Origin of the sequence: Corynebacterium aurimucosum, assembly GCF_046895345.1 — a bacterium.
Classification (GTDB): Bacteria; Actinomycetota; Actinomycetes; order Mycobacteriales; family Mycobacteriaceae; genus Corynebacterium; species Corynebacterium aurimucosum_G.
This window is the reverse complement of the sequence record NZ_CP160096.1, coordinates 2282460-2513145: the sequence shown is the minus strand read 5'-3', so window position 1 is coordinate 2513145 and position 230686 is coordinate 2282460. Positions and strand designations below refer to the sequence as shown.

Below are 230686 nucleotides of genomic sequence, written 5' to 3'. Positions count from 1 at the left end.
CCTTCACACGGCCGGCATATCCGCGGTAGTCACTGGCGTGCTCGCGAATGACGTACTGGATAGGGAAACGGAAGTCCAAGTCATCGGCGCGGCCGGTGGCCACGGGGACGGTCTCTAGTGTTTCGAGGACCGTCGGCCCCTCATACCAGTCCATGGTGGCGGAGCGTTCCACCACGTTATCGCCCTTCAGCGCGGAAATCGGGATGGCCACCGAATCGGTGATACCCAAGCGCGCGGCGAGTTCGGAGAACTCCGTCTCAATCGCACGGAAGGTGGCCTCGTCATAGTCCACCAGGTCAATCTTGTTCACGCCCAGGATAACGTGGCGCACGCCCAAGAGCGCAGCAACGTTGAGGTGGCGGCGGGTTTGTTCGACGACGCCATTGCGGGCGTCGACAAGCAGCACCACCACCTGGGACGTGGACATACCCGTGACCGTGTTGCGCGTGTACTGCACATGACCTGGGGTATCGGCGAGGATGAAGGTGCGCTTATCGGTGGCGAAGTAGCGGTAGGCCACGTCGATGGTGATGCCCTGCTCGCGCTCGGCACGCAGGCCGTCGACAAGCAGTGAGAGGTCCATGCCGTCGAAGCCGCGGTCGGCAGAAGAGCGCTCCATGGACTCCACCTGGTCCGCGAGCACGGACTTGGTGTCATAGAGCAGGCGGCCCACGAAGGTGGACTTGCCGTCATCGACGGAACCGGCGGTACACAGGCGCAGGGTATCGCGCTGTTTAAGGGCGCCGACGTTCGGCGCAAGGGTGGTGGTCGTCATCAGAAGTAGCCTTCCTTCTTGCGGTCCTCCATGGCGGACTCGGACAATTTGTCATCGGCGCGGGTGGCACCGCGCTCGGACAGGGTGGAAATGGAGATTTCCGCGAGCACCTCATCAGGCGAGGCGGCGGTGGATTCCACGGCGCCGGTGCAGGACATATCGCCCACGGTGCGGTAGCGCACGGTACGGGTCTCCAGCGGCTCGTCCTCGCGGGGGCCGCCCCATTCACCTGGTGTCAGCCACATGCCGTTGCGGTTAAATACCTCGCGCTGGTGGGAGTAATAGATGGAGGGAAGCTGCAAGTTGCGCGCGCCGATGTATTCCCAAATATCGGACTCAGTCCAGTTAGAAATGGGAAAGACGCGAACGTTTTCGCCGGCCATCTTGCCACCGTTGTACAGGTCCCAGAGCTCCGGGCGCTGGCGGCGCGGATCCCAACCGCCGAAGGAATCGCGGATGGAAAAGATGCGCTCTTTGGCGCGGGCGCGTTCCTCGTCGCGGCGCGCGCCACCCAGCACGGCGTCGTATCCGCGCTCAGCGATGGTCTCCACCAGCGGCACGGACTGCAGCGGGTTGCGGGTTCCGTCGGGGCGCTCCTGGAGGTCGCCGCGATCGATCCAGTCTTGGACCAGCGCGACGTGCAGGCGCACGCCGGTTTCCTCGACGAGCTGATCGCGGAAGTCGATGACCTCTGGGAAGTTGTGGCCGGTATCCACGTGGATGAGCTCGAAGGGCACGGTCGCGGGGGCAAAGGCACGGCGGGCCAGCTCGAAGACGACGACGGAGTCCTTGCCGCCGGAAAAGAGCAGGCCTACCTTGTCGAATTGCCCGGCGACTTCGCGCAGGATGTGGAGGGATTCGTTCTCTAAATCTTTAAGGTGTGGTGAAAGAGTCATTATTCGTGTAACCCGCATTCTGTCTTGCCGTCAGCGAAAATACGTCCGGAGCGTGCATCCTCGCCCTCGCCTACCGGGAAGGTCAACGGCGCGCAGCCGATGGAGCGATAGCCCTGCAGGGTGAGAGGGTGGATGATGAGGTCGTGTTCCTTGATGTAGGCGTCGGTGTCGTCGAGGTCCCAGGTAATAATCGGGGAAATCTTCAGCCGTCCCGTGCGGTCCAGGCTCAGCGCCGGGGCGGTAGCGCGGTGCTCGGAATCGGCACGGCGCAGGCCGGTGACCCACCCGACGTAAGGGTCCATGGCCATGTTGAGCGGCTCCACCTTGCGCATGCGGTTATAGGCCGCAACGTCGCGCGCATACAGGCGCGGGCCATAAATCTTGTCCTGCTCCTCGGGGCTGAGCAGCGGGCGCACCGTCACCAGGGGCAGATCCGCATAGCGCTTGGCGACGTCCCCCGCCACCTCCAGCGTCTCCGGAAAGTGCCAGCCGGTATCGATAAAGAGCAGGTCGGCATCTAAGTGGGCGCGGTGCACGAGCTCGGCCAGCACGGTGTTTTCCATGGACATCGTGACGGCGAGCCGGCCCGGCGCGTGCTCGGCTGCCCATTCGGTGATGGTTTCGGCGGAGGCATCGTGGAGCTTATCGGCCCACTTGTCGACGAGTTCCTGGTTGCGCTGAGCCACGGCAGGCTCGAGCGGCGCGGTGTCGCGGGTCCCTTCGGGGCTAATGCTGGGGTCGCGGTAGTCGCCGCGGTCCAGCAGGTTAATTGCTTCGGTCATGTCTCCTCACATTAAAGGGAGGCGGGCCTGTGCGCAGCCCACTAAGGGGTGCGAGGGCTGTGAGCTTGGGTACTAGGAAGAATAAAAATTAGCCAGAATGAACCGAGCGGACTAGATTTGCAGACTAGACAGTCTATTTTCACCGAACTGAAGGGGTTCTCATGCAGCGTGTAGCAATTATCGGGGACAGCCCCGCCGCGCTCTCCACCGTCGAGCGGCTCATCGGGGCCGGGCTGTGCGTGGACCTTTACTGCGAACGCCCTGCGCCCTTCGGTTTGCTGCGCCGCTTCGCCGGGCTCTCCGGCGCGGAATCCGTTGCTGAGCCGTGCCCGAAGGGGACAACCCCGCGCCTGCGGCTCATCGGCAACGTGCGCGTGGGTTTCGGCCCCGAGGCAGATATAAGCCACGCGGACCTCAACCAACTCGCCGCCTCCGGCGACCGCCACCTGGTTTTGTTGGAGCTCATGGCCCGCGGCGTAGCTATCACGACATGGGAGGGGCTGTGCCACCCCACCGCCGACGTGGAAGATTGGGCCACCGTCACGGAACAGGCCCAACGCGCACCGGTGTGCTTTTAACCGTCCTCGCGCTTGGGCTTGTTGAGATCCTCAAGGGTAGCTAAGCCCAAGGAGCGCAGGAGCCCTTCGACCGAGTTGATCTCGGCCTCCACCGCATACAACCTGTCAGCTTGCAGCGCTGACAGTTGTCCGGCTTTCTCCAGATACTTCAAGCGTGGGTAGCGCCCTGCCAAAAGCGTTCCCCAGTAGACGCGCAGATCTAAGATCTCCTGGTTTCCTGGCACCGATTCGCCATTGTGAAACGCCATGATATCGCGCAGTTGTTGTTCAACCATGGACAAATCCATGTCTGCGCCGGGAGCGCCCTCATCGGAGGAATAGGTTTCCTCGCCATGGCGCAACGGGCGGCGCTCTTTGTCGTAGAAGCGATGCAACGTCATGGCATCTGCTGCCAAAACGGGATCGTTAACCGGAAGAGTGGGTGCATCCTCGTGCCCCAACAACTGCCCCCGCGACATCCTGATAAACGTACGCTGGTGTTCCATTCCTGGCGCGGTGCATTCCAAACCCACGCCATAGGATTCCAAATCTTCCTGTTGGAACATGTATCCCAGGTAGCGAGCATGTGGATTGATAGAAAAGTCTGCGCTGGACGCTCCTGGCAAGTGGAAGTCCACCTGGCGGATGTAGCTGCGCACTCGCGCAACCTGTTCTGGGCTTAAGTAGAGATCCTCATAGAGTGCTCGTGACATGGCGTACTCCTAAAGCATTTGCAGGCGGTCGTAGCTGTCGGTGTCTTCGAAAAAGCCACCGCGCCCGTTGCCCACAATGTCGAAACGATTAACAACTTCGATGCGGTCAAGCCACTTCGCAGAGCGGAAACCGGTGGAGGTCTCCAGCCGCAAGCGCATGGGCGCGCCGTTCTTCACGGGAATCTCGCCGCCGTCATAGCCAATTGCAATGAGCGTTTCCGGCTGGCGAGCCTCCACCATGGGCATGGACTCGTAGTAGTAGGAGCCACTGTAGTTATCGTCGTCGCGAGTCATGTTCTGGAAACTGTGCACGACGACGTCGGAAGCCCCGTCCAATGGCTTGACCAAATCCAAGAGCTGCGCCAACGGAACGCCTTCCCACTTTCCCACAGAGGTAAATCCTTGAACGCAATGGTGCACCGTATTTTGGGAATACCCAGCTGAAAGTCGGCGTAGGTCCTCCAAGGTCAGACGCATGGGCTTTTCGACGAACCCACCAATCTCCAGCACGTAGTCCTTTTCAAATCCATTACAAAGGAGCGCCATGTATTCCTCGGTACCGGGTGGCATTCCCGAGGCCCGGTGATGCGGTGCCTTGGTGACCTCTGAATCGGCGTACACCCCGCGTTGGCGTGAAGGAACCTTCGCGCGCAGGAAACGGGTGAAGGGGCGCACCACGACGTTATGCAACGCGGCAACTGCCATCGGGCGCTTAAGGGAGGTCTTCGTGGCCCAAATGTGGACAAAGACAATAAGCATTATGCCCATGGTGAAAATGATGCCGCCGGCTACCGGCTTATCGGCATGCCCAAAGACCATCTTGGATACCTCGTGACCGTATCCATGCATGATCACCATACCCACGTGAATAACGATGAAGACAAGGTAGGCTACAAGCCCCCAAAAGTGCAGGGTGCGGATGACCTGACGGCCGCCCATCGCCTTGGAAATCCGAGGGAAGTGATTATTGATAGCAGGCGACTGGAACATGCCGGTGAGGATCATCCACATTGGCAAGATGAGGACAACAAAGCCATAAGAAAGCTGTTGGATTGCATTGAACGGGTACCCGTCCATCGCGCCGGGGATTTGGAAGCCCAGGTAGTGAACTAGATCATCCCATGCTTGGGCAAAGACCCCCCAGCTTTCGGGCCAGTAGCGGCGCCACTGGCCGGTAGCCAGCAAGAGCCCCCAGTAGATAACCAGTAGGAGCATCCACCCCATCACTGAAATGAAGTGCCAATAGCGGCCTTGACCCAAAGCACCATAGCCCGGAAGGGAAACGATTGGACTGTAGTTTTCGTATTCGCCGGAGACTGGGAAGTACTTGCGCTTGCGCTTTTGTTTGATAGAAAACTGCGCCCATTGTTTGCCTAGGGGCGTGTGGATCGAACGATGCAGCTTAGGAAACGTGCCTAGGATTTCGATACCGCTACGGATGAACAGCGTGACAAAGAGGATATTGACAAAGTGTTCGATACGTAGCCAAACGGGAAATTCAGTCAACATGATTAGTCCTCAAAACCTTGATCATCGGGGTAAGCAACGAGCACGCCATAGTCCAGCGCCCAGTACACAACGAGGTAGGCGAGACCGCACAGTGCTGTGGTATTCCATGCGGCGGCGAGGTACACATCGGCCCCGTTCCATACCCATGGCGGGGTGCCGGCGAGACCGCCGAAAAACAGAAGCAGCGCACCCACAGCGGGAATGAGTCCGAAATCCCACACACGCCACGGCGTCACGGCACCAAGAACAACAACGACGGCGCACAATGCAACGAGGAGATAGAGGACAGTTTCTTGCTCGGGGAAAATCGAAAACTCGGCCCGCGCCACATACCAGGCCAATCCCCCTTGCAGGGCCATGATGGCCACTATCATGGCGCGGGTTAGCTTTGGCAGGTTGATGCGGATATAGCGGAAGAACGGTGCACGCTCTTTGCCCGGCTTGACGTGCAAAGAGATGTCATGAAGGTTTGGGTCAACCGATGAAGGTATGGCAGACATGAGCTATTTCTCCTATCGCGCCCGCTGCGGTCCGCAGGCGTGCTGCGCCCGTGACCATTGCTGGGCACTCGTGTCCAGATGACTCGCTACCGTCACCTGCTGGCAACGCCTGCCCTACCGGAGATTGGCAACGCTGGAGGCAGGCTGGAGCTCTTCTCAGCTCCCTGAAACTCAGTAAACCCCACACCATGAGCTACGGCGAATATGGACACCTGTTCAAGTTGCACCCACGCCTACTAGCTGCGGTTTAGACAAGCGTTCATAAACCGTCCGTTTGTCCCATTTATCGCACGCGATGAGGCGGTGTTTAACTTGGCAATGTCGAGCTCAACGCTATTTTCTACCCTCATCCTCGCGCTCAATTCGCTACGCGCTTCAAGGGTAGCCACGCTCCGGAGAAGCATCGATGTACCACCCACACTATTCTTGAAAGGACATGCTTCTTAAATGTCTGCCATGGTCATTTTCGGGCTCATCGCCTCTGTAGCACTGCTTTTCGCCTTCGCAATGCTCAACCTTGGGAAATGGACGGTTGATGACTACCCGTACCAAATCCTCAACTTCATTGGCGCCGGATTCCTCGCCGCCTCAGCCGCCACGCCCTTCAACGCCGGCGTCTTCTTCACTGAACTCATCTGGTCCCTCTTCGGCCTGTATGGAATTATCCGCATCTACCTAGACCGTAAGAAGACCACTGCCCAAAGCTAGGGCTCACCCGGCCCGCTTCCATTTTGACAGAAAGAATCACCTCCATGAGTTTCGCTTTCGAAATCGGCATCATCGCCGGCATCCTGTTCGTCGTGGCCTACGGCCTGCTCAACTTCCGCGTCCTAACAGCTGATTCCCCGCTGTACCAATCCCTTAATTTCCTCGGCGCGACCGGATTCGTCTACACCGCCATTTCTCCCTTTAACCCTGGCCTGTTCATTGTTGAGACAGTATGGGCCATCGTCGCACTTCTTGGTCTCTGGAAGATTTTCATGAAGAAGGACCCCAGCCAGGCTCGATAAAACCCTCGCTGCATGCGAGCACTAGACTGAAGGCCCATCACACACAGGGAGCACGATGTCTAGAGAAGATGCACAGCCACAGCGCAGAGAACTCATCCTGGCTGCGGCCCTTAACACTATCGTTCGCGAAGGCGTTGCCGGGCTATCTTTACGGGCGGTCGCCGCCGAGGCACACGTGGCGCTCGGCTCCATTGCCTACTATTTCACCGATAAAGACGGCCTCATCAACGCCGCGTTTCAGGACTTCACGCACCGCTCGGTGACTGATTTTCGGGAGTTCTACGAAGGCGTTTCCACCCTCGAAGAAGCCCGGGCCGCCACTGTTGACATGCTCTCGGCTACCGCCCGTTCACGCACCGATATCATCCTGGGCAGCGAACTCTACTCGCTGTCGCTGCGCCGCCCGCGCCACCGCATGATCCTTCTGGAGTGGACACGGGCGTGCCAAAAAGTCCTGTCCACATATTTTGATGAACCCACCACGCTGGGGCTTGATGCCCTCTACGAAGGAGCAGTCCTCCACCACGCTATGCGCGTGGGAGAAACTTCGACGCAGCGGATCGCTCTTGCAGTTGAGCGCCTAACCACACCGGAGTCATTCATCTTGCACACCCCACACGCGTTCTAGCGCGCGGTCCCGCGCTGTAGCGCTCGCACGGGGTAACGGATAGACTTTTGCGGTCAATGCCCTTCAGCGGCCCAGCGCAGCAACCGCGCGGCCGCCAACACGCACGAAACGCTGGCACATGGAACTCGTTCGCATCCTTCTATCCCGCTCCAAGCCGTACACCGGCTACGTCATCGCGGTGCTGCTCCTCCAAGCGCTCTCCACCGCGGCTACGCTCTACCTGCCTTCGCTCAACGCGAAGATCATCGACAGAGGCGTGGCTCAAGTAGACATCGACTACATCTGGCGCACCGGCGGCATCATGCTCATCGTGGCCTTCGTCCAAGTTAGCGCCGCCATCGCCGCCATCTGGTTCGGCTCCCGCACCGCCATGGGCCTCGGTCGCGACCTGCGCTCCGACATCTTCCGCCGCGTTACCCGCTACTCCGCCGAGGACATGAGCAATTTCGGCACCGCCACCCTCATCACCCGCGGCACCAACGACGTCCAACAAATCCAGATGGTCTACATGATGATCCTCAACTTCATGGTCACCGCGCCGATCATGTCCATCGGCGGCGTCATCATGGCCATCCGCGAAGACGCCGGCATGTCCTGGCTCGTCGCGGTGTCCGTCATCGTGTTGCTCGCCGCCATCTCCCTCATCATCGTCCGACTCATGCCGCTCTTTCGCGCCTGGCAAGGCAAGCTCGATGTCATGAACGGCACCCTGCGCGAGCAAATCGCCGGCATCCGCGTCGTCCGCGCCTTCACCCGCGAGGAGCACGAATCCGAGCGCTTCCGCACCGCCAACCGTGACCTGACCAATCTCTCCCTCAAGGTCGGCCAGCTGTTCATCCTCATGTTCCCCATCATCACCGTCATTCTCAACGTGGCCACCGGCGCGGTTCTCTGGTTCGGCGGCCACCGCGTGGACGAAGGCCTCGTGGAGGTCGGCTCACTGACCGCCTTCCTGCAGTACCTTCTGCAGATCCTCGCCGCGGTCATGATGGGCACCTTCATGGCGATGATCCTCCCGCGCGCGGTCATCTGTGCACGCCGCATCACCGACGTCCTCGAGCACGAGCCCTCCATCACCGAGCCGACCCACCCCCGCACCCCGGAGCGCTCCGCGGGCGTGGTCGAGTTCGACGACGTCACCTTCCAGTACGCCGGCGCCGAAGCGCCCGTGCTTCACGACGTCTCCTTCACCGCCACCCCCGGCACCACCACCGCGCTCATCGGCGCGACCGGTTCCGGCAAGACCACCGCGCTCTCCCTCATCCCGCGCCTCTACCTCCCGACGAAGGGACGCGTGCTTCTCGACGGCACCGATATCGCCGACATGGCGCGGAAGGACGTCGTCAAGCGTGTCGGCCTCGTGCCGCAGAAGCCCTACCTGTTTAGCGGCACCGTGGCCTCCAACCTGCGCCTGGGCGCGCCGGAGGCCACCGATGAGGAGCTGTGGAACGCGCTGCGCGTGGCCCAGGCGGACTTTGTTGAAGACCTCGACATGCACATCTCCCAGGGCGGCACCAACGTCTCCGGTGGGCAGCGCCAACGCCTGTCCATCGCGCGCATGCTGGTCGCCCGCCCGTTGGTGTATCTCTTTGATGATTCCTTCTCCGCGCTCGACGTGCTCACGGATGCCGCGGTGCGCTCCGGAATGCGCGAGTACACCGCGGAGGCGACGACCATCATCGTGGCGCAGCGCGTGAGCTCGATTGTGGATGCCGACCAGATTCTGGTCATGGACGCCGGGCGCGTCGTAGCCCGCGGCACGCACGGGGAGTTGCTCGAGTCCTCCGAGACGTACCGCGAGATTGTGGAATCCCAGAAGACCTCGGAGGTGGCATAAATGGCTGAGCAGGATAACGCTACCTTGAATGATGACACCACTGCCGAGATCGAGGAGAAGACCGGCGAGAACGCCCCGCGCAAAGCCAAGAACTTCTGGCCCTCCGCCAAGCGCCTCTTTGGTCTCCTCGCGCCGTTCAAGGCACAGCTCTGGGCGATTGCGGCGATGAACCTCGTATGTGTGTTCCTCGCCGTGGCCGCGCCGAAGGTCATGGGCATGGCCACCGACGTTATTTTTTCCGGCGTCATCTCCCGCCAGCTGCCCGCTGGTGTAACCAAGGAGCAGGCCATCGCGGCGCTGCGCGCGGGTGGGCAGGAAAAATTCGCCGACATGGCCTCAGCAATGGACTTGCACCCCGGCTTCGGCATTGATTTTTCCAAGCTGGGCACGATTATTGGCATCGTGATTGCGATGTACGTGGTGTCCTCGCTCTTCCAGTGGTGGCAGGGCTTTTTGCTCAACTCTCTGGTGATGAAGGTAGTCTTCGACCTACGCGAGAACATCGAGGCCAAGCTCAACCGTTTGCCGCTCAATTACTTCGATACGCAATCCCGCGGCGACCTTCTCTCGCGCACCACCAACGATGCCGATAACATCCAGTCCGCCCTCCAACAAGCCATCTCGCAGCTGTTCTACGACCTGCTGATGGTCGTGGGCATCACGGTCATGATGTTCACCGTGTCCTGGCAGCTGGCCCTCGTCGCGCTGCTGGCGCTGCCGCTGACTGCGGTGGTGATTGCGGTCATTGGCTCGCGCGCGCAGAAGCAATTCAAGGCGCAGTGGAAGGCCACCGGTGACCTCAACGGGCAGGTCGAGGAAGCCTTTTCCGGCCACGATCTGGCGACTGTCTTCGGGCGCATCGATTCCATGACGGAGGATTTTGATAAACACAACGATGAGCTGTTCCGCTCCGCGTCGCTGGCGCAGTTCCTGGCCGGAATGATGATGCCGATCATGCAGTTCATCTCTTATCTGTCCTACGTGGTCATCGCGGTGCTGGGCGCGCTCAAGGTGGCCTCCGGCTCGCTGACGTTGGGTGGCGCGCAGGCCTTCATCCAGTATTCCCGCGAGTTCAACCAGCCGCTGGGCCAGCTGGGCGGCATGATGCAGCAGGTGCAATCGGGCGTAGCGTCGGCCGAGCGCGTCTTCGAATTCCTCGACGCCGAAGAAGAACCCGCCGAGGAGCCCACCTCCCGCTTGGGTGGACGCGCCAAAGGTCTCGTGGAATTCGGTGACGTCAATTTCTCCTATGACCCCGACTCCCCGCTCATCCAGGACCTTTCCCTGCGCGTCGAGCCCGGCCAGACCGCGGCCATCGTCGGCCCCACGGGTGCTGGAAAGACCACGCTGGTCAACCTCATCATGCGCTTCTACGACATCGATTCGGGCACCATCCGCCTCGATGGCATCGACACCGCGGAGATTTCCCGCCACGAGCTGCGCTCCCAGGTAGGCATGGTGCTCCAAGACGCCATGGTTTTCGAAGGCACGATCATGGACAACATCCGCTACGGCCGCCTCGACGCCACCGACGAGGAAGTTATCGCCGCCGCGAAGGCCACCTACGTGGACCGCTTCGTCCATTCCCTCCCCGATGGCTATGACACCAAGATTGACCAGGATGGCGGCGCGATTTCCGCCGGCGAGCGCCAGCTCATCACCATCGCGCGCGCTTTCCTGGCGCAGCCGGCGCTGCTCATCCTCGATGAAGCCACCTCTTCCGTGGATACCCGCACCGAGGTGCTCGTTCAGCAAGCCATGAATGCGCTGCGCGCGGACCGCACCTCCTTCATCATCGCGCACCGCCTCTCCACGATTCGCGACGCCGACCTCATCATCGTCATGGAAGAAGGCCGCATCGTCGAGCAAGGCACCCACGCAGAGCTTCTCGACGCCCACGGCGCCTACTGGCGCCTCCACCAGTCCCAGTTCCGCGAAGACTAACGCGCCGCAGTTGCGCATAACGCAGAGCTAGGACGCCACGCCCCCGGCGCATCGCCGTTACTCGACGGTAATGGACACTGTCGGGGCCGAGAACGTATCACCCGTGAGGTTCGCCAGCTCAAGGGTGACGTCGCTTAAGGAAAGGTGCTCCATGAGGGCGTCGGGAAGCTCGGCGTCTGGGACAGGATTCGGCTGGGGTATGCCGAGCTGAGCGAGGACGGCATTGATATCGTCGCTGGTGAGATCGGCCGCGACGGGCACGGTGCGCGCGCCTTCGACGGTGGGGGTGGCGGTCAGCGAGGTCGCCACGATGCGCACTGAACCCTCCACTTCGGTCAGGGCGTCGTCGGTGGTGAGCAGGCCATCGCCGGCGTTGCCTGGCAGCGTGATAGCCAAATCGCGCACAACGAGGCGATCCCCAGTCAGTTCCAGTACACGCACCTCCCCGTCGCCAGTGGGCATTGTGCCCAGTGTGGCTTTCACGTTCCCCGTCAGCGTGACCTCATCAGCCGTCACGGTGGAAAAGTAGGGCTGCGCCGGGGCGACCTGCGCGCTCACGCCCGTCGCGCTCACTGCGAGGGCCGCCACGGTAGCGATGACTACTTTCCGTGAGCGCGAAGGGCGGAGCCGGTGCTTAACCATCGCTAGGCTCCCAGGCCAAGGTCAGCGCGCCACCAACGATGCCGAGCACTGAGCCGATGAGGAAGCCACCCAGGTTGGAGGTGGGAAGCGCGATTACGGCCACAATGATGCCCAGCACGCCCAGGTACGTCGCAGTGGTGGGACGGAAGCACGCGCCGAGACCAAACATGACGAGCAGCGCCCCGATGAGCAGCGTGGACACACCCGATACCGTGGAAATCATCACGAGTAGATCCGAAATCTGCACCGTGAAGTAGGCCGGCATAGCGATGACGATGCCCGAAAGAATGAGCAGCAGCCCCGGAATAAACGGCCGCCCGGCGCGCCACGCCGTGAACCGCGCCCACACCCCGCCTGTGGCTGCCGCGGGAGCTACAGCCTGGTCGACATCGAGAGAATCCGGCGCTTCTGCTCCATGCCGCGCTGCGTCGGAATCCCTAGCATGATCAGCAGACATTGCCGCGGCCCCGCTCCACAGAGACGCCCACGTTCTTCGCTGACAAGGTCTTCGCGCCGATGGAGGTGGCACGGACGTCGTCGGCAGTCAGCGAAACCTGCTTGGCATAGAGGCCCCACGTCCCCGGGTCGGCGGACTGAGACAGCTGGCTGGCGTCGATGCCCACGTTCGCGTCCTGCATGACCAGCGAGCCCTCGATATTCGACGCACCAACGAGGAGACCAGTGGCCTCCACACTGTTATCGCCCTTCGCCTTGAGCGCGAGCGTGGACTCCCCTACCGCAGGCAGGTCAGTGGTGACATAAAGACACAAATCCGAGGCCACGGCGTGTTCCATCTTCAGCCGCGCGGTGGGAACATCCTCCTCGCCCTTCTTGTCGCTATCCACAAACAAGGAAAAGCCATCGCCTTCCAAGTGACGAATGTTGACGTTGAAGAACGTACCCGAGAGCGCCAGATTCGCCGTCAGACCGCCCTGCGCAACCGCAACTCCGGCCACTCCGAATGCTGCGAAGCCCGCAACGAGGCCCACCGCGGCCTTCGGAACATTGATTCTGCCCACAACGCCTCCTGAATTTTTAGCCCTCAAGATGATAGCTGAATCCTGACTCACTGATTTAGGCGGCGAGGATTTAAGGTAGGAGGCACGCACAGCAGCAATCAAAGGAGCGCTCATGTTCGGCTGGATTGCCATCGCCGCATCGGTCCCGGTGTGGCTGTACTTTTTCTACCGCCTCACGGCGCTGTTTCGGTTCATCCGCTCCGGCGGGCCCACGCAGCTGAACCGCACCGACCGCCCCATGGCGCGCCTCGGCCGCGTGCTCATCGAAGTCTTCGGCCACACTCACTTCAAAGGCCGGCCGCTGGTCAACGCCGCGCACTGGCTCGTGATGGTGGGCTTCCTCTTCGGCTCCATCGTGTGGTTCGAGGCCTATATCCAAACCTTCGCGCCCGATAAAGGCTGGCCGTGGCTCAGCGACTGGCCGGTGTACCACTTCATCGAAGAGGTCCTCGCGATCGGCACCGTGCTCGGTATTTGCTTCCTCATTGGCGTGCGCCTAAAACTCGGCCATACCGACCGCGGCAGCCGCTTCTACAACTCGCAGGTCTTCCCTGCACATCTAGTGGAGGCCATCGTGCTTCTCGAGGGCCTCGGCATGCTCGCCGTCAAGGCCGCTGCGATCGACACATATGGCGGTGGGTCCCCGTGGGCTGATTTCTTGACCATGCGTGTGGCGGGGGTGATGGGGGCGTCGCCAAGCATGGTGCAATTCTTTGCCCTGGTGAAGCTGCTGACGGGCCTGGTGTTCATCGCGTGCATCGCCCACTATTTCCAGTGGGGCGTGATGTGGCACCGCTTCCTGGCGTTCTTCAACATCTTCTTCCAACGCAACGCCGACGGTGAGAAGGCGCTGGGCGCTCTCCCCACGCCGGACTTGGAGGACCTCGAGCCGGGGAGCTGGAAGATGCTTCTCGACGCCTCCTCCTGCACCGAGTGCGGCCGCTGCCAGGACCTGTGCCCCGCGTGGAACACCGAGAAGCCGCTGAGCCCGAAGAAGCTCATGATGGACCTGCGCCAGGGCGCGCTGGATAATTACAACCCACACGAAGGGCTCAACGTGCTGGCGATGGCGGGCACGATTGATGATGATGTCCTGTGGTCCTGCACCAACTGCGGTGCGTGCGTGGACCAGTGCCCGGTGGACATCGAGCACATCGACCACGTGGCGGACCTGCGCCGGTTTAAGGTGCTAGCGGAATCCGACTTCCCGTCGGAGCTGACCGGGCTGTTTAAGAACATGGAGACGAAGGGCAACCCGTGGGGGCGCAACGCCTCGGAGCGGCGCACGTGGATCGATGAGGCGCGCGCCGATGGCATCGAGGTGCCGATCATCGGCGAGGATGCGGAGGATTTTTCGGACCTGGAGTACCTGTTCTGGGTCGGTTGCGCGGGTACTTATGACGACAAGGGCCGCGCCACGACGCGCGCCGTGGTGGACATGCTGCACACCGCCGGCGTGAAGTTCGGCGTGTTGGCCACGGGCGAGACCTGTACCGGTGACCCGGCGCGCCGTGCCGGAAATGAGTTCCTGTTCCAGGTGATGGCAGAGCAGAACGTCGCCACGCTTAACGACGCCTTTGCCGGCGTCCCCAAAGGCCAGCGCAAAATCATCACGACGTGCCCGCACTGCTTCAATACGATTCGCAACGAATACCCCGACTTCGACGGCCACTTCGACGTGCTGCACCACACGCAGCTGCTCAACCGTTTGGTGCGGGAGAAGCTGCTGGTCCCAGTGCCGCGCTCCCCGGAGGACCGCAAACCGGTGACCTACCACGACCCGTGCTTCCTGGGCCGCCACAACAAGGTCTTCGACCCGCCGCGTGAGCTCGTCGAGGCGACCGGTGCATCGCTGGCGGAGATGGACCACAATCGCGACGAGGCTTTCTGTTGCGGTGCCGGTGGCGCGCGCATGTTCATGGAAGAAAACCAGGGCAAGCGAGTTAATGAATTCCGCTCGGAGCAGGCCGTGGCGACCGGTGCGGAGCAGATTGCGACGGGCTGCCCGTTCTGCAATGTCATGCTCACCGGTGGCGTGAAGTCCATCGCGCCGCAGACTCAGGTCAGCGATGTGGCGCTCATGTTGCGCGACGCCATTGCCCCCTCCGGCGACCTCCCCGCTCCGCGCGAAAAGGCCTTCCTCGATACTCCCCGCCGCGAGCCCGTCCCAGAAAAGCCCGCTCCGGCACAGCCTTCCAGCCCGGCTACACAGACAGAAACGTCAGCGCCGAGTATGCCAAACGCGGTCGCAACGCCAACGCCTCCTGCCGCGCCGAGTGCACCGCAAGCACCCGCCGCACCGAGCGCACCCGCAGCGCCATCTGCCCCCAGCACGCCGAGCGCACCGCAAGCACCCGCCGCGCCGAGCGCACCGCAGGCGCCATCTACCCCGGCTGCGCCAACGGCTCCCAGTGCACCGCAGGCGCCAGCTGCACCACATGCCGCAGGAGCTCCAACTGCTCCTACGGCACCGAGTGCTCCCAAAACACCTACAGCACCGTCCGCACCAAACGCGCCCGGGGCTCCATCTGCAAACACTCCGGCGCCGAACGCCGCCGCTGCACCGCAGGCACCAGCGAACGCCCCCGCAGCACCAACCGCTCCCCAGGCACCCGGTGCACCATCGACGCCAAACGCCGCAGCTGTACCGACTGCCCCGGCGGCGCCCAAGGCTGCAACAACACCAAACGTTCCCGGCGCTTCGGCGGTGCCAGCAGCGCCGAGCACGCCAACGACACCTCAGGCTCCAGCCACCCCTTCAGCGCCGCCTACGCCCAGCGCTCCTGCGGCCCCGAGTGCACCGAACGCAGCCGCTGTACCAACCGCGCCGGGGACTCCCCCCAAGGCTGCAACAGCACCAAGCGCGCCGACGGCGCCATCAGCAGCAGGCGTTCCCGCTGTGCCAAGCACGCCGCAAGCACCCACGGATACTCCTTCGGTACCGAAGGCACCGCCTGCACCGAGTGCACCAAACGCGGGCTCCGTGCCGAAGGCTCCGGCTGCGCCGCAGGTTCCGGAGGAAGGGGCGTCGGAAAGCGAGGACTAGTGCGACGTCGGCCACATCAACGCCGCGCAAGGTAGGCGTGCCTGATACCCCACAGGTACGCTCTACTCCATGCAATCTGACGTGACCTACGTCCTCGCTTCGGGCGAAACCAACTACACCAACTCGCTGGTGTCCTTCGCATGGATCATGGCGGTAGCGCTGCTGGCACCGTTGGTATCCCATGCCCTAGGCAAGAAGATGCCGGCCGTGGCACTGCTTATTTTCTTCGGCATGCTCATCGGCCCTTCGATGTTGGGCTTGGCGCACGAAGACCCCGGCATTGGCATGCTCAAGGAGCTTGGCGTGGGTGCACTGTTCCTCCTTGCGGGTTTCGAAATCGACCTCGCCGCCCTGAAATCGAAGGAAGCCGCCACAGGGCTATCCACGTGGCTCATCTGCGTAGTGGCGTGTGGCGTCGGCGCCTACTTCCTCATGGATGACATCCCCAGCGCCATCGTCATGGCCATCGCTTTGACGTCGACTGCTCTGGGCACCATCACTCCGATGCTCAAGCAGGACAAACTCCTGGGCACTCGAGTGGGTGATTCCGTGGTTATCCACGGCGCGATCGGTGAGGTCGCGCCAATTACTGCAATGGCACTCCTGTTGGGCTCGCGCTCCACGTGGACAACGATGCTGATTCTTCTCGCCTTCATCGCAATCGCGGTCACCGTGGCCGTCATGCCCTTCGCCATTACCACCCTCATGCCGTGGTTCAAGGATGCCTTCATCTCCGGGGCGGGCTCCACCAACCAAACCATCATGCGTCTCATCATCCTGATGCTGGCCATCCTCATGGCGGTGACGGCGGTATTCGAACTCGACATCGTCTTGGGCGCCTTTGCAACGGGCATCATCCTCAACCGCATCATTCCCGATGAGTTCCATAAGGGCTTGGAAAACCGCCTCGACGTGGTTTTTTATTCCATGCTCATTCCCGTCTTCTTCGTGGTCTCCGGCATGGCGATTGACTGGAACGTCATCATGGACGAGCCCATCAAGGTCCTCGGCATCCCGCTGCTCATCCTGGTAACCCGTGGCCTGCCGGTGTTCCTACGCGAAAACCTTCACCAGACCGGCTCCAACGTCGAAACCACCCGCGAGCGCATCCAGGTTGCCCTCTACGCGGCGACCGGCCTGCCCATCATCGTGGCGGTGATGACGCTGGCGGTGGATTCCGGCATCGTCGATAGTGAAACAGCCTCCATTTTCATCGCCGGCGGCGCGCTCACGGTTGCCATTTTCCCGTTCCTCTCCGGCCTCGTGCGCGAAAAAGAACCCGCAAAGGAAGAGGATTAAGGCTGTTAAAATAGCCAATGTGAATAGTCCTTTCAGCATGCGGCTTTCCGACGCCGAACGGACCGACGCCGTCAACGACCTCGCCCAAGCACTGGGTGAAGGCCGCCTCACCATGGATGAGTTCGAGGAGCGCACCGACGCGGTGATACAGGCAACCACGCGCCGCGAACTGGCAGATGTCTTCATGGATATCCCCACCAAGGCCACCAGCGAGCTCAAGATCTACTCCCAAGGTGAGGTGGCCCGCGCCTACCAATCAACTCGGAAACCCCGCTTAGCCACCGCGCTGGTTGGCTCGCTAGGGCTCTTTTTCGGCTCGATCGCATCCTTTGCCGCCCTATCCGGCGTCACCGCCGCACTCACTGGCACCGGCCTGCTTTTCCTCATCCCTGCGTTGTGGATCATGCTCTACGTGGCCAAGGTGGGGCCGGAGTCCTGGCACCGTCCGTCGCCGCGACAGATCGAGCGCCAGCGCATGCGCGAGCTGAAGGCCGCCGGCGCTGAAGAACGCGCGCAGATGCGGGCGTTGGAGCAGGCGCAGTGGGCGGAGAGGCGTCGCCAAGCAAGTGAAATTACTGGGGATGCGATGAATCTGGCCAAACGCAAGCTGGAACAGTGGAACCAGAAGTAACATATCCGGCATGACTCAGAACCGGATTTTTGATCAATCCACCAAACTACAGGGCGTTGCCTACGATATTCGCGGCGAGGTTTCCACGGAGGCCGAGCGCATGGAGCTCGACGGGCACAGCATTCTGAAGCTCAACACCGGCAACCCGGCGGTGTTTGGTTTCGATGCACCGGATGTCATCATGCGCGACATGATTGCGGCGCTGCCGACCTCCCAGGGCTACTCCACGTCGAAGGGCATTATCCCGGCGCGGCGCGCGATTGTGACCCGCTATGAGCTGGAGGATTTCCCCAGCTTCGACGTCAATGACGTGTACCTGGGCAACGGCGTCTCCGAGCTGATTTCGATGGTGACGCAAGCGCTGCTTGACGACGGCGACGAGGTTCTCATCCCCGCCCCTGACTACCCCCTGTGGACGGCGGCGACGTCGCTGGCGGGTGGCACACCTGTGCACTATTTGTGCGATGAGGAGGATGAGTGGAATCCCTCCATTGAGGATATTCGCGCGAAAGTAACAGAGAAGACCAAGGCAATTGTGGTCATTAATCCGAATAACCCGACAGGTGCCGTATATTCGCGTGAAACGTTGCAGAAGATCGTGGATGTGGCGCGTGAATATAACCTGCTGATTTTGGCGGATGAAATTTATGACCGCATTCTGTACGACGGCGCGCGGCACATCTCGATTGCCTCGCTGGCCCCGGACTTGCTGACGATTACGTTTAATGGCTTGTCGAAAGCCTACCGCGTGGCCGGCTACCGCGCGGGCTGGATGGTGCTGACCGGCCCGAAGTCCCATGCGCGCGGCTTCATCGAGGGTTTGGATCTGCTGGCAGGCACGCGCCTGTGCCCGAATGTGCCGGCGCAGCACGCGATCCAGGTGGCGCTGGGTGGGCGGCAGTCCATTTATGAGCTCACCGGCGAGGGCGGCCGCTTGCTGAAGCAGCGCAATATTGCTTACGAGAAGCTCAACGAGATTCCTGGTGTGTCCGTGGTGAAGCCGATGGGCGCGCTGTATTGCTTCCCGCGCTTGGATCCAAACGTGTATGAGATTCACGATGACTCCAAGCTCATGCTGGATATTCTGCGTGCCGAGAAAATCCTCATGGTGCAGGGCACCGGCTTTAACTGGCCCACGCCGGATCACTTCCGTGTGGTCACGCTGCCGTGGGCGTCCCAGCTGGAGAACGCGATTGAGCGGCTCGGCAACTTCCTGGTGAGCTACCGCCAGTAGCCCTGCTTCCCACGATCGGGCAGGCGTAAAGAGGCGCCCTCGCTGCCAAAAGCATTCAGGCGCCTCTTGGCTCAAACGCTAGCAGTCGGGTGGGGCGGGACTTCCCGGCTCAGAACGTGTGGATGTCGGTGATTCGGCCGGCTTTGCGGTCTGGGCGCGACGGCTTGTGCTAGGCCCCGCAACGGTGCTTACTGTGTCTTGACGGTTTTCGTGAATACGCCGGGCGCGTGATGCGCGGTGCGGATGTACCGGTTCCCGCGGATCGCGAGGGCCAGCCGGCACCCATTTAATCTTGCCGTTTTCCCGCACGATGCGACCACGGCCCGGCAGTCCGTTAATAGCGTTGTGGTATTTGCACAGCGGGGTGAGGTTTTCGGGGTTCGTCTCGCCGCCGTTTCTCCATTCCTTGATGTGGTGTATCTGGCAATAATCAGCCCCACACAAGCAACGGCCCCAGGCACAGGTTGGTTGTTCCCCACTTGCCATGATGCGCTGCTTCTCCGAGGCAACCCGCTGGGTGCGGTGAAGTTCCACGGGGCCTTTGACACGGTCGACGAGCATGACGAGTCCTTCTTCGGCGAACTCCCGCTCGATAAGTTCTTTGCCCGTAATCTTGGCGCCGTTGGATAGCTGGATCACGATATCCCCGAGGTCAGGCGCTGCACTGGAGGCAGATGCTGTGGTGTCGTTGCCGGGCGTCACATCGCTGCTGCCAGCACGTGCATCGTGGCCGGCATCAGCAGTAGGTGTATCTGGCTGGCTGGAAGCAGGAGTGGACGGTGATGCGTCGGCGGGCTGGCTGGAAGCAGGAGTTGCGGCTGCAGAGGACGCTGTTGTGCAGGAAAGAGGTGCCGAGGAAGGCGCGTTCGATTCTGCGGAGTCGGGGCGCGGGGTGGACGGGTCGCCCAAGCGGCCCAAGATTGTGGCGTACTCGGGAAGCTCCATGACGGCGAGGGTTTGGGGAACGGGGCGGGCGAGGCGACCTTCGCGAAACGCAGCCGTAAACGAGCCGACGGGATCGTCTTCGTCGATGTTGGGACGCAAGTCCTCGATGAGCGCCGCCGGGGCCGTGAGCGTGAGCTTGGACAGCTCCTTTCCACGGCGAATTGTCACGCCAGGCTTTGGCGCGGGCGGCGGGTTGAGCTCAGCAATGCGCTTGCGCGCATAGCGGGCAACGGTCTTTTCATCACCAGCGATACCGCACAATTCAATGCGCAGATCCCAGGCTTCGCGCTGCTGCTTCAACCGGCCCGCGAAGCGCTCAATGAGCAGCAGCGTGGGCAGGTCGTGTCCATTAGCGCGCGCCGCCGAAACGGCGCGCGCTTGTTTGCGGGTGAAGGAGGTGGGGGCAAAGTAGACGTCGAAAAGCGCCAGCAAGGAGCGTGCCACAGACTCCGGACCCCACGCCCGCAGCTGCTCGAAGCTGAGCCCCGCAACGCCGGCGACGAGCTCGATGCCCGCCGCCTGGCTGCGAAGATGCGCTTCTACAAGGTTCATGCCAGCAACGCTAAACGCCCCACCCGCCTCACACAACGGCACCGCCGCCAGCCTGTGGATAACTTGTTGATCGCGTCATCATTAGTTTTCTTTTTAATGAAACTCATTCACAATGATGGGCATGACTAACCTAAATCCGTGGCGTACGGGGCTCATCAGCTTTCTTGCGCTCACCGCCCTGATAACGCTTGCGGGTTTGTTTCTACTGCGCCCCACCACCCCAACATCCGAGCACACCAGCGCCGATTTCTTCGCTACCTATGCGCTCAATCAGCCACAGGTCACCGGAACCGTCGACCGCGTCGATCACCATCTTTGCAGCGACCCCCACGCCGGCCAGGCCTTCGACGAAGCCCCGCTGATTCCCGCCGCGAGCGAGGACACCGGCTGCACCCGTGCACTGATAGAACTGACCTCCGGCGAGGACACGGGGCGCAAAACCCAACTCATCTTCCACGGCCTGGCCAGCGACCCGACCTTAAACCAGGGCGATGAGATAATTCTTACCGTCTCCAGCGACGGCACCTATGCCTTCGCTGATTTTCAGCGCAGTGGAAGCCTTGCGTTGTGGGCTATTATCGCGGCCCTTGTCATCGTTGGCTTCGCTGCCTGGCACGGGCTGCGCGCGCTGGTGGGCCTTGTAATCAGCTTGGCAATCGTGTTTTTCTACCTCATCCCCTCCCTCATCGAGGGCCATTCGGCGCTACCGCTGGCGCTCGTTACCTGCGCGACCATCCTCTTCCTAGCCGTTCCTCTCGTGCACGGCGTGAACTGGAAATCAGCCTCCGCCCTGGGAGGTGCATTGGTGGCGCTAGCGATTTCGGGGGCGTTGGGGTGGGCGTCGATAAGCAGCACAGCGTTAACAGGCTCGAGCTCGGAGGATAACCTCAAGCTGCTGCTCTACATGCCAGGCGTTTCCGTCGTGGGAGTGTTGCTGTGCGGGTTCATCATTGGTGCGCTCGGCAGCCTCAACGATATCGCGGTGGCGCAGGCCTCCACCGTGCGCGAGCTCAACGCCGCCGACCCCACAGCCGGGCCCGGCGCGCTTTTCATGTCAGCCATGAAGGTGGGCCGCGACCATATTGCTTCCATGGTGTACACCATCGTGCTGACCTATACCGGCGCGGCGCTGCCGCTGCTCATGCTCATCACTGCGGCGCAGCGCCCAGCACTGCAGATTCTCTCCAGTGACCTCGTCGCCACGGAGGTTCTGCGCTCCCTGCTGGGCGCGATGGCCTTGACACTAGCGGTGCCACTGACCACCGCGATTGCGGCGTTTACTGTGCCGGAAGGACGCGGCCGAGTGCTTCCACAGTCCAGCCGGCCGCGCGCCAAGCATCGACGTTGAGAACGTTGCGACCGTCGATGATGTGACGGCGGGCCACCAGCGCACCGGCCACAGCCGGGTCGAGGTCACGGAATTCCTGCCACTCGGTGGCGAGGATGACCAGCTCGGTGTCCTTGAGTGCCTCGCTTGCCGACGCCACGTAATTCAACGTCGGGAACACCTTCTTAGCGTTCTCCATACCCTGCGGGTCATAAACCGTCACGGCGGCTCCCGCTAGGGAAAGCGAACCGGCCACGGAGAGTGCTGGCGAGTCGCGGACATCATCGGAGTTCGGCTTGAACGCGCAGCCCAGCACGGTGACGCGGTGGCCGAGGAGGGAACCGTCGAAGGCTTGCTTGGCCAGGTCGACGACGCGGTCACGGCGGCGCATGTTGATGGCGTCGACCTCGCGCAGGAAGGTCAGGGCCTGATCAGCGCCGAGCTCGCCGGCGCGCGCCATGAAGGCGCGGATATCCTTTGGCAGGCAGCCACCGCCGAAGCCCAAGCCCGCGCCGAGGAATTTGCGGCCGATGCGCTCGTCGTAGCCGATGGCGTCGGCAAGCTTGACCACGTCCGCCCCAGCAATCTCGCAGATTTCTGACACGGCATTGATGAAGGAAATCTTGGTGGCCAAGAAAGCGTTGGCGGAGACCTTGACCAGCTCGGCGGTCTGCAGGTCCGTCACGATGAACGGGGTGTTCTGCGTCAGCGGCTGGGCATAGACCTCGCGGGCGACCTCTTCGGCGTTACTTACACCGTCGGCGAGCCCTGCCTCGCCGACGCCGAGGACGATGCGGTCCGGGGTGATGGTGTCCTTGACGGCGTAGCCCTCGCGCAGGAACTCCGGGTTCCAGGCAATCTCCACGCTGGCGCCCTCCGGGGCGAGTTCATCAGCCATCTCCTGCAGCTGTGCCGCAGTGCCCACCGGGACGGTGGACTTGCCGAAGATGATGTGCTCGCCTTTCAAGCGCGGTACCAGTTCGGTGATGACGGACTTCACGTAGGTGAGATCCGCAGCGTAGGAGCCGTGGGCCTGCGGGGTGCCGACGCCGAGGAAGTGCACGTTGGCGAACTCCGCGGCGTCATCATAGCTGGTGGAAAAGTCTAGGCGGCCGGCCTCGATGTTGCGCTCGAGTACCTCCGGCAGGCCAGGCTCATAGAACGGCACGCGGCCGTCCTTGAGAGCTTCAATCTTGTGTTCATCAACATCTACGCCGAGCACCTCGTGGCCGAGCTCCGCCATGCAAGCGGCGTGCGTCGCGCCTAGGTAGCCGGTACCAATCACAGTCATACGCATAACCGGGAATTTTAGGCGCGGTTGACCTGAAGCGCGCGGCGAGAACGAAAAGTTTAACGGAAGTTCAGATAGGACTTCGACGGCGTCGGTCCGCGCTGCCCCTGGTACTTCGAGCCCAGCGCGCCGGAGCCATACGGAGCCTCCGCCGGCGAAGACATCTTAAAGATAGCCAACTGGCCCACCTTCATCCCGGGCCACAGGGTAATGGGCAGGTTAGCGGTGTTAGACAGCTCCAGCGTGATGTGGCCACTGAAACCTGGGTCAATAAACCCTGCCGTGGAGTGCGTCAGCAGGCCCAAGCGTCCCAACGAGGACTTGCCCTCGAGGCGGCCGGCCAGGTGCGCCGGCAGGGTGAACTTCTCCAACGTCGCGCCGAGGACGAATTCACCCGGGTGCAGGACGAAGGCATCGCCGTCTGCCACCTCGACCTCGCTGGTGAGGTCCGGCATCTCTTCCTTGGGGTCAATGTGCGTATAACGCGAGTTATTAAACACGCGGAAGAATTTGTCCAAGCGCACGTCGATAGAAGAAGGCTGGACCATCTCGGCGTCATAAGGCTCAACGCTCAAACGCTCTGAACCATCGGCGGAAATGGCGGCACGAATGTCACGATCAGATAGAAGCACGGCTCATAGTCTACCTCCCCACTGGGCCTTTTATGGCCTCGGCCGACGGCGGTGCTAAGCTTTAGTGCGTTGCACCACGTGCAGCGTGCCGACGTAGTTTAATGGTAGAACTGCAGCTTCCCAAGCTGCTGGCGCGGGTTCGATTCCCGTCGTCGGCTCAAATCCCAATCTCACAGCCCGCTACCTGCGGGTTTCCCCACGACCAGGCAGTTCCCCATATAGGGGCACACCAGGTCACAGGCGCAGACATGCGCACTCGGGGGTGCAACTGTGGGCACGCGGTGGGCACGCGAGAATCACACCCCTCTCCCTTAGGAAAATCCCCCACCAACCAGTACGGCTACCGGGACTGTAGCTACGCCCGCCCGAATAGGCATTAAGGCTCACCCAACACCCAATCCGACCACGCAGTGCGCGGACCTTAGCGCTCTACATTGAGAGCCCCATAGCTGCCTTCACACCGTCGAACACGAGCTTGCGGATGGGGACCTCTTGATACAGATTGGCGTTGGCCAAGACGATAATGAGACCGCCCTAACCTTACTCGCCCAGGGCGTAGAGTTCTTTAGCTGCGTTTTCTGACCCCCGGGCGTTTTGAGTGCAGCGCCGATCTATTACGGGGGTTCTCCGCACGGTTGCTCAGCCATCCTCGGCTCGCACTCCCCACCTTGAAATTCTCCATGAAAGCCCCTACACCGGCGCGAAGCATAGCTTCGAGATGGGCGCTGTGCGCTATTAGTGCAACGTCGGATGCTTTAATCCGAAAGATTTCTGCGAGCTCTTTGGTTGTGCCGTAGACATTCACCCACACCCCTTACAGCCCTGTTTGGGGCGATACCTTCCTTTTGACATCTTTAACCATGTTTATCTATATCTGTCCACATTTGTCCACATTATTCCATCCGAAACGCTATGCTCCCAGTATGAGTACAGCGCCCCGAAAAGCACCCGACAAAGTAACCATCGAGATCGCCTCGCTCCTCAGGGAGCACGCCGCCCGAAGGCAAATGACCCAACGACACATCGCTGCCTCCACCGAACTATCCACAAGCCAAACCAGCCGCTACCTACGCGGCGAATCCAGTCCCAACATCCACGAATACGTTGTACTTTGCGAAGCCGTAGGCGCACACCCCGACACCCTGCTAGCACAAGCACTCCACAACATCCGCTGGCGCGAACAATACGCAGACGGCGACGAGCACGCCGTCCCAATCGAAGGCAAAATCCGCTACAATCTCGACCCTAGAAACTTCCCACCCGCTGACCCGAAACGATAAAAGTCGGGCCACCACTTAGAACAAAGCTAAATGGCGGCCCTCCTACCTACTGGCCAAACAGCTCGGAGACTGAAAGACCGGCTATTAGCTTAGCATCTCGTGGGTTAAAGAATGGAACCAGGCGCTTCCACAGGCACTCCACACCGACAGAAATCGCAGTTTCATGAGCAAAGCCCCAGTCTGCAAGTGGGAAGTTGAAGCCATCAGTGACACACACTCACACCAGGCGGGCGAGAACAGCCCTTGACCAGCTATAAAGACTGAAGCTACTTCGGCGTCTACGAAGGATGCTTGTGCAGTGGTTGACAGCAGGCAGCGGGAGCGATCGTCAAGGAAAACAAGAACCTCCATGCGGGTGGAGTCAGCTAGGTAGAGGTGGGTGATGGATGCTTGCCAGCTTCCCTTGGGCATGGCTGCTTCAAAGCGTATGAAGGAGCTTTTGGGCTTCTTTTTCGGTTCTGGGGTAATGAGCCCTTCCTTGCTTAGGATGCGGCAGATCATTGAGGTGGAAGGGACCCTTTTCCTTCTTGTTGTAGATGGTAGGCAATGGTTTCTGGGCCTGCGTCGATTCCGTGGCGGGGGAGTTATTTACGGATGATGATGTCTTTGCGCAGGGGTCTGGCACGGCTTGGGGTGCACGGGGCGCAGGATTTTAGTGCGATGGCTTCGGCGCCGCCGGTGTCGTAGGCGTTGAGGATTTGGTAGACGCGTTGACGAGAGGTGCCGAATTGCTTGGCTACTTTTGATGGGCTGCCGCTTTTGGTCACGGACTGCTCGGACAATGGCGAGGTTGCGGTTGGGACTGTTCATGGTGTCAAACTTGTCCCGACTCACCTGTCAAGCATCATTCGACACGGTAAGGGTGGGCTTAGTGTCAATTTTGCCGCGACTCATCTGTCAAACATCAGGACTGCCCTTGTAGGAACAAGGTGTCAAATATGTCGTGAACTCGGACACCGTCGTCGGCTCCACATTTCCCCAGCTCAGGTTGGGGTTTACTTCACTCCACGACACGTGTCCACCGGTGCATCTAAGCTACAAAGCATACGGAAAGGAGTCCCAGTGTCCGCGCCTATATTCACCCCACGCACAACCGCTGAGCTGCAAAAAGAACGCGAACAGCTCCTTCAGGACCTTAGCCCTCGAACCATCGATGAGCTCCGTGCATTGCGCGCAATTGATGAAATCTCCATTGCTGACGAGGAAATTCTCACGCGCTTTGAAGCGCTCGCATACGTCATCGGAGATTGATCCTTCGCCATGGATGTAACAAAAATCCCAGTTTCCCTATGGACGGTCACCGCTTCCGTGCGTGTTTAAAGGATGTAGTTGAACTTGTGATTGGGGGAATTCGGCGTCGAGGTTCTCCGAGAGCTCGGCCATACCGTCCCAGATATAGCTCCAAATAGTGGACCATCGGCGCCCGCCGAATGGTGACTAGCTCGCCTCGTCGGCGGCGCGAAGCAGCGCCGCATAAACGCCACCGCGGGCCAGTAGTTCGGCGTGGGTGCCGCGCTCGACCACTTCGCCGGCGTCGAGAACAACGATTTGGTCGGCGTCGCGAATTGTGGAGAGTCGATGCGCAATGACTAGGCGGGTAGCCTGCGCGCCGAACACCGCTTCCTGGATGGCGCGTTCGGTTTCGTTGTCGAGGGCCGAGGTGGCCTCATCGAGGATGAGGACCTGTGGTCGGCGCAGCAGCGTTCGTGCAAGCGAGAGGCGCTGCTGCTCACCGCCGGAGAAGCGGTAACCACGCGAGCCCACGAGAGTATCCAGCCCGTCGGGAAGCGCGGCGATGACCTCGTCCACGCGCGCGGCGTTAAGCGCCGCCCACATCTCTTCCTCGCTGGCGTCCTGCTGTGCAAAGAGGAGGTTCTCCCGCACCGTGCCGTGAATCAGGTAGGTCTCTTGGGAAACCACGCCGATGACTGCCGAGCGTTGCTCGGCAGGAATGTCGCGCAGGTCGACTCCGCCTAAGAGCACTGAGCCTTCCGTTGGGTCGGCCAAGCGCACCAGAAGGGAGGCCACCGTGGATTTGCCGGAACCGGTATGCCCCACAAGTGCGGTGGTGGTGTGGGCGGGGATGGTGAGGGAGACGTCGGCAAGCGCGTCGGTGTCGGTGCCGGGGTAGCGGTAGGAAACGTGCTGGAGGGTGAGGGAGGCGTCGGCAAGCTGGGCGGGCTCGGTGGCCTCCTTAAGTTCGGGCTCCAGATCCAGGTACTCAAAGATGCGACTAAACAGCGCCATCGCCGCCACCCACTGCGCGCCCACGTTGAGCAGGCCAGTAATCGGGCGGAAAATCTGGGTCTGCAGAGTAGAAAAGGCGATGAGCGTGCCAATCGTAATCCCCGGGCGCAGACCAGCCACCAGGTAAATTAGCGCCGGCATCACGCCGAAAATGATTTGGGTCAGCGCCATACGCCAGCGCCCGGCCAGCTGGGACTCGAGCTCTAAACGGATGAGGGAGCGGGAGGTCTTCTCAAACCCATCATAGACGCGCGACTGCGCGCCCAACGTGGCCGCCAGACGCATGCCGGACACGGACAGGTTCTCCGAAATGGTCTGCTGCAACGTCGCCTGCGCGCGGCTGTTTTTCTCCATGAGGCTGCGGCGCAGCACGGCGGCGCGGCGGGTGAGCCACACGGCGGGCGGCAGCACCACCAGGGACAACAGCGAGAGGGTGGGCGAAAGCGCCACCATCGCCACCAACGTGGCCACCGTCATGGTGAGGTTGCTAGCCACAGAGGTCGCGGTGGTGGTCACCATGCCGCGCATCGCCGCGATGTCATTGGTCAGGCGGGATTGGATCTCGCCGCCCCGGTTATTGGTAAAGAACTGCAGCGATTGGCGCTGCAGGTTGGCAAAGACCTGCGTGCGCAGCTCATGCATGATGGTATGCCCCACCCGCGCGGATAGAAAGGACTGGATGACGCCGATGGCCTGGGAGACCACAGTGATGGTCAACATGCCGCCGACCAACCACAACAGCAGCGTGGTGTCGTGCTCAGGAATCGCCTCGTCCACGGTGCGGCGCATGAGGAAAGGCTGCACCACGGTCAGCCCCGAGGTGGCAATAATCAGCGCAACCACCAGCAGCAGCGTGCCGCGGTGCGGGGTGAACAGGCCGGCGACGCGACCAAATTTCACTGGGTGCTGGGCCAGCTGATCGACGTCCGCCGGGTCCTTCACCGCGGTATGCATCGGCCGCGTCATGATTTAACCGCAGGTAACGATGGGCTGCGGGCCATAGACCGTGGTGGTGGTCTCCCGGGAAATCTCTTTGCCGGAAAGATCCTTAATAATGCGCGTATCGGAGGTGGTAAAGCCCGGCGCGCCAGACGACGGCGAGCAATCCTCGCTCACAGACTTTCGCTGCGGCTCGGTCTTGGCCCAGCGCCCGTTGTTGATGGACTCAACCTCGACAGTCTTCACACCCTTGAAGCGCACGGTGATGTCGCTGCCAAAGTCGGTCTCAATGCGCACCGGGTGGTTCGAGGTGTTCTTGAACTGCAAGTCAATCGCGCCTTCATAGACGGTGGCCTCGCGGCCGGCCGGGTAGCGCGAGATGTAATAGGAGTGCGGGGTGTGCGCGGTATCCTCCATGCCCGCGAAGTAGGCCGCGTTGTACAAGGTGGTGGCGAACTGGGAAATGCCGCCGCCCACGGCCGTGCCGGCGTGTCCGTCGATGATGATGCCGGATTCCACGTAGCCCTGCGCCGTACCGCGCGGGCCGGTGTAGCCGTTGAGGGAGAAGGTCTCACCCGGGTTAACCACGGCACCATTGACCTGCTGGGCCACTAGGCGAATATTGGTGCCGGAGGCCCCGGAGAAACCACCGGTGGAAAACTCCGACACGGTCTCATCGAAGGTGGCCTTCTCTGCCATCTCCGTGGTGAATTCCGCGGGGTCCGGCTTATAGTCGGCGTCCCATTCGCGGTCGTCCTCGCTGCTCACGCGATCCTCGAAGCCCTCGAGGGTCTTCTCCCAGTCGATGATGGAGCCATCCACCGAGGGCGTGATCTGCTTGTCGTTGCCGCTGAAGGAAATCTTGGCGTTGGTGCCGGGGACCTCGGAGCCTTGCATGCGCTCTTGGAAGAGCTCGCGCGCGCGGTCTTTGTCCACCTTGAGGCGCAGCTCGCCGTCTTCGGCAGCGATGGAGACAAACTGGGAAATCTCCGGCTTGCGCAGGGTGCCGGCGGTGTTGTTCTCGCCCTTGAGCGTGAGCGGGTTATCCAGTGCTCGGGCGGCATCCCCGGTGCGCATGGCCTCAATCGCCTCATCATTAATCTGTGGCTCCACCACCATCGGCTCGACGTCTACGCCCTCGGGGTCGAGCCAGTGCTTAACGACGCCCTCGTGCAACTCTCCCTCTTCCACCGCTTGGCCGAGCTTGGGCTTGGTTTCTTTGAGGGAGCCGTCGATAAGCTCTAGGTTTCCGTCCTCCGGCTCAATCTTCAGATCGTTGCCAACGCGCTCGAGCTCCCCTGAGAGCTGGTCCTCATCGACGTCCACGGCGACAGGGATTTCCTGGGTGGGCTTAATGAAGCTGTACAGGCGCGAGAAGGGGTTCAGGGAAGCGTCAGGAATGCCGTCGACGGCTTTCTGATAGTTCAGGCTGAGGCCGGAGTCTTGGGGGATAAGCTGCGAGCTTTTCTCCCCGGCGCGGATTTCCACAGGCTGGGCCGCGACGTCCCCGAGTTCCTGCTCCAGCTTCGACACCGCGGCGGTGCGCTCCATGCGGGAGATATCCACGCCGCCGACCGACGTCGCGCGCGGAACCTTGTGCTGGTTGGCCATCACATCCCACGCATAGGCGATGCCGGCGATGAGTATCAGGCCGACGAGCACGCCAAGGGTGACGTGAAGCCCTTTGCGCCGCTGCTGCCTGTGTCCGATTGCCTTTTTCACGTGTATGAGATTAACGTCTGCCAGCTAGTTTTTACTAGTCGCCCTCCTGCTGGGCCACGACTTCCGCGGCCGCATCAATGACCGCGTTGATGTCCTCGTCGGTGGACCACAGCGGCATATCGGCCCCGGCGGCGAGGGCTGCGGCCACGGCCTCCGGCACGCTGAAGTTCTCCGAGATGGAGGCCATTCCACCCAGGTCATCGGTGTAAATCGTGCCCTCGAAACCCAGCTCCTCGCGGGCCAGCTGGTAGGCGTGCGGGTTGAGAGAGGCGGGTTCCTCCCCCAACCCAGGAACCACGAGGTGGCCCATCATGAGGGCTGCTTCCGGGGCTTGCGGGAGAGCTGTGTGAAAGGGCACGAACTCATGGCCATATAGCTCTTCCAGCGGCGGGGTGACGGCCTCACCCAGGTGTGTGTCCCCGGAGGCACGCCCGTGACCGGGGAAGTGTTTGAACACGGCCTTGACACCAGCCGCCTGCAACCCGCGGGCAAAGGCCGCGCCATACTCACCTGCGGCCTCCGGATCGGTGGAGAAGGCGCGATCACCGACGACCTCGAGGTCTCCCCCATCCACGTCGAGCACCGGGGCGAAGTCCACCGTCACGCCGTGGGCGCGTAGGCTCTGCCCAATCTCCGTGGCTAGGGCCTCGACCTCCTCCGGGCTGTGGCCCTCCGCCATGGCTTGCGGGGAGGGGTAGTCGCCCAAGATTTCGGAGAAACGCTGCACGCGCCCGCCCTCGAAATCGATGGAAACTTCAAAGTCACGGCCCATCTCCTCGCGCAAAGCGTTTACTCCTCGCGGGCCATCGCTGAGCAGCTCAGGGTCGGCCCAGCTCGGGATAAAGAGTCCGCCCACGCCAGCTTCCAGCTTCGCGCGGGCATCCTCGTAGTTCAGCGCCGGCGGCATGAGCTTGGCGGCGGCGCGGGCCCGGATGTCCTCGGGCGCGGCATCCTGTGGTGCCGCGTCGCCCGACGCGACGCCGCTGGGCGCGGCGCTGGTTTCGCTCGGCGGGGCGTCGGAAAGCACAGGCTCCTCGCTACACGCGCTCAGCGCACAGGCAGCACTCAACAGGAGGGCGGGCATTGCTTTTCTCATGCCCACCAGTGTGCCTGAAGCACCCGCGCGGGCAACACCTGGTTGTTAGGATGGCCACATGAATAACGGAGAGACCATGCTCATTGCCTATGACGGCTCCGACCGCGCCGACCGCGCCCTCGAGTACGCCGCGCGGCTTCTGCGCCCCACCGACGTCGAAATCCTCACCGCGTGGGAGCCGTCCGCACGCCAGGCCGCCCGCGCCGTCAGCCGCACCGGGCTGCACCAGTCCACGGTCTCGCCGGAGAGCGTGGAAGATGATCCGGCCTACGAGGAGGCCCTCGCCATCTGCCGCCAGGGCATCGCCAAGGCGGAGACCTTGGGGCTGCGGGGCCATGCCCACCTGGTGGAATCCGTGACGACGATTCAGAGCGCGATTGTCGACGCCGCCCAAGAACTCGACATCGACGTCATCGTCACTGGCACCCGCGCGCTCACCGGCTTCCGCTCGCTGTGGACCAATTCCACGGCGGAGTACATCGTGCGCAACGCCGGTCTCCCAGTCTTCATCGTGCCGCCGGAGAACGACGATGAGGACGACGCGGCAGAAAGCGACTCCTAAAGGCAGCTTTTAGCTGCTAGAATCTGGCGCCATGGCATTCGACAGCGATTCCCTCAACAAGCGCACTCTGGGCCCGGCCCTGGGCAGCGCGGTCGTCGGCGTGGCGCTGGGAGTCGTGACCATCCTGGGCATCGCGCAATTCTCGCAGGCCGATGCCGTGCCGAACGATAACTCCGTCAAGGCCTCTGATGCCGTGATGGGCGGGCCGGAGTACGGCTCCCGCGAGTAGCGTGCGCGCACGCATCGGGGGGCTTGTCTTTTTAGCCCTCGTGGTTCTGGTGCAGCCGTGGGGGTTGACTGCTGCTGATACCAAGCACGATCTGGTGGCCAACCCGGCGCGTTTCCTGGCCGGCGCATTGCATGCTTATACCGACACCTTCACGCTTGGCCAGCTGCAGAACCAGGCCTATGGCTACTTGTTCCCGCAGGGTTTGTTTTTCCTGCTGGCGGACCCACTTCCGGATTGGATAGCGCAGCGTGCCTGGTGGTTCCTGGTCTTAGGGGTGGGCTTTCTGGGCTTCTTCCGTGTAGTCCGGTCAGTGCTTCCCACCGCGCCGGGCTATGCCGCGCTGATGGGCAGTCTGCTCTATGCGCTCTCCCCGCGCACGCTGACTACGCTGGGCGCGATTTCCTCGGAGACCTGGCCGGTCATGCTCGCCCCCTGGGCGTTGCTGCCTTTCTTGCGAAAGGGCGAACTGGACTGGCGGGACGCCGCGCCCTCAGTAGTGGCGGTGGCCTGCATGGGCGCGGTCAACGCCACGGCCACGCTGGCTGCCTGCCTGCCGGCGGGCTTGATTCTGCTGTGGCGGCGCGCGGGCAAGGCCGGCCTGGCCTGGTTGGCCGGATGCGCTGCGGTGTCCGCGTGGTGGATTACCCCATTGCTCATCCTGGGCCGCTATGCCCCGCCCTTTACGGAATTCATCGAATCTGCTGGCGTGACCACGCGCTGGCTCAACCTGGCGGAAATCCTGCGCGGTACCACCAGCTGGGCTCCCTTCGTGGATACCGAACGCGTCGCCGGCAATGAGCTGGCCACCGAGCCGGTCTTCGTGCTGTTTAGCATCGGCGTTGCTGCCTTAGGGCTAGTGGGCTTGTCCCGCCTGCCACGCGTGTGGAGTTTCATGCTGCTCGTAGGCGTAGCCGTGCTCGGCACGCATGCCGCGTGGTACCTCGATGCGCTCGATGGCCCGCTGGCCGCGCTGCGCAACGTGCATAAATTCGACCCGCTGGTGCGCATCCCGCTGGTACTCGGCGTGGCCGCGATTGCCGCCCGGGTGAGGTTGCCGCGGACGTTGGCCCCGGGGCGTCGTGAAGCAGCGGGCCTTCTGGTGTGCCTCGTGGTGGTGGGCGCGACCGCCCCCGCCTGGACGGGCCGGCTGCTGCCGAAGGGGGCCTACGAGGAGGTCCCGGCCTATTGGCACGAGGCCGCCGATTTCATGAACAGTCTGGATACGCGCGTACTCATCTACCCGCCGGCCTCCTTTGCACGGCAGGACTGGGGCTGGACGCGCGATGAGCCAGCACAGCCACTTCTCGACGTCCCCTGGGCCGTCCGCGACGCCATTCCCCTCATCCCGCCTGAAGCCATCCGTGGCATGGACGGTGCAATGGCGCAGATTTCGCGCGACCCTGCCACGGCACCCCTGGTTTTGCAGCGCCTCGGTATCGGGGCCGTCGCGGTGCGCCACGACCTGATTTCTGGTTCTTCGGCCCATATCCCAGGCGAGGTCCACACCTTCGGGGAGGTCGATGTCGTCGTCTTCGACCGCGACCTCTCCATGAACGTGACACCTGCGGATCCGCCGCGTGTGGCGGGCGGTGGGGAATCGCTCGCGCTCCTTTCCGGCCCTCACGAGCTCGTCTCCTCCAACGCCGATATCGTCACCGATACGCCCACCTTGCGTGACCGCAACTACGGCACGCTGACCGGCCCGGTTTCCGCACCGCTGGCCTCTGGCGACCCATCGACGGTGCGCAACCGTCTGCGCGATTACCCCTCCGCCGGCCCGCTGACCCAGGTGGTGGAGCACGATGGCCGAGTCACCGCATCGTCCTCTGCCTCAGATGCCTCCGCCTTCGGCGGGGCCAACCCGGCGCGCTCTCTCACGGCGGCCGTCGACGACGAAAATTCCACCGCCTGGTGGCCAGCGCCTGGTGATTCTGGCTGGTTGGAGCTGCATTCTACGTCTCCGTGGTCCTCGCCGACGCTGCGGCTGATGACCACGGGCACGACTGAGGTGACCATCCACAACGGCGACTCCAAGGTCACCGTCACCATGGAGGCCTACCGCGCCCGCGATATCCGCGTGCCCGGCGCGCAGGCCTCCACCATCCGCATCGAGCCGCAGCGCCGCACCGGAATTGCGGAGGCGTCCATCGTGGACCAGCCCACCCCGCGGCGCCTCGTCACCGTGCCTGATACCTCGCCGGAGGCCGAGCAGTTCCTCTTCCAGCAGGACAACGAACACATCCTCATCCGCTGTTTCACCGCCCCGCGCGACATGACGGTGCGGGTCTCGGGTGAGAAGACAGTGCTTATCGACGGCTCCCCCCACGCCCCCAACACCACCCTCAATCTCTCCGCGGGACAGCACCTCCTGCGCACCACCGGCGATTGGGCAGCTCTGACCGATGCCGCGTCCTCCCTGCCCGATCCCCTCCCCGCCTCCTCACACGCATCTTCTGCGGACTCAGCCACTTCTTCTAACCAGGAAGCCGCCGCAGCCGGGCCCTCCACCGCCTCTGGCTATACCCCACTCGCCTCCGACGAGCCTATCGAGTCTGCCGACCACGATCGCCTTCTCATCACCGGCCGCGCCTTCAACGAGGGCTTGCGCGGCGAGCTGCGCTCCCCGAACACAGCCGCGGTCTCGACGCCAGGTTCGGCACAAAACTCAGCGTCGGCCTCGACGCCGGCCTCCAACTCGGAACCGCTGGCCCTCGAACCGCGTTCCATCGATGCGGACACGCAGGCCTTCCTCATTCCCGCCGGCGCTAGCGGGACCTTCCACATGTCCTTCGCGGCTGACCGCGCTTATCGCGTGGGCTTGGGCCTAGGCGGCGCGCTCGCCGCGCTGACCACCGCGCTCTGCCTGCTCGTCATGTCCCGCGGTCCCCGTTCCCACGCCACTGTCCCTGCCTCATCCGCGACTTACGCAGCGCACGATTCAGCCGCAACCGGCCCAGTCGCCGATGCCGCCCTCCCGGCTTCCCAAACGGCCTCCCCCGCCCATGTTGCCCACTCGTCTCTCTCGGCGCGTGTCCTTCTGGCACTACTCATCGCGGCAACGATGGCGCTCGTTGCGGGTCTTCCCGGTGTGGCCGCCGCTGCCGCGGCGTGGGCTATTACCCGCTGGACCACGCTGCGCCCCGACTACCTGGCGGGCGCGCTCACCTTGGCCGCGGGCGCGATGCTCGCCCGCGCACCTTGGCCCGCGGAGGGCTACGCCGGCGATTCGCTGCTCGTGCAGCTACTCTGCGTTGCGGCTATCACGTGCGCCTGCCTCCCACCCCGCCGCACCTCTTAGGGACGCAGGCGCGCTGTACATAGCTGTCCGCCCCTGCTGCTTCCTTCCGGGCCGCTGCTTTCGACGCGGCCCCGCTACGCATGGTGCTCCGCACAAGGAGCCTCTCAAAAGGCATCTCACAGACGGCATCTTCAGCGCTAAAAACGCCACCTAGAAGGGGCAAATGGCGTTTTTAGGAGCAAAGACGCCTTTTGACTGATGCCTTTTGTCAGATGCCTTCTGCGAAATCGGAGGCGAAGCCAAGGAGGCTAGTTAGGAAGCAGAATCAGTCGATCCAGCGGCGCTGGCAAGGGATCCGGACCCCACGGTAGCGGAATGGGAAGCGGAGCCGGCAGCGCTATCTGCCTGGCGCGGCAGAGCTCGCGGAGTCAGCGGCGCGGCGCGGCAGGGAACGCGGAACGGCGATACGACCGCGAGTAAAGGCGAAGGAGCGGATGAGGTCGCGGCCGGGGACCTCGACAAGCACGTAGGTCGCGGCAGACAGCACACAACTAACGACCACCGTAAAGGCCAGCACCACCGCGAAATCCCCGGCTGAGCCGGAGAAAGCAGACACGCCCAAGAGCGGGAAGGCAATGGCCAGCACCGCCACATGCCACATGAACACCCCATAAGACCAGCGGCCCAGCGCCCGCATCCACTCAGAGGCCAGCCAGCTTTCGCGAGGCGCCAGCGCTACCGGCACCACGATGCAGGCCCCGCACACAGCACCCACCGCGATGCGGCGCGCAAACTCGCCAGGCTCAGGATGCACCAAACCCTGCGGGCCGAACCACTCGCGGCTAGCCAGCCACACGCAGCCCGCGGCCACGGCCCAGCAAACGGGCCGCACGATGCGCCCGGCGCGCAGGCGCACCCGCGCGGCCTCGGCCTCTGCGGCCAGCATTCCCACCGCGAACCACGAGAAATACGCCGGCGGCCAAATCTGCGTGTTGATATCGCCGGATTCATACCCGGCCACAAAGGGCAGGAAGCCCCAGAACAAACTCAGCACCCCCGCTCCAGCAATCAGCGCAACCCGCGGGCGCGCCGAGAACTTATCCAACAACCACGCCAACAGCGGCAACACCGCATAAAAGGCGAACTCCACGCACAGCGACCACAATTGCGTTAGCCCGGGAACCAGCCCATCAGCGATATACAACTGCGTGCCGGTCAGGTTGGTGATGATTTGCGGGAAGGTTAAGGGCGAGGCGTCGGGAAGCAAAGCGAGCACCGCCACCACACACACCACATACAGCGGTGCCAGGCGCGCCACGCGGGAAAGAAGATACTGCCCCGCCGTGTGCGCATGCCGTCGACGCCACAGCAAGAATCCACTGAGCACGAAGAAGACTGCCACCCCATAATCCAAGCGCTCAGCCCAAGCCCAGCCGGTGGCCGTCTGGAAGGACACGTGCGTGACCACGACCGCCAATGCTGCCAGTGCACGCACGCCTTCGAGCTCAGGGAGAAAGCGCATGGCCCACTACGATACTATTTCTGCAGTGAATCCCTCGACCGATCGGAGCTGACGTGTTCCTTCGCTCCCGCCTAGCGCAGGTGACGATTGCCGCCGCGGTATTCCTCATACTCGGGTCCATCCTTCCGCCGCTGTATAACAACCAGTCCCGCCCGCTGCCCAGGGACCTCGACATCACGGTCCGCGCGGAACAGGACGGGGTTGAGTTCACCCGCCACACCACTACCGCCCCCGCGGAGAAGGATTCGGTGGCCCGCGCACAATCCACCACCACGCTCACCTTGGAAGGCGACACCGTCGCGCACATCACCGAGGAATCCCTACTCAACCGCGAGTCCACCTACCCGCTGGCGGGGCCGAACACGACACAGCACATCGAGCTTTCTGCCTTCGACGTGCAGATGGAGGACCGGGTTGAGCGCGATGGCATAAGCTACTTCTTCCCCGCCGGCGCAGAGCAGCGCTCCTACCCTTTCTTCGATCCACTCACCCAGGATGCGGAGCCCATCGATTTTCTGCGCGATGAGAAGCTCGACGGCATCCCGACCTACGTCTTCCACCAGGATGTCGCCCCGGTTCCTCTCGCGGAGGTCTTCTCCTTCGACAACCAGCGCTCCGGCCCAGCGGGCGATTTCTACTCGTCTGAATCTCTTGAACGCTATAACCTCAAGCCGAAATCACACGTCATCCTCGAGCCTTTCTACGCGGTCAGCCGCACGGTGTGGGTTGAGCCTACGACGGGAACCATCGTCAACGAGGAGGAACACCCGCGCATCTTCTGGGCTACCGACGCGCGCCAGGCCCAGGCCATGGTCGACGCCGATGACACACAGGAGCGTGCGCTTCTCGACGTCCCCCTCTCCTGGTCCGAGTCCACCCGCACCGAACGCCTCGACTCGGTTCGCGGGGTCATCGACACGGTCAAGATCTTGAGCCTCGTGGGCTGGTTGGGCAAGGCCATCGGCGTGGCGTTGTTGGCAGTGGCGGCCGCGATGTTTATGCGCCGTCATTCGGCGCAGAGCGCATAGGCACCCGTGACTTCGTCCCGGGCTTCCCTTGCGGTGCGCGCCGCCCTCGGCGCGTGGGGTTTAGTACTCGTGCTTGCCGTGTGCTGGCCCTTCGTGCTGCCCGGCGAGTTCCTGTGGCGCGACATGGTGCTGCTTGACCGCCCGGCCCTCAGCGCCGCCGCCTTCGGCGCCGGTGATCTTCCCGCGCGCAATGCTCCGCAGGACGGCGTGCTGGCGATGGTCGGCGGGGCGTGGCTGGCCAGGGTTTTTATCCTCGGTTCGGCGAGTGCCTCGGCGTGGGTGGCGGGTCTATGGGCGTGCCAGCGCCCACAATTCAGCCCGTGGGCCGCAGCTGCGGCGATGGCGTGCGCGGTGGCCAATCCTTTCGTCATCGAGCGCCTCTTGCAGGGCCAGTGGTCCCTGGCGGTCGCGGCCTGGCTGGCGCCCGTGATCGCGTGGGGTGGCTTAAACTGCCACCCGCGCGTGGCGTGGCTGGCGCTGTGGGCCGCGTCCTTGACGCCCACCGGCGGGCTCTTCGGGGGCCTCATCGCGGTTGTCTGTGAGCGCGAAGGGCGAAAAAGGTGGCTCTTCGCATGCGGCTCACTGCTGCTGTGGCTGCCGTGGTTGGTTCCAAGCCTCGCGGCCGGACTTCCGGTCGCCCACGGCGCCCCCGCCGCCCAGGCCGCGGCCTTCGCCCCGCGCGCAGAGGCCTATGTGGGAGTGGTCGGCTCGCTGCTTGGTTTCGGCGGCATCTGGAACGCCGCAGCGGTGCCAGCCTCCCGCGAGCATGGCTTCGCCTTGGCGGGGCTTGCTGTTGCCGCCCTCGCCGTCCTGGGCGCTGCCCTCCTGCCCCGGCGCGAGCTGCGCCCGCTAGCGGCCCTGGCGGTTCTCGGCATGGGCCTGGCGATCCTCGGCGCGCTGGCGCCCGGGCTTACTGCGTTCGCCATCGAGCACATCCCCGGCGCGGGCCTGTTGCGCGATTCCTCCAAGCTCAGCCTGCTCGCCCTGCCGCTGGCCGTGGCGGGCATCGCGTCCCTGCGCCAGCTTCCGGCCGCGCTCGCCCTGTGTGCCTGCCTGCTCCAAGCCCCCGATGCCCCGCGGGAGCTCGCCGTGTTGAAGCCACGTGAGACGGGCATCGACCGCCAGCTCGTCGACGACCTCGACGGCCGCCTGACCTTCTTCACCGACCGCCCCGCCATGGTCGAAGTCGACGGCGGCATCGCCCTCGACCCCTACTCCAAGGCCGCGAACAAGCTCGACTCCGGCGAGCTCACCGTCGACGGCGTGACAGTGGATGAACCGTCGCCGCGCTACCTAGCGGCCGCCGAAGCCTGGACCAACCGCGACCTCAACCGGCTGGAAGAGCTCGGCGTGGGTGCAGTAGTCGAAGCGGGAAGCATCGTCACCACCACGAACGCCCAACCGACACCCGCCCCGTGGGTTCTTAGCGCCGCCTGGTGCGCACTTCCGCTTCTAGCAACTCTTCGAAGCGCGCGCCGGTTTTCTCCCACGAAAAAGTAGCCGCTAACTGGCGCGCCGCGTTGCCCAAACGGTGGCGGAGGGAGGGATCGTCGACAAGCGCGCGCACCGCCGGCGCGAACTCTTCCTCGCGCTGCACCAGCACACCGGTCTCACCGTCGATAACGCTGTCTTGCAGGCCAAACGCATAACCTACCGTGGGAACCCCATGTTGGGCCGCCTCCATGACTGCCAAACCCCAGCCTTCTTTACGGGAGGGCATAAGGTGCACATCGGCACGCGCGAGGAGCGCATGTTTATAGTCCTCGGTGACCTGACCACGGAAGCGCACGCGCTCCTCTACCCCGTGGGCCCGGGCGTACTCGCGCAGCTGGGATTCCCACCAGCCGGAACCGATGACGTCGAGAATCGCGCCCGGAATCCGCGCCACGGTGTCCATGGCGTGCTCAATCTGCTTGTGCGGCACCAGGCGCGACAAGGTCACCAGGTGGATATCGGCCTCGGGCTCCAGCGTGGGTACGTGCTCCGGCAGGGGGTCTACGCCGTTTTCAATGATGTGCGCGCCGTGGATCCCCAGCTTCTCCAGGTCGCGCTTCGAGGCCTCCGAGACCGTCACCCATGTGTTGTGGCGGTAGAGCGCGGGGACGACGCGAGATTCCAGGAACCAGCCCAGCCGCGCCAGCACGGGCCCGGCCACCGGCCACTGCTCGCGGTGGCAGTGGTGCGTCAGAATCACCACGGGCGCGCGGGTAGCCAGGCGCGCGAAGAAGGGGATGCCGTTGTGCGTATCCACCACAACGTCAGCGCCGCGCAAAGCGCGGCGCCCCAATAAAATCGACAACAGCGCGCGCGGGTACACGCTGAACTTGGCCCCGGCACGCGAATAGAGCACGCCGTTGCGGCGCTCGCGCTTGGCGGCGTTCATGTGGCGCGCGGTGCGGAAGACCACCTCGTGGCCTTGGGCGGCCAGGTATTCGCCCACACGCTCAAGGTAGCGCTCGGAACCGCCACCCTGCGGGTGGGTGGAATCGCGCCAGCATAAAAGAAGGATTTTCATGACGATGCTTTAGCCTAGTGGGTTATGAAACGCACCCGCGCCTTAGCCACCCTGCGCCGCTCCTGGCGGCTGCTGCGCTCCTTCCGCTTTGAGCAGACAGCGCCCGCGATCTTTTATAGCGGTCTGGCTGAGGACACCGCCGCGCTTGTCGACGCCCTCTCCCGCGACCATTCTTTGTCCCTCACCGGCGCGCGCGTGCTCGACGTCGGGGGCGGGCCCGGCTATTTCGCTTCCGCCTTTGCCCAGCGCGGGGCCAGCTATGTGGGGCTAGAGCCGGACGTGGGTGAAATGGCCGCCGCCGGCATCTCAGTGGCCCAAGCAGTGCGCGGCGATGGCACGTGCCTGCCTTTTGCGGATAACACTTTCGACATCACGTATTCCTCCAACGTGGCCGAGCACATCCCAGACCCGTGGGTGATGGGTGAGGAAATGCTGCGCGTGACCAAGCCCGGCGGGCTGGTGATCTTGAGCTACACGGTGTGGCTGGGGCCTTTCGGCGGGCACGAGACCGGCCTGTGGGAGCACTACGTGGGCGGCGAGTTCGCCCGGGACCGCTATACCCGCCGCCACGGCCACCCGCCGAAGAACGTCTTCGGCTCCTCGCTCTTCGCGCTCTCCGCACGCGAAGGCCTGGACTGGGCGCGCGGCGTGACGTCGCAAGGCTCGCAGCTCCTCGCGGCCTTTCCGCGCTACCACCCTGCCTGGGCCTGGTGGGTGACCAAGGTGCCGGTGCTGCGGGAGTTTGTGACCTCCAACCTGGTCATCGTCCTGCGCGCCTGATGGCTGAGTCAGACTTAGTCGAGGCGCCTGCGCAGAGAAGCCAGCCAGAGCGCCACGCCCACGGCCGCGAAGTACACCAGCGCCCCATCACGGCCCCAAGGCGGGAATAGCGCCACGTCCTGGCCGGTAGCGAAGACGCCGTTGAGGAAGGGCAGCCAGCCGGTGAGGCGCGCGCCGCCGGGGATGAGCCACAGCGCGTTTTCTACCAAGAGCGCCCAGACCGTCAGCGCCGCGATGCTCAACGCCGGGGAGCGCAGCAGCCGGCCCAGCGCCACACCGTAGCCCACCGCCAGCCACGCGTACACCGGGCCGAGAGCCACCATGCGCAGGCCCGCGAAGAAGTTCACCTGCCCATAGAGCACCGGAAAGAACGTGGGCAGGAGCAGCAGGCACAGGCTGACGCTGAGCAGTGTCGCGGCCGCCGCGAGCGCGCCCAGGAAGCACCAGCGGGCCAGCTGATCCAGCCCTGACCACGGCGCCGCCGCACGCAAGACCCGCGATCCGGCGGTGGCCTGCGCCCACGCCCCCAATGCCGCAAACACGATGCTACCCAGGTAGATGGGCCAATACGCCGCATTAGTAGTGTCCACGGACTGCGCCTGAAGGATGCCTCCCGCGGACTGGACGTGCTCCGCCACCGCTGCCACCCCGAAGGTCACCGCCAGCGTTGCCACGCCTTCATGCCCGTGCCCCTAGCTCCGGGATCAGCGCCGCCACGGCGGATTCGAGGTCGGGGGCGCCGGTGGAGGCGATGACGTCCTCAAGGGAGCCGTGGGCAAGAGCCGTGCCCTGGCTGAGGATGATTACCGAGGCGTCGGCAACCTCGGTCGTGGCCTCCACCTCGCGCAGGTGATGCGAGGCCACGATCACGCAGCGCCCCTCCTCCGCCCACGCGGCAAGCAACTCACGCAGCCACCACACGCCCTGGATATCTAGGCCGTTGAGCGGCTCATCCAGCACAATGTTGCGCGGGTTTCCCGCCAAGACGCTGGCGATCCCCAGGCGCTGGCGCATGCCCAACGAGTAACCTCCGATGGGGCGCCGCGAGGCCTCCTCGAGCCCGACGGCCCGCACCAGCGCCTCCGCCTTTTCCACCGGCGCGCCTGCGAGGGCGCACATCCACTGCAGGTGGCGCAGGCCGGTGTGCTGCGGTGAGAAATCTTCTGCGCTCAAGTAGCTGCCCACGTGGCGCAACGGATAGTCGGTACCGCGCAGCTCCCGCCCGTCCACCAGGACCCTGCCGCCGCGCGGGCGCAAGCTTCCGGAAAGGCAGCCGAGGAGCGTCGACTTTCCGGTGCCGTTAAGCCCCACGACGTAATTGATGCGGCCATCAGCGAAGGTGCAAGAAAGGTCGCGCACAGGCGCGGCTGTGCGGCGCGAGCCATACCAGTGGCTCAGGTTGTCAACGTCAATCACGCCGCCGCCTTAAAACGCGCCCGCGATGGGCAGGCCCACCGCATCGATGCCGTTGCGCAGCGAGTTCGTGGCCAGCTTCCAGCGCCCGTCGAGGTAGCGGAACTCCACCCGCAACGAGATCGTGGGACGCCCGGCCGAGCTCGCGTTGAGCGTGGCACTCGCGGTGTTCCCCTCCACCGTCAGTGGGCCGCTAATCCGCTTCCAGCCCAGCGGCGGACGGAATATCCCCAGGTTGTAAATGGTTCTCGGCACCACCGTCCCCGGCAGCCCAGCCTCGAGGTTGTGTGCCTTGTCCGCATCGGATCCCGGCGTGGCCACGAGCGCGTGCAGGACGCCGTTAAGGTCATCGAGCGTCGGCTCCGGGTTAGTAGCCGCAAAGCTCGCGCTGAAATCCCCACTGGGGTACCAGCCGGTGTTGGGGTCCTCCACCGTCTCATCCACCGCCTGCTCTGGCGCTGGGTCTGCCGCTTGATTCTCCTGCGGTGCCGGTTCCAACGCCACAGCGGGGGCGTCCTGCGCAACGCTTGGCGACGCCGCGGACGCCGCCGTTGTTGGTGCCGTTGTTGCCGCAGCCGCCGGCGCTGCGGAGTCGCTGCTCACGGGCACGCTCGGTTCGGCTGGCTGCGTCATCGCGGCACCCTGGGCTGCCGCCTGTTCCCACTTGCCTTGGCTGAGCTGCACGCCGAAACCCAAGACCAGCGCAGCGGCGACGCAACTGCTCACCACAGATACGCCAACCGTGGGCCAGCTGATCCCACGTGGGCGGGCCTCCATCACGCCGTCCGGCACGCCGCCGGCAACGTCACCGCTCTCACCGAAACTCATTGAGCAGCCGCGGCCGGCTTGGTCAGCACCACGCCGATGGCCTGCAGGTTGTCGCTGTACTTGTTGAACACCGAACGCATCGCGAAAACGCGGCGGCGGGCGTCGGGCATGCGCAAGACGTTAAAGGCGATACGCGCCACGCCCAGCACACCCTCGTCCTGCAAGTTGCGCTTGGCGCGCAGCAGCGCCATATCTGCATAGTGGCGCTCAGTCACCTCGAAGCCAGCCTCCCGTGCCACGCCGTCCCATTCCTTTGTGGTCAGCGGACGGGCGTTGACGCGGATGGACGTGGCCAGCGCGCGGCGGATCTCGAGCTTCTGGGCGTCGTCAAGCGTGTCCGGCTCCAGGCACAGCTCATGGATGACATACCTGCCGCCCGGGCGCAGGATACGGAACGCCTCCGCCATGATCGCGGCCTTCCCCTTCTCGCCGTGCATGGTGAGCATGGCTTCGCCAAAGACGACATCCGTGCTGTTATCCGGCAAACCCGTGGCCTTGGCGTCATTGACCACCACGGTAGCCGAGGAAGCGCCGGCGAGGCTGGCCTTCGTGCGCGCCACGGCATCAGGATCCTCGTCCACGCCGGTGTAGCTGCGCGGGCCTTCCGCCACGATCTGGCGGGCAGTGAGCCCGAGTCCAGGGGCCAGCTCCACCACGTCCTTGTCTTTCAGCTCGGCGGCGTCGATTAGCGTGGTGGTCATCTCCAGCCCGCCGGGGCGCAACACCTTCTTTCCCAGGCGGGCGAGGAGCCAGTGTCCACCAACCTCGGAGTCGGGACGATCGTGCATGGGCAAAGAAGAAGTTGTCATACACCCAGAATATGCGAGACTTTCTCCATTTAAAAGGTTACCCTAACCTTATTGTGGCCAACCTAACATGCCAGAACGCGGCGACGCCCCGCCACCGCTGGGTGGAGGGGGCGTCGGAAAGCAGCGGCGCGGAAAGCGGCGTTAGGAGGCAGCCTCAACGCGCTCCTTGAGCGCCTTGAACTGGTCCCACACCTCAGACGGCACGCGGGAGCCCAGGAAGGTCAGGTACTCCTTGTTGTCTTCCATGTCGCCGGCCCAGTCGGCCGGGTTCACGGCAAGGGCCTCGCGGACGTCCTCGATGTCGAAGTCTAGGCCGGTGAGGTCGATATCCTCCGGGCGGGCGGTGTGGCCCACGACGGTCTCGACGGCGTCGACGTTGCCCTCGATGCGGTCCACAATCCACTTGAGAACACGGGAATTCTCGCCGAAGCCCGGCCACAGGAAGCGACGGTCCTCGCCACGGCGGAACCAGTTGACCAGGAAGATCTCCGGCATGCGGTCGCCTCCCTTTTCACCCATGTCGATCCAGTGCTGCAGGTAGTCACCGGCGTTGTAGCCCATGAACGGCAGCATGGCCATCGGGTCGTGGCGCAGGGTGCCGACCTTACCCTCAGCGGCAGCGGTCTGGCCAGAGGAGAGCAAGGCGCCGATCATGGTGCCGTGGTTCCAGTCAAAGGCCTGGGTCACCAGCGGGACGGTATCCGCGCGGCGGCCGCCGAAGAGGATGGCATCAATCTTGACGCCCTTCCAGTCATCAAACTCCGGAGCGGCAGACGGGCACTGGGTAATCGGCACGCAGTAGCGGGAGTTCGGGTGCGCAGCCTTGGTGGTGGAAGCCGGGGTCCAATCGTTGCCGTGCCAATCGATGAGGTGCTCCGGGGCCTCGCCCATTTCCTCCCACCAGACATCGCCGTCGTCGGTCAGCGCGACGTTGGTGAACAGGGTGTTGCCCGGCTCCATCGTCTTCATGGCAATCGGGTTGGAGTCGTAGTTGGTGCCCGGCGCCACACCGAAGAAGCCGTTCTCCGGGTTGACGGCGTACAGGCCGTCCTCGCGCAACTTCATCCAGGCAATGTCATCGCCCACAACCTCAGCCTTCCAGCCCGGGATGGTCGGGGTGATCATGGCCAGGTTGGTCTTGCCGCAAGCAGACGGGAAGGCGGCCGCGATGTGGTACTTCTTGCCCTCCGGGTTGGTGAGCTTGAGGATGAGCATGTGCTCTGCCATCCAGCCCTCTTCCTTCGCCATCACGGAAGCGATACGCAGCGCGTAGCACTTCTTGGCCAGAATGGCGTTGCCGCCGTAACCGGAGCCGTAGGACCAAATCTCCTTGGTTGCCGGGAACTGCGTGATGTACTTCTTCTCGTTGCACGGCCACGCGACATCCTCCTGGCCCGGCTCCAGCGGAGCACCGACGGAGTGCAGAGCGTGGACAAAGTCGCCGTTGTCCCCGATCTTGTCCAGGGCCTGCTGGCCCATGCGGGTCATGATGCGCATGGAGAGCACAACATAAGCCGAGTCAGTCAGCTGAACGCCGAGCTTGGGGTCCGGATCGCTGATGGGGCCCATGCAGAACGGCACGACGTACATGGTGCGGCCCTTCATGGAGCCACGGAAGGCCTCGGTCATCTCTTCCTTCATGGCTGCCGGCGGGGCCCAGTTATTGGTCGGGCCTGCGTCCTCCTCAGTCTCGGTGCAGATGAAGGTGCGGGACTCCACGCGGGCGACATCCGACGGGTTCGAGCGAGCCAGGTAAGAGTTCGGGCGCTTCTCCTCGTTGAGCTTAATCAGGGTGCCCTTTTCCACTAGCTCGGCGGCGAGGCGGTCAGCCTCCTCCTGGGAGCCATCTACGAAGACGACCTCTTCCGGCTGGAAGAGCTCGACGCTCTCACTGATCCACGAAATAAGCTTCTCGTTCTTCGTGGGCAGTTCACCTACAAGGCCCTTAATAGTTGCGGTCATCTCACATTCTCCTGTGGTCGGTGTGGCCAGGGTGTTTTATATCGCCGAAGGTTTCCCCTATCGACGTTTCACCAACCAGAGTACGGATACTGGTGATAACAGAACGTGTAATGCCCGCCACCCCGGTTATATCCACCCAGCTCATGCCGACTATGTCGAGGACAGCGAAGTGTGAAATATGACACCCACCGCCCTCAATCGCCCCCATACGGGGGCTCTGTTTCTAAGCATCACTCATCCAGTACGCCCGTCCTATTACCCCCGCGGAGCCCTGATCTGTTTCCACCTAGGCGCCCTCCACCCTCCACGGCGCGGCACGTTGCCCCTCACCCCTGCTTAAGGGAACAATGTCAACTGATGAATAGTGCAGACTCCTCCCAGAATCCCGCCGCGCAGATGCCTCACGGCCGCGGCCTCCAGACGGATTTCAACGCCGAGTTCAACAATGATTTGGACTACCCACGCCTCGGCAACGTGACCTTCCGTCGCGGCACCCTCACTGACAACCAGAACGCCCTCTTCGAGGAGCACTGGCCACAGTTGGGACGCCTGCTTGCCGACGAACCCCTCGACATCCCCGCCTGGTTCGGCCGCGAGGGGGCCAAGACCATCGTGGAGATCGGCTCCGGCACCGGAACCTCCACTGCTGCGATGGCCCCGTTGGAAAAGGACACCAACATTGTTGCCGTCGAGCTCTACAAGCCAGGCCTGGCCAAGCTGCTGGGATCCATCGTGCGCAACGATATCGAAAACATCCGCATGGTCCGCGGCGATGGCATCGAGGTTCTCATGCGTATGTTTGCGCCGGAGTCCTTGGATGGCATCCGCATCTTCTTCCCGGATCCGTGGCCCAAGGCCCGCCACCACAAGCGCCGCATCATCCAATCCGGCACGCTCAACCTCTTCGCCTCCCGCCTGAAACCCGGCGGCGTGCTTCATGTGGCCACCGACCACGCCGGCTACGCCGAGTGGATCAACGAACTCGTCGAGGTCGAGCCTTCCCTCGACTACAAGGGCTGGCCCTGGCCGGAGTGCCCCATCCTCACCGACCGCCAGGTCATCACCAAGTTTGAGGGCAAGGGACTAGACAAGGAACACGTCATCACCGAGTACCTGTGGGAGAAGAAATAATGGCCGGCACCTACCTTCTGGTGTGGGATGCGCCCAACATGGATATGGGGCTCGGCGCCATCCTCGGCGGGCGCCCCACCGCCGCCTACCGCCCGCGTTTTGATGCCATCGGCCGCTGGCTGGTGGAGCTGGCCTTTGACAACGACGCCACCCCCGAAGCCGCCGTCTTCACCAACGTCACCCCCGGCGGCGCCGACGTCATCCGCCCCTGGGTCGAGGCCATCCGCAACGTCGGCTTCGCCGTCTTTGCCAAGCCGAAGCTCCACGAGGACGATGATGTCGACCCCGACATGGTCGAATACATCAAGGCCAACCGCGAGAACCTCTCCGGTGTCATCGTGGCCTCTGCCGACGGTCAGAACTTCCAGCACCTGCTGGAACAGCTCACGGCTTCCGGTGTGCCCACCTGTGTCCTCGGCTTCCACGAGCACGCCTCCTGGGCGCTGACCCACCCCGACATCGAATTCGTCGACCTCGAAGACATCGACGGCGTCTTCCGCGAACCGCTGCCCCGCGTTAACCTGGACAACCTGCCTCCAGGCGGCGCCTGGCTGCAGCCTTTCCGCCCGCTGTCCGCGCTGCTTCCGGACCGCGCGCCCGAGCACAGTTAGGAGCCGCATGTTTTATTCCTGGGGCCGTTTTTCCTATGCCCACCGCAAGGTCATCCCGCTTATCATCGTCGGGCTCATCCTCGGCCTCTTCTTCGGCTTCGGCACGCGCCTGGAGGAGCGCATGAGTCAGGAGGGCTGGGAGGACCCGGGGGCGGCGTCGACAAGCGCGGCACAGATCGAGCTGGAGACCTTCGGACGCGACAATTCCGGCGACGTCATCCTGCTTTTCGATGCCCCTGACGCCCACGCCGCCGAGGCCAAGGCCTTTCTGGATGACCTCAAGGCGCAGTACCCGGAACAGATCGACTCCGTCACCAGCTACTTCGATAAGCGCAACCCGAACCTCATCACGCAGGATCACTCCACGGCCTTCGCCGCCATCGGGCTGAAAGGCGACGGCGAGCAAACGCTCAAGGACTTCCGCGCCATCGAAGATTCCCTGCACTCCAGCGACCTGCCCGTGCAGGTAGCGGGCGCCACGGCCGTGGCCGACGCACTGGATGAAGGCATGTCCAAAGACATCTCCCGCGCGGAGAAAGCCGCCCTGCCGCTCGTCGGCCTGCTGCTGTTGATTGTCTTCGGCTCCGTCGTGGCAGCCTTCATGCCGCTCGTCGTGGGCGGGTTGTCCATTCTGGGTTCTCTGGGCATCCTCTCGATCCTGGCTGGCTTCCAGCAGGTCAACGTGTTCGCGCAGGCCGTGGTGACGCTGCTGGGCTTGGGCCTGGCCATTGACTATGGCCTGTTCATGGTTTCGCGCTTCCGCGAGGAGCTGGACAAGGGCCGCGATACAAAAGAGGCGGTGGCGATTACTACCGCTACTGCCGGCCAGACCGTCGTCTTTTCTGCCGCAATGGTGGCCGTGTCCCTCTCCGGGCTCTTCCTCTTCCCGCAGGCCTTCCTCAAGTCGGTGGCCTATGGCTCCATCTCCGCGGTCGGCCTGGCCGCTCTGCTGTCGGTGACGGTGCTGCCCTCGCTATTTGGCATGCTGGGCCCCAACATCGACAAGTGGACCGTGCGCAAGACCTCGCGCCGCGGGCGCCACATCGAGGACACGTGGTGGTACCGGATGCCGCGCTGGGCCATGGGCCGCGCGGGCCTGATGACCACCGCCATCTGCGCCCTGCTCATCGCGCTGACCTTGCCGGTGCTGGGCGTGAAATTCGGCGGCATCAACGAGACCTACCTGCCGCCCAACCAGGACGCGCGCGTGGCGCAGGATCAGTTCAACGAGCAATTCCCCTCCTTCCGCACCGAGCCAGTCAAGCTCGTGGTGAAGAACGCGACCAACGAGCAGCTTGTCGACGTCGTCATGCAAGCCCGCTCCATCCAGGGCCTTACCGAGCCGATGGGTCCGAAGACCGCGACCGTCGACGGCACCACCGTCCTCGGTGCCGGCATCCAAGACCGCGAGGACTACGCACGCATCGTCCACGAGCTCGAAAACATCGAGGCACCGGAAGGCGTGGAGCTTTATGTCGGCGGCACCCCGGCCATGGAGGTCGAGTCCCTCGACGCGCTCTTCGATACCCTGCCCTGGATGGCCCTCTACGTGGTGCTGGCCACCTTCATCCTCATGGCGCTGGTCTTCGGCTCGTTCATCCTGCCGCTCAAGGCCATCATCATGACGCTGCTTTCCCTGGGCGCCACGCTGGGCATTTTGACGCTCATGTTCGTCGATGGCCTCGGCTCCGGACTGCTCAACTTCACCGCCGGCCCTCTGATGAGCCCGATTCTGGTGCTTATCATCGCCATCGTCTTTGGCCTGTCCACGGACTATGAGGTCTTCCTGGTCTCGCGCATGGTGGAGGCCCGCCGCCGGGGCGCTTCCACGGACGAGGCCATCGCAGCAGGCACCGCACACACCGGCGGCATCATTACGGCCGCGGCGCTCATCATGATTGTGGTCGCAGGCGCCTTCGGCTTCTCCGACATCGTGATGATGAAGTACATCGCCTTCGGAATGATTTTTGCACTGCTTATCGACGCCACCATCGTCCGCATGCTCCTCGTCCCCGCCGTTATGCACTTGCTGCGCGAGGACAACTGGTGGGCACCGCGCTTCCTCACCCGCCTGACCCATCGCCTCGGCGGCGAGAACTCCCCAGCCGCCGAGTCGGTGCCTGCCGCCCCAGTACTGAACAACGAAGAAGCCGCACCGACTGAACAAGCTGCGCCGTCCCCCGCCGTTACTACCAAGCGGGACGAGCCGCGTTCTTCGACTGGGTCCACCGAGCAGGCCGACGCTCCCCATTCCCCCGTGACTCCGGCAGAACAGGTCGAGGAGGCGTCGCCAAGCACGGCGAACGAAGCCGCCGTACGCGGGGACCGCAGTGCCGACACCGACGCGGAGCTCATCCCATTCTCCGAGCTGGTCAAGCGCCTCAATTCCACGGATGGTCGATGAAAAAGAACTGGCTAACCTGGATAATCTCCCTGCTGATTCTGGCTGCGCTGGCGTGGTTCTTCCGCGACCAGCTGGACTTCATCTCCGAGGGACTGCGCCGCTTGCGCCACGCCGAACCTTTCCCCGTGGCGCTGGTGGTGTTCTTCGCGCTGCTCTCCATCGCGGGTATGGCGGAAGTGATGAAGCGGCTCATCGGCGCGGGCGGCGTCACGGTGCCGCTGCGCGAAACCTACGCCATCACGCTGGCCTCTAATGCCTGGTCCACGACCTTGCCAGCGGGCCCTGCCTTTTCGGCCTTGCTCACCTTTCAGGTGCAGCGCCGCTGGGGCGCGTCGGTGGCGCTGTGCAGCTACTTCCTGTTTCTATCCTCGATCATTAGCTCGATGTTCCTCGCGCTCATTGGCCTGGGCGGGGTGTTTTTCCTCAACGCAGATATGGCTCTGGGATCGCTGATCACCACGGTTGTCCTCATGCTCGCAGCACTCGGCGGTATCTTCTGGCTGACCTCGCACCCGGTGACCCTCGAGCGCTGGCTTCGCAAGCTACGGCCCGGCCCGAAACGGGACCGCGCGATTCAGGAGGTCCGCAACCTCGGCGAGGTCCACCTTTCGCGTGGCCCCTTTGCTGTGGTTGCCGGGGCGTCGCTAGTTCACCGCCTGGGGGATATGGCCGCGCTATGGGCTTCCGTGTGGGCGGTAACCGGGGAGATTCCGTGGCTGCGCGCCGGTGCTGACGACACCACCCTGGCCGGCGTTGCACTGGCTTTCCTCGCCGCGAAGCTGGCTGGCTCCGCGCAGGTCACCCCGGGTGGTGTGGGCACGGTGGAGGCCGCGCTCATCACCCCGCTGGTGGCGACAGGTCTGACCGTGGTGCACGCCACCTCCGCGGCCATCATCTACCGGCTTATTTCCTTTGCGCTCATCACTATCATTGGATGGGTCATCTACTTCGCCCACTACGCCCGCGATGGCTTTTCTTACGCGGCGCTGAACCGGAAGGAATCCTAAATGCGCGTTGCCCCGCTTATCGACGTCCTCGCTCTCGCTCTCTTCGCCATCCTCGCCCGCCTGGCGCATGGTGGCCTGAGCTTTAGCTCCTGGGTTGATGCCTTCTGGCCGTGGACCGTGGGCGCGCTCGTGGGCTGGGTCATCATCATGGCAACGAAGCTGAGCGGCCTGTGGAAGGAGGGCGCCGTCGTGTGGCTGAGCGCCGTCATCGGCGGCATGGCTTTGTGGATGCTGGTCAACGGCCGCCTGCCGCACTGGTCCTTCCTCATCGTGGCCACCGTGATGTCCGCGCTGTTCTTCTTTGGCTGGCGAGCCATCGCGGCTTTTGCATCCCGCTCCCGCGCCTAAGGTTTGTGCTTGAACTGCCAATTCGCCCTACACGACGCCGGGGACCTGCTTTCATTTTGAGCATCCGCTGAAGCCCAACGCGTCACGACTACTCTCCGGTCGAAGTGGCGCATTCACGCCGTGCGGTTGGACGTTTGAACTGGGAGTTTGGCGTTCCGGTTGCGGGGTGATTTAGGCCGTTTTAGGGTGTGAGGCATGAAGTTGGGGGACTTACTCGGGGCACTTGCTCGCGGCATGCACGTCGTGTCCTTGTGCGCCGGCCACACGCGCGAGGAGATGCTCGCGCTGGGGGCGACGACACGCATGGCGCGGCAGCTCGAAGGACTTCACCGCGTTTATTTTGGCCAGACTTCTTTCACTGCCAAGCAGCGCCGTGCGCGGGAGACGGACCATGCGCTGGATACGCTGCTGCAGATTGAGCGTCATGTGGCACGCGTCAAAAACTCACGCCAAGCTTGGGATCTGCGAGTGGAATTGTGCTCGACCCCCGAGGGCGAGATTGCGCGCGTGGCGAAGCTACGACTCTCGGAACTTAAACCCGAGCCTAGCCCCGGCGTCCGCGTGCGGCGTGGTGCAACCGGTATGCATAAGCTCATCATCACGGACCGTCCGCGCGCGATTGCCAATCTGGTGGGCACGCTTAAGGCCACCTCCGACGACCTGCTGAAGGCCGTCCACGAAGTCTTTTCCGGCGGCGGCGCACCGAAGCCAGCCTTGCATGCGCACGTGATTGTGCGACTAGAGCAGCTGGACAAGATTGTGCGCGGTGAGGGCGACGATATTATTCTGCAGGCAACTGACGGCGGAACCATGACCGGCGCTGAATTTCTCCGCACGCAGTTTGCCGAGCGAGGCTTTGTCTCGCTCTTCCACCCGGTCGAGGGGCCGGTGAATCTGTATCACGGGAGCCGTTTTGCCAACGATAAACAGCGGCTCCTGCTCAGCGCAGAACATCCGACGTGCGCCTGGCTCGGCTGCACACGACCAGCCGCGGAGTGCCAGATGCACCATATAAGGCGCTGGCAGGATGGCGGACCGACCAACCTCGACAACCTCGTGCCGCTATGTAAATATCACAACGCCATCAATGATGATGACCCCGCCCGACCCACATATCGCGGGCGCATCGACCGAGTTGAGGGCCGCATGGCATGGCTGCCTCCCGACGGCGCTCCACCAATCCCCATCCCCAGCCCGGTCTGGGATTAAAAAAGCCCCTCCACAAGGAGGGGCTAGAAGCGTTGACTTACTTCGAGCTCAGGGCGCCAACGTTCACGCCTGCCTGGTTGAGCAGCATGATGACGAGATTGATGATGTCGCCACCGAGGTCAAGAACGCTAGAGAGCATTAGGTTTCTCCTTTGATTGAATTCCTAGACTTTATGCCTATCGTACGAAACCGCCCCAAACGTTACGTTCCGTGCCAGGGGCTCGCGGCGGAGGCTTAGGTCGCCCAGTGAGCATGCATCCCGGGAGTAGCTAACACGAGGCAGTTAACCCCAGGACGCTAGAGCGGGGAGATGGTGTGCTTCTTGGGCAGGTCCTTCTCCTGCTTATCGGCAAGCTGGCGCAGCGCGCGGCGCAGGGCTAGACGCGACTCGGAGGGCTTAATCATGCCATCGAGGTAACCGCGCTCCGCGGCGACATAAGGCGCGGTCATGGTCTCGTCGTAGAAGTCCATGAACATCTTCTTCGTCATGGCGCGCTGCTCCGGGGTCTCGGCAGCCTCGAGCTGCTTGCCCGCAATCATGACCACGGCGGCGGCAGATCCCATCACGGCGATCTGGGCCGTCGGCCACGCCAAGTTGATATCACCGGTCAGGTTCTTCGAGCCCATCACGGCGTACGCACCGCCATAAGCCTTGCGCACAATCAGCGAGACCTTCGGCACGGTGGCCTCCACCACGGCAAATGCAAACTTCGCGCCACGGTGAATCAGACCAGCCTTCTCCTGGTCCACGCCCGGCAGGTAACCCGGCGTATCGACCACGAAGACCAGCGGAATGTTATAGGCATCGCAGATGCGGATAAAGCGCGCGCCCTTATCGGCGGCATCCGCGTCGATACAGCCCGCCGAATGCATCGGGTTATTCGCCACAAAGCCCACGGCCTTGCCGTCGATGCGCCCAAAGGCGGTGATGACGTTGGGGGCGTAGTTCTCCTGGATTTCGATGAGCTCGTCATCGTCGCCAAGCTGCGTGAGCAGGTCCATCATGTCGTAGCCGGCGTTCGTGTCATCCGGCATGAAGGAATCCAGCTCAATGTCTTCAGCCACCTCGTCATCAGTAGGCGCATCGAAGACCGGGGACTCGTCGAAGCAGGTCAGAGGCAAATGATCCAGCAAGTCGCGAACCAGGTCAAAGGCCTCATCCTCCGAGGGCACCACGACAGACACGTTGCCGTTGAGCTCCTGCTGGCGCGCGGAACCCAAGTCGTGGGAAGAAATCTCCTCGCCCGTGACCTCCTTGATCACGTTCGGGCCCGTCACGTACATCTCGGCCTCACCATCGACGGCGATGATGAAGTCCGTGGTCACCGGCGCATACACCGCGCCACCGGCGGACTTGCCCATCATGATGGAAATCTGCGGGCTGCGGCCGGACAGCGGCAGCTGGCGGCGGGCAATCTCGGAGTACATGGCCAGAGACGTCACCGCATCCTGGATGCGCGCGCCGCCGGAATCCTGAATACCGATGACCGGGCAGCCGATCTTGATGGCCAGGTCCATGATGTCAGTGACCTTCTTACCAAAGGTCACGCCCACGGAACCGCCGTACACCGTCTTGTCGTGGGCATAGATGCAGACAGGGCGGCCGTTGATGCGGCCGTGGCCGGTGACCACGCCGTCGGAGTAAATCGCGTCCGGGTCGCCGGGGGTCTTGCCCAGGGCGCCGGTTTCGACGAAGGAGCCTTCGTCGAGAAGCGCGGCGATGCGTTGGCGCGGAGTCGAACGCCCAGCTTCGTCGCGGCGCGCCCGGGAGCGCTCGCTGCCGGGGTCTTGGGCACGCTCGAGGCGCTCGCGTAGGTCCGCTAGCTTGTCAGCGGTACTAGTCACTTCCGAATCTTCTCCTCGATCCATTCCTCCATGTGCTTGCCCACGATACCGATTGCGGGCTCGTCGGGAACCGCCAGGTGGTCACCCGGCAGCTGCACAATCTCCAGATCCTTCACGATAACGCCCCAGCCGCCGTCCGGGTTAATCTCCGCATAGGCCGGCTCGAGCTCGATGGCGCCGTCATGCATGCGCTCGGAGCGGAACAGGATGACGGGCACGCTTACCGACGCCCACCTTCCCATATCCAGCGAGCCCAAAATCTGGTTATCCACGAAGGACGCGCGCTGGTGCTCCAGCACGCCGGCAGACAGGCCATGCTCGGAGGCGTCGGTGGAGCTGAGGAATTCGGCGAGCATGGCCATGAGTGCATCCTCGCCCACGGTCTCCAACATTTCGTAGGGCGGCTCGAAGTCGAGGCCGTAGGTCTTCTTAGCGAAGGCGGCGTAGCGGCCCCAGCGGGCCTTGGTCTCCTCCAGCGTCTTCGGTGCCGGGTTAGCCGGCTGGGTGGTATCCAGCAGAGCGATGAAGGCAACCTCAGCAGTATCCTCGCCGCGAGCTTGACGTTCCTGCAGCTGGTAGGCCACCTCATAGGCCAGCGCGCCGCCGAAGGACCAGCCGCCGAGCACGACCTTGCGCCCGCGCGCGTAGTGCAGGATGTCCTCGATATAGGCGGCAGCGCGATCCTCCAGGCTGCCCTCGATGCGCTCCACGCCGTAGACCGCAACATCCGCCGGCAGGCGGCGAGTCAGCGGCTGGTACACCACGGTCGTGCCGCCGGCCGGGTGGAACATGAAGACGGCAGGGCCATCGGCCTCACGCAGCACGCGGATATTGCCCTCGACCTCAGTCTCCAGGCCCTCGCGGACGAGGTCCGCCAAGTTCTCCAGGGCTTCGGCTTCCTGAACCTGCTGTGCGGTGACCTCGATGCCGGCGCGCTCGGTGAGGCGCTCGGCAATCTTTGCGGTGACCTCATCGCTGACCTGCGGCAGCGCAGAGGTCACGCCAGCCGCGGCCTTGCCCGTGAAGGTGGCCCAGGTACCAAAGACCATGCGCTCGGAGGCATCGCGCGGTGCAACACCTACGCCTTCGCCGTTCTCGTCCATGCCGCCGCTTTCGCCGTTCGGCTTATCTGCGCCGCCCTTCGCGCTCACGGTGGTGTCGTTCGCGCCGGTGTGGCCGGTCTCGGTGAGCGCGAAAGGTGCGTCGGTGCTCGCGGTTCCAGCTTCAGCGGCCGCGTCAGCCGGTGCCTGTGCGGCAGCACCGGGCTGCTCGGACACGGCCTCCTCGACCATGGTGATGACGTCGGCAAGGGAGGCGTCGCGAAGCGCCTGCACCTGCAGCGGCGGGATCTGGAAGTCGTTCTCCACACGGTTCTTAATGCGCATACCCATGAGCGAATCCAGGCCCAAGTCAATGAGCGGCAGCTCGCGCGGGAGGTCAGAGACGTCGTAGCCCATGGACTCCGACACGATGAGCGCCAAACGCTCCTCCACGCTTTCCTTCTCCGGGTCCCAACGCACGGCATCGGCGCCCACATCGGGGTCAGCGAACTTCGGCGCGGTGACCGCCTGCGGCAGGCTCGGCTCCGCCGTCGGGGTGGGTTCGGCAAGGTTGAGGGTCGAGGCAAAACCTTCCGCAACGAGCTTGGTGGTCGCTCCGTCTACGTAGTGCACCGCCAGCGACAGTCCACCCAGCGTGCGGCGGACAATCGTGGTGACCTCGCCCTTCGCGGGCAGGTCGAGGTGCTCCTCGCTCGCCGCGATGTGAGCGCCCGGGGTCACGGCCTCGGCGGCAGCCTCCAGGATGGCCAGCGCGCTCGGTGCCTGGTCGGCGTTCGTGGAGAACGCCACCGCGCCCTCCGGCAGCGTCACGCGCGCACCCGGCAGGCCAGATACGCCCGACGAGGGACGAGCGTTGGTCCAAAATCGCTGGCGGCGGAAACGAGTATGGGGGGCGGCGACAAGCGCGCCGGAGCCAAAGACCTTGGTGTAGTTCACCGGAGTTCCCGCGACGTAGAGCTTGCCCAGCAGGTCCAGCAGTGACTCGGTGGGGTCTACCTTGCGCTTCAAGCTGTAGAGCAGCTGCGCATCCGCCTTGCCCGCGGCAAAGGCGGTGGACATCAGGCCCATGAGCGCAATCGGGTTCGGGGAAATCTCCACGATCTGCATGTGGCCCGCCGCGAACGCTGCCTCCGCCGCGTCCTGCAGGTAGACGGGCTTGCGGGTCATGCGGATCCAGTAGTCCTCATCGTGCAGCACCGTACCGGGGCGGTAGACCTTGCCGCGGTCGACGGAGGAGAAAAGCGTCGTGTGCAGCGGGCGGGTCTCGATGCCAGCGATTTCCGCATAGAGCTCACCTAGGAGCGGGTCGACGGCGGAGGTGTGACCCGCGCCCTTGACGTTGAGCGCGCGGGCGAACTTGCCCTCGCCCTCGAGGCGCTCCACCAACGCGAGGACCTCCTCGCGCGGGCCGCCCACGGTGGTCATGCCCGGGCCGGTGTAGACGGCGGGCTCGATGGAACCAGGCAGGGCGTCGATCTCCTCGGCGGAGAGCTCGACGACGGCCATGGCACCCTGCTGGTCCTCCGGAAGCGAGGCCTCGCCCTCGCCCATGAGGCGCGCGCGGTGGCAGGCGATGAGCATGGCGTCGGCCGCCGTGATGCCGCCCGCAGCATAGGCCGCGCCGATTTCACCCATGGACATGCCGATAACGCCGGCCGGGCGCACGCCGAAGGTGGCGAGCAGGTCCGTCAGCGCAATTTGGATGGCGGTGATGGCCACCTGCGCGGTTTCGGTGTTATAGGTCTGGGCGTCGTCGTGCACCAGCTCCAGGATGGACCAGCCGGATTCGCGCTGGACGATGACGTCGAGCTCCTCCAAGCGCTCCTTGAACAGCGGCGAGACCTCAATCATGTCCTTGGCCATCTTGCGGTGCTGGGAGCCGAAACCGGAGTACATGAAGACAGGTCCGTGCACCGAAGGGGAATCTGCCGCAGCGATGCCCACGGAAACGGTTCCCTCAGCCACCTGGCGCAGACGCTTGACGGCCTCCTCGCTGGACGACGCCACGATGACCGCACGCGAGCGCCCATGGTTGCGGCGCGCAAGGGTGCGGGCCAGGGAGAGCAGGTTCGGGTTCTCCGCTTCGATGTAGTCCGCCAGGTGGGCCGCAGCGGCAGCACGACGGGACGGCAGCAAGCCGGAAACTGGCAGGGCCACCGGGTGCCCCTCACCGATGGCGACCTGCGGGGCATCCTGGTGAGTCAGGCCGCGGTAATCGGTGAGGACGACGTGCGCATTGGTGCCGCCGAAACCGAAGCCGGAAACACCAGCAATCTTCTGGCCGGAGTATTCCGGCCACTCGCGTGGGTCCTCAACCACTTCGAGGTGCTCGGCGTCAAAGTCGATATAGCGGTTGGGGCCCACGTAGTTGATGTTTGGCGGGATAACGCCGTGGCGCATGCCCTCGATGACCTTGATGAGGCCCACCACGCCGGCGGCGGACTCGGAGTGGCCGATATTGGTCTTGGCGGAGCCCAGCAGGGTCGGGTTGGCGGCCTGGCGGCCCGGGCCCAGCACGCGGCCGAGCGCGGTGGCCTCAATGGGGTCACCGAGGATGGTGCCGGTGCCGTGGGCTTCGACGTAGTCCACGTCCTGCGGGCGAATGCCGGCGTCGGCATAGGCGCGTTCGAGGACGTCGACCTGCGCCTCCGGGTTCGGGGCGGTCAGGCCGTTGGAGTGGCCGTCGGAGTTGACCGCGGTGCCTTTGATGACGGCGTGGATGGTGTCGCCATCGCGTTCGGCGTCCTCGAGGCGCTTGAGCACGAGCACGCCCGCCGCGTCGGAGCGGACAATACCGTCGGCATCATCGGAGAAAGCGTGAATGGCGCTGGTCGGCGAAGTCACACCGAGCTCACTGAAGCCGATGGACGCATGCGGGGAAGCCAGGATGTTCACGCCGCCGGCAAGAGCCGCATCAGCCGCACCAACGCGCAGATCTTTCACCGCCTGGTTGACCGCTACGAGGGAAGCGGAGCAGGCAGTGTCCACGTTGAGCGATGGCCCGCGCAGGTCAAAAGCGTAGGACAGGCGGTTGGCCACGATCGCCGAAGACGTACCCGTCATGGCATAGGGATGCATCTCGGCCGGGTCGGCGGTAATGAGCATGCCGTAATCATTGTTGGTGGAGCCCATGTAGACACCGGTGGCGGTGCCGCGCAGCTGGTTGGCGGGTACCCCGGCATCCTCGAGAGCCTCCCACGCCACCTCCAGGAGGATGCGCTGCTGCGGGTCCATGTTGGCTGCCTCCAGCGGGGAGAGGCCAAAGAACTCGGCGTCGAAGGAGGCGATGTCCTCGATGTAGCCGCCGTCGGTGTTTTGCTGCTCCATCTTCTCGCTGGTAATTGGGTCGGAGGAGTACTCCGACCAGCGCCCGACGGGCAGTGGACCGGTGCCAGCGCGGCCCTCGACGAGCATGGTCCAGAACTCGTCGACGTTCTTGGCCCCCGGGAAACGGCCGGCGTAGCCGATGACGGCGATGTCCCCGCCCGCGAGGGAAGCAGAACGCGGCGAAGCCCCACGCGGCGCGCTTTCTGCCGGGGCGCCGGCTGCGCCGTTGACAAGGCGCTCTGCCAGCTGCGCAATGGTGGGATACTCGTAGGCCACGGTGGGCTCGAGCTTAATGCCGAGGAGGTTTTCTAACTCACCGGAAAGGACCACTGCGTCACGCGAGGACAGCCCGAAATTCTCCAACGGCTTGGTGTCCGTGATTTCCTCTGCCGATAGGCCGGTGGTCTGCGCAACCCAGGTGCGCAGCCAGCCACGAAGCTCTTCAACGGTCATAAATCTCTAGCTTTCTTACGCGGGCTAAAATTATCTAAGTATGCGGTCGATTTTGCGCAGCACAAAAGCGCGCACATCGATGCGTATATAGGGGCTATCGGACGATTATCCCACTTTGTTAACTTGGGTTTCATAACCGACATACCCACAGGCAGCGGCAACCCCCGCCCCGCAGTAGCGCGGGAACGGGGGTTGAACGGCGTGGGCTTTAGGAAGCGAGGTAGCTCTTCTTCGCCACGCGGCGGGCAATCTTGCCCGAGGAGGTGCGCTTGATCTCGTTTGCGTTAAACCACTGGATAACCGCCGGGGTCACGCCGTGGTTCGCGGAGACCGCGGAGCGGATGGCTTCGGAGGCGGCGGCGTCATCGGCCGGGTTGGCACCGTCGGCGCGCTCAATGAGCAGCACGAGTTCCTCGGTGCTGCCGCCCTCCACCGAGAAGGCCGCGATGGAGTCCGCGCGCACGTGACCCGAGGCCTCCTGCACGGTGCCTTCGATATCCTGCGGGTAGTGGTTACGGCCAGCCACCACAATGAGGTCCTTGAGGCGACCGGTGATGTAGAGCTGGTTATCCACGATTGCCGCCAGGTCACCCGTGGCCAACCAGTTGTTATCCTCCGGAGCATTCGGCACGCGGGATCCCTCTTTCAGGCGCTCCCCCAGCGAGTTGTGGAAGGTCGAGGTGGTTTCCTCCGCACGGTCCAGGTATCCGGCGGCGCGGTTGTCACCGTGGAGCCAGATTTCGCCCACGCGGCCATCCGGCAGCTCGGCCTTGGTCTCCGGGTCCACAATGGTCAGGTGCTGGGCCACCACGCTCTGGCCACAGGAGGCATAGGCCACGGAGTCCGCGGACTTCTCCACGATGACCGCCTCACCCTGAGCCAAGCGCTCGCGGTCGAAGTGGGAAATGAGCGGGCGCTCCAGGGTCTGCGGCGTGGTGACAATCAACGAGGCCTCCGCCATGCCATAGGACGGGCGCAGGGCATCGCGGCGCAGGCCAAACTCTTCCTTGCCGAAGGTCTCCCAGAAGGAATTCACTGCGGACTCCGTGACCGGCTCCGATCCGATCACGATGCCATCGACATTGCTGAAGTCCAGCTTCTCTCCCTCGGCCGGGGCGCCATAGCGCGCGGCAAGCTCGAGGGCGAAGTTCGGAACCACGGCATAGGTCCCCTGCAGCTGCTCATCGATGGGCTGGCGCTTGAGCTGGTCAATCCAGCGCTTGGGCTGCTGCACGAAGTCACGCGGCGTCATGATTTCCAGGTTGAGGCCCAAGATAGTCACGAAGGTTGCCAGGATGATGCCCATATCGTGGTGCATCGGCAGCCAGGACACCACGCGCGCCGGCAGCTTGATCTGCACCGCGGTGAAGATCTGCAGCACGTTGGTCATGATGTTGCGGTTGGTCAACAGCACACCCGCCGGGGTGCGGGTGGAGCCGGAGGTGTACTGCAGGAAGGCCGGGTGGTCCACCGGCGCGGTCTGCAACGCGGCCAGGGCCGCCTTGCCCTCCTCGGTCTCCAGCGGGTTCACCCAGCTCTGCGCCAGCGAATCCGGCAGGGAGTCGATGGAAATGATACGCGGGCGCTCAGACGCCGGGCGGTCCGCGAAATAAGCTCGGTTAGCCGCAGCTGAAATGTTGTTGGTCAGGACGATCGACGGGTTGGCATCGCCGAAGACTGCCCGCAGGTGATCAGTGTGGCCAGGCTCGTTCGGATCGTAGAGCGGAAGCGGCGTCATACCCGCGTACATCGCGCCCAAGAAACCGAAAATGTACTCGGGAGAGTTGCCCGCCAGGATGGCCACGCGATCCCCCATCTTGCCCACCTGCTGCAGGCGCGCTGCCACCGCCTTGATGCGGGTATTGACCTGGGAGCGGGTGATATCACGAGGGGTGCCCTCCGGGTTATCGGTATAGACCCACTGGCGCATGACCGGGCGATCCGGGATTCCCGCCTGCTGCTCCGACGCATAGACGTGTTCGGCGAGCCCCGCCAACGTGAGGTGAGGCGGCAGGGCAATGTTGCCCTTCTCGTCGAAGAACTGGCCGATCAAGGCTTTCAGGTCCATGTGGGAAAGCTCCTTCGTAGGGTAGAGAGGGGACGCACCCCTACTTCACGTACTTTTGACATTGAAAATATCAGAAGAGATGTGCCGAGCGTTACATGGCACGCGGTGGAGGTGGGGTACGGGGGCGTCGCCAAGCACTACTGCGCGTCGATGGTGTCCTTCGCCCACTGCGTGACCCACTGATTGGCCGTGGTGCCTTCGATGACGTCCGGATTGTAGGCATACAGGGCATGAACACCGTTGGCGTCGATGAGATCACGCGCGCGTTCGAGCCCGTTGCTGACATCCAGCGGGGCATCACAAATAGAGTCATTCGGCGCACAGATTTGGAAGGTGCGGTCCGCCAGCGCCCCGAAGCCATTGGCGCGCTCACCGCGCATGGTGGCGCCCGGGACGATGCCCTGAATCAACGTGGAAACAGGCTGCAGAGCAATCTCAGCGCCCACTCCACCGACGTGCGCGCCCGGGTTAATGCCCACGCCGTCCTGGCGTCGCCCGTCCGCGATGAGTGCAACGCCCGCCACGCTCTCTGCGGGCACGGGCCCGTTGCCGCCGCCGATTCGGTCCGCCACGTCACCCGCGATGACCGCTCCCTGCGAAAAGCCGCTCAGGATGAACTTCGTGTTCGGGCAGGTCTCGTGCATGTAGGTCAACTCACCCTCTAGGCGCGAGGTACCCTCGTTGCGGGAATCGTCATAGCTCATCTCGTGCTGCGCGTTGATGTTCTTAAACTGCGCGGTGTACGGCAGCGTCCACACCTTGACGTCCTCGGGAACGTAGGCCTCCTTCAGGGGATTCGTAATCGACAGCATGAAGGAGTTCGGGTTCGCCCCCGGGTTGATCGGATCATCGTCCGCAGCGGATTCCCACGTTCCCGGCGCGGAGATGAACTCCACGCGCGGGCACCAGTCCGGTTGCTCGGGGCTCGTGTCCCCCTCCTCCTGGGAGGGGGCTGGCTCCACCAGGTTTCCTTGCTCTCCTTCCTCGCGGGTGTTGAGGAAGTGGACCGCTCCCCCACCAATCACGGCTAGGAGAACAACGACGGCAAGGACGGTAAGTGTTTTACGCATGAAGAAATTTCTACCTTTAAAAGGCGCGGGATTGGCTGGAAAATCCCTGCCACGTTACTGAGCGCAGAGCTTGTTACCCTGCTCGGTGATGAGCTGGACGACGTCCTCGTGGCTGAGTTCCGTGCGGCCCTGCTCGATGAGCTGCCCGGCCACAGCCGGCACGGTGACGGCATCGCCCTGGCAGGAAGCTTGTGCAGCACCCACCAGTTGGTCTTCTACGCCGTCGACGTTCACGCCTTTCTCAGCTACTGCAGCCAGAAAGTCCTGGTCCGGGCCTTGCGCGGGCGCGGGCGTTGGGATTTCGGAGATCTCGTGCGCACCACGGTCTTCCGGCTCCTCGCCTGGCGTTCGCTCGGCCGATGCGGAGCCTGAGGCGGATGCAGAGCTTTCCGACGCCTTGCTTGCCGCAGTTTCACCACTCGCCGCCGAAGAGCGCTCCAGCGGCGCCACGGAGGTTTCGGTGGCATCGCCCTCGTCGACGGTGGCGGAACCGCAAGCGCTCAGCAAGGTGCCGGCCGCAAGCAGCACCGCCGCACCAGCTGCTGCGGTGGATCGGGCAGAGAAAAGACGCATGACAGTCCCTACTTCTTATCCGCCTGGACCTGGCCCATAACTTCACGGATGACGCCGTGCTGGAAGGACTGAGTCAGTCCGCCTGCCGGAATGGAGGCGTAGTCCTTGGTGGGCCAGCCAAACTCGCCCTGCTCCCAGCCGTGCTTGCCCCACTCATCAAAGATCTTGCCCTTGAGGATGTAGTGCGCGCCGGAATCCATGGACCAGTAGATGTTGCCGTGTTCGAATTCCTGGAAGAAGCCGCCGTTGACGGCCTTCTCCTCGCCCACCGGGTAGCCCAGCTCGGACTCGGCAGCCTTCAGTTCCTTGTATTTCGCGCCGATAGCGCCGTGCACGATGTGGGTGGAGCCATCCGGGCTGCGGGTCAGCACGCCGTTCTCGAAGTCCTGGACCTCGCCCTCGCCAACCTTGCGCGGCTCGGACACCGGGTACTTGAGGTCGCCACCCTCGAAGCCGTTCTTACCCCAGGCATCGAAGAGGTCCTTCGAAATAGGCCAAGCGCCGGTCTCCGGGGTCCAGTAGATGGAACCGTGCTCGAAGTGGACGTAGCGGCCGCGGCCGTCCGGGGTCTTTTCCTCGCCGGTCTTCGGGAAGCCCAGCCAAGAGGTCGGGCCACCGAGCTCGGAGTAGCGCGCACCAATGCGGCCAATCACGGCGTGGGCGCCGGTCTCCGGGGACCAGTACGCGGTGCCGGCCTGGAAGTCCTGGGCCTTGCCGCGCTCGGCGACGTCATACTCATTGTTCACGCAGTTACCAATGATGCCGGACTTGGTGGCCTCCGCGATGGCACCGATCGGCGTGCAGTCAGCGCCGCGGTCACTCTTGTCCAAACCGAGGGAATCGGCAATGTAGGGCCAAGCCTCAGTCATCTCAAACTGCCAGTATTCCCAGCTGTGGACGCCAGTCGGGCGGAACTTGACCACCGGCTCCACACCAACGCGCTTGGCAGAGTCAACGAAGGTCTGGGTGGACATGCGGGAGATGGCCTCCAGGCCCACGCCGGCCATGTTGGCCTGGCCCTTGGCCACCGAACCGATCTGGCCGTAGTCATCCTTGCCGTTACCGGCGGAGACATAGACCTTCATGTCCTTGAGGTTCTCGATGCCCAACTTCGGATCGTGGTCAATCCAATCCTGGGAGTAGAGGTCACCCCACATGTTGGTGGAGGTGAATCCGCCGGCGTCAGCCTGGGCGGCGGTGATAGCCTCCGGCATACCCATGGTGGTGGTATCAAGGTAGCCCGAGAAGGAGCCGACGTACTTAAAAGCCCACGGGTTGCGCTCAGCCAGGTTCATGGCGGCGGTACCGCCCATGGAGATACCAGTAACGGCGCGCTTGCCATTGGAACGGTAGCCCTTCTCCAGAATCGGGATAAGCTCCCGCATCAGGAAGGTCTCCCACATGTAGTGCGTGCCGTTGTCTTCCTTCTGCCAGTCGGAGTAGAAGGAGGACTCGCCGCCCACCGGCATGATGAGGTTGACGTTGCGGTCGGCGTACTGGGAGAGGATGTTGGTCTCGATAGTCCAGCCGGACTCGTCATCGCGGGCACGCAGGCCGTCCAGCGCCCAGACCTCCGGGAAGGTCTTGTCCGGGCTGGAGTACCAGTCACGCGCGAGCTGGATCTGTACGACCTGCTCCTTGTCCGGCATGGCAGCAGACTTGATGTAGACCTTGAGGTGGCGGTTGGTTAGGTACTCAACGCGGGAGACGGATACGCCCTCCGGCAAACCCTCGATCTTCGGGTACTCCGTCTCCACCGGGGTACGCTGCGGCGGGTTAGACGGGGCAAAAGAATCGGAGAGGTTGGAGCTGCCCAGGAGATCAGTAATACCCTCAGTCGAGGAGCTGGACGACTGCGCGTTTGCAATAGGCAGCAGCGCAAAGCCCACTGCCACAGCGGTGGGCAGTGCGGCGATGGTCAGGCCCTTGCGGGCTGCAGACGGGGAACGCAGGCCGGAATCCTTGGCGGACCGGCGGGGCTGGGTTGACGCAGTGTTCGGCATTGAAGAGTCCTTGGTAGGGGTAAATCGAGATGAGGGCACGCGATGCCGCGAGCGGGCTCCGCAGGTTCCCCTCCTGCGGAACTCGCCGCCGCACACGTGGTGAGCGGTCTAATGTGTTCTCAAGTTTAAGTTTAACTTGAGACTTTCGCTAGGGGGACACGCCCAGCAAACCAATGAAAAAGCCGCCGTGCACAGCGGCACGGCGGCTAGGCAGTAGGTGCTTACCAGGCGTTCATAACGTTAAGCACCTGCGGCTTGGAGCGTTCGAGTTGGTAACCGAACTGCTCCCAGTTGTGAAGACCTTGGCCCGGGTAGTCCGTCTGCAGGCGCACACCCATAGCACGGGCCTTCAGCTCCCACAGGCGGGTGGTGGCGTTGGCAAAGCCCTCCAGCGCCACGCCGGCCGCGATATGCTCCGGGCGGTAACGCTGCTGGTCCACCGGACCCGGAATACCGGAGGCGGCGGAGACATAGACATCCGTTCCGTTCGCAGCCAGATCCGGGATCAGGTTGAAGGGATCATTGCTGAAACGCTTCGGGTTGATGATGGAACCGTACATGGCGTTGATGTTGAAGCCGCCGGCGTCGAGAAGCGCCAGGCGCATGAAGGTCTGGGCCCCCGGCAAGGTCGTGGTGAGGTAACCGGAGTAGGACAGCGCCTGACGGAACTGCTCTGGGTGCTTGCCCGCGAGGGTAATCGCAGCGGTAGCACCCATGGACAGGCCAGCGATGGAGTTATTGTTGCGGGCCACGCCGAAGTTGCCCTCAAGGTAGGCCGGAAGCTCCTGCGTCAGGAAGGTCTCCCACTGGTAGTTGACCGGCTTGACCAGATCGTAGGTAGCCGGACCGTTCCAGTCCGCGTAGAAGGAGCCCGCGCCGCCCACCGGCATCACCAGGGTGATGTTGTGGTCCACGTAGGTGCGCGCGGCGTTGACGTCATTGACCCACGCGTTTGTGCGATCGGTGGCGCGCAAACCGTCGAGCAGGTAAAGACCCGCATTGCCGCCGTTTTTAGCGGGCTGGATCTGCACCGGGATGTTGCGGCCCATTGCCTGGGACCACACGTCGCAGCGCTGTACCCAGTAACCGACGCGATCCCATTCGCAGACGCCGGTGGCGTCGCCACGCAGCCAGTCACGGTGAGCGGCGGATGCTTCTTGTGTACCCGCGGTCACGACCAGGCCCAGAGCCACAGCGATGGCTGCCACCACTGAAAGGACCCGAGTCCGCAGGCCGGAGCTTAGTGAACTCATGTTTCTCCTTAACGTTTTTACTGCCACTGGTACATCGCCAACACGCCAGCGATAGTTACAGATCAATAACAGGAATCTTTCGTAGCGTAACGCACCCTGGCAATTTTCGCCTACCCATGGGGGTGCTCCCCAGCTCACACCAAGCTAATGGACAGGATAATCGCTGGGCTCATCGGAGAGCATGAGGGTGCGGCCCGAGGTCAGTGAGAAGGTCAGGTTCTTGAGGAAGCGCTCCCGCGTTAGGGGTTCACTGTAGGAAGCGATGAGCTCCTGCACTTCCGGGCTTGCCAACGCAGCGCGCGCCTGGCGGGTCTTGTCCTTGTCATACCACGGCGGGAGGTACTCGATGTCCGCGCCCGTCAGCGCAGCCTGCCACTCCACGTCGAGGTGCTTGTCGTGGCCCACGCGCCCGCCTTCCTCACGGGGCATGCGCGCCGCCAGCGGGGTGGCCAAGCCGATAGTATCGAGAACACGGACATTGAGCGGCGCGTTCATGGACGTCATGCCCAAGTTCACCAGGTAGACCGTCGGCGGCTCAGTGCTACCCGGCTCCCGCGGAACGGTGAGCCAATTGAGAAGGTCCTTCTCCTCATCCTCCACATAGATTGTGGCCAGGGCATCTCCCTCCACCAGTTTCTCGCCGGCCTCTTCGTAGCCGCGCATGAACTTCATCCCCAGGTAGTCTTTAGCCGAGCGCGGCGGGTAGCCCGCCTCGCGGTTGGTGGCATAGGTCCAGAAATCGCGCTCGTCCACGATGGACAGGGGCTCTTCATACGCCTCCCAGTCCGTCGGATGCCCGCGCAGCACGACGACAACAGCCCACACCGCACAGAAACCTGCCGCAAGCGCGGACACCAGCCCCTTGAGCGGCAGCACGAAAACGGGAAGGAGCGCGGCGAAGAGCGGCAGCAGCAGCATGCGTCCGTGCATGAAATCACCGCCGACACGCAGTACGTAGAGCACGTGGATCACCGCGGCCCCGACCATCAGGTAGGTCACGGTCGTGGAGTTGCGCAGCGCTGCCGGGCGCAGCTGGGCGCGGAAGGTCCACAGCGCCGCACCCGCCAGCACGAGAACGGGCAGGTACAGGGCATAAGGCCCTATAAAATCCTGCAGGTAGTTCAGGCCGCTGTCCCACGCGCTTGACGACGCCGACTTAGCCACCGCCGTGTGCGGCGTCAACAGGCCGTAATAGCCCATACGGAAGAACTGGTAACCCGCGGGGATGGGTAGGGCCGCTCCGAGGATGCCAAGCCAGACTTTCCAGTTGCGGTGCGCTGCCAAGAGCAGGAGGCCGGCAAGGCCTCCGTAAAGCGCGAACTCCGGGCGCACGAGCCAGGACAAACCAGCCCACAGCGCGAGCCAATAAGCACTAGTATTCGTGCGGGATTGCACCCAGTGCTGCAGCAGCGCCCAGAGGCCGGCGAGGTAGAAGATGGACAGTCCCCATTCCAGCCCGGAGGTGAAGAAATCACGGGCCGGAGGTAGTGCGAGGTAGACCAGCGCGCCGGCGGGAGCCACGAGTGGTGCAGGAAACTGGCTCGATCGGTAGAAGGCCCGCGCCGTGGCCCACGCCCCCAGCACCATCGCCGCGACTGCCAGTAGGAGGCCCAAGTTGACGGCGATGGATTCCAGCGGGGCGTTCGTCAGCCAGCGCACGAGCAGGATGAGGTACTGCCACAGTGTGGAGGTATTGGCCTCCACGCGCTCGCCGACATTGAAGACGGGGCCGTTGCCTTCCTCGAGGTTGCGCACCGTGCGCAGGACGATCAGGCCGTCGTCAGAAATCCAGCGGCGGGCGAAGCCACCCCAAAACGAGAAAACTCCGATCACGATAACCGAGGCCAACGCGCTGAGCGCGGCCACGGTACGTGTATCGGATTTTCGCATGAGGAGAGAGTTTAGCACTTGCCTTGCCCTGTTCCCGATCGGCGCTGGCTAGCCCACCATTACCGGCATGATGTACACCGCCATGGCGATGCATGCCAGCCACACCAGAGCCAGAATCTGGAGAACGCGGTCCTCCAAGGCGATCTCGTCCGGGGCGCCGCCATTGCCGCGGTCCACGTCGGCGGCATAGCGCAAGATGGCAATGGTAAACGGCACCATGGAGATTTGGTACCACACGCTGGCCGGGCCATCAGACTCGTTGGAGAGCTGGAATCCCCACAGGGAGTAGGACATGACAACTGCGGTGGCCGCCAAGGTCCACACGAAGCGCAGGTAGGTGGGCGTATAGCCCTCCAGGGATTTGCGGATCTTGGCGCCCGTGCGCTGCGCTAGAAGGATCTCCGAGTAGCGCTTACCCGAGGCCATAAACAGGGAGCCGAACGCGGCAACCAGCAGGAACCACTGGGATAGCTCAATGCCCGCGGCCACACCGCCGGCCATGGTGCGCAGCATGAAGCCGGAGGACACCAAGGCGATATCGATCACCGGCATGTGCTTCCACCCGAAGCAATAGCCCAGCTGCAGGCCAATGTAAATGGCCATGACGATGGCGAGCTCCAGGCCCGCCGTGGCCAGGAAGGACAGGCCAATCGAACCGATGATGAGCACTGCCGCCATGACATAGGCCAGGCCCACCGGCAGCACGCCCGCCGCAATCGGGCGGAAGCGCTTCGTCGGGTGCGCGCGGTCAGCCTCTACATCGCGGGCATCGTTGATGAGGTAGATGGAGGATGCGCCCATGCAGAAGACGATGAAGGCGAGGAGGACGTCGAGAAGCACGCGCGAGTGGAATAGCGACTCCGCGCCCGCCGCCGCAGGAGCGGCCAAGACCAAAACGTTCTTGACCCACTGCTTGGGGCGCAAGGCCTTCACCATGCCATCGGCGAGGTTCTTCGGCGGCTTGCGCTTGCGGCCGGTATCGATGCCAGAGGTGTGCGGCTCAGAGTGGAAGACGCTCTGTCCACCGTCATCGACGCGGTTTGGTCGTTCGCTCATGCGGTCTTCCTTTCATAGCGGTGACATGCTTCCGCGGTGGCGGCTCCCAGCAAGGCGCCGAGTGCCGTATCGGATGGGTAATGTACCCCGAGCACCATACGCGAGGCCATCATGACCGGCACACCAACGAGTGGTGCCGGGGTTCCCAGAACGTGCGCGGCACCCACGAGGAACGCGCTTGTCGACGTCGCGTGGGAAGAAGGAAAAGACAGCTTAGACGGGGTTTTCACACCTACCTTGACGTAGTCGTAATCCGGGCGTTTGCGGCGGACAATGCGCTTGATCACAACGCTGGCCGCGTGCGCGGTGAAAGCGCCCACGCCAACAGCCACCCACTGGCGGCGGCGCGCCGGCTTCTGGTAGTTCACGGCGGCGCCCAGACCGGATAGAGCCAGCCAACCCAGGGCGTGCTCGCCGAAGTGGCTTAAGCCCCGCGCGGTGGGCAGAATGCCGGGGGCATCGAAGGCCACGTCCTGAATCTTCTCGAGGACGTGGGATTCGGCGATGGACAGCTTATTGGGCATCGAAGACCTTTCGCCAGGACTCGCGGGAGGTCAGCTCCGGCAGGGCCGCGCGGTACTCGGCGCGCAGGTCATCGAAGTTCTCCTCGATTTCCTTGAGCAGCTCGCGGGTGGACTTCACCAGCTCGAGGGCCAGCTCGCGGTCGCGCTTACGGAAGGCCACGCCGGTGCCGCCCGCGGTGGAAACGGTGGCGGAATCGACGCGGGAAAGCGTGAACCAGCGGGCCTCCTCCGGGGTGAGGTTAAGCTGTGGTGCCTCGTGGTGCGCTGGATCTTCCTTGGTGACCAAGTGCTTGGCGGACTTGATAAGCCACGGAATCTTCTTGATCTTGCCCAGGCGGCCGCCGATATTGCGGGTGGGCACGCCCGGCGCGCCAGTGGGCGCGGGCAGCTGATCCGCCGAATCGATAATGACGGCGTCTGGGAATTCCTTGCGGATTGCGGCGATGCGCGGCAGCGAGGACTCCAGGATGTCGAAGAGCTGATCCGGGCCGGCCAGGAAGTCCTTCATGGCCTCCAGCTGGATGGCCATGGTGGAGTACTCCATGCACATGGTGTGCTTGAGGGTGGATTTGAAGATGGACTTGGTAATCCCGCGCGCATCGCCCTCGTGGTAGAGGGCCGCCACGATGAGGCGGTTGCGCAGGTGGAAATAGGCCTGCCAGTCGATGGCATCGTCCTTATCCGCCCAGGCCATGTGCCAGATGGCCGCACCCGGCCAGGTCACCGTGGGGAAACCGTGGGCGGCGGCGCGCAGGGAGTACTCGGTGTCATCCCACTTGATGAACAGCGGCAGCGGCTGCCCAATGCTCTCCGCGACGACACGCGGGAAGAGGCACATCCACCAGCCGTTGTATTCCACGTCGACGCGGCGGTGCAGCGCGCGGGAGTCATATTTCTTCGGGTCGAGGTGGGACTGCGCGTCACCGATGGCGCGCAGCGGGTACTTGGCAAAGTCGTGGTCGTAGACGGCGTGCTCGGCCGCACCCCACATGAAGTCAGCGCGGTTCACGCGCTCACCGGTGGTGCGCAGCTGGGAGCGCTCCTGCAGGTTGAGCATCTGTCCGCCCACGATGAAGGGCTTGGCGGCGTAGCGCGCTGCTTGGACCGCACGGAGGATGGAATCCGGCTCGATGGCGATGTCATCGTCCATGTAGAGGATGTAGGGCGAGTCGGTATTCTCCAGCGCCTCGAACATGATGCGGGAGTAGCCACCCGAGCCGCCCAGGTTGCCCTGGCGGAACTCGCGGAAGCGCTCACCGAAGTGCGCCACGGCCTCGTCGTAGCCCGGCTCGTCCGCCGGGTGCTGGTTGCCCTGATCCGGCATGAGAACGTAGTCGATGATGCCATCCACCACCGGGTCCTCCGCCAGCGCCTGCAGTGCCGCGACGGCATCGGTGGGGCGGTTGAAAGTCGGAATGCCCACGGCAACACGCTTCTCCTGCGCCGGGTACTCGCTGCCGTCCGGCAGGAGCTGCGGGTTCGGGGCGTGGGGGGCGCACCAGGAGGCGTCGGAAAGCACGGTGTCCTTAACGGCGGAGGCATCGAACCACAGCAGGCCGCCGTCCTCGAAGTTCTTCAGGGGCAGCTCGAACTCGTGGTGCCCGGTGGTCACCACGTGGTTGGCCACGGCGATGCGCTGGCCGTCCTGCTTGGAGCGGTACAGGGAGATGTTGGTCTCTCCCTCCACGTCCATGACCAGCACGATGGACTTCAGCTGGGACCAGCGGCGCCAGTAGGCGGCCGGGAAAGCATTGAAGTAGGTCTCGAAGGAGGCCTCTTCGCCGGCCGGGATGGTCACGGAGGTGCGGCCGCTCCAGCTGAGGCGCTCGCGGTTCTGCTCGGACTCGATGAGGTAGAGCATGCGGACGTCGACCGGCTCGCCGCGCTTGGGCAGCAGGATGCGCTGTACGGGTTCGTACGCAGCAGTATTGTTGGCAGTCACGATATCTTCGGTTCTCCACACAGATTTTGACAGTATTCAGAAACCAAGATTAGTGGTTCAACACTGCTGCGCTGAGTTCCCACGCGGCGAAACGGCAGGAGGCGAACCGAAAAGCGAGTTAAGCCGTGAGGGCAGCATCCTCCGAGATGGGCTCGATACCCAGGCGGTTGAGCATGTAGAGCACGCGGGCGCCGAGGTCGTCAGCCAGCTCGCGGGTCTCCTCTACGGTTTCTACCGTAGCGATATCCCAAATCTTGATGTCCTTGCCGACTTCGTGCGGCGCCAAAAGGAAATCGACCTCGATGGTCACGAACTCGTGGCCGCAATTGTCAGAGGCTCAAGAGAGTGTCGAATCGGAGGGAGATTGAGAAAGTAGAGAACAATACTGACTAATTTTTCGCTAACTGACAACTATTAACTCTGTACAATAAGAAGGATACTCCTCATAGCAACACATGATCAGAGTGTCTTTCTTCCTATTTCAGTCAGCTCAAAGAGTCGACTTTAGCGAACCTCTTCCCAACTGCTCCCCAAGTGAGATAAACGCCGGCACAAACAAGAAATGCTGCAAAAAGAACGCCAGCAAGGGAAAACGAAACCTTCAGAGAAATCCCCGCCATCACATGCCCCAATGAGGAACCAAGGATGGGCCTGACCCCCGACGTGTCTACTTTCCGGGGGTCAGGCCCCAAGCCCACCCGTGGAGTTCACAACCTATATAGGAACACCCCCGACGGTGAATTGCCCGTCATCCTCATTCCCGGGACCGGGTCGTCGAACAGCTCATCGGTACCGGTGCCTCGAACCACGGGCCCCGGGCGCACAGCGCAGCCGATCGCTTTGACGTCCACCCCGAGATGCGCCACGGATACTCCCGAAACGCCGGCAAAACGAACGCGCTTGCCTGGGAACAGCAGATCTCCGGTTCCATGCTGCTGAATGAGCTGACCATCGGCGACATCACTCGACCGGGCGTTCGGTACACCTTCCTGGGCACGCGGCACGACAATGCCGTGCTCCCCCACTAAAACTCCTTCGTGCGGGAACCCGGCGTCACCAACATCACCGTCCAAGACGTGTGCCCCGCCCACCGCACCGAGCACTACGGCTTCAATTACGACCCTGTCGCCCAGGGCATCGTCGAGGACCCGCTGACCGGGACGGCGTGGCGGGACCACTGCACCGGTACCGGACCGGAGCGATAGTCCTCGACGGACGAGGATCAGGCGCCCGGGGAGCCTCCCGTCCGGCACGTCCACGACTCGGCGTAGCGGCCGCCCTTCGCCAGCAATTCATCGTGCGTGCCCCGTTCTGCGACCGTCCCGTCCTCCGAAAGCACGACGATGAGGTCGGCATCGCGGACGGTGTGCAGGCGATGGGCGACGACGATCACGGTGTGATCGCCGCGCAACGCTTCCATCGTGCCGACAATCGCCCGCTCAGTGGCCGCATCCAGCGAGGACGTCGGCTCGTCGAAAAGCACCACCGGGGAATCCTTCAGAAGCGCCCGGGCGATGGCGACGCGCTGCCGCTCGCCTCCCGACAGCAGCGTCCCCTCCTCCCCCACCGGATTATCCCACCCGGAAGGCAGCAGCTCCACGATGCGGTCCACCCCGGATCGCCGGGCGGCCTCGCGCAAGCGGTCTCCGTCGCCGGGCCCGGAACCGAATCCGGGGTCGGCGAAGACCACATTGTCCCGCACGGACGCGTCGAAGAGGAACGTCTCCTGGAACACCGGGGTCACCAGCGAGTTCACGCCGTCGGTGCCGATCCGAGGCAAGGGCACCCCGCCAATGAGGATCTCCCCCGAGTCCGGATCATGAAACCGCGACAGCAGCCGCATGACCGTCGTCTTGCCCGCCCCCGAAGGTCCCACTATGGCGACCAGCGCTCCCTGAGGCGCACGGAAGCTGACGCCGTCGAGGACCTTCTTCTCCCCGTACCCGAAGCTCACACCGCGGAACTCCACGTCATGCCCATCGGGCAGCTCCGGTGCGGCAGGCTCGGGAAGGGCGGGGATCGCCCGCAGGTCACGCAGCGCAGCCAACGTGTTGCGGCCCGCGCCGAAACCGCCGGACAACGCTCCCGCCGTGGTGATCGGTCCGGTGAACTGGACGACCACAATGAGCATCGACGCCAAATGCGCCGGTGACATCCCGCCCGTCGCGGCGACCGCCACGGCGACGACCACCGCCGCCGTGAACACCGCATGGACGACCGAGCCCAACCGTCCGATGGCCGCGCCTTGCGTCGACGTCGCCTTCGCGAACGCATCGTGTTGGGCCTGGATCGCCTCATCCACCATCGCGTCCGCCGCCGAACCGTCGCCCGCGGCGCGAATCACCTGCTGGCCGCGGGTGAACTCGATCAGCCTGCCGGAGACGGCAGCGACGGCGTCAGCATGCGCTTCGTCCGACTCCCCGCCGACTCGGCCAATGGCCCGGTAGGCGAAGAAGAGCACCGGCGCCGACGCGACGAGAACCAACCCGACGCGCCAATCCACCGCCAGAATTCCGAGAGCGATGACGGTCGGCGCAACCACAGCAGCGATGACGGGCCGCAGGATCACGTGCGGCACGGACGCCGCGAACGCCATGCCCGACGACGCCATCTCCGAAAAGCGGCCGGCCGTGGACTTGGTGACGTACCCGAGTGGCAACGTCAGCACGCGTTCGCCCAGGGAACGCAGCAGGGACGACAGCACCGCTGCGGAATTCGCCCTGCCGACCGTCCCCGCGGCGAGGGACAGCACCGCATGGGCGGCCGCGAGGCCGGCGATGACGCCGGTGAAACGCCACGCCGTCGCATCATCTCCCACGGCCAGAGCCGACAGCAGCGGCAGCAGCGCGACGAACGCCGCTCCCTGTGCCAGCGCGGCAAGCGCGGCCAACGCAATGAGCCACGCCAGCGTCATCTTCGAGCGCCGATCCGTCATCGACCACAAGTCCCGGATCATCGGTTCCCTGCCTTTTCATCGTCTGCTTCAGTGCCCCGCGGGGCGGATGGTTCGTCGTCGAGCGCGAACGCGCGCCACAGATCCCGGTAGCGGCCACCGCGCGCAAGCAACTCGTCGTGGGTGCCCGCCTCCGCGACCGCTCCCCCATCGAGAACGAGGATGCGGTCGGCGTTGCGGATCGTGCTCAATCTGTGCGCAATCACGATCACCGTCCGCGAACGAGCCAAACGCTCGATTGCGGACTGAATGAGGGCCTCGGAAGCCGGATCCGCGTAAGCGGTTGCCTCGTCGAAGATGAGCACCGGCGCGTCCGTGACAATCGACCTCGCGATGGCCACGCGCTGCGCCTCACCACCGGAAAAGGTCACGTCGACGTTGACCACCGAATCCAGGCCCTTCGGCAGCGCCGCGATGACCGTATCGAGGTTCGCGAGCTTCGCGGCCGCCATGATTTCGCCGTCGGTGGCGTCTCTCCTGGCCAGCCGGATGTTCTCCCGCAAGGGCAGCGTGAGCAACTGCGGATCCTGGAACACCACCGACACCGAACGGTGCACGTCGCGCACGGCGATGTCGCGAAGATCGTCGCCGCCCAGCAGCACCGAGCCTTCGACAGGGTCGTGGAAACGTGCCAACAGCCGGGCGACGGTGGACTTTCCGGAACCGGAGGACCCCACCAGCGCCGTGAGGGTCCCCGGTTCGAACGTCGCGGACATCCCGTCGAGGACCCGCGGCCCATCCCCGTAGGAGAAGACCAGGTTCCGAACCTCGAGCGCGCCCCCGCGCGCGGGCACCGGCTCGGCGGGCTCGGCGATCGGCGGCGTGCCCAGCACCTCCGCGATGGACTTCAGGGCGGCGATCCCTGCGATGATGGGTTCGGAGTTCATAGCCACCCGCACGATCGCCGCGGAGAGTCCAAGGCCGAGAACCAGCCCGGCGACGAGACCCTCCGGTTTGCCGCCCGCGGTGTCCCTCAGAGCGAGGCCGGCGCCGCACACCACTGCGAGGACTGTGATCGGGGACGTCACCACGTCGATGAGCCCGAGATAGATGTTCGACTGCCGGGACCAGGCGGACCACGCGCGGACGAACGACAACGCCGCGGCATCGTAGCGACCCGCGCCCTGGTTGGCGCGTCCGAAGGACTTCATCACCGGGATACCGCGCACCAACTCGATGACCGCGGCCGTCACTCCTTCGGAGGCTCGCTCGTAGTCGCGCTGAAGACCGGCTCCGCGCGAAATCATCACGCCCATCAGGGCGAAGGTGACCAGCACCGGGACGACCGCCACCGCCGCGATCCGCCAATCGACCGCGACGAGCGCGATGAGGGAAAGCAGGGGAACCAGCACCGCCACCACGGTCTCACCGACGGTGTGGCCCATGAGCTGGTGGACAGCCGCGACGTCCTTCTCAACCGACTCGATGATTCCCGACGAGCGCCGGGCGTCCAGCCAGCCCAACGGCAACTTCCGGATGTGGGCGACCAGCCGGCGCCGGAGGTGGAGCTGCAGGTCATTATCCGCCCGGTGCGAGAGCATGCCGGCTGCGCCGTCCGCAGCCATTCGCACCGTCGCGGCGACGACGATGACAACCACGGCCAACCACGTCCGATGCACCGGGGCCTCCGGGTACGTCATCGCGATGTCGATGATGCCGACCAGCGAAGCGACGGTAGCCACCGACGACAGGACGGACAACGCGACCACCGCACGCATCCGGGTCCGGATCGGGGCGAGCAGCGACCACGGGCCGACGGTCCCGTCCACGGCGCTCACTTCCTCGCCTCCCCGATCGCGCTTTTCTTCGCGAGAGTGCAGAAATACACCATGCCGGCGCGTGAGGCTCCGTCCAGCTTCAGCCCGTTGGCTTCGGCGAGGTCCTCGAGCTCGCTGCCCCGGAACACCCGGTGGCCCATCTTCTCCATGACGGCCATGTCGACCCGCTCGTTCACGTCGGGATCCTCGACGAACGTCTGCACGTAAGCGATGCCGCCGTCGGCGAGCAGCCCGGAGACCCTGCCGAGCGCGGCTCCCGCATCCTTCATTTGGTGGAGCGCGCCACACACACAGATTTCACAGGCCCCGCCGGGCTCTCCCGCGAGCGGCGTGAGGATGTCGGCAACGTGGAATTCCGTCCGGGCCCCGAGCCCGTCGGCGGCGGCGGCGCGTTCGCGGGCGATGCGGATCGCATTGGGCGACAGGTCGTAGCCGACGATGTTCGCCCTGCGATAGCGAGACTCAGCGGCGAGCGTGCGGGCGAGCCACCCGGTTCCACAACCGAGGTCGAGGACCCGGGCCGGCGCATCCGGCCCGGGATCCAGCGCACGGAGCTTCCGGTACACGGCAGCGGCGTCCATCGGTTCGCGCGCATAGCGGCTTAGGAACCTCGGCTGGACCTTGTCCTCGTAGGCCGCGAGGAGCCTGCGGTTGTTCTGGACGATCTGGGCGATCGACTTCATTTGGTTCTGTCTCCGGGTGTGTGGGCCGCGTCCACGCGGCGGTTTCGGGTTAGATGCTCGGATTCGCGGGCCGTCATGCAGACTCCCCCGGCCTCGTTTTCACGGCGATGCCCCACGCCGCGAGCACGGCGATACCAAAGAACCAGGCCGCGCAGACCACCAGACCCGCAGCCCCGGTGCCGTTGACGGCCTCGCCGGCCGCGGATACGGGGGTGTGCCCGGCGATTCCGCGCAGGAGGGGACGGAAGTGGTCGGCGGGCATGAGCACCGTGTTGACGAACATCGCAACGATGATTAACGGGATGAGGGCCACGGATCCCTGGGGGCTGGTGATGGAGAACGCGATGTACGTGCCGGTGCATGCGGCCGCCGCGGCAACCATCGCGCCGGTCACCGTGATCCTCCACCACCAGGACACCTCAGGGGGGCTGTCGGAAAGCAAGGCGGCCACCGCCGCGACGACGACCGTCATCGCCATGATCCGGATGAACTCGGCGATGATCCGTGCGGTCGGCACGGCCGCGTACGGTGCCGGCATGGTGATCAACCGCTCGTGGAGGCCATTGCTGCGTTCAACGAACACAGTGGACGATCCCGTGATGGCCAAGATGAACGCCCACGTCGTCACGACCAGGATGACCGCGTTCGGGAGTTCGAACTCTCCGGTGAGCTGCCTGACCAGGCCACCGAACATGCGGTTGACGATGAACAGGTACACGAGCGGAGCAATGAACGTCATGAACCAGAAGTCAGGGCGCCGCAGCCAAGTGTGGACGATGCGCCGCAGATGCACGAAAATGGCGTCGATCATGATTCGCTCCTCAAGGTGAACCGGCGGATGAACAGGACGATTCCGACGACCGCCGCGACACCGAGCCACAGGGCGGCCTCTTCCCCGGCGTGATCCGGGAAGGCGCCCGGGGACGCCGCCCTGATCACCTCGATCACCGGCGAAAAAGGCATGTGGCGCACGATGTCGCGCAGGGAGCCGTCCAAAGCGGTCGCCGGAATGAACGCGGTGGAGAACATGAGCAGCAGCATTTCCAGCGCCTGGATCGATGAGGCTGTCGACACCGGGGCGGGCACCATCAGGATCACCCCGTCCGTGACCAGGGACAGGACCGCGGCGGCGAGCAGTGACCACAGGACTGTCCACGCGACGTCACCGAGAGCCATGTCGAGGCCGCAGGACCACGCGACGACCAGCAGCGCCGCGATCGACGCGGACATCCGCAGCACATCGGTGGCGAGCCTGCCGGCGACATAGCCGCCTGTGGCCCCGGGCAACACGCGCACGCGGTCAACGAGCCCGGATTCGACGTCCTGTCCCACCGCCATCGCCGACGCCGCGGCGGTGAACATCGCCGCCTGGAACAGGCAGCCGCCGAGCACGAAACGCAGGTACCCGAAGCCGGATTGCCCTGCCGAGTACCCAAACACCGCGTACAGGCACAGCAGGAAGAGGGGAGGAACGACGAACATGGAGATCAGCGACGCGGTGTTGCGTCGCAACAGCAGCAGATCCCGACGGAGGAACGCCGCGACCGACGTCGCACTCATCGCGCCGCACCCCCTGCGTTCATCGATATGAATACCTCGTTGAGGGTGGGCGGCGACACGCTCAGCGAATCCGGCAACGCGTCCGAGGCCTCCATCGCCTGCGCCACCGCCTCGAGGACCTGCGGTCCGGGGTCGACGTCGAGGGACACCGACTTCCCCGCGACGCGGGCGCCGTCCAGGCACGTTCCTCCGAGGCAGCGGGCGAACGCCTCCGCCTCGGCGGTGGTGGCAAAGGACACGCGGAGCACGTGCGACCCGAAGTCGCGGCGCAATTCCTCCGGCGTTCCGCTGGCGACGATGCGGCGGTCCTTGAGCAGATGGACGTGGTCGGCTAGTGCCTCCGCCTCTTCCAGGTACTGGGTGGTCAGCACCAGGGTCATTCCGTCGTCCCGCAGTTGCCGGATGAAGCCCCACAGCTCTTCGCGGCTGACCGGGTCCAGCCCCGTCGTGGGTTCGTCGAGGAACAGCAGCCTGGGCACGACGCACAGCGACGCGGCGATGTCGAGGCGGCGCCGCATGCCACCTGAATAGGCCGACGCCAGCGTCGAGGCACTGTCTGCGAGCGAGAATTGCGCGAGCAGTTCCGTCGCGCGGGCGGCCGCGTCGGCGCGGTCGAGTCCGCGCAGACGCCCGAAGAACTCCAGGTTCTCCCGGCCGGTGAGGTTCTCGTCGATCGCCGCGAATTGGCCGGTGGTGGCAATGTCGGCGCGCACGCCCGCCGGGTCCTCTTTCACATCGCGCGAGAAGATGCTCACCTCGCCGGAGTCTGCGGTGATGAGCGTCGACAGGATTCGGATGAGGGTGGTCTTGCCTGCGCCGTTGTGGCCGAGGAACGACACGATCGACCCGGCGGGCACGGTGAAACTCACGCCGTCGAGCACATGCTTGCGCATCCGGGCGCCGCGCTTTCCCTTGCGCCCGCCGTCCGGCGGAGCACCTGCCCCGCCTTCGGGCGCGGTGCCGGCTGTGCCCGCAATCGGGTAGCTCTTCGTGAGGTCGCGGACGACGATCGCCGCACCCCGTTCAGCTTGATCCGTCATCGTTTCTCCTTTTCTTTGGTGTCGCAGTGGGCCGCTGCCGGCAGTGGCCCCGTGGTCGGGTTGTCATGCGGCGTTTCGATATGGATGCCTGCATCGCGGGCGAAGGCGAGGACCGGTTCGAGGAGCCGGGGGTGGCTGACGAGATCCCGGCACCCCGGCGCGACCGGCTTCCCCGCGACCGACGCAACGGTGGCGGCGGCAATGGCCGCGGTCATTTTGTAGGAACCCGGGCCAGTTGCCCGGACGACGGTTGTCTCGGCCGCCGACCCCGCATCGCCCGCGCCGGCGGAGGACAGTGCGATGACCAGCTCGGCGGGTTGCGGAGTGCCGTTCGCCCGCGCCTTCCGCGACGTCACGGCCGCCCCGAGACGGGCGAGCAGACCGGAGACGACGGGCATCGCGTACAGTCTCGACGTGCGGATCTTCTCCACCGACTCATCGGGGAGAACATCGAAGGCGACGTGGTAGGAAAATCCGAGGATCGAGGGGCACACCCCGCGTACGACGTCGATGTCCGGGCATTCGTAGCCGATTCCGCTTTGCGACGACACCAGGTTGCGCCGCACTTCGACGATGGCGCCGCCGAGCATCGCGCGGTATCCGCCGCGAATGGTCCGGAGCATCGACTCGACCGACACGGCCCCGGATTCCTGGTCGGCGCCAATTCGCAGATCGACCCGCACATCGCGGACCTCTTCGGCCCCCGCAGCGCAGGCCCCGAGCATCAACAGGGCCGTCGACAAGCCCGGGCACAGGCCGAACCCGGTGAGCACGGGAACCCCCTCCCGCCGAGCATCCCCGTCGAGGGCCATGATTGCGCGGCGGGCGTCGATCGAATCGTTGACGTCGGTGTACCCGGTGCCTGAGTCGATGCAAGCACGGGCGAGTGAGTCTGCATGCACCTCGAACGGGCCGATGCCGGCTTCGGCCAACCGAGTCGCAGCCGCCACCGCCTCCGCATGGACCCGGCCGTACGGGACGAGGACGTCCCGCCGATTCTCGACGAAGGTGATCCCCTTCTTCGTCTCATCGGCCTTGTCCCGAAGCACGTCGCTGATGGTCCGGATCGTGTTCACTGGTACCTCTTTCGGTTGCCGGCGCCATGCCGGTGCCGGGCGGACCGGGCCCGCATGGCGCGACCCGGAGGATGTGTCTGAAAGGTTGAAGCAACTGGGTGGGGCGCGTCTCCGTACAGGCTCGGAAACGCTCGCGGGCTCGGGGCCCGCCGGTTCCGGGTGCCCGTCAAGTCACTGCGGACACCAGGGCGGCAACGAAGGCCGCGGCGGACGCTGCGGCCGCGAAACCGTCACGCACTCGCCAGGGGTGATCGGTGCGGAAGGTACGTCGCGGATGGCGGCCGAAGTTGCGCATCACCAGGGTCAGGGACAGCTTTTCGGCGCAGCGCACGGCGCTGACGAACAGGGGAAAGGCGATGCGCGCGGGCGTCGTCGCGCGAATGAAACCGGAGCGGAAAGACTGCCCCGGTCGCATCGAGCGCAATCTAATCGCCCATGTCAGCTGGGGGATTTCGCTGCGCAGGAACGCCGCGATGCTCACCCCGGAAATCGCTATGGTGCACCATGTGTAGGGCACCCGGAGGCGTTGCACCATGGCGTCGAAAAGCTCCTCGACGCGCATACACGCGGAGACCAGGACCGTCCCCGCAAACACGGCCGTCAGTAGCAGTCCGTGATGGATGCCGTGGCGGACAGCCTCCGCCGGATCCCCACTGCCGTAGAACTCGGAGCGCCACCCGAGCAGGCCGAAGAACACCCCGATCAACAGGACGAGGAGGACCTTCCCCGCCGTCGCCCGAACGTCGCGTTCCGCGATCGCAGCGAGTGCGAGGAACGCGACCCCCGTCAGAGCGAGAACGGCGTCTCCGCCGGAGAGCAGCCCGGCGACGAGGACGAGCATCACCGCCGCGACAATCGTGATGGCGTTCAACCCCGCGCGCCTTCGAGCGGCGGATCCACTGGTCCAGGGGCTTTCGTCCAAGGACGTCCGTGCGCCGGCCGCGGGCAGTGCGCGATCCCGCCGGGACGACTCCGGGGAAGCCGGCACGTCGGCTGCGGGACCGGACCAGGCGACCTTCCCTTCGGCGACGATGCTCGCCCGATCCGCCCACGTTCGCGCAGCACGGCGGTCGTGGCACGTGAACACAACGGTTCCGCCGGCCCCTGCGTATTCCGCTAGGGCATCCAGTACGATGCGCGAGCTCGGCGAATCCAGATGCGCCAACGGCTCGTCGAGAAGCAGCAAACGGCGATTGGCCGCCACCGCCAGGAAGATGCCCAACCGTCTTTTCTGTCCGCCCGACAAGACGAACGGCGAGACGGGGTCAAGTGCCCGGGGGCACAAGGCTTCCCGCAGTTTCCGCAGCTCATCGGCGCCGAGTGGTCCGTGCGGGTCCGTGCCGGCCAGCGCGGAGTCGATTTCCGCGGCGACGGTCGCGCGGGTGAACTGGTGCTCGGGGTTCTGGAACGCCAACGACGCGAAGGCGTCGGGGACGCGCCGGGCGGACGCGCCGTCAATCCGGAGGTCCGCTCCCGCCTTCATCTGGCCCGACAGCACCGCCAGCAAGGTGGACTTACCGGCTCCGTTGGCACCGACTAGGGCATGAATCTCGCCCCGTTCCAGTGTCAGATCGGCCCCGTTCAGGATCCGCTCCCTGCCCCGGGCCACATGGGCTCCGGTCAAGGCCAGCAGTGGAACGGCGTCCGCCTCCGATTCCGGATCGGCGCCATCCCCGGCTCCCCGGGGCCTTCGCCGCCGGTCCGGACTGAGACGGTCCGGTGCCCCCGTGCCCGGCGTACTGGTGTCCGGCGCTCCGGCGGTCGCGGCCGACGTCGCAATGCCCTTCACCGCGATGCCCTCCGGCGCTCCGTGCGCGGCGACGCTCCCGTCCGCATCGAGGATTGTCACCGTGTCGACCCACCCGTCGAACGGGCGGAGGTCGTGCTCGATGAGCAGGATGACGCGCCCCGGGGCCCGCAAATCACGGATGGCGGCGAACAGCGACCGGCGACCGTCCTCGTCGACGTGGGCCGCGGGCTCGTCGAAGATCATGACCTCCGGCGCCCTGGCCACCGCACCGGCGATGGCCATCCGCTGGCGTTGCCCGCCCGACAAAGCCCACGGATCCTTCTCCGCGAGCTCTGACAGCCCGAGCTCTGATAGGGCCGCGGCTGATCGCTTGGCGACGATGCCGGCTTCCACGAGGGAAAACTCGAGGGCCATGGCCACGTCATCGACGACTCGGAGCGTGAGCACCTGCGTCGCCGGGTCTTGCCCGACGAAGGTGACCCGGTCCCCGTCCACGGGGCGTTCGGTGCCGTCGGCATCGACGATGTGCACGAATCCGGCATGGTCGATGGGGATGTGCGAGGGAATCAGTCCAGCGATGAGGTGGGCCAGGCTTGTCTTTCCGCATCCCACGGGTCCCGTGATGGCGTTGATCGTGCCGAAATCGAAGGAGAGATCCACCATGTCGGGTGCCCATCGCCCATCGGCGTGCCGCACGCCCGCGCCCCTAACCCGTAACCGGGCCGGGGCCGTCCCGCGTGTCGCACCGGCGCACGCGGGTGCTCCGCCGGTCACCGGGTGACCCCGCGGCTGCGAAGCCCCTTTGCGACGGCAAAGCCCAGGACCAAAAACACCAAGCTCGATGCCAAGGCTACGGCGAAGCTGATCAGGGTCATGGGCGTGGTCGGCGAGTCGACGCCAACTGCGCGCGGGGCCATCGTTCCCATCAGCGCGGAGAACAACATCGCCGACGCCACGAACTGGGTACGCGTCCACCGCCGGTACAGGGTGACCATGAATGGAAGCTCGATGAGCAATCCTTCCATGATCAGCGCCCCGATCGCGGCGACGCCGAACGGGGTGGTCGCCGCGGACACGACGCCCATGGCAAGGCACGCAATGAGGCTCGCGCCAGGCTTGCGGACGACGATGAGGGGAACGACGCACTGCAGGAACCACAACCCGAGCGTCGCCGCGACGAGATAAACGTGGGCGATGCCGGCGAACACCTGCAGGTAGGTCAGGGGCACGACGACGAGAGACCCCGCGACGCCGATCGCGGCGGCGACGAGCATATCGCGGGTGGATGGTCGGCCACCCGCTGCGACCGGTGCGACGCGTACCAACCGCCCGTCGTCCGTCTGCGACGACACCGCGTCGCCGTCGCCCGTCCCGTCCGGGCCCGCGTCCCCGACTCCCCCTCCGGAGAGGGGTTCTCTGGTCGATCCACGTTTTCTGTTCATCGTCGCCGCCTCGCTTCCGTTGCCGATTCCCGATCGGGAACATAACTTGAAACAGTATTAGGTTAGGCAATCCTTATCAACTTATGCCAGACTCGAATTATTGACTTTGCCCCCGCCCATTACGTTGTTAGCAGTTCCACCTCAGGGCACCGAAGATTCATAGCCTGGCCACCCGATTGGGCGGGTTATGTTTATGTCCGTTCCCTCCGTCCGAAAGGACAGTGGAACTAGTCGCTGGCTTCGGTATGGCTTATTCCTGTCCCTGTCTGAAAATGATCCGGGGGTGATGCCGCCGAAGGCAGTGACATACTCAAACTGCTAATAGGAACCTGACCCAGCCCGAGCGGTATGAGGTCTCACAGTAATGTGGATGCCAGCGCAAGTATGTCCGACAACCCCAGCGATGAAGCGTAAATAGTCCAACTTCTAATTCATCGCTAGGAGGCATACACCCATGGCCTATGACTTCGTCATTGGGGTGGACGTCGGCAAATACTTCCACCACGCCTGCGTCCTTGATCCTCATGGCAGGCAAGTCCTGTCCAAACGCATCAATCAGCATGAAGGCTCGCTACGCAAGCTCTTCGGCCAATTCCTCGCCGACAACGCCTCGGTCCTTGTTATTCCCAACAACATCGGCCGGTTGACCGTCGCAGTCACCCAAGACATGGGGGCAGATGTTCGCTATCTACCAGGGCTTGCGATGCGACAGCTCTCTCGCATCCACGTCGGCAACTCCAAGACCGATGTACGCAACGCCTACGTCATCGCCCATGCCGGTCTTAACCTTCCAGATTCCCTGCGCAGTGTCGACCGCGTTGAGGAAGTCTTTATCCAGCTGATTTAGGCCGTGACAGCGGCATCCTCCGAGATGGGCTCGATACCCAGGCGGTTGAGCATGTAGAGCACGCGGGCGCCGAGGTCATCGGCCAGTTCACGGGTCTCCTCCACGGTTTCCGCCGTGGCGATGTCCCAGATCTTGACGTCCTTGCCGGCTTCATCGCGCGGCACCTCGCGGCCGAGGTAGACAATGAAGTCAGGGATAGTCACCAGACGCAGGTCCTCGACGTAGCGGTCCGGGTGCTCCGCCATGCCGCGCTCCTGGAGCACGTGGGCCATGTGGGAGTCAGGGTCGTTTTCCGGGTGGGCTACGGCGGCGTCCACCAGCAGCGCGTTACCGGCATACTTCTTCGTCAAAGCCACGGCTGCCTGCGCCAGCGCATGGTCGGCACCTGCCGAGAAACGCACGTGGATGCGGTGGGTGCCGAAGTGCTCGCGCACCTCGCGCTCCACCATCACGGGAATGAACTCTTCTAAAGTCGCGCCAGCCTCGTGACGCTCAATAGTGGCATCGAGGAAGGAGTCAATCTCCTGGGCAGTGTACTCGTGGCCATAATCTGCGTGTAAATCCTGGCGCAACGTATCGAAACGGCGGGCGTTCGGGGAAGTCATCTCTAAACTCACTTTCTGTTCGCCTATTGTTAACCTACTGTTAACCTTAAGTGATTGTTGGCCAGACCACAAGTTTTTATTTTCTTTGGTCTAGTTCCGCACGCTGGCACAACCTCCCCATAAACGGCCAAAGGCCCGCCGGGTGTTCCGGCAGGCCTTCTTGGATTGTTCCTTCTTCTTATCGGGAATGCGCGTTGCGCGACTGCGCAGCTTGAGGTGTTCCTCGAGCCGCTCCGGGGACATCTTCCACATGCTGCGGTCTGCGCGCTTCTTCTTGCGCTGCGCCATGCCGTCACCTCCTTCCATCGAGGTGTTTCAGCATAGCGCGCCACGCTGCGCTACCGGGAGCGGCCGGGCCAGCGCCGTGGCCTAGTGACCGCGCTCCTGCGTGATGGCTTGGCCATCACGGAAATAGGGAGCCAGCTTGTTATCGAACATGCTCAGCGCGGAGGCAATAGCCATGTGCATGTCCAGATACTGGTAGGTGCCCAGGCGGCCGCCGAAGAGGACCTGGTTCTCGCGGGCCTCAGCGGCAGCGAGCTTGCGGTAAGCCTCCAGCTTGGAGCGGTCCTCCGGGGTGTTGATCGGGTAGTACGGCTCATCACCCTTCTCCGCGAAGCGCGAGTACTCCTTCATAATGACGGTTTTGTCCTTGGGGTACTTATCGGCGCGCTCCGGGTGGAAGTGGCGGAACTCGTGGATGCGGGTGTAGTCCACGTCCGCATCGTTGTAATTCATCACCGGGGTGCCCTGGAAGTCACCGGTCTCCAGCACCTCCATGTCGAAATCGAGCGTGCGCCAGCCCAACTCACCCTCAGCGAAGTCGAAGTAGCGGTCCAGCGGGCCCGTGTAGACCACCGGCGCGTTTGGCGACGCCTCTCGCAGCTCCTCGCGCACGTCGAACCAGTCGGTGTTAAGGCGGACGTCGATAAGCTCGTGCTCCGCCATCTTCTCCAGCCAGGCCGCATAACCATCGACAGGCAGGCCTTCGTAGGTGTCGTTGAAGTAGCGGTTGTTGAAGGTATAGCGCACCGGCAGGCGCGTGATGTTGCCGGCCGGCAGCTCCTTCGGATCGGTCTGCCACTGCTTGGCGGTGTAGTCGCGGATGAAGGCCTCGTAGAGCGGGCGGCCAATGAGCGCGATAGCCTTCTCCTCCAGGTTCTGCGCCTCATCCACGGCGAACTCACCAGCCTGCTCCTTGATGAGCTGGCGCGCCTCATCCGGGGAGTAGTAGCGGCCGAAGAACTGGTTAATCAGGCCCAGGCCCATCGGGAACTGGTAGGCCGTGCCGTCATGCATGGCAAAGACGCGGTGCTGGTAGTCAGTGAAGTCGGTGAACTGGTTGCAGTACTCCCACACGCGCTTATTCGAGGTGTGGAAGAGATGCGCGCCGTATTTGTGGACCTCGATGCCGGTCTCCGGCTCGGCCTCCGAATAGGCGTTGCCGCCCAAGTGCTCGCGGCGCTCCACGATGAGCACTTTTTTGCCCAGCTGGGAGGCTGCGCGCTCGGCCACGGTCAGGCCGAAGAATCCAGATCCAACAACGATGAGGTCATATGCAGTCATGGGCATCAGCTTAAAGCAGTAACGCGCATAGAACGGCGGGTGACACCCAAGCGAGAAAACTCGCGTGTCACACCCCCTTTCACTCCAACACCTGACGTAACATCTGTCCCGTTAGTTAACTTTTTGCGCTTCTCTTAACCTTGTGGCGCACACCATCCTAGGAGTAACAGTGCACCTCAAACGTCGTCTTGTTCCCGCGAAATCGACGTGGTCCACGCCGATTATCGCCACGGTCACCTCGATCGCTGTGGTTGCTGCCGCAGCCGTGGGCGGCCAAACCCTTATCCACACCCAGGAAGCAGGCAGCGGGCCCATCGAAGTGAGCTCGGCCTCCGAGTCCTTTGGTTCTGGCGAAACGGTCGTGGTGGATGACCCGGCCATCGCCGCCCAGGGCGAGGGCGAAGGCCCGCGCGCGGTCAAGCAATTCCACCGCGATGAGACCTTCTCCTCTTTTGCCGTGACTTGGAAGGGCGCGCGCGATGTCGCTGCCTTCGTCCGCGCCAAGCAGCCAGACGGGTCCTGGTCCGAGTGGTACGACATGGACTCAATGTCCTACAACAACGATGATCCGAACGCCACGAACGGCACCGAGCTCATCTTCGTGGGCGATACCAACGACGTGCAGGTCTCCATCAACAATGTGGATCTGGTAACCGGGTCGAATCTGGACGAAGAGTTCACCGAAACCCCCGTTGAGGACGCCGCGCTTGACGACGCCTCCTTCAACGTCGGCGACATCGCCCCCGTCGCTGAGGCCGAAGAACTTCCCGCCAATAGCGACGTGGAAGGCCTCGAGGCGGTCTTCATGGACGGCAACGCCCAGGAGGGTGAGGTCATCGAGCCAACCGCTGAGACCGATGGCATGCCGCGCGTGGTTTCGCGCGCCGGCTGGGGCGCGAATGAGAACATCCGCTGCAAGGGCGCCGACTACGACGACGGTGTGAAGGCCATCGCGCTGCACCACACCGCGGGTTCCAATAACTACACCCGCGCGCAAGCAGCCGCGCAGGTGCGCGCTGCTTACCAGTACCACGCCCAGAATTTAGGTTGGTGCGATATCGGATACAACGCGCTGGTGGATAAGTACGGCACTATCTACGAGGGCCGCTACGGCGGTCTCGCTAAAGCTGTGCAGGGTGCGCACATCGGCGGTTTTAACAAGAACACGTGGGGTATCTCCATGATCGGCAACTACGAGACTGCGCAGCCGACGGAAGCCCTCTTGGAATCTGTCACCGACCTTGCCGGCTGGAAGGGCGCCATTTCCGGTGCCGATCCGACCTCCCGCGTCTCCCTTCGCTCGGAGGGCTTCAATGGCTCGCGCTACCCAGCAGGCGCCTCTGCCCCGGTTTATGGCCTTTTCGGTCACAGCGACGTTCACTTCACTGCCTGCCCGGGGCGCTACACCATCGCCCAGTGGCCGAAGATCCGCCAGGCGGCGCACAAGAAGTACCTCGCCATTAAGTCGGGCGCGTCTGGTTCGACGTCGACAGACTGGGGCAGCGGAAATACCTCTACGCCAGACTCCTCTGGCTCCACGCCGAACGGAAACGCGCCGTCTGCTCCCGCACCGGTTGCCCCGGCACAGGAGGCAACGTCCTCGCTGGGCGATACTGAAATCCCGATGAGCACCATCACCGCGCTAGTCGGCCTGGCTGGCACCCTCTTCGCCATCATGTATGCCCGCTCGGACCAGCAGATTGACACGGACCAAACCGTCAATGGGCTGCCGGTGGAGCAAATTCCTGGCATCGTGACCAAGGTGCTATCCCTGAGCAAGAACGAAGGCCTGAAGCAAACGTGGACGGCAGTTCTCAATGCCTTCGGCCCAGCACTTGGCCTGGCAGTTGGCGGTCCGGATGAGTCGGCAGGCATCATCTACCAGCTCTTCCAAAACGGCATCGTGCTCAGTTCCGAAGACACCGGTACGCACGCGCTGGTGGGACGCATCGCCAAGGAATGGGCCTCCGGCAACAACTCGGCAACGCTCGGCTTGCCGACGTCCGACGAAGTCCCCACCGGCCTCGGCAAGGAAGTCCGCGTTCAGTTCCAGGGCGGATCCATTGTCTACAACCCGGAGACTGAGCAGATTCAGGTCTTCACGGACTAATCCCCAAACATCCCTAGCCGCGTTTAGCTAGGGGTGCCGCCGTTGTGTCACTCATTGCTTTCAGTCACGCTTCGACGAGGTGGGCCGTCGCCTAGCGTGAGCGTGTGGGATCGCCGATGTGGCGGGAGCCACCCGGTGGCTTCCGCTTCGGCATTGTTGAGGGTTTAAATATCCGGTGGCGCTCCGCCCAAGACGCCCCCAGTGACCTGCTGCTTCAACGCCGCTTGCGCTGCCTGATACGCCGGCTGGGAAGTAATCGGCTCCGCCCACGGTGGTACATAATCCACCCCGCCCCGCAGCCTGAAAACATAACCAGCACCCGTCGGCTTATCCGGATCATCATCATTGATGCCGTTGTGATAAGCACACAACATCGTCAAATTTGGTGGATCCGTCGCCCCACCCGCCTTCCACGGCACTAAATGATGCACCTGACAATAATCAGCCGGCTTATTACACCCCTCACGCGCACACGTCGGATGCTCCGCACTGGCCATGATCCGCTGCTCAAACCCAGCCAAACGCCGCACCCTGTGCAACCACACCGGCCCAATCGTTGGATGCACCAACGTCACATACCCAACCTCAGCAAACTTATAAGTGACAAACTCCCGGCCAGTCATCCGCCCACCATTGGTGAGTACTAGCTCAATATCATCGCCCTCACCCCGCACAATCCGTTCCAATTCATCCAAGGTCACCACCACATTGGTAGCCACCGCAGGCTTAGAACCACCATGCGCCTTATTAAAGAACACCTGACCTGCCGCATCCAACAAATCAGCCGGATTAATCGACTCCAATGTCCCGCGCATCTCACTAATGCGCAACGCTGAATCAGTAATCGTCAACGAATGCGGACCCGACGCCCGATACGTCAACCTCACCCCAGGTTCAGGCACCCGCCGCGGCCGCAACTGCTTCAACCTCTCCCTCGCCACCTTCGGGATACGGTCTGCTGGAGTCTCCGCCAAGCGGACACGCAGATTCCACGCATCCAACTCTTTTTTCACCTTAGCGGTATAGGACTCAATCAAACTCAACGTCGCCACATCATGCCTGTGAGAAGCAGCAGCCACACGAGCTTGGCGCTGTTTGCCCGTAAAACGCGTCGGCCCAAAATACACCCCATACAACCCAGCCAACTCCGCAGCATCAGCCCTTGATGCACCACGCGCGCGTAAATCATCCACACTGCCTACCGCAAGCCCCACAAGCTCCAACCCCGACCTGCGATAGGAGAAATAAGTCTCCAAATCCCCCATGCGACAAAGATTAAAACACCACCACCCACCCCGCAACCGGAGGCAGAAAACCCTCAGGTTCCGCCACAAATAGGGCAGGTAGCGCGGGGTTTCACGGCCACAGCAAAGCGGGGTACAGCAGTGCTAGAACCAGCGCTCGAGGACCTTTGCCACGCCTGCTTGGTGGTGCGCTAGCGTCACCGTATCTGCGGCCGCCGCGACATCCGGGTGAGCGTTTTCCATGGCAACACCGCACCCAGCCCACTCAAGCATCTCGATATCGTTAGGCATATCGCCAAAGGCAATGATCTCCTCGCGGGCGATACCGTGGTGCTCAGCCAGCCATTTAATTCCACGGCGCTTCGTCACGTTGGGGGCCGCCACCTCGAGGATTCCCTCGGACATCGAGTAGGTGACGTGGGCAAGCTCGGAATCGATGTGGGGAGCGATGAGGCTGTAGAGCTCCGGCGCGGAGAATGCGGTGTTGCGAATCAACAGCTTCACCGCCGGCCGGGACACCAACTCCCCCACGCTAACCAGCCCAAAGCCTTCGAAGAGCGCGTTCTCCGAATAGTGCGACTCAACGACGAAGAGTTCCTCAACCGGGTCCATAACCGAGCCTCCCGTGCGTTCCGCACCGAAGCCAACGCCGCCGTGGGGCTCGAGTACCTTGGTCGCCACCTCCACGATTTCCGCGAGGGCCTGCGGCGAGAGCTCGTGGGCGGAAAGCACGCGGTCTTCCGCCGAGTCATAAATCACCGCGCCATTTGATGTCACGCACACTGGGCGCACGGTCAGCTGCTCCAGCACGGGCATGATCCAGCGGAAGGGCCGGCCAGTTGCCAAGGCGAACGCGCTGCCCGCAGCTACCGCGCGGGCCACTGCTTCGCGGTTTCGACGGGGAACTCGGTGGTTCCGGTCCAATAAGGTGCCGTCGATATCACTAATGATGAGGCGCGGAGCGCGGTCCGAAAATACGTCACTGGCCATAGCCCCGAGTCTACGTCAGGGCGACACGCTCAATGGCGTGCCCGCAACGCGAGTAACCACCACACCGTCCGCCACAGCGCTAAAGCCCCGCCACCGCGTTGCACCCAGCCGCAATCCGTCACACCTAAAACGACGAAAGCGGCCGCCACGAGAATGCTCGTGACGGCCACCTCTTCGTGCAAAGACGCCTGGTTAGCTCTTAGGCGATAACGTCATCATCATCAACGTCTTCCCAGTTCAGGGAACGCTTGATGGCGCGCTTCCAGTCGCGGTAGAGAGCCTCGACTTCTTCCTTCTCGCGCTGTGGCTTCCAGACCTTGAAGTCTCCCTGCTGGGAGCCCAGCACGCTGAGGTCATCCCAGAAGCCGGAGTCCAAGCCGGCGGCAAAGGCCGCACCGGTGGCGGTAGTCTCCACGTTCTTCGGGCGGTGAACCTCCACGCCGAGCATGTCTGCCTGGAACTGCATGAGTAGCTCGTTCATGGTCATGCCGCCGTCGACTCGCAGCTCGGTGATCTCCACACCGGAATCAGCAACCATGGCGTCAGCGACGTCACGGGTCTGGTACGCGGTGGACTCCAGGACCGCGCGGGCCAGGTGCTTGCGGTTGGCGTAGCGGGTCAAGCCCACGATGACACCACGAGCGTCCGGGCGCCAGTACGGAGCGAAGAGTCCGGAGAAGGCAGGAACAATGTAGACGCCGCCGTTGTCCTTAACCTCACGCGCCATGTTCTCGATGGAGGCGGAGTTCGGGATGATCTGCAGGTTGTCACGCAGCCACTGCACCAAGGAACCACCCATGGAGACGGAACCCTCGAGCGCGTAGACAGGACGCTCGCCCTCGCGCTGGAAGCACACGGTGGTGAGCAGGCCGTTCTCAGAGAACTTCGGGGTGGTACCGGTGTTGAGCAGGAGGAACAGACCGGTGCCGTAAGTGTTCTTCGCGGAACCCGGGCGGAAGCAACCCTGGCCGAACATGGCGGCCTGCTGGTCACCCAAGATGGCGCGAATCGGTACACCGGACAGCGAGCCGCGCTCGCGGACAGTACGGAAGTCACCCAGGGACGGGCGGATCTCCGGGAGCATGGAGGTCGGGATCCCCATCTCCTTGCACAGTTCCTCATCCCACTCGAGCTTTTCGATGTCCATGAGGAGCGTACGGGAGGCATTGGTGACGTCGGTGGCGTGGAGGGCCTCTTGACCGTTGTCGCCGTCGGCACCGCCGGTGAGGTTCCACAGCAGCCAGGTATCGATGGTGCCGAAGAGAAGCTCGCCGGCCTCAGCGCGCTCACGGGCGCCCTCGACGTTATCGAGGATCCACTTCACCTTCGGGCCGGCCGGGTAGGAGTTGATAATGAGGCCGGTGCGACGACGCCACTTGTCCGCGCCGTCGTCGCCGGCGAGTTCCTTACAAATGTCGGTGGTTCGGGTGTCCTGCCACACGATGGCGTTGTAGACCGGCTTGCCGGTGTTCTTGTCCCACACAACGGTGGTCTCACGCTGGTTGGTGATACCCAGAGCGGCGATGTCTTCAACGTTGATGTCGCCGTTGGCCAAGGCCTCACCCACCGCGCGGCGGGTATTGCTCCAGATTTCCTCTGGGTCATGCTCCACCCAGCCCTTCTCTGGGAAAATCTGCTCGTGCTCGAGCTGGCCGACGGACACCTGCTCTCCGTCGTGGTTGAAAATGATGCAACGCGTGGAGGTCGTACCCTGGTCAATCGCTGCAACGTAGCTCTTGGTGGACATAAGTTTCTCCTTGTCGGGGGTGTTTTAAAGGGCTATGGATAGCAGGCCAACGGCGACGGCCGACAGCATCGGCGCGACGACCGGAACCCAGGCATAGCTCCAGTTTCCAGTGCCCTTGTCCTTGATAGGGAGGACAAAGGCGTACATGATGCGGGGGCCGAGGTCACGGACCGGGTTGATGGCATATCCGGTGGGAGTGCCGAGGGACAGACCGATAGACACGATGACGAAGGCAACGCCGAAGTAGCTCAGCGGGCCAAGCTCGCCACCGGTAGGACCAAAGGCGATGAACATGAGCAGCACAGTGGTTGCGATGAACTCCGTCACTGCGTTCCAGCCGTTTTTCGGGTGCGCCGGGTTCGTGAAGAAAATACCGCCGGTGTTCTTGTTGGCTCCGGTGACGTTACCGGCTTCGTCGACATTGTTGGCGTCGAAAAGCTGCTTGAACGTTGCCCACGCCAGGAAAGCACCGAGCATGGCGCCCAAGATCTGACCCAGGAGGTAATAAGGCACAAGGCTCCACTCGAGAGAGCCATTGACAGCGAGCATGATGGTCACCGCCGGGTTCAGGTGACCGCCAGAGGGGTCCGCGATGCTAGCGCCCAAGTAGACGCCGAGGCCCCAACCCATTGCGATAACGATCCAGTCTGCACCGCGCGCCGCGGAGGTGCGGAGGTTTACAGTCGCGCAGACGCCGTTACCCAACAGGAGCAGCACTGCCGTGCCAAGGAACTCCCACAGGAATGCATCAGTTCCGGTCATAACTTGTCCTTTCTCTTTTGCCTAGACCAAAGGCCCAGCGAGAGACAGCAAACGTCCTCGCTGGGCCCCGTGACGCTTAGGCTTCTTCCTTAGTGGCTCGTGCGCTGCCAGCGCGCTCGAGAATGTCATTTGCCTCACGGTCGGTGAGGGCAGCCTCGGCGGCAAGCTCCGCCTCGGTGTGCTGCTTGAAGTGGCTAACCTCGCGCTCAATGTCGCTCTGGTCCCAGCCCAGCAGTGGCGCGACGAACTCAGCAATAGGCTGAGCAGCGGCAACGCCTCGGTCGGCGAATTCGATGGCTACGCGCAGGCGACGAGACACGATGTCGTCGATGTGCAGTGCACCCTCGTGGGTGACGGCGTAGCGGGCCTCAGCCCAGATGTAGCTCTCAGCGCCCGGAATCGGCTCAAGGAGGGAGGCGTCATCGGCGGCCGGAGCCAGTACTTCGCTGATGAGCGAACCGTAGCGGCCAAGCAGGTGCTCGATGCGCTTCTCGTCGAGGTTGTAGCGGCGAGCAAGCGCCGGAACCTGGTTGGCCAAAGCGTGGTATCCGTCCGCGCCCAAGATCGGAGTGCGCTCGGTGACGGATTCTGCCACCTTGAAGCCCAGTTCCTTGGCGGCCAGGTCCACCGCGTCCTTACCGATGACGCGGTAAGTCGTGTACTTACCACCAGCAACGGAGACGAGGCCCGGGGCTACTCGGGCAACGGCGTGGTTGCGGGAGAGGTTGGTGGTGGAGTCGGACTTACCGGACAGCAGCGGGCGCAGACCGGAGTAGACACCAACGATGTCCTCGCGGGTGATCTTGTTGCGCACGCGCTGGTTGACCTGGTCCAGAATGTAGTCGATATCTGCCTTCGTCGGAGCCGGGTCCGGCAGGGACAAGCCCTTTTCCCAGTCAGTATCGGTGGTGCCGATGATCCAGTACTCGCCCCACGGAATGACGAAGAGCACGGACTTTTCGGTGACGAAGCACAGCGCGGCATCCGCATCGAGGGCATCCTTCGGAACCACGATGTGCACACCCTTGGAGGCGTGAACGGTGAACTTGCCCTCCGCGCCGGCCATGTCCTGAATCTTGTCGTTCCAGACACCCGTGGCGTTGATGAAGACCTTGCCCTTCACGGTGGTCTCGCGGCCGGTCTCGAGGTCACGGACCTTTGCGGCGGTGATGCGGCCGCGGTTGTCCTTCTCGAAACCGATAACCTCAGTGCCGGTGCGCACGCTTGCGCCATATTCAGCGGCGGTACGCAGGACGGTCATGGTGTGGCGGGCGTCGTCGACAAGCGTGTCGTAGTAGCGCACGCCACCGACGACGGCATCCTCCTTGAGACCCGGGGTGACCTTGAGCACGCCCTTGCGGGTGAGGTGCTTCTGCATCGGGACGCTCTTGGCACCACCCATGAGGTCATAGAGGGTAAAGCCGCCGAACATCATGACGCGCTCCCAACCGCGGTGGGTCAGGGGGAAGATGAACTTCAGCGGCTTTACCAGGTGCGGGGCCAGGGTCGACATGTTGAGCTCGCGCTCCTTGAGGGACTCCGCAACGAGGCGGAAGTCAAACATCGCCAGGTAGCGCAGGCCACCGTGGAACATCTTGGAGGAACGCGAGGACGTTCCTGCCGCAAAGTCTTGGGATTCCAGCACGGCCGTCTTTAAACCGCGGGTGGCCGCATCCACCGCAGCACCAGCGCCTACTGAGCCGCCGCCGATGATGACGACGTCATAATCCTCGGTGGAGTAGTCGTTCCATGTCTTTTCAAAATACTCAGGGTTGAAGCTGTTAATACTCGTCGTGGTCATTGTTGACCGAGTCTCCTCTCTCGCTGCACGGCGCCAGAAAGCCCTGCCCTCGTTGACGGTATGCGCAGCATATTGTGCTCATCCACCACGCACCCAGTGTGCCGATTCCTCGACTAATTGCTCGGATAGCGGATGAAGAAGAAGTTTTCTCCCACCGCCAATGCTATAGATCACCCGATTTTCCCTCTGGAGACGCTACTCACACGTAAGTTTCCGCGCCGTAACCTGGAGTTACTCAGCCCTTTCATAGGTTGACAAAATAAAATAGCACCCCCTTCCGGGGGTGCTAACGGACGTTAAGGACTAGTTGCAAGTCCAGGGTTTCCAACCTTATTTTTTCTCCTGCTGCAGGCGCGCCATCGCCTCCAAAACTTCTGCCATGCCGAAACGTTCCACGGAATAGGTCACCGCTTGGGCAGCCTTAATCACCTCAATGGGAGCTGTTTCCAGCGCCACCATGTGCACAGCGACGCCTTCCCCGCCCTCCGCAAACGTTTCATCACCAGGCTCATTCGCAAAGAATAGAAGGTCCGCAGGCTCGGCTCCGATCCTCTTCGCCACAGCTGCCAGCCCCTCGGCGGGCGAGGACGCCGTGACCACCACACCCCCGGGGGCATCGTTAAACTGCACCCCTTCAGCCGCGTCTGAGCAGGCAATGCGCCAACACGTTTGGGGAAGCTCACCAAAAGCAGCGGCGTCGAGGACCTCACCTTGAGGCGAGAGCACAACCAGCTCCTCCACCTGCGGGTGCAACTGCGCCAGCGCTTCCTGAAGCCGCTTCGAGATTTCCCCGTTCTCCATGCTCAGCGCACTCTGATCCGCCACAATCACCCGTGGCACAACGGAGTACTGGGCCTTCACACGGTGCGGCAAGCGGGAGACGATAATGCGCGATTGCGTCGCCGCAGAAAGCAGCCCCTGCTCCACCACGGAACCGGCGAAGATCTCCTTGCTGCTCGCAGTCATCGAAGCCTGGGCTTCCACCACATCGGACTTCAGTTGCGCCATAACCTCCGTGACCTTGTCGCGGCCTTCCCCGACGCCGCGCATGGCTTCCTCGACCACCGAGTTGAGGTTCTCCTTGATCCATTCCAGAGTCTCCGGGGCAGTACGCGGGCGGTCTTTGCCTTTCTCAGCAGCTGAGCTTTCAACCTGTGCGCCGTCGTTTTCCTGCGTGGCGTCGACGTTCTCGTCGCCAAGCTCTGCTCCCGATTCTCCGGAATCAGCCCGTTTCATCAGCGCCATCCGGTCGCGCATGAGCTCCACGGTGGCCTCGGAGATGCGGTCCTTGAGGCTGGTCAGGTCATCGCGCAACCGGCGCACGCGGTAGCGTTCGGACTCCACCTCGGAGTCCTGGGCCTCGGCTTCCTCCAGCGTTGGCGCGCCACCTCCCTTGCGGGCGGGCACCCAGAACTCCCCGGCTGGCATCGGTCCGAACTCCGCCTCATACTCCGCCCACAGTCCCTCCAGGGCCTCCTGCATCCGGCGGCGCACCTCCGCGATATCCGCGTCGAAATCGCCCGTCGTGTAATAAGGCTCCAAAGCTTTAATCAGCACCGGCGTCTTCGTGCGGCCCAAGTGCTTCTTCTTCCCCTTAGTCCAAATACGCTGGGAGCCAAAGATAACCTGCGGAATAATCGGCACGCCCGCACCATGCGCAATACGCGCCGCGCCGTTACGCATGCTGCGAATTTCAAAGCTGCGGGAAATCGTTCCCTCCGCGAAGACCCCCACGAGTTCCCCACTCTTGGCTAGTTCGATGCCTTTGACAATCGACGCCCCGCCATCGATACGGTCCACCGGGACATGCCCCATGACCTGAAAAAGCTGCCCGGCCACCGGCGCCTGGAAGATGGAGGCCTTAGCCAAATAGCGCACCAAACGGCGCTTGCGGTAAGCCAAGAAGGCCCCGAAAAGGAAATCCATGTAACCCGTGTGGTTGCACACGATGACGGCCCCGCCCTGATCCGGGATATTCTCCTCCCCGGACAAGCGCATCTTGAGCCCCTGGGCCAGAGTCACCCCGCGGCCGATGTGTGTGATCTGCCGGTAAAGGAAGTTAGTCACAGCGCTCATGGTGCTCCAAACAGCTAAGGCCCCGCCGTTGAGAGCAGCGAGGAGGGACAAGAGAGGGCGGCGCGCGAAGCCCCGCGCACCGCGTTCTTCTAGGAGTTTACGGGGTACAGCACGTCCTTGCCCACGAATGGGCGCAGGGCCTCCGGAACCACCACGGAGCCATCTGCCTGCTGGTGGTTCTCCAGAATGGCTACGAGCCAGCGGGTCGTAGCCAAGGTGCCGTTGAGCGTGGCGGCGTACTGGGTCTTGCCGTTCTCATCGCGGTAGCGCGTGGACAGGCGGCGCGCCTGGAAGGTGGTGCAGTTCGAGGTCGAGGTGAGCTCGCGGTACGCGCCCTGAGTGGGCACCCACGCCTCGTTATCGAACTTGCGCGCCGCAGAGGAGCCCAAGTCTCCGCCCGCGATATCGATGGTGCGGTAGGGCAGCTCCATCGCCGCCAGCATGTCCTTTTCCATGTTCAGGAGCTTCTGGTGCATCTCCTCGGCGTCTTCCGGCTTGCAGTAGACAAACATCTCCAGCTTGTCGAACTGGTGCACGCGCAGGATGCCGCGGGTGTCCTTGCCGTGCGAACCTGCCTCGCGGCGGAAGCAGGAAGACCAGCCTGCATACTGCAGCGGGCCCTTGGACAGGTCGATGATCTCTTCCTTGTGGTAGCCGGCCAGGGCCACCTCAGAGGTGCCAACCAGATAAAGATCATCCGCCGGCAGGTAGTAAACCTCATCCGCGTGCTGACCCAAGAAGCCAGTTCCCTGCATAACGTCCGGGCGCACGAGCACCGGCGGGATCATAAGGCTAAAGCCAGCTTCACGAGCCTTCTGCGCAGCCAACATCAGCATGCCCAGTTGCAGGAAGGCGCCGTCACCAGTGAGGTAGTAGAAACGTGCGCCGCCGACTTTGGCGCCCCGCTTGACGTCGATAAGCCCCAGCGTCTCACCCAATTCCAGGTGATCCTTCGGTTCGAAGTCGAACTGCGGCTTCTCACCGACCTCCTCGAGGACGATGAAGTCATCTTCGCCGCCCGCCGGAGCACCCTCCACCACGTTGGAGAGCTGGTACTGCAGCTCCGTCACCTTGGCCTCGGCCGCGGCCGCTTCCTCGCCGGCCGCCTTGACCTTTTCCTTCAGCTCGTTGGAGCCCTCCAGCAGCGCGGGGCGCTCCTCCGGAGAAGCCTGGCCAATCTTCTTACCAAAGGCCTTCTGCTCCGAGCGCAGCTGGTCTGCCTTCACAATGGCCGCGCGGCGCTGTTCATCGGCGGCGAGCAGCTGGTCCACCAAAGCAGGGTCCTCCCCACGGTTTACCTGGGAGGCGCGGACGACATCGGGATTTTCGCGAAGAAACTTGAGATCAATCACGCCGGATAGTCTAGCGCACGGCCATACCTTTGCGCTGGTCATAACCAGCGCATTATCATCAATAATATGGCACCTCACATTATTACCGACGGCCCCGTGCCCAAGCACGCTCAGCTGCGGGATATCCTCTCCGAGCTCTGCCGAACCACCCTCAAACCCGGTGACATCCTCCCCGGCGAACGCATTCTCGAAGAAACCTACGGCGTTTCCCGCATCACCGTGCGCCGCGCCATCGGTGATTTAGTGGCCGAAGGCCGCCTGCGGCGGGTGCGAGGCAAGGGTACCTTCGTGGCTCCGAACCCACTCGTCTCCCGGCTCCATTTGGCATCCTTTTCCGATGAGATGGGCTACCAAAAAGTACAGGCTTCCTCGAGAATCCTGCTGGGTGAGCGCAGCACCGCACCCAACGAGGTGTGTGATTTCTTCGGCACAGAGACCACGGTTGCACACACCCACCTGCGGCGCCTGCGCTTGGGCGATGGCGAGCCTTATTCCATCGACGATGGCTGGTACAACTCCGCCTTCGCGCCGACGCTGCTAGAAAATGACATCTACAACTCCGTCTACGCCATTCTGGACAGCACCTTCAAGGTCCCCATCACCGAGGCCGAGCAGACAGTCACCGCGGTGGCGGCAGAGGAAGACATCGCCGAGCTTCTCGACGTCCCCCCGAACACCCCACTTCTCCACATCACCCGCCTCGCCCGCTCGGGGGACCGACCGGTTGAATGGTGCTCCTCGGTCTACCGCACTGACCGCTACCGCCTTACGACCCACGTCTCCCGCACGCGTATGTAGCGGCGCGCCGCTCCGAACGGCGCCGGGCGGGCTAGAAGCTAGGGCCGCTAAGGGAGTAGTATGAGGAGTTCTATGAGCACTTCATCTGCATGGCGCTCCGCCTCCGCCATCCGCGTCGTCCTCGTTGCAGCCGTGGCCGCGGCCGTCTTCATGGCCTCTTACGGCCTCTTTAGCGGCGAGCCAACCGGCACCGATTCGGCCGGGAATGACTCCGCTAGCTCCAGCGCCAACGGCAGTCAGGCCGCCGATCCTTCTACCGCCGACGGCGAAGCTGCTCCCTTCACCACCGCCTCCGCTGGGGCATGCGTGACCTGGGACATCGCTCCGGATGGCACCGCCACCGGTTTTGAGCAGATCAGCTGCGATAAGCCGCACCGCTTCGAAGTCTCGGCTCGCGAGGATCTCAGCGCCTACCCCACCAGTGAGTTCGGCCCCAACGCCACGCGCCCCGACATCACACGCCAAAACGCCCTGCGCGATGAGCTGTGTGAGGCACCCACGGTGAGCTATCTCAATGGCAAGTGGGACCCTAACGGGCGCTATGACATTGCTTCCATCCTGCCCCCGGCCGCATCCTGGGATCAGGGTGACCGTACCTTGCTGTGTGGCCTGCAGACTACCGACGCCAACGGCGTACCGCAGGAATCCACCGGCAAGGTCAGCGAGGTGGACCAGGCGGTCGTCGCCAAGCCCGGCGAATGCCGCAAGGTGGATGATAAACAGGTACTCAATACCGTTCCCTGCCAGGAACCGCACCAGATGGAGACCGTATCCGTCATCAACCTGGCCGAAAAGTTCCCCAATGGCTACCCCAGCGATGAGGACATGGATAAGTTCCTCTCCGAAACCTGCACCCAAAATGCCATGGATTACCTGGGCGGCGAGGAGAACCTCTACCAGTCCACGCTGCAACCTTTCTGGGGCGCGATGAGCCGCGAGACCTGGGAGAGCGGATCCCGTTCGGTGAATTGTTCGCTGATCCACATCAAGGACGGTCACTTCTCCGAGATCACCGGCTCTGCCACAGGGGGACGCGAGGCCCTGAGCATTAACGGCGCCCCGCCGACCGAGCAGCCGAAGCGCAACCCATTGCGCGAACCGAATGCTCAGCCGGGCGGCGAGAACGCCGAGCCAGCTGGTGCAAACGACGCGCCCGCCACCCCCGAAGCTGCGGCTCCGGCCCTCTAAGCCCGGCCATTGAACAGGAAATAGCCACATGTACGAGGTCAGCGAAGAACGCTTCGAGGAACTGGTCGGCGAGGCCCTGGATAAAATTCCGGATCGCTTCGTTGATCAGATGCGCAACCTGGTCATCCTCGTCGAGGAAGAGCACCCAGAGAACCCTGAACTGTTGGGGCTTTATGAGGGCGTCATGCTCACGCAGCGCACCGCTTCACACACCGGCTACCTGCCGGATACCATTTCCATTTACCGGCAGCCTCTGCAAGCCATCAGCAACTCGGAAGAAGAGCTCGCCCACGAAGTCATGGTGACCGTCTTCCACGAGGTCGGGCATTACTTCGGTTTCGAGGAGGACCGCCTCCACGAGCTCGGCTGGGGCTAGGCGCCTAGCGTGACCACACCGAAACCTACCGTGGCCGCGAGAAACTAAACCTCGGTATCAGCCCAGCGCTTGAGCATCCACTGGCCGAAAGGCTGGCCCTGCGGCTCCATGAGGGTAAAGCGGCAGTTCGGCATGTAGCCGGTATAAGCAAAGTCTGGGTCCACGCCGCAGGCATGTCTCGTCACTACGCGAATGGCGGCGCCGTGGCTGACGACGACGATGTCTTCATCATCCTCCAGCTCCGCAGCGAGATCCTCCAACACCGGTTGGTAGCGCTCGAGCACATCCACGTAGCTCTCACCACCAGGCATCCGAGCGGACTCATCACCGTCGAGCCAGCCGCGCAGTGCCACCATGTATTCGCGGTGGGTGTCCTCGCTGCCGCTCATTTCATGTTCACCGGCGAAGACCTCGTGCAAGCCTGTACGCACTTCCACGGGAACAGTGCGCTCATCGGCGGCTTCGCCGAAGGTGCGGGCGGCCAGCATCGCGGTCTGCTGGGCGCGCAAGGCAATGGAACACACAAAGCGCACACGGCGGCCCGCGCACAGTTCAGCTAACTCGCGGCCGACATCTTCCGCTTGGCCGCGGCCGCGCTCGGTGAGCTCGGCACCTGGGGGCCGGGTATCCATAACGCGGTCAATATTGGAAAAGGTCTGGCCGTGGCGCAGGAGGATGATTCTTCCGGTCATGCTTCACCACACTATTGGCCGGTGCGCGCCTGCGCTACCCATTCATCGGCTTCTTGCAGACGCGCCAAGTTTCGTGGGGCCTCCCCGAGCGCCACCGCGGAAGGCCAGGAACCAACGAACACGACGTCCTCCGCCCGCAGCCACAGTGCCCGCAGAGCCTCCGCCACCGGCTGGTCCTCAATGTGCCCGATGAGATCGGCGTGGAAGCGATAGTTACCGAAGACGGTGTGCAGCGGGCGGGATTCGATGCGGGAGAGATCCACCCCGCGATGCGCGAATTCCTGTAGGGCCCCCACTAGGGAGCCGGGCTCGTTGGGCAGGGTGAAGATGACGGACGTCCTGTCGTTGCCGGTCCGTTCGGTCGGCTTTCCGGCCGGTCCCACGAGGACAAACCGCGTCGTGGCTCCCGCGACATCTGCCACGTTCTCCGCAAGAGAATCCAGCTCAAAGACCTCCGCTGCGCGGGCAGGAGCGGCAGCGACATCCACCTCCCCGCGCGCCACGGCCTGCGCCGCCGCGCCATTCGACGCCGCCGGAACATACTCCACGTCCGGCAAGTTCTGCTCCAACCAACCGCGCACCTGCTGGTAGGCCACAGGGTGCGTGGAGAAGGTGTGGAGAGTCTCCGAGGACGTGCCGGGGCGCACCAGAATGGAAAAGGACACTGGCAGGTCTACTTCACGGTAGATCTGGACTCGGGAGCCGTCGGCAAGCGCGTCAAAGGTGGCAGTCACCGGCCCATCCACGGAGTTTTCGATAGCCACGCAGGCATAATCCGCCGCACCAGTGCGCACCGCCGACAGCGCCTCGGCCGGGGAGCTCACCGGCAGCCCCTCGGGGGAATCAAAATCTGCGGCGAAGTGCTGCATCGCCGCTTCCGTGAAGGTTCCAGCGGGCCCGAGGAATGCGATCGTGGTGCTCATGACAGCAACTTTATCTCAGACAACTACTAAACTGAGCCGCCATGGAGAGCACCGAGTTCACTCTGGACAAGCTGCGCGAGGATCTATCTGGCCTGAGCCCTGCGGAGCACGGCTTCACGTACCTCGACCTCGAGCGCCGGCCGCAGGCGCACGGGCGCTTGAGCGGCTGGATTCTCTCGGTCAAGGACCTTAATGACGTCGCCGGCATGCCCACCACACTCGGGCATGCCGAGCGCGCCTACGTGGCGGAGGAGACCGATCCTTTCGTGCAAGAGCTTATCGACGCCGGCGCGCTCATCATCGGCAAGTCCGCAGCACCCGAGCTGGGCCTGCGTGTGGACACCGAACCTGTAGGCCTGCCGCACCCGGATAATCCGCTCTACCCGGGCCATACCCCGGGCGGCTCCTCCGGCGGGGCGGCGGTCCAGGTGGCCCGGGGCCTCATGCGCGCTGCGCATGCCTCCGACGGTGGCGGTTCCATTCGCGTGCCGGCTGCCGCCTGCGGTGTCGTCGGGTTTAAACCCGCCGGCGAGGATCTCTCGGTGCAGGGGTTTATCACGCGCAGCATCGCCGATACCGCAACACTGCACGGCCTGACCCCGCGTGCCCGGCGCGCTCGCATCGGCGTGCTGACGGATCCCCTCTTCGCTCAAGCCGAGGTGGCCCCGCACATGCTGCGCGCGGTCGCAGAGGCCACCGCCACCTTTGAAGGCGCGGGTTTCGAAACCGTGGCTATCTCCCCCTATCCCCAGGCCACCCGCACCTTTGAGGCCTTCCAGCACATCTTTAGTCGCCGGCTGGCCGGCCTTGACTTCGCGGAGGGTTACGCGGAGTGGATCCGTGCGAAAGGCCGCCGCGTTACGGACTCCGAATTTGCCGCGGCCCGCGCCCACGCCGCGCAGCTGCCGGAAATGCTGGCACAAGAGTGGGAAGTCGACGCCATCTTGAGCCCCATGCTGGCCTTCGATCCACCCCGGCGCGGGCACTTCCTGGCGCTGGAGCACCAAGCCAACTTCGATGAGCAAACGCGGTGGTCACCGTGGGGATCGTTGTTCAACGTAGCGCAGTTGCCCGCTATTTCTGTGCCCTGGCCGGTGCGCGATCACCCGCCGGTGGGCGTGCAGCTAGGCTCACTCACGCTTGACGAGTCCTCCCTTCTCGGCCTCGCCCAGGTGCTTCACCCATGACCGCGCGCTCACGCCTGCGCGCGGAAATCCTCATCGTCCTCACCATCACTTTTGGTATCTCGGGTGTGCGCGCCGTACTGCGGCTGACCGATTCCCTGCTCAACCCGGCCCCGCTCAACGAGCAATCGGTCACCATCAACGCCTCGCAGTCGGCGACTTCGCTACTGGACCTTGCCTTCCAGCTCTGCAGTGCCGCCGTACTGTGTGCCTGGGGAGCGCTTGCCCTTTATTTGATTTCTTTTCCGCCCCGCCCACAGTGGCGGGACGGCCTGCACGGCGCGGCGTTGGCGGCGGTAATCGGGGTACCGGGTCTGGCGTTGTATTACATAGCGCTGCACTTCGGCTGGACCAAGGAGGTGGTCCCGGGAGCTTTCGATACGTGGATTGAGATCCCGGTGCTGCTCATCAAGTCCTTCGCTAATGCCTGGGCGGAGGAACTGGTGGTGGTGTACTGGTTCATGATCAGGCTCAAGCAGAGTGGTTGGGCCTTACCCGCAACGCTGGCCGCCTCCTCTATCTTGCGCGGTTCTTATCACCTCTACCAGGGAGTTTCCGCCGGCTTTGGCAATATCATCATGGGCTTGCTTTATGGCTGGTATTTCCACCGCACGGGCAAGGTATGGCCTCTGGTCATCGCGCATTTTCTTATCGATGCCATCGCCTTCGTCGGTTACGCACTCCTCTTCGGTGCCTAAGCGGTGCCCGGGACAGCGTCGCGCCGAAAAGACCACCACCGCGCCCTGTGGGATAGGTGGGGCGCAAGTGGTTTCGCGGTACAGTGTTCCCCATGACCTACCAAGGACGCGATCCCGAGCGCGAAGCTCGCCGTGCTGGCGAGCCCCACGGCACTCCCCGCCGCGCGGGCTCCGCTGATTCTGCGAGGCCTTCCCGCCCCTACGACCCGGCTGGCCCGCGCGCCTCACATGCCTCCGGCCAGGACGCGGGCGAATTTGTCCTTGGTGCTGATGGGCAGCCCTTGCGTGATCGCTACGGCCGTCCGGTGCGCCGCCGTCCATCCACACAGCGCAGCACGCCGTCTCATAATTCCCCACGCACCCAGCGCCCCAGCCCGCGTAGCTCACGGCCAGAGGAAACCCGCTTCGACGTCGACGCCTACATGGCCCAGCACTCCCCCGCTCGCCCAACGCCCCACCAGAGCGCGCCCACCCGGGAACCTGCCGCCAGCGCATACCGGCGAAGCCCCGACGCACCGCCACGCAGCTACTCCCCACAGGCTCCCTCCCGCGGGCGTTCCGCGGGACGCCCACATAGCCGCCGCAAGAAGGTCAACCCGGCCAAGCAAGCTTTCGGTTGCTTGGGCTGGCTCGTCGTCATCGCCCTCGTCTTCATGGTGGCTTTTACCCTGTGGACGGATTCACGCCTCACCCGCATCGATGCCCTGCCCACCGAGCAGGTGGCGCAGACCTCTGGGACGAACTGGCTGTTGGTGGGCTCAGACTCCCGCCAGGGCCTCACCGAGGAACAACAGGCGGAGCTAGGCACCGGTGGCGATGTGGGCGTCGGCCGCACCGATACCATCATGCTGCTGCACATCCCCAGCTCCGGAAAGGCCGAGCTGGTCTCCATTCCACGCGATAGCTATGTCGACGTGCCAGGCTTCGGCATGGACAAGGTCAACGCCGCTTTCACTTACGGCGGCCCGCAGCTGCTGACCCAAACCGTGGAACAAGCCACCGGCCTCCACATCGATCACTATGCGGAGATCGGCATGGGCGGCTTGGCAAACGTCGTGGATTCCGTCGGCGGCGTAGACATCTGCGTTAAGGAGCCCATCAACGATCCACTTGCCGGCATCGACCTCCAAGCGGGCTGTCAAAAGCTCCGCGGCCCAGACGCGCTCGGCTATGTGCGCACCCGCGCCACCGCGATGGGTGACTTGGACCGTGTGGAGCGCCAACGCGAGTTCTTCGCCGCGCTGCTGGATAAGGCAACGTCCTTCTCAACCATTGGCAACCCCTTCAAGGCCATCTCCCTGGTTAACCACACTGCAGATTCCTTCATCGTCAACGAGAAGGATCACGTGTGGCACCTTGCCCGCGTGGCACTGTCGATGGCCTCAGGTGTGGAGACGAAGACTGTGCCGATCGGCGGCTTCCAGGACACGGTCGTGGGCAATGTTGTCCTCTGGGATGACGCCGAGGCCCAAGCCCTCTGGGACTCCCTGCGCTAAGACTCCGGCCGGTCATTTCGATCAAATAAGGCTCCAAAACCAAGGGTTTTGGAGCCTTATTTGATCGTTTCGTACCCACACCTCGGGGCGAAGGCACCGAAGTACTAGCGCAGCGTCACCTGACGGGACTTGATGTTCTGCAGCTGCTTGCGCTCATCGGCGTCGAGGTTAGCGTCGTTGGAAATCTCCTTCTCCAGCGCCTTGTTCACGCGAGACAGCTCTGCCTCGTAGGAGTCGTGCGCAACCTCCGGGTCGAGGTCGAAGACCGGAGCGATGAGGCCGTGGGTACGGAAGACACCGGCAAACTTGGTGTTTTCTCCCAGGTTGAGCTCACCGCGAGCGGCGATGCGCGCCAGCGCATTAAGGAAAGCATTCTCGTCATCGCACGGGCGGACCCAGCGGATATGCGCCTTGCCGCCACCGGCATTAGCCCAGAAGGCGGTGCCGACAAAGCCCTCGGCCTCCTGGCCCACCTGGTAGGACTCGATGACGGAATCATTGGCGCGCTGCAGAGCCTGCGCCATGTGCGGCGGGACCTGCGCGCCCTCCGGCATCCACCACGCGAAGTCCTGGTAGACGTTGATCTCCAGCTCGGCGTCCTCCTCCAGCAGCTCCTTGAGCTCCGGCTGGGAGCCATCAGCGGCAGTGGACTCAAGGGTGGAGCCCGGCGCGTTGTTCTTCACCCAGTTCAGGGCAAAAGCCAAGTCGCGGCCCGGGTTGTGAGTGTGGGACTGTACCTGCAGGCCCACGAAGGCCTCTCCACCGGATTCCTCATCACGGATGAGCGCCGCGGTAGCACCGGGCAGCACGGTGGTGACGTAGACATCCTTGTCAAAGCCCTTGACGGACAGCTTCGCCGTTGCGGAAGGAACAAATTCCTGCAAAGCGACGAGGCTAGCCTCAGCGGCGAGCCCGCCAAAGGGGCGGGGGTCCTTTTCCAGGGCAGCGCGCTCGGCGGCGCGGGCAGCGAGCTTAGCTTGGCGGCGGGACATGCCCTCCGGCAGCTGTTCGTTCTTCTTTTTCTTCTTGGCCATACTGAACAACTTACCTGTTCATTACAGCTCAATGGCATGCAGGGCCACTTCTGGCTGGTTCGTGGCGAGAATATCTACCCCGTTGGCCCACGCCCACTTCATGTCCTCGGGTTTATCGATGGTCCACATGTACGTGGGCAGACCATGCGCGCCGATGGCACCAGGTTGGAGCTTGCCGCGCAACAGCGACATACCTAAGCCAGTGGGCTGGGATAACAGGATATCCGGGCGGTTGACGTGGCGCTCCCAATCGCGGCGCAGGTAGATGCGGTCGACGTGCGGGGCGAGTGCTGCCATTCGACGAATGGCCCGGTGGGAAAAGGAAATCATGTGGATCCGGGGGTCGTCGAGAAGCCCTGCGTAGCGCAGCCGCAGCACCATCTGTTCTTCGAGGATGTCGCCTTGCCCCGAGGGATGCTTGGTCTCAATGTAGAGGTGGTGCTTCTTATCCCCGAGCATGTCGAGGAGTTCGTCGAGAAGCAGCATGCGCTGGCCACCACCAATCTTCAGGCGGCGCAGCTCCTCCCATGTCATCCGAGACACTCGTCCTGAGCCATTCGTGGTGCGGTCCAGTGTGGGATCGTGATGAACCACCACCTTGCCGTCGCTGCTCAGGCGGATATCGCACTCGATGCCATGAATGGGAAGTTCGAGCGCTTTTTCAAAGGCAAGAGGGGATAGCTCCGGATATTTCCCGGAGTATCCCCTGTGGGCGACAATCTTCACTAGTCGAAGATTTCTTCCTTGATGGTGTTGAGGGTGTTGAAGGAGTTCTCGAAGCGCTCCTTCTCGTGGTCATCGAGGGCCAGCTCGATAACGCGGTTGACGCCGGAGCGGTCAACGATGGCTGGGGTGCCGATGAAGACATCCTCGTGGCCGTACTCTCCCTGCAGGTAGGCAGAGACCGGGAGGGCGACGGCCTGGTTCTGGATGACCGCGCGGGTGATGCGGGCCAGGGCCATGCCGATGCCGTAGGAGGTGGAGCCCTTAGCGTCGATGATGTGGTAGGCAGCGTCGCGAGTGTCCTCGAAGATCTTCTCGATGCGCTCGTTGTAGCCCGGGTCCTTTTCAGAACGGTGGGACAGGGAGACACCTGCGATGTTGGCGGAGGAGACGACCGGCAGCTCGGAGTCACCGTGCTCACCGATGATGTAGGCGTGGACGGAGGTCGGTGCCACGTCATCCATCTCAGAGAGCATGTAGCGGTAGCGGGCCGAGTCCAGGACGGTGCCGGATCCGATGACGCGCTGGTGCGGGAAGCCGGAGGCCTTCCATACTGCGTAGGTCAGGAGGTCCACCGGGTTGGAGGCGACCAGGAAGATGCCGTCGAAGTCATTCTTCATGACGTCCGCCACGATGGAGTTCATGATCTTGACGTTCTTGTCCACGAGCTGCAGGCGGGTCTCGCCGGGCTTCTGAGCGGCACCGGCGCAGATGACGACCATGGAGGCGTCCTTGCAGTCTTCGTAGGTGCCCTTGGTCACGCGGGTGCGGGACGGGGCCCAGACGACGCCATGGTTGAGGTCCATGACGTTGCCCTCGAGCTTCTTTTCGTCGATGTCGATGATGGCCAGGTGATCAACAGTGCCCTGGTTGACCAGAGCGTAGGCGTAAGCAACTCCAACGTCGCCAGCGCCGATGAGTACTACTTTGTTTCCAACATGATTTCCCATGACTCCTATTGTGCCCCTCATGTCCGAGTTTTGCTCGTTATGCGCCCGAATTCACAGGTTAAGTAGTCCGATCTCACATTTTTATGCCCGATTGGGTCTGATCGGTGACATCACTGCACGTCCACCCCAAAGCTGGTTCAATGGCCAGCATGCGTCAACTTGCGCGCCGCATCGCCCTCAAAACCGCCCGCACGGGACTTCAGGCAGCCATCTTTTCCTTGGAGCTCATCAGTGATCTCACCCCCGGAATGCGCATGACCGGCAGGCGACGCCTGCCGCAAAATATGTGGCCCGGGCTCTTCGGCGCCGAAGTAGCGACCTGGGCAGCCGTCTCCCCGTCGCTATTGCCACGCCCGTGGTGGGTTACCGCTGCCAACGTGGCCATCGGCCAAGGCGCGGGACATCTCGCCGCCACTACCGCGGCTTTCGCAGCCAAGCGCGCCTTACGCCACGCGGGCCGGCGCCCCCAGGATCGGGTCGGCCCCACCACTCGGCGCTATTCCTACTATTTACTGGGGCTCGGAACCTTCATCGCAGGCATACGCTCCCTGCGCAACCAAGCAGAGCAGGCCCGCCTCGTGGGCAAACTCAATGACCGCGGCCCGCAATCCGCCGCACTAGGCATGATGGTGGGTACCGCAGGCTACGGCGCCTTGCTCATCGTAGGGGAGGCGGCTCAGCTTACCGTCACTCAGCTTTCTCTCCAGGTGCAGCGTTGGCTGCCCCGGTGGATTGCCTGGCCCCTAGCCGGCGGCGCGGTGGGCTTCGCCGCGGCCGTGGCCAGCGACCGCATGGTCTGGCGCCGGCTGCTCCGCAAAGCCACTGTCCAGGGCCTTGCCCTCAACAAGCTCGTCTATCCGGGATCTGTCATGCCATGGGAGCCGGAACGCTCGGGCAGCCCATGGTCCCACGAGCAGTGGACGGCTGTCGGCTCACAGGGCCGCGTTTTTCTCGACCGCGGCCCCCGCGCCCAAGACATCAAAGAGGTCATGCACTTCGACCGGGCGCGCGAACCAATACGCATTTACATCGGCCTCATCCGCGGCCGTGGTCCGCACGCCGCCGCCCGCCACGCGGTGGCGGAGATGGACCGCACGGGGGCCTTCCACCGCGACACCATCGTGCTGCAGATGCCCTCCGGCTCAGGCTGGATCAATAATTATTCGGTCAGTGGCTATGAATTCCTCACGCGCGGCAATTGCGCCACCGTGGCCTTGCAATTCGACTACCTGCCCTCCATGTTTTCCTACCTGGTGGATAAGAACCTCTCCCGCACTTTTGCACGCGAGCTCATCGCCGCTGTTCACGCCCGCCTCACGCTCTTGCCCGAGGACAACCGCCCCAAGTTGTATTTAAGCGGCGAATCCCTGGGCTGCTATGCCATCGTGGAAAACTACGAGACGGTCGAAGATTTGCTCGCGGCGTGCGATGGCGCGGTATTCACTGGGCCGCCCCGGATGACCAGTTTCATGCGACGCCTGCACCGTGAACGCGGCTCCTTGGAGCGCTTGCCGCTTATCGACGGCGGCCGGCACCTCCGCTTCGCCGCTGTCCCCGCCCATATGGAGCACGATGCCTTCGGCGAACCCTACGGCCCCTGGGAACGCCCGCGCGTGGCGGTGGGCCAGCACGCCTCTGACGCCATCGTGTGGTGGGACAGCAAGCTCATTTATGCTCGTCCCAACTGGATCCACGAGCCCACCCCGCAGACCTTGTACGCAGATACTTTTAAAAACCTGCGCTGGCATCCGTTCATCACCTTCTGGCAGGTAGCACTGGACCAGATCAACTCGCTCAACGTGCCGGGCGGCCACGGGCACAACTACTTCGAGGAAACCTTCTGGTACTGGGATTCCGTCCTCGGATCCCAAACCCGCACCCAGCTCACTCCGGAGCTAGCTGAGCGCATGCGGGACTTTGTGGAGCGCGACCAGCTCAACAAACCTTCCGACTTCCGCACGCATGTGCGCAAACAACTCTAGCCGCACGCACGTGCGCTCACCATGTTAGCCGCACTTCACGCCGGTGCTGTGGTGCGGGCAGTAACCGTTGGGCACCTTGTGCAAGTACTGCTGGTGTTCGTCCTCGGCCAGGTAATACTCTCCCGAGTCTGTCTCGCTGAGGAGGGTGACTTCGGTGGTGGTGGCGCCGAAGCCGGCGTCGGCAAGCTTGCCTGCGTAGGAATCCACAAGCTGCTGAATCTCCTCGCGTTCCTCCTCAGTCTCCGGGTAGAACGCCGAGCGGTACTGCGTGCCCACGTCGTTGCCCTGGCGGAAGCCTTGAGTCGGATCGTGGGCTTCCAAGGCCTTGACCACAAGGTCGCGCAGGCTCACACGCTGCGGGTCATAGGTAACCTGCACCGCCTCCGCGTGGTTGGTTAGCCCACGGCAGACCTCGTAGTAGGTCGGGTTAGGCGTGGTGCCGCCCGCATAGCCCACGGACGTCGACTCCACCCCCTCGGTTTCCCAGAACATCTTCTCCGCGCCCCAGAAACAACCGATGGCGATGATGAGGGACTTCTGCCCTTCCTTCCACGGTCCAGTAATCGGAGTGCCTAGCACCGCATGGGGCTGCGGGTTGTCCAAAACCGGCTCGGCGCGCCCGGGAAGGGCGTCCTCCGCTGCTACCAGCTTGGGTTCTGGTTTGAAAAGAAACATGCTGGGTTCTCCTTCGCTTAGTGTTGTCCTCCCCTTATACTCCGCTGCGCTGCCCACAATCCAGGTTTTTGTTCACGGCCTCTCCCATAGAAAAATTATTGTGGCCAAATTCTCATCCGGCCCCTACCATGGGGCCTCGTACCCCAAAGAAAGGATGAAACAAATGGCTGTTTACGAACTTCCGGAACTCGACTACGCATACGATGCCCTGGAGCCGCACATCTCCGCTGAGATCATGGAGCTGCACCACTCCAAGCACCACGCTGGCTACGTTGCTGGCGCTAACGCTGCGCTCGAGGCTCTGGAGGAGCAGCGCAACGGCGAAGCCAATGCTGACGCCATCCGCGCTCTGTCCAAGAACCTTGCCTTCAACTTGGGTGGCCACACCAACCACTCCATCTTCTGGAAGAACCTCTCCCCGAACGGTGGCGGCGAGCCCACCGGCGAGCTGGCTGAGGCTATTAACCGTGACTTCGGCTCCTTCGAGAAGTTCAAGGCTCACTTCTCCGCCGTTGCTACCGGCCTGCAGGGTTCCGGCTGGGCAGTTCTGGGCTACGACCACGTTGCTGGCCGCCTGATTATTGAGCAGCTGACCGATCAGCAGGGCAACATCTCCGTGAACTTCACCCCGCTGCTGATGCTGGATATGTGGGAGCATGCCTTCTACCTCCAGTACAAGAACGTGAAGGCTGATTACGTCAAGGCTGTCTGGAGCGTCTTCAACTGGGATGACGTTGCTGAGCGTTACGCTGCTGCCACCAAGTAAGCACTCTGGCCTCCTTTAAGGCCATATAGTTTCGACCGCGCTGGGTCCTCTTCATTGAGGCTCAGCGCGGTTTCGCGTTGTGACTCCCTCTACAGGCTTTGCGGAGGACCACCCAACCCCGATATCCAGACCGCAACTGCCCGATCCGCCAAAGTTATGCGCCGCCATTGCAGATCCGAGAGGGATCTTCGTCATATTGGGCAGTTGGCCTATCCGTTAAGGCACTCCGCCGCCTGGGAGCACCAGTGCCAGGCTGCCACACGAGATCTCCAGCCCTGAAGCACTCCGCGCGTTGGCGGCCGCGCTGCCGTTCGATCGCTAGTCAGCGGTGCGTGCCACAACGAAATCCTTGAAGTGCTCCACCGGCGGGGCATCATCGCCCTCGCGCCACACCAAACCCAGCTCGCGGTAGGCCTCTGGTTCTAAGGGAATGAGGTTGCGGGCTTTTATATACGGGTCATCAAGCGGCAGCAGGGCCGATCCCAGCCCGGCAGCCACGAGGCCGGCCACGGTAGTCAGCTCCATGGATTCGAAGACGAGGCGAGGGCTAAAACCGGCCTCGCCCGCCAGGGAATCGAGAAGCATGCGGGTTCCATAGCCCGGCAGCATGCCGATGAAGGGTTCATCGCGGAAATCTTCCATGCGCACATTGTCTTTTCCTGCCGCCCAATGCCCTTCCGGGACCGCCAGGCCGAGCCTTTGCAGCTTGAGCTGGTGCCAACCCAGCGGGCCTGGGTTTATAGGTCGGGGACCAACCAGCGCTAGGTCGGACTCGCCGGCCGCTACTCTGTCCACCAACTCCCGCGCCGCCCCCTGGTGCAGGCGAATATCCACGTGCGGATGCCTGGCGCGATAAGCCTTGAGTAGCTCCGGGACCATCCACGTACCCAGGGAATGCATGAAATCGAGGCGCACGGTACCGCGCTCCGGATCCATGAGTCGGGATACGGCATCGCGCGCGGCGGCTTCCGACATGAGCAGCCGCCGCGCGTGTTCCACGAAGGCCCGGCCGCGGGCATTAAGCCGCAGGCGCCGGCCGCTGCGCTCAAACAGGCTGGCCCCCACTTCTGCTTCGATGCGCTGCACCCGGCGGGTCAGCGCGGATTGGGAGAGCCCGAGCGCGTCGGCAGCCGCGCCGACGAGTCCTTGCTCAGCCACGGCGACAACACCGCGCACATCCTCCAGATTCATGCACACCCCGCATGGTTTAAGCACTTTTCGGACATTTTACACATAACCCACGCTAGGTCATGCTTGATGCATGACCAGAACGCGGCGCGCCACCATTGCCATGCTCTTCGTGGGCCTGGCAATTTTTTCTTGCCTCTACCCCACACAAGCCATGCTGCCCACCCTGGTGGAGGACATGGGCATGTCCCCCACGGAAGCCGCCATGACCATTTCGGCAGCCACCGGCACACTGGCCATCTGCGTGATCCCCGTGTCCATCATCTCCGAGCACATCGGACGCGGAAAACTACTGCTCGTCTCCACCATCGCGGCCACGCTCATCGGCATGCTTGTTCCGCTAGCGCCCAACCCGGAAATTCTCATCGCCACCCGCGCGCTCCAGGGAGCCGTCATCGCCGGCGCACCTGCTACCGCCATGGCCTGGATTTCGGAGGAGCTAGAAAGTTCCTACGTGGCCCGCGCCATGGGTTTGTACATCGCCGGCACCACCATCGGCGGACTGACCGGCCGTCTCATCCCGACAGGGCTTCTCGAGCTCACGTCCTGGCGCTGGGCCCTGGCAGGCTCCAGCCTGGTCACACTCATCCTGGCCATCATCGCAGCGATCTTGCTGCCCTACCAACAGAATTTCACCCCGAAGGAGATCCACTTCCGCTCGGAGCTGCGCGCCATCTTCCGCCATGCCCGGGACACACGCCTGATCCCCTTATTCATCGTGGCCTTCGTGGCGATGGGCACCTTCGTCTCCCTCTATAACTTCTTGGCTTTTAGGCTCATCGACCACTTCCACCTCTCGCCGGGCTTGGCCGGCTTGGTCTTCCTCTTCTACCTCACCGGAACCTGGTCCTCGGCGCGCGCTGGCCGGCTGGTGACCCAAGTAGGCCACGCCAACACGCTTCTACTCTCCTGCGCGCTCTTTGCCGTGGGCATCGCTCTGTGTATGGGTTCGCTGATCCCCACCCTGCTGGGCATCGTGTTATTTACCATCGGCTTTTTCGCCGCACACTCCACCGCCTCGGGCTGGGTCGGACACATTGCCACCCACGACCGCGCGGAGGCCTCCAGCCTCTATGTCTTCTTCTACTACCTGGGCAGTTCTATCCTGGGCGCGCTGGCCGGCGCGCTCTTTGACTCCCTGTCGTGGACCGGCTTCATCACCGTCTATGCAGCCCTCGCAGCGGGTATCGCGGCGCTGAGTTGGGCCGTGAGAAAAACCGGATAAAATCGTGTTTTATGGATAAGTGGTCACCGCGTACATGGCACCGGAAAGCATCCCGCCCGGTCAGCCTGTGGATGATGGTTTTTCTCCTCGCGGGCGCGACCCATACTTTTATTCCGAACTACCGCTGGGTCCTCATCCACCTCTTCACGCTCGGCATCCTCAGCAACAGCATCGTGGTGTGGTCCCAACATCTCACCGAGAAGTTCGTGCAGCTCAAAGTACCTCTTTCTGCCCGCCCCCGGCAGCTCGCACGCATTTATCTGCTGAACACAGGCGCTATTTTCACCCTCGTAGGTCAGATGCTCGTCGAAGCCTGGGAACGACACTGGCTGCTTACGCAGGTGGGTGCCACACTCGTTGCGACTGCCGTGGCTTGGCACGGCGCGGCCCTCTTTGCCTTATGGCGCCGCGCGGAATCCAAACGATTCCGCCCTGTCGTTGCTGCTTATGTGGCCTCCGCCTTCTTTCTTGCCGTGGGCGCCACCCTGGGCGCTTTCCTCGCGACGTATCCCTCCCATCCGCGCCTACTCATCGCCCACGTGGCTGCCAATATTGGCGGCTTCGTGGGCCTTGCGGCAGCCGGCTCACTGACCATCTTGTTCCCCTCCATCTGGCGCACCAAAGGAATCAATCCGCACATGAGCTTAAGCTTCACCCTGCTGGGGCTGGGCGTCATCGCTACTGCGGTGGGCAGCATCTGGAATGTTCCGCAGGTCGGTCTCATCCTCTACTGCCTGGGCTGGGCGCTCAGCCTGCAGGGCTGGCTCGTCAACGCCCTCACCGTGGTGCGTGATCCGCGTGGACGCATTAGCTTCCCGGCACTTTCCGTGCTCTTTTCCTCTTTCTGGCTGCTCGGCGGTCTGATCTATTACACCACCCAGCACTTCTTCTCCAGCGAGCCAAAGATTCCCATGCTCGCGCTCGTCGTGGGCTTTGGCGCCCAACTGCTCATCGGCGTCATGGGCTATATGCTGCCGACCACGATGGGCGGCGGCCCCTCAGCGGTGCGGGCTGGCCTGCGCGAGTATAACCGCTGGGGACTCGGGCGCTCCGCCTTCATTAACGGCGGACTCGCCCTGTGGCTGGCCACCGATAGTTCCCTCACCATGGTTGCCGCCTCCCTGCTCTGTCTTGGTTCCATGGCCATCTTCCCCATCCTCACCGCCCGCGCGGTCAAGGCCCAGAAAGCCGTGCTGCTCAAGAAGGCCGAAGGTCCAGCCCCGACGAGCACCGCGGACTGGGACCAGGTTTGGGTGGCCCTTGCGGCGCTCATCATCCTCGGCGGAATCAGCCTCATCCCGTAGATCCCCAGACCTCGATCCCGCAACCTCCTGGTGGGAGGTGGAGCACCGGCACGCGCTTGGCGACGCCCACCTGCAGGTTGCGGGTTTCAGGTCTGGGGGTTTGCAGAAAAGGGGAGACAAGGCGGGCCAGCTAGGGCTCGAGGGGTCGCACTCCCGGCGCGCCATCGGCCATCCACTCGCGGACGGCGTGGGTAGCGCACACATCGCCCGCGTTGTAGCGCAGAATCTGCGCACGCGCGTCCGTGTCACCGGCGAGAGCGGCTCGGCGAGCATTGACGGATTCCTCGCCATCAAACTCTTCCGGCCATTCGAAACCCGCAACGGGGGCCACGGTCTTCAGACCTAGCCCCGCGGTTCCGGCAAAACTGCGCCTGAAGTGGACGAACATATCTACCCACTCCTTCGAGGAGATGAACTCTTCCACCTCCTGGAGACGGGGTGTAGAAAAACGTTGGGCGGATCTGCGCATCCAATGGTTCTCCCCGTGGGCGGAGTAGCAGTAGGCCGCGAAGGTCTTTCCCGCCGCATGTGCTTCAGCACGAACCCCCATGAGCCACTCCCAGAACTGTGCGAAATTCTCCGCTTCCGCGCGGCCACCGAGCGGCTCCCACGTCACAAAAGAATGGTATTCACCGTCCAGAAGCGCACCCCACAGGTAGGCTCCCTGATCCAGGTAGGCCTCCATATCGACATCAACTTCGACATCCGCGCGAGGAACGCTCACTTTGTCACGGCGCAACAGTGGGACGCCTTCACGCCAGGCAGCGGCAAGGGCGGAAGGGGCACCGAGGGAGGCATCAATAAGCCCTTGCACTGTCGTGATACCGCGCTCGCGATAGGGCTTCGCGCGGTCGCCCGGAAGGAAGAGCGAGATGTCATCGCGGGCTTCCAGCTCCTGACGGCACAAGGGCCAAAAGCGGCAGGAGACGCACTCTTTAACGCGGCGTGGGCCCGCTGGCAGTGGCTGCGCCAGCGCCTCATCGATGGCAAAACGCGAGGTATCCGTAACAAAAGCTTGGCTGCGATCCTGGCCAATCGCAGCGCCCCTGCCGGAATTCAGGCCTACTTCTTCCAAGCCCCGCGCGGCCAAGGCCAACCGGTAGCCATCGACGGCATGGTGCCGAATCTTGTACTTTGCCGGTAGCGGCTCACTCAACCCCAAACGATGGGTAGGCACAACCAGCGTGCGCGAGCTCTCGTGCGGGCGGGCCACGCGGTGATCAGAAACGATGACAGGACTGTATTTATCCCCATCCCGCACTAGGAGCTCCACGCGCACCATCCACTCGGAGGTGGAAAAGACGGCGTTGGTGATGTGCGTATAACCCCGCACAAGCGCTTCGAGCGTGGCTAGCGCCCGCTCGAAATCATCCCCCTCCAGGTCAATCCGGCGGAAACGCCCCGACCCTTTCCTGGGAAGGCGGCTGAGCGCAGCATCGATGGCGGCCGCGTGGCGCTCCGCGCGGGCTTGGCTCACCGCGGTGCGTGGGATCTCGGGATGCGCGCGGCGCTGCACTAAGCGATAACGGCAGCCCACAAGATCCGTGGCAACGAGCACATCCTTCACAGCAGGTGAGCTTAGTAGACCACCTTGCTAGAGTTGTAGCGAGACCCTAAAGATAGATAATAAAAGGACGTTTCAATGGGCATTATGAAAAAGATCCGCAAGGCCCGCCGTGAGGCCCGCGCTGAGATCAAGGCCGCTAAGACCCGTGCAAAAGCAGAGGTCAAGGCTGCGGATAAGGCCAAGCACCGCCAGCAAAAGCTGTTGGCTAGGCAAGAGAAGGCACTGATCAAGTCTGAGGAAAAGGGCTTGAAGAAGCGCCGCAAGCACGAGTACAAAATGGCCAAGAAAGAACTCGAACGCATCAAGCAGGGCCGTTTTAATAAGGACAATGTCAAGCGCTATGCCGGTGCCCTGCGCACCGCCGCACCGCTTCTTTTGCCCTTGATTTATCGCGGCATCACCGCCGCCCAGCGCGAGGTGGAAAAGAAGCGCGCACAGAAGGCCGGCGTCAGCGCTGAACAGCTGGCGTCCTTCTCCGGCCACGGCGCACCGCTCAAGGCCCGCACCGCGGGTATCCGCAACTCCCTCAAGGACGCGCAGCTTCCCGCTGGTTTCAAGCGCGACGTCAAGGAGCGCCTCAACGAGCTTGACTCCGCGATTGACAATGCTGAGTACATGACCGATCAGCAGCGTCAGCGCGCGCACCGCTCTATCTCCGGCGAGATTGACTCACTGAACGACGAAATCCAGGCCAAGCTGGGCGCTTAGCCTTTAGCGCGCAGACGTCCCCCCTTCAAGCCGCACTACCCTCCCCCAGGCGGAAAGGACAGCTAACGCGGCACATAACCATTGTTAAACCGGAATGGAGATTCATGGCCCGCCGCGAAATCACCCAATTTTTTGACGATATTGATAACAAACCTCTCAGCGAGGAAGAACTGGTCGTCATCCGCTTCAGCGTTGACGGCAAGGATTATCTTCTCGACGTATCCCAAGAAAACGCCGACAAATTCCACGCTGCGCTGGGCCCCTTCATCAAGGCGGCCCGTCACCCCGTTAAAAAGGACACCCGCCGCTATAAGCCAGCCGATGTCCGTGTGTGGGCCGCCAAGCACGGCTACCAGGTAGCTGAGCGCGGCAAGATCCCCAACGAGGTGATTTTGGCGTACCGCAACGCCAACAATCTTTAAAGAACGCCCTGCTCGCGGGCAGCAGCCACGGCGGAGGTACGGGAGCGCACGCCCAATTTATCGTAGATATGGACTAGGTGGGACTTCACCGTCGCCTCTGACAGCATCAGTTCCACACCGATCTCACGGTTGGAGGAACCCGCCGCCACCAGCTTCAATACTTCAAGCTCGCGCGGGGTAAGGGAGGTGCGCGGGGTACGCACGCGGGTCATCAGCTTATCGGCCACCACGGGCGAAAGCGCGGAATCTCCTTCCGCCGCCGAGCGCACCGCCGCGAGCAGCTCCACCGGCGGCGCATCCTTGAGCAAGTAGCCCACCGCTCCGGCCTCAATCGCACCAAGGATATCCGCGTCGGTGTCATAGTTGGTCACCACGAGCACCTTGGGTGGATTCTCCATGGAGTAGCGGATAGCAGCGGTTGCTTCCGCGCCGCCCATGACGCGCGTGCCTTCGATGCCCGCACCGAAACGCAGGTCCATGAGAAGAACGTCGATGCCACCCGCCTGGGCCGCGGACACAGCGGCTTCGGCTGTGGCGACTTCGCCCACAACCTCGATGTCCTCAGCCCCCTCGAGCACCGAGCGTAGACCTAGGCGTACGATCTCATGGTCGTCGGCAAGCAAGACCCTAATCACGGGCTTCCTCCTCATTGGTATGGCGTGGACAATTTCTTAATCTACATCGTTGTCTAAGGGCACACTAACTGAGACCGCCGTGCCGCTGCCTGGCGTGGATTCAATCACGACTTCTCCGCCGATTTCCTCTGCACGCCTGTGCATCGCCGATAGACCAATATGCCCTAGCCCCGCTGGCTTTTTCTCCACTGCCTCGACATCAAAGCCTTCTCCATTGTCCACGACGTCCACGCGCACCTCGTCCGGCGCATAGGTCACGGTGACCCGCGCCTTGCTGGCGTGAGCGTGCTTGACGACGTTCCCCATCGCCCCCTGCGCAATCCGCAACAACGCTGCTTCCACCTTCATGGGTAGCTGCTGCGCATCGCCCTCAACGTCCACGGATACATCAACCCCACCGGTAGCCGCAAAATTATCCGCCATCCTCGTCATAGCTGAGCCTAAGGAGGTTTCCGATAATGCCGCCGGCTGGAGCGCTGCAATCATAGCGCGCGCTTCATGGAGATTATCCGCTGCGGTACGCCGGGCGAGCTCAATGCGCTCTTGTGCTTTGGGGATATCCTCCAGGTCTAGGTCGCGGTCAGCGGCGTGCAGGAGCATTTGGATGGAGGACAGGCCTTGGGCCAGGGTGTCGTGGATTTCATGGGCGATGCGCTGGCGCTCAGCCGTCATGCCTGCAGTCCGCTCAGACTCCACGAGTTGCGAACGGGTCTTCACCAATTCCTGGTTCATACGGCTCAGCGCGCGGAAGGCATAGGTGATCGCGATTGTCACCACAGCTGATACCGCTGGTCCCATGATGCCGCCGAAGGTCAGCCCGCCCGGCACCTGCACCAGTACGGTCATCACCGTGGCCGCGATAACGCAGATGATGCCGGGGATCATCTCCAGTACGTAGAGGTACACAAAATACAGAGAGAACACGAGGTAGATGGCCGCGGGCGCCACCGCCATATCCGCTAGCCACAAGACCGTGAGGATGACCATCCAGCCATAACGTGCGATGCGCGGCAGGGTCTCTAAGTAGGCGGAGCCCCCGAAGTACACCACGGCAAAGGACACCAAGAGCACAAGGTTCAACACGCCTTGCCACAGAGGTAGGCGTACGGTGGTAAAAATTGCCACCACCAGCAGCGTCGCTGTCAGGACGTGGATACCGTTGCGCAGGGCATCCGATTCAACGGAGCGCTGGTCTAGTGTGGACGTCATGCGCCACAGCCTACTTCCCTCGTTTACAGCCTGCCTGATCGGCATCAGCTTCGCCGCCGCGGGATGCTCGGATGCAGATAACCCCACGCCCAGCACCCCAGCCGCAAGTTCGGTGCCACACACCGACGCAGGGGATGGCCTACCTATCGACGCCACGGCTGAAGTCAGCGACTGGGAAGACTGCCCCTATCTGGATACCCAATGGGTGGCCGATACGAACGGGCAGAGGATGACCCGGTGGGGCGTCGACAAGCGTTTTAGCACCCCCGCCTGCGTGTTCTGGTCCTACCCCGAGGATCCGCAGGCCACCGTCCTCATTCGGCAGATGCCCAGCGTGGAGGAGGCCCGGGCCGTCGTGGATTGGGCTGCACCGGTAGAGGACACGGAGCTAGCCGAGTTCGATGGTTGGTCAGGCGGTCGCGGGGCCTTTGAGGATCACACGGTCTTTGCCGTGCAAAAGGAGAACCATGCCGTGGTGGTGTGGTCGAACCAGCTGCAGACCCTCAAGCCCCAGCTCATAGCGCAGGAAGCAATCAAGAGCTTAGGTCTGTAAAGACCTAAGTGTGTAAAAGCCTAAACGGCGACGTCGTTATAGGGCATCTGCGCTGCCACCCAAGGGAAAATAACCTCCATGAGCAGGAAGAATACACCCACAGCCAGCGCCAGCGCCAGCACCGCCTTCACCGCGGTGGGGCCGGGCAACAAGTTCCAGAGTGCGCGATACATTAGTTCTCCTCCAAGACGGCGGGGCGGTCATTGTCATCTGTGCCGGGCGCTTTAGCCTCCCGGTCGGTCTCCATCGCGTGAATGATCATGCGCTCCGCATTGGAAAACTGCGGGTGGCACGTGGTGAGGGTGAGTAGGGATTCGCTGGGCTCAACCCCCTCCGCACCGGGGACGGGCTGGAGCACGCTGACATCGCCCGGCAGCGTGATATGGCGGCCCTGCACAGGCTGGTACTCCGGTTTGGCTTGCTGCTCTGGGCTGAAACAGTCGCCCGGGACACCATCAATGGGTAAGACACGGTAGGTGATCCACTCAGTTTCGGTTTCGATGACGATGGCATCACAGGTGTTTAGGTTTCCCAGATCATTAAAAGGGGCGCCCTTGCCCACGCGGTGTCCGGCGACGGCAAAATTTCCCGGCTCACCGGGCATCTGTGTCTCCGTGTAGCGGCCTGGTCCGCGCAACAGATCATCCTCGTTGGTGCCTTCAAGCACGGCGAAGGCGAAATCCGAGCCGAAGACCGGGATGTAGAGGCGGGCAAAGGCCTCACCAAGCTTCGGTGCATGCCCAGCCCCTCGGGGATTACGCCACTCCTCCTGTAGCCTCTCGTTGGCTTGGTCCTGCATTTGTCCAGACTTAATATTGGTCCAATAGGATTCATAAAAAGCGAAAAGTAGCAGTAGGACACCGACCGTCAGCATAAGCTCACCAATCACGGTACCTACGGTCGGTCGAGTGCGTGCAGTGGGGTGAGGCATACCAGCATCTTAGTCTCCCTGTAACGCGTAAGTGCCCCACCCCCCTGCAGGAAAGAGGAATAGGCGATGATCAGCATCTTCATGTACCCGGTCTCCGGAATCATGAAACTCTGGCACCTACTATTTGCTTCTTTCCTGGACGGTTCGATGGCGTGGATCCTCACCATCGTCTTCCTGGTGCTCACAGTCCGGGGAATCATCGCTCCGTTGAATTGGCTTTCCGTGAAGCAGGGCCGCATCGGCGCACTCATGCGCCCGGAGATGACCGAGCTCAACGAACGGCTCAAACAGTCTGATTCTGTCGATGATGCCGTCACTATCCTGACCAAGCAGCGCGAGCTCAAGGAACGCTTCCAGCACAACCCCATGGTTGGTTGTTTCCCGGTTTTCCTCATCATCCCAGCCTTCATCGGCCTCTACCAGGTGGTCCTTAGGGTCTCGGGCTCGGCGAATGAACCGGTGGGAATGCTCACGCTTGACGACGTCTCCTCCTTCCGCGCCTCCACCGTCTTCGGCGTCCCCCTCACCGATTTCGCCCGCGAGCATCACGACTTGATCTTGCCGATGCTCGTGGCGGCACTCGCGTTCACCTCGCTGAACACTCTTATCACGCTCTACCGCGGCTACCTCACAACTCTTTTCGATCAGAAGATTCCGCGCCGCTTGTTGTGGTTCATGGCGCTCACGGTCTTTCTCATCCCCTGGATGCTGTGGGCGGTAGCGTGGAACGGTCCCATCCCCGTGACCATCATTTTCTACTGGGGCTGTTCCTACCTCTTCACCTTGCTACAGACTTTGGCGTACGAATTCATCCTGCACAAGCGCTATCCCTTACCGGAAGCTGTCCACGAACAGCGGCGGGAGAGCATTCGACGCTGGCGGGCTAAGGAAAAGGAGAAAGAGAAGAAGGCCGCCAAACAGCGCCTCAAGGACAACCCTGCGTACAAGGAGGAGTTGGCTGCTGCCCGCAAGCGCCACTCTGCGATTGTGGCGGAGGCACGCAAAATTCTTAAATCGAATAATCGGCCGGAGGCGCCGACAGAAGCTGAATAGCCAACTGCTTCGCGGTGACGAGCGGGGCGACGTCACGGGTCAGGCGGGCGCCGGCGAGTCCGCCATCCAGGAAGATAAGAATCTGGCTCGCCTGTTCCTCTGAGGGGTAACCGTTCTTGGCGTTAAGCAGCGCCGTAATGGTGGAATGAATCCACGTCCGGTGCTCCACGCACGCGGCAACGATACCTCGCTCGGCATCGGTCTCCGGGCGTGGGTATTCGCCAGCTGCATTAAGGAAGTGGGAACCCCGAAACTCCATGGAGGGCTGTTCCTCGATTGCCTTGTCGAAGAAGGCAAGGATCTTGTTCTCCGGGTCTGTGACACCCTCGGTACGCTTTTGCCAATCTGCGCGGTATTCCTCATCGAGGGCCTCGACATAGGCGATGACGAGGGCATCCTTAGAGCCGAAAAGAGAATAGAGCGAAGCCTTTGCCACATCTGCCTCGCGCAAGATGCGGTCAATTCCAATGACGCGGATACCTTCAGTGGTAAAGAGCCGCGTGGCGGATTCGAGTAGTCGGCTACGCGGGCTCGGGCGATTGCGTCGCGACTTCTTTTCGGCCATTTCTTCTCCTCACATGACAAAACCGGTTCATCTATACAATATAGACAAACCGGTATGTATGCGAATTATTACTTCTTGCGGCCCGTAATGGCCCCCACGATCCACAGCAGGATACATGCACCGACGGTCGCAGTAATAATCATCAAGAACCAGCTATCACCAACACTCTTGTTAAAGAGCGCCAGCAAGCCGCCACCAATGAGGCCGCCGATAACACCAACGATAAGGTTGGTGAACAGCCCCTGGTCGCGCTTCATAATCTTCTCTGCGAGCCAACCCGCGATGATGCCAACAACAATCGATCCAAAGAAACCGAGACCAAGTCCCATGTCACTCACTCCTTCTCTCAACAGTAAATAGCTTTTATTTACGCACTTCCCACCGTACGCGCTAAAACATCAAAACGACCCGGGCCCACCATTTGTCCAATAAATGGGCCCGAATCGTTATAGCGGGGTTATGCGAAGGTTACTCGGAGTCCGGACGTACCACCATCATCGGGCAGGGTGCGGACTGCAGTAGCGCGCGGGAGGTAGAACCAAGCAGCATACCCTTGAAGCCACCTCGGCCGTGGGAACCCACGACGAGCAGCTGAGCACCCTCGGAAGCTTCCGTCAGCGCACGGACCGGACGGTCACGAGCGATAACCTTCTTCACCTGTACATCCGGGTACTTCTCTTGGAACTCTGCAAGGCGCTCGGTCAGCAGTTCTGCCTGCTCCTTCTCCACCTCAGCCCACTCCGCCTGGGCTGCCGAGAGGCCAGCCAGGGAAGCTTGAACCTGCATATCCATCCACGTGTGAACGGCAATCAGCTCTGCGCCACGGGCATCCGCTTCCTTGAAGGCGTAATCAGTTGCCTTCTGGGAGACCTCGGAGCCATCGACACCGATGACGACAGGACCGTACTTGGTGGACTCCGTGACGTGGTTATCCTCACGGACTACGACCACGGGGCAGGAGGCATGGGAGACCACGGAAGCAGAAACCGAACCCATGACCATTCCGGAAAGACCGCCCATACCGCGGGAGCCCATAACAATCATGGTGACGTCCTTAGACATCTCCAACAGCATGTCGATCGGGGAACCTTCAGCCACGGTGTGGCCAATCTTCAGATCCGGGGCAACCTTGTGGGCCTCGGCGCGGGCCTCCTCAATCTTCTCAAGGGTTTCTGCCTGGAGGTCGTCGAAAAGCTCCTTCGGCGGGACCATGCCTTCGGCGTAGAGGAACTGCGGCATCGTATAGCTCGATGCGATACGCAGTGGGATACCCCGCTTCACCGCAGTGTTGGCAGCCCAGCGGACGGCGTTCTTCGACGCTTCCGAACCATCGACGGCTACGACGACAATGTCTTCCTTTGCCATGACCTTTCCTTTCGAAGTGCTTACACTTCCAGTCTAATACCTATTATTAGACCTGTGGGGTGGTCGCAGCATCTGCGTTGGCCGGGAAGAGGATGTTGTAGGCGGCCACGGCAATGTCACGAATGACGGCACCGATACCATTAGAGAAGAAATCGATGACTGGTGCGAGAATAGAGTTAAAATCCATGGGACAAAGAATATCGCAAAAAGGGCGTGGCGCAACACCACTTCCTATCCGCGATGGGCTAAACCCCACCCACGCCCGCGTGCTGGAAGGGCCAATCACGGCGTGGGACTTCGTGCACAACCTCATCACCACGCAGCGCCACCGGCACCCTGACGACAACGAGGCCGCGCTACAGGCACGCTTCGATGCCAACGAAGTTGTGCGCCAAGATGGTTCCCCCCTTCACTCGGACACCATCCTCGCCGCCAACGCCGTGGTGTACTTCTACCGCATGCCGGCACCAGAAACGCCCGTCCCATACGACATACCGATTCTCTATGAAGACGAGCACCTTTTGGTCGTCGACAAACCGCCCTTCATGGCCACCATGCCCCGCGCCCGCCACATCACGGAGACTGCCACCGTGCGCCTGCGTCGGAAAACCGGAAACAACGAGTTATCCCCCGCGCACCGCCTCGACCGTCTCACTTCCGGCATCCTCGTCTTTACCAAGGACCGCTCCATACGGGGCGCCTACCAAACGCTGTTTGCCGAGCGCCGCGTCACCAAGACCTACGAAGCCATCGCGCCGCTTGCCGACGTCTCCCCCGGCACCATCTGGCGCTCCCGCATGGAGAAGACCCCGGGGGAACTACAAGGACGCATCGTCGAAGGCGAAGTCAACGCCATCACCGAAGTCGCCGGCGTGGAGCCAGTAGATAAGGCCCCGTACGAAGCTATCCACGGGCCATTACCAGATATAGCGAGATACACCCTTAAGCCTCAGACCGGCAAGACGCATCAACTCCGGTTGCACATGCTCCAGGCGGGCATACCCATTATTGGTGATCCCATCTACCCCGTCATCTTCCCGGCAGAAGCCGAGGACATGCGGATTCCTATGCACCTAACGGCGACACACATTTCCTTTGTCGATCCTTTATCAGGAGAACTCCGAGAATTCTCCTCTCAACTACCACTTGAAACCCATGATTTGTTACGCCCGTAATTAGCACTCTGCAACCACTACAGGCTGCTTCGACTCACCTTTCGAAGGCCGCATCCTCGCTCTCACTTCCAAGCGCGCGCCCGGCCGCTTCCCACCACGTGTCCGTGTCCCGCGCGCCCTTCCACCCGGCAATATAGGCCACCGCCAAGCCTGCAACCGGAACAAGGACAGCGCCAATAGGACTGAACAGAGAAGCCACGACATCAATCACGTGGTCAATCTGGAGGAACTCAAACACCATGCCGTAGAGCTCAACCCGGCTATGCATGTCCGGGACGCGCTCGGCCACGGGGCCAATCACCGGATCGAGTCGGTCACGAATCGCCGGCCCGAACATTAGAAGAACGAAGGACAGCGCTGCAAACGCCAACTTCTTGCCAAGCTCCCGTGCGCCCGCGCGGTGGGGATGCGTGGCTAAGCCAACACGCCTCTTCCGCACTGACTCGTTGCCAACCGGAAGAAAGTCTATCCGCTTAAGACCATCACTGAGCCTTACCCGCGCTGCAGGACTACCTGCCTCAGAGGGATCTACAGTCTTGCCCGCGAAAAAGCCGCCGAAACCGTCCTCTTCCCACCCTGACGCCGGCTTCGCCCTTAAGACCAACGAATGTTCAACGTCCTTCACCCGCGAGACAACCTGCCCATCGCGTATAAGACATGCAGCCGGAAGCTTATCCGCCAAGCCACGGGGCGTAGAACACTGTGCAGCCCGCGATTGAATCCCGCCCGAAGAAGAAAGGCTTCCGGTGCCATCTGAATCCCTTAGGGCAGAAACTATGCTCCGTGCTGCAAGCAGTACATAGACGGTCGGGCCTGACCCCCGGAAAGTAGACACGTCGGGGGTTAGCTATGCTGCTTGGGCCAGTGTAGCTGATGTGAATGCTTCGAAGGTATCGGGGGCTAGAAGATTGCACCAGGAGTGCCGTCTGTGCGTGTTGTAGCGCATGCACCATCGGAAGACTTCTTGGCGGCAGGTAATGGGATTGTCAAAGACTTTCCGATCACGCAGAACTTCACGCTTTAGAGTGGCGTTAAACGATTCTGCCAGGGCATTATCGGCACTCGTTCCCACCGCTCCCATGGATTGGCGAACACCAAGCTGGGTGCAGTGGTCCCTAAATGCTTGTGAGGTGTACACACTGCCGTGATCAGAATGGAAAATTGCCCCTTTCAGGCTTCCGCGGACTTTCCTTGCATGAGATAAAGCTTCGATAACCAGCGATACCCGCATGTGATCGGCGAGTGCATGGCCGACAAGTTTGCGCGAGTAGACGTCGATGACCGTGGCCAGGTACATGTTCTTGCCTCCCTTACACGGCAGGTAGGTGATATCGCCTACGTAGACGTGGTTCGGCCTATCAGCTGTGAATCTGCGGCCTACTAAGTCTGGCATGACTCGGTGGCCAAACTTTCGTCTGGTGGTGATGCATCGACGGCGTTTAGTAAAGCCTTTCAGCCCCATGGATTTCATGATGCGTGCGACCTTCTTGTGATTTATCGGAGGAAAGTCCGTATCGTCGTTGAGACTTGCAGCGATGCGTTTAGCACCATAAAGCCCGTGCTCATCATCGAAGATGGTCTTGATTCTCGCACCAATAAGGGCATCGGAACACGTCTTTAACCTGCGTTTTTCGCGGGTGTTGGCCCATTTGTAGAACGAGGAGCGATTGAGCTTTAACACGTGGCACATCCGCTTGACCGAGTATTCGGTTCGATGGTCATCGACAAACTGGAAGCGGATTACCAGCGTGTCTCTTCGGCAAAATACTTCGCGGCCTTGCGCAAGATATCGCGTTCTTCACGAAGCTTAGAGACTTCTTTTTCTAGCTGACGGATCCGTTCAGAATCAGTCGTCGCCTTCGCCTTGTCACGCATGGTCTTCGTGCGGGCACGCTTGCCGGTGCCGTACTGCTTAAGCCAGGAATAAAGTGAGGAACGATTGACTCCAAGCTCTGCTGAAGCCGCGTGAAGTGAGAGGTCCTCATTGTTTTCGTAGAGGGCCACAGCATCACGTTTGAACTGTTCGGAGTACCTAGGCATGGTGGTAGATTACCTTTCTTCCCAACCCAACAGGGCTGGATATCAGGTGTCTACCAAACAGGGGTCAGGTCCGTCTTCCCCTCATAGGCAAGTTCCCACAGGTCCAATGTGTCGCTCAACCGCAACGCCCCCAGCGAAAACACTCTGTGCAAACAACATCAATAACCACGGCCTCAACTGTAGCTGACCCCGGCAAGGGAGTAGAACAATACAGCCTCGGACGAACGTGACTTTTCGGTCCGTGCTCAGAAGGCTCGGCCATTCAAATCCATCTGCCCAAACGTGGATGGCGATTCATGCTGGTCGGGTTTCCTGGTCTGGTGTTGGGATCTGGTGGGTGTGATAGGAGTCTGGGGCTACGCCTCTGGACAAACACACAGCGGGCCTTGGCCCCTCGTCGTTTGAAACGACGACGCGGCACTAGGACGGGTACTGGTTGGTAGTGAGGCGTAAAACGTGAAAAAAGGAGACCGTTAAAGCGTCTGTGGCTTTAACGGTCTCCCCTTTTGTTTTTATTGAGTTGTTGTTTTGTTTGGTGTCGGCGGTTTCTTACTCTCCCACAACCTCCCGGTTGCAGTACCATCAGCGTTAGCAGGCTTAGCTTCCGGGTTCGGAATGGGTACCGGGCGTTTCCCTGCTGCTATAGGCCACCGACAAACACTTAGGGCAAGCTGGTTGCTGGTGTTGTGTCAGATACTGTGTAGTGGACGCGAAGCGACAGTGTGTTTCTTGTCTTTATTTGTGTTTATATGTTGACACACTCAATTGTGAGTGTGTGTGTTTGTTTTGGTCTATTAGTACCAGTAGCCTTCACACCTTGCGGTGCGTCCAGGTCTGGCCTATCAACCCCATCGTCTTTGGGGGACCTCAAGTGAAACCTCATCTTAAAACAGGCTTCCCGCTTAGATGCTTTCAGCGGTTATCCCTTCCGTACGTAGCCAACCAGCGATGCTCCTGGCGGAACAACTGGCACACTAGAGGTACGTCCGTCCCGGTCCTCTCGTACTAGGGACAGCCTTCTTCAAGTTTCAACGCGCGCGGCGGATAGAGACCGAACTGTCTCACGACGTTCTGAACCCAGCTCGCGTGCCGCTTTAATGGGCGAACAGCCCAACCCTTGGGACCTACTCCAGCCCCAGGATGCGACGAGCCGACATCGAGGTGCCAAACCATCCCGTCGATATGGACTCTTGGGGAAGATCAGCCTGTTATCCCCGGGGTACCTTTTATCCGTTGAGCGACACCACATCCACAAGTAGGTGCCGGATCACTAGTCCCGACTTTCGTCCCTGTTCGACATGTCTGTCTCACAGTCAAGCTCCCTTGTGCACTTACACTCACCACCTGATTGCCAACCAGGCTGAGGGAACCTTTGGGCGCCTCCGTTACATTTTGGGAGGCAACCGCCCCAGTTAAACTACCCACCAGGCACTGTCCCCAACCCAGATCATGGGCCAAGGTTAGACATCCAATCCGATCAGAGTGGTATTTCAACAACGACTCCACACACACTGGCGTGCATGCATCATAGTCTCCCACCTATCCTACACAAACCGAACCGAACACCAATACCAAGCTATAGTGAAGGTCCCGGGGTCTTTTCGTCCTGCCGCGCGTAACGAGCATCTTTACTCGTAGTGCAATTTCACCGGGCCTGTGGTTGAGACAGCAGAGAAGTCGTTACGCCATTCGTGCAGGTCGGAACTTACCCGACAAGGAATTTCGCTACCTTAGGATGGTTATAGTTACCACCGCCGTTTACTGGGGCTTAAATTCTCAGCTTCGCAGCCAAAAGACTACTAACCGGTCCTCTTAACCTTCCAGCACCGGGCAGGCGTCAGTCCATATACATCAACTTCACGTCTTCGCATGGACCTGTGTTTTTGATAAACAGTCGCTTCCCTCTATTCTCTGCGACCCCACAACCCACCACCAGCGCAAAGACTGGTTTAAGTCATGTGGTCCCCCTTCTCCCGAAGTTACGGGGGCATTTTGCCGAGTTCCTTAACCACAGTTCACCCGAACGCCTTAGTATTTTCAACCTGACCACCTGTGTCGGTTTAGGGTACGGGCCATACATCCACATCGCTAGAGGCTTTTCTCGACAGTACTAGATCACCAACTTCACCCACATTTGGGCTACGCATCACGCCTCAGGCATTACGGTGTGCGGATTTGCCTACACACCACCTCACACGCTTACACCAACAATCCACTAAGCGGCATGGCTACTACACTGTGTCACCCCATCACTTGAACCACACATCAGGCCCCACGACATCAACAACCAACATGTTCAAAGAACACATCAATTATATCCGCGGTGGTTAGTATCAGTGCTTTATCATGGGCGCGGATATACGGGTACCAGAATATCAACTGGTTATCCATCGACTACGCCTGTCGGCCTCGCCTTAGGTCCCGACTCACCCTGGGAAGACGAACTTGACCCAGGAACCCTTAGTCATCCGGCGGGAAGGATTCTCACCTTCCAATTCGTTACTCATGCCTGCATTCTCACTCGCACACACTCCACGCCTCCTTACGGTAACGCTTCAACACATGCACGACGCTCCCCTACCCAAACAAAAAAGTTTGCCGCGGCTTCGGCGGTGTGCTTGAGCCCCACTACATTGTCGGCGCAGGACCACTCGACCAGTGAGCTATTACGCACTCTTTCAAGGATGGCTGCTTCTAAGCCAACCTCCTGGCTGTCTTCGCGATCCCACATCCTTTTCCACTTAGCACACCCTTAGGGGCCTTAACCGGCGATCTGGGCTGTTTCCCTCTCGACTATGAAGCTTATCCCCCACAGTCTCACTGCCGCACAACACAAATTGATGGCATTCGGAGTTTGGCTGACATTGCTAAGATTGTAGTCCCGCTCAACCAACCAGTAGCTCTACCTCCACCAAGCTAATGCGACGCTGCACCTAAATGCATTTCGGGGAGAACCAGCTATCACGGAGTTTGATTGGCCTTTCACCCCTACCCACAGCTCATCCCCGCAGTTTTCAACCTACGTGGGTTCGCGCCTCCACAGCATCTTACTACTGCTTCACACTGGCCATGGGTAGATCACCCCGCTTCGGGTCCAGGACATGCCACTTAAAACACCCCATTAGGATTCGGTTTCCCTACGGCTACCCCACACGGGTTAACCTCGCGACATGCCGCTGACTCGCAGGCTCATTCTTCAAAAGGCACGCCATCACACCATAAAAAGGTGCTCTGACGGATTGTAAGCACATGGTTTCAGGAACTATTTCACTCCCCTCCCGGGGTACTTTTCACCATTCCCTCACGGTACTCATACACTATCGGTCACACTGAGTATTTAGGCTTACCGGGTGGTCCCGGCAGATTCACAGCAGATTCCACGAGCCCGCTGCTACTCGGGCAACCCAACAACCCATGCATTGAAGCCTTCAACTACGGGACTATCACCCTCTACGGTAGGCGTTTCCACACCACTTCACCTAACAACAACACACAAGCAAACCAGTGGTAGCTGATTCACATTGGGGCCCACAACACCGCACACACAACCCCTACCAAGTATCACATGCACACGGTTTAGCCTCATCCACGTTCGTTCGCCACTACTAGCAGAATCATAAATTTTATTTTCTTCTCCTACGGGTACTGAGATGTTTCACTTCCCCGCGTAAACCCCCACAACAGCTATGAATTCACTGAAGGGTAACACCCCATAACAGGTGCCAGGTTTCCCCATTCGGACATCCTCGGATCAACGCTTTATTGACAACTCCCCGAGGCTTAACGCAGCCTTACACGTCCTTCATCGGCTCAGCATGCCAAGGCATCCACCATGCGCCCTAAATAACGAACACACAACCACCACCAACAACCACCACACAACAAGCAGCAATCATCAACAGTGGCGTGAACACACAAAACACAAAAAGAACAAAGAAATCACACAAACCACACACCCACCACAACAACCAACTATAAAAAGCCAGCTGCCACAAGGTAAAAAGCATGCGGTTTAATGCTCGCGTCCACTATACAGTTCTCACACAACACCCCACACAACCCAACAACCACAACCAACAAAGGCCTACACACGGTCATTACCATCATGTGGGTTATACAACCAGGGAACAATGCCCCAGACACCCAACAATGCACCACGTACTTTTAAAAAAAATGTTAGTCAACCATTCTGGTTAAGATGTATCTCCACCCGATTATCATTCGATGGCAGTAGAACAATCGCCTACATCAACCACCACACACATGAGAACAAATACTCACATGCTCATAGCACCAACTGGTGCTTAAAATTAAAGCTCCTTAGAAAGGAGGTGATCCACCCGCACCTTCCGGTACGGGTACCTTGTTACGACTTCGTCCCAATCGCCGATCCCACCTTCGACAGCTCCCTAACAAGTTTAGGCCACTGGCTTCGGGTGTTACCAACTTTCATGACGTGACGGGCGGTGTGTACAAGGCCCGGGAACGTATTCACCGCAGCGTTGCTGATCTGCGATTACTAGCGACTCCGACTTCATGGGGTCGAGTTGCAGACCCCAATCCGAACTAAGGCCGGCTTTCAGCGATTCGCTCCACCTCACAGTGTCGCTGCGCGTTGTACCGACCATTGTAGCATGTGTGAAGCCCTGGACATAAGGGGCATGATGATTTGACGTCATCCCCACCTTCCTCCGAGTTAACCCCGGCAGTCTCTCATGAGTCCCCAACCAAATGCTGGCAACATAAGACAAGGGTTGCGCTCGTTGCGGGACTTAACCCAACATCTCACGACACGAGCTGACGACAACCATGCACCACCTGTACACCAACCACAAGGGACACTACATCTCTGCAGCAATCTGGTGTATGTCAAGCCCAGGTAAGGTTCTTCGCGTTGCATCGAATTAATCCACATGCTCCGCCGCTTGTGCGGGCCCCCGTCAATTCCTTTGAGTTTTAGCCTTGCGGCCGTACTCCCCAGGCGGGGCGCTTAATGCGTTAGCTACGGCACAGAAGACGTGGAAGCCCCCTACACCTAGCGCCCACCGTTTACGGCATGGACTACCAGGGTATCTAATCCTGTTTGCTACCCATGCTTTCGCTCCTCAGCGTCAGTAACTGCCCAGAGACCTGCCTTCGCCATCGGTGTTCCTCCTGATATCTGCGCATTTCACCGCTACACCAGGAATTCCAGTCTCCCCTACAGCACTCAAGTTATGCCCGTATCGCCTGCACGCCCGAAGTTAAGCCCCGGAATTTCACAGACGACGCGACAAACCACCTACGAGCTCTTTACGCCCAGTAATTCCGGACAACGCTCGCACCCTACGTATTACCGCGGCTGCTGGCACGTAGTTAGCCGGTGCTTCTTATACAGGTACCGTCACTTGCGCTTCGTCCCTGTCGAAAGGAGTTTACAACCCGAAGGCCGTCATCCCCCACGCGGCGTCGCTGCATCAGGCTTCCGCCCATTGTGCAATATTCCCCACTGCTGCCTCCCGTAGGAGTCTGGGCCGTATCTCAGTCCCAATGTGGCCGTACACCCTCTCAGGCCGGCTACCCGTCGACGCCTTGGTAGGCCATTACCCCACCAACAAGCTGATAGGCCGCGAGCTCATCTTGCACCGAAAAAAACTTTCCAACCACCACACTAAAGACGGTTCATATCCGGTATTAGACCCAGTTTCCCAAGCTTATCCCAGAGTGCAAGGCAGATCACCCACGTGTTACTCACCCGTTCGCCACTCGAGTACCAGTGCAAGCACTGGCCTTTCCGTTCGACTTGCATGTGTTAAGCACGCCGCCAGCGTTCGTCCTGAGCCAGGATCAAACTCTCCACAAAAAAGGCCGTGAAAAGCCCAAACCTAGACAAACAGACAAACCAAACCATGCACCGCATCCGCACTGCACAAACAACACGAACACACCACACGGACTGGCTATCCAAAAATTACATAAAGAAAAAATCCATCAACCAACCCCCAACCCGACGGGGATATACAGGGAGCCGGTCACGTTAGAAGATTTTAAACAATACGCCCAAACAACTTATGTTATTTACAATGACGCCGCTTGAAAGAAAAGCGCCATCCGGCATACACCAACCGCAACACACATACAACGCATCACGGCCAAAACAAAAAATCAACCAACAAAAAAGTACATTGGCACACTATTGAGTTCTCAGACATCGTCACCACACAGCCATACGGCTCGCTTTAAGCGAAACGCAGTACTGCGAGTAAAGAAAATATTTGTTGTCAGGGCCTGTTTTCCTACCGCCTCTCTCCAAAAACCTCAGTTCCTGTGGGGCGCTGTCGGTCGCGCTGACTCATATAAAGTTACACACGACCCCAAAGAAACACAAATATCCACGTCATGGCGCATTTATGCCCACTTTAAAGTGCGCTAAAGCGTGCCTTTGACGCCGCGTTATGAACGGCTTCTAGGGGACGCCAAACCAGCCCATGAGGCCCGGACTAAAGACATTCACCTTCTTCGCCATCCGTGGGAAGCAAGCGGCCCACGCGGCATAGAGAAACACCATCCCAACCAGAGCCCACACCACGGTGACCGAGGATGCGATGAGCCAAGTGATGAGCAGGGCAGCAACGAGCGCGGTGAACGCTGCTGTGTAAATCCACGTGCCTTTATCTGTCACGGCGAAGCTCAGCAGCACAACCGCCGTGGCAAGCGCGACAATGGAATATCCGGGAAAGTGTCCAGTCCATGCCACCGTGAGCAGGTCGACCACCAATGCCACCCCGGCCGGAAAGGCTGTACACAGGAGCGTGACCCTGGCCCATCGGGTGCGCGGCACCCCGAAAGTGACCGCATCCTTCAGCGAACTACGGACTGAATCGGCGACTAACGGCAGGACAATCAAAGCGACTATGGTACCCGCGATGCCCACGCCTTTATCCCACAGTTTGCTCACCACGATGGTTATCGCTATTGCGATGGCTACACCGATCGCAGTCCACATCCACGCGCGGACCTGGGGACGCAACACAATTTGGGAGACCGGGGACGCTGAGAAGCAGCCCGTCGAAGAATCACCATCGCTGCCTACGATGAGGGAGCTCGCGGTCATGCGCGATGGCTCGACGCGCTTGGCCACGCAGAATATCCACGCTGCCGTTGGCGCGATGAGAGTCCACCACGGAAAGGCGAAGGGCGCGCTTACAAGAATGAGCACAAGCGTCAGGGAAGCATTGATTCGCCGGTGCCCATTCCACACCCGGGTGCTCAACCCAAAGGTCAAATAACGCCTGAAATCAGGCTGCGAAAGGTAAACCATAAGGACCATAAAGAGTGAGTAACCAATGGCCCACCCTTGCCCGCGGTCCATTCCCAGCACCGGAAGGACAACAATCCACAAGGCAAAAAAGAAGCTGTTCCAGCTCAGCGCCATATGTCTATAGAGCTTCATCATGCCTCCCCCAATGCCAACACTGCCTGTTCGAGGGATACCTCGCTGGCACGCAAACCCATTTCCTGGGCCATGTCGAAGACGTTGGTGGTGTGGTTGGGGCGGGCGTCGACAAGCGCGCGGTCTGCCACGGCTGAGGTTTCGCGCTCAAGGACCGGAAGCTGCAGGCGCCCCAGCGCGCGATCGAGGGCTTCGGCAGAGCCGGTGAGTTGGACGACGCCCTCAATGAACTCATCGATGGGACCCGATAGGGGGTTCTCCCCCATCAAAGCCACGGTATCGAGCAATCCGGATAGCTCGTTGAGGTGATGGGTGGAGACAATAATGGTGCGGCCATGCTCTTCACGCAGGACGTCATAGAAAACGTCCCGCTTGGCAGCGTCAAGGCCGAGATAGGGTTCGTCGAGAAGCATGTACGGCACCCCCGAAGCCACCGCGACGATGAAGCTTGCCGCCGACTTCTGCCCGCGGGAGAGGCCCGAGTAGTTCTTCATCGGCAGCTCGAAACGCTCCACCAATTCCTCAGCACGGGTCGCGTTCCACGTAGGCCAGCGCAAACTGGATACGGCGAAAACCTTCTTCACGTTCCAACCTTCCGGCAGGGGATTATCGATACCCATAAGCACAACCTTGTTGAGCACCTTTTCATTGTCGTAGGGCTTGTCGCCGTCGACCGTGATGCCGGAGCCGCCCAACTGCCCGGCGATTTTGCGCAGCAGGGTGGTCTTACCAATTCCGTTGGGGCCGACGAGGCCGTGTGTCAGGCCGTCGCCGAAGGTGAAGTGCGGGGTGGAAATCATGAGTAGAGTCCTCGACTTTCTGCAACAAGATCAATGAGGTCATGAAGCTGCTGGCGCGTGTAGCTCAAGCGCACAGCTTCGTCGATAAGCGGCGCGGCGTACTCGGCCGCAAATTCTTGACGCCGCCGCGCCCGGATGAGTTCGGCAGCACCTGAAGTGACAAACATCCCTATGCCCCGGTGCTTTTCGAGGATCCCCAGATCCACGAGAAGAGTTAGCCCCTTGCGGGCAGTAGCAGGATTGATGCTATGGAAGGCGGCAAGCTCATTCGTGGACGGCGCCTGGGCCCCCTCAGCAAGAGTGCCCTCAATGATGGCGTCCTCGATGAGCACCGCTATCTGACGAAAGAGCGGCTGCGCGGAGTTGTCCATGCAGTCCCCCTAGTTGGTTGGTTACTCATGTAACTAACCATATAACTGACCGGGCGACCTTTCAAGGTTTCCACCAAACACGTTTATTACCTGGGAATTTCATCAAGATTATCGACGTTTTGTGGCTAATGGGGCACACTGGACTACACCGGCCTTAGGCTGGAAGACCTCACAGAAGTGACCTAAGAAAATTAGTTAGAAGAAATAGAACGGAATTTAGGAGCCATGCTTGAACGAACACTTGTCTTCGTCGACACGTCATATCTACTCGCCAGTTTCTACAACTCTTGGGAAACGGGCGCCCGCGCCCAGCTAGAGATTGATTTACCCGAAGTAGTCAGCTCCCTTGGTTCCATGATTGAGAACCAAGTTGGCAACCGAATCCACCGCCAGTATTGGTACGACGGCATCCCCGATACCGGCCCCCACCGCTATCAGCGAGCTTTGCGCGTCTGCGACGGCGTGCAGTTGCGTACCGGCCAACTCATCGAATGGGGCGAGCGCCGCACCCAAAAAGCGGTGGATACCCGTCTTGTCGCCGACATGATCGTCTCCGCTATGAAGGACCAAGTCACGGACTTTGTGTTGGTCTCCGGCGATGCCGACATGATCCCCGGTGTGCAGGAGGCCGTCAATAACGGCGTGCGCGTGCATCTCTACGGTTTTGGCTGGGACTCCATGTCCTCTGCATTGCGCCATGCGTGTGATTCCACCACAATCCTTGATCCGCGCGAGGACTTCGCAGACGCCATGGAGCTCGAGGTTCTCGAAGGCCCGCTGCCGCCGACCATCCGCGAACCCCAGAATTCCGAGGACGGCAGCGAAGACGTGAGCGATGCCGCTAGCGAGCTCGCTCCGGAATGCGAAGAACCTACCGAGGCACAAGCTGCTTTCCCCTCCGCACCGAAGCCCGGGCCGGCCACTCCTTCTGCCGCGGCACAAGACGTAGCGGCCACGGCCGCTCACCCCAAGTCAGCAGCACCCAGCCTCCCCGCCGAGGACGAGGAACCCTCCCAGCCTAGAACCGCTACTCAGGAGCCTGCCGACGAAGAGTCGGAAGCAGGCACCGAAGCCCCGAAGCCTGCTCCCAAGCCGGCCGCACCGAAGCCGTCGATGATGGCACCGCGCCGCAAACTACGCTCGAAGTACGTTCCGCTCCCTGAAGAAGTGTGGAGCTCCGCTGGGTTCCAGTCCCCCTTTGATGTGGGACAGCAATATGCCTCGTGGTGGTTCGACAACGCCGCGAGCGCCGATCAACGCGACCAGGCTCACCTGCTCTCGGGCGGCGGGCTGCCACCGGAAATCGACCGCCCGCTGCTGCAGTTCGCCTGCGAAACGCTGCACGAGTACACGCTCACCGAAACCCAGCGCGTCAACCTGCGCGATGGCTTCCACTCGGGCATTCGCGGCGTGCTCATCAATATCCGCCGCCAAGATGGCTAAAACACCACAGGGACCTTTGAGAGCATAAGGTACTGAAACACTCAGGCCGCGCTGCGCGGCCCGCTCGCAAAGGCCCCTTTTCTATGCGGTGATATGCTCTGCGGTGGCTACTGCTTGCCCTCGGCGGTGTCCGATTCGGCGTTGACATCACTAGCATCAGCTTCGGCGCCGGCCTCAAGCGCTTGGTCGCTAGCGAAAGGGGAACCTTCGATCTCCTTATTCTTGGCCATCTCAGCGCGAATCTCGTCCAAGCGGGATGCGGCGGCCATATCGTGGCCCGCGGCCGAAATCTCCTGAATCCGGCTGCCGCCAGCTGCCTGGTGCAGCTCCTGAGCGCCGAGAGCATCAGCGTAGCGCTTCTCAATCTTGGAGCGTACCGAATCCAACGTTGGCGTGGAATCATCGGGCTTGAGCTCATTCATGGAGTCCAGGGCCTCAGCGTTCTTCTCCTGCATCGCCGCCTGATCAGCCTGGGACAGCAACTGGTCCACCTGCGCGAGCTGCTCCTTAAGGCGGGCCTCCGACTGCTGTTGCTGGGCCTTTGCCTGCTCGGCTGCTTGGGCGGCGGCCTCGTGCTGAGACTTCAGATTCGCCAGCTCATTTTCGACGGCGACCAGCTGGCTCGCCACAACCTCTGCCGCCTGGTTGTACTCGGCAGCCTTCTGCGGATCCTCGGAAGCATCCGCCAGCTCCAATGCTCGGCGGGTCTGGTCTTGGTAGTCCTTCTGGGTCTTCACCAAGCGATTAAGCTGCATTTCCAGCTGGGTTTTGCGTCCAATAATCTCCGCCGCGTGCTCGGAAATCTGGCGGTGCTGCTCCTTTGCGCCTTCCACTGCCTGCTGGATTTGGACCTTGGGGTCAGCGTTCTCATCGATCTTCTGATCGAAAGAAGCCATCACATACTTCCAGCCTTTGCTAAATGGATTTGCCATCGCACTCACTCCTTAGTGGTTCCTGCAACAGTATTTAATGCAGCTTTTATTGGTGGCCTATATAAAAAGACGCTTTCCTGCGAGTGTAGCGATACTCACAGGAAAGCGCGCGCGGCAGGCCCACCTGAGCCTACAGCGCCTAGGAGAACTCTTCGGGACTATTCCGCCTGTTGGCTCTCCACCTGGGCACGGACCTCATCCATGTCGAGCGCCTTAACCTGGCCAATGAGATCCTCTAGAGCTGCCGGCGGCAATGCACCAGCCTCACGGAAGACAAGGATGCCGTCACGGAACACCATCAAGGTAGGGATGGACTGAATCTGCAGCTTTGCGGATAGATCCTGGTTTGCCTCCGTATCCAGCTTGGCAAACGTGGCATCAGGGTGCTCCTCAGATGCCTTCTCAAAAACCGGACCGAAGCGCTTACATGGGCCGCACCATTCCGCCCAGGCATCAACGAGCGTGATGCCCTCGCCGGAGATGGTCTCCTGGAACGTGTCCTCAGTGATGTCAATCGTTGCCATGTCTCTTCCTATCTGTTTCGGGGAAATGTACCGGTTCTATCAACCCTCAACGGTACACAAGACTCAATTATTTCTTGCGCACATACCCCAGGGGGGTATATTCTTGGCAGTAGCATTAACCGCTAAGAAGAGAGAAGGATTCATCACCATGAGCACCACCACCTACACCGTTACCGGCATGACCTGTGGCCACTGCGAGCTTTCCGTCAAGGAAGAAATCTCGGAAATTAACAGCGTCACCGACGTCACCGCTGATCACACCACCGGCGCAGTCACTGTCACCGGGGAGGGCTTTAGCGATGAACAAGTCGCTGCTGCCGTCGCCGAAGCCGGCTACGAGTTGGCCTAAACGCCATGAGCACCAACCTCACCCTCGGCATCACCGGGATGACCTGCACATCTTGCTCATCCCGGGTGGAACGCAAACTCAACAAGCTCGACAACGTTGAGGCCACGGTCAACTTCGCCACGGAATCCGCCTCCGTGAGTTATGATCCGGCAACGACGACGCCTGCCGATCTTATCGGCGTCGTCGAAGGGGCGGGCTACGGAGCCTTTACCGTGGATGGTGAGGGAGAGGAGCCGACCAGCACGGCGGAGGACGCCCGTGAGAGCGAGGCTTCGGATATTCTGCAGCGCACTCTGCTCTCCGCGGCACTCTCGCTGCCGGTGATGCTGCTTTCCATGGTCCCCGCCCTGCAGTTTCAGCATTGGCAGTGGGCCTGCTTGATGCTCACGACACTCGTCTACGTCATCGGCGGCGCTCCCTTCCACCGTGCCACCTGGGCCAACCTCAAGCACGGCGCCGCCACGATGGACACCCTCATCACGCTGGGCACCACCGCCGCTTTTGGTTGGTCGCTCTACGCGCTCTTCTTCGGCGATGCCGGAATGCCCGGTATGACCATGCACATGACGCTACGCTCCAATGACGCGCAGATGGACCACATCTATCTCGAATCCGTCGGCATGGTTATCACCTTCCTGCTGCTTGGACGGTGGTTCGAGCTTAAAGCTAAGGGGCGCTCCTCCGAGGCGCTCACCACGCTGCTGACTATGGGGGCTAAAGAAGCCACCGTGCTTCGCGACGGCACCGAAACCCGCATCCCCGCCAGCGAACTGCACGTGGACGATATTTTTGTGGTCCGCCCCGGCGAGAAGATCGCCACCGATGGCGTGGTGATCAGCGGTCACTCAGCCGTGGATGAATCCCTGCTCACCGGCGAGTCAATGCCGGTTGAGGTTTCACCCGGCAGCACGGTGACGGGCGCTACCATCAACGCCTCTGGACGCCTTGAGGTGCGCGCCACCCGCGTCGGGTCCGACACCGTCTTGGCCCAGATGGGTGCGCTGGTCACTGCGGCCCAGACCTCGAAGGCCCCTGTGCAGCGCCTCGCCGACCGCATCGCTGCGGTTTTCGTCCCCATCGTCATCGGCATCGCTATCCTCGCGCTTTTAGCTCACCTGTGGGTCGGCGGCGTCGCCCCAGCATTCGTGGCCGCCGTCTCCGTCCTCATCATTGCCTGCCCGTGCGCCATGGGCTTGGCGACGCCCACCGCAATCCTCGTGGGCACCGGACGCGGCGCCGAACTGGGAATCCTCATCAAGGGCCCGGAGATTTTGGAATCGACGCGCCAGATCGACACCATCGTTCTGGACAAGACGGGCACCGTCACCGAAGGCCAGATGTCAGTAGCGGCGGTTCAGGCCGCAGCAGGGCACTCAGAGCAAGAGGTTCTCCGTCTTGCGGCCGCCGCCGAGCAGGGTTCCGAGCACCCCATCGCGAGGGCTATCCGCGCGGCTTACGACGGCGGGATGCCCGCAACCGAGGGCTTCCACGAGCTACCAGGGCAAGGGATCGAAGCAACCGTTGAAGGTACCCGCGTGCGGGTGGGACGCCCACCTGCGGGCTACGACGGCACCGGGACGCAAGTCGGCGTCTACGTGGCGGATGACCTGGTGGGGACCATCGAGCTACAAGACCGCGTTAAGAAGTCCGCCGCCGCTGCCATCTCCGCACTGCAGGACCTAGGTCTTACACCCCATCTGCTCACAGGCGACAACGCCGGTGCGGCACACGCAGTGGCGCGAGCCGTTGGCATTGATGATGCCAACGTGACAGCGGAGGTCATGCCCTCTGACAAGGTGGAAGCCATAACCCGACTACAGCAACAGGGAAAGACCGTGGCGATGGTGGGCGATGGCGTCAACGACGCCGCGGCACTCGCTCAGGCAGACCTCGGAATCGCGATGGGCGCGGGAGCCGATGTTGCCATCGAAGCGTCCGATATCACGGTGATGAACAACGACCTGCACTCCGTCGCCGAGGCAGTGCGGCTCGCGCGCAGCACCCTGCATATCATCAAGGGCAACCTATTTTGGGCCTTCGCCTATAATATTATTCTTCTTCCTGTGGCAGCGTTTGGCCTGCTCAACCCCCTATTGGCGGGGTTGGCAATGGCTCTGAGCTCGGTCTTTGTCGTGACCAATTCTCTGCGGCTGAAAAGCTTTACCCCCGCGGAGTAAGCTTAGCCTGCATGAATCGTCTTGATCATCGCTCTATCTCACGCACGGAGAGGCTCGACCGCCTTCCCGTCACTGGAAAACACAAACGTCTCCTCTTCGGCTCCGGCATCGGCTGGGCGCTCGACGCCATGGACGTGGGCCTCATCTCCTTCATCATGGCTGCTCTGGCCGTGCACTGGGGGATCACGCCGACCCAATCCTCTTGGCTGGCGTCCGTGGGCTTCATCGGCATGGCCTTGGGTGCCACCTTCGGCGGCCTCTTGGCCGATAAGTTCGGCCGCCGCCACATCTTTGCGCTGACCTTGCTGGTCTATGGCCTCGCCACGGGCGCCTCTGCCCTAGCAACGGGCCTCACACTCCTCATCGTCCTGCGCTTCTTCATTGGGCTCGGCCTCGGCGCTGAGCTGCCGGTGGCCTCCACGCTGATTTCCGAGTTCGCACCGCTCAAGGTCCGTGGGCGCATGGTGGTCTTGCTGGAAGCCTTCTGGGCCGTGGGCTGGATCCTCGCCGCGGTCATTGGAACGTTCGTCGTGGGGGCGTCGGAAAGCGGCTGGCGCTGGGCCCTAGTGTTCGGCATGGTGCCCGCGCTCTACGCTCTCTATGTACGCCTTCACTTGCCTGAATCAGTGCGCTTCCTGGAGTCGAAAGGCCGCCACGAGGAAGCAGAAGAGATCGTCGCGTCCTTTGAGGCCGAGGTAGACGATGCAGACATTGACCGCACGACCCCGGCACCGACCTACTCCGAGGAAGATGTCACCGCCACCAGCATCTGGTCGAAATCCCTACGCGGGCGCACGCTGGCGCTGTGGACCATCTGGTTCTGCGTCAACCTCTCCTACTACGGCGCCTTCATTTGGATTCCGTCACTGCTTGTCGCGGATGGCTTCTCCCTGGTGAAGTCCTTCAGCTTCACGCTCATTATCACTCTGGCCCAGCTCCCCGGCTACGCCGCAGCCGCCTGGCTCATCGAGTCATGGGGGCGCCGCTCCACCCTGGCTACCTTCCTCGTGGGCTCTGCGCTATCTGCAGGTCTCTACGGTTTTGCCAGCACCGAGGCCACGATCATCCTGGCCGGTTGCCTGCTCTCCTTCTTCAACCTTGGCGCGTGGGGAGCGCTGTACGCCATCGGCCCCGAGCTCTACCCCACCGCCCTACGCGGGCGCGGTACCGGTGCGGCAGCTGGCTTCGGCCGACTCGCATCGATCCTGGCGCCGCTTATCGTTCCGCCGCTCATCGCCGTGGCGGGAACGGGCTGGCTCTTCGTGCTGTTCGCAGCGGCCTTCGGCCTCGCAGCTGTAGCAGCACTGACCCTGCCAGAGTTCAAGGGCAGGACCCTTGCTCAATAGGGTCGCGCTCGGAGCGTGGGTCGCCGTCATGGTCGCGCTCACCACGCTTAAGCCCTTCTATCAGATTGGCTACCTCTGGAAACCGGAGAACCAGCGAGTTCGGGACCTGCGCTTGGTGCCGCTTGATGAGTTCTCCGGAGGCACCTGGTTTGGCCCGCTTTTTGAGTATGCGGGCAATACCGCCTTTTTCATTCCTTTCGGCATGCTCGTCTTCAGCATGTGCCGATCAATCAAGGCAACAGCCGCGTGGGGATTCGCGCTGAGTTTGGCACTGGAAACAGTCCAGTATGCCTTTGCGCTCGGACGCACTGATATTGATGACCTCATCTTCAATACGATCGGCGCGCTCATCGGCGCGGCATTCGCCCGGCTTTGTGGCGAGCGCTTCTTCCCGGTATGGCGATGGCTGGCGCTCGCCGCGGCTGCGGTCTTCCTGGTCTTGGTCATCCTCGGCCCACGGTTGGGTGACCCCAACGCCGTGGTGGACCTGTAATTTAACCGTGCGCCATGTTGACGAACTTGGAGTAGTGCAGCTGGTGTGCCACCTTCACCGTGTCGATCGGGCCGCCACGGTGCTTAGCCAAAATGATGTCTGCTTCACCAGCACGGGGATCATCGCGGTCTTGCGAGTCCGGGCGGTAGAGCAGCATAACCATATCGGCGTCCTGCTCAAGCGAGCCGGACTCACGTAGATCCGCCAGCTGCGGCTTCTTATCGGTACGGGATTCTGGACCACGGTTCAGCTGCGAAATAGCGATGAGCGGAACTTCCAACTCCTTGGCCAACAGCTTGAGCTGGCGCGAAAACTCCGAAACCTCTTGCTGGCGGGACTCCACCTTTTTGCCCGAAGACATCAGCTGCATATAGTCCAGCACAATGAGGTCTAGACCGTGCTGCTGCTTGAGGCGGCGGGCCTTCGAGCGGATTTCCATCATGGTGAGATTCGGGGAATCATCGATGAACAGAGGCGCATCCTGGATGCGGTTGAGGGTGTCATCGATCTTGGCCCAATCCTCCGTGGACACGCGGCCACCGCGCATATCCGACAGCTTCACTTCCGCCTCCGCCGACAACAGGCGCATAACGATCTCTGAGGCAGACATCTCTAGGGAGAAGACCACAGAGGTCTTGTTGTGCTGTAATGATGCCGAACGCATGAAGTCCATGGCCAGCGTGGACTTACCAACGCCAGGGCGGGCGGCGACGATGATCATCTGGCCGGCGCGCAGGCCATTGGTCAGGTTATCGAGGTCGATGAAGCCGGTGGGCACGCCGGACTCCACGCCGTTTTGTTGCAGGGCGGCGAGTTCATCAATGGTGGGATCGATGAGATCACTCAGCGCACGGTAATCCTCGGTCGTCTTCTTCTGCGCGACGGCGAACACTTCCTGCTGGGCACGATCCAGCACGGACTCAATCTCCATGTCTTCGGAGCCCTGGAAGCCAAGTTGGACGACTCTCGTACCGGCGTCCACCAGCTTGCGCAGCACCGCCTTCTCCGCGACAATCTCCGCGTAATAGCGGGCGTTGGCAGCGGTTGGCACCGTGGCCAACAGGGTATGCAGGTAGGGCGCGCCGCCGACGCGCTCGAGGTTGTTATACCGATCGAGTCGGGCCGCCACAATCACCGCATCAATGTCGGTGCCTGCGGCATAAAGGTCAATCATGGCCTGGTAGATGAGCGTGTGCGCAGGATAGTAAAAATCTTCCGGCTCCAGCTCTTCAATGACCTCCATGACCGTGTTCGGGCTCAGGAGCATAGCACCAAGGACGCCTTGTTCTGCCTCACGGTCCGCGGGCGGCTGACGGAATTCACCGTAACGCTTAGGCTCCTCCTGCCGGTAGGAGCGGCGGGGTTCCTCCTCTACCGGCTCCGGTGGTGGTGGAACCTGGTCATCATCAAAACTGGCATTAGTCATTGCTCATTAATCCCACCGTTCAATAATCCCACCCTGGCCGTGTGCCTGAAGTACTCACTCTTCTCCGCGCCGGACGGCCAAGCTTCGATGCAGTGCCAAGCGACAACCGCGCTTAGTACACAACAGTCTAGCTGAGGGTCAAGACACTACCCCTTGGGCATAACTTCCACAGTTACCCACAGAGACCTGTGGAATTCCCAGGTCAGCAAAAACAAAGCGTGCAAAGACAGAGGTCAGGGCTGTGGACAACTTCGCAACGCTGTGACCAGCGACGATTATTTCCGCTGGTCAAGGAAGGTTTTTCCCAGTGTGAAAATCCACACAAAACCGGTGGAAAAAGTAGGCCCCCAACTGGAAATCGCCCCTACCAGCGGGTTAACACCATGCGCCGTGAGTAAATTCACCGTTAACTCACCACCGAGTTATCCACAGATAATGCGCGTTATCCACAGTTTGAATCTGACCCTAAATCTCTATCCCCAAAAGCCCACAAAACGGCCTGAGACCGTGCTTCCTCTCACCACCTCACATAGTGGGAGGAGCACGGCCTCAAGCCTTGCTGTTGTCTTAAGATCACGTCCTGCGTACCGGCGCCGCGCCTCACACACGGGCGGACGGAGGGTGACCGTCGTGCGCCTTAATTCTTAGGCAGCGACGACCGAGAAGTTCACCTTGCCGATAACGTCAGCGTGCAGCTTCAGCTCGACTTGGTAGTTGCCGGTCTTCTTGACCAGGCCCTTGGGAAGCACAACAATGCGCTTGTCCAGCTTCGGGCCGCCAGCGGCGGCAACGGCGTTCACGATGTCCTCTGCGGACACGGAGCCGAAGAGCTTGCCGGACTCGGAGGTCTTCACCGGGACGTTAACGTCCTTGAGCTCCTCCAGCTGGGTACGGATCTCGCGTGCATGGTCCAGGTCGCGGATTGCGCGAGCTTCCTGGGCGCGCTTGATGCCCTCGATCTGCTTCTCAGCACCGCGGGTGGCAACGATAGCCAGGCCGCGCGGAAGCAGGTAGTTACGTCCGTAGCCGTCCTTAACCTCTACAATTTCGCCGGGGGCGCCGAGGTTCTCAACGGCAGCGGTGAGGATCAGCTTCATGATCCCTGCCTTTCAATTGAGTTAAATGAATACTTGCGTGACAGTCTTAGAACGGGGGTTCTGCATCCGCACCACCAAAGCTTCCTGCTTGGGGTGCCGAATTCCACGGATCGTTGCTCGGAGCCGACTGCTGGGACTGCTGCGGGGCAGAGGACTGGGACTGGTTTCCAGAGAAACCACCCTGGTTTCCGGAGAAACCGCCTTGGTTGCCGCCGCCGTAGTTAGCACCACCCTGCTGCTGGCCGCCGCCATAGTTGCCGCCGCCGTTGCCGGACTTGCGGTTAACCTGAGCAGTTGCATAACGCAGGGACGGGCCGACCTCATCGACCTCAATCTCAAAAACAGTGCGGTTCTCGCCCTCACGAGTCTGGTAAGAGCGCTGGCGCAAACGGCCAGTAACGATAACGCGCATGCCCTTGGTCAAGGTCTCCGCAACGTTTTCTGCGGCTTGACGCCACACGTTGCAGGTGAGGAACATGGCCTCGCCATCCTCCCACTGGGAAGTCTGCTGATTATAGCGACGCGGGGTGGAGGCAACACGGAAATTCGCCACTGCGGCACCCGCCGGGGTGAAGCGCAGTTCCGGGTCAGCAACGATGTTGCCGACAACCGTGATGTTGGTATCTCCCTGAGCCATGTCTCTACTCCTTAATATCGGTTACGTGGATTGCTCGAAACCCAGTATCCGCTATTTGCTGTCGGTGCGCAGAACCTTGGTACGCATAATGGAGTCGTTCAGGTTCAGACGGCGATCAAGCTCGAGAACAGAGTGGGATTCGCACTCCAGCTCCACGACTGCGTAGATGCCCTCTTCCTTCTTGTTGATCGGGTAAGCAAGACGGCGCTTGCCCCACACGTCAACCTTTTCGACTTTGCCGCCATCCTTGCGGACTGCTTCGAGGAACTTGTCTAGGGACGGGGTTACGGTGCGCTCATCCTGATTGGGATCCAGAATGATCATGACTTCGTAGTGACGCACGGACCTCATCACCTCCTATGGTCTAGTAATTGGTATCGGCCATATCACCTTTGCGGATATGGCAGGAGGGTCTGTTGCGTCAAGCAACCCTCACACAGTACCGCACTGACCGGCGGAAAAGGAAATCCCCTATCTCCTCGGCCGCAGCTAGTGTGTCGACGCGACAAAGATCGCCGAACCAGCAGGAATCACAGTGAGGAACAAGAGAGCCAGCAGCCCCAGCACAATGGGCCAGGTGCGGTCTTGAGAGCGTTGAAAAAGGTAATAGGCGCTCAACACGCAGATAAAACCCAGCGTGATGGAGATGATGCCCAGGATCGTCATAGTCATAGCGCAAAATCCCCCGCCAATGGATCCCTACCGCCGTGCGCAGCACGGACCTTATCTTCCGATTTGCCCCACATCTGACGGATGATCAGCACACCGATGGCAATGATGAAGCCATCACGAGTAATCACCGCGATATCCAGCATCTCGTGCGGCAGGCCCTTATTCTCAGCCCCAAGCATGTGCCAGGTAAGGATGGGCCAGAGGAGGGCGTCGGCAAGCGCCCAGCTAAAGATGAGGCGCCAACGTGGCAGGGCCAAGAGTGCCGGTACGACGAGCCACAGTGAGTACTGCGGCGACCAGACTTTGTTGAAGATCAGGAAGGCCATGATGATGAGGTAAATCATCTCGGCCACTCGGGGCGCCCGCGGCGCCTTGAGCCCCAAGATGGCAATCGCAGCGCAGCACGCCAGGAAGGCCACAAGTGAGAAGGTATTGAGGGATTCAGCCTCAAAGCCTACGCCCGTCACCCGGCTCAACAGCGCATAGATCGTGGTCCACTCCGCACCGCGCTCTTGATTGAGTCTGAAAAACTCGCCCCACGCTTCGGGGTAAGCCAGCGCCACGGGAAGGTTCACCACGAGCCACGTCGCAGCGGTCGCCACGAACATCTTGAAGAAAGGTGCCCAGCGCTTGTGGCGGATGGCCAACACCAAAAAAGCGCCCACGATAAACAGGGGCCACAGCTTAAACGCTGTGCCGAGTCCAATGAGGATGCCGGCGAGCCAGTTCTTACGCTTTGTCACTGCAAGAAGCGCGCCCACCATGAAGGCCACCGACGGGATATCCCAGTTCGTAAAAGCGTGAATAACCACGAGTGGGCTGGCCGCCATGAGGATGGTGTCCCATGCCCGGTTGCCCGTGAGCTGGAAGACCATCACCACGGTGCCGACCCACACGAGAGACATGATGAACGCGGTCAGTCCGAAGTACCAGCTGACATCTGCCATCCCAAGCCACTCGACGGCCGGATAGGTGCTGCGCGCCAGCCACCCGACGGCTCCCTGGAAGAGGCCGGCCAGTACCGGGTACTCCATGTAGCGGGTGAGATCGCCCTCAACCCAGGAATAGGCATAGGGGAAGCCCGGCTGATCAAGTCCGCGACCACCATAGAGAGGGACGATGTCGTTATAGCAAAAAGCCGTGTATTGGCGGTTGCCATCCCAATTCAGGCTGATGATGCCGTCCTCGCCCCGGCGACTGCCCGCACAGGTTGCCTTGCTTAAGAAGCCAAAGGCCAAAAACGTCCATGCCAGCGTGATAATCGCACGCAGGGGTGTCCACCACCCGGAATGGACTGAACGAGCAAAACGCCCTGTCGGCCCACCCAGAGCGTCAACAGCGCTGCGGGTCATAGATTCGGATGAAAGAGGAACTATCCGCGTAGTAATGTTATCGCTCAATCGGGATCACTCTCCTATTGTCCAAGAAGTTGGCCGAGGCCATCTCCATTGAGAATGTCATCGAGCGAAGGCACTTCAGGATCAGCGGGTTGCTCAGGCTGGGCCGGCTGTTCTCGGGCCTCGCCCTGGCCCCCATCTTGGTGCTCACCGCCCTCTGCAGGCGCTTCCTCTTCAGCCTCGGGGCTATGGTTCTCCGGGCTGGCTGGCGCCTGGTCCCACGTGGTGGTTTGGCTCGGGTCATAGACATACCCGGAGCCCCAGCTGCCGACACCATAGTGAATCGGGTAGGCCTGCGGGAAGGTCTGCTGCTCGACGTTTGCCAAAGATGTGTCCAAGATGGACTTCCAAATCTTCGTCGGTGCATCTGAGCCGTACATGATGCCGCCCCACTGATTAAAGATCGCGGAGGTGTTATCGGCCGTACCTACCCACACTGCTGTTGCCAGCTGCGGCGTGGAACCAACCATCCAGGCATCTTTGTTGGTGCCCGTATCACCCAGCTGCGTGGTACCCGTCTTAGACGCCGACGGACGTCCTCCGGCCAACGCACCATTCGACCATGCAGCAATCGGCTGCATCGCAGAAATAACGTTATTCGCCACGTTGGCGGAGACGCGACGCTCACCGCCATCGGTCGGGTTCTCGTAGAGGACCTCACCGGCGGCGTTCTCTACCTTCTGCACGAAGTGCGGCTGATGCCACACACCCTGGTTAGTCAAGGTGGCCATGGCGGTTGCCATATCGAGCGGGCGGGACTGGTACTGGCCCAGCACGATGCCTTCATACGGCGTTCCACCGTTCTCCGTCAGGGTCTTCTCAATCCCCGGCAGGCTGCGAGCAACGCCCAGCGCGTGGGCCATGTCCGCGGTGTCCTGCATCTTGTTGTCCAGATCATCCTGGAGGCGCAGGAAGGACGTGTTATAGGAGTTCTTCAGTGCCTCAGCGATGGAACAGCTTCCACAGCCGCCGCCCACGTTGGTCACGGTCTGGGAGCCAGGCAGTTGGTAGGGAGCGGAGGAGTAATAGGTATTGAGGTCAATGCCCTGCTGGAGGGCCGCGGCCAGCGCCATGATCTTAAAGACCGAGCCGGTCTGCAGCGGGGAGTTGGCGTAGTCCCAACCATTCGAGTCATCGCCGCCAAAGTAACCGCGCACAGCACCCGTTGCTGGGTCGATGGTCACGGCTGCGGCACGGGCGTCCTCCTGCAGCACGGCAAGCTGCTCGTGGGCGGCGTCAGTTGACGCGTTTTGAACGGTCATGTCAATGGTGGTGGTCACCTTGAGGCCACCGGTGGCCAGCTGGTCTTCGGTGATTCCCACGCGTGCCAACTCGCCGGTGACTTGGTTCTTGATGTGCCCATAAGCACCGGGCGCCTCGGTGTAGGCAGAGTACTCGCCCGGGTCACGCGTCTCTGGGAAAGCCATCTGGGAGCGTTCAGCAGAATCCAGCTCGCCCATCTCGACGAGACCATCCATGACGTAGTTCCAACGAGCCTGCGAGCGTTCCTCATCCACCCACGGATCCAACACGGAAGGGGACTGGATGAGGCCGGCGAGCATAGCGCCTTCCTCCACGGTGAGGTCCTTAGCGTCCTTGTTGAAGTAAGCGTTAGACGCGGCCTCGATGCCATAAGCATTACGGCCGAAGTAGACCGTGTTGAGGTAGGCGTTGAGGATTTCTTCCTTGGACCACTCGTTGGTCATCTTCACCGAGTAGATGAGCTCACGAATCTTGCGGACGTAGGAGTATTCGTCCCCCACCAGCGTGTTCTTCACGTACTGCTGGGTGATCGTGGAACCACCACCGGCAGTGCTATCGCCCGTGAGCTTGCCCAAGACAGCGCGACCCAATCCCGTGAAGGAAAAACCGGAGTTCGTCCAGAATTCGCGGTCCTCGGCGGCCAGCACGGATCCCTCTACATAATCCGGAATATCGTCCAGGGTTACCTGCCGCCGGTTGCCCTCGGGCGGAACCAGCTTGGCCAACTGCGTTTCGCCATCGCCGGCGACGATGGTGGAAATCTGACTCGGCTGCAGCTCCTCGGGCTCAGGGACGTCGTACTGCGTATATGCGTAGCCGAAGAGCAAAGCAGGGATGCCCACGAGCACGAATAAAACAGTGAGCACGATCCACGGCCAGCGGCGTTTAGAGCTGGACGAATGTCGTGCGCTGCGCGAGGGGCTCTTCCGACGTTTACCGGACTTTCGCCCAGAGGTTTCCTTCTCGGTCACTGATCCGTGTCCTCATCAATCCTGTACAGAAACTGTAAATATATGCAGCTTACCGGCGCGAACTGGGAAGCCAAAACTACCCTAGAGCATAGACCGTGGCGGCTCGAAGCAGATGATTCCAGCGGCACGCCGGACACACTTCCACGAAGTGCACGGTGAATTCGATTCCTTCGGCGGCTATCTCCGCGATTTCTGCTTCGCTCCGTGCGCTGCCTGCTCGGCGTTTCAAGGCATCTCCGTACACCCACCGGGTCAGCCGCATTTCCTCACCGCAGACTGGGCACGGCTTGTGCATGTCGACGCCGTGGTGCTTCGCCGCAGCACGGAGGAGAAAATCGGCATCGCATACCTCTTCGCGCCCGAGCTTCCCCGCACGAAGTTCACGCAGATGTTGCGCGCGCTCCCATTCATAGGAGACCTCATTGCGGTAGGCCACGGCTGGCTTTGCCTTTGCCGACTCTGCCTTAGACGGGGAATTCACGCCGGACAGTGTAGTGCCAGCGACGCCAACAATCTAGGCCCCGACTAAGCACTTCGTGATAGAAAATCTAATTTTTCAACCAGCTAACTACCGCCACACGCAATCTCTAGCTACACTTATTTTCCATGAGTGAAGAAACTATTGAATCCCCGGTCCCCTATGAGGATGCCTTGGAAGTCGCCCGTCAGATCCAGCCCGCGCTCAATAAGCTCATGCTCATTTTCCAGCGCACTACGGAGGGAACGTCCTTAACAACGTCGCAGGTCTCCATCATGAACCAGCTGCGCATGCGTGGCCCTTCCCGTGTCAGCACCATCGCCCAAGCAGAGCTCATCCGAATGCCTACCGCCTCCAACGCGCTGTACCAATTGGAGCGCCACGGCTTCGTGGAACGTCACCGCGATGAGAAAGACCGCCGCGGTGTCCTCGTCGCCCTCACCCAGCTTGGGGAATCCGAGCTGACAATCGTCTCCCGCCAGCGCGCGGCGGCTTTGGCGGAGATCCTCCGCTGGCTCGATCCGAAGGACATCGAGGACGCTGACACTGTGGTCAATCTGATCTCCAAGCTCGCTGACGTCTACCGTCCAATCATGGAAGGGAAATAGACCAAAAAGTGCCGGTAGAGCGGATTTTATTTTCCGGCATGAAGGGTCGATAATGAAGAAAACGACCCCGAACTTTTTATTGAATGGCTAAGAATTCTTCACACCCTGCGGAAGGGCCATGCTCCCCGGACGACCAGCTCCCTCCGCTCCGCGTCCTCGTGTCGTGGAGTCCTAGCTCCACCGGCACGGAGGCCATCGAGTTTGCCGCGTGGCTCGCACGTTCCACCTCCGTTCGGATTCGCGTGGTTTCAACCATTTCGCAGCCCCTCACCGTGACGTCGCTCAGCAAGCTCAGCGGTTCCTACAAGAAGTGGTTCAAGAAGGAACGCGCCACCTGCGAGCGCGCTGTCAAACAGGCCTTGAACGAAGCCGGGGTGGACAAGGAGCAGCTCGATAAAACTGTCTCCGTTCTCTTGGCAGGGCCCTCTCGCCCCCAGCTCTTGGAACAGGCGGCTAAGGACTTCAAGGCGAGCGTCATCCTCCTTGGAGCCAATCAATCCGCGCCGAAGGGCCGTTTCTTCTCGGGCTCTACCGCTGATGCGCTTCTGCATTATGCGCCACTGCCCGTGGGTTTGATTCCCCGCGGCATCAAATTGTCCAAGCACGGCGTTACCCGCATCAATTTCGCCTTTACCGACTTGGGTAATGCCGACGACCCCGCCCTGCTGCATGCCGCATGCATTGCGCAGCGCGGCGGAATCCCCCTGCGTATCCTGGCGTTTTCCGCCAAGGGGCTTGTCGACGTCCCCCTCGAATACTCCCCCACCTTTCCTTCCGATGCCCCCAATTGGCGTGAGCACTCGCTCTCGCTGTTGGACCGAGCCCACGATTTCATCGCGGAGACCTACCCGGAAGTGTCGGTCACAACGGCCATCGGCAGTGGCCATGGCTGGTCCGGCGCGGTGGATTCATTGAAGTGGAAGAAGGGCGACCTGCTCTGCTTGGGTTCCGCTCCCATGGGGCCCATCGAACGCGTCTTCATTGGCAGCACAGCCACCGAGCTGCTTCCCCACTTGGGCGTTCCAGTACTGGTCTGTCCCAGTACCTACGATAAAGAAGCACGTTAGACTGACAAACCATGGCAGCAGAGCACCCCGAAAACGATCTCACGTCCGACGCGGACTATACGAACCTGCCTCGCCCTGAGCCCCGCAGCTTTGACGAGCTTGCCGACGAACCCGATCCCCTCACCGTCGCCGAGGCTAATCGCCGTTCCTCGCGCCAGGCGCTGTGGTTTATGATTTTCATCCTCGTCGGTTCGGCGCTCTATGCGCTCCTCCTCGCGGGCCTCTTCAAGGTCGCCGGGACCACAACCAATTGCCTCCAAGCCGAGTATGCCGCCTGGCTTTGTACAAGGACCCAGCGCACCGTGTTCGCCACGACGACGCTGATCATCCCCTTCTTCGGCATGATCGGCTGCGCCGTCATCATGGTGCGCAAACTCAAGGCCTATGTGCGCTGGCGCGGCTGGATGGCTATCTTCTGGGTCATGGCCGGCAACTTCATGATCTGGTGCATCAACGATATCCAGATCCTGCTCGCCCCGGTTGTCGAAAACTAGCCCTGCGCCTGGGCGGCAGCCACCTCGGCACAATCTGGGCGCCCACAGTGCTGTGTCTCCACGTGCTGGATGCAATCATCGCAGATGAGCACCTGCTTGCGGCACGTGTCCTCATTAATGCAGTTATGGAAGGTATTCGTCCCCTTCCCACAATGCACGCAGTGGCCGAGCTGAATAAAGCCCGGATCCTCTAAGCCCTGGCCAAACTCGTGGTGCATGCGCTTGTCAAAGACGTACATTGAGCCTTCCCACAGGCCATCGTTGCCGTACTTCTCGCCATAGCGAACAATGCCGCCGTCAATTTGATAGACCTCGTTGAAGCCTCGGTTCTTCATCAGCGCGGAGAGGATTTCACAGCGAATACCGCCCGTGCAGTAGGAGACCACGGGCTTATCCTTCATCCAGTCATATTTGCCGGACTCGAGTTCAGCGATGAAGTCGTGGGTCGTGCGCACATCTGGCACCACTGCATTTTTAAATTTGCCGATTTCCGCCTCCATGGCGTTGCGCCCGTCGAAGAAAACAACTTCCTCGCCACGCTCCTCCACCAGCTTGTTAACTTCTTCGGGCTTGAGGTGGACACCACCGCCGATGACGCCGTTTTCATCCACCTTGAGCTCGCCCGGCGCGCCGAAGGCCACGATTTCATCGCGTACCTTGACCGATAGTCGCGGGAAGTCGTCAGCACCACCCTCGGACCACTTGAATTCCATCTTCTTGAATCCCGGGTACTCACGGGTTTCGCGCACATAGCGCTTGCACGCATCCATGTCCCCGCCCACGGTGCCGTTAATGCCGTGCTCCGAGATGAGGATGCGGCCCTTCAGCCCGAGCTTCTCGCACAGGGAGCGCTGCCACAGCATGATCGCGGTGGGGTCCTCGATGGGAGTAAAGCAGTAGTAGAGGAGAATCTTGCCAATAGTCACGCCCGCAAGTCTAGGCCTGCTAGTGGCAAGATCCCCAATCTTTCGGCGAAGTCTTAGCGCTTCTGGTACAGCGCGCTCTTGCGGGCAAAGACCGGGTCGGAGGTCACCAGAACACCTAGGTTGCGGAAGATGCCCTCATCCACCGAACCCAAGATGGTGGTGGTGTGAACATCGCAGCCCTGCAGCTCCTTGAGCGCCTCAAGCGCGCGGCGGGCGTTCTCGTCCTTCGCCGCCGATACCGACAGCGCGATGAGGACCTCGTCGGTGTGCAGGCGCGGGTTCTGGGAGCCCAGGTGCTTTGTCTTCAGCGTTTGGATGGGCTCGATGGATTCCGGGGACAACAAGTGCAGGTCATCATCAATGCCGGCTAGGTGCTTGAGTGCATTGAGCAGCGCGGCTGCGGAGCAGCCCAGCAACGGGGAGGTGCGGCCGGTGATGATGGTGCCGTCGTGAAGCTGCAGCGCGGCTGCCGGGCCTTGCGTCTCTTCCGCCTTCTGACGTGCTGGGAGCACAACCGGACGGTCGGTGGACTTGATGCCGGCCTTCGCCATGACCACGGCGGCGCGCTCGGACTGCGTGGTGTCGAGGCCGTTGCGGGCTTCCTCCACCAAAGTCTTGAAGTAGCGGCGGATGATCTCCTGCTGGGAGGCTTCGCGGCAGACTTCGTCATCGGTGATGCAAAAGCCCACCATGTTCACGCCCATGTCCGTCGGGGACTGGTAGGGCACGGTGCCGGTCAGACGCTCCAGCAGGGACTTGAGCAGCGGGAAAGCCTCGACATCACGGTTGTAGTTCACCGTGGATTCGCCGTGCGCGGAAAGGTGGAAGTGGTCGATGACGTTGGCATCGTTCAGGTCCACCGTGGCCGCCTCATAGGCCAGGTTCACCGGGTGATCGAGTGGCAGGTTCCAGATGGGGAAGGTCTCGAACTTGGCGTAGCCCGCCTGCACACCACGCAAATTCTCGTGGTATACCTGCGACAACGCGGTGGCCAGCTTGCCCGAGCCCGGCCCCGGCGCGGTCACCACGACGAGGTCCCTAGAGGTTTCCACGTAGTCGTTCTTGCCCAGGCCATCCTCGGAGACAATGAGGTCGATGTTGGCGGGGTAGCCCGGAATGATGCGGTGGCGTGACACGGTCAGCCCCAAACGCTCAAGGCGCTCGATGAAGGCCTCCGCCTGGCTATTGCCATCCTCAAGCTGGGTCATGACAATGTTATTGACCAAAAAGCCGCGGTCCCGGAAGACGTCGACAAGCCGCAGCACATCATCTTCGTAGAGGATCCCCAAGTCACCGCGCATCTTCTGGCGCTCGATGTCCTTGGCGTTGATGCAGACAAGGATTTCAACGTCATCCTTGATGCGCTCGAGCATCGCAATCTTGTTATCCGGAGTGAAACCGGGCAGCACGCGGGAGGCATGCATATCGTCGAAAAGCTTGCCGCCCATCTCAAGGTAAAGCTTCCCGCCGATTTCTTTGCGCCGAGCGTTAATATGCTCCGACTGCAGTTCAATATATTTTTCACGATCAAAACCGAGCGCGCGCCCCATAGTATTTAGGCCCTTCCGTTCAACGGGTAGTACCCGAAAAGTCTACAGCAGCACAGCCCCCGCGTAGACTTCCTGACATGCCTGAGGGACACGTTATTCACCGCCTTGCCCGTACACTCAATGCGGATTTCCGTCACGAGCCGCTGGCCGTGAGCAGCCCCCAAGGCCGGTTCGCTACGGAGGCCGCGCTTGTCGACGCCTCTCCCCTCTCCCTCGCCGAAGCCTTTGGCAAGCACCTCTTTCTCCACTTCGATGCGGATAACCCGCGCCACGTCATCTACATCCATTTAGGGCTCATTGGATCCCTGCGCTTTGAGCCTTCTGCCGATGTGTGGGGTCAGATCCGTCTACGCATTGATAACGGCACCACGGCCGCGAACCTGCGCGGACCGCAGTTCTGCACCCTTATTACTGAGGATGAGTACCAGGCCAAGGTGGCGAAGGTGGGCCAGGATCCGCTGCGCAAGGATGCCGATCCGGATGCCCTATGGGCCCGCGTCCATTCTTCGAAGCGGAGCATCGGTGCCATGCTCATGGACCAGGGCCTATTCGCTGGGGTGGGCAATATCTACCGCGCAGAAGCCCTTTTCCGCCAAGGGCTTTCCCCCTTCATCCCGGGCAAGCAGCTCGACCGCGCCGAATTCGATGCCATCTGGTCGGACCTGGTGGAGCTCATGGACTACGGCGTCGAGCACGGCCGCATCGACACGGTCCGCCCCGCGCACACACCGGAGGCCATGGGCCGCGAGCCCCGCAAAGATGACCACGGCGGCGAGGTCTACGTCTACCGCCGCGCCGGGCAGCCGTGCCATGTGTGCGGCACCGAGATCCGGGAACAGGTCATGCAGGGCCGCAACCTCTTCTGGTGCCCCACCTGCCAACCCGCACGCTAGGGTGTGGGTTATGCGCCCTGCTTATACCGTTGCCACCGTCCGTGCCGCTGAGAAGCGCCTGCTTAAACAGCAATCCCATGAGGATCAACTCATGAAGCTGGCTGCCGCCGCGGTGGCGGACGCTGCTTCGGTGATGCTGGAGGCTCGTCCCGGCGCGGTGCTCATTCTCGCCGGCTCCGGCGGCAACGGCGGGGACGGGCTCTTTGCCGGTGCGGAGCTAGCCGAGCGTGGGGTTACGGTCCATGCCCTGGTTCCGGAACGCTGCCACGAGGAGGCTCTCACTGCGTTCCAAGACGCTGGCGGCACGGTCCTTCCTTCCGACAGCGCGCTGCCCTCAGACAGCACGCCCTTAGGAAGCGCGCTGCTTATCGACGCCATCGCCGGTCTCGGCTCCGCCCGCGGATTGACCGGCACCGCGCTTTCGCTTTACCACGAAGCCACCGCTGCCGGGGCTGCAGTCTTAGCCGTCGACATGCCCACCGGCATCGATGCCGACACGGGAGTCTGCGCCGCGGATGCCGTTAACGCCGATGTCACCGTCACCTTCGGCTCGCCACGCCTCGGCCACGCGCTGGCCGCCGAATGCGGGCAAGTTGTGGTCTCCAATCTCTTCTTGCCCGGCGCGCCCTCCTTTGCCGAGACCCTCGCTGAAGTGGATAAACCAGCAGGCTTCATCGCTCACGAGCCCTCCGTGCCGACACCTTATGCGTGGCAACCGGGTGAACTCGATCTTCCTGGCGGGCGCGCTTCCCGCCCCTGGCCGGTTGGCTGCACCGGCCCCATCGTTGATCCCACACCAGGCGCGCGCTCGGATAAGTATTCCGGGGGCGTCGTTGCCCTGGCCGCCGGAAGCGATACCTACCCAGGTGCGGGGATCCTGTGTGCTACCGCGGCGATACGCGCTACGCCCTCGATGGTGCGCTTCATCGGCGATAACTCGATCACGTCTCTGCTGCCCGAGCTGGTCTGCCATCCCGATGTGGCCTCCGCCGGACAGGCCCAAGCCTGGGTCGTGGGCCCCGGCCGCGGTACCGATGCGGCGGCGGCCACCGAACTACGCAAGATACTGGCGCAGGACCTGCCCACCGTTATCGATGCCGACGCCCTCACGCTTCTGGCGCGCAACACCTCCTTGCGCCAGACAGTCACCGAACACCCGATGACCATCCTCACCCCGCATGAAGGCGAGTTCAGGCGGCTTTACCAGGCCACTTTCGGCTCTCCTACCGATGCAGCTACCGGCTGGAGCCGCGCCCTCCACGAGCTAGCCGAAGAGCTAAACAGCATCATCCTGCTCAAGGGCCGCCTGACCCGCATCACCGCGCCGGGCCAGCCTGTGTATTCCTTCAACGCCGGTCACTCCTTTGCCGCAACTCCCGGCTCCGGCGACGTGCTCTCGGGCATCCTCGGCGCGGTCATGGCCCAACTCTCCGCCGAAACCGCCACCGAAACCGCCGCCGCTATCGCCGCCCAAACCATCCCCGAGGTTCTCCACGCCGGCGCCATCCACGCCCATTCGGCGGCCATCGCGGCCGAGACGCCCGAGGGCTTTGCGCCCTGTTCTGCCTCCCAGATCGCGGCGGCCATCCCGCAAGCCATCGCGCGGCTCCTCAACGCCGAGCGCTAGATCCTTGTCTCGGCGCTAGCTCCACCACTGAGTACGTTTCGATCAAATAGCACCCCAAAAATTCGAAGATCTGGGGGCTTATTTGATCGATCCGTACTTAGCCTCCACCGTCTCGGTACGTTTTCGCAACGAAGCCCTAGAATTTTGCGATTCGCGGGCCACTATTTACGAAAACGTACCGTGGCGCGGCGCAGAATCCCGGACGCGGTGCCCACAGACTTACGCATGAGCCCACGCGGGCCCACCGCCACCGTGTCGCGGCGCAGCGAGGTGTTCTCCCACGGCCACGTCATTCCGGCCCATGCTGCTGCGACGGCGAGGGTCTCTGCCGCGATGTAGCCAGGCCAGGGACCCAGCAGGTTGATGATGGAGGGGCTTCCCGGCGCGTGGTTGAGGAAGCCATAGTTGCCGTCGGTCTTCGCATTGACTGCCATGGCGGTAGCCATCCATACTGGTGTGACCTTCACGGCGAAGCGATAGCCCTTCCACGTCGGCCGGTAGCCCAAGCCAAAGGTCAGCGCAAGCGGAACGGCGAGGGCCACGATGTGGAAGAACCAATAGGTGCCAAACCGCAGCCAGCGCGGGGAGAAGTAGTAGATGACGTCCGGGGTGATAATGGCCTGCGGGTTGAGGATGATGCCCCAGAAGTAGGTCAAGGTCAGCGCATGCTCGTTGCCGGTAATGAGGCCCAGCGCCAAGATGGGGCGCAGCACATCGCACAGGTGCAAAGGCAAAGACTCACGAATATCGAATTGCTTCGGGTCCAGGGAGATGACCGTCCACGCAGTACCCGCCACCAGCAAGGCCCAGCCCACCATCCGGCGGATAAAGGTCTCGCGGGAGGTTCCCTTGATTCTGCGAGCAGCGACGATAAAGACCCCGCAGGCCACCACGGTAATGCTCAACATGATCGCATGCAGCGCAGTCCACTGCTGCATACGCGGGTAGTCAGTTGGGCTTACTCGGGGCTTGCGAGGTCGAATCATAACGGGGTATTAATTTACCCCTTTGTATGAACATATGAGAGATAAGCGGGTTCCTACGCGGCTAGCTCGGAATATTCGGAGAGCTTTCCGTCCTTGACCTCCACCACGGTGTCGGCATAGTCAAGGAGGCTGCGGTCGTGCGTGATGAACAGTGTGGCGGTGCCGAAGTCATCGGTGACACCGCGTAAGAGCTTGGCAATCTCGCGGGAGAGTCGGGAGTCGAGGGCGGAAGTGGGTTCGTCGGCAAGCAGCACGGAAGGCTGGCCCATGAGAGCACGAGCAATGTTGACGCGTTGGCGCTGGCCGCCAGAAAGCTGGTTCATACGGCGGTTGCCAAAGCCCTCCAAGCCCACGAAGCTGAGCAGCTCGTCCGCCCGGTCCTGGCGCGGCTTACGGCCTTCCATGTGGTCAATGATGAGCAGCTGTTCGCGCGCCGTCAACGCAGATAGCAGGTTTGCTTGCTGGAAGATGAGGCCGCGGGAGCCGGTTCGCTCAACGGTGCCGGAGTCCGGCTCGATGAGGCCGGCGGCTACGGAGAGCAGCGTGGACTTGCCGGAACCGGATTCGCCGATGACGGCGGTGAGCTCGCCCGGCTTGACGTCGAGGCTGACATTATCCAGCGCCGTGACGCGGGACTCACCATCCGGGTAGCTCACCACGACATCGCGAAGGGACAGTGCGGGGGAAGAAGCAGTGGTAGTCATTAGGCATTGCCTCCTAGGGCGTCGAGCGGGTTGATTTTGGAAACGCGGCGGGTGGCCAGGAAAGCACCGGCGATGCCGAGCAGCCAGATCCCGAGCGCGGGAACGATGACGGTCGTCGCGGAGACCTCGAAGGGCACGGTGCCCTGGGCGGCAAGGCCGAGCAGCCAGCCGACGAGCGCGCCGACCCCCACGCCAATCGCCAGGATGATGGCGGCCTGCGCGATAGCATCCTTAAGCAGGTACTTCACGCTGGCGCCAAGGGCCCGCAGGATGGACAGGTCACGGGTGCGCTGGATAGTCCAGATGCTCAGGAAGGCGATGGTGACCAGCGCGGAAATACCGTAGAGGAAGGCCTGCATGGTCAGCAGCGAGCCGCGCTCCGAGCTATAGGCCGGAAGACCGGACAGGGCCTTGCTCATGGACACGGAGGTATCGGTGGACTCCTGGGACAGCACGGCTACGCCCACCATGTCCTCAGGAGAATGGGAGACCTGCTGCCAGGTTTCGGTAGAGACCCACACCACCGGGGAGTGGGAGTAGTACTCATCCTCAACCACCCCGTTCACGTCCAAGTCCACACCGCCGAGGGTGCCACGGGAGGGCGCGTTCATCTCTTCATCGATGGATTGGCTCAGGACCATCCCCTCCTCCGGAATCACGGCACTGGAGCCAGAAATCTGGGTGCCGGCGGGCAGGCCGATAACCGCCACGCCGCCGTGGCCCTCCAGCTTGGTCTGCGAAGTACCGAGCGGAATGCCCGAGACAGGGACATCCTCGGCGAAGATCTCCGACTCGGTGAAGGAGGGGTCTTCCGTCGAGAAGGTCACATAAGGAGTCTGCTCCCCGAGTGCCTCGAGGGCGGAGGTATTCTGCTTGGACAGGCCTTGGGTCAGGCCGGACAACATAACGAGCAACAACGTAATGAGAGCCACGACGCCGCCGATCAGGAAGAACCGACCGCGGGCGGTGACTATCTCTCTCAATGCCAGGAACATACTATTAATCCTGCTGTGGGCGGCGCAGAAAGTAATCGAGTAGCCAGTTGAACCTCCACTCAACCAGTTGGTTGATTCGCCCTCGACCAGCCAGCGGATAAGCTGGACTGCCGTGATGATGAGCAACAAACTGTGGACCGTGGGACTGCACGCCATGTTCGGTTTTCTCCTCGTCTTCGGCGTGCTCCGCGCATGGGCCGACGGCCGCCTCGACGCCCGCGCCCTCGGCCTCTCCATCGCACTCGCAGTGGTCTACACGGGATTTGCCGTCTTCGGCTCCCGCACCATCACCCGCCCCATCCCCACCACACTGTGGCTCGCCGCCCTGTGCCTGCTGTGGATCGGCCTCATGGTGCACGCTCAAGACTTCATGTGGCTCGAGTTCCCGCTGGTCTTCGTCTTTGTCCGTGCCCTTCCCTTCTGGCCCGGCATCGTTGCCAGCGTGGTGCTGTGGGCCGTCGCCGCATTCGTCCCCGCGTGGCTCCACCCGCAATCCTGGACCATAGCCGCGGCCATCGGTCCGTTTATTGGCACCTGCTTCGCCGTGGCCGTCTACCACGCCGCCCGCCGGGTTCAGGCGGAGGCGGCGCACCACGCGGCCGTCGCCAAGCAGCTGCGTGAGACCCAGGAGGAGCTGGCCGCCAGTGAGCACCAAGCCGGGCGCCTCGAAGAACGGGAGCGGCTCTCCCGCGAAATCCATGACACCGTGGCGCAGGGGCTTTCCTCCATCGTCCTGCTCAGCCGCGCCGCCAAGAAGACGTCTACCCAGCAGGACGTCACTGAACAGCTCGCGCTCATAGAGAAGGTAGCGCAGGATAATTTGGCCGAAGCCCGGCGCTTCGTCAAAGAGCTCGCAGCCCCTGCCTCCTCCATCGACGCGGAACTGCGCTCCCTCGTGGATGAGCTCCAAGCCCAAGCCAAGGGCCTGGGGCTGCGCACCCGCTTCGGGCTCAAGCTCACTGGCAGTGCGGACGTCCCCGCCGAGTTTTTCCACGTTATCTTGCGCGCCGCGCGGGAAGGGCTGACCAACGTCATGAAACACGCCGATGCCGACAAGGCCGTGGTCACTCTGGGCTCTTTCGAGGATGGAATCATCCTCGATGTCGTCGATGACGGCCGCGGCATCGAAGGGCCACGTGGCTTCGGGCTGACCGGCCTGGAGCAGCGTGTTCGCAGCGTCGGCGGCAGCGTCCAGGTAGAATCTTCACCCGCCGGCACCGCACTCGCGGTGCGAATCCCAACAGGAAGCAGCAGCAATGGTCAACGTGATGCTCATCGATGATCACCCCGTGGTCCGCGCCGGGCTGCGCGCAATTCTTAACGCCTTCCCCGACATCGAGGTGGTGTTGGAAGGCTCCGATGGCACGGCCGTCGAGCAGCTGACGGATGCTGATGCTCCCCATATCGATGTGGTCGTCTGCGATATTCAGATGCCAGATGTCGATGGTATCGCCGCCACCCGGCGCGTGCGCGAGCTCGACGGGCCACCAGTGCTCATCCTCACCACCTATGACACGCAGGCGGATATTCTGGCCGCCGTGGAGGCCGGCGCATTAGGCTATCTGCTCAAGGACGCCCCCGAAGAAACGCTTCACACCGCGGTGCTCGACACGGCTGCAGGCAAGCGCACCTTGGCCCCTGAGGTCACCAACCTCCTAGCGGAGCGCTTGGCGCAACCGGAGACCGCGCTGTCCGCGCGTGAACTGGAAATCCTGCAGGCGCTGTCCACAGGCGCTTCCAACAAGCAAATTGCCCAGCAGCTCTTCATCTCCGAGGCCACGGTCAAGACCCACTTGATCCACGTCTATCAAAAGCTGGGCGTAGAAACCCGCACGGCGGCTGTCTCCGCTGCCCGCGAACGAAAGCTCATCCAATAAATGTGTACTTACGATTGCATCGTGGTGGGTGGCGGCCAATCTGGCCTGGCCACGGGCTACTACTTGCGCCGTCAGAAGCTCGATTTCCTCATCCTCGATGCCAACGACTCCCCCGGCGGGGCCTGGCAACACGTGTGGGACTCACTCACGCTCTTTAGCGATGCCCAATCCTCCACGCTGCCCGGCTGGCCCATGCCTTCTTACCCGGGTTTCCCGCCGGCGTCCCACGTGGTGGACTACCTCACCCGCTATGAGCAGCGCTATGACCTGCCGGTCCGGCACGGGGTGGCGGTGGAGCGCGTGCTTGACGACGCCCCCTTCTTCCGCCTTCTCACCACTCACGGTGAGTTTCGTTCTCGCACCGTCGTGGCCGCGACGGGCACGTGGTCCGCGCCGTTCATCCCCTTCTACCCCGGTGAGTTTCAGGGGCGCCAGTGGCACACGGCAAGCTACACGGGGCCAAATCCTTTCTTAGACAGCACCAACAGCGGCCATACCAGCCGTGTGGCTGTTGTCGGCGCGGGCAACTCCGGTGCCCAGATTGCCGCCGAGCTAGCCCTCGCCGGCGTGGATACCGCGTGGTTTACCACGCACCCTCCGCGTTGGATGCCGGATGATGTGGACGGGCGCGTGCTCTTTGCTCGCAACCGTCAGCGCATGCTGGCTAAGCTGCGGGGCGAGCCGGACCCGGGCCCCGAAACAGAACTGGGGGATATCGTCATGGTCCCGCCGGTACTCAAGGCCCGCGATTGTGGGCTGCTGCGCGCGACCGACATGTTTTCCTCGCTGGACGAGTTGAACCGCGAAGGCTTCAGCGATCTCATCTGGGCCACCGGCTTCCGCCCAGCGCTACGCCCGTTCCCTGGGCTGTTGGCAGAAGGAAAGCCCACGGTGGAAGGTTTCTTCCCCGTGGGCTATGGCACGTGGACTGGTCCGGGCTCGGCCACGATTACCGGTGTGTCACCCTATGCACGGCAGGTGGCGGCGGACGTCGCCAAGCTCGTTCGCTCTTCCCGCTAGGCGCTAGAGCGCAACCATGGCGAGGAGCACCACCGCTGCCAGCGCAAGCAGGAATCCCAGGCGGCGCAGAATCTTCACCTGCTCGTCGCGCCCCATACGCGCCATGAGTACGGCGCCGAAAACAGAGCCCACGGTGTTGTATAGAAGGTCATCGACATCGCTAAAGCCCAGGGCAAAGATGTACTGGGCGCTTTCAATGCAGAGGCTGACTACGAGGCCGATCAGCATCGCCCCGCCCAGGCCCCAGCGAATCCTGGCACGCTCGCGCCCGGCCACGTAGATCGCCGCGCCCAGCGGCATGAAAAGAGCGATGTTTCCTATCAGATCGGTCCACGCGCCGTACCACACGGAGGCGTTCTCAAAACCACCAAAGAGCTGTGTATTGACCTGGCGTACCGCATGTGCGGAACCATCCACCACGCCGGGGATATCCATAAAGGGTTTGCCCACCGTCGCCAACATCACGACCACCAAGGACAGGGCCGTGACCAGGAAGGAATCACGACGCAGGTGCGGATATGGATCCGGCGCGGGCCGCAGCCTATTGCGCGGGTGTTGAGCTTCTATCCCAGTCATGCGCTTCACCCTAATGATGTTCTCTGGAAACCGGCTGAAGCAAAAGCCAGAAAACGCTGCTTCACATCCTCTGTACGATAGTGCCCATGAGCACACTTATTGTCACTCGCACGGAGTCTGGAATAAGCCATTCCTTCCAAGAGCAGCCCTTGCTCGGGGAAGGTGACACGGTCGTGGATGTGCAGTTTTCTTCCCTCAATTACAAGGACGCCATGGCCTTGGAGGGCGATAAGGGGGTCATGCGCATCGATCCCCTCGTCCCCGGCATCGATGTCGTGGGCACCGTGGCGGAGACTTCTGATTCTCGCCTGGGCCCCGGCCAGCTTGTCGTCTCCTGCGGCGATGGCCTGGGCGAATTCCGCCATGGCGGCTACACCACCCGCCAGCGCGTCAACGCTGAAGTCACCATCCCCGTGCCCCAGCGCTTCAGCGCGCACGATGCCGCCGCCATTGGCACGGCCGGGTACACCGCCGCTATCTGCGTAAACCAGCTGCGCACGCACGGAACCACACAGGGCCATATCCTGGTCACCGGTGCTACCGGTGGCGTGGGCTCCATCGCGGTCCAGCTGCTCAAGTCTTCCGGCTACGAGGTCACCGCCGTCACCGGCCGCGTGGAATCCCAGTCGGAGTATCTCACCTCACTCGGCGCGGATCACGTGCTCGACCGTGCAGCGCTGTCTGAGACCGGCCGCCCGCTGCAGAAGGCGCTGTACGACGGCGCCATTGACACCGCCGGCTCCACCGTCTTGGCCAATGTGCTGGCGCAGGTGCGCTGGGGCGGCGTGGTGGCGGCCACCGGCATGGCGGCCGGTCCGGACCTTCCTGCCTCGGTGCTGCCATTCATCTTGCGCGGCATCGTCCTGGCTGGCGGCAACTCCGTCGACGCGCCCCGCGAGGTGCGCGAGGCAGCCTGGCAGCTTCTCGACGAGCACCTCGACCTCGACATGCTGAACTCTATTACTGAGACGGTGCCGTTGGCTGATGTTGCCACCGCCGCTCAAGAGCTTCGCGCGGGCTCCCGACATGGGCGCACGGTGGTCGAGATTTAAGCAGGCGCAGGGGGCGGGCGCAGAGTGCCGCCCGCCCCCTTTAGTGGTGCACGCGGTGCGACAGCGATTCATCGTCGGTGCCGGGGGCATTACCCAGTTCGCCGGTGAATTCATCGTCGCTGCGCGCCAGCCAGATGGAGGACACCACCAGTCCGCCCCAGATGACGACGACGAAGAGGATGAAGAGCAGGATTGCGCTTGTAGTCATTGTCGTTCTCCTTTCTTAGTAGCCGTTACTTGTCGTCCGTAATCGGTGCGGCAGGCTTACCCGTGGCAAGCGGGTTCGGAGTGCCGGCTGGGCGGCCACCAACTGGAACCCCATAATCAGAGGTCTCCATGCCGTCCAGGTACTTGTTTCCGCGGAAGGCCACCAGCGGCATGAGGAAGCTGGCAAGCAGGATGATGCCCAGCACGGCCCAGCCATAAAGACCAATCTGGATGGTGGCGTAGCCCTCATAACCCTCGCGGGCAATGGTGAGGATTTCGTTAACGAGGAAGTAGACCAGCAGCAGCGGGGTGGCGATAAAAGTCAGGAACTGCCAGAAGCCGCCTACCTTGAACTGCGACACAGCGTTGAGGTGCTGCTGGATCTCGCGCCGGCGGCCAGTAACCCAGCCGACGACCACCAGGGCGCAGATAGCACCAAAGACGATGCCCAGGTTGTTGGTGAACTTATCCATGATGTCCAGCGTGACCAGCCCCGAGGAGGTGGAGAACAGGAAGCAGGACAGCACTGCCATGACGCCGCCCACGGTGATAGCGGAAACGCGGCGAGAAACATTGAACTTATCTGCCACGGCGGAGACTACAACTTCCATGATGGAAATTAGCGAGGTCACACCAGCCAGGAACAGGGAGCCGAAGAAAAGAACTCCGAACAATCCGCCGAGTGGCATGAGGTTGATGATCGTCGGGAAAGCAATGAAGGCCAGGCCGATGCCGGAAGAGGCCACCTCATCCACAGCCACGCCCTGCTGGGCGGCCATGTAGCCCAGGGTGGCGAAGACGCCGATGCCGGCGAGGACCTCGAAAGAGGAGTTAGCGAAGGCGGTAACCAGACCCGTGTTGGTGAGGTTGGTACGCGGCTTGAGGTAGGAGGCGTAGGTAATCATGATGCCGAAGCCAATGGACAGGGAGAAGAAGATCTGTCCGTAGGCGGCGATCCACACCGATGGGTTGCTCAGCACGGACCAATCAGGTGTGAAGAAGGCGTTGAGGCCCTCGGCGGCGCCGTCGAGAAAGAAGGCACGGATGACCAGGATGATGAACATGACGGCCAGGACCGGCAGGAAGATGGAGGTCAGCTTACCGATGCCCTTGTTGATGCTCGTGGCCAACGTGGCGATGCAGACGATCCACACGAGGATCATGACGCCAAGGATGGACGGGACGATGTGGCCTGAGTAGGTTGCCTCCGGCTCTGCCTGGAGGAAGTCACTCATGAAGTACGTTGATGGATCCTCGCCCCACGCCTGGGTCACGGACTTGATTGTGTAGAGCGCCGCCCAGGCAATGATGGCGGCGTAGTAGATGGCGATGAAGAAGTTCACGCCGACCTTGAACCAACCGATTCCCTCCCAGCGACTGCTGATACGGCGGAATGCTAGCGGCGCAGAACCACGGAAACGGTGACCAATGGCCAGGTCGAACCACAGGATGGGGATGCCTGCGGTGAGCAGGGCAACCATGTACGGGATGAGGAAGGCGCCGCCACCGTTGTCATAGGCAACGTAAGGGAAACGCCAAATATTACCCAGGCCGACGGCGGAGCCGATGGCGGCCATGAGGAAGACAAAGCGCGTATTAAAAGTATCGCGTGTAGAGCGAGTCTTATGCGGGGTTGATGTAGTCATGAGAGAACTTTCTTCTTGAGTAAATATCGTGCACGCACAAGACCGTAGGAATTGTTTATACGGGCCGCGTACGACGAGTATTAGCGAGAAGCTTAGCCTAACTGCCAACCTATAGGTACCGTTTTGAATATTTATTTCTGAAGCTTTACCTCTGCCTTAATTCCATGGCCAGAGGCCTAAAACCGCCACTGCCCCTCAACACTCTGCTCCCCGTCCGAAACATTGGGTCCCGGAAAGTAGCTGAGCGATGAAGGGCAAAGAGTGGGCGAAGAAGATGGTGAAACTAGACGTGCAAATCGCGATCCTGAATCCCCTTGGGAACGGCGAGCACACCAATGAGGGACACGACCGAAATAGCGATGCCGTAGGCGGCGATCGCCATGGAGGTTTCGTACCGCGTGTACAGCATCTCCGCGATCATCGGGGCAAAAGCACCACCGATGATGGAGCCAAAGGCATAACCGATGGACACGCCTGACAGGCGCACCTTCACTGGGAACATCTCCGCGTACATCGCCGATTGCGGGCCGTAGCTCGCGCCCAAAATGACACCCAGCAGGAACACAGCTGCACCGAAAAGCATGACGTTGCCCGAATCTACCGCCAAGAACACCGGGGTGATGTATAGCGCCAAGACAACGTAGCCGCCAATGAACGTCGTGCGGCGCCCCAAGCGGTCAGAAAGGTGGCCAAAGTACAGAGTTCCGATAAACCAACCGATCGACGCGACCAGGGCTACCGCGAGGGCCTGAGGGCGTGTATAACCCACCACCTTCGTGCCATAAGCGGTGAAGTAGGCAATGACGAAGTAACCAATAGCGTTGTTGGCGGCAAAGATGAGCGCACACTTAATGACGGTTCCCAAGTGCCCCTTGAACAGGACCGCGAGCGGCGCGGTGGACTTTTCCTTCAGCTCCTCCATTTCCGCGAAAGCCGGGGACTCTTCCACTGCCCGGCGGATCAGGTAACCCAGAAGAATGAGCACGACGGAGGACAGGAACGGGATACGCCAGCCCCAGGCGAGGAACTGCTCCGGGGTCAGGACGGCGGAGAGCACCAGCATAAAGATGGTGGCTAGGAACATGCCGAGGGGCACTCCTACCTGCGGGAAAGCACCAAACAGTCCGCGCTTGCCCTGCGGGGCGTGCTCAACGGCCAGCATCGCCGCACCACCCCATTCGCCGCCGGCGGAGAGCCCCTGAAGGATACGTAAGAGCACCAGCAGGATAGGCGCTGCCATGCCAATGGAGGCGTAGGTGGGCAGCACGCCCATCAGCATGGTGGCCAGGCCCATGCCGACCAACGTGACGACGAGGACCGGCTTGCGTCCGAGCCGGTCACCCAAGTGACCGGCCAGAATTGCGCCGAGGGGACGGAAGAGGAAGGAGATACCCAGCGACGCCCAGGAAATGATCTGCGCGAGCGAGGCACTTTCATTGGAGACCGGATCGAAGTACTGGGTGGCAAAGATCAGGCCGGCGGCCTGGGCATAGATGAAGAAGTCGAACCACTCAATGGTGGTGCCAACCATCGATCCGGCAAGCACGCGCTTGTGCTCTGTGGTAATTCCCGGCCCTTGGGCAGGCTGTTGGGTGACTGGTGCAGACATAGCGGAAGTCTTTTCTCTATGGGTGCAGAAGCACGGTGGATACAGTTAAAGCCAGTGAACTAAGGAGACAAATAGTGAGCTGGGCGCGCCCAAGGAACCGAGAACGGTCTATTTATCGCGGTTGTCGACGATCCTCTTGGCCTTGCCCTCACCGCAATCAACGTGGTCAGTGATTTCCACGCCGACGGTGATGCCGATGCGCTCCTTGATCTGTTTCTTCAGCCACTGGGTAGAGGCATCGATTTGATCAGGGGTGGCCTCCGAGGAATGCTCAACCACCAGGGTGAGGTGGTCCATGCGGCCGCGCTTGCTCAGCACGCACTGGTAGCGCGGACGAAGCAGACGGTCCTCGGTGATGATCTCCTCGAACTGCGACGGGAAACAGTTCACGCCGCGCAGGATGATCATGTCGTCGTTACGAGCGGAGATACGGTCGATGCGTCGCATCGAGCGCGCCGTACCCGGGAGCAGGCGGGTGATGTCGTGGGTGCGGTAGCGAATAATCGGGAAGGCTTCCTTGGTCAGGGAGGAGATAACCAGCTCGCCATACTCGCCATCCGGAACCGGCTGCATGGTCTCCGGATCGATGATCTCTGGGTAGAAGTGGTCCTCCCAGACGGTCAGGCCATCCTTGGTCTCCACGCATTCTTGGGCCACACCCGGACCCATCACCTCGGAGAGGCCGTAGATATCGGTGGCCGTAATTCCGAAGCCCTCCTCCAGTTCGCGGCGCATACCTTCGCTCCACGGCTCGGCACCAAAGACACCGGCGCGCAAAGAGGATTCGCGCGGATCCAAACCTTCTTTGCGCATGCGGTCGAGAAGGTTCAGCACGTAAGACGGCGTGCCCAGAATTGCGTCTGGCTGGAAGTCTTGCATGATCTGAATCTGGCGCTCCGTTTGACCACCGGAGGTCGGAATCGCCGTGGCCCCCAGGGCCTCGACGCCATAGTGGGCACCCAGGCCACCCGTAAAGAGTCCATAGCCGAACGTAATCTGAACCTTATCGGACTTGCGCAGGCCTCCTGCCCGCAGCGAACGGGCTACGAGCTCCGCCCAAATACGCACGTCATTCTCGGTATATCCCACAACGGTTGGACGGCCGGTGGTACCGGAGGAAGCGTGAATGCGGGAGATTTGGTTCTGACCTACGGCAAACATTCCGAAGGGGTATTCTGCGCGCAGCGTTTCCTTGTCGGTGAACGGGAACAGCGCAAAGTCCGAGAGTTCCTTGAAGTCATCCGGGTGGACGCCCTTCTCATCAAACGCGCGGCGGTAGTGCGGGACGTTGTAGTACGCGTGGCGAAGCTCGTTCTTCGCGCGCGCGGTCTGCAGCGCGATGATCTCATCGCGGGATGCGTACTCAATACCCATCTGGGGGCCGTGGTGGTCAGAGAAGATGTCAAACGTTGCGGTCACGTCATTTGCCTTTCATTTCGAGGAGAGGGAAATTCCACACCCCTCAAGCTCCATCGAAAGTGCTGCAAGAAGTTGGTTAGCTGGGACAACGCACAACATGTGCGAAACTTACTTACCGTTCGGTTGGGTAAGTCTTGTGACGTACACTACAGGCCAGTGTGGTGATAGACAACACAATTAGGCTAAGTTTTTGAAGCGCAACACATCATCGCAGGCCACGGCGGTTTCACAGCCAAAAGAAGCCCCACCCCCATATGGAGCCCCAACGGCGGAGCGAAACGCTCGCCTCCGACTAGCCGATCAGCTACTCGCCCATCGCGACTAGCCCATCGCTTGCGGAGCTAGGCCGCCAAAAACAACACGCTCAAAGGTGCTGGCCAGCTCCTCGGCATCAAGCCGCCCCTCCGGCTCATACCAATCGGACGTGGAGTTGATCATTCCGAAAATCATGCGGGTCAACAGCGGAGCCTCAATGTCGGAGCGGATAGCCCCCTCCTCCTGAGCAGCCTCCACCAGCGGAACCACGGAACGCGTCAGCGTACGGCGGCGCTCCAACGCGCTCCGCTCCACCTCGGAGTTTCCACGCAAACGGAGCAAGAGCGCGACAGACTTCGGGTCGGAGCACAGCACCTCAATCGAGCCACGCAATAGCCCGCGCACCCTCTCCCCCGCCGACACATCGGCCGCGGCCATCTCTTCCGCGACCGCCTCCAAACGGCTGAGCGCCTGCACTACCGTCAGTTCCAAGATCTCTTCTTTCGACGAGATGTGGTGATACAGCGCAGACTTGGAAATCCCCAATTCGCTCGCCACGTTATCCATCGACGTGGCGTCGTAGCCGCGGGCAGTAAAAGCACGAACAGCTGCACGAATGACATCTTCACGGGAATAACCGGGGCGGCCACGTGCCGCGCCCTGGACAGCGGATTTCTCATTCTTCACGCAGTCCATTCAAGCAGAGAGCCCCGAGCACCGTTAGACTAGTGAGCCACCACACCCCTTTTCGCTCCCTCGGCAGCACTGCGGAAGACCCTTCCCAAGGAGGAATTCCCATGAGCACCGAACACCCCACCCTCGCCCCCGGCGTCGCCGAAGGCCCCGAGTTCACCCACGTACGCGCCATGTTCGATGACGACCGCGCTACTGCGGAAATTGGTGCGAAAATTACCGCGCTGGACCACGGCAGGTGTGAAGGTCACTTCACCATCCGCCCTGAAATGTGCAATGGGCACGGTACGGCACAAGGCGGCTATTTGTACATGTTCGCCGATTCCATCTTCGCCGGCACCTGCAATTCCGGTGGCGACTTGGCCGTGGCCGCACACAACTCGATCCACTACATCGCCCCCGCCTTCGAAGGTGACGTCGTTGACGGAGTAGGAATCACTCGCCAAGCCTGGGGCCGCAATGGCGTCGTCGATGTCACCCTCAGCATCAAGGGAAAGCCCATCGCCGAATTCCGCGGCACATTCCGCGTGCTGCCCGCCAAGCCCCAGAATCGCAACAAGTAGGGCGCAGCTCACAAACATGGTTGACATAGCTCACACCTGCGCCATATACTGACCAACCAGTCAGTAAGTATTATTCAGCCGACACTGAGCAGAGAGGGAACGATTCCTCCCATGACCCCATCAGAGAAAACACTCGCCGCCGTCCCGGCCGCGGATGAAGCACAAGCCCAGCAGCGCTTCGACGAGCTCATCGCCGAAGATTCCCGCATCGAGCCCACCGACTGGATGCCGGCTGCCTACCGCAAGACCTTGACGCGTCAGATCTCCCAGCACGCACATTCCGAAATCATCGGTATGCAGCCGGAGGCCAACTGGATCACCCGCGCACCTTCGCTCAAGCGCAAAGCCATCCTCATGGCCAAGGTGCAGGATGAGGCTGGCCACGGCCTTTACCTCTACTCCGCTGCGGAGACCTTGGGCACCTCCCGCGACGAGCTGGTTCAGCAGCTGCTCGACGGCACCGCCAAGTACTCCTCCATCTTCAACTACCCGGCGCGCACGTGGGCCGACATCGGAGCCATCGGCTGGTTGGTGGATGGCGCTGCCATCTGCAACCAGGTTCCGCTCTGCCGCGCCTCCTACGCTCCGTACGGCCGAGCCATGGTGCGCATCTGTAAGGAAGAGTCCTTCCACCAGCGTCAAGGCTGGGAGATCCTCTACGAGCTGTCCCACGGAACCCCCGAGCAGAAGCAGATGGCCCAGGAGGCCATCAACCGTTTCTACGGCCCGGCACTACAGATGTTCGGCCCGCCGGATGATGACTCCCCCAACTCTAAGCAGTCCATGGCATGGAACATCAAGCGCTTTTCCAACGACGAGCTGCGCCAGCGCTTCGTGGACATGATCGTTCCACAGGCCGAGACCCTTGGCCTGCACTTCGAGGACCCAGACCTGAAGTGGAACGAGGAGCGCGGCCACTATGACTTCGGCGAGCTCGACTGGTCCGAATTCAAGGCCGTCATCAAGGGCGAAGGACCCTGCAACGTGCAGAGGATGCAGCGACGTCGCCAAGCGCATGCCGACGGCGCCTGGGTCCGTGAGGCTGCCGCAGCCTACGCCGAGAAGCACCACTCGGCTGATACCTCGCTCATCGCTTAACACCTAAGCACACTGCCCAACCAGCTTCGAGACCATAAGGAAGGTTCCATGTCCAGCTCTAACTGGCCCATGTGGGAGGTCTTCGTACGTTCCTCCCGCGGCCTCTCTCACGTCCATGCCGGCTCGCTCCACGCACCGGATGCCACGATGGCCCTGCGCAACGCCCGTGACCTTTATACCCGCCGCAATGAAGGCACCTCCGTGTGGGTTGTGCCCAGCGAGGCCATTGCCTCCTCCGACCCCGACTCCAAGGGAGGATTCTTCGAATCGCCGCAGGGTAAGAGCTACCGCCACGCTACTTACTACGACAAGTCTGAAGGAGTGCCGCACCTGTGACCGGATTTGCAGCCGCCGATTCTGCGACCAAGCAATCGCAGGGCAACGGCATCACCGCAGAAGACATCGCCGCTTCCGGCGCAGTCGCCCCCGAGGACACCGCACGCTATGCCCTCATGTTGGGCGATGACGCCCTCATCTTGGCCCAGCGCCTGGGCTGGTGGATTTCGCGCGCACCAGAGATGGAAGAAGACATCGCCTTGGGCAACATCGCCCTCGATCTCATCGGGCACGCCCGCTTCCTGCTGACCTACGCCGGTACCGCATGGGGCAAAACCGAGGATGACTTGGCCTATTTCCGTAACGAGGAGGAGTTCCGCTCCGCGCGCCTCGTCGAACAGGAGAACGGGGACTTCGGCTACACCATCGCCCGCCAGCTGCTCTTTTCCTATTACCAGCACGGGCTCTACACCGCCCTGCTGGAGTCGAAGGATGAGACGCTGGCAGCTATCGCGGCCAAGGCCATCAAGGAAGTTGAGTACCACATCGACCACGCCAACCAGTGGATTCTGCGTCTGGGTCTCGGCACCGAAGAGTCCCACCGTCGGATCACGGAGGGCCTGATGTACATGTGGCCCTACCTCGACGAACTTTTCGAGGACCTACCACTCCACGAGAAGCTGGCAGCAGAAGGCATCGCCGTTCTTCCCTCCAGCCTGCGCACGCAATTCGATGAGCGCATCGCCTATGTCCTGGACAAGGCAGGCCTAGCCATCCCGGATGTCAAGCAAGCCCGCTCCGGGCAGCGCACCGGGCGCTTCTCCGAGCACCGCGGTTTCATCCTCGCGGAGATGCAGTCCTTGGCGCGCCAACACCCCGGCGCGACCTGGTAAAGACAAGGAAAGGACCAAGGTTTCATCGTGTCCATCACAGATAAGTCCCACCCGCTGCGCCCCACGCAGCCTGACAACGCCCACGTGTGGGACGTCGCCGCCGAGGTGCCCGATCCGGAAATCCCCGTCATTTCCATCGCTGACCTTGGGATCCTCCGGGACGCTCGCCTGGAAGACGATACCGCGGTGGTCACGATTACCCCAACCTATTCCGGCTGCCCCGCCATGGAGCACATCACTACAGACATCACCACAGCGCTGACCGACGCCGGCTTTGCCAAGGTGCGTGTCGACCTCGTGCTCCACCCGGCGTGGACCACCGACTGGATGACGGAGACCGGCCGGCAAAACCTCAAGGACTACGGCATTGCCCCGCCCAGCGGTACAACCCGGGCCGCACCAGAAGGTCCTATCCCTCTCACGCTCGAACCGCCACCGGCCATCGAATGCCCCCACTGTGGCTCCCGCCGCACACGTAAGCTTGCCCAATTCGGTTCCACGTCCTGCAAGGCTCTCTATAACTGCCAGGACTGTTTGGAGCCCTTCGACTACTTCAAGGTGCACTAATGACCACGACCCCGTCTGCCCCTGCAAAGAAAAAGGCCACGTTCAACACCCTGACCGTGTCCGAGGTGCGCGCCCTGACCGAGGACTCCGTGGAGGTTTCCTTCGCTATCCCTCCGGAGCTCCAGGACGACTATGACTACATCCCCGGCCAATACGTTGCGCTGCGGGCGACCATCGACGGCCAGGAAGTCCGCCGCTCCTATTCCATCTGCGATGTGCCTCGCGACGGCGTGCTGCGCGTCGCCATCAAGCGCGACCGCGGTGGTGTGTTCTCCACGTGGGCCAACGACACTCTGCAGCCCGGCGACACCATGGATGTCATGAACCCGCAGGGCGCATTCACCTCGAAGACCCACCTGACCGGTCTGAACAATCCTGAGGCTGTCCGCGAGGAGCTGGAGAAGTTAGAGAATCCGCACCTCGTGGCCATCGCCGCGGGATCCGGCATCACGCCGATCATGGCTATCGCCCAGACCGTTCTCCACAGCTCCCCCGACACCACATTCGAGCTCATCTTCGCCAACAAAGGCGGCGGTGACGTCATGTTCGCCGAGGAGATTGGTGACCTCAAGGACAAGTTCCCCACGCGCTTTGCCGTGCACCACGTCCTGTCCCGCGAGCAGCGCGTCAACCCGCTCTTCTCCGGGCGCATCGATGCCGAAAAGCTTCAGACCTTGCTGGATAACGTCGTGCGCACCGACAACGTCAACGAATGGTTCCTCTGCGGTCCCTTTGAGCTGGTGCAGCTGGTTCGTGATGAGCTGGCCAGCCGCAACGTGGGCGAAAAGGATGTGCGCTACGAGCTGTTCACCACCGGCAAGCCCTCCGGAGACCAGAACCAGGCCGGACGCCACGTCGTGGTGGATCCGGAAGGCGATAACGTCAGCATCAGCTTCCAGCTCGATGGCCTCTCCGGCTCGGTTGAGTCTCCGGTTTCTGCCAATGAATCCCTGCTCAACGCGGCCCTGCGCGTGCGCTCCGACGTCCCCTTCGCCTGCGCCGGCGGCGTGTGCGGCACCTGCCGCGCCAAGCTGGTGGAAGGCGAAGTGGACATGGCAGAGAACTACGCGCTGGAGGCCGATGAGGTCAAGGCTGGCTACATCCTGACCTGCCAGTCGCGCCCCACCACGCCGAACATCGTCCTCGACTTCGACGCCTAGGAGAAACACCCATGATCGATTTACACCACGACGCCGAAGCCGGAATCGTTGAGCTCGTACTCAACAACCCCAAGGCCATCAATTCCCTAGCGGAAGAAGACCTCGCCGAGCTCTCCCGCTCCCTCGATGAGGCCGCAGAGCTGAACCCTCGCGCCCTTCTCCTGCGCGGTGAGGGCAAAGGCTTTTGCGCCGGCCGCAACATCAAGGGGCTCAATCCGCGCGAGGACGATGCCACCGCCTACCTCGCGGGCGTGGTTACCCCGGTGCTCAAGAAGATCGATAAATTCCCCGCCCCCACCTTCGCTGCGGTCCACGGCCCCTGCCTAGGGGTGGGCCTCGGCCTCGCCTTGGCCTGTGATGTCGTGTACGTCGCCGAGGACGCCAAGTTCGGCTCCCCCTTCGCCAACTTAGGTGCCACTCTCGATTCGGGAGGGCACTCCCTCTTCGTCGAACGCCTCGGCACACACCGCGCGATGGACCTCATCATCACCGGTGATCTCATCTCCGGCGCGGAGGCAGTGCGCGCGGGGCTCTTCTCCCGCGCGGTACCTGCGGAGGAGCTGCTGGAGTTCACCCGGGGCATCGCCCAGCGCGCAGCCCACGGCGCCACCCAAGCTTTCCTCACCAGCCGCACCCTGGTCCAGGACATCCGCGATAACGGCACCGGGCTGTGGGCCAGCGTCGATGCCGAGAACTCCGCCCAAGGCAAACTCTGCGATACCGAGGACTACTACGAAGGCTTTGCAGCTTTCAATGAGAAACGCCCGCCGGTCTTCCGCGGACGCTAAAACCTCCAGACCTTCTAGAACACACAACAGCTAACCCACCACAGCTAAGGAATCACATGACTGCATACCTGGTATCCGGCTTCCGCACTCCCGTGGGCCGCTACGGCGGCGCATTGTCCTCGGTTCGCCCAGATGATCTCATGGCCACCACCATCAAGAAGACGGTGGAGGAGGCCGGACTCGACCCCTCCGCGGTGGATGAAGTCATCATCGGCAACGCCAACGGCGCCGGCGAGGAAAACCGCAACGTTGCCCGCATGTCCTGGTTGCTCGCCGGGTTCCCGGACACCGTTCCCGGGATTACGGTCAACCGCCTGTGCGCGTCGGGCATGTCCTCGATTGCTCTGGCCACCGCCCTCGTGGAATCCGGCCAGGCGGATATTGTCATCGCCGGCGGCGTCGAGTCCATGTCCCGCGCCCCCTGGGTCATGGAGAAGCCAAGCAAGCCTTTTGCCAAGCCAGGACAGGTTTTTGATACCTCCATTGGCTGGCGCTTTGCCAACCCGAAGTTCGCGGAGCAGGAGAAGATGACCTACTCCATGCCGGAGACCGCCGAGGAAGTGGCAAATGTCTTCGGCATTAGCCGTGAAGACGCCGATGCCTTCGCCGTGCGTTCCCAGGAGCGCGCACTCGCCGCCATCGAAGCCGGCAAGTTCTCCCGGGAGATCGTGCCCGTCGAGGTCACCGACCGCAAGGGCAACATGACGGTAGTCGACACCGATGAGGGCCCCCGCCCCGGCACCACGATGGAGGTCCTAGCCAAGCTGCGCCCGGTGACCTCCCTGGGTGACGTCACCACGGCGGGCAACGCCTCCTCGCTTAACGACGGCGCCTCCTGCGTCATTGTTGCCTCCGACGAGGCCCTCAAGAAGCACAATCTGACCGCACGTGCCCGCGTTGTCGCCAACTCCGCGCGCGGTGTGCGCCCAGAGATCATGGGCACCGGTCCCATCCCGGCGACCCGCGATGTGCTGGAGCGCGCCGGCTGGGAGCTGGATAGCGTGGACGCCATCGAACTCAACGAAGCTTTTGCCTCCCAGTCCATCGCCTGCATCCGCGAGCTGGGCTTGGATGAGGACAAGGTTAATGCCTGGGGCGGCGCCATTGCGCTGGGCCACCCGCTGGGTTCCTCCGGTTCCCGCATCACGTTGACCCTGCTCAACCGCCTAGAGACGGACGGGCTGCGCCGCGGCATCGCCACCATGTGCGTGGGCGTGGGCCAGGGCACCGCGATTGCGATTGAGAGGGTGTAAATGACGACTGCCATTGAGATTTCAACGCGCGGCGAGAACGACGAGATTGTCGTCGCCAAGCTCAACCGCCCCGAGGTGCGCAACGCCATCGATGAGCAGATGGTGGCGGAGTTCCACGAGCTGTGCGCGCAGCTCGAGTCCGATCCCCGCATCCTCATCATCACCGGCTGCACGGTGGATACCCCGAAGGGCCCCCGTGGGATCTTCGCCTCCGGGGCGGACATCGCGCAGCTTCGTGAGCGCCGCCGCGAGGATGCCCTCCGCGGCATCAATTCCGGCATCTTCCACCGCATCGCCTCGCTGCCCGCCCCCGTCATCGCAGCGGTGGATGGCTACGCCCTCGGCGGCGGATTGGAGCTGGCCTTAGCCGCTGACTTCCGCGTGTCCACTCCTTTTGCCAAGTTTGGCCAGCCTGAAGCCGGCCTGGGTATCGCTGCCGCCGCGGGTGCCACGTGGCGCCTCAAGGAGTGCGTGGGCACCCCGCTGGCGAAGGAGATCCTGCTGGCCGGGCGCATCCTCAACGGCGAGGAGGCACTGGCCAACCACCTGGTCAGCGAGCTACACGAGCCGGATGCGCTTGTCGACGGCGCCCTGGAACTAGCCGGGCGCATTGCCCAGCAGGACCCGCTGGCCGTGCGCTTGACCAAGCAGCTCATTTCCATGCCTGATGCGGCGCACCCGGCGGTGGACAACATCGCTCAGGCCGTGCTCTTTGAGTCCCCCGCCAAGTTTGAGCGGATGCAGGCCTTCCTGGACCGCAAGAAATAAACCTTCCACTCACAAGGAGAGTTAAATCATGTCCCCAGTACTGCAGGTTCCTGCCAAGGTTGGTGTGCTCGGCGGCGGCCGAATGGGCGCCGGCATTGCTCACGCCTTCCTGGCCTCCGGCGCGTCCGTGACCGTGGTGGATATCAACGAGGATGCCGTGGAGGCCGCCCGCGAGCGCGTGCACAAGGCCATCCGCGGCTCCCTCGACCGCGGGGCGGAGGGCACCTTCGAATCCTGGGATGAGCGTCTCAGCTTTTCCACCGCCGCCTCCGCCTTTGCCGGTTTCGACCTCGTGGTTGAGGCCGTTCCGGAATCAATGGATCTCAAGGTGGCCGCTTTCCGGGATATCGCCGAAGCGGCCCCAGAGGCCGTCGTCGCCACCAATACCTCCTCGCTGTCGGTATCGCAGCTGGCGGAAAGCATCCCCAACGATGTCATCGGCCTACACTTCTTCAACCCGGTTCCGGCCTCCAAGCTGGTGGAAGTGGTTGTTGCCGAGTCCACCCCGGAAGCGCTCGTGGAGACAGCCAAAGGCTGGGTCGAGGGCTTGGGCAAGACCGCAGTGGTGGTCAAGGACGCCCCTGGCTTCGCTTCCTCCCGCCTGGGCGTAGCCATTGCGCTGGAGGCCATCCGCATGGTGGAGGAAGGCGTGGCCTCGCCGCGCGATATCGACAACGCCATGGTGCTGGGCTATAAGTTCCCCATCGGCCCGCTGGAGCTGACCGATATCGTGGGTCTGGATGTGCGCCTCGGCATCGCTGAATACCTCGAATCCCAGCTAGGTGAGCGCTTTAGCCCACCGCAGCTCATGCGCGACATGGTTGCCCGCGGGGAGCTGGGCCGCAAGTCCGGCAAAGGCTTCTACGACTATTCCGAGTAACCGTACTCTTCTCCGCCTGGCTCTGGCACCACAAAGCGATAACCCAAGCCGGGCTCTGTGAGTAGAAAACGTGGGTGGGCGGGGTCATCCTCCAACTTGCGCCTCAGCTGGGAGGTGTAAATGCGGAGGTAGTGCCCCTGCCCCTCAAAGCCGGGACCCCAGATCTCAGAGAGCAGGTCCTCCTTGCGCACCAAGCCACCGTGGGCGCGAAGTAGTGTGGTGAGCACGCCCCACTCGGTGGGTGTCAGATGCAGCGGCTCGCCACCTTTGGTGATGGAATGGTGCGGAACATCAATCACGATATCCCCGGCGCGAACCACAGCGATCTCAGTGCGCCTCACCGGACTCTGTGGGCTACCATGCCGCAAGGCCACTCGCACGCGGGCTAGAAGCTCCTCCATAGAGAAGGGCTTGGTCACGTAGTCGTCCGCGCCGCGGTCGAGAGCTGCGGCGCTAAACAGCGGATCGGAGCGCGCCGTCAGGATGATGACCGGTACCGCAGACCACCCGCGGATTCCTTCCAACACGACGGTGCCATCCATATCCGGCAGCCCCATGTCCAAAATCACAACGTCTGGCTGCTGCTGCGAAACCACCTGTAGTCCCTCTGCACCTGTACGCGCCTGGTGAACCTCGTAGCCACGAGCCTTGAAGTTAATACTCAACGTATTAAGTAGGCGGGGGTCATCGTCCACAATGGCGATGCTGGTTTTCTTCGTCGTCATTTTTGTTCTCCTCCCGCGACGGGAAACCGCAAAATAAAGGTTGCGCCCGGGGTGGCAGCCACCTCGATGCTACCGCCCATGGCCTCTACAAAGCCTTGGACAACAGAAAGTCCAAGGCCCACACCGTTGTCGTTGCTGGTATCACCCAAACGCTGAAATGCTTGGAACAGTTCCTTCTGCTTCTCCGGTGGGATGCCCGGGCCTTCATCGACAACGATCAGTTCTACCTGTTCGGTGGTGGTCTGGGCGCTCAAGGTAACGTCGCCGGTTGGTGCATAGCGCAAGGAGTTATCGAAGAGATTGGCCAAGACGCGCTCCATGAGCGCCGTATCCGCGCAGCACGTAACTCCACGCACGCTAGGGTCAAGGTGAATGCGCCCAATTTGCTCTCGGGAATGCCCAAAGGCACAGGAAGCGATGGCGCGATTAGCCACTTCGGCTACGTCGACGATGTCTCGGCGGGCGGTTATGGCGCCGGCTGTGAGCCGGGAGTAGTCCAGCAGGTTGGTTACCAATCCGGTAAGTTCCTCGATGCTCGCTGCAGTTTCTGCCAAAAGCATGTCCTGGTCTTCGGGAGTGAATTCAATGTCAGCGTTGCGCAACGAGGACACCGCCAACTTGGCCGTGGCCAGCGGGGTACGCAGGTCGTGGCTCACACTAGACAGCAGCGCTCGGCGCAACTCGTCAGCAGCGGCTATCGCATCTGCGCGCGCGGCCTCAGCAGAGAGCTTTTCGCGGCGAACAATGCCGGCGAGATAGCCCGCTACCACGGTGACCAGACCTCGGTCACGAGCAGACAATGCCGGGCCCTCAAGACGCAGCTGAACCGTGCCATCTGCGCTCGCAACAACGGTGTCCACTTCCTGTTCATGGCGCACTTTTTCGGGAATATGAAGGTGTTTCGAAGTGCGTTCGGGGGTAGCTGCGCGCCAGGTGGCAAGAACGTCACCGTTTTCATCCAGCAGCTCTGCTCTACGACAATTAAAAGCCTCCCCCACCTTGCGCATCACGGCATCCTTCGGAGAAGAATCCGCGCGGCGATTCAAGGCGGCGCGGGAAAACACCGTGAGTAACTCGGCATCACGCGCAGCAATAGCCGCGTTCGCACGCTCAATCTTGGCGCGGCGCACGAGCATGCCGACGGCCAGCGCAATAGCCACCATGACTACGGCGATCACGGCGTTAGCGGGATCAGCAATATCGAAGGTATGGATCGGCTCGGTGAAGAACCAGTTGACCGCTAGGCCGGAAGCCACCGCCACCACTACGGCCGGCCACAGGCCTCCCAGCAAACTGACAAGCAGGATGAGCGCAAAGTAGAACGCGGAACAAGTACCTGTTCCCAAATCCTGACCGTCCGCCTGCACCAACAGCGCAGTGAGCCCCACGAAAGCTAACGCTGAGCTAAGCCACGCGATGGCACGCTGCGGGAAGGGGCGGAAAGGATGCAGCATCCGTGTGAGCGGAAGTGGTTTTTCCGGGGGAAGGTTGACTATGTGGCAGTCAATCGAGCCGGATTCACGCAGCACCGTTTCCGCTACCGTACCGTGCCAGTGCACGCCGAAACGACGCCGCGGCGAGACCCCCACTACGAGCTGGGTGGCGTTGACACTCCGGGCAAAATTAAGCAGGGCTTCTGGGACGCTGTCCCCGGTAACCTGGTGCAGTCGTGCGCCCACATCCTGGGCTAAGGACTGCAGCCGGGCGAGCTGTTGCGCTGATCCCCCCACCGAGGAGGAACGAGAGGTGAAAGAATCACCGAAAACAACGTGGACCACGTGCAATTCCGCCGAGGATTTTGTCGCAATGCGCCGCCCGCGGCGGATAAGAGTCTCAGCATGGGCAACGTTTTGGATGGCCACAACCACCCGCTCACGCGCTTCCCACGTTTCGGTGATTTTCTGATCCGAGCGATAAGTGATGAGTGCCTCATCAACCTGATCCGCTAGCCACAGCAGTGCCAACTCGCGCAGCGCGGTGAGATTTCCCACGCGGAAGTAGTTGTTGAGTGCAGGCTCAATGCGTGCCTCACGGTACACGTGGCCGTCGCTCAGACGGGTGCGCAACAGCTGAGGGGAAACGTCAACAAGCTCGATCTCATCGGCAGCACGTACTACCTCGTCCGGCACCGTTTCTTGCGGTGCGATGCCCGTGATCTGCTTGATAACGTCGTTGAGACTCTCCAGATGCTGGATATTGAGAGTCGACATGACGTCAATTCCGGCGTCCAGAATCTGCTCAATGTCTTCCCACCGCTTCTCGTGAACCTCACCGCGCGGGTTAGAGTGAGCAAACTCATCGACGAGGACGATCTCTGGGTGCCGCTGGATAACCGCCGCGGTGTCCATTTCACCCGCGGAAATGCCCTCGACAGCGCGCCTCGGAACGATCTCCAGCCCCTCGCACAGGGCCTTGGTGTACGCGCGCCCGTGGTCTTCCACTACCCCAACGACAACGTCGCGGCCTTGGTCGACCAGCGTGTGCGCTTCGCTGAGCATGGCGCAGGTTTTGCCCGCGCCGGGAGCTGCGCCCAACAGAATCTTCAGGGTGCCGCGTTTGACCCGCATCGGGGGTGTCGTCGGTTCGGTCAACATTGCTTCATCTTATGAGCTGATCTTTATGAGCAGGGGGTAGGCGTGGGCAATGCAATGTTGAGTGTGGTCACATTTACAGTGTCCTCGCCCAAGAAACCCAGGCTGGCATGCTCGGTATTGTCTGCAATCAGCTTCTTCACGTCTTCGACGCTCATACCCTGTTCCCGGGCCACACGCGGAGCCTGCAGCTCCGCATACTCAGGACTGATGCCGGAATCCACGCCGGAACCGGAGCCGGTAACGGCATCGGCAGGCACCTGCTCCACTGATACGCCTTCGCGCTGAGCAACCTCCTCTCGGCGTTCCCGGATGGCCTTCTCTAACTCCGTGCTTGATGTGCCGTAGTTACTCATACCTTCCGCGCGGGCGAAGAAGTAGGGGCCATCTTCCAAGCCATCCTGAATCTGAGTGGAACCGACCAGGCATTCACCCTGGTAGATAAGGTTTCCCTCGGCAGATTTCGGGGTGATGCGAGATATTCCCCACACCGCGGCCGGATAGATCATGCCCAGCGCGACGACGCATAAGAACACGGCGACGAATCCGGCGATGAGATTACGCAGATAAACACGCATTATTGCTTCCTTTTTCTTTGCAGATTTTCTTTATAGGCCTGGAAGGAGGGAGACGACATGGTCGATAACCCAGATGCCGATGAAGGGGGTAATAACACCGCCGAGACCCCAGATGCCGAGGTTTCGACGCAACAGTGAGGACGCGGAGGCCGGCTTGTAGGACACACCCTTGAGCGCCAATGGGATGAGCGCGACGATGATGAGCGCGTTGAAGACAACTGCGGACACAATGGCGGACTCAGGGGAATGTAGGTGCATAACGTTAAGGCGCTCCAAGTGCGGCAACTGCGTAGAGAAAAGCGCCGGCAGGATGGCAAAGTACTTCGCCAGGTCATTGGCCAAGGAGAAGGTAGTCAACGCGCCGCGGGTGATAAGCAGCTGCTTGCCAATTCGGACGACATCGATGAGCTTTGTCGGGTCAGAATCCAAGTCCACCATGTTGGCAGCTTCCTTCGCCGCGGAGGTACCAGTGTTCATGGCCACGCCCACGTCCGCCTGGGCCAGCGCCGGGGCGTCGTTAGTACCGTCACCCGTCATGGCCACCATTCGGCCTTGTGCTTGCTCCTCACGGATGCGGGCGAGCTTGTCCTCCGGAGTAGCTTCGGCGATGTAATCATCGACGCCGGCTTCCTTGGCAATAGCTGCTGCGGTCAGCGGGTTGTCACCGGTCACCATGATGGTCTTGATACCCATCTGACGCAGTTCAGCGAAGCGCTCGGCCATGCCGGGCTTGACGACGTCACTCAGTTGCACCACCGCAATAACCGTGCGGCTGCCATCGGATTCTTCCACAGCGACAGGCAGCGGGGTGCCACCGTCTTGTGCAATCCGGGTTACGGAATCCTCGATCTCTTGCGGCCAGGTGCCACCTGTTTCAGTCACCCACTTGCGTACGGCATCGCCAGCGCCTTTGCGCAGCTTGCGGTGAGCCAGGTCGAGACCGGACATCCTCGTCGACGCGCTGAATGGAACGACCTCCGCACTCCGCGCTTCTGCATCTCCTTCGCTGGACAGGGAGTAGTTTTCAGTCAGCCAGGCCACGATGGAGCGACCTTCTGGGGTTTCATCCGCTAGGGAGGAAATGCGAGCAATCGCTGCAGCCTCGCGCTCGTCAACGCCCGAAGCCACAATCAGGCCGGTGGCCTGGCGGTTTCCGTAAGTGATGGTGCCGGTCTTGTCCATGAGGAGCGTGGCGACGTCACCAGCTGCCTCCACCGCACGGCCGGAGGTGGCCAGAACGTTGTGGCGAACGAGGCGGTTCATTCCGGCGATACCGACTGCCGAAAGTAGGGCGGCAATGGTGGTAGGGATTAGGCAAACCAACAGAGCGATAAGGGATAGTGGCGAAAGCTCCGCGCCGGTGAATAGACCCATCGGGGCAAGCGCAGCGACGGCGACGAGGAAGAGGATGGTCAGCGTGGAGAGCAGGATGCTCAGCGCAATCTCGTTCGGAGTCTTGCGGCGTTCCGCGCCCTCCACCAAGGCGATCATGGTGTCAACGAAGGTGGAGCCCGGTTCGGAGGTGATTTTGACCTTGATGGAATCAGAGAGCACCACGGTGCCGCCGGTCACGGCACAGCGGTCACCGCCGGCCTCGCGGACGACGGGAGCCGATTCACCCGTGATAGCAGACTCGTCGACGGTGGCGGCGCCTTCGATGACGTCACCGTCACCCGGGATGGTCTCCCCTGCTTCCACACGCACGATGGCACCCTTGGTCAGCTCGGACGCGGGGACCACTTCAATGCCAGAGTCAGTAATGAGATTGGCGGTGGCATCATCGCGCACAGAGCGCAGACTGTCTGCCTGGGCCTTGCCACGGCCTTCGGCATAGGCCTCGGCAAAGGCGGCAAAGGCAATGGTGAACCACAGCCATACCGTCACGACCCATCCATAAAAGCTGGGGTTGAGGATGGACCACACAGTGGTCAGTGCCGCGCCTACCCACACCACGAACATCACGGGGTTGCGTGCTTGGGCGAGCGGGGACATTTTGCTCGGCAGCGTTTTCAGCGCCGCAGCCGCGAGGCCACTGCTCTTCTCCGGAGCGTTGCGGTGAGGAGTCTTATCCGGCTCAGCGGTGATGGTGTGGGTTGTCATGATAGTGCCTCCGAAATAGGACCCAGGGTGAGGACAGGGAAGAAAGTGAGCGCTGCAACCAGCAGAATTACTCCGATAGTCAACAGCGAGAAGGTAATACCGGAGGTGGGTAAGCTGCCTGCGGTGGTGGCCTGGCGCTTCTGTCCTGCCAGGCTTCCGGCTAGGTAAAGGGCGAAGACGATGGGCAGGAAACGGCCCAACAGCATGGCCAAGCCCAAAGTGATCTGCCACCAGGGCTCAGTCACCGTCAGTCCAGCAAAAGCAGAACCGTTGTTATTCGCCGCCGAGGTAAAGGCGTAGAGAACTTCCGACAGGCTGTGGGCATTATCAGCCGTTCCCGGCGCACCGAAGTTGGTCGCTGAAGCTTCCACGAGCTTGCGCTGCGCCACGGAAGCGCCGACGCCCACGAGGACCAGAACCGGCATGGTGAGGATGTACAGGCTGACCGCTGAAATTTCCTTGCGGCCAATCTTGTTGCCCATAAACTCCGGTGTGCGGCCCACTAGGAGGCCACCGATGAACACAGCGAGGATAGCCACAACCAACAGGCCATAGAGGCCAGTACCCACGCCGCCCGGCGCGATTTCACCCAGCAGCATGTTGAGAATGAGCAGACCACCGCCCAGTGGGGAATAGCTATCGTGCATAGAATCCACCGCACCAGTCGAGGTACCCGTGGTAGACACGGCGAACAGTGCTGAGGCATCAATGCCTAGTCGCTGTTCGATACCTTCCATGTTGGCGCCTGCCAACTGAGACGCACCGCCTACAAGGGTGTGCTGTGCCCAAGTCACCAGAACAACCATCACGGTCCACAAACCACCAGCCACGCTGAGCAGCGTCCACGCGTGCTTCTGCGACTTGAGCATCACACCATACGTGCGGATCATGCAGAAGGAGATGACAAGCAGGGAGAAGATCTCCACCAGGTTGGTAAAGCCGGTCGGGTTCTCAAACGGGTGCGCAGAGTTGGCGCCGAAGATGCCACCGCCATTGGTACCCAGGAGTTTAATGGCTTCCTGGCTGGCCACGGGAGCACGGGAAATATCTACGCCGGACTCCGTCACCAGGTTCGAGCCAAAGGTTTGCATGGTTCCGCCGAGGACGAGCACGGTGGAGATGAATAGCGACAGGGGAAGCAGGATGCGGACGATGCCGCGGGTGAGGTCCACCCAGAAGTTGCCGATGAGGTGCTGACCATTCTCGGTTGCCAACGTATCGCGGCTATAACCCAAGTGGCCGATGCCGCGGATCAAGGCGACAGCAACACACATGCCCACTGCGGCTGAGGCGAAGTTTTGCACGGTCAGGCCCAGCATCTGCGAAGCGTTGGTCAGAGTGTCTTCGCCGGAATAGGACTGCCAGTTAGTGTTGGAGGTGAAAGAAGCCGCGGTGTTGAAGGCCATCCACGGCTCCACTGCGTCTTCGCGGGCGTTGCCAAAGCTTGGCAACACTGCTTGGAGCCGCTGCACTGCGTAAAGGACGAGGACGGAGGCCAAGCTGAAGCCCAGCAGCGCACGAGTGTAGTTCTTGGCGTTATGGCCCCGGTTGGGGTCAACCCGCAAAATTCTGTACACGAGGCGCTCGACAGCCCAGTCTTTTTCAGAGGTATAGGCACGGGCCATCCAGTTACCAAGCGGCACATAAGCCGCCGCTAGAAGGGCAAGGAGGGCAAGATACTGCGGTGCTACCGCCACAATGCTGGCGATCATGCGAAACGCTCCGGGTCAATAAGGGAAATGATGAGATAGGCCACGAGCGCGACAACAATGATGAGCCCGATGACTGCTGTGATGGTGTTCATGTTCTACGCGTCTCCGTCCATAAACTCGTTGATGGAGGAAGGACCGCCGAACACAAGGACCACGATCACGATGACCAGAATGTCCAACATGTGGGAGAGACCCCCTTGGGTGAAAGCGATACTAGGTGTGCCCAGTGCCCCAAAGCACCAAGCGCTGGTGCATAGTGCACCTGCCGAGCACTGACGTTAGGCCCGTTCTCCCTGGGACCTACCGGTTATTTGCGGCTTCTTTACGCCTCTCTACCCCGATTTTTACGCTTTATTTACAGCCGCCTTTACCCCCGCCTACTTAGGGTCAACGAGCGCATTCGTGATGCGTGCCGTGCACAGCCTTCTCCCCTCGTCATCAACGATGACGATCTCGTGGGAGCACAGCGTCTTGCCCAGCTTGATGGCGGTGGCCGTCGCCGTGACCAGACCCGCGCGCCCGGAAGCGTGGTGCGTCGCATTGATGTCCACGCCCACGGCGACCTTGCCCAGCGTCGAAGCATGAATCACCGCCGCCCAGCTGCCGACGGCCTCGGCGATGCAGGCCATGGCACCGCCGTGGAGCAGACCGAAGGATTGGGTATTGCCCTCGACCGGCATGGTGGCCACCACTCGCTGGGCCGACTCTTCCAGGATTTCAACACCCATCTTTTTGTCCAGCTCCCCCAGCTGAATCTTCCATACCTCTGCGGCCATGCTGCACTCCTTACTTGCTCCTAGAAATGTGACGCAGACTATACTAGCCTGTATTTACTGACCAACCGTTCGGAAACTAATGGAAAGGCCAATCTTTTCGCTATGACTGCAGCCCTCGTCCCCAGCTACCTCTCCGGCCAGTGGCTCATCCCGGACAACCCCTCACGCGTTGCTGACGTGCACGATGCCTCCACCGGTGACGTCGTCGCCAGGGTTAGCGCCGAAGGCCTCGACATCGCCGGCGCCATCGATTACGCACGCAACACCGGGCGCGAAGGGCTACAAAAGCTCACCTTCCACGAGCGCGCCCTCAAGCTCAAGGAGCTGGCGATCTACCTCCAGGATCACCGCGAAGAGCTCTACGAACTGGCCAACAAAGCCGGCGCCAACAAGCGCGATAACTTCGTCGATATCGACGGCGGCATTTCCACCATGTTCACCTTCTCCTCAAAGGGCCGCCGCGAGATGCCTAATTCCACCGTCATGCCGGATGGTGAGGCGGAGGTCTTCTCCAAGGACGGCTCCTTCATCGGCCGCCACATCTACACCTCCATCCCCGGCGTAGCCGTACAGATCAACGCCTTCAACTTCCCCGTCTGGGGCATGCTGGAGAAGTTCGCCCCAGCCTTCATCGCGGGCGTGCCCTCGATTGTGAAGCCCGCCACGCCGACCGGCTACATCACCGCGGCGTGTGTGCGCCTCATGATCGATTCCGGGATTCTGCCGGAAGGCAGCCTGCAACTCATCTCCGGCTCCGCCCGTGACCTGTTGGATCACCTGGATTACCGCGATCACGTGGCCTTTACCGGCTCTGCCGATACTGCGAACACCCTGCGCGCACACCGCAACGTCATCGAGGGCGGCATCCAGTTCAGCGCGGAAGCGGACTCCCTCAACGCTGCCATTCTGGGCGCCGATGTCACCGCGGATTCCCCGGAGTTCGACGCTTTCGTCAAGGCAGTCTTCGGCGAGATGACCTCGAAGGCGGGTCAGAAGTGTACCGCCATCCGCCGCGCCATCGTCCCGCACGCGCTTGTCGACGCCACCATTGAAGCCCTCAGCGCACGCCTGCGCGACAAGGTCGTCGTCGGCGATCCGCGCGATGCCTCCGCCACGATGGGCCCGCTGGTCTCTGCAGATCAAAAGGCGGACGTCGCAGAGGCCGTCGAGAAGCTCAAGGCCGGCGGCGGCGAGGTAGTCTACGGCGGCGAGGAGGCCAAGGGCGCGTTCTTCAACCCCACTATCCTGCGCTTTGCCGATAACCGCGCCCCAGCTGTCCACGACACCGAGGCCTTCGGCCCCGTCGTCTCCTTCCTGGGTTACGACTCCCCCGCCGAGGCCATCGAGCTCGCCGCCTTGGGCTCTGGCTCGCTGGTTGCCTCCGTTATTACGCATGACCCGCAGCTGGCACGCGAGTATGCACTCGGCATCGCCGCCCATCACGGCCGCCTGCACTTCCTCGACCGCGATGATGCGAAGACGTCTACCGGCCACGGCTCTCCCCTCCCGCACCTCGTCCACGGTGGCCCGGGCCGCGCCGGCGGCGGCGAAGAACTGGGTGGTGTGCGCGGCATCCTGCACTACATGCAGCGTACCGCCGTTCAGGGAACCCCGGACCACCTCACCGCTATCACGGGCCAGTGGCACCGCGGCGCGGCCGTGCAGCGCGTGACCCGCGCCGACGTGGAGAGCGGCCAGGGCACCCACCCCTTCCGCAAGGATCTGGCCACGCTGCAGATTGGTGACCAATTCGCCTCCGATCTGCGCCACGTCTCCCTCGAGGAAATCCTCGAGTTCGCGGAGAAGACCGGCGATACCTTCTACGCCCACACGGACGAGGAAGCCGCCACGGCCAACCCCTTCTTCCCGCGCCGCGTCGCACACGGTTACCTGCTGGTCTCCTGGGCAGCTGGACTCTTCGTGGAGCCGGCACCGGGCCCGGTCCTGGCTAACTACGGCCTGGAGAACCTGCGCTTCATCACGCCGGTGACCTATGACGATTCCATCCGCGTAGAGCTGACCGCCAAGCGCATCACCCCGCGCGTCACCGATGATTACGGTGAGGTCTGCTGGGACGCCGTGCTCTACAACCAGGAGGATGAGATTGTGGCGACCTACGACGTCCTCACCCTCGTGGAGAAGGTCAACACGACCTACGCCTAGCGCACGCTCTCTGCTTAAAACCGAAGCTGCGAGCCAAGTCACACAATCGAGGCTAGTTTCTTTTATCATTACTGTCATGAAAGAAACTACTTCGGATGAGAATTCCATCATCATCGTCGGCAGCGGCCTCGCCGGCATGGTCGCCGGCTATGAGGCCCTCAAGGGCGGCAAGCACGTCATTTTCCTGGAACAGGAAAACCGCAATAACCTCGGGGGCCAGGCCTTCTGGTCCCTCGGCGGGCTGTTTTATGTCGACTCCCCCGAACAGAAGATGATGCGAGTCAAGGACTCCGAGGAATTGGCCTGGCGCGACTGGGCTAACTCCGCAGACTACGACGCGGTGACAGAGGATGACCGGCACGATTTCTGGGGCGCGAAGTGGGGCCGCGAATACGTGCGCTTCGCCGCCAATGAAAAGCGCTCCTACCTCAAAGACCTAGGCCTCAACGTCCTGCCCACCATCGGCTGGGCCGAGCGCGGTTCGGGCGATGCCTCCGGCCACGGCAACTCCGTACCGCGCTTCCACCTCACATGGGGCACGGGCCCGGAGGTCGTGCGCGTGTTCCGCGAACCACTCCTCAAGGCAGAGGAAAAAGGCCAGGTAGAATTCCACTTCCGCCACAGGGTGGACGAGCTCGTCGTCGAAAACGACGACGCCGGCAATCCGCGGGTCGTCGGCGTGCGCGGCAGCGTCCTCTCCCCCACCAGCCAGGCGCGTGGTGAGGCGAGCCCGAGGGACGTCGTCAAGCACTTTGAGCTTCACGGCTCCGCCGTGGTCATCGCCACCGGTGGCATCGGCGGCAACCTGGAGAAGGTTCGCAAGATGTGGCCCACTGAGCGCTGGGGCGAATGCCCGGAGGAACTGGTCACGGGCGTTCCCGCGCATGTCGACGGCCGTGGCATAGACATCGCCCAGCAAGCAGGCGCCTCCGTGGTCAATACCGACCGCATGTGGGCCTACACCGAGGGCATGACCAACTGGAATTCCATCTGGCCTGGCCACGGCATCCGTATTATCCCCGGTCCGTCAGCACTGTGGCTCGACGCCGAAGGCAACCGCCTGCCCACCAACCTCTTCCCCGGCACCGATAACTTGGCGGCCTTAGCCCACATTGGCCAGACTGGTCACGGCTATTCCTGGTTCGTGCTCAACCAGGCCATCGTGGACAAAGAGTTCATCTTCTCCGGCTCGGAGCAAAACCCGGACCTGACGGACAAGGAGTTCAAGAAGCTCGCCGGCAAACTAGGTCCTGGCACACACGTGGCAGTCAAAGCTTTCATGGAGAACGGAATCGACTGGGTCGTGGAAGACAACCTGGAGGATCTTGTCGCCGGAATGAACCGCATTGCACCAGAGAGTTCCCCCACCATAGATGTGGCCCACCTTAGGAAAGTCCTAGAGGATCGGGATTCGCAGCTGGATAACCCCTTTAGCAAGGACGCCCAAGTCAACTACATTCGCGTAGCCCGCGGCTTCCTCGGCGACAAGCTCATCCGCGTTGCTCCCCCACACCGCATCCTCGATGAAACCAAGGGCCCACTCATCGCGGTGCGCCTGAAGTTCCTCACCCGCAAGACACTCGGCGGCCTGGAAACCAACCTGGATGGCCAGTGCCTGAACCCCGATGGAACAGTTCTTCCTGGGCTGTACGCCTGCGGCGAGGCCTCCGGTTTTGGCGGCGGCGGCATGCACGGCAAGAATGCGCTAGAAGGCACCTTCCTGGGTGGTTGTATCCACTCGGGCAAGCGCGTGGGCGAAGCGTTGGCGCGCGAATAGCACGGTTTTCTAATACTGTCGGGCACTATGAACCTCGCCAGGAACGTCCGCATCGACGTGGAGAATCCCTTCTTCACCACGTCCCGCTTTGTCGCCGCCCCCGCGGAAGTCACCGTGGGTGAAATGATGATCATCGTCCACGCCGCGCTTGGCCTCGAGCCCTCCCATCCGGGAATCCTCGTGGGTGAAGAAGGCACACCGATCGACGTCCTCACCATCATCGACCAGGACTTTTTCGAAACATTCCGGGAAGTAGCGCACTACCACCCCTCAGACGGCGCATGGAATATCAGCATCAGCGTGGCCGATAGCTCGCGCGTTGTCATGGGACTTCCCGCCCTCATCGCCGGTGAGGGCCCCGATCTCATGAGTGAGCTGGGCAGCGCCGAGGCGATGTTCAAGGTGGTCCTCGACGTCCAGGCCACCATGGCCTACATGGCTGTTCCCACCGAGAGCATGGAACGCATCTTCGCTCTCTTCCCCAACTACACCCTGGACCAAATCCATCAGCGCCTCACCACGTTCTTCCCGCCAGCCGTGGCACAGCGCCTAGCCACCATGGGCACGGAAGCCGCCAACCTGGAAGGCGGCACCAAGCCCGCGCTGCCTGGGGATCTCCCTCTTGATCCTTTCCGCTCCACTCCTTTCGAAGACATCCCGGTGCCGTCCTCGGAGATGCTGGAGGAATGGCGCGCGGAAATCCACGCGGCCTACCCGGAGCTGCGCCCCGACTACGAGCTGCCGGCGCTTGATGACGCCATCGCCGCCCACGTGGGCCAGCGGGTGCGCGAATACCTCGAGGTCATCGAAGAATTTCCGCGCCTCACCGGGGCCGGCTACCTGAAGCAGGCGGCCGTCGCCCGCCTCAAGGAGGGCCTCAACAGCCCCAATGATTTTGATGATGTCAAGCGCGAGGACTACCACCAACCGCTGCTGAACTTGCGGGGATTCCTCACGGACCTGGATTGGCTCAAGACCACAACGACGCAGATCAAGCTCACCAAATATGGCCGCAAGGCGATGAGCGATCCACTCTGGGCCACGCAGGTCATCATGCACAACATCCCTTATGCCTACGCCGAGCCGGAGGGGATTCCTCAGCTCTCCTTTGAACTAGTCCATTTATTCCGGGGGGAGTGGGAGTTCAACCCAGAATACGACTACACGCACGCCATCACCCGCGACCTGCTGTTCACGCTGGGTGTCATCGAAGATGACTCCACATTCCCCATCATCACCGATGGGTGCGAGGGCTTCCTCGGCGCGATCATCACTAAGGTCCGCCAGGAGCTGAACCAAGAGCTGGATTAGCCCTGGTTCAGCCCCCCTCCAGGCCGCATGCCGCTGCCTACAACTACCGCGAACAACTCACAACAACCTCGAAACAACTGCAAACAACCAGCAACAACCTGTCTGACCTGCTTTTTCACAACAAAGGGGAGCGCTAAACCAGACACAGTTGTTGGCAAAGTTGTTTCAGAGTTGTTTTTCGCGACACTCAAGCCTCAGAAAAACAACTTCCTGGGAAATGGATATCGAAGAGAGGTGAACCAGGCAAGGGATTTTTGAAAATTCACGCTCGAGGGAATGCGCACGTCCATGTTTGGGACTCAAAGAAGGAGCGCCAACCGCATACAACCAGCAATTTTGAAAGAAGGAATGAGTATGAATTCCACCTGCAGAATTGGACGTACCGTCATTTGCGCCTTAAACCCTAAAAGTCGCGCCGCCCCGAAAATTACATATGGCTACTTAATAGAAGATAGCTTTTACTAATGGCATGGACCGTGACACGCGCAAGGCCGTGGTCATGGATTTAGCCGATGAGCTGGGGAATTTAGTCGCGGCCTCCCCCGCCCTGGAGGAACAGCTCGGCGTGGGCCTTCCCCGCTTAGTCCGCACCGTCATCGGGTTGGACGAATCCGCGGCGCGTTCCGCGTTTGCGGACATGATGGACGGCGCACGCCTGAACTCGGTGCAGCTGGCCTTCATGAACCAGATCATCGGCGGGTTAGTCCACAACGGAATCGTCACTGTCGCGGAGCTCTTTGAGAGCACCTTACGACAACTATAGTTCCCCCTTCGACGCCTTTGACGGCAACGTGGCCACCATCCATGGCATCAAGGAGCGCCTAGAGCGCGCATTGAACACAGCGTGGATGAGGTGCCCCTAAGGCCGTTCCTGAGGCACCTCAGAGGCGGTGCCGGAGTAACCGCAGGAACGGCGCTTTCTTGGGGTGAGTTACTTCACAACGAGGTTGACCATGCGGCCCGGCACGTAGATCTCCTTGACCACGTTCTTGCCGGCGGTCAGCTCCGCGATGCGCTCATCTTCCTTGGCAATACCCACGACGGTGGCTTGGTCAGCGTCGGCAGGCACCATCACGCGTGCCTTGACCTTGCCGTTGATCTGCACCGGAACCTCAATCTCGTCGTCGACGAGGTACTTTTCTTCGAACTCCGGGAAGGACTCGTAGGTGATGGTCTCTTCGTGGCCGAAGCGCTTCCACAGCTCTTCCGCGATGTGCGGGGCGACAGGGGAGACCAGCTGGGCCAAGGGCTCCACAGCGGCGCGCGGAGCGCCCTTCGGGTAGGCCTTGGTCAGGTAGTTCACGTACTCGATGAGCTTGGCCACCACGGTGTTCAGACGCAGGTTCTCGTAGTCATCACGCACGCCGGCGATGGTGCGGTTGAGGTGCTTCAGGTCATCCTCGGAGAGCTCTGCGTCCGTCGTGCACAGCTCGCCAGAGTTCTCGTCGACGGCTAGGCGCCACAGGCGCTGCAAAAAGCGCTGCGCACCGACGACGTCCTTGGTTGCCCATGGGCGGGAGGTATCCAACGGGCCCATGGACATCTCGTAAACGCGCAGGGTATCGGCACCATAGTCGCGGCAAATATCATCCGGGGCGACGGAGTTCTTCAGGGACTTGCCCATCTTGCCGTACTCCTGGTTGACCTTTTCATCCCCGTAGTAGAACGCGCCATCGCGCTCTTCTACCTCGGCGGCAGGCACGTAGACACCGCGGGAATCGGTGTAAGCATAAGCCTGGATGTAGCCCTGGTTGTACAGGCGGCGGTAGGGCTCCTTGGAGCTCACGTAGCCCAGATCGAAGAGGACCTTGTGCCAGAAGCGGGCGTAGAGCAGGTGCAGCACGGCGTGCTCAACGCCGCCGACGTAGAGGTCAACGCCACCCGGGTCGTTGGCGCCGTGCTCCTCTGGGCGCGGGCCTGTCCAGTAGCGCTCATTCTCCAAATCACAGAAGATCTCATCATTCGTCGGATCGATGTAGCGCAGCTGGTACCAGGAAGAACCGGCCCACTGTGGCATGACGTTGGTGTCGCGGTAGTAGGTCTTCGGGCCATCGCCTAGGTCGAGCTCCACCTCAACCCACTCGCGGGCCTTGGCCAGCGGCGGCTGCGGGGAGGAATCGGCATCATCTGGGTCGAATGACACCGGCTTGTAGTCTTCTACCTCCGGCAGCTCAATGGGCAGCATCGACTCCGGCAGCGGGTAGGCCTGGCCGGCCTCGTCGTAGACGATGGGGAAGGGCTCGCCCCAGTAGCGCTGGCGGGCAAACAGCCAATCGCGCAGCTTGTACTGGATCTTCTCGCGGCCTACTCCTTGTTCCTCCAGCCACGGGATGATGGCGGCGATGGCCTCATCCTTGGACATGCCGTTGATATCCAGGGAATCGTTGGCGGAGTTTACGGCCTTGCCGGACTCCGTGTAGGCCTCCTTAGTGATGTCGCCGCCAGCAACCACTTCAGTAATCGGCAGCCCAAAGACCGTGGCGAACTCATAGTCACGCGTATCGTGCGCCGGGACCGCCATGATGGCGCCGGTGCCGTAGCCGGTCAGGACGTAGTCTGCGATGAAGATCGGCACCTGCTTGCCGTTGACCGGGTTGGTGGCATAGGTACCCAGGAAGACACCGGTCTTTTCCTTGTTCTCCTGGCGCTCCAGGTCGGACTTCGCGGCGATGGACGCGCGGTAGGCCTCCACGGCCTCCTTCGGATCATCATGACCGAAGGTCCAGCGCTCATCCACATCATCGTCATAAGGGATGGAGGAGAGGAGGGCGTCGACAAGCTCGTGCTCCGGGGCCAGCACCACGTACTCCGCACCGAAGAGAGTATCCGGGCGGGTGGTGAAGACGTCGATGTTGTAACCCTCGGCGTGGAAGCTGACCTCTGCACCACGGGAGCGGCCAATCCAGTTACGCTGCATGGACTTGACCTTCTCCGGCCAATCCAGAAGCTCCAGGTCATCGAGCAGGCGGTCCGAGTAAGCGGTAATGCGCATCATCCACTGGCGCAGGTTCTTGCGGAAGACCGGGAAGTTACCGCGCTCGGACTTGCCCTCCGCGGTGACCTCCTCGTTGGCCAGCACCGTGCCCAGGCCCGGGCACCAGTTCACGGTGGAGTTAGACAGATAGACCAGACGGAATTCATCGAGTGCCTGGCGCTGCTCTTCCTTGGTCAGATCCGCGTAGTAGCGACCATCCTTGGTGGTGCGCTTGCCCACCTCAAGTTCCTTGATGAGCTCAGAAATCGGGCGTGCCTTCTGCTGCTCCTCATCAAACCAGGAGTTATAGATCTGCAGGAAGATCCACTGCGTCCACTTATAAAACTCCGGGTCAGTCGAGGCCACCGAACGACGCGGATCGTGGCCCAGACCCAGCATGCCCAGCTGGCGGCGCATATTGTTGATATTCGCCTCCGTGGTGGTGCGCGGGTGCGTACCAGTCTGGATGGCGTACTGCTCAGCCGGCAGGCCAAAGGCGTCATAACCCAGCGTGTGCAGGACGTTCTTGCCCAGCATGCGGTTAAAGCGGGCATAAGTATCCGTGGCGATATAACCCAGCGGATGGCCCACGTGCAGACCCGCGCCAGACGGGTAGGGGAACATGTCCTGGATGTTCATCTTCTCCGCGGGAAGTTCCTTACCCTCCTCCGCGAGCGGCCCAACTGGGTTCGGCGCGTTGAACGTACCGTTGTCCTTCCAGTACTGCTGCCAGGCACTTTCAATCTGCGCGGCGAGCTCCGGCGTGTAGCGGTGGGTGGTGTTATCGCTCGGGTTAGTCATGGTTAGACAGTGTAGTCACCGCACGGACATCTCCCCAGTTAGACCCAGCCGGACCGTATTCCTGTTCTGAGGCACGGTAGTAACTAGGTAGCCTGCGCCGTCGCTTCAATCCGTTCAAGGCGCTTGCGTAAATCCACGATAACGTCGGCCTTGTTGTGAAAGATGTCGACGACAGAGCCCTCTTCATCAAAGGGAGGCTGGAAGATCTCCTCGTAGGCCACACCACCGTTGTGAACCAGCACATCTACCAGCATCTTGATAAAGCGTATTTGGGCAGCATTGAAAGACGTATTACTGAGCAGGTCTGCAAACTGCTCCCGGACTGCCGCCTCGTCAAGGCCCACCAAGCGGCGGATGAAGGCAGGAATGCTGTCCCCACCCATGCGCTCACGCAGCTTGTCGACGCTTTCCGTGGAGCCCCCACTTCCCCCGCCTGCCTGGGCTACCATCGCCTCCAGCGCTGCGACGTCCTCTGCGTTAAGCGTCCGTGCACTGCGCAATTTGATCATCGCCAGGTCGTTGGCATGCTCCTGCAGCAATTCGCGCAGGCGTTGCTCCAGTTGGGTGGGGTAGGAACCGGTGCCGGGCAGCCGCGCCGGCATCTCGTCATCAATCGTGAGCTCACCCATCTCATCTTGGATGTCGAGGGTGACGGCGTTGCGCTTTCCCTTGGGCACAAACTGAATGAGCGAACGCATGCCGATGCGGATGGTCTCGAGGTCCTCGACCGTCACGTTATTCCACCACTCCGGATCGAGCGCGCGCTCGAGGAAGGACCGCCGTTCGGCCACCATAGGGATGGTGGAGCTTACGGCCATGAGGTCATTCGCCATCCTCTCGACTCGTTCGCGCAGTGCCGCGAACTCCGGGCTGTGGTCGAGCAGCCCCACCTGGAGCTTCAAAATCACCAGGTCAAAGCGCTTAGCTGTCTCAGAGTCCTTCATCGTGTCCAGCGGCAAGTGCGCAATATGGCGGCGCAGCTGCTCAGCCTTCTCTTCACTTAGCTCATCCCACGCAGAGCGTTCGCGGTATCGCAACAAGGTTTCCTTGTCGCTGGGGCGGACCATGATGTGGCCTAGCGGTATAGACGCCGCCGAGGCGTGAAGGGAGTCAGCAAGCTCGGCGCGCATCTCTGGGGCCTTAGCGTGCTTATCCAACTGAGCAAGCAACCCCACGCGGGCATCAAAGAGCTTTTCCGACAGCGACCGTGGTCGGCCCGTGGCCGATTCACGGGCTTCACCCTTAAAGAACTCGTCCACGTTGCCGCAGAAGTCGAAGATGAGAAAGTGCGTCTTGTCCATCCCCGGGCCGAAGAGGTCCGGGCGCAGTCGCGTCCCTCGGCCCACCATCTGCCAGAACTTGGTGGGGGAGTAGACAGGCTTGAAGAACACAAGGTTGACCACCTCGGGCACGTCCACGCCGGTGTCAAGCATGTCCACCGAAATCGCGATGTTGACGTCCCCGTCCGGATCTGCGAAGTCGTCCAATGCCGACTGCGCATACTTCGTGTGCGTGGTAATCACGGAGGCTCCAGTGCGCGAATACTCCGGGAACGTAGCGTCAAAGACTTGCTTGATGAGCTCCGCGTGACGTTGAGTCCGGGCGAAGATGATGGTCTTGCCCAGTTGGTCGCCGCCCACGCGGATCCCGTTCTCCACCACGGTTTTCAGCACCTTGCGTATGGTGTCCTTGTTGAACAGGTAGCGGTTAATCTCCGCCGAAGAAACCTGACCAGGCGGATCCAAGCGCCCGCCGTCCTCATCGGTACCCCAGTCGGACGTGTCCCATGCCAGCTGTTCCTCCGGGGAAAGCTCGTCATAGGACATGCCCCGCCGCAGGAACAGCGAGTCCTGCCGAGCCGTCTTGAAGGGCACGAGGTTACCGTCTGCCACGGCTTCATCGAGGCTGTACTCGAAGGACGGGGTCTTATCCTCCATCTCAAAAAGCGCATACGTGTCATGGTCAATCTCGCTCTTCGGCGTCGCCGTCAGCCCCACTACGTAGGCATCGAAGTACTCCAAGATCCGCTTGAAGCGGTTGTACACGGAGCGGTGGGCCTCGTCCACGATGATGAGGTCAAAGTCGAAAGGCCCGAACCTCGCCGGCTTGTCACCGTCATCCCCGATGAGATTCATCATCGTGTTGTAGGTGGTGACATACACATCACCCACCTGCTCAGGATTCTTGATGAGGTTTACGGGTGTGGACTCCGCGTACATGCTCACAAAGGCTTTATGTGCCTGATTGACCAAAGCAGTGCGGTCTGCCAAGAACAGCACCTTGCCCACCCAGCCGGCCTGACGCAACAGCTTGGCGGTGGCCACGGCCACACGCGTCTTACCAGTTCCTGTTGCCATGACCAGCAATGCTTGGCGACGCCTCCGCGCCTCCAACGTCTCCGTCACCGCACGGATGGCCTCAAGCTGGTACGTGCGGGCGCCACCACCCGCAATCTCCGTATCAACCGGTGTCTCGCTCAACAGAGCGCGCGTGGTGCGCCGCCCAATCATGCGACGCAATTGCTGCGCGGTGGGGAAGCCCTCCACCTCGCGGGCGGGATAGCCCGCACCAGAACCAGGAAGGTTGGCCGCATCATCGATCAGGTCGATGTGATAACCATTAGTGCACAACATGACAGGCCGTATTCCGTATTCGCGCTCGATGCAGTCCGCGTACAGCTTCACCTGTTGGGAGCCCACGCTCATGGACTCCATGGACTTCTTCGCCTCGATGACGGCCAACGGTGTGCGGTCATCATCCCACAGGACATAGTCCGCATAACCGACACCGGACGTGTTAGGCATGCCGTGTAGCTCAAGCTCCCGGGTGACGGAGTCACCACTAAAACCGGCCACTTCCAGCATCGGGTCAATGAGCTGTCGGCGAGTCTCGGCTTCACCGATCGCCAAAGGCGCATCAGGCTGTGCTCCCGCCCCGGCGCGCTCGGCTGCGGCCGCTTCCTGCTCGGCTAGCTTCGCCTCAAGCGCCTCAATTTTGGCAGCAAGCTTCTCTTCTACCTGCTGTGCAGCCGCACGCTCTGCTTCGGCTTGTTCCTGCGCATCGGCGAGATCCGCCTTCGCGCGAACCTCCGCACTCCGCCGCTTGAGCTCGAACTGGGCCGCCTCACGAAGACGCTTCTCCTCCGCCTCGCGGGCCGCTTCCTGCGCCTCATCGAGCAGCAGCCGGTTTTTCTTTAGCTCCTCATCCTGTTGCGCCAGCTTCTTGAGGTAGGCGGCGGTCTGCGCTTGGGAGCGCCCAGCAACGTGGATACCTGAGGCATCAGCTGCGCTCTGGCCCAGCAGGCTGGTATCAAAGGTTGCCTGCGGGCCTGGCGCGGCCTTCGGGTTAGCCGAGTGATAACGCACCGCCCACGCCATAAGGTCATACAAATGCGCTACCACTGCCCGCGCCTTCTGCGGGGTGGCCGGCGCTTGCTTGCCCTCCATGTCATCGGCGTGCGCGGCGTCATTACCGCTCTTACGCAAGATGGTCATCTTGCGCAGAATGGTCTCGTTCTTCACGCACTGAAGGAAACCACGGTCCCTGGTCATCTCCGCCAAGCTGAGATACCGAGTATCACCCAAGCTCCGGAATGCCCAGATGTGGTTCACCACCCGCTCCAGTACCTTGCGCGCATAGAAGCAGGAAATCACCGGATCCGCATCCACGAACCGCTCTACTTTTAAGCACTCCTCATACGCCGTGGGCCAGACGTAACGCACAAAACCGAAGTTAGTGCTGCGGACTGGCCCACCCTGCACAGAGTTACGCCCAGGATTCGGGGGAGACGGGGGAGTAGGGGTCACCATAGAGTTCTCCAGGGACAAGTTTTCACATCGGGGACGTCTTGATTCCAGTAATTCTAAGTCACCGATCTAGGCCTAGCTATCACCATCACTGCGTTCCCTGGCCAAACGCTCCGATTCCCCCCTTGTTCTTTCCCCACACGCCACTAAAATCACCACTATCCCGTTGTTCAACTGCGAGCAGTTCCAAAGCTCACCAATTACCGGAAAGACTGTGACCATCACCGACCACAATCAACCCATTGCTCAGGTTGTTCCCATCTCGTGCCCCAATAACCGTATGCAGCAACTAGTAGCTGCCGGGATCTTGAGCCACACCCCGGCGCCTTACTCCCCGCTGACCACTACGGTTCCAGAGCCAAACAAGACGGACTCTCTGATACCTGGGAGAGATGTCGTCTCCCTGCTGGATAGAGAAGACCGCTTGTGATGCTTCAAACCCGAAATTTCAGCACCCGCGTGTACACGCCCAAAAGAGTCGAAAACTTAGCCACGCCGCGCCTTCTTTGCCACTTCCTTACGGGCATCCTTGAGGATCTGCGCAATGTCAGTTGCGTCTGCGGCATTTACGTCATAGGCCCCGGCAGCTTGGGCCTCAGACGCTAGCTCTCGCAGTGCTTTACGACGTTCAGTCCGCTGCTCATCCCGGTACTGCAGTAAGTCAACGAGCCGAACTCTCCTATGCCTGCCTCCTGAGGGACGCTCGAACGCTATCGACCCGTCCTCAAGTTTTTTCACCAGAGTCGGCCTACTAATACCCAGGAAATCGGCCGCTTCCTGCGTTGTGAGCAGTTGGTCTACAGGCGCAAGAGTAATGGCCTTTCCTTGCCTCATCGCCCGGACAACGTCTGCCAGCACGCTAAATGCTTCTTCGGGTAGATTTACCGTCTGCCCGTCGGGCCCCACAAGCGCAGCAGGCCCCTCCAGTTGGTCCAGGAACCTGCTCACGTCGAGCATTGCTTCTAGATCTTGCGGCGGGAGAGTCGTGTGAGGGCGATTCCGTACTTCATTCATGAGGCCATCATAGAGTAATTCGAAATATTCGAAAGGGCAAACACAGCGCCGAACTACTCAAAGTAATCCTCATCCACCTCGACTAGGGCCACGGTCCTCTTGACCTGCACACCCACGCCGTAGCGGATCATCAGTTCCGCCAGCCTGTCCCCGTCGATTAAAACGACGCGTGAGGCCACTGCATCCGCATACTCCTGCGCACTCGCAGAGAACTTCGCCGTAGTCAAAAACACCCCACGGTCCGCCTGCGCGCCCTGCAGCGCACCCACGAACCCCTGAATATTCGGCCGCCCAATACTCTTGTCCAGCCCATACCGCTTGGCTTGCACGTAAATTCGGGACAACCCCAGTGCATCCTGGTCAATGATTCCGTCAATGCCACCATCATTGGATAGCTGCGTGCGCGTGGCCTTACCTTGTGTTCCGCCATATCCCATGGCCATGAGCAGGTCCAATACCGTCTGTTCAAAGAACGCCGGCTCATTCTCATGCAACCGAGTAAGCAGCTCATCAGCCACAAACTCATTGTTGCGAGACACACCGGTTTCCACCTGCTCTACCGGATCCAGCTCACTCTCGGATTCTGGAAGGCCGCTGCGCTTATCGACACCCACATCGTCCCCAGCCTTACTTCCCCGATTCCGACCCCGCCACGTTAGTGCCGCTTCCGTCCCCGCAATCTCTCCCAAAAGCTGTTTTTCCGTCATCCCTTCCGGGTAGCGCGCCAACAGATCACGACCAAAGCCTGTAATTTGAAAGCGCGCCCGCGCAGGCGAGCTAATGGCATTCGCCTTCTTGAGGAATGTCAACGCCCACCCAATGCGGTTTTCAAAACGAGACTGCCCCGATGCAATGGTCTCAAGCCGTTCTTCGTCAGTAATGCCCGCATAAGACGCAGTTATCTCGATGATCTCCCTACGTCGGAGCTCAGCTCCATTTGCGTGAAGAGCTTCCAACACCGATACCAAATAGGCTTCCCATCTTTCGACAGCCATTAGAGCTCTCCTTGGAATGCTCGGGTGGATAGGGATTCTTGTAGTTTTTGAAAGAGATTGAGCTTCCGTCGCATAGAATCAGCCAACGATTTCTTGATGGACTGCTCGCGATTGAACCGTTCTAAAACAGTAGGATCGGCCACTTGGACCTCAAAAGCACCCAGCGTCTTGCGGTTTATTTTAGGAATGCTAGCCCGCCCTGATGAAGCTGCGGCATACGCCAAAAAGCGACTTGAACGTAGCTGCCAAACAATCCAATCAGTCTGCTTAATGTCTCTAGGAACCAGTGCATACATGTCCGCCGAGCAGACACCATCGTATGCAGCAACGCTGACTTTGTTCAGATATGGACGAATCTTCGAATAAAGAATATCGCCTGATTTAAATGCGTACTTCCCACTAGTTACCCCATCTTCTGCAGCGGACTTAACGCCCACAATTTCGTCCGAACCCGAATACAAATTATTTGGTGCAACATGCGGCATTGTCAAATACGGCTCGCTCGTCGGATCAACCTGACTTGAACGAATATCAACCAGCTCGCTAAGTGCAATTAGTTGAGGTTTTTGGTTGCTCATCGAGAATGGAATTGCACTCAACTCTGCCAATTGAGACTTCACGGCAGCGATTGATTCTGCAACAGCGTCCAAAATCGCCGCGATACGGCGCTGCTCGTCGAGGGGAGGGAGAAGAAACTTTTCTTCGACCACGTCTGCCTTAGAGATCCCTGGAACAGCCGCATGCTTTTGAAGCCGTCCAAGTCGCAAATCCTTTAGTAGCCAGTACAGCCATCGAGAGTCAACCTGTTCCTCAGACTTCGGAAATACACCGAATGCCGTATCAATAATCCAGCAGTTTCCGGAGGACCACTCTACGAATCCAGCACTGCCCTTCCTGCCGACTACAGAGACGGGCCCGACAAAATTGGCCTCTACATGGCTCCCAACTGAACCGGCAGAGCCAAACACTGGAAACTCCCCTGCGACACGTTCCTCTTTCTTAAGGGCTTTGCCATATTTCAGATGACACACATCCCCTAACCGCACCATCGGCCAGTCATGCTTTGCCCTGCTAGCCATGCTATTTCCCCTCGCTAAGCATTGCCTTGAGGTTGGCAAGGCCTTGGGTGATGTCGCGGTCGAGTTCTTCGATTTCGGCGATGATGTCCATGGGGTCGCGGGTTTCTTCTACCTCGAGGACGATCTCCTTGTAGCGGTTCATGGAGAGGTCGTAATCGGTTTGGGCGATCTCGTCTTTCGGCACGGTGAAGGAGTAGTCCGTGCGGGCACGCTCACGCTCGTCGGTGGTGCGGGAGTGCCAACGGGCGACAACGTCCGGAAGGTTATTGAGCTTGAGTTGTTCCTGGGTAAGGGTGACGGGTGTGGGGTCTTCGGCAAGCGCGGGATCGCTAAGGTCCTGGATGTGTGAGGCAGGGGAGGGGCCGAGCAGAGGGGCGTCAAGAAGCGGAATGCGCTTGTCATCCAGTGAGTAGCCATCCGCGGTGACATCATAGAACCACACCTCATCAGTGCCGCCAGAGTCCGTGCGGGTAAAGCACAGGACGGCGGTGGACACGCCCGAGTAGGGCTTGAATGCGCCGGAGGGCAGTTTGATGACCGCATCAAGGCGCTGATCCTCAACCAAGGTTTTGCGAAGGGCTTTGTGCGCCTTGGTAGAGCCGAAGAGGACACCTTCAGGGACAATCACCGCAGCGCGACCGCCCGGCTTGAGTAGCTGCAGGAAGCGGTGGACAAAAAGAATCTCCGTCTTCTTGGCCGTCGTCACCGACTTGAGCTTGGGATCGACGGCATCCTTATCCAGGCTGCCCGCAAAAGGCGGGTTGGCCAGGACAAGGTCAAAGGCCTCATCAAACATCGTTGGAAGCTGCTGCAGCGAATCGTGGTAAAAAATGTTGGGCTCTTCAAAGCCGTGCATGAACATGTTCATCGCCGCAATGCGCACCATGGTCTTGTCAAAGTCGAAGCCCGTCAGGCCCTCATTGGTAAACGTTGTGCGCGTGTCCTTGTTAAACAGGTCTGCGCGGTGATGGTGGACAATCCAATCATTGGCAGCCACCAGGAACCCGGCAGTGCCACACGCTGGGTCGATGATGCGCTGCTGTGGTGTGGGCTCCATGAGCGCGACGAGGAGCTCGATAATGTGGCTGGTCGTGCGGAACTGGCCGTTCGTACCCGAGGTGGACAGCTTGTCCAGCATGTACTCATACAAGTCGCCCTTCATGTCCTTGTTGGAGAAGTGCAGCTGGTCAATGAGCTCCATGACACGCGAGAGCGTGGCCTCAGACTCGATATCGAAGGAAGCGTTGGCCATGTGCTCCTGGAAACCCTTGCCGCCCATCGCTTTGATAAAAGGGAAGACCTTGTTGATGATGGTGGCCTTGCGGCGGGCAATATCGCGGTCCTCAATGAGGTTGCGCCATCGCAAGTCCTGCTGGCTGGCATCAAAGATATCCTCAGTCGCAGTCGGATCGCCCAAAGCCCGGCGCTTATCAATCTGGACCTGACGCTCGTCCAAATCCTTGATGAAGAGCAGGTAGGTGAACTGCTCGATGACGGAAACAGGGTTGGAAATGCCGCCGGACCAGAAGGTGTCCCAAATGCGGTCGACGTTGTTTTTGAGAGCGCCGGTAATCATGTAGTTCAGCGTAACTGCCGTAGGGAGCTATGTTCACCATTAGCCCGCGGTGGGGGGTTTGACTCTACATCTTCGTCAGACATACATCTTCGTCAGCGCTAAACTTGCTTCACTTCTAAACCTTCTTCACCACGGCAGGCTTGAGCTTCATCGCGCCGAAGCCATCAATCCGGCAATCGATGTTGTGGTCTTCCTGGCCGGTGCCGGCGTCGACGTTCAGGCGGATGCCGCGCACCTTGGTGCCAGCTTTTAGCGGCTGCTGCGCGCCCTTGACCTTGAGGGTTTTGGTGATGGTGACCGTGTCGCCGTCGGCAAGCGCATTGCCCACTGAATCCACGATGGTGAGGGCGGCTGCCTCCGCGGCCGAGTCGCTGGCAACAGCGTCGGTGGAGAACTCGTGCGCACACTCAGGGCAGACGATGAGCGGCGGCATCTCGTAGGTGTACTCGGAGGAGCATTCGGGGCAGGGCGGCAAAATTGCGGCCGAAGTATCAGACATATGGAAAGTTTAGCCTGCGTAGCGCGAAAAGATGATCCTTCTCTCATTTCTTTGATTGATACCCCGGTGGGGTATAGGCTTGGGTCAACACAATCGGACCCATTCGGAAGACTTATGAAACGCCTCATTTCTCTTGCTGCCGCCTGCGCCGCAGCCATCACCCTGTCCTCTTGCTCTACTGACAGCCCCGTACCGAGTGAAGCCTCGAAAAGCGCCGCTTCCAGCACCGACATCCAACAGGTGCCTGCCGAGGAGATCCTCGCCGAGTTCGATCTCGAAGGGTTGGATGGCCAGGAAATCGTGGACAAGCTGGACCGCCAGTCCAAGGACGAGCGCAATAGCGATCTCCTCGCATCCGTGCGCCCGAACGAGCTCATCCTCGCTACTGAACAGGGTCAGGCCTCCCTGCCGCTGCCGGAGGACAAGTTCTACGTCTCCATCGCGCCGTACATGACCCAGACCCATGACTGCTTCAACCACTCCCTGACCACCTGCACTGGTGAGCTCGGCAAGGAAGACATCCACGTCACCATCACGGATAATGAAGGAAACGAGCTGGTCAACGAGGACACGACGACGTTCGACAACGGCTTCATTGGCTACTGGCTGCCCGCCGACAAAAAGGGCACCATCACCATCGAGCAGGACGGCAAGACCGGCGAGGTTCCCCTGGATACCTCTGACGAAGGCGGTACCTGCGTGACCACGCTGCAGATGGCATAATCTGCCCATTCACTCACCACGGTGAATCCCACGTCCTGGGGTTCACCGTTTGTCGTTTTATGGTGTCCACGCAGTGCTTGCCGACGTCAACAGTGTTCTGGGCAAGTCCCCATACGGCCACTCCCTGAAGAAATCTCCGAGCAGGCAATTGACCACAACAAGTCCGCTGGTGTCGTCAACTCTGTTCCTTTTAGCCACGCCACCCCGTCGGCGCCGGCTTCTTGGGCGCAGGCGCTTACTGGGAGGACTCCTCTAGGCAGTCGTACAGAAAATCCATCAGCGTTGTGGCGTCGTCCGCGCGGAAGAGCTCATCGAGGGCAAGGTTGAATTCCAGCCTTCTCGCATTAGGGATATTAAGGGGCCTGACCCCCGGAAAGTAGACACGTCGGGGGTTAGCTATGCTGCTTGGGCCAGTGTAGCTGATGTGAATGCTTCGAAGGTATCGGGGGCTAGAAGATTGCACCAGGAGTGCCGTCTGTGCGTGTTGTAGCGCATGCACCATCGGAAGACTTCTTGGCGGCAGGTAATGGGATTGTCAAAGACTTTCCGATCACGCAGAACTTCACGCTTTAGAGTGGCGTTAAACGATTCTGCCAGGGCATTATCGGCACTCGTTCCCACCGCTCCCATGGATTGGCGAACACCAAGCTGGGTGCAGTGGTCCCTAAATGCTTGTGAGGTGTACACACTGCCGTGATCAGAATGGAAAATTGCCCCTTTCAGGCTTCCGCGGACTTTCCTTGCATGAGATAAAGCTTCGATAACCAGCGATACCCGCATGTGATCGGCGAGTGCATGGCCGACAAGTTTGCGCGAGTAGACGTCGATGACCGTGGCCAGGTACATGTTCTTGCCTCCCTTACACGGCAGGTAGGTGATATCGCCTACGTAGACGTGGTTCGGCCTATCAGCTGTGAATCTGCGGCCTACTAAGTCTGGCATGACTCGGTGGCCAAACTTTCGTCTGGTGGTGATGCATCGACGGCGTTTAGTAAAGCCTTTCAGCCCCATGGATTTCATGATGCGTGCGACCTTCTTGTGATTTATCGGAGGAAAGTCCGTATCGTCGTTGAGACTTGCAGCGATGCGTTTAGCACCATAAAGCCCGTGCTCATCATCGAAGATGGTCTTGATTCTCGCACCAATAAGGGCATCGGAACACGTCTTTAACCTGCGTTTTTCGCGGGTGTTGGCCCATTTGTAGAACGAGGAGCGATTGAGCTTTAACACGTGGCACATCCGCTTGACCGAGTATTCGGTTCGATGGTCATCGACAAACTGGAAGCGGATTACCAGCGTGTCTCTTCGGCAAAATATTTCGCGGCCTTGCGCAGGATGTCGCGTTCTTCACGAAGCTTCGAGACTTCTTTTTCTAGCTGACGGATCCGTTCAGAATCAGTCGTCGCCTTCGCCTTGTCACGCATGGTCTTCGTGCGGGCACGCTTGCCGGTGCCGTACTGCTTAAGCCAGGAATAAAGTGAGGAACGATTGACTCCAAGCTCTGCTGAAGCCGCGTGAAGTGAGAGGTCCTCATTGTTTTCGTAGAGGGCCACAGCATCACGTTTGAACTGTTCGGAGTACCTAGGCATGGTGGTAGATTACCTTTCTTCCCAACCCAACCGGGCTGGATATCAGGTGTCTACCAAACAGGGGTCAGGTCCAAGTGCTGCGTAGCCATTGCTCATCAAAAGGCCTGACGCCACAAGCCGTGCGGTTCGCTTGTTTCCATCGAAGTAAAACTGGCTACGCGTGGCAGAGCAGAAATAGGCCAACGCTTGCTCGACTGGGTTTTCAAGCCCTTGAAGGGAGACCAGCAAATCGGCATGAGCTTCACCCAATTCATCAGCAGGGTCGAAAGGGATGAACCCGCCATCCATGAGCCGCACTCCACCGCCATCTCCCTCCACATGGCCTTCACCACGGAAAAGGCCGGCATCGGGAGCCTCGTTCCTGGCTAGGACTGCATGGAGTGCGTTACTAGTGGCTTTATCCACCGCACATTCCTCTTTGAGGACCAGCTCATGGAGCAGGTTGAAAGCTTCTGACAAGTCCAAGATCTGTTGCTGTTCAGCAAGCGCCTTTCCACCCACCGTGACGCCATCGAGCAACGTACGGACTTCTGGGAGGGTAAACGTGTTTCCTTCCAGCGCGGCAGCGTTCCACACCAAGTCAGGAAGTTGCTTGGTTAATCGAAATAACGCACGGTCGGTCCCCAACTCCGAAACGTGCGGCCGCTCATGGTGCTCCCAGCTCACTCGGCTCGTTGCTCTTCTCATCACCTATGCCCCTCCGATGTAGTTTTCTGCGCACACATCAATGGCAAGCTGATGCGGTGATACGTAGTGTATTCCGGCTTCATTAGTTGCGCCGGTGAGCTCTTCACCAGCGACAGGCACGAGGGTGATTCCTCCGGATACGGGCTCAGCACTCGCGCGAATCCGAGTGGGCAACGAGGGCACGATGTCTGCTGGATTTGTGCACCAAATCAATGTTGATCGAGGTTTTTCTCCTCCACTGGCGCTATGCGCCGAGCTGCGTTGAGCTGCAAAAGCACCCGACATCGCCCACGGTTGCCCACTCGCATCAACCGCTGAAGCAAGCGTTATGGGATTTGACGGTAAGAAGTGGAGAGCCCCGTGGCGGCCATATGGGTTGGAGGCCCACGCGGCCCGTTCCATGAGAGCCTGGTAGCTGCCACCGACGGCCGCAGCGTCACCCCACTGCACAAAGCGGTCAATCCAGGCTTTAACGTCTGGTTCTTCGCTGCTGAGCTCCCCCAGGAGAACTCGGGCGGCTGTCGCGGCGGCGGCATCGCTCATGCGGTGTACCTGTACGGAAACCTCATACCCGAGCACGCGCATTACCTTCTCCAACCCGGCCAAGCTTGGTTGAGCTGCCCCACGCAACCACAGATTGAGCGTATTTCGTGACACTCCCGAGCGCCGCGAGATTTCGCTAAGGCTCAGCGGGCTTTTCTTGAGGAGTTGTAATGGGTCCATAGCCCCACTATAGCCAGCTGTCCTATGCTTAGGACACCTGTCCTACCGTTAGGACAATCAAGCCCTCTACCAGCGACATGGCAACAGGGCCCCACGGTGTCCTATGATGAAGCAAATGAGCGCGGAGATTTATTCACTTCCCACAACGCCGTTGGTCACTACCGACATCGCCGAGCAGGGTCCCCGGATTTCACTGCGCCGGGGGAGCAACATTCTCATGCTGGAGCTGCCGGCTACCTACCCTGAAGCGGACCTGACGGCCCCACGATGGGTAGTCAAGTCCCATTTCATCGATCGCCCCCACTCGGTGCGTGAATTCGCCACCGAAGAGCCGCTGGAAGTCGGCATCCCCGGGCCTTTTACCCGCATCGAGGTAACCCTGCGCGATGGCGATGAGGACCTCATCGAGACCGTCACCTTCACCGGCATCACCGATGAAGCACCCTTCATCGTCTATGACCGCACCACCCTCATCGCGCCGCAGGGCACGCTCGAGGATGCCGAGCCGCTGGGCATCTGGGCCGGCTGGGAAGTGGGCCCGCTGCCGGAGCAGGTCCGAGTGCCGCAGAGGGAACCGGTGGACGTCGCCAAGCACGGCGATTTTGAGTGGGACTTTGACGTCGCCATCCTGCCCAACGCCCGGGGCCTCGACAACGAGCCCGTGTTCACCAAATCGCCGCGCGTGCACCTCATTGCGGAAGGGGAGTGGCGCATCGATCTCACCTACGCGCCCCTCGGCGGCGAACAGGAGGAGATTTCGGAGCAGACCTTCGACGCAGGCATCGCCGAACCTTTCCCGGGTGACCTCTACGAAGACCCGTGGGTGGGCCGCTACAAGGTGTCGCTGTGGCACGACGAGCAGCTTGTCGACGTCCGCTTCATCTCCCTCGCCGAGGGCCTCCACATGCGCGCCACCAACGACGGCCCGCGCGGCATGGATTTCCGCATCATCGATGCCCTCGGTGCGCACTCAGCCTTCAGCTACACGCTGGCCTCCCCGCCAAAGAAGCCCATCGCATTGGAGAAGGGACTACGCACCTTCGAGGACACCGAGGTCTCGCGCCGCGAGGTCGTGGCCAGTGAGGCCGGCTATGAGCTGGAATTCGATGTTTGGCCCGAGGCCTTGTTTAGCCGCGTCAAGCGCATCGGCTTGGAACCCACTGAGCACTCCGATAAGCCAGTAATTTTCGCCGGCCAGCTCGATCAGGATGACATGTTCACCGTCCACTCGCCGCGCCCACTGCCGCTGGCGAAGTTCGTCACCATCGACGGCCGGCAGAAAATCAAGGAACTGGCGCGCACCTCAAAGACGACGCAGGCGGTCACCAGCCTCGCCGTACCCAACGCCGCGCTGGCCAACGCCGTGCGCAAGCAACCAACGGCTGAGCTCTTCCTCATGTGGTCCACGCTGTCCTACGAGGACTACCTGGATTCCCTCCCGGCGGAGGAGCGCGAGGCTCACCAGGCCCGCAGCTTGGAGCGGCGCATCGTCGAGTACGAAGCTTCCGCGTCCACCAGCCTCATCTATGCGGCGCTGGCCACCGTCCGTAAGTCCCCCTTCGTCAGCCGTGGTCTGCTCAATGGCGATGAAATCATCATTGAACAGAACGCAGAACCGCAGGCAGATTTAGTGGGCTGGGCCTGGCCATTGGCCGAGCCCACCGTAGCGCCCACCCAACTCATGCCCACCGAAGAGGGGTTTGAACTGCCCGCGGAGCTTGCTGAGCATGGCTCGCTGCTTGTCGATGTCCGCGAGCTTCGCGCCTCCTCCAACCTCGCCGCCCCTGCACGCCCCTCCAGCGCCTCCATCGTGATCACGCCGGAAGGCTCGCCCGCAGCTCTGGCCTCAAAGGACTGGACTCCGGAACAGCTGTGGGGCACCTTCCGCGCGCTCCACGTGCTCTCCCAGCGCAGCCCCAACCCCAAGCTGCAGGCGATGTTCGACAGCACCATCGATCGTCTGCGCGCCCAACCGGAGGCCGCGGTCCACGCCCTGGCGCGCACCGGCGTCAGCGTCAACCAGCAGGCCCGCTCGCTTGCGCGCACGCGCTTGTTCCACTCGCCGCTGGAGCCCACTGCCGAATCCGGCGTCGATAGCTACCTGGATCTCCTCCTCGATCCCTCCGCCAGCGAGAACCCCGAGCTCACCGCCGTGCGCGAGTCCGGCGCTGATGGACTGACCCGCCCGATGCTACTCAATGCTGCGACCATTCACAGCCCCACACCGCCCGTCGATGACCTGATGGGGGAGGCCGGCCGCGTCGCCGCGCTGCGTGAGTGCTTTGCCAACAACGGCGCCCTCGATGCGCTGGGCACCATCGAGCACCTGCGCAAGGACGCCACGGCACTGGCCTCGCTGGTGCAAAACGCGGGCGTTGACATGTCCGTCAACCACACCCTCATCGCGTTGGGTGCCTTTGCCAGCGGAAACACCGTCGACGAGCTCAACGCCGCTGCCTGGATGCCCTATATCTCCTATGCCTTCGCCCTGGCATCCCGCGCTGCGGCGAACGACATCATCATGGAAAGCCCGCTGCTCAAGGAAGACATGCCCATGCTTGCCGACGTCCTCCCGCTTGCCCCCCGCCTCTTCTTCTACGACCTCGTGACCGCCGAAGCGCTCTTCCGCGATCGCGATATGTAAGCACGTGAGGTGTGCCACAATAGGTGAGCATGAAGGTTATCTCCACGAACGTCGCTGTCCGCCGCCCGGAGCCGCATGGACGGCACGAGTACACGGGCATCGATAAGCAGCCCCGCCCCTTCCTGGACCTAGAGATTCCCGGGCCCAATTATGGTGACGGCTCCGGCGTGGTGGGGGATTCCATCGGCGACCACGCCCACCACGGCGGCGCTGAGAAGGCCGTGTATGCGGTGGCCCGTGAGGAGCTCGATTACTGGGAGGGCACGCTCAACCGCGTGCTGCGTGATGGCTACTTCGGGGAGAACCTCACCACCGAAGGGATTTCCTGGGCGAATATGCTGATCAACCAGCGAATTCGAGTGGGGGAGTGCGTGCTCGAAGTGTCTATCCCGCGCACGCCTTGTGCCACCTTCTCCGGCTGGATGGACGAGCCCGGTTGGCTCAAGTCCTTCACGGAGCGCGGTGATTGCGGTTCCTACCTGCGCATCATCGAGCCTGGCCGCATCACTCCTGGCGATGAGATCACGCTCATCGGCCGCCCCGACCACGACAGCATGGCCTTCGCCGCCAAGATGGGGGACAAGGAGCTGGCCCGGCGCGTCGTCGACGCCGGCTGCCTCGCTGCCGTCCACCACGACCAGCTGGTTAAGCGCCTGCAGCCCCGCGGCTAAAGGCGGTGGCGCGCTCCACCAGTTCGTCTTCAGGCCGGATTCCGGTGTAGAGCACGAACTGTTCAAGGGCTTGGATAGACATTACTGCCGCGCCCGTGATGCACACCTTGCCCAGGTCACGCGCCTTGTTCAGCAGCGGGGTCCAAGTGGGGCGGGGCACGACATCAAAGATGACCTCGGCCGCCTGGATAACGGCATCACTCACCGGAACATCGTTGGCCTCCGGGCCACCCTCCATGCCGATGGGCGTGCAATTAATCACCAGGCCCGGGCGCTGTTCGCCCACCTCAGCGCGCCACTCGTAGCCATACTTCTTAGCTAGCGCCGGCCCCGTGGTGGCATTGCGAGCGACGACGGTGACGTGGTCAAAGCCGACGTCGCGAAACGCGGCAACCGTAGCCTTCGCCATACCGCCGGAGCCCAGCACGATGGTGTCCAACGCCGTATCCACTTCGTTCGACTTCAGCAGGCGCACGATGGCCAGGTAGTCGGTGTTGTAGGCCTTGAGGTGGCCATCAGTGTTAACGATGGTATTCACCGACTCGATGACCTAGGCCGACGGGTCCATCTCATCCACGAGCGCGATGACATCTTCCTTCCACGGCATCGAAATCGCCGCGCCGCGCACCTGCAGTCCGCGCACGCCAGCGATGGCTTGCGTGATGTCATCGGTGGTGAAGGACTTGTAGACGTAGTTCAGCTCCAGCGCGTCATACAAGTAGTTGTGGAAACGCGTGCCCGTGTTTCCTGGGCGGCCAGACAATGGACAGGCACAACTGCGTGTCCTTATTCAGGCCTCCAGCAACAAGGCGCGGCGTTCCCTTAGATAGTGATTCCACCTCAACCATGCGGCCTAGTATACGGCGCTGGCACACGCCGTTTTCGACTTAGGCGACCGGCTTCGGCGTTTCCCAGAGTCCACCGCATTTCCCCAGACCTGAAACCCGCAACCTGCAGGTCGCCGTCGCCACGCGCTTGCCGACGCCCCAGCACCCACCAGGGAGTTGCGGGATCGAGGTCTGGGGGTTTGGCCTGGGCCAACTCAACCGAGTGGACAACGTGCAGGGGAGGGATCATGCTCTCGTCCCGTCCTCCAGCCGGGTTTTCCATCAGGCCGCCTGCCCAGCCACTGAAGGGCCGAGGAAAGAGGCACGCAAAAAGGACGAAACTCAATCAGCAGTTCGCAATCGAAGAAGGAAGTCACCAACACCCCCGAGCTGGCTAGCTCAAGAAGTCATCTTGGTATTGCCGCACCATTGAATCGAAGTCACGATCACGTTCAAAACCTAAGGCTTCCACTCTTGACACATCAAAGTTTCCCGGCCAGCTTGTAACGATCGAAGCAATACCCTCATCAGGCTTGTCACTAACAAGCTTTCTCGTTTCAGAGCCAGCTACACGCTCGAGCGAATCCAGCATTTCGCCAACCGTGACACAAATTCCTGGAAGATTCATAACCCTCCACGAGCCCAGTTCTGAGCCTTCAACTAAGAGTGCCCTTCCAAGATTACGAACTGCCACCTGCGGCGATGCAAGCCACATTTTCGTATCGTGCGGTACGGGGACCTCCGACGGCACACCGTTAAGAGGCTCACGAATGATCCCGCTGGCAAACGAGCTCGCGGCTGAATTCGGTTTACCAGGTCGCACCGAGATCGTAGGAAGCCGGCAAATGCGGGCATCCACGAAGCCTTTTCGTCCATACTCATTGACAAGTAGCTCTCCAATGGACTTGGTTGCACCATAGGTAGAGTCAGGCTGAGTGGCCCAGTATTCAGGCATTACTTGTGGAAGACTGCCCCCAAACACAGCAAGAGAACTCGTAAAGACGAACCGTGCAGGATGATCTCCCTTGGAGCTACGAGCATGACGCACGGCCTCGAGAAGACAACGCGTGCCATCTATGTTGACCCTCAACGCCGAATCAAAATCAGCCTCCGAACCACCCGAAAGCACGGCTGCTAGATGGATAACTGCATCAGTTTCTCCAGTGATTGCCTGTAGGACAGTCTCTCGATTGGTGATCTCTCCAACCACGGAGCGCACGCGCGGATCCGACACCCGGGCAGCAGCAAGATCAAATGAAACAATCTCGTTCAAATCAAGCTTGTCGTGGTCTGCCTCAGAAAGAAGTTCCTGAATAAGCAAGGTGCCGAGAAAGCCCGCACCTCCTGTGATAACGATGTTCATACTTGCTCCTTATGAAGAATGTAGTGGCCGCCAGCCCCTCACCCCTCTCGTACTGAGGATGCGCTTCGTCAGTCACTGACAGCCAAGAAATGGTACTGAAGACCATGGCATAGAAAGTGGGTTGAGTTCCTTCCGCAAGGGAGGAATAAGAAAGTCATAAACCGATTTCCTACACCAATGTACTGCGGAAGTGATGAAGCATTTCGCCAGAAATAGGCGTTCGAAAAACAAAGCAGAATTTATATTTAGCGCACGCGCATTAGTTTTAGGTAGACCCCTCTCAGCACGAGTGATGTAGAATACATTTAAAATCCTAGCATGAGTACCCTCACATGGAGTCTTTTATTCTTGTCAAAGGACTGAATGGACGGCACCCTTGCGGGCTTATTGCCTTTCACCAAGTTTCTGGAACCTAGGAGGATTTCTATTGTCCCCAACAACGCTCGTGCTGCTCGGCATCGTTGCGGTAGCTCTCATTCTCGTTTTAATCATCAGAGCAAAGACCCATCCATTTATCGCGATGCTACTTGTGTCTATCGCTTTGGCACTTGCAGCGCGCGTACCGCTTTCGGAAGTTGTACCTCTACTCAAAGATGGTATGGGAGGAACACTCGGAGGTGTCGCTCTTATTGTCACGCTTGGTGCAATGCTCGGTCGAATAGTGGAAGTTTCAGGTGGCGCTGAAGTACTAGCTCGTTCTCTTGAGAAAAACTTCGGTGAGAAGCGCGCACCATGGGCACTAGGCGCTGCCTCTTTTATTTTTGGTATTCCGGTCTTTGTTGATGTTGCGACGATCGTGCTCGTTCCAATCACACTTGCCGTGGCCCGACGAATGGGTGAAAAACCAAATATGCTTGCCTATGCTTTGCCTGTAGTTACTGCTTTGCTGACAGTGCATGTAGTTCTCCCACCGCACCCTGGAATCGTTGGCGCCTCAGAGCTGATGCAAGCTGATGTGGGCATGGTTCTTTTACTCGGTATGATTCCCGCTATCGTGATGTGGCTTGTAGGCCAAGTGTTCTCAGGTTTCATAGCCAAGAAGGTTTTTTCTCCGGTGCCAGCTGTTGATAGTCAAGCCGCCGGAACTACCGCAAACCAAGACGTCGAAGTTAATGATGAAGGGGCCCCGTCAGTGGGTCTCGTTCTTGCCACGATTCTCCTCCCTCTTGTGCTCATTATGGGTGGCACCGTATCCACACTCATGCTTGATGAAGGCACCGCAGTACGGGATTTCCTAGGCTTCGTTGGTGACTCTCCCATCGCTCTTTTCATTGGCGTGATATTCGCGATTGGGGTCTTAGGTTTTGCACGTGGCTGGGGCAAAGAACAGGTAGAGGACGTTGTAGCCTCGGCACTTCCTGCTACGGCGGCAGTCATCTTGATCACTGGCGCAGGCGGGACCTTCGGCAAAGTCTTGAGTGAAACCGGTGTTGCCGATGCTGTAGCTGATTTGCTGGTGTCCACGGGGCTACCAGTGCTTGTGCTGGCATGGTTGCTTGCAGCTTTTATTCGCGCAGCCCAAGGTTCCGCAACCGTTGCGGCACTTACAACTGCCCCATTAGTGGCGCCAATGATTGCCTCCCTGGAGCTTAATGGATTGCAAGTAGCACTGGTGACTGTGACTGTCGGCATCGGCTCGATGGCATTTAGCCATGTAAATGATTCTTTGTTCTGGGTGTGGAGCCGCTACTTCCAAGTAGATACCGCATCAGCGTTGAAGTCTTACACAGTGACGACAACGATCATGTCAATAATTGGATTCGTTGTAGTTGGAGTCTTGTGGCTAGTGCTAGGAGCAATGGCGTAATGGAAAGGTATGAAGAAATGAATTTTTTTGAGGCACCATCGAGGCGTCTTCTAGTACTTGATGACGATCCCACTGGCTCACAGTGCGTTTCAAGCGTCGAAGTGGCCTTCGATACTGATCCATCTATTCCGGCCGAGGTGCTACAGGACCGAGGTTCAACGTGTTTTGTCCTCACGAACTCGCGCGCCCTCGATGAAGACACTGCCGTAGAAATCAACCGCACAATGGTGGGATCCGTAGTCGAACGCTTGGAAGACTGCCGCGGCCTACATGTTGTTTCTCGCTCGGATTCAACGCTTCGCGGCCACGTAATTGCAGAGCCAAATGCAATTGCTAATGCACTTTCAGAGCACAGCATCGAAGTAGATGGCTTTTTGTTCTGCCCAGCGATGATTGAAGCAGGCCGATTCACTAAAAATGATGTTCACTTCGCCATAGTGGACGGAAAAGCACAACAAGTGGAAGACACTGACTTTGCGAACGACGCAACATTTGGGTATTCCCACTCGAACCTTGCAGACTTTCTTGAAGAGAGGTCTGGCGGGATAGTCCGCGCAAAGGAGTGTTTCTCAATAAGTCTCACCGATATCCGCGACGGTGGCGTAGAAACGGTCAAGGCAAAGCTCGTCGAGGCGAAGAATCGGCGCTGGATAATAGTGAATGCCACCGAATATTCCGACATGGATATCGTGTCAGAAGCAGTGGCAGAACTCGAGGAACAGGGCAAAGTGTTTGTGACTCGTTGTGGCCCTTCCTTCGTTCGCTCCCTAGCTGGGCAGCGAGACGCTCAACTGATTACTTCTGATACCTTAGAAATTGATCCATCGCGCACAGCTCATGGGCTCGTCGTTGTTGGCTCACACGTAGGGCTCACGAGCCAACAGCTTGCGGTACTTCAGCAGCGAAGCAAGCTCAATGAGTTTGAGCTGCAGGTTCCTAAGCTGCTCGATTCTGGAACTCGTGAGCAGCACATCGATGAGATTTCAATGCGTGTGAGAGAAGCGCTAGCGAGTTCCGATTGCGTCCTGTATACGAGTCGAGAACTGATTAGGACAGAGTCAAAGACTGAATCTCTCGCGATCGCACGACAAGTCTCTGATGCAGTCGTTGCAGTGGTGCAAGCATCAAGGGAAGCACGTCCAGCCTGGATCGTCGCCAAGGGAGGTATTACATCCCACGAGGTCGCGGCTTCGGGCCTCGGGATTCAGCGCGCAAAGGTCCAAGGTCAGTTTTATGAGGGGCAGATTAGCTTGTTTACTGCTACTAAAGCTCCCGAAGACGTGATCGGAGTACCGTACGTAGTTTTCCCGGGAAATGTAGGAGGTAAGGAGGCTTTGGCAGAGGTCGTTGAAAGGCTACGAGCTGCCACGACAGATGCCTAGGATTTCCTTTTCTCACTAAAGAGAAGGGCCACCCTTAGTCCGCATATCAAAAACTGCGAATCTATCCGATGGCTACATACACCGAAAGTAGATTACGTGGAAAATTTCACAGTACCTACCAACTTATTATTACACTCAAAGGAGTTTTAAGTGCGCACCACTCCAAAAGTTGCCTGGATCGGGCTCGGCGCCATGGGAGGGCCAATGGCCCTCGCAACCGCATCAGCTGGATTGAGCGTCACGGCATTTGACGTCCAGCCCTCTTCACTCGAATCAGTAGCACCTCAAGTGAGCGCTGCCTCTAACGCTCGTGAGGCTGTTTCTGGTGCCGACGTCACCGCGATTATGGTGGCAACTGGAGACCAGTTGCAATCTGTCCTATTCGGCGAAGAAGGAATTTCCCCCCACCTTTCTCAAGGTTCGGTAATTCTCATCATGGCTACAGTCGGCCCGAAGGCCATCGCACAAGCTGTTGATGGCCTTGCTGGTACAGGTGTACATGTCGTTGACGCACCAGTGTCTGGCGGCGTCGCACGAGCAAAAACAGGGGATCTACTGATGATGGTGTCTGGCGACAGTTCCGCTGTGGCCGTAGTTCAGCCACTTCTGGATGCAATGGCGTCAAACGCCCCCGTAGTCGGCAAACGTCCTGGCGACGGCCAGCGTTTCAAGATCGTAAATCAGCTATTGTGCGGCGTCCATATCGCAGCTGCTGGCGAAGCACTAGCTCTAGCGGATTCGATGGGACTAGACGTCTCCCAGGTGCACAAGGTACTTGGAACAGGAGCTGCAGCTAGCTTTATGTTTGGTGATCGAGGGCAAAGGATGGTTGATGAGGCCTTTGATGAGGTGCGTAGTGCACTCGATATCTTTGTGAAGGATATGGGACTAGTCGGGGAAGCTGCACGAGAAGTACACCAAGAAGTACCACTCGCAGTTACGGCGGAGCAACTATATATCAGAGGACATCGCGAGGGAGTGGGTCGTAAGGACGATTCGATTGTCTTTAAACTTCTACGCGGCGAACACTGATGAGTGCTGAAATCCACTAATTGAACGCTTTTCAAGCGTTCGCGGACGAGCACTAATACGACTGCATCTCGCTATTTAACGCCGCATCAGCTTTAACAAGGCTATCTTTGGAAAGATTTTCACCACAGGTGAGAGAAACACACTGCCAACAACCTCAGTGTTTAAGAGTTATCTAGCGCCTGAATCCCAATGAGTGGTTGGATAAGAGTTATCCAACCACTCATTTGCTGTCTGACGAATGGATAGCCTCTACAAGCCTCACTACGTTACCGAGAACTGGATCCCCGAATCAGGCTCCGGCATTCCCCGGCGCGATAAGGCCGGAGGCCCTTTTTAGGTCTATGTCCCTGACCATCTTGTAAGTAAGGCATGGAGTTTTCCCCAGAGCTCACCAGCCGGGCAGCACGTATCGAGCGAGAGATCTTGGATCTCAACCGTCATGCTGCTTCTGGCCAGTTGGAGTCTGTGGCCCGCTTACTCATGCGTTCTGAGGCGATTTCTTCCTCACGCATTGAAGGTATTGCGCCCAACGTCGACAAGGTTGTCCTCGCAGAACTCGCCCAAAAGGAGGAAGTCCGCGGCTTTAAGGAAAGCGCGGAAGAGGTTGCGCGTAACCTCACCGTTCTGTGTTCCATTGAGAAGAGCTTTGCCACCGAACCAACATCTCCATCGGCCTTCTTGAAAAGCTCCAAAGAGAGTTGATGGGGGAGAAGGGCTCTATCCCCACTGGTCTTCGCACTATTCAGAACTGGATTGGTGGAAGTAACCACACACCCATTGGGGCCGAGTTCATCCCAGCGCCCCCACGTCTAGTCCATGACCTCGTGGACGACTTATGTCTTTACCTCGATGGCGCTTCGCACGGTGCTCTCATCCAGGCCGCGATTGCTCACGCTCAATTCGAAACGATTCACCCATTTGCAGATGGCAACGGCCGTGTGGGCCGTGCTCTCATTCATGGGATTCTTCTGCGTCGCGGACTTACTGAATACACCATTCTGCCGGTATGCCTCGTCCTCGGTACGTGGTCCAAATCGAAAGCTACCTGCCTTTTCGCACCATCAAGCGTGGGAAAATCCTCACCATGAAGCGCACGTATAAGTGGGAGCATGTCGAGATTCCCCTCATCCGGAACTAGGCCGCAGTTCATTTTTTAAGAGCCGGTTTGACCGCTTCCGGAGTGCAATACGGCGATGGATACGAGGCCACGTGGGAGCTGCGCGCCGCGGAGAACTGGGTGACTGAACGTGTGTCGGTGAACGTTGAAGGCGACGGATGGGGGCGAAGCCTCGAGCTGTTTAGGTCCGAGCAAGGCGTGTGGTCGGCGGAAACCAATGAAGAGGGCGCCCAGCTTGAAGATCTGCCCTCCCCCGGTATCGTCCAGTCAGCCGACCTGAAAGGCGCACTCGATTGCGCTCTCGGTCTGTGCCCTCTCACCAACACAATGCCTATTCGTCGCTTGACGCTGCTTGAGACTCAGGTTCCGAAAACGCAGCTGATCATGGCTTGGATTGATATACCGTCCCTCCAGGTGATCGCATCAGACCAGTACTACAGCTCCGTCGATGCTGAAACTGTCCGATATGAAAGCGGAACACGGGGAGTCGACGTCGAGTTGGAGGTCGACGGTGGCGGCGTGGTCGTACACTACCCTGATCTCGCACGGCGGGTCTGATCCGGAAACATCTCTAACTAAGCTGGGCGGTATGAACGACCTGACCATCGCGCCTGGCCCAGGGATCCCCGGGGGTCTGGTCATCGTCGCCGCCGACCTGACGGAGCGGTTCGCGAAGTCGTCGGGACCAGGTGGCCAAGGCGTCAATACTACGGACAGCAAAGTGCAGCTTTCCGTCGATATCGCTACGTGCTCATCGCTTTTCGACGCCCAGCGTCGCCGCGTCCTTCACAACCTCGAACACCGCCTGGACGGCACAGTGCTCACCGTGAGCGCGTCGACGCAGCGCTCGCAGGTCCGTAACCGCACCGAGGCGCGAGAGCGCATGGCCGCCCTCTTGCGTGAGGCGCTCGCTCCGCTTCCTCCTCCGCGGCGCAGGACCAAGCCGACGCAGAGCTCGGTGCGACGCCGTCTCGAAGCGAAAAAGCGGCGCTCGGAACTCAAGTCCACGCGACGGCGGCCCCAAATTCCCTAGTTCGAACCATCCGCGTGCATATCCTCACGCTGACGGACCTGGTTCGGGTAACCGCTACGCTGAGACAGCTTGGACCGGTTGAATCCGCTCGATTTCCGAGAGGATCTTGTCTTCCGTCACGTCCAAGTCATATTGAGCCTGTAACCCGAGCCAGAACTGGGGGCTCATCTCGAAAAACTTCGCTAGACGAAGGGCCGTGTCAGCGGTTACAGCGCGCTTACCGTGAACAATTTCGTTGATCCGGCGGGGCGGAACGCCGATGGAGACGGCGAGCTTGTGCTGGGTGATCCCCATTCCTTTGAGGAAGTCCTCCATGAGGATCTCACCGGGGTGAACCGGAGGGAGCTTGTCAGTGGTAGTCAACGATCTCAACCTCCTCTGGCCCCGCGGCGGACCACCGAAAACAGATCCGCCACTGGTCATTGATTCGAATACTATGTTGACCCCTGCGATCGCCTTTGAGCGCCTCAAGCCGGTTTCCCGGGGGAATCCGTAACTCATCAAGAGTCTGCGCGTACCCAAGCTGGCGCAGCTTCCACAGACGCTCAGTGTCCTTGTCAGCGAACGACTGGATCATGCTTCACCCTATCCCCCATAACGCGAAGCATCAATAACGCTACACGTTAAATTTGAACTCCACGGTATGTTGTTGCAAAGTTACTATCTCGTTAGCCTGCAACAATCAGAAAACTGTAATTACGTCAGCACACAGAGAACATATGGGCGCATGGAAACACGTAAAGGTTTTGCGGGATGGCGTAGACGTCAACGTGAAGATTCTGAGAACCTCGCCGCCCACGTCGCTCCCGCGTTGGGTGGCAGCCGAACCACAAAGGATCAGTCGTCTTCTATCCCATCGACTAATTCCTGCAGGTCGCAGGACCTACGCGTAACCGTCAGTTCAGTACATTTTGAATAGTTCAGCACACGTTGTATTGTTCAGTACATGCTGACTATTGCTTCACGCCTCGACGTCATGAACCGGCTCGGCCGGGCCATGGCTGATCCGACGCGTTCCCGAATCCTGATGACCCTACTCGACGGTCCGGGCTACCCGGCCGAGATTTCGCAAAGCTTGGATCTGACGCGCTCGAACGTCTCGAACCACCTGTCCTGCCTACGCGATTGCGGCATCGTCGTCGCTAAGCCGGAGGGCCGTAAGACCCGCTACGAAATTGCCGATCCGCACCTCGCGGCGGCGCTCGAAGCGCTGGTCAACGCGACGCTGGCCGTCGACGAGAATGCCCCCTGCATCGACACTGAGTGCTCGGTGCCCGGCTGCGGCGAGAAAGGAACGGACGCATGAGTTCAGCATGTGGATGCGAACACGAACCCGCCACGGAGATCGAAGAGCTCGATCGGCCATGGTGGAAGGACCCCGAGCTACTGCTACCGATCTTCTCCGGCGTAGCCCTCATTACAGGACTGGCGCTGGACTGGTCCGACTTGGAGACGCCCGCAACGGTACTGTATTGGCTTGGCCTGCTGTTGGGCGCTTACACGTTCGCACCTGGAGCGATCCGGAACCTTGTCACGAAGCGCAAGCTCGGCATTGGCTTGCTTATGACGATCAGCGCGGTCGGCGCGGTGATCCTTGGTTTCGTCGGAGAGGCCGCGGCGCTGGCGTTCCTGTACTCGATCGCCGAGGCACTTGAAGATAAGGCGATGGACCGGGCCCAGAGCGGACTGCGGGCACTGTTGAAGTTGGTGCCACAGACCGCGACCGTGCTGCGCGACGGCACGGCGGTCGAGGTCACTGCGAAGGACCTTGAGGTTGGCGAGCTGATGCTCGTGCGCCCCGGGGAGCGGATCGCCACGGACGGCATCATTCGGTCCGGACGCTCCAGCCTTGACACCTCAGCGATCACCGGAGAATCCATTCCGGAGGAGGTTGCGCCCGGCGACGAGGTACCCGCGGGAGCGATCAACTCCGCCGGTGTGCTGGAGGTCGAGACGACCGCAGCTGGAACGGACAACTCACTGACCACACTCGTCGACCTCGTCGAGCAAGCGCAGGCGGAGAAGGGTGACCGCGCCCGGATCGCCGACCGGATTGCCCAACCCCTAGTGCCCGGGGTGATGATCCTGGCGGTGCTGGTCGGCGTGATCGGCTCGCTGTTGGGCGACCCCGAGACTTGGATCACCCGTGCGCTGGTGGTCCTGGTCGCAGCGTCGCCGTGCGCGCTGGCAATCTCCGTGCCGCTGACGGTCGTGGCCGCGATCGGCGCGGCCAGCCAGTTCGGAGTAGTCATCAAGTCCGGCGCGGCGTTCGAGCGACTCGGCGGCATCCGTCACCTAGCGGTAGACAAGACCGGAACCCTTACCCGCAACCAGCCCGAGGTTACCGGAGTGGTCCCGGCAGACGGATTCGATCGGGCGCAGGTGCTTTCCTTCGCGGCGGCGGTTGAGCAGCAATCGACGCACCCCCTCGCCGCGGCGATCGTGGCAGCGGAGCCCGACGCGCCCACCGCCTTGGATATCAGCGAGGAAGCCGGTCATGGCATCGGCGGCACCGTCGAAGGCCGACGGGTGCTGGTCGGCAGCCCCCGATGGATCGACGCCGGGCCACTGAAGGCGGACGTTGAGCGCATGGAGTCCGAAGGCCAGACCTGCGTCCTAGTCACCGTCGATGACGCTCTCGCCGGGGCGATCGGGGTGCGCGACGAGTTGCGGCCCGAGGTGCCCGATGCCGTGCAGTCCCTGCACGACAACGACGTGGAAGTGAGCATGCTCACCGGTGATAACACTCGCACCGCTCGGGCGCTGGCTGAAATCGCCGGAATCGACGACGTGCGCGCCGAGCTGCGACCGGAGGACAAGGCAAGCATCGTCGCCGAACTCTCCTCCAAGACGCCGACGGCGATGATCGGCGACGGCATCAACGACGCGCCGGCACTGGCGGGCGCAACGGTGGGCATTGCGATGGGAGCAACCGGCTCTGACGCCGCGATCGAGTCCGCTGACGTCGCCTTCACTGGCCACGACCTCCGGCTGATCCCGCAGGCGCTGCAGCACGCCCGCCGAGGCAGCAGGATCATCAACCAAAACATCGTGCTGTCTCTGGCCATCATCATCGTGTTGATGCCACTGGCGATCAGCGGTGTACTGGGCCTGGCCGCCGTCGTCTTGGTACACGAAGTAGCCGAAGTCATCGTGATCTTGAACGGCCTGCGGGCTGCACGAGCGAAACGCTGAGGCTGTAACCGGCAAGTCTTATAAGGGTTAAACCACGCGCCGAACGCACACACACGTTGGACCAGGCGAGTCATTCGAGTTCACCACCTGGTCCTTCTCGATGCGTGCAGGCACGGGAACTGTGGGTGAACCTAATAGTTCAACGGCCCGATAACGCTTGCAGATTCTTCACACGAGGTAGCGGAATGGACCGAGGCCGAACGAAAACCGGAGTTAGAGACAGCGCTCTTCAACATACCCCCAATAACGCGAAACGTCATTAACGCCTCGCGTTACACGTTGAACTTGAACTCGACGGAGTGTCGTCGCTATTTAACGTGTGCGAGGATCATTTCTGGACCCCACCCCACTCGCTGGCATGAACCTTGCACACAGCCACGGCGATGGTCCCGGTACGGCCTTGCCGACTGAGCGCCCGGCACCCCCATCACAGACGTTCGTGCTCCACATCCTTCGCTCAAAGCAGACTGCTATTCCGTAAACCGATGTAGTCACCCCTCCAGGACGGTAGCCTTATCAACCCAGCGAGCCAATAGACTGAAAGCCGCGAGCTGCTCCAACGCGACTTGCTCCTCACCACCGTCGTGTGGAACATGCATCCCGGGATTGCGGATAGCCGCGTACAAGCCCTCTGCAAAGGCGCGGGCGCCCCGATGTAGGTTCTCAAACGTCTTACTGCCATCATTTTCCATAAGCCGAAGGCGCGGCACATTACGCTTCGGATCATGGAGTGAAAACGCCTCATTGAAAAGTGCTGTTTCAGATATGTCTAGGCGGTTCAGTTTCGCTTGGGTCTCTGCATTGATGCGGATGGCAGCCTGCATCACGGCTTGATGGTAGTGCCCATGATTCCAGTAACCCTTGCCATTCTCCCACGCCCACGGATGCAGATTGGCTGCGTCTAAGTCTGGCGTGTTGTCTCCGAGCTTTTCAGCGAGTTCAGACCTACGTTCAAGCACTGTCTTGGCCCGGGAGGCTTGGTCCCTCAGCCAGCTATACTCCTTGTCCTGGACTGGGAGTCCTTGTCTCCACCCGGGAAGCGCTCGGTCAAGGATCATTTCAACGACGTGGGCACGTGCCGCAGCCTCAGTCGGCGATCCGCTCATAACGGTTCCAAGGTAGGCGATGCCCGGGCCCATGTCGGGGACTACCTTCTCTGTGACTTGCAGGAACGCGTCTATCTCATTGATCGCCCACTCGGGGTCTAGCTCGGCCATGCCTCCATTATGACGTATGGGGCTGACATGGCCGGAGAGAACTGTTCTGATACCCCAACCAGAAACACCCCTCGTTATTGCAGGCGCGCTAACGCGCGCCCACAATGGAAACCATGAGCGACGCCAACTTCATCATCCGCCAAATCACCTTCGACTGCCACGATCCGTCTAGGCTCGCCGAGTTCTGGGCGGTCGCAACCGGCTGCGAAATCGCCGCGGATTACGGCGATTTCGTGATGGTCGATTCGACCCCGGCGCTAGGGTTTCAGCGCGTTGAGGATCCCACGCCTGGCAAGAACCGCATGCATATCGACGTTGGCGGGGCGGAGCGCGAATCCTTGGTAGAGCGCCTCAAAGACCTAGGCGCTACCGAACTCACCACCCACGAGGCGCCGGGATTGGTGTGGACCGTCATGCAGGATCCGGAAGGCAACGAGTTCTGCGTGGGCAACCTCGGGGCCTAGCTACAAATTGAACTTAAACTCGACGGAGTGGCGAAAGAAGGCTACCTCACTCAGTTGCAAGCGATTCGAGAAGCCGAAAAGTGTGCCGCAAGGCGTTTCCTGCTCGGAAAGGCAGCCTCCGCAGGCTAGATCGTTCCGCGTCATGAAGAGCTAGCACCGCCGAAGTCCCCCTCAAGTCAGATTCGGACTCATTCTCACAGTCAGTCGCGGAACGAAAACCAACTTAGTACGGTCCCGACTGCAACTAAAACTGTTCCTGCCGAAACTAAATGCCATCTTCTAACCGCTGGCGAAGCACGACTTCCTCTTCATCGCTGAGCCCAGCGAGTCTTTCCCCCTGCTGTTCTTCTTCGAATCGCAGCGCATCCGCCAATGTTTCTTTCAACGGGCGAATCTGCAGGCCAGCTTCGTAGGCTGTGGCGCAATCGAGTAGCGCGATGTTGCGAAACTGTTCACCTGGTACCCACAATGGCAACGATTTTGGGCCCATCCACGGGGTTACATCATTAGCGAGAAGCAGTTCATCAGAGCAAGGTCGCTCCGTAGCCTCCGATGCGGTTAACTCACGCGAAATCTTGAACACATCGGACAAGGAAGTAGCAAACCCCGTGGCGTTAAAGGTTCCGAAAGTTCCAACTTCTGCAGACTCAACTATCCAGTCTGCAAGGTCTTTCACATCGATCATAGCGACGGGAAACGCCGGGTCTGGGACGATCACGTTCTCACCCGTGGGATGCGCGAAGCGCCACGGATAGTAACCACTGCGCCCTGTTTCGTCGCCGTAGCCGGCGATCAGACCGGGTCGAACTACCAGTACCGACCTATTTATGTTGCGATAAATCGTTTCGCAAGCAGACTTTGCGGCCGGGTACTGCCCCATGTTCTCCATGTAGTCAATTTCAAGCGGAGTGACTACGGAATCAGACTCGGAAGAAATACTTCCTTGGTCCTCATATACGCTGCTCGAAGACACAAATATACGATGCTTGGCCTGGAGTTTCGCCGCCGCATCCCGCGCATGCTTCGGCTGACTCGTCAGATCCACAACGGTGTCCCAAGTTTTCCCCGCAACCTCATCGTACGCACCGTCACGGTCACGGTCTGAACTCACAAATTCGGCTCCGTTGGGAACCTTCCCGTTACCCCGTGCAAGGCAAGTAACTTGATGCCCCCGCTCAACTGCCGCAGACGCAATGTGTCCTCCAAGGAAACCGGTACCACCGAGCAATAAAAAGTTCATGTCACTAGTTGTACACGAAACCTTCTCACACGTGACCAGTCCTAATCCCAGCGCATCCAAGCTGGAATAAGATGTCAGAGCAGGATTACCCCACCATCTGTCAGAGCTTCTTATTCGGCTAACCTACACATTGAACTTAAATTCAACGCAGACGACATCCTCAGCCTGCTCGACCTCGCAGACCGCCAGCTCGCCAGCAGCCGCTTTGACACGAAGCTCTCACCGCCTACCGGGCGCGCAGTTCCACGGGCACAGCCTTAAAGCTTGCGGATACGCTCTGCATCAGCCACGAGGTTTTGCGTGAGCTTCTCAGCTTCAAGCCCACTCAAGTCACAGCTGTCGAAACGGGCCAGCCAGTCGGCACGAATGGCGGGGGAGTCGAACCAGGTTGCGCGCTCAGCCTCAATATCCTCAATGCCGCTCAAGGTACGGCCGTCGCGGCTGCGGATCTCGAGGTCGTCGACAAGCGGGGCAATCGCTTGAAGCCCTGGGACGATGGCTTTAAAGCCCGACGTGTGGGAAACCTCATTGGTCCAGCGCGGGTAGCGGCTCACGCGCTGCGCCTCCAGGTAGCGCTGGACGACGCCCAGCCTGGAGACCTCCTGCGCCACCGCCAAGCCCACGATCCTCACGCGGAAACCCGCGGAGCGAAACTTGGCTATCTCACCCGCGATGAATTCCGGGTTAGACAGCGTGTTCTCAATGATGAGGGAGTGCCCGTGCTGCCGACCATATTCAATCAGCGAGGACATCCAATAGGGCACCGGTCCATTGGTGAGCACGTCCATGCGCAGGGGGTCGCGCTCCATGATCTCGTCGAGGGCGGGGTGCAGCTTCCGAACCTCATCGGAATCAAGGACCGCGTGACCATTCTTTACAGATTCAATAGCCGTTGATTTGCCTGACGCTGGCTGCCCCGCCACATAAATGACCTCTGGAACAGCCGGACCATGAGCATTCGACCGACCAAAATAGCTAGTTTGCAGAGTCCTTAGCCGTTGCTCCATGACCTGCGGATCAACGGGGAAGTCAGCGGCGGAAAGCATAGGCTATGCCGCTTTGTGCTCGGAGGAGAGGGCTTCAAGCCGCTGCGCAAAGAGAGCCGCAGCGGCGCGGATGGCTTCAATGTCGGTTGAATCAACACCACTGACCATGTCCTCTACCAGCCAATTCTGACGAATCCACCATTGTGATTCAACATCGTTGCCTGCTTCAGCGGCCCTAGTGAGGTAGGCAGCTTTCAGCGAGGACGCAACCTCCTTCATGGCGTCGAAGGCTGCGTACTCGATCTCCGGGACTTTGGCGGTGCTCATGGCGCTAAGAATAGCAGCGCCATGGTGGTTTTAGCCGTTGATGATCTGCGGGTACGCCAGGCCCTTGAGGCCCTCGGTGCCGAACTCCACGCCGTAGCCGGAGGACTTGATGCCACCGAAAGGCACGCGCGGATCCACGGCACCGTGGGCGTTGATCCAGGTGGTGCCAGCCTCCAGCTGCGCGGCGACGTCCAGAGCGCGCTCACGGTTGGAGGACCACACGGAGGAGCCCAAGCCCACGTCAAGCTTGTTGGCCTGCTCGATGGCCCAATCCAGGTCTGTGTACTTCACAATCGGCAGGGCAGGCCCGAACTGCTCCTCGACGACCAGCGGGTTATCCGGGTCGATGTCCGCCACCAGGGTGGTGGGGTAGAAGTAGCCCGGCGCGTCATAGTCCGGGTCG

General features: G+C 61.4%; 204 protein-coding genes, 1 tRNA gene, 3 rRNA genes and 3 pseudogenes (2 of these 211 only partly in view). 85 read left to right on the top strand and 126 right to left on the bottom strand.

The window, feature by feature from the left end; genetic code table 11:
- The 3 genes in view from ABZS45_RS11830 to ABZS45_RS11820 are tightly spaced (each overlapping or abutting the next) and all read right to left on the bottom strand, a layout consistent with a single transcriptional unit that may run on beyond the window.
- Positions 1–775, bottom strand: the 5' portion of a protein-coding gene (locus tag ABZS45_RS11830; RefSeq protein ID WP_412099995.1) for a sulfate adenylyltransferase subunit 1. Its footprint begins 521 nt before the window's first position; the window shows 775 of its 1296 coding nt (coding positions 1–775); its start codon is at positions 773–775; its stop codon lies beyond the left edge, outside the window.
- The gene (gene cysD / locus ABZS45_RS11825; RefSeq protein WP_412099994.1) at positions 775–1671 is read right to left on the bottom strand and encodes a sulfate adenylyltransferase subunit CysD; all 897 of its coding nucleotides are present in this window, start codon (positions 1669–1671) and stop codon (positions 775–777) included. Before cysD ends, ABZS45_RS11830 begins: the two co-directional genes overlap by 1 nt.
- Positions 1671–2453 (bottom strand): phosphoadenylyl-sulfate reductase, encoded by a 783-nt coding sequence (locus ABZS45_RS11820; RefSeq protein WP_412099993.1) that lies wholly within the window; start codon positions 2451–2453, stop codon positions 1671–1673. Before ABZS45_RS11820 ends, cysD begins: the two co-directional genes overlap by 1 nt.
- Positions 2454–2614: 161 nt before the next feature.
- On the opposite strand from ABZS45_RS11820, the gene ABZS45_RS11815 reads away from it, so the two are divergent.
- On the top strand, positions 2615–3031 hold the full coding sequence (locus tag ABZS45_RS11815) for a methylenetetrahydrofolate--tRNA-(uracil-5-)-methyltransferase (protein WP_412099992.1): 417 nt from the start codon (positions 2615–2617) through the stop codon (positions 3029–3031).
- On the opposite strand, the gene ABZS45_RS11810 is transcribed toward ABZS45_RS11815, so the two are convergent.
- The 3 genes from ABZS45_RS11810 to ABZS45_RS11800 are packed head-to-tail and all read right to left on the bottom strand — an operon-like array spanning position 3028 to position 5732.
- Complete coding sequence (locus tag ABZS45_RS11810; RefSeq protein ID WP_412099991.1) at positions 3028–3723, bottom strand: hypothetical protein; 696 nt, start codon at positions 3721–3723, stop codon at positions 3028–3030. The two genes, ABZS45_RS11815 and ABZS45_RS11810, sit on opposite strands and share 4 nt — an antisense overlap.
- Before the next feature lie 9 nt (positions 3724–3732).
- Positions 3733–5232, bottom strand: coding sequence for a molybdopterin-dependent oxidoreductase (locus ABZS45_RS11805; RefSeq protein WP_412099990.1), 1500 nt, complete (start codon positions 5230–5232; stop codon positions 3733–3735).
- 2 nt (positions 5233–5234) lie between these two features.
- A complete protein-coding gene (locus ABZS45_RS11800) occupies positions 5235–5732 on the bottom strand; it encodes a hypothetical protein (protein ID WP_412099989.1) in 498 nt (165 codons plus the stop codon).
- Positions 5733–6179: 447 nt separating this feature from the next.
- Between ABZS45_RS11800 and ABZS45_RS11795 the strand changes: the two genes are divergently transcribed.
- The 5 genes from ABZS45_RS11795 to ABZS45_RS11775 all read left to right on the top strand — a co-directional run bounded on the left by ABZS45_RS11795 (position 6180) and on the right by ABZS45_RS11775 (position 11151).
- The gene (locus tag ABZS45_RS11795) at positions 6180–6440 is read left to right on the top strand and encodes a CBU_0592 family membrane protein (protein ID WP_412099988.1); all 261 of its coding nucleotides are present in this window, start codon (positions 6180–6182) and stop codon (positions 6438–6440) included.
- A 44-nt stretch (positions 6441–6484) separates the two neighbouring features.
- Positions 6485–6742 (top strand): CBU_0592 family membrane protein, encoded by a 258-nt coding sequence (locus tag ABZS45_RS11790; protein ID WP_412099987.1) that lies wholly within the window; start codon positions 6485–6487, stop codon positions 6740–6742.
- A gap of 55 nt (positions 6743–6797) precedes the next feature.
- On the top strand, positions 6798–7370 hold the full coding sequence (locus ABZS45_RS11785; protein WP_412099986.1) for a TetR/AcrR family transcriptional regulator: 573 nt from the start codon (positions 6798–6800) through the stop codon (positions 7368–7370).
- Between the two features lie 118 nt (positions 7371–7488).
- Positions 7489–9207: an ABC transporter ATP-binding protein gene (locus ABZS45_RS11780; protein ID WP_412099985.1), complete on the top strand. Its 1719-nt coding sequence runs from the start codon at positions 7489–7491 to the stop codon at positions 9205–9207.
- The gene (locus ABZS45_RS11775) at positions 9208–11151 is read left to right on the top strand and encodes an ABC transporter ATP-binding protein (protein ID WP_412099984.1); all 1944 of its coding nucleotides are present in this window, start codon (positions 9208–9210) and stop codon (positions 11149–11151) included. It begins immediately after the preceding gene.
- Positions 11152–11208: 57 nt separating this feature from the next.
- Here the strand turns inward: ABZS45_RS11775 and ABZS45_RS11770 are convergent, their stop codons facing one another.
- Genes ABZS45_RS11770 through ABZS45_RS11760 form a run of 3 tightly spaced genes read right to left on the bottom strand, consistent with a single transcriptional unit; the run spans position 11209 to position 12812 of the window.
- Entirely contained in the window at positions 11209–11793 is a 585-nt protein-coding gene (locus ABZS45_RS11770) for a hypothetical protein (protein WP_412099983.1), read from the bottom strand.
- On the bottom strand, positions 11786–12250 hold the full coding sequence (locus ABZS45_RS11765) for a DUF6114 domain-containing protein (protein ID WP_412099982.1): 465 nt from the start codon (positions 12248–12250) through the stop codon (positions 11786–11788). Before ABZS45_RS11765 ends, ABZS45_RS11770 begins: the two co-directional genes overlap by 8 nt.
- Positions 12240–12812 carry a DUF6230 family protein gene (locus ABZS45_RS11760; protein ID WP_049154769.1) on the bottom strand — a complete coding sequence of 191 codons (573 nt, stop codon included), beginning with the start codon at positions 12810–12812 and terminating at the stop codon, positions 12240–12242. The genes ABZS45_RS11765 and ABZS45_RS11760 overlap by 11 nt, the downstream gene beginning before the upstream one ends.
- Positions 12813–12924: 112 nt before the next feature.
- On the opposite strand from ABZS45_RS11760, the gene ABZS45_RS11755 reads away from it, so the two are divergent.
- The 4 genes from ABZS45_RS11755 to ABZS45_RS11740 all read left to right on the top strand — a co-directional run bounded on the left by ABZS45_RS11755 (position 12925) and on the right by ABZS45_RS11740 (position 19022).
- Complete coding sequence (locus tag ABZS45_RS11755) at positions 12925–15858, top strand: (Fe-S)-binding protein (protein WP_412099981.1); 2934 nt, start codon at positions 12925–12927, stop codon at positions 15856–15858.
- 69 nt (positions 15859–15927) lie between these two features.
- The gene (locus ABZS45_RS11750) at positions 15928–17157 is read left to right on the top strand and encodes a cation:proton antiporter (RefSeq protein ID WP_412099980.1); all 1230 of its coding nucleotides are present in this window, start codon (positions 15928–15930) and stop codon (positions 17155–17157) included.
- Between the two features lie 19 nt (positions 17158–17176).
- Positions 17177–17788 carry a DUF1707 domain-containing protein gene (locus ABZS45_RS11745; RefSeq protein WP_412099979.1) on the top strand — a complete coding sequence of 204 codons (612 nt, stop codon included), beginning with the start codon at positions 17177–17179 and terminating at the stop codon, positions 17786–17788.
- Positions 17789–17798: 10 nt separating this feature from the next.
- Positions 17799–19022, top strand: coding sequence for a pyridoxal phosphate-dependent aminotransferase (locus ABZS45_RS11740; RefSeq protein WP_412099978.1), 1224 nt, complete (start codon positions 17799–17801; stop codon positions 19020–19022).
- A 78-nt stretch (positions 19023–19100) separates the two neighbouring features.
- Here the strand turns inward: ABZS45_RS11740 and ABZS45_RS11735 are convergent, their stop codons facing one another.
- On the bottom strand, positions 19101–20519 hold the full coding sequence (locus ABZS45_RS11735) for an HNH endonuclease signature motif containing protein (protein WP_412099977.1): 1419 nt from the start codon (positions 20517–20519) through the stop codon (positions 19101–19103).
- 121 nt (positions 20520–20640) lie between these two features.
- Between ABZS45_RS11735 and ABZS45_RS11730 the strand changes: the two genes are divergently transcribed.
- Positions 20641–21867, top strand: coding sequence for a YibE/F family protein (locus ABZS45_RS11730; protein ID WP_412099976.1), 1227 nt, complete (start codon positions 20641–20643; stop codon positions 21865–21867).
- Here the strand turns inward: ABZS45_RS11730 and ABZS45_RS11725 are convergent.
- Both ABZS45_RS11725 and dcd read right to left on the bottom strand, forming a co-directional pair.
- Entirely contained in the window at positions 21797–23143 is a 1347-nt protein-coding gene (locus tag ABZS45_RS11725) for a UDP-glucose dehydrogenase family protein (protein ID WP_412099975.1), read from the bottom strand. The genes ABZS45_RS11730 and ABZS45_RS11725 overlap by 71 nt on opposite strands.
- A gap of 53 nt (positions 23144–23196) precedes the next feature.
- A complete protein-coding gene (gene dcd, locus ABZS45_RS11720) occupies positions 23197–23769 on the bottom strand; it encodes a dCTP deaminase (protein WP_412099974.1) in 573 nt (190 codons plus the stop codon).
- Positions 23770–23856: 87 nt separating this feature from the next.
- On the opposite strand from dcd, the gene ABZS45_RS11715 reads away from it, so the two are divergent.
- Together ABZS45_RS11715 and ABZS45_RS11710 are read left to right on the top strand one after the other, a co-directional pair.
- Positions 23857–23927 (top strand) — tRNA-Gly (locus ABZS45_RS11715).
- A 702-nt stretch (positions 23928–24629) separates the two neighbouring features.
- On the top strand, positions 24630–25049 hold the full coding sequence (locus tag ABZS45_RS11710) for a helix-turn-helix domain-containing protein (RefSeq protein ID WP_412099973.1): 420 nt from the start codon (positions 24630–24632) through the stop codon (positions 25047–25049).
- A gap of 261 nt (positions 25050–25310) precedes the next feature.
- On the opposite strand, the pseudogene ABZS45_RS11705 reads toward ABZS45_RS11710, so the two are convergent.
- Positions 25311–25859: pseudogene (locus ABZS45_RS11705) on the bottom strand (helix-turn-helix domain-containing protein); the annotation flags it as partial.
- Positions 25860–26111: 252 nt separating this feature from the next.
- Between ABZS45_RS11705 and ABZS45_RS11700 the strand changes: the two are divergent.
- Entirely contained in the window at positions 26112–26300 is a 189-nt protein-coding gene (locus ABZS45_RS11700) for a hypothetical protein (protein WP_010188617.1), read from the top strand.
- A 186-nt stretch (positions 26301–26486) separates the two neighbouring features.
- Here ABZS45_RS11700 and ABZS45_RS11695 read toward each other — a convergent pair whose 3' ends face one another.
- The 3 genes from ABZS45_RS11695 to ABZS45_RS11685 are packed head-to-tail and all read right to left on the bottom strand — an operon-like array spanning position 26487 to position 31053.
- Positions 26487–28262: an ABC transporter ATP-binding protein gene (locus ABZS45_RS11695; protein ID WP_412099972.1), complete on the bottom strand. Its 1776-nt coding sequence runs from the start codon at positions 28260–28262 to the stop codon at positions 26487–26489.
- Between the two features lie 3 nt (positions 28263–28265).
- Positions 28266–29957: a VanW family protein gene (locus ABZS45_RS11690; protein WP_412099971.1), complete on the bottom strand. Its 1692-nt coding sequence runs from the start codon at positions 29955–29957 to the stop codon at positions 28266–28268.
- 34 nt (positions 29958–29991) lie between these two features.
- Positions 29992–31053 carry a glycoside hydrolase family 3 N-terminal domain-containing protein gene (locus tag ABZS45_RS11685; protein ID WP_412099970.1) on the bottom strand — a complete coding sequence of 354 codons (1062 nt, stop codon included), beginning with the start codon at positions 31051–31053 and terminating at the stop codon, positions 29992–29994.
- Positions 31054–31111: 58 nt separating this feature from the next.
- Here ABZS45_RS11685 and ABZS45_RS11680 point away from each other — a divergent pair, with 58 nt between their 5' ends.
- Genes ABZS45_RS11680 through ABZS45_RS11670 form a run of 3 tightly spaced genes read left to right on the top strand, consistent with a single transcriptional unit; the run spans position 31112 to position 35142 of the window.
- Positions 31112–31615, top strand: a complete 504-nt coding sequence (locus tag ABZS45_RS11680; RefSeq protein ID WP_144657324.1) for a universal stress protein — start codon at positions 31112–31114, stop codon at positions 31613–31615.
- A gap of 31 nt (positions 31616–31646) precedes the next feature.
- Positions 31647–31844 carry a DUF2613 domain-containing protein gene (locus ABZS45_RS11675; protein WP_010188604.1) on the top strand — a complete coding sequence of 66 codons (198 nt, stop codon included), beginning with the start codon at positions 31647–31649 and terminating at the stop codon, positions 31842–31844.
- 1 nt (position 31845) lies between these two features.
- Complete coding sequence (locus tag ABZS45_RS11670) at positions 31846–35142, top strand: alpha-(1->3)-arabinofuranosyltransferase family protein (protein WP_412099969.1); 3297 nt, start codon at positions 31846–31848, stop codon at positions 35140–35142.
- A gap of 337 nt (positions 35143–35479) precedes the next feature.
- Here ABZS45_RS11670 and ABZS45_RS11665 read toward each other — a convergent pair whose 3' ends face one another.
- The gene (locus tag ABZS45_RS11665; protein WP_412099967.1) at positions 35480–36604 is read right to left on the bottom strand and encodes an acyltransferase family protein; all 1125 of its coding nucleotides are present in this window, start codon (positions 36602–36604) and stop codon (positions 35480–35482) included.
- A 53-nt stretch (positions 36605–36657) separates the two neighbouring features.
- Between ABZS45_RS11665 and ABZS45_RS11660 the strand changes: the two genes are divergently transcribed.
- A complete protein-coding gene (locus ABZS45_RS11660) occupies positions 36658–37632 on the top strand; it encodes a DUF3068 domain-containing protein (protein ID WP_412099966.1) in 975 nt (324 codons plus the stop codon).
- Positions 37633–37638: 6 nt separating this feature from the next.
- A complete protein-coding gene (locus ABZS45_RS11655) occupies positions 37639–39132 on the top strand; it encodes a hypothetical protein (RefSeq protein WP_412099965.1) in 1494 nt (497 codons plus the stop codon).
- Here the strand turns inward: ABZS45_RS11655 and ABZS45_RS11650 are convergent.
- Positions 39056–40147 carry a glycosyltransferase family 4 protein gene (locus ABZS45_RS11650; RefSeq protein ID WP_412099964.1) on the bottom strand — a complete coding sequence of 364 codons (1092 nt, stop codon included), beginning with the start codon at positions 40145–40147 and terminating at the stop codon, positions 39056–39058. The two genes, ABZS45_RS11655 and ABZS45_RS11650, sit on opposite strands and share 77 nt — an antisense overlap.
- A 24-nt stretch (positions 40148–40171) precedes the next feature.
- On the opposite strand from ABZS45_RS11650, the gene ABZS45_RS11645 reads away from it, so the two are divergent.
- Positions 40172–40927, top strand: coding sequence for a class I SAM-dependent methyltransferase (locus ABZS45_RS11645; RefSeq protein ID WP_412099963.1), 756 nt, complete (start codon positions 40172–40174; stop codon positions 40925–40927).
- 14 nt (positions 40928–40941) lie between these two features.
- Here ABZS45_RS11645 and ABZS45_RS11640 read toward each other — a convergent pair whose 3' ends face one another.
- From ABZS45_RS11640 to ABZS45_RS11620, 5 genes are all read right to left on the bottom strand, one after another.
- On the bottom strand, positions 40942–41601 hold the full coding sequence (locus ABZS45_RS11640; RefSeq protein WP_412099962.1) for a hypothetical protein: 660 nt from the start codon (positions 41599–41601) through the stop codon (positions 40942–40944).
- 4 nt (positions 41602–41605) lie between these two features.
- Positions 41606–42343, bottom strand: coding sequence for an ATP-binding cassette domain-containing protein (locus tag ABZS45_RS11635; RefSeq protein WP_412099960.1), 738 nt, complete (start codon positions 42341–42343; stop codon positions 41606–41608).
- 9 nt (positions 42344–42352) lie between these two features.
- Positions 42353–43168, bottom strand: coding sequence for a hypothetical protein (locus tag ABZS45_RS11630; RefSeq protein ID WP_071409531.1), 816 nt, complete (start codon positions 43166–43168; stop codon positions 42353–42355).
- Entirely contained in the window at positions 43165–43977 is an 813-nt protein-coding gene (locus ABZS45_RS11625) for a class I SAM-dependent methyltransferase (protein WP_158381444.1), read from the bottom strand. Before ABZS45_RS11625 ends, ABZS45_RS11630 begins: the two co-directional genes overlap by 4 nt.
- A gap of 141 nt (positions 43978–44118) precedes the next feature.
- Positions 44119–45939 (bottom strand): phosphoenolpyruvate carboxykinase (GTP), encoded by a 1821-nt coding sequence (locus tag ABZS45_RS11620; RefSeq protein WP_412099959.1) that lies wholly within the window; start codon positions 45937–45939, stop codon positions 44119–44121.
- 357 nt (positions 45940–46296) lie between these two features.
- Between ABZS45_RS11620 and trmB the strand changes: the two genes are divergently transcribed.
- From trmB to ABZS45_RS11590, 6 genes are all read left to right on the top strand, one after another.
- On the top strand, positions 46297–47070 hold the full coding sequence (gene trmB, locus ABZS45_RS11615; RefSeq protein ID WP_412099958.1) for a tRNA (guanosine(46)-N7)-methyltransferase TrmB: 774 nt from the start codon (positions 46297–46299) through the stop codon (positions 47068–47070).
- The gene (locus ABZS45_RS11610) at positions 47070–47681 is read left to right on the top strand and encodes an NYN domain-containing protein (RefSeq protein WP_412099957.1); all 612 of its coding nucleotides are present in this window, start codon (positions 47070–47072) and stop codon (positions 47679–47681) included. Before trmB ends, ABZS45_RS11610 begins: the two co-directional genes overlap by 1 nt.
- 7 nt (positions 47682–47688) lie before the next feature.
- On the top strand, positions 47689–50085 hold the full coding sequence (locus tag ABZS45_RS11605) for an MMPL family transporter (protein ID WP_412099956.1): 2397 nt from the start codon (positions 47689–47691) through the stop codon (positions 50083–50085).
- Positions 50082–51092: a lysylphosphatidylglycerol synthase transmembrane domain-containing protein gene (locus ABZS45_RS11600; RefSeq protein WP_412099954.1), complete on the top strand. Its 1011-nt coding sequence runs from the start codon at positions 50082–50084 to the stop codon at positions 51090–51092. The genes ABZS45_RS11605 and ABZS45_RS11600 overlap by 4 nt, the downstream gene beginning before the upstream one ends.
- Entirely contained in the window at positions 51093–51440 is a 348-nt protein-coding gene (locus ABZS45_RS11595; RefSeq protein WP_070597008.1) for a DUF3054 domain-containing protein, read from the top strand.
- Positions 51441–51635: 195 nt separating this feature from the next.
- Positions 51636–52649 (top strand): HNH endonuclease signature motif containing protein, encoded by a 1014-nt coding sequence (locus ABZS45_RS11590; protein WP_412099953.1) that lies wholly within the window; start codon positions 51636–51638, stop codon positions 52647–52649.
- Between the two features lie 297 nt (positions 52650–52946).
- On the opposite strand, the gene ABZS45_RS11585 is transcribed toward ABZS45_RS11590, so the two are convergent.
- The 13 genes from ABZS45_RS11585 to ABZS45_RS11525 all read right to left on the bottom strand — a co-directional run bounded on the left by ABZS45_RS11585 (position 52947) and on the right by ABZS45_RS11525 (position 72739).
- Positions 52947–54518, bottom strand: coding sequence for an acyl-CoA carboxylase subunit beta (locus ABZS45_RS11585; protein ID WP_412099952.1), 1572 nt, complete (start codon positions 54516–54518; stop codon positions 52947–52949).
- Positions 54491–59335, bottom strand: a complete 4845-nt coding sequence (gene pks13 / locus ABZS45_RS11580) for a polyketide synthase Pks13 (RefSeq protein WP_412099950.1) — start codon at positions 59333–59335, stop codon at positions 54491–54493. The genes ABZS45_RS11585 and pks13 overlap by 28 nt, the downstream gene beginning before the upstream one ends.
- A 208-nt stretch (positions 59336–59543) precedes the next feature.
- Complete coding sequence (locus ABZS45_RS11575) at positions 59544–61403, bottom strand: FadD32-like long-chain-fatty-acid--AMP ligase (RefSeq protein WP_412099949.1); 1860 nt, start codon at positions 61401–61403, stop codon at positions 59544–59546.
- Positions 61404–61540: 137 nt separating this feature from the next.
- Positions 61541–62473: a cutinase family protein gene (locus tag ABZS45_RS11570; RefSeq protein ID WP_412099948.1), complete on the bottom strand. Its 933-nt coding sequence runs from the start codon at positions 62471–62473 to the stop codon at positions 61541–61543.
- 54 nt (positions 62474–62527) lie between these two features.
- Positions 62528–63046, bottom strand: a complete 519-nt coding sequence (locus tag ABZS45_RS11565; RefSeq protein ID WP_412099947.1) for a hypothetical protein — start codon at positions 63044–63046, stop codon at positions 62528–62530.
- Between the two features lie 8 nt (positions 63047–63054).
- Positions 63055–65049 carry an alpha/beta hydrolase-fold protein gene (locus ABZS45_RS11560; protein ID WP_412099946.1) on the bottom strand — a complete coding sequence of 665 codons (1995 nt, stop codon included), beginning with the start codon at positions 65047–65049 and terminating at the stop codon, positions 63055–63057.
- A gap of 221 nt (positions 65050–65270) precedes the next feature.
- Positions 65271–66302, bottom strand: coding sequence for an alpha/beta hydrolase (locus tag ABZS45_RS11555; RefSeq protein WP_412099944.1), 1032 nt, complete (start codon positions 66300–66302; stop codon positions 65271–65273).
- A 144-nt stretch (positions 66303–66446) separates the two neighbouring features.
- Positions 66447–68192, bottom strand: a complete 1746-nt coding sequence (locus ABZS45_RS11550; RefSeq protein ID WP_412099943.1) for a hypothetical protein — start codon at positions 68190–68192, stop codon at positions 66447–66449.
- A 48-nt stretch (positions 68193–68240) separates the two neighbouring features.
- Entirely contained in the window at positions 68241–69248 is a 1008-nt protein-coding gene (locus ABZS45_RS11545) for a decaprenyl-phosphate phosphoribosyltransferase (RefSeq protein WP_412099942.1), read from the bottom strand.
- Positions 69245–69772 carry a phosphatase PAP2 family protein gene (locus tag ABZS45_RS11540; protein WP_412099941.1) on the bottom strand — a complete coding sequence of 176 codons (528 nt, stop codon included), beginning with the start codon at positions 69770–69772 and terminating at the stop codon, positions 69245–69247. Before ABZS45_RS11540 ends, ABZS45_RS11545 begins: the two co-directional genes overlap by 4 nt.
- Complete coding sequence (locus tag ABZS45_RS11535; protein WP_412099940.1) at positions 69762–71714, bottom strand: glycosyltransferase; 1953 nt, start codon at positions 71712–71714, stop codon at positions 69762–69764. The genes ABZS45_RS11540 and ABZS45_RS11535 overlap by 11 nt, the downstream gene beginning before the upstream one ends.
- Positions 71715–71832: 118 nt before the next feature.
- Positions 71833–72024, bottom strand: a complete 192-nt coding sequence (locus ABZS45_RS11530) for a hypothetical protein (RefSeq protein WP_412101179.1) — start codon at positions 72022–72024, stop codon at positions 71833–71835.
- Positions 72025–72421: 397 nt separating this feature from the next.
- Complete coding sequence (locus ABZS45_RS11525) at positions 72422–72739, bottom strand: hypothetical protein (RefSeq protein ID WP_412099939.1); 318 nt, start codon at positions 72737–72739, stop codon at positions 72422–72424.
- 12 nt (positions 72740–72751) lie between these two features.
- On the opposite strand from ABZS45_RS11525, the gene ABZS45_RS11520 reads away from it, so the two are divergent.
- Complete coding sequence (locus ABZS45_RS11520; RefSeq protein WP_154762579.1) at positions 72752–72919, top strand: hypothetical protein; 168 nt, start codon at positions 72752–72754, stop codon at positions 72917–72919.
- Positions 72920–72936: 17 nt separating this feature from the next.
- Here ABZS45_RS11520 and ABZS45_RS11515 read toward each other — a convergent pair whose 3' ends face one another.
- The 9 genes from ABZS45_RS11515 to ABZS45_RS11475 all read right to left on the bottom strand — a co-directional run bounded on the left by ABZS45_RS11515 (position 72937) and on the right by ABZS45_RS11475 (position 83828).
- Positions 72937–74670, bottom strand: coding sequence for an ABC transporter ATP-binding protein (locus ABZS45_RS11515; protein WP_412099938.1), 1734 nt, complete (start codon positions 74668–74670; stop codon positions 72937–72939).
- The gene (locus tag ABZS45_RS11510; RefSeq protein ID WP_412099936.1) at positions 74667–76445 is read right to left on the bottom strand and encodes an ABC transporter ATP-binding protein; all 1779 of its coding nucleotides are present in this window, start codon (positions 76443–76445) and stop codon (positions 74667–74669) included. The genes ABZS45_RS11515 and ABZS45_RS11510 overlap by 4 nt, the downstream gene beginning before the upstream one ends.
- The gene (locus ABZS45_RS11505) at positions 76442–77128 is read right to left on the bottom strand and encodes a class I SAM-dependent methyltransferase (RefSeq protein ID WP_412099935.1); all 687 of its coding nucleotides are present in this window, start codon (positions 77126–77128) and stop codon (positions 76442–76444) included. Before ABZS45_RS11505 ends, ABZS45_RS11510 begins: the two co-directional genes overlap by 4 nt.
- A 73-nt stretch (positions 77129–77201) precedes the next feature.
- Positions 77202–77939, bottom strand: a complete 738-nt coding sequence (locus ABZS45_RS11500) for an ABC transporter permease (RefSeq protein WP_095534860.1) — start codon at positions 77937–77939, stop codon at positions 77202–77204.
- Positions 77936–78688 (bottom strand): ABC transporter permease, encoded by a 753-nt coding sequence (locus ABZS45_RS11495; RefSeq protein WP_412099934.1) that lies wholly within the window; start codon positions 78686–78688, stop codon positions 77936–77938. Before ABZS45_RS11495 ends, ABZS45_RS11500 begins: the two co-directional genes overlap by 4 nt.
- Entirely contained in the window at positions 78685–79728 is a 1044-nt protein-coding gene (locus tag ABZS45_RS11490) for an ATP-binding cassette domain-containing protein (RefSeq protein WP_095534861.1), read from the bottom strand. The genes ABZS45_RS11495 and ABZS45_RS11490 overlap by 4 nt, the downstream gene beginning before the upstream one ends.
- Entirely contained in the window at positions 79725–80804 is a 1080-nt protein-coding gene (locus ABZS45_RS11485) for a saccharopine dehydrogenase (protein WP_412099933.1), read from the bottom strand. Before ABZS45_RS11485 ends, ABZS45_RS11490 begins: the two co-directional genes overlap by 4 nt.
- A gap of 166 nt (positions 80805–80970) precedes the next feature.
- Positions 80971–83217, bottom strand: a complete 2247-nt coding sequence (locus ABZS45_RS11480; RefSeq protein ID WP_412099932.1) for an ATP-binding cassette domain-containing protein — start codon at positions 83215–83217, stop codon at positions 80971–80973.
- 107 nt (positions 83218–83324) lie between these two features.
- On the bottom strand, positions 83325–83828 hold the full coding sequence (locus ABZS45_RS11475; protein WP_230307979.1) for an ECF transporter S component: 504 nt from the start codon (positions 83826–83828) through the stop codon (positions 83325–83327).
- 622 nt (positions 83829–84450) lie between these two features.
- Here ABZS45_RS11475 and ABZS45_RS11470 point away from each other — a divergent pair.
- Positions 84451–84837, top strand: a pseudogene (locus tag ABZS45_RS11470) (IS110 family transposase); the annotation flags it as partial.
- Positions 84838–84839: 2 nt separating this feature from the next.
- Here the strand turns inward: ABZS45_RS11470 and ABZS45_RS11465 are convergent.
- The 3 genes from ABZS45_RS11465 to glf form a co-directional block, all read right to left on the bottom strand.
- Positions 84840–85448 carry a three-helix bundle dimerization domain-containing protein gene (locus ABZS45_RS11465; protein WP_010188546.1) on the bottom strand — a complete coding sequence of 203 codons (609 nt, stop codon included), beginning with the start codon at positions 85446–85448 and terminating at the stop codon, positions 84840–84842.
- Between the two features lie 90 nt (positions 85449–85538).
- Entirely contained in the window at positions 85539–85736 is a 198-nt protein-coding gene (locus tag ABZS45_RS11460; RefSeq protein WP_070821746.1) for a hypothetical protein, read from the bottom strand.
- A gap of 81 nt (positions 85737–85817) precedes the next feature.
- Positions 85818–87014: a UDP-galactopyranose mutase gene (gene glf / locus ABZS45_RS11455; protein WP_412099931.1), complete on the bottom strand. Its 1197-nt coding sequence runs from the start codon at positions 87012–87014 to the stop codon at positions 85818–85820.
- A 169-nt stretch (positions 87015–87183) separates the two neighbouring features.
- Between glf and ABZS45_RS11450 the strand changes: the two genes are divergently transcribed.
- On the top strand, positions 87184–89124 hold the full coding sequence (locus tag ABZS45_RS11450; protein WP_412099930.1) for an N-acetylmuramoyl-L-alanine amidase: 1941 nt from the start codon (positions 87184–87186) through the stop codon (positions 89122–89124).
- Between the two features lie 164 nt (positions 89125–89288).
- On the opposite strand, the gene ABZS45_RS11445 is transcribed toward ABZS45_RS11450, so the two are convergent.
- The 7 genes from ABZS45_RS11445 to serS all read right to left on the bottom strand — a co-directional run bounded on the left by ABZS45_RS11445 (position 89289) and on the right by serS (position 99096).
- Complete coding sequence (locus ABZS45_RS11445; RefSeq protein WP_412099929.1) at positions 89289–90389, bottom strand: HNH endonuclease signature motif containing protein; 1101 nt, start codon at positions 90387–90389, stop codon at positions 89289–89291.
- Between the two features lie 123 nt (positions 90390–90512).
- The gene (locus tag ABZS45_RS11440) at positions 90513–91358 is read right to left on the bottom strand and encodes an HAD family hydrolase (protein ID WP_412099928.1); all 846 of its coding nucleotides are present in this window, start codon (positions 91356–91358) and stop codon (positions 90513–90515) included.
- 199 nt (positions 91359–91557) lie between these two features.
- Positions 91558–93105 (bottom strand): glycerol kinase GlpK, encoded by a 1548-nt coding sequence (gene glpK / locus ABZS45_RS11435; protein WP_046647612.1) that lies wholly within the window; start codon positions 93103–93105, stop codon positions 91558–91560.
- A gap of 24 nt (positions 93106–93129) precedes the next feature.
- Positions 93130–93867: an MIP/aquaporin family protein gene (locus ABZS45_RS11430; protein WP_412099927.1), complete on the bottom strand. Its 738-nt coding sequence runs from the start codon at positions 93865–93867 to the stop codon at positions 93130–93132.
- A gap of 76 nt (positions 93868–93943) precedes the next feature.
- On the bottom strand, positions 93944–95668 hold the full coding sequence (locus ABZS45_RS11425; RefSeq protein WP_412099926.1) for a glycerol-3-phosphate dehydrogenase/oxidase: 1725 nt from the start codon (positions 95666–95668) through the stop codon (positions 93944–93946).
- A gap of 330 nt (positions 95669–95998) precedes the next feature.
- Positions 95999–97744 carry a lysophospholipid acyltransferase family protein gene (locus tag ABZS45_RS11420; RefSeq protein WP_412099925.1) on the bottom strand — a complete coding sequence of 582 codons (1746 nt, stop codon included), beginning with the start codon at positions 97742–97744 and terminating at the stop codon, positions 95999–96001.
- An 89-nt stretch (positions 97745–97833) separates the two neighbouring features.
- Complete coding sequence (gene serS, locus ABZS45_RS11415; protein WP_412099924.1) at positions 97834–99096, bottom strand: serine--tRNA ligase; 1263 nt, start codon at positions 99094–99096, stop codon at positions 97834–97836.
- A 66-nt stretch (positions 99097–99162) separates the two neighbouring features.
- On the opposite strand from serS, the gene ABZS45_RS11410 reads away from it, so the two are divergent.
- From ABZS45_RS11410 to ABZS45_RS11400, 3 genes are all read left to right on the top strand, one after another.
- Positions 99163–99894 carry a GntR family transcriptional regulator gene (locus ABZS45_RS11410; protein WP_412099923.1) on the top strand — a complete coding sequence of 244 codons (732 nt, stop codon included), beginning with the start codon at positions 99163–99165 and terminating at the stop codon, positions 99892–99894.
- Positions 99895–99966: 72 nt separating this feature from the next.
- The gene (locus tag ABZS45_RS11405; RefSeq protein WP_412099922.1) at positions 99967–101082 is read left to right on the top strand and encodes a septum formation family protein; all 1116 of its coding nucleotides are present in this window, start codon (positions 99967–99969) and stop codon (positions 101080–101082) included.
- Between the two features lie 28 nt (positions 101083–101110).
- Positions 101111–101458: a metallopeptidase family protein gene (locus tag ABZS45_RS11400; RefSeq protein ID WP_070718847.1), complete on the top strand. Its 348-nt coding sequence runs from the start codon at positions 101111–101113 to the stop codon at positions 101456–101458.
- A gap of 44 nt (positions 101459–101502) precedes the next feature.
- Here ABZS45_RS11400 and ABZS45_RS11395 read toward each other — a convergent pair whose 3' ends face one another.
- Positions 101503–102150: a histidine phosphatase family protein gene (locus ABZS45_RS11395; RefSeq protein ID WP_412099920.1), complete on the bottom strand. Its 648-nt coding sequence runs from the start codon at positions 102148–102150 to the stop codon at positions 101503–101505.
- Positions 102151–102161: 11 nt separating this feature from the next.
- Positions 102162–103073, bottom strand: a complete 912-nt coding sequence (gene pheA, locus ABZS45_RS11390; RefSeq protein ID WP_412099919.1) for a prephenate dehydratase — start codon at positions 103071–103073, stop codon at positions 102162–102164.
- Between the two features lie 41 nt (positions 103074–103114).
- Here pheA and ABZS45_RS11385 point away from each other — a divergent pair, with 41 nt between their 5' ends.
- From ABZS45_RS11385 to ABZS45_RS11375, 3 genes are all read left to right on the top strand, one after another.
- Entirely contained in the window at positions 103115–104260 is a 1146-nt protein-coding gene (locus ABZS45_RS11385) for an amidase (protein ID WP_412099918.1), read from the top strand.
- Positions 104257–104955 carry a CPBP family intramembrane glutamic endopeptidase gene (locus ABZS45_RS11380; RefSeq protein ID WP_412099917.1) on the top strand — a complete coding sequence of 233 codons (699 nt, stop codon included), beginning with the start codon at positions 104257–104259 and terminating at the stop codon, positions 104953–104955. Before ABZS45_RS11385 ends, ABZS45_RS11380 begins: the two co-directional genes overlap by 4 nt.
- A 92-nt stretch (positions 104956–105047) precedes the next feature.
- Positions 105048–106451, top strand: a complete 1404-nt coding sequence (locus ABZS45_RS11375) for an LCP family protein (RefSeq protein ID WP_412099916.1) — start codon at positions 105048–105050, stop codon at positions 106449–106451.
- Between the two features lie 104 nt (positions 106452–106555).
- Here the strand turns inward: ABZS45_RS11375 and ABZS45_RS11370 are convergent, their stop codons facing one another.
- Genes ABZS45_RS11370 through ABZS45_RS11360 form a run of 3 tightly spaced genes read right to left on the bottom strand, consistent with a single transcriptional unit; the run spans position 106556 to position 109158 of the window.
- The gene (locus tag ABZS45_RS11370; RefSeq protein WP_412099915.1) at positions 106556–107485 is read right to left on the bottom strand and encodes a DUF5926 family protein; all 930 of its coding nucleotides are present in this window, start codon (positions 107483–107485) and stop codon (positions 106556–106558) included.
- Between the two features lie 21 nt (positions 107486–107506).
- Positions 107507–108211 (bottom strand): glycerophosphodiester phosphodiesterase family protein, encoded by a 705-nt coding sequence (locus ABZS45_RS11365; protein ID WP_412099914.1) that lies wholly within the window; start codon positions 108209–108211, stop codon positions 107507–107509.
- The gene (locus ABZS45_RS11360) at positions 108211–109158 is read right to left on the bottom strand and encodes an L-lactate dehydrogenase (protein WP_412099913.1); all 948 of its coding nucleotides are present in this window, start codon (positions 109156–109158) and stop codon (positions 108211–108213) included. The genes ABZS45_RS11365 and ABZS45_RS11360 overlap by 1 nt, the downstream gene beginning before the upstream one ends.
- A 140-nt stretch (positions 109159–109298) precedes the next feature.
- On the opposite strand from ABZS45_RS11360, the gene ABZS45_RS11355 reads away from it, so the two are divergent.
- The gene (locus ABZS45_RS11355; protein ID WP_412099912.1) at positions 109299–111140 is read left to right on the top strand and encodes an alpha/beta-hydrolase family protein; all 1842 of its coding nucleotides are present in this window, start codon (positions 109299–109301) and stop codon (positions 111138–111140) included.
- A 24-nt stretch (positions 111141–111164) separates the two neighbouring features.
- Here the strand turns inward: ABZS45_RS11355 and msrA are convergent, their stop codons facing one another.
- Complete coding sequence (msrA, locus tag ABZS45_RS11350; RefSeq protein WP_412099911.1) at positions 111165–111815, bottom strand: peptide-methionine (S)-S-oxide reductase MsrA; 651 nt, start codon at positions 111813–111815, stop codon at positions 111165–111167.
- Between the two features lie 163 nt (positions 111816–111978).
- Here msrA and ABZS45_RS11345 point away from each other — a divergent pair, with 163 nt between their 5' ends.
- Complete coding sequence (locus ABZS45_RS11345; RefSeq protein WP_412099910.1) at positions 111979–112581, top strand: superoxide dismutase; 603 nt, start codon at positions 111979–111981, stop codon at positions 112579–112581.
- Positions 112582–112899: 318 nt separating this feature from the next.
- On the opposite strand, the gene ABZS45_RS11340 is transcribed toward ABZS45_RS11345, so the two are convergent.
- On the bottom strand, positions 112900–113772 hold the full coding sequence (locus tag ABZS45_RS11340) for a LysR family transcriptional regulator (protein WP_412099909.1): 873 nt from the start codon (positions 113770–113772) through the stop codon (positions 112900–112902).
- 70 nt (positions 113773–113842) lie between these two features.
- Here ABZS45_RS11340 and ABZS45_RS11335 point away from each other — a divergent pair, with 70 nt between their 5' ends.
- Positions 113843–114994 carry an MFS transporter gene (locus tag ABZS45_RS11335; RefSeq protein ID WP_412099908.1) on the top strand — a complete coding sequence of 384 codons (1152 nt, stop codon included), beginning with the start codon at positions 113843–113845 and terminating at the stop codon, positions 114992–114994.
- Positions 114995–115005: 11 nt separating this feature from the next.
- The gene (locus ABZS45_RS11330; RefSeq protein ID WP_412099907.1) at positions 115006–116298 is read left to right on the top strand and encodes a copper oxidase; all 1293 of its coding nucleotides are present in this window, start codon (positions 115006–115008) and stop codon (positions 116296–116298) included.
- 130 nt (positions 116299–116428) lie between these two features.
- Here the strand turns inward: ABZS45_RS11330 and ABZS45_RS11325 are convergent, their stop codons facing one another.
- Positions 116429–117865, bottom strand: a complete 1437-nt coding sequence (locus ABZS45_RS11325; RefSeq protein WP_412099906.1) for a TM0106 family RecB-like putative nuclease — start codon at positions 117863–117865, stop codon at positions 116429–116431.
- Positions 117866–117940: 75 nt separating this feature from the next.
- Between ABZS45_RS11325 and ABZS45_RS11320 the strand changes: the two genes are divergently transcribed.
- Positions 117941–118573 carry a DUF6474 family protein gene (locus tag ABZS45_RS11320; RefSeq protein ID WP_412099905.1) on the top strand — a complete coding sequence of 211 codons (633 nt, stop codon included), beginning with the start codon at positions 117941–117943 and terminating at the stop codon, positions 118571–118573.
- Positions 118574–118677: 104 nt separating this feature from the next.
- Positions 118678–118995 carry a histone-like nucleoid-structuring protein Lsr2 gene (locus tag ABZS45_RS11315; protein WP_412099904.1) on the top strand — a complete coding sequence of 106 codons (318 nt, stop codon included), beginning with the start codon at positions 118678–118680 and terminating at the stop codon, positions 118993–118995.
- On the opposite strand, the gene ABZS45_RS11310 is transcribed toward ABZS45_RS11315, so the two are convergent.
- Entirely contained in the window at positions 118992–119630 is a 639-nt protein-coding gene (locus ABZS45_RS11310; protein ID WP_010188464.1) for a LuxR C-terminal-related transcriptional regulator, read from the bottom strand. The two genes, ABZS45_RS11315 and ABZS45_RS11310, sit on opposite strands and share 4 nt — an antisense overlap.
- Positions 119631–119666: 36 nt before the next feature.
- Complete coding sequence (locus ABZS45_RS11305) at positions 119667–120839, bottom strand: sensor histidine kinase (RefSeq protein WP_412099903.1); 1173 nt, start codon at positions 120837–120839, stop codon at positions 119667–119669.
- Here ABZS45_RS11305 and ABZS45_RS11300 point away from each other — a divergent pair.
- A complete protein-coding gene (locus tag ABZS45_RS11300) occupies positions 120838–121392 on the top strand; it encodes a DUF2020 domain-containing protein (protein ID WP_412099902.1) in 555 nt (184 codons plus the stop codon). The genes ABZS45_RS11305 and ABZS45_RS11300 overlap by 2 nt on opposite strands.
- A gap of 20 nt (positions 121393–121412) precedes the next feature.
- Here ABZS45_RS11300 and ABZS45_RS11295 read toward each other — a convergent pair whose 3' ends face one another.
- Positions 121413–121565, bottom strand: coding sequence for a hypothetical protein (locus ABZS45_RS11295; protein WP_010188461.1), 153 nt, complete (start codon positions 121563–121565; stop codon positions 121413–121415).
- Positions 121565–122323, bottom strand: coding sequence for a class E sortase (locus tag ABZS45_RS11290; protein WP_412099901.1), 759 nt, complete (start codon positions 122321–122323; stop codon positions 121565–121567). The genes ABZS45_RS11295 and ABZS45_RS11290 overlap by 1 nt, the downstream gene beginning before the upstream one ends.
- A gap of 66 nt (positions 122324–122389) precedes the next feature.
- Here ABZS45_RS11290 and yidC point away from each other — a divergent pair, with 66 nt between their 5' ends.
- A complete protein-coding gene (gene yidC, locus ABZS45_RS11285; RefSeq protein WP_412099900.1) occupies positions 122390–123376 on the top strand; it encodes a membrane protein insertase YidC in 987 nt (328 codons plus the stop codon).
- Here yidC and ABZS45_RS11280 read toward each other — a convergent pair.
- The 4 genes from ABZS45_RS11280 to ABZS45_RS11265 all read right to left on the bottom strand — a co-directional run bounded on the left by ABZS45_RS11280 (position 123333) and on the right by ABZS45_RS11265 (position 125493).
- A complete protein-coding gene (locus ABZS45_RS11280; protein WP_412099898.1) occupies positions 123333–123941 on the bottom strand; it encodes a TetR/AcrR family transcriptional regulator in 609 nt (202 codons plus the stop codon). The genes yidC and ABZS45_RS11280 overlap by 44 nt on opposite strands.
- A gap of 68 nt (positions 123942–124009) precedes the next feature.
- Complete coding sequence (locus ABZS45_RS11275) at positions 124010–124270, bottom strand: GlsB/YeaQ/YmgE family stress response membrane protein (protein ID WP_010188457.1); 261 nt, start codon at positions 124268–124270, stop codon at positions 124010–124012.
- A 139-nt stretch (positions 124271–124409) separates the two neighbouring features.
- Positions 124410–125306: a universal stress protein gene (locus ABZS45_RS11270; RefSeq protein WP_412099897.1), complete on the bottom strand. Its 897-nt coding sequence runs from the start codon at positions 125304–125306 to the stop codon at positions 124410–124412.
- 46 nt (positions 125307–125352) lie between these two features.
- Positions 125353–125493, bottom strand: a complete 141-nt coding sequence (locus tag ABZS45_RS11265; protein ID WP_412099896.1) for a hypothetical protein — start codon at positions 125491–125493, stop codon at positions 125353–125355.
- Here ABZS45_RS11265 and ABZS45_RS11260 point away from each other — a divergent pair.
- Positions 125429–126481, top strand: a complete 1053-nt coding sequence (locus ABZS45_RS11260; protein ID WP_412099895.1) for a pseudouridine synthase — start codon at positions 125429–125431, stop codon at positions 126479–126481. The genes ABZS45_RS11265 and ABZS45_RS11260 overlap by 65 nt on opposite strands.
- Positions 126482–126515: 34 nt before the next feature.
- On the opposite strand, the gene ABZS45_RS11255 is transcribed toward ABZS45_RS11260, so the two are convergent.
- The 8 genes from ABZS45_RS11255 to ABZS45_RS11220 form a co-directional block, all read right to left on the bottom strand.
- Positions 126516–127106, bottom strand: a complete 591-nt coding sequence (locus ABZS45_RS11255) for a hypothetical protein (protein ID WP_412099894.1) — start codon at positions 127104–127106, stop codon at positions 126516–126518.
- Positions 127107–127328: 222 nt separating this feature from the next.
- A protein-coding gene (locus ABZS45_RS11250) for an IS3 family transposase (protein ID WP_412099203.1) occupies positions 127329–128521 on the bottom strand; the annotation gives its coding sequence in 2 pieces (ribosomal slippage) (positions 127329–128239 and positions 128239–128521; 1194 coding nt in all).
- Positions 128522–129057: 536 nt separating this feature from the next.
- Positions 129058–129176: ribosomal RNA gene (gene rrf, locus ABZS45_RS11245) — 5S ribosomal RNA — on the bottom strand.
- Between the two features lie 120 nt (positions 129177–129296).
- Positions 129297–132375 (bottom strand): 23S ribosomal RNA (locus ABZS45_RS11240).
- Between the two features lie 470 nt (positions 132376–132845).
- A 16S ribosomal RNA gene (locus ABZS45_RS11235) occupies positions 132846–134363 on the bottom strand.
- The 16S, 23S and 5S rRNA genes sit together here, the layout of an rRNA operon.
- Positions 134364–134966: 603 nt before the next feature.
- Positions 134967–135956, bottom strand: a complete 990-nt coding sequence (locus ABZS45_RS11230) for a hypothetical protein (protein WP_412099892.1) — start codon at positions 135954–135956, stop codon at positions 134967–134969.
- Entirely contained in the window at positions 135953–136753 is an 801-nt protein-coding gene (locus ABZS45_RS11225; RefSeq protein WP_412099891.1) for an ATP-binding cassette domain-containing protein, read from the bottom strand. Before ABZS45_RS11225 ends, ABZS45_RS11230 begins: the two co-directional genes overlap by 4 nt.
- The gene (locus ABZS45_RS11220; protein ID WP_412099890.1) at positions 136750–137124 is read right to left on the bottom strand and encodes a GntR family transcriptional regulator; all 375 of its coding nucleotides are present in this window, start codon (positions 137122–137124) and stop codon (positions 136750–136752) included. The genes ABZS45_RS11225 and ABZS45_RS11220 overlap by 4 nt, the downstream gene beginning before the upstream one ends.
- A 225-nt stretch (positions 137125–137349) precedes the next feature.
- Between ABZS45_RS11220 and ABZS45_RS11215 the strand changes: the two genes are divergently transcribed.
- Positions 137350–138567: an NYN domain-containing protein gene (locus tag ABZS45_RS11215; RefSeq protein ID WP_412099889.1), complete on the top strand. Its 1218-nt coding sequence runs from the start codon at positions 137350–137352 to the stop codon at positions 138565–138567.
- Positions 138568–138674: 107 nt separating this feature from the next.
- Here the strand turns inward: ABZS45_RS11215 and ABZS45_RS11210 are convergent, their stop codons facing one another.
- Both ABZS45_RS11210 and trxA read right to left on the bottom strand, forming a co-directional pair.
- On the bottom strand, positions 138675–139499 hold the full coding sequence (locus ABZS45_RS11210) for a PspA/IM30 family protein (RefSeq protein WP_412099888.1): 825 nt from the start codon (positions 139497–139499) through the stop codon (positions 138675–138677).
- 158 nt (positions 139500–139657) lie between these two features.
- Complete coding sequence (gene trxA, locus ABZS45_RS11205) at positions 139658–140023, bottom strand: thioredoxin (protein ID WP_412099887.1); 366 nt, start codon at positions 140021–140023, stop codon at positions 139658–139660.
- A gap of 148 nt (positions 140024–140171) precedes the next feature.
- Here trxA and ABZS45_RS11200 point away from each other — a divergent pair, with 148 nt between their 5' ends.
- Genes ABZS45_RS11200 through ABZS45_RS11185 form a run of 4 tightly spaced genes read left to right on the top strand, consistent with a single transcriptional unit; the run spans position 140172 to position 144388 of the window.
- Positions 140172–140372 carry a heavy-metal-associated domain-containing protein gene (locus ABZS45_RS11200; protein WP_412099886.1) on the top strand — a complete coding sequence of 67 codons (201 nt, stop codon included), beginning with the start codon at positions 140172–140174 and terminating at the stop codon, positions 140370–140372.
- 5 nt (positions 140373–140377) lie between these two features.
- Positions 140378–142549, top strand: a complete 2172-nt coding sequence (locus ABZS45_RS11195) for a heavy metal translocating P-type ATPase (RefSeq protein ID WP_412099884.1) — start codon at positions 140378–140380, stop codon at positions 142547–142549.
- Positions 142550–142560: 11 nt separating this feature from the next.
- Complete coding sequence (locus ABZS45_RS11190) at positions 142561–143895, top strand: MFS transporter (protein ID WP_412099883.1); 1335 nt, start codon at positions 142561–142563, stop codon at positions 143893–143895.
- On the top strand, positions 143885–144388 hold the full coding sequence (locus tag ABZS45_RS11185) for a VanZ family protein (protein WP_412099882.1): 504 nt from the start codon (positions 143885–143887) through the stop codon (positions 144386–144388). The genes ABZS45_RS11190 and ABZS45_RS11185 overlap by 11 nt, the downstream gene beginning before the upstream one ends.
- Position 144389: 1 nt before the next feature.
- Here ABZS45_RS11185 and dnaB read toward each other — a convergent pair whose 3' ends face one another.
- The 8 genes from dnaB to ABZS45_RS11145 all read right to left on the bottom strand — a co-directional run bounded on the left by dnaB (position 144390) and on the right by ABZS45_RS11145 (position 152287).
- Positions 144390–145814, bottom strand: a complete 1425-nt coding sequence (dnaB, locus tag ABZS45_RS11180) for a replicative DNA helicase (RefSeq protein WP_010187892.1) — start codon at positions 145812–145814, stop codon at positions 144390–144392.
- A 644-nt stretch (positions 145815–146458) separates the two neighbouring features.
- Positions 146459–146911 (bottom strand): 50S ribosomal protein L9, encoded by a 453-nt coding sequence (gene rplI / locus ABZS45_RS11175; RefSeq protein WP_010187895.1) that lies wholly within the window; start codon positions 146909–146911, stop codon positions 146459–146461.
- A gap of 46 nt (positions 146912–146957) precedes the next feature.
- Positions 146958–147548, bottom strand: a complete 591-nt coding sequence (locus ABZS45_RS11170; protein WP_010187897.1) for a single-stranded DNA-binding protein — start codon at positions 147546–147548, stop codon at positions 146958–146960.
- A 51-nt stretch (positions 147549–147599) separates the two neighbouring features.
- Positions 147600–147890 carry a 30S ribosomal protein S6 gene (gene rpsF / locus ABZS45_RS11165; protein WP_412099880.1) on the bottom strand — a complete coding sequence of 97 codons (291 nt, stop codon included), beginning with the start codon at positions 147888–147890 and terminating at the stop codon, positions 147600–147602.
- Between the two features lie 147 nt (positions 147891–148037).
- Positions 148038–148220 (bottom strand): hypothetical protein, encoded by a 183-nt coding sequence (locus tag ABZS45_RS11160; protein ID WP_412099879.1) that lies wholly within the window; start codon positions 148218–148220, stop codon positions 148038–148040.
- On the bottom strand, positions 148217–149572 hold the full coding sequence (locus ABZS45_RS11155) for a glycosyltransferase family 87 protein (RefSeq protein WP_412099878.1): 1356 nt from the start codon (positions 149570–149572) through the stop codon (positions 148217–148219). The genes ABZS45_RS11160 and ABZS45_RS11155 overlap by 4 nt, the downstream gene beginning before the upstream one ends.
- A 62-nt stretch (positions 149573–149634) precedes the next feature.
- Entirely contained in the window at positions 149635–151851 is a 2217-nt protein-coding gene (locus ABZS45_RS11150; RefSeq protein WP_412099877.1) for a transglycosylase domain-containing protein, read from the bottom strand.
- 76 nt (positions 151852–151927) lie between these two features.
- Complete coding sequence (locus ABZS45_RS11145) at positions 151928–152287, bottom strand: DUF5318 family protein (protein WP_412101174.1); 360 nt, start codon at positions 152285–152287, stop codon at positions 151928–151930.
- A gap of 170 nt (positions 152288–152457) precedes the next feature.
- On the opposite strand from ABZS45_RS11145, the gene ABZS45_RS11140 reads away from it, so the two are divergent.
- The 3 genes from ABZS45_RS11140 (at position 152458) to ABZS45_RS11130 (ending at position 154498) form a co-directional block, all read left to right on the top strand.
- Complete coding sequence (locus ABZS45_RS11140) at positions 152458–152937, top strand: MarR family winged helix-turn-helix transcriptional regulator (RefSeq protein WP_412099876.1); 480 nt, start codon at positions 152458–152460, stop codon at positions 152935–152937.
- Between the two features lie 83 nt (positions 152938–153020).
- On the top strand, positions 153021–154004 hold the full coding sequence (locus ABZS45_RS11135; RefSeq protein ID WP_412099874.1) for a universal stress protein: 984 nt from the start codon (positions 153021–153023) through the stop codon (positions 154002–154004).
- 11 nt (positions 154005–154015) lie between these two features.
- Positions 154016–154498, top strand: coding sequence for a hypothetical protein (locus ABZS45_RS11130; RefSeq protein WP_412099873.1), 483 nt, complete (start codon positions 154016–154018; stop codon positions 154496–154498).
- On the opposite strand, the gene ABZS45_RS11125 is transcribed toward ABZS45_RS11130, so the two are convergent.
- Both ABZS45_RS11125 and ABZS45_RS11120 read right to left on the bottom strand, forming a co-directional pair.
- On the bottom strand, positions 154495–155424 hold the full coding sequence (locus ABZS45_RS11125; protein ID WP_412099872.1) for a rhodanese-related sulfurtransferase: 930 nt from the start codon (positions 155422–155424) through the stop codon (positions 154495–154497). The genes ABZS45_RS11130 and ABZS45_RS11125 overlap by 4 nt on opposite strands.
- Before the next feature lie 53 nt (positions 155425–155477).
- The gene (locus ABZS45_RS11120) at positions 155478–156974 is read right to left on the bottom strand and encodes a DUF1846 domain-containing protein (protein WP_412099871.1); all 1497 of its coding nucleotides are present in this window, start codon (positions 156972–156974) and stop codon (positions 155478–155480) included.
- A 77-nt stretch (positions 156975–157051) separates the two neighbouring features.
- Here ABZS45_RS11120 and ABZS45_RS11115 point away from each other — a divergent pair, with 77 nt between their 5' ends.
- The gene (locus ABZS45_RS11115) at positions 157052–157867 is read left to right on the top strand and encodes an Fpg/Nei family DNA glycosylase (RefSeq protein WP_412099870.1); all 816 of its coding nucleotides are present in this window, start codon (positions 157052–157054) and stop codon (positions 157865–157867) included.
- Positions 157868–157877: 10 nt separating this feature from the next.
- On the top strand, positions 157878–159494 hold the full coding sequence (locus ABZS45_RS11110) for an NAD(P)H-hydrate epimerase (RefSeq protein ID WP_412099869.1): 1617 nt from the start codon (positions 157878–157880) through the stop codon (positions 159492–159494).
- 161 nt (positions 159495–159655) lie between these two features.
- Here the strand turns inward: ABZS45_RS11110 and ABZS45_RS11105 are convergent, their stop codons facing one another.
- From ABZS45_RS11105 to ABZS45_RS11095, 3 genes are read right to left on the bottom strand one after another with little or no spacing between them, the layout of a single operon-like run.
- Positions 159656–160480, bottom strand: a complete 825-nt coding sequence (locus tag ABZS45_RS11105) for a TIGR02206 family membrane protein (RefSeq protein ID WP_412099868.1) — start codon at positions 160478–160480, stop codon at positions 159656–159658.
- 53 nt (positions 160481–160533) lie between these two features.
- Complete coding sequence (locus ABZS45_RS11100) at positions 160534–161184, bottom strand: ABC transporter ATP-binding protein (protein WP_412099866.1); 651 nt, start codon at positions 161182–161184, stop codon at positions 160534–160536.
- The gene (locus ABZS45_RS11095; RefSeq protein ID WP_412101173.1) at positions 161184–162179 is read right to left on the bottom strand and encodes an ABC transporter permease; all 996 of its coding nucleotides are present in this window, start codon (positions 162177–162179) and stop codon (positions 161184–161186) included. Before ABZS45_RS11095 ends, ABZS45_RS11100 begins: the two co-directional genes overlap by 1 nt.
- Before the next feature lie 115 nt (positions 162180–162294).
- Here ABZS45_RS11095 and ABZS45_RS11090 point away from each other — a divergent pair, with 115 nt between their 5' ends.
- Genes ABZS45_RS11090 through ABZS45_RS11080 form a run of 3 tightly spaced genes read left to right on the top strand, consistent with a single transcriptional unit; the run spans position 162295 to position 165076 of the window.
- Positions 162295–163461, top strand: coding sequence for a histidine kinase (locus tag ABZS45_RS11090; protein ID WP_412099865.1), 1167 nt, complete (start codon positions 162295–162297; stop codon positions 163459–163461).
- Positions 163436–164056, top strand: a complete 621-nt coding sequence (locus ABZS45_RS11085) for a response regulator (protein WP_412099864.1) — start codon at positions 163436–163438, stop codon at positions 164054–164056. The genes ABZS45_RS11090 and ABZS45_RS11085 overlap by 26 nt, the downstream gene beginning before the upstream one ends.
- Positions 164057–165076, top strand: coding sequence for an NAD(P)-binding domain-containing protein (locus tag ABZS45_RS11080; protein WP_412099862.1), 1020 nt, complete (start codon positions 164057–164059; stop codon positions 165074–165076).
- 3 nt (positions 165077–165079) lie between these two features.
- Here the strand turns inward: ABZS45_RS11080 and ABZS45_RS11075 are convergent, their stop codons facing one another.
- Positions 165080–165652 (bottom strand): VanZ family protein, encoded by a 573-nt coding sequence (locus ABZS45_RS11075; protein ID WP_412099861.1) that lies wholly within the window; start codon positions 165650–165652, stop codon positions 165080–165082.
- A gap of 86 nt (positions 165653–165738) precedes the next feature.
- Here ABZS45_RS11075 and ABZS45_RS11070 point away from each other — a divergent pair, with 86 nt between their 5' ends.
- The gene (locus ABZS45_RS11070; RefSeq protein WP_412099860.1) at positions 165739–166704 is read left to right on the top strand and encodes an MDR family oxidoreductase; all 966 of its coding nucleotides are present in this window, start codon (positions 165739–165741) and stop codon (positions 166702–166704) included.
- Positions 166705–166744: 40 nt separating this feature from the next.
- On the opposite strand, the gene metS is transcribed toward ABZS45_RS11070, so the two are convergent.
- The 5 genes from metS to ABZS45_RS11045 all read right to left on the bottom strand — a co-directional run bounded on the left by metS (position 166745) and on the right by ABZS45_RS11045 (position 172527).
- Positions 166745–166912: a methionine/alanine import NSS transporter subunit MetS gene (gene metS, locus ABZS45_RS11065; protein WP_046648774.1), complete on the bottom strand. Its 168-nt coding sequence runs from the start codon at positions 166910–166912 to the stop codon at positions 166745–166747.
- Positions 166913–166937: 25 nt separating this feature from the next.
- Positions 166938–168557: a sodium-dependent transporter gene (locus ABZS45_RS11060; protein ID WP_412099859.1), complete on the bottom strand. Its 1620-nt coding sequence runs from the start codon at positions 168555–168557 to the stop codon at positions 166938–166940.
- Between the two features lie 283 nt (positions 168558–168840).
- Positions 168841–170166, bottom strand: coding sequence for an MFS transporter (locus tag ABZS45_RS11055; protein ID WP_412099858.1), 1326 nt, complete (start codon positions 170164–170166; stop codon positions 168841–168843).
- A gap of 108 nt (positions 170167–170274) precedes the next feature.
- Positions 170275–171540 (bottom strand): AMP-binding protein, encoded by a 1266-nt coding sequence (locus ABZS45_RS11050; RefSeq protein ID WP_412101172.1) that lies wholly within the window; start codon positions 171538–171540, stop codon positions 170275–170277.
- A gap of 366 nt (positions 171541–171906) precedes the next feature.
- Positions 171907–172527: a TetR/AcrR family transcriptional regulator gene (locus tag ABZS45_RS11045; protein ID WP_246822960.1), complete on the bottom strand. Its 621-nt coding sequence runs from the start codon at positions 172525–172527 to the stop codon at positions 171907–171909.
- A gap of 110 nt (positions 172528–172637) precedes the next feature.
- Between ABZS45_RS11045 and ABZS45_RS11040 the strand changes: the two genes are divergently transcribed.
- The 10 genes from ABZS45_RS11040 (at position 172638) to ABZS45_RS10995 (ending at position 180779) form a co-directional block, all read left to right on the top strand.
- Positions 172638–173096 carry a hotdog fold thioesterase gene (locus ABZS45_RS11040; RefSeq protein ID WP_412099857.1) on the top strand — a complete coding sequence of 153 codons (459 nt, stop codon included), beginning with the start codon at positions 172638–172640 and terminating at the stop codon, positions 173094–173096.
- Positions 173097–173207: 111 nt separating this feature from the next.
- A complete protein-coding gene (gene paaA, locus ABZS45_RS11035; protein WP_412099856.1) occupies positions 173208–174194 on the top strand; it encodes a 1,2-phenylacetyl-CoA epoxidase subunit PaaA in 987 nt (328 codons plus the stop codon).
- A gap of 48 nt (positions 174195–174242) precedes the next feature.
- Entirely contained in the window at positions 174243–174530 is a 288-nt protein-coding gene (gene paaB / locus ABZS45_RS11030) for a 1,2-phenylacetyl-CoA epoxidase subunit PaaB (protein WP_039672784.1), read from the top strand.
- Positions 174527–175363 carry a 1,2-phenylacetyl-CoA epoxidase subunit PaaC gene (gene paaC / locus ABZS45_RS11025; RefSeq protein ID WP_412099855.1) on the top strand — a complete coding sequence of 279 codons (837 nt, stop codon included), beginning with the start codon at positions 174527–174529 and terminating at the stop codon, positions 175361–175363. The genes paaB and paaC overlap by 4 nt, the downstream gene beginning before the upstream one ends.
- A 27-nt stretch (positions 175364–175390) precedes the next feature.
- The gene (gene paaD / locus ABZS45_RS11020; protein ID WP_412099854.1) at positions 175391–175930 is read left to right on the top strand and encodes a 1,2-phenylacetyl-CoA epoxidase subunit PaaD; all 540 of its coding nucleotides are present in this window, start codon (positions 175391–175393) and stop codon (positions 175928–175930) included.
- Complete coding sequence (gene paaE / locus ABZS45_RS11015) at positions 175930–177090, top strand: 1,2-phenylacetyl-CoA epoxidase subunit PaaE (protein ID WP_412099853.1); 1161 nt, start codon at positions 175930–175932, stop codon at positions 177088–177090. The genes paaD and paaE overlap by 1 nt, the downstream gene beginning before the upstream one ends.
- A gap of 11 nt (positions 177091–177101) precedes the next feature.
- Positions 177102–177878: an enoyl-CoA hydratase/isomerase family protein gene (locus ABZS45_RS11010; RefSeq protein ID WP_412099852.1), complete on the top strand. Its 777-nt coding sequence runs from the start codon at positions 177102–177104 to the stop codon at positions 177876–177878.
- Positions 177879–177934: 56 nt separating this feature from the next.
- Complete coding sequence (locus ABZS45_RS11005; RefSeq protein ID WP_412099851.1) at positions 177935–179131, top strand: acetyl-CoA C-acyltransferase; 1197 nt, start codon at positions 177935–177937, stop codon at positions 179129–179131.
- A complete protein-coding gene (locus ABZS45_RS11000) occupies positions 179132–179899 on the top strand; it encodes an enoyl-CoA hydratase/isomerase family protein (protein ID WP_412099850.1) in 768 nt (255 codons plus the stop codon).
- Positions 179900–179927: 28 nt separating this feature from the next.
- Positions 179928–180779, top strand: a complete 852-nt coding sequence (locus ABZS45_RS10995) for a 3-hydroxyacyl-CoA dehydrogenase family protein (protein ID WP_412099849.1) — start codon at positions 179928–179930, stop codon at positions 180777–180779.
- On the opposite strand, the gene ABZS45_RS10990 is transcribed toward ABZS45_RS10995, so the two are convergent.
- The 7 genes from ABZS45_RS10990 to ABZS45_RS10960 form a co-directional block, all read right to left on the bottom strand.
- A complete protein-coding gene (locus ABZS45_RS10990) occupies positions 180767–181504 on the bottom strand; it encodes a response regulator (protein WP_412099848.1) in 738 nt (245 codons plus the stop codon). The two genes, ABZS45_RS10995 and ABZS45_RS10990, sit on opposite strands and share 13 nt — an antisense overlap.
- Complete coding sequence (locus ABZS45_RS10985; protein WP_412099847.1) at positions 181501–184098, bottom strand: ATP-binding protein; 2598 nt, start codon at positions 184096–184098, stop codon at positions 181501–181503. Before ABZS45_RS10985 ends, ABZS45_RS10990 begins: the two co-directional genes overlap by 4 nt.
- A 23-nt stretch (positions 184099–184121) precedes the next feature.
- Positions 184122–184673, bottom strand: coding sequence for a potassium-transporting ATPase subunit C (locus ABZS45_RS10980; RefSeq protein ID WP_412099846.1), 552 nt, complete (start codon positions 184671–184673; stop codon positions 184122–184124).
- A 30-nt stretch (positions 184674–184703) separates the two neighbouring features.
- The gene (kdpB, locus tag ABZS45_RS10975; protein ID WP_412099844.1) at positions 184704–186773 is read right to left on the bottom strand and encodes a potassium-transporting ATPase subunit KdpB; all 2070 of its coding nucleotides are present in this window, start codon (positions 186771–186773) and stop codon (positions 184704–184706) included.
- Positions 186770–188482 (bottom strand): potassium-transporting ATPase subunit KdpA, encoded by a 1713-nt coding sequence (gene kdpA / locus ABZS45_RS10970; protein WP_412101171.1) that lies wholly within the window; start codon positions 188480–188482, stop codon positions 186770–186772. The genes kdpB and kdpA overlap by 4 nt, the downstream gene beginning before the upstream one ends.
- Positions 188482–188577, bottom strand: coding sequence for a K(+)-transporting ATPase subunit F (gene kdpF / locus ABZS45_RS10965; protein ID WP_039672809.1), 96 nt, complete (start codon positions 188575–188577; stop codon positions 188482–188484). The genes kdpA and kdpF overlap by 1 nt, the downstream gene beginning before the upstream one ends.
- A 285-nt stretch (positions 188578–188862) precedes the next feature.
- Positions 188863–189261 (bottom strand): PaaI family thioesterase, encoded by a 399-nt coding sequence (locus tag ABZS45_RS10960; protein WP_412099843.1) that lies wholly within the window; start codon positions 189259–189261, stop codon positions 188863–188865.
- Between the two features lie 102 nt (positions 189262–189363).
- On the opposite strand from ABZS45_RS10960, the gene paaZ reads away from it, so the two are divergent.
- The 4 genes from paaZ (at position 189364) to ABZS45_RS10940 (ending at position 195275) form a co-directional block, all read left to right on the top strand.
- The gene (paaZ, locus tag ABZS45_RS10955) at positions 189364–191424 is read left to right on the top strand and encodes a phenylacetic acid degradation bifunctional protein PaaZ (protein WP_412099841.1); all 2061 of its coding nucleotides are present in this window, start codon (positions 189364–189366) and stop codon (positions 191422–191424) included.
- Positions 191425–191500: 76 nt separating this feature from the next.
- Entirely contained in the window at positions 191501–193201 is a 1701-nt protein-coding gene (locus ABZS45_RS10950) for an FAD-binding dehydrogenase (RefSeq protein WP_412099839.1), read from the top strand.
- A gap of 27 nt (positions 193202–193228) precedes the next feature.
- Positions 193229–194512 carry a hypothetical protein gene (locus tag ABZS45_RS10945; protein ID WP_412099838.1) on the top strand — a complete coding sequence of 428 codons (1284 nt, stop codon included), beginning with the start codon at positions 193229–193231 and terminating at the stop codon, positions 194510–194512.
- Positions 194513–194981: 469 nt separating this feature from the next.
- Complete coding sequence (locus ABZS45_RS10940) at positions 194982–195275, top strand: type I restriction-modification enzyme R subunit C-terminal domain-containing protein (protein WP_412099836.1); 294 nt, start codon at positions 194982–194984, stop codon at positions 195273–195275.
- Positions 195276–195443: 168 nt separating this feature from the next.
- Here the strand turns inward: ABZS45_RS10940 and leuS are convergent, their stop codons facing one another.
- The 7 genes from leuS to ABZS45_RS10905 all read right to left on the bottom strand — a co-directional run bounded on the left by leuS (position 195444) and on the right by ABZS45_RS10905 (position 207256).
- Positions 195444–198287 carry a leucine--tRNA ligase gene (leuS, locus tag ABZS45_RS10935; RefSeq protein ID WP_412099835.1) on the bottom strand — a complete coding sequence of 948 codons (2844 nt, stop codon included), beginning with the start codon at positions 198285–198287 and terminating at the stop codon, positions 195444–195446.
- Between the two features lie 83 nt (positions 198288–198370).
- Positions 198371–202009 (bottom strand): DEAD/DEAH box helicase family protein, encoded by a 3639-nt coding sequence (locus tag ABZS45_RS10930; protein WP_412099834.1) that lies wholly within the window; start codon positions 202007–202009, stop codon positions 198371–198373.
- A 570-nt stretch (positions 202010–202579) separates the two neighbouring features.
- Entirely contained in the window at positions 202580–203050 is a 471-nt protein-coding gene (locus ABZS45_RS10925; protein ID WP_412099833.1) for an excisionase family DNA-binding protein, read from the bottom strand.
- A gap of 110 nt (positions 203051–203160) precedes the next feature.
- Entirely contained in the window at positions 203161–204102 is a 942-nt protein-coding gene (locus ABZS45_RS10920; protein ID WP_412099832.1) for a restriction endonuclease, read from the bottom strand.
- The gene (locus ABZS45_RS10915) at positions 204102–205181 is read right to left on the bottom strand and encodes a restriction endonuclease subunit S (RefSeq protein WP_412099830.1); all 1080 of its coding nucleotides are present in this window, start codon (positions 205179–205181) and stop codon (positions 204102–204104) included. The genes ABZS45_RS10920 and ABZS45_RS10915 overlap by 1 nt, the downstream gene beginning before the upstream one ends.
- Position 205182: 1 nt before the next feature.
- Positions 205183–206757, bottom strand: a complete 1575-nt coding sequence (locus tag ABZS45_RS10910; protein ID WP_412099829.1) for a type I restriction-modification system subunit M — start codon at positions 206755–206757, stop codon at positions 205183–205185.
- 115 nt (positions 206758–206872) lie between these two features.
- Positions 206873–207256, bottom strand: a complete 384-nt coding sequence (locus tag ABZS45_RS10905) for a zinc ribbon domain-containing protein YjdM (RefSeq protein WP_412099828.1) — start codon at positions 207254–207256, stop codon at positions 206873–206875.
- A gap of 114 nt (positions 207257–207370) precedes the next feature.
- Between ABZS45_RS10905 and ABZS45_RS10900 the strand changes: the two genes are divergently transcribed.
- A complete protein-coding gene (locus ABZS45_RS10900) occupies positions 207371–207979 on the top strand; it encodes a CueP family metal-binding protein (protein WP_412099826.1) in 609 nt (202 codons plus the stop codon).
- Between the two features lie 396 nt (positions 207980–208375).
- On the opposite strand, the gene ABZS45_RS10895 is transcribed toward ABZS45_RS10900, so the two are convergent.
- The 3 genes from ABZS45_RS10895 to ABZS45_RS10885 all read right to left on the bottom strand — a co-directional run bounded on the left by ABZS45_RS10895 (position 208376) and on the right by ABZS45_RS10885 (position 210978).
- Positions 208376–209568 (bottom strand): IS3 family transposase gene (locus tag ABZS45_RS10895; protein WP_412099203.1). Its coding sequence is split into 2 segments (ribosomal slippage): positions 208376–209286 and positions 209286–209568, totalling 1194 coding nucleotides; the frame shifts between segments, so codons are not numbered across the junction.
- A 42-nt stretch (positions 209569–209610) separates the two neighbouring features.
- Positions 209611–210234 (bottom strand): Fic family protein, encoded by a 624-nt coding sequence (locus ABZS45_RS10890; protein ID WP_412099825.1) that lies wholly within the window; start codon positions 210232–210234, stop codon positions 209611–209613.
- 24 nt (positions 210235–210258) lie between these two features.
- Positions 210259–210978, bottom strand: coding sequence for a helix-turn-helix domain-containing protein (locus tag ABZS45_RS10885; protein ID WP_412099824.1), 720 nt, complete (start codon positions 210976–210978; stop codon positions 210259–210261).
- A 115-nt stretch (positions 210979–211093) separates the two neighbouring features.
- Between ABZS45_RS10885 and ABZS45_RS10880 the strand changes: the two genes are divergently transcribed.
- On the top strand, positions 211094–213622 hold the full coding sequence (locus ABZS45_RS10880; protein ID WP_412099823.1) for a hypothetical protein: 2529 nt from the start codon (positions 211094–211096) through the stop codon (positions 213620–213622).
- 29 nt (positions 213623–213651) lie between these two features.
- Positions 213652–214293 carry an MOSC domain-containing protein gene (locus tag ABZS45_RS10875; RefSeq protein WP_412099822.1) on the top strand — a complete coding sequence of 214 codons (642 nt, stop codon included), beginning with the start codon at positions 213652–213654 and terminating at the stop codon, positions 214291–214293.
- On the opposite strand, the pseudogene ABZS45_RS10870 reads toward ABZS45_RS10875, so the two are convergent.
- Positions 214268–215141 (bottom strand): annotated as a pseudogene (locus ABZS45_RS10870) (shikimate 5-dehydrogenase). The gene ABZS45_RS10875 and the pseudogene ABZS45_RS10870 sit on opposite strands and share 26 nt — an antisense overlap.
- A 373-nt stretch (positions 215142–215514) precedes the next feature.
- Positions 215515–216483 carry a D-erythronate dehydrogenase gene (denD, locus tag ABZS45_RS10865; protein ID WP_412099821.1) on the bottom strand — a complete coding sequence of 323 codons (969 nt, stop codon included), beginning with the start codon at positions 216481–216483 and terminating at the stop codon, positions 215515–215517.
- Positions 216484–216910: 427 nt separating this feature from the next.
- Between denD and ABZS45_RS10860 the strand changes: the two genes are divergently transcribed.
- The 7 genes from ABZS45_RS10860 to arfB all read left to right on the top strand — a co-directional run bounded on the left by ABZS45_RS10860 (position 216911) and on the right by arfB (position 222854).
- Entirely contained in the window at positions 216911–218290 is a 1380-nt protein-coding gene (locus tag ABZS45_RS10860) for a GntP family permease (protein ID WP_412099820.1), read from the top strand.
- Positions 218290–219672, top strand: coding sequence for a four-carbon acid sugar kinase family protein (locus ABZS45_RS10855; protein ID WP_412099819.1), 1383 nt, complete (start codon positions 218290–218292; stop codon positions 219670–219672). The genes ABZS45_RS10860 and ABZS45_RS10855 overlap by 1 nt, the downstream gene beginning before the upstream one ends.
- A gap of 150 nt (positions 219673–219822) precedes the next feature.
- Positions 219823–220704: an NAD(P)-dependent oxidoreductase gene (locus tag ABZS45_RS10850; protein ID WP_412099818.1), complete on the top strand. Its 882-nt coding sequence runs from the start codon at positions 219823–219825 to the stop codon at positions 220702–220704.
- Between the two features lie 369 nt (positions 220705–221073).
- Positions 221074–221406 (top strand): Fic/DOC family N-terminal domain-containing protein, encoded by a 333-nt coding sequence (locus ABZS45_RS10845; RefSeq protein ID WP_005530810.1) that lies wholly within the window; start codon positions 221074–221076, stop codon positions 221404–221406.
- Entirely contained in the window at positions 221406–221792 is a 387-nt protein-coding gene (locus ABZS45_RS10840) for a Fic family protein (RefSeq protein ID WP_296134836.1), read from the top strand. The genes ABZS45_RS10845 and ABZS45_RS10840 overlap by 1 nt, the downstream gene beginning before the upstream one ends.
- 77 nt (positions 221793–221869) lie before the next feature.
- Positions 221870–222379: a putative glycolipid-binding domain-containing protein gene (locus tag ABZS45_RS10835; protein WP_412099817.1), complete on the top strand. Its 510-nt coding sequence runs from the start codon at positions 221870–221872 to the stop codon at positions 222377–222379.
- Between the two features lie 31 nt (positions 222380–222410).
- Positions 222411–222854, top strand: a complete 444-nt coding sequence (arfB, locus tag ABZS45_RS10830; RefSeq protein WP_412099816.1) for an alternative ribosome rescue aminoacyl-tRNA hydrolase ArfB — start codon at positions 222411–222413, stop codon at positions 222852–222854.
- 54 nt (positions 222855–222908) lie between these two features.
- On the opposite strand, the gene ABZS45_RS10825 is transcribed toward arfB, so the two are convergent.
- Both ABZS45_RS10825 and ABZS45_RS10820 read right to left on the bottom strand, forming a co-directional pair.
- Positions 222909–223169 (bottom strand): HigA family addiction module antitoxin, encoded by a 261-nt coding sequence (locus tag ABZS45_RS10825; protein ID WP_412101170.1) that lies wholly within the window; start codon positions 223167–223169, stop codon positions 222909–222911.
- Positions 223170–223203: 34 nt separating this feature from the next.
- Positions 223204–223431, bottom strand: a complete 228-nt coding sequence (locus ABZS45_RS10820; protein WP_412099815.1) for a type II toxin-antitoxin system RelE/ParE family toxin — start codon at positions 223429–223431, stop codon at positions 223204–223206.
- A gap of 369 nt (positions 223432–223800) precedes the next feature.
- Between ABZS45_RS10820 and cmtR the strand changes: the two genes are divergently transcribed.
- Entirely contained in the window at positions 223801–224160 is a 360-nt protein-coding gene (cmtR, locus tag ABZS45_RS10815; protein ID WP_412099814.1) for a Cd(II)/Pb(II)-sensing metalloregulatory transcriptional regulator CmtR, read from the top strand.
- The gene (locus ABZS45_RS10810) at positions 224157–226049 is read left to right on the top strand and encodes a heavy metal translocating P-type ATPase (protein WP_412099813.1); all 1893 of its coding nucleotides are present in this window, start codon (positions 224157–224159) and stop codon (positions 226047–226049) included. Before cmtR ends, ABZS45_RS10810 begins: the two co-directional genes overlap by 4 nt.
- A 491-nt stretch (positions 226050–226540) precedes the next feature.
- Here the strand turns inward: ABZS45_RS10810 and ABZS45_RS10805 are convergent, their stop codons facing one another.
- Positions 226541–227266: a TIGR02391 family protein gene (locus tag ABZS45_RS10805; protein WP_061925377.1), complete on the bottom strand. Its 726-nt coding sequence runs from the start codon at positions 227264–227266 to the stop codon at positions 226541–226543.
- A 104-nt stretch (positions 227267–227370) separates the two neighbouring features.
- On the opposite strand from ABZS45_RS10805, the gene ABZS45_RS10800 reads away from it, so the two are divergent.
- Positions 227371–227730 (top strand): VOC family protein, encoded by a 360-nt coding sequence (locus tag ABZS45_RS10800; protein ID WP_198530976.1) that lies wholly within the window; start codon positions 227371–227373, stop codon positions 227728–227730.
- A gap of 265 nt (positions 227731–227995) precedes the next feature.
- Here ABZS45_RS10800 and ABZS45_RS10795 read toward each other — a convergent pair whose 3' ends face one another.
- The 4 genes from ABZS45_RS10795 to ABZS45_RS10780 all read right to left on the bottom strand — a co-directional run.
- Positions 227996–228970, bottom strand: coding sequence for an NAD-dependent epimerase/dehydratase family protein (locus tag ABZS45_RS10795; protein WP_412099812.1), 975 nt, complete (start codon positions 228968–228970; stop codon positions 227996–227998).
- A gap of 257 nt (positions 228971–229227) precedes the next feature.
- Positions 229228–230016 (bottom strand): zeta toxin family protein, encoded by a 789-nt coding sequence (locus tag ABZS45_RS10790; protein ID WP_412099811.1) that lies wholly within the window; start codon positions 230014–230016, stop codon positions 229228–229230.
- Positions 230017–230019: 3 nt separating this feature from the next.
- On the bottom strand, positions 230020–230283 hold the full coding sequence (locus ABZS45_RS10785) for a hypothetical protein (protein WP_039672841.1): 264 nt from the start codon (positions 230281–230283) through the stop codon (positions 230020–230022).
- Positions 230284–230313: 30 nt separating this feature from the next.
- Positions 230314–230686 carry the 3' portion of an aldehyde dehydrogenase family protein gene (locus ABZS45_RS10780; protein ID WP_412099810.1) on the bottom strand. It continues 1037 nt past the right edge of the window, so the window shows 373 of its 1410 coding nt (coding positions 1038–1410); the start codon falls outside the window, past its right edge; the stop codon is at positions 230314–230316.

Coding starts and splice junctions, on each gene's coding strand:
- cysD (WP_412099994.1), bottom strand. CDS start 1,671: ATGACTCTTTCACCACACCTTAAAGATTTAGAGAACGAATCCCTCCAC.
- ABZS45_RS11820 (WP_412099993.1), bottom strand. CDS start 2,453: ATGACCGAAGCAATTAACCTGCTGGACCGCGGCGACTACCGCGACCCC.
- ABZS45_RS11815 (WP_412099992.1), top strand. CDS start 2,615: ATGCAGCGTGTAGCAATTATCGGGGACAGCCCCGCCGCGCTCTCCACC.
- ABZS45_RS11810 (WP_412099991.1), bottom strand. CDS start 3,723: ATGTCACGAGCACTCTATGAGGATCTCTACTTAAGCCCAGAACAGGTT.
- ABZS45_RS11805 (WP_412099990.1), bottom strand. CDS start 5,232: ATGTTGACTGAATTTCCCGTTTGGCTACGTATCGAACACTTTGTCAAT.
- ABZS45_RS11800 (WP_412099989.1), bottom strand. CDS start 5,732: ATGTCTGCCATACCTTCATCGGTTGACCCAAACCTTCATGACATCTCT.
- ABZS45_RS11795 (WP_412099988.1), top strand. CDS start 6,180: ATGTCTGCCATGGTCATTTTCGGGCTCATCGCCTCTGTAGCACTGCTT.
- ABZS45_RS11790 (WP_412099987.1), top strand. CDS start 6,485: ATGAGTTTCGCTTTCGAAATCGGCATCATCGCCGGCATCCTGTTCGTC.
- ABZS45_RS11785 (WP_412099986.1), top strand. CDS start 6,798: ATGTCTAGAGAAGATGCACAGCCACAGCGCAGAGAACTCATCCTGGCT.
- ABZS45_RS11780 (WP_412099985.1), top strand. CDS start 7,489: ATGGAACTCGTTCGCATCCTTCTATCCCGCTCCAAGCCGTACACCGGC.
- ABZS45_RS11775 (WP_412099984.1), top strand. CDS start 9,208: ATGGCTGAGCAGGATAACGCTACCTTGAATGATGACACCACTGCCGAG.
- ABZS45_RS11770 (WP_412099983.1), bottom strand. CDS start 11,793: ATGGTTAAGCACCGGCTCCGCCCTTCGCGCTCACGGAAAGTAGTCATC.
- ABZS45_RS11765 (WP_412099982.1), bottom strand. CDS start 12,250: ATGTCTGCTGATCATGCTAGGGATTCCGACGCAGCGCGGCATGGAGCA.
- ABZS45_RS11755 (WP_412099981.1), top strand. CDS start 12,925: ATGTTCGGCTGGATTGCCATCGCCGCATCGGTCCCGGTGTGGCTGTAC.
- ABZS45_RS11750 (WP_412099980.1), top strand. CDS start 15,928: ATGCAATCTGACGTGACCTACGTCCTCGCTTCGGGCGAAACCAACTAC.
- ABZS45_RS11740 (WP_412099978.1), top strand. CDS start 17,799: ATGACTCAGAACCGGATTTTTGATCAATCCACCAAACTACAGGGCGTT.
- ABZS45_RS11735 (WP_412099977.1), bottom strand. CDS start 20,519: ATGAACCTTGTAGAAGCGCATCTTCGCAGCCAGGCGGCGGGCATCGAG.
- ABZS45_RS11730 (WP_412099976.1), top strand. CDS start 20,641: ATGACTAACCTAAATCCGTGGCGTACGGGGCTCATCAGCTTTCTTGCG.
- ABZS45_RS11725 (WP_412099975.1), bottom strand. CDS start 23,143: ATGCGTATGACTGTGATTGGTACCGGCTACCTAGGCGCGACGCACGCC.
- ABZS45_RS11710 (WP_412099973.1), top strand. CDS start 24,630: ATGTTTATCTATATCTGTCCACATTTGTCCACATTATTCCATCCGAAA.
- ABZS45_RS11695 (WP_412099972.1), bottom strand. CDS start 28,262: ATGACGCGGCCGATGCATACCGCGGTGAAGGACCCGGCGGACGTCGAT.
- ABZS45_RS11685 (WP_412099970.1), bottom strand. CDS start 31,053: ATGAGAAAAGCAATGCCCGCCCTCCTGTTGAGTGCTGCCTGTGCGCTG.
- ABZS45_RS11680 (WP_144657324.1), top strand. CDS start 31,112: ATGAATAACGGAGAGACCATGCTCATTGCCTATGACGGCTCCGACCGC.
- ABZS45_RS11675 (WP_010188604.1), top strand. CDS start 31,647: ATGGCATTCGACAGCGATTCCCTCAACAAGCGCACTCTGGGCCCGGCC.
- ABZS45_RS11665 (WP_412099967.1), bottom strand. CDS start 36,604: ATGCGCTTTCTCCCTGAGCTCGAAGGCGTGCGTGCACTGGCAGCATTG.
- ABZS45_RS11650 (WP_412099964.1), bottom strand. CDS start 40,147: ATGAAAATCCTTCTTTTATGCTGGCGCGATTCCACCCACCCGCAGGGT.
- ABZS45_RS11645 (WP_412099963.1), top strand. CDS start 40,172: ATGAAACGCACCCGCGCCTTAGCCACCCTGCGCCGCTCCTGGCGGCTG.
- ABZS45_RS11630 (WP_071409531.1), bottom strand. CDS start 43,168: ATGAGTTTCGGTGAGAGCGGTGACGTTGCCGGCGGCGTGCCGGACGGC.
- ABZS45_RS11625 (WP_158381444.1), bottom strand. CDS start 43,977: ATGACAACTTCTTCTTTGCCCATGCACGATCGTCCCGACTCCGAGGTT.
- ABZS45_RS11620 (WP_412099959.1), bottom strand. CDS start 45,939: ATGACCGCAACTATTAAGGGCCTTGTAGGTGAACTGCCCACGAAGAAC.
- trmB (WP_412099958.1), top strand. CDS start 46,297: ATGAATAGTGCAGACTCCTCCCAGAATCCCGCCGCGCAGATGCCTCAC.
- ABZS45_RS11610 (WP_412099957.1), top strand. CDS start 47,070: ATGGCCGGCACCTACCTTCTGGTGTGGGATGCGCCCAACATGGATATG.
- ABZS45_RS11605 (WP_412099956.1), top strand. CDS start 47,689: ATGTTTTATTCCTGGGGCCGTTTTTCCTATGCCCACCGCAAGGTCATC.
- ABZS45_RS11600 (WP_412099954.1), top strand. CDS start 50,082: ATGAAAAAGAACTGGCTAACCTGGATAATCTCCCTGCTGATTCTGGCT.
- ABZS45_RS11595 (WP_070597008.1), top strand. CDS start 51,093: ATGCGCGTTGCCCCGCTTATCGACGTCCTCGCTCTCGCTCTCTTCGCC.
- ABZS45_RS11590 (WP_412099953.1), top strand. CDS start 51,636: ATGAAGTTGGGGGACTTACTCGGGGCACTTGCTCGCGGCATGCACGTC.
- ABZS45_RS11585 (WP_412099952.1), bottom strand. CDS start 54,518: ATGGATCGAGGAGAAGATTCGGAAGTGACTAGTACCGCTGACAAGCTA.
- pks13 (WP_412099950.1), bottom strand. CDS start 59,335: ATGACCGTTGAAGAGCTTCGTGGCTGGCTGCGCACCTGGGTTGCGCAG.
- ABZS45_RS11575 (WP_412099949.1), bottom strand. CDS start 61,403: ATGGACCTGAAAGCCTTGATCGGCCAGTTCTTCGACGAGAAGGGCAAC.
- ABZS45_RS11570 (WP_412099948.1), bottom strand. CDS start 62,473: ATGCGTAAAACACTTACCGTCCTTGCCGTCGTTGTTCTCCTAGCCGTG.
- ABZS45_RS11565 (WP_412099947.1), bottom strand. CDS start 63,046: ATGCGTCTTTTCTCTGCCCGATCCACCGCAGCAGCTGGTGCGGCGGTG.
- ABZS45_RS11560 (WP_412099946.1), bottom strand. CDS start 65,049: ATGCCGAACACTGCGTCAACCCAGCCCCGCCGGTCCGCCAAGGATTCC.
- ABZS45_RS11555 (WP_412099944.1), bottom strand. CDS start 66,302: ATGAGTTCACTAAGCTCCGGCCTGCGGACTCGGGTCCTTTCAGTGGTG.
- ABZS45_RS11550 (WP_412099943.1), bottom strand. CDS start 68,192: ATGCGAAAATCCGATACACGTACCGTGGCCGCGCTCAGCGCGTTGGCC.
- ABZS45_RS11545 (WP_412099942.1), bottom strand. CDS start 69,248: ATGAGCGAACGACCAAACCGCGTCGATGACGGTGGACAGAGCGTCTTC.
- ABZS45_RS11540 (WP_412099941.1), bottom strand. CDS start 69,772: ATGCCCAATAAGCTGTCCATCGCCGAATCCCACGTCCTCGAGAAGATT.
- ABZS45_RS11515 (WP_412099938.1), bottom strand. CDS start 74,670: ATGATCCGGGACTTGTGGTCGATGACGGATCGGCGCTCGAAGATGACG.
- ABZS45_RS11505 (WP_412099935.1), bottom strand. CDS start 77,128: ATGAAGTCGATCGCCCAGATCGTCCAGAACAACCGCAGGCTCCTCGCG.
- ABZS45_RS11500 (WP_095534860.1), bottom strand. CDS start 77,939: ATGATCGACGCCATTTTCGTGCATCTGCGGCGCATCGTCCACACTTGG.
- ABZS45_RS11495 (WP_412099934.1), bottom strand. CDS start 78,688: ATGAGTGCGACGTCGGTCGCGGCGTTCCTCCGTCGGGATCTGCTGCTG.
- ABZS45_RS11490 (WP_095534861.1), bottom strand. CDS start 79,728: ATGACGGATCAAGCTGAACGGGGTGCGGCGATCGTCGTCCGCGACCTC.
- ABZS45_RS11480 (WP_412099932.1), bottom strand. CDS start 83,217: ATGGTGGATCTCTCCTTCGATTTCGGCACGATCAACGCCATCACGGGA.
- ABZS45_RS11475 (WP_230307979.1), bottom strand. CDS start 83,828: ATGCTCGTCGCCGCCGCGATCGGCGTCGCGGGGTCTCTCGTCGTCGTG.
- ABZS45_RS11465 (WP_010188546.1), bottom strand. CDS start 85,448: ATGACTTCCCCGAACGCCCGCCGTTTCGATACGTTGCGCCAGGATTTA.
- ABZS45_RS11460 (WP_070821746.1), bottom strand. CDS start 85,736: ATGGCGCAGCGCAAGAAGAAGCGCGCAGACCGCAGCATGTGGAAGATG.
- glf (WP_412099931.1), bottom strand. CDS start 87,014: ATGACTGCATATGACCTCATCGTTGTTGGATCTGGATTCTTCGGCCTG.
- ABZS45_RS11445 (WP_412099929.1), bottom strand. CDS start 90,389: ATGGGGGATTTGGAGACTTATTTCTCCTATCGCAGGTCGGGGTTGGAG.
- ABZS45_RS11440 (WP_412099928.1), bottom strand. CDS start 91,358: ATGGCCAGTGACGTATTTTCGGACCGCGCTCCGCGCCTCATCATTAGT.
- glpK (WP_046647612.1), bottom strand. CDS start 93,105: ATGTCCACCAAGAGCTACGTTGCAGCGATTGACCAGGGTACGACCTCC.
- ABZS45_RS11430 (WP_412099927.1), bottom strand. CDS start 93,867: ATGACCGGAACTGATGCATTCCTGTGGGAGTTCCTTGGCACGGCAGTG.
- ABZS45_RS11425 (WP_412099926.1), bottom strand. CDS start 95,668: ATGACCACGACGAGTATTAACAGCTTCAACCCTGAGTATTTTGAAAAG.
- ABZS45_RS11420 (WP_412099925.1), bottom strand. CDS start 97,744: ATGAGCGCTGTGACTAACTTCCTTTACCGGCAGATCACACACATCGGC.
- ABZS45_RS11410 (WP_412099923.1), top strand. CDS start 99,163: ATGGCACCTCACATTATTACCGACGGCCCCGTGCCCAAGCACGCTCAG.
- ABZS45_RS11405 (WP_412099922.1), top strand. CDS start 99,967: ATGAGCACTTCATCTGCATGGCGCTCCGCCTCCGCCATCCGCGTCGTC.
- ABZS45_RS11400 (WP_070718847.1), top strand. CDS start 101,111: ATGTACGAGGTCAGCGAAGAACGCTTCGAGGAACTGGTCGGCGAGGCC.
- ABZS45_RS11395 (WP_412099920.1), bottom strand. CDS start 102,150: ATGACCGGAAGAATCATCCTCCTGCGCCACGGCCAGACCTTTTCCAAT.
- pheA (WP_412099919.1), bottom strand. CDS start 103,073: ATGAGCACCACGATCGCATTCCTCGGGCCCGCTGGAACCTTCACGGAA.
- ABZS45_RS11385 (WP_412099918.1), top strand. CDS start 103,115: ATGGAGAGCACCGAGTTCACTCTGGACAAGCTGCGCGAGGATCTATCT.
- ABZS45_RS11380 (WP_412099917.1), top strand. CDS start 104,257: ATGACCGCGCGCTCACGCCTGCGCGCGGAAATCCTCATCGTCCTCACC.
- ABZS45_RS11375 (WP_412099916.1), top strand. CDS start 105,048: ATGACCTACCAAGGACGCGATCCCGAGCGCGAAGCTCGCCGTGCTGGC.
- ABZS45_RS11370 (WP_412099915.1), bottom strand. CDS start 107,485: ATGGCCAAGAAGAAAAAGAAGAACGAACAGCTGCCGGAGGGCATGTCC.
- ABZS45_RS11360 (WP_412099913.1), bottom strand. CDS start 109,158: ATGGGAAATCATGTTGGAAACAAAGTAGTACTCATCGGCGCTGGCGAC.
- ABZS45_RS11355 (WP_412099912.1), top strand. CDS start 109,299: ATGGCCAGCATGCGTCAACTTGCGCGCCGCATCGCCCTCAAAACCGCC.
- msrA (WP_412099911.1), bottom strand. CDS start 111,815: ATGTTTCTTTTCAAACCAGAACCCAAGCTGGTAGCAGCGGAGGACGCC.
- ABZS45_RS11345 (WP_412099910.1), top strand. CDS start 111,979: ATGGCTGTTTACGAACTTCCGGAACTCGACTACGCATACGATGCCCTG.
- ABZS45_RS11340 (WP_412099909.1), bottom strand. CDS start 113,772: ATGAATCTGGAGGATGTGCGCGGTGTTGTCGCCGTGGCTGAGCAAGGA.
- ABZS45_RS11335 (WP_412099908.1), top strand. CDS start 113,843: ATGACCAGAACGCGGCGCGCCACCATTGCCATGCTCTTCGTGGGCCTG.
- ABZS45_RS11330 (WP_412099907.1), top strand. CDS start 115,006: ATGGATAAGTGGTCACCGCGTACATGGCACCGGAAAGCATCCCGCCCG.
- ABZS45_RS11320 (WP_412099905.1), top strand. CDS start 117,941: ATGGGCATTATGAAAAAGATCCGCAAGGCCCGCCGTGAGGCCCGCGCT.
- ABZS45_RS11315 (WP_412099904.1), top strand. CDS start 118,678: ATGGCCCGCCGCGAAATCACCCAATTTTTTGACGATATTGATAACAAA.
- ABZS45_RS11300 (WP_412099902.1), top strand. CDS start 120,838: ATGCGCCACAGCCTACTTCCCTCGTTTACAGCCTGCCTGATCGGCATC.
- ABZS45_RS11305 (WP_412099903.1), bottom strand. CDS start 120,839: ATGACGTCCACACTAGACCAGCGCTCCGTTGAATCGGATGCCCTGCGC.
- ABZS45_RS11295 (WP_010188461.1), bottom strand. CDS start 121,565: ATGTATCGCGCACTCTGGAACTTGTTGCCCGGCCCCACCGCGGTGAAG.
- ABZS45_RS11290 (WP_412099901.1), bottom strand. CDS start 122,323: ATGCCTCACCCCACTGCACGCACTCGACCGACCGTAGGTACCGTGATT.
- yidC (WP_412099900.1), top strand. CDS start 122,390: ATGATCAGCATCTTCATGTACCCGGTCTCCGGAATCATGAAACTCTGG.
- ABZS45_RS11280 (WP_412099898.1), bottom strand. CDS start 123,941: ATGGCCGAAAAGAAGTCGCGACGCAATCGCCCGAGCCCGCGTAGCCGA.
- ABZS45_RS11275 (WP_010188457.1), bottom strand. CDS start 124,270: ATGGGACTTGGTCTCGGTTTCTTTGGATCGATTGTTGTTGGCATCATC.
- ABZS45_RS11270 (WP_412099897.1), bottom strand. CDS start 125,306: ATGGCAAAGGAAGACATTGTCGTCGTAGCCGTCGATGGTTCGGAAGCG.
- ABZS45_RS11260 (WP_412099895.1), top strand. CDS start 125,429: ATGACGGCACCGATACCATTAGAGAAGAAATCGATGACTGGTGCGAGA.
- ABZS45_RS11265 (WP_412099896.1), bottom strand. CDS start 125,493: ATGGATTTTAACTCTATTCTCGCACCAGTCATCGATTTCTTCTCTAAT.
- ABZS45_RS11230 (WP_412099892.1), bottom strand. CDS start 135,956: ATGATGAAGCTCTATAGACATATGGCGCTGAGCTGGAACAGCTTCTTT.
- ABZS45_RS11225 (WP_412099891.1), bottom strand. CDS start 136,753: ATGATTTCCACCCCGCACTTCACCTTCGGCGACGGCCTGACACACGGC.
- ABZS45_RS11220 (WP_412099890.1), bottom strand. CDS start 137,124: ATGGACAACTCCGCGCAGCCGCTCTTTCGTCAGATAGCGGTGCTCATC.
- ABZS45_RS11215 (WP_412099889.1), top strand. CDS start 137,350: ATGCTTGAACGAACACTTGTCTTCGTCGACACGTCATATCTACTCGCC.
- ABZS45_RS11210 (WP_412099888.1), bottom strand. CDS start 139,499: ATGGCAAATCCATTTAGCAAAGGCTGGAAGTATGTGATGGCTTCTTTC.
- trxA (WP_412099887.1), bottom strand. CDS start 140,023: ATGGCAACGATTGACATCACTGAGGACACGTTCCAGGAGACCATCTCC.
- ABZS45_RS11200 (WP_412099886.1), top strand. CDS start 140,172: ATGAGCACCACCACCTACACCGTTACCGGCATGACCTGTGGCCACTGC.
- ABZS45_RS11195 (WP_412099884.1), top strand. CDS start 140,378: ATGAGCACCAACCTCACCCTCGGCATCACCGGGATGACCTGCACATCT.
- ABZS45_RS11190 (WP_412099883.1), top strand. CDS start 142,561: ATGAATCGTCTTGATCATCGCTCTATCTCACGCACGGAGAGGCTCGAC.
- dnaB (WP_010187892.1), bottom strand. CDS start 145,814: ATGACTAATGCCAGTTTTGATGATGACCAGGTTCCACCACCACCGGAG.
- rplI (WP_010187895.1), bottom strand. CDS start 146,911: ATGAAGCTGATCCTCACCGCTGCCGTTGAGAACCTCGGCGCCCCCGGC.
- ABZS45_RS11170 (WP_010187897.1), bottom strand. CDS start 147,548: ATGGCTCAGGGAGATACCAACATCACGGTTGTCGGCAACATCGTTGCT.
- ABZS45_RS11160 (WP_412099879.1), bottom strand. CDS start 148,220: ATGACTATGACGATCCTGGGCATCATCTCCATCACGCTGGGTTTTATC.
- ABZS45_RS11155 (WP_412099878.1), bottom strand. CDS start 149,572: ATGACCCGCAGCGCTGTTGACGCTCTGGGTGGGCCGACAGGGCGTTTT.
- ABZS45_RS11140 (WP_412099876.1), top strand. CDS start 152,458: ATGAGTGAAGAAACTATTGAATCCCCGGTCCCCTATGAGGATGCCTTG.
- ABZS45_RS11135 (WP_412099874.1), top strand. CDS start 153,021: ATGGCTAAGAATTCTTCACACCCTGCGGAAGGGCCATGCTCCCCGGAC.
- ABZS45_RS11130 (WP_412099873.1), top strand. CDS start 154,016: ATGGCAGCAGAGCACCCCGAAAACGATCTCACGTCCGACGCGGACTAT.
- ABZS45_RS11120 (WP_412099871.1), bottom strand. CDS start 156,974: ATGGGGCGCGCGCTCGGTTTTGATCGTGAAAAATATATTGAACTGCAG.
- ABZS45_RS11115 (WP_412099870.1), top strand. CDS start 157,052: ATGCCTGAGGGACACGTTATTCACCGCCTTGCCCGTACACTCAATGCG.
- ABZS45_RS11110 (WP_412099869.1), top strand. CDS start 157,878: ATGCGCCCTGCTTATACCGTTGCCACCGTCCGTGCCGCTGAGAAGCGC.
- ABZS45_RS11105 (WP_412099868.1), bottom strand. CDS start 160,480: ATGATTCGACCTCGCAAGCCCCGAGTAAGCCCAACTGACTACCCGCGT.
- ABZS45_RS11100 (WP_412099866.1), bottom strand. CDS start 161,184: ATGACTACCACTGCTTCTTCCCCCGCACTGTCCCTTCGCGATGTCGTG.
- ABZS45_RS11095 (WP_412101173.1), bottom strand. CDS start 162,179: ATGTTCCTGGCATTGAGAGAGATAGTCACCGCCCGCGGTCGGTTCTTC.
- ABZS45_RS11090 (WP_412099865.1), top strand. CDS start 162,295: ATGATGAGCAACAAACTGTGGACCGTGGGACTGCACGCCATGTTCGGT.
- ABZS45_RS11085 (WP_412099864.1), top strand. CDS start 163,436: ATGGTCAACGTGATGCTCATCGATGATCACCCCGTGGTCCGCGCCGGG.
- ABZS45_RS11080 (WP_412099862.1), top strand. CDS start 164,057: ATGTGTACTTACGATTGCATCGTGGTGGGTGGCGGCCAATCTGGCCTG.
- ABZS45_RS11075 (WP_412099861.1), bottom strand. CDS start 165,652: ATGACTGGGATAGAAGCTCAACACCCGCGCAATAGGCTGCGGCCCGCG.
- ABZS45_RS11070 (WP_412099860.1), top strand. CDS start 165,739: ATGAGCACACTTATTGTCACTCGCACGGAGTCTGGAATAAGCCATTCC.
- metS (WP_046648774.1), bottom strand. CDS start 166,912: ATGACTACAAGCGCAATCCTGCTCTTCATCCTCTTCGTCGTCGTCATC.
- ABZS45_RS11060 (WP_412099859.1), bottom strand. CDS start 168,557: ATGACTACATCAACCCCGCATAAGACTCGCTCTACACGCGATACTTTT.
- ABZS45_RS11055 (WP_412099858.1), bottom strand. CDS start 170,166: ATGTCTGCACCAGTCACCCAACAGCCTGCCCAAGGGCCGGGAATTACC.
- ABZS45_RS11050 (WP_412101172.1), bottom strand. CDS start 171,540: ATGGGTATTGAGTACGCATCCCGCGATGAGATCATCGCGCTGCAGACC.
- ABZS45_RS11040 (WP_412099857.1), top strand. CDS start 172,638: ATGAGCACCGAACACCCCACCCTCGCCCCCGGCGTCGCCGAAGGCCCC.
- paaA (WP_412099856.1), top strand. CDS start 173,208: ATGACCCCATCAGAGAAAACACTCGCCGCCGTCCCGGCCGCGGATGAA.
- paaB (WP_039672784.1), top strand. CDS start 174,243: ATGTCCAGCTCTAACTGGCCCATGTGGGAGGTCTTCGTACGTTCCTCC.
- paaE (WP_412099853.1), top strand. CDS start 175,930: ATGACCACGACCCCGTCTGCCCCTGCAAAGAAAAAGGCCACGTTCAAC.
- ABZS45_RS11010 (WP_412099852.1), top strand. CDS start 177,102: ATGATCGATTTACACCACGACGCCGAAGCCGGAATCGTTGAGCTCGTA.
- ABZS45_RS11005 (WP_412099851.1), top strand. CDS start 177,935: ATGACTGCATACCTGGTATCCGGCTTCCGCACTCCCGTGGGCCGCTAC.
- ABZS45_RS11000 (WP_412099850.1), top strand. CDS start 179,132: ATGACGACTGCCATTGAGATTTCAACGCGCGGCGAGAACGACGAGATT.
- ABZS45_RS10995 (WP_412099849.1), top strand. CDS start 179,928: ATGTCCCCAGTACTGCAGGTTCCTGCCAAGGTTGGTGTGCTCGGCGGC.
- ABZS45_RS10990 (WP_412099848.1), bottom strand. CDS start 181,504: ATGACGACGAAGAAAACCAGCATCGCCATTGTGGACGATGACCCCCGC.
- ABZS45_RS10985 (WP_412099847.1), bottom strand. CDS start 184,098: ATGTTGACCGAACCGACGACACCCCCGATGCGGGTCAAACGCGGCACC.
- ABZS45_RS10980 (WP_412099846.1), bottom strand. CDS start 184,673: ATGCGTGTTTATCTGCGTAATCTCATCGCCGGATTCGTCGCCGTGTTC.
- kdpB (WP_412099844.1), bottom strand. CDS start 186,773: ATGACAACCCACACCATCACCGCTGAGCCGGATAAGACTCCTCACCGC.
- kdpF (WP_039672809.1), bottom strand. CDS start 188,577: ATGAACACCATCACAGCAGTCATCGGGCTCATCATTGTTGTCGCGCTC.
- ABZS45_RS10960 (WP_412099843.1), bottom strand. CDS start 189,261: ATGGCCGCAGAGGTATGGAAGATTCAGCTGGGGGAGCTGGACAAAAAG.
- paaZ (WP_412099841.1), top strand. CDS start 189,364: ATGACTGCAGCCCTCGTCCCCAGCTACCTCTCCGGCCAGTGGCTCATC.
- ABZS45_RS10950 (WP_412099839.1), top strand. CDS start 191,501: ATGAAAGAAACTACTTCGGATGAGAATTCCATCATCATCGTCGGCAGC.
- ABZS45_RS10945 (WP_412099838.1), top strand. CDS start 193,229: ATGAACCTCGCCAGGAACGTCCGCATCGACGTGGAGAATCCCTTCTTC.
- ABZS45_RS10940 (WP_412099836.1), top strand. CDS start 194,982: ATGGACCGTGACACGCGCAAGGCCGTGGTCATGGATTTAGCCGATGAG.
- leuS (WP_412099835.1), bottom strand. CDS start 198,287: ATGACTAACCCGAGCGATAACACCACCCACCGCTACACGCCGGAGCTC.
- ABZS45_RS10925 (WP_412099833.1), bottom strand. CDS start 203,050: ATGCTCGACGTGAGCAGGTTCCTGGACCAACTGGAGGGGCCTGCTGCG.
- ABZS45_RS10920 (WP_412099832.1), bottom strand. CDS start 204,102: ATGGCTGTCGAAAGATGGGAAGCCTATTTGGTATCGGTGTTGGAAGCT.
- ABZS45_RS10915 (WP_412099830.1), bottom strand. CDS start 205,181: ATGGCTAGCAGGGCAAAGCATGACTGGCCGATGGTGCGGTTAGGGGAT.
- ABZS45_RS10910 (WP_412099829.1), bottom strand. CDS start 206,757: ATGATTACCGGCGCTCTCAAAAACAACGTCGACCGCATTTGGGACACC.
- ABZS45_RS10905 (WP_412099828.1), bottom strand. CDS start 207,256: ATGTCTGATACTTCGGCCGCAATTTTGCCGCCCTGCCCCGAATGCTCC.
- ABZS45_RS10900 (WP_412099826.1), top strand. CDS start 207,371: ATGAAACGCCTCATTTCTCTTGCTGCCGCCTGCGCCGCAGCCATCACC.
- ABZS45_RS10885 (WP_412099824.1), bottom strand. CDS start 210,978: ATGGACCCATTACAACTCCTCAAGAAAAGCCCGCTGAGCCTTAGCGAA.
- ABZS45_RS10880 (WP_412099823.1), top strand. CDS start 211,094: ATGAGCGCGGAGATTTATTCACTTCCCACAACGCCGTTGGTCACTACC.
- ABZS45_RS10875 (WP_412099822.1), top strand. CDS start 213,652: ATGAAGGTTATCTCCACGAACGTCGCTGTCCGCCGCCCGGAGCCGCAT.
- denD (WP_412099821.1), bottom strand. CDS start 216,483: ATGAACATCGTTATCACAGGAGGTGCGGGCTTTCTCGGCACCTTGCTT.
- ABZS45_RS10855 (WP_412099819.1), top strand. CDS start 218,290: ATGGAAAGGTATGAAGAAATGAATTTTTTTGAGGCACCATCGAGGCGT.
- ABZS45_RS10845 (WP_005530810.1), top strand. CDS start 221,074: ATGGAGTTTTCCCCAGAGCTCACCAGCCGGGCAGCACGTATCGAGCGA.
- ABZS45_RS10840 (WP_296134836.1), top strand. CDS start 221,406: ATGGGGGAGAAGGGCTCTATCCCCACTGGTCTTCGCACTATTCAGAAC.
- arfB (WP_412099816.1), top strand. CDS start 222,411: ATGAACGACCTGACCATCGCGCCTGGCCCAGGGATCCCCGGGGGTCTG.
- ABZS45_RS10825 (WP_412101170.1), bottom strand. CDS start 223,169: ATGGAGGACTTCCTCAAAGGAATGGGGATCACCCAGCACAAGCTCGCC.
- ABZS45_RS10820 (WP_412099815.1), bottom strand. CDS start 223,431: ATGATCCAGTCGTTCGCTGACAAGGACACTGAGCGTCTGTGGAAGCTG.
- cmtR (WP_412099814.1), top strand. CDS start 223,801: ATGCTGACTATTGCTTCACGCCTCGACGTCATGAACCGGCTCGGCCGG.
- ABZS45_RS10810 (WP_412099813.1), top strand. CDS start 224,157: ATGAGTTCAGCATGTGGATGCGAACACGAACCCGCCACGGAGATCGAA.
- ABZS45_RS10805 (WP_061925377.1), bottom strand. CDS start 227,266: ATGGCCGAGCTAGACCCCGAGTGGGCGATCAATGAGATAGACGCGTTC.
- ABZS45_RS10800 (WP_198530976.1), top strand. CDS start 227,371: ATGGAAACCATGAGCGACGCCAACTTCATCATCCGCCAAATCACCTTC.
- ABZS45_RS10795 (WP_412099812.1), bottom strand. CDS start 228,970: ATGAACTTTTTATTGCTCGGTGGTACCGGTTTCCTTGGAGGACACATT.
- ABZS45_RS10790 (WP_412099811.1), bottom strand. CDS start 230,016: ATGCTTTCCGCCGCTGACTTCCCCGTTGATCCGCAGGTCATGGAGCAA.
- ABZS45_RS10785 (WP_039672841.1), bottom strand. CDS start 230,283: ATGAGCACCGCCAAAGTCCCGGAGATCGAGTACGCAGCCTTCGACGCC.